Raw genomic sequence first — 230686 nt, 5'->3', positions numbered from 1 at the left:
GTTGAAAATGTAATAAAATGGGATAAAGCTATAACAGAATCTCAGGCATCAACCATTGTCGAGAACCCTGAATTGACTGAAGAACACCATGAGGAAGTGGCTAAAGGAGATCCCGAGCTTACTCAGGATTTCCGAACCCATGAGGAGTTAAGTGAATCGAATGAACCAGTTGTAACTAAACGAGGAAATCATTTATTGGAATTACCCGCTGGAAATTATGTCATTGGAGGAGCCTTTAATGAATTTGAAAATGCTCAAGGATATAGTGATCGATTATTTCAAATGGGATTTCATGACACCTTGGTTGGCTTCAACAGTGGAAGAGGATACTATTATGTAGTAGTCTATAAGTCAGGTAACTTAAGACAAACGAGAAACAAGCGAGATGAATTTAAGAATATCCCAGAGCTCTCTAAAGCGTGGGTACTTCAAGTGACTGAATGATGAGGAATTTATTGAACATATTATTGGTTTGCCCGCTGATTCTACTCGCTCAGCAAAAACCTTTTATCAACAACATTACTCCTACCACAATAGAAGCTGGTGAAAAAATATCGATATCTGGAACAAATCTGACAAATGTAAATCTGGTCTCTTTTGGAGGAGTTTCTGTATCAGGTGCAAGTATTAATGTAATCTCTGACAATCTCGTTGAAGCAACCGTGCCAGCCGGAGCAACTCACGGTTCAGTTATCGTTCGAACATCTAATAACTTGGTAGCTGAATCTAGCAAACAATTTTTTGTGAGCTTTTCCAGTACACTCACTAGCTCATGGAAGGCAGAATTTTTGGAGAGCATTTCTCCTAATTCAGATGTTTATGATATCTGTTTATGCGATTTGAATGGCGATGGTCTGAATGATGTTATTTTAACGCATAACATTCAAGACAATCAAGATAACGATCCTCAAACAACCATTTTTCAAAACAATAGTACGGTTACTGCTGAAGCCTTCAATGATATTGGAATATCTAATATTTCTGATACGGAAGGTTTTATAAGCACAACCTGCGCCGATATTGATGGTGACGGAAAACCCGATGCGATTTTTACTTCAAATACCAATAGTAGCAATCAAATTTTTATATATCAAAACGTTAGCTCAGGAACCGTTTCACTAAACACCAATACGTTAAGCTTATCATTACCCACAGATCAAAATAATGAAATTAGAGTTACTCGTAGAGTGAAGGCATCTGATATAGATGGAGATGGAAAACTTGACTTGATTGTTGGGAATGAAAAAGACAATACGCTACATGTGTTCCCCAATACAAGTTCTCCAGGAAGTTTTTCTTTTGGTTCTGCAGTCGAAATTACTGTTGGAAATGCAACAACTACTGGCGCTATTGATGTTGGCGATCTTGATGGTGATGGTAAACCCGATATTGTAGTAATTCCTGCACTGCAGTCCAACGAGGAAATTTACGTGTTACGAAATGAAAGTATTCCAGGAAGCATTTCAATGAACCTACAGGAAGGTATATCAACGTTAGATCGTAGAAGAAACATTGTTATCGCAGATTTTAATAATGATGGATTAAATGACCTGGCAGCCACTGCAGATTTAACAGCTTCAAGTGTTGGCGATGAAAGTATTGAAATTTATGAAAATACAACTACCGGATCCAGTATAACTTTTTCAACTGCAAGTCCTGTTACTATACCTAGCAATCTCCCATGGGGATTGCAAGTTGGCGATTTAAATGGTGATGGATTGGTTGATATTGCCGTTGCTACCATTGGTGGCTCTGGAACCAACGGTTCAATCTATTTAATAGAAAATAGTTCTAATGGCACTATAAGTTTTAATGCTGCAACAGCGTTATCTGTAAATATCGATGCACGTAACATAGCCATTGGAGATTTGAGTGGTGACTCGAAACCTGATATTGCATATTCTCATAATATAACAACTGGAGCTCAAGGCGATATGGGAATCAGAATTAACCAAACATGTATTGAGCCTGATATAAGCCCTGAGTCATTCTCATTTTGTACGAATGAGAATTTTACGCTAACTGCCACGAATGTAACAAATGGCACATATTCTTGGAGTTTGGGTGGAGGCACTACAGGTACACTTGTTTCTCAGTCTGGAAATCAAGCAACATTCAATATTACTTCAGCTTCAAACGCAACTATAAATCTTCAGATAACTGGCCAAGCAGGATGCGCCTCCCCTCCTACAACCGTATATACAGCTACATATGAGCCAGGGTCTGTGACATCAACGCCCACAATTACAGTTAATGATTCAAATGGTGGATCTATATGTGCTGGAGAAACGGTAACTCTAACAACTGGTGCATTTGATTCATATCTATGGACACTACCTGATGGCTCCACTGTCGTCACTCCAACTGTCACAATAAGTTCAGCCAGCTCTGATGATGCAGGAGAATATCAATTGATGGTTCGAAATGATGGCGCCTGCTCAAGCGTGGCTGTTACACAAAACATAAGCGTAAGTGAGCCCCCAATACTTGAAATAACAAACAGCAACCTTGATAACTTTTGTTCAAATACCAGTGTAACCCTTCAAGTACCTGATTACTCGAGTGATTTCAATTATCAATGGTATCGAGACGGGTCTTCATTAGCTGGTGAAACCGGAACTACTTATGTTGCAAGCCTATCAGGTAATTATCGGGTGGATGTAATTGACAATTCTGATGGTTGTATTTCTGAAACAGCAACTTACACAGTTACGGCAGTTTCTGCACCAACATCAGTAGCTGATGGTCCATCAGAAATTTGTACCAATTCAACTGCTTCATTTACTTCATCTTCTGCTGGACAAGGATCATTTACTCTAGAATATGAATGGACTGTCGAAGATGCTTCTGATAATGTCATTCATACAGCAAACACAACAGATTTAGATTTCACATTTACCACAGCTGGAACTTACGAGGTTATACTCAACACAACATATGATAATACGGAGGTATTCAATGGTGATAATTGTGAAGGTTCTACCTCACTTAATATTACTGTTTCAGATCCACCATCAATTACATTAGATCAAACTGATTTAACTGCAAAGTGTCAGGCAGATATCGTTGAGTTGGGATTATCCAGCCCTGCGGCAAGTAGTATTGCAAGCTATAGTTGGATCATAAGAGATGCCTCTAACAACAGTGTGATCAGAAGTGGCACAAGTGATACTTTACAAGTTGGAACTCCTGTTGGCGTTGATACCGTCTGGGCTGTAGTTGATATCACAACTACAATTGGCTGCCAGGTGAAAGACAGTATTAGAATTAGGAATTTTCAATCAAATTTAGATATAAGCTCTTCAGATTTTACTAGTGTCGTTGAGTTTGATTCTGCTCTTTTAGAAGATGCGACATCAATTAATTTAACAGCTGATAACGCTGCGTCCAATATTTCTTGGTCACCAGCAGAAAACTTCAGTGACCCATCTGGAACTAATACAATTTTCTTTCCACAAAATCCGGTTACCACAGTGACTCTTAATGCTACGGATAATGATGGGTGTAACGTTTCTACTGAAGTACGAATTGTTCTTGACAATATTAGACCTAAAAGAACCTTCTCTCCCAACGGAGATAATATTAATGATTGTTGGGAAATATTGAATATTGGAGACCTTGGTAACAGTAACGGCTGTAAAGTATTCGTATTCGATTCAAGAGGTAGAAATATCACAGTTAAAGACAATTTCGAAATCGGAGATAATTGCGTTTGGGACGGTAATTTCAACAACTCACCTGTACCAGAAGGTGTATATTATTTCGTTTTAAAGTGCGATGCTTCTGAATTTACCAAATCTGGTAGTATATTGTTAGCTCGCTAGCCAACCTAATCAAGAAGTTTTACCTATAAAAATCAGGGATTGATCTAATATTCATCCTTTGAATAGTACTATTTTATATTGGTATAGTTCTGCTTTGTAATTAAGCGGTAACTTTATCATGACTTGATGTACCTTTTGAAATTCAGGGGGTTTATCTACCTTGCTAAAGGGTTACATTATGCCTTAAAAGTGTATTTATGACCGTATCCATTTCAACTAATACCATGAATAGCCATCGGAATCCGATTTTAACATTCCTTTTACTTTTCACTTCTATCATTCTACATGCTCAAACTGAGGATTGTGGCAATGGAACAGACGATGATGGCGATGGCCTAATCGACTGTTATGACGGTGATTGTTCAACCAGTCCTGCATGTGACGACTTCTTTTTTGGAAATGAGGTAATCTGTGCTGATGAAATTGATGTTACAACTTTTGCAATTAGACAGCAGTGGACATCTGCTGATGAAACAGCAACCAGTCACGTTACTCCTGCTATTGGAGATTTAGATGGAAATGGAATACCAGAAGTAGTTACGGTCAATAATTATGGTGCACTTGATCTTTTCGTTTTGAATGGAGCAACAGGAGCTACTCTGGCCTCTGCCGATATTGGTTTTACTCCAGAAAACGCTCCAATTATTGCAGAGATTGATGGTGATGAAATTGGTGACATTATCGTTTCCCAAAACAAGGGTGACGATTTAGCCATGTATAATTTTGATCCTACCCTTGGAACGCTTACTAAGAAATGGGGAGCAAAGGCATCTGTCAATCAAACCATTGGTCTTCCAGGTGTAGCCGATTTTGATGAAGATGGTGACGTTGAAATCTATTACCGAAATGAAATAATGGATGCCGCAACCGGTAATGTAATTATTGCAGGTTCTGGTAATTGGGAACAAGACTTTCTCCACGGTACAATTGCGGTCGATATTTTTCCGGATAGTTTCTGCGGAGATTGTGCTGGTTTAGAATTGGTTTCCGGAAATGAGATTTACTCCATTAATGAGGCTACTGCAACAAGAACATTAATCGCAGATATGGATGATGACATCCATACCGATATTGATCCGAATTTAAATTACTACCCTAAATATTACCCGAGTTGGGATGATCAGTGGTCAACAGTCTCTGCTGCTGACTATAACCTTGACGGTAGCATAGATTTAATCCTTACAGGTGCGCTGGGAACAAATGCACAAAAATATAATGGAGAAACCACTATATTTTTCTGGGATCCGGTTAATGGAAATGTAATTACGTATCATGACCCTACAAATAACTTCGTTAGAGGTCCAGGTCGAGTAAACATTGGAGATGTTGACGGTGATGGTCAACTCAATGCCAACTTTGTAATGGACCAAAAACTCTACTCATTGGATGAGAACTTCAACATCCATTGGATACACCCAATTAAAGAAGGATCATCAGGATTTACAGGGTGTTCTCTTTTTGATTTTGATGGAGATGGTGCTGTAGAAGTTGTCTACAGAAGTGAGGAATCATTATTGATTGTTGACGGAGTAGGAAATGGAGACAACACAACCTCGGAGAGAAGAGAAATTGCCTGTGTTTCAAGAACTCAAGAAGAATATCCCGTCATAGCAGACGTTGATGGAGATGGTAGTAGTGAGATTTGCGTCTCTTGTTACTATAATAATTCCACACCATTTAGTCCATACAGTAACACTAGGTACTCGGCAATAAGAGTATATGAATCAGATGGTGAAGCATGGATGCCTGCCCGAGGTGTTTGGAATCAGCATGGTTATTATAATGTCAATATCAATGATGACCTTACTGTTCCAGCAGAAGTGCAAGATCACTCTGTAGTTTTCTCGTCAGGATTATGCGAATATGCTGATGGTTCCCCTGTTCCATTTCCAAGCAGACCTTTAAATACTTTTCTTAATCAAGCACCAATTCTAAACGAAGATGGCTGTGTAGAATTTGCATCTCCAGACATTGACTTTGTAGGAATTCTTTCAGCCACAGATGCTGCATGTCCCGATGCACTGATTACAGTTGAATTTGAAATTACAAACATTGGTGATGTCGATATTTCAGGTAATCTACCGGTATCCTATTATGCCAATGACCCAAGAACATCCGATGGAATATTATTAGATACTGAGGTTACCTTGTTAGTCGGATTTGACGTTGGTGAAACCTTAACAATAACCCAGACAATTAGTGGGGTTGGTGGTGATTTTGAATTATTTGTTGTTATTAATGATAATGGAGGTACACCACCATTGGCAGTTCCTTTACCTACAGCGACCATTCCAGAATGCGAGACAGGAAATAATATTCAAAGCACATTAGTAGGTTTTCAAACATTTGATCTTACGGTAGAAAAACTTAGTGATAACGAAAAATGCGATCCAAGTAAACCAGATAATGGAAGTGCTCGCGCATATTATTTTGGTCCTACTCCAGGTGGCAACCTGACATTCTGGACAGAAAACTTTGAAGATAGAGCTGGTGGTGATCAGTCTGATACCGATGAGACAGCATGGACTTCAGATGGAGGAACTCAGACACCAGATTTTTATGGTGTAACATCTTACAACGGATCTAATATGTTTAGTGCTACTAAAACGGGTACCAAGAATGATGTAGGTATTGTTACATGGACTTCACAAGACATTGATATATCAAATTATACTGATATCAATATCACTTTAGACATTTTTGAAAATGGTAATCAAGAAGGATCAGGTCAATGGAGAGATTTTGCAATTGCTTATTATGAATTACGAGATGAGTCGAACACAGTTACTGAATCAGGCGTACTTAATAACGGTTCGCAGTTCGACGATTTTACATATGAACAAGCATTTATTTCGAATCTGAATTCAGACGGGGTTGATTCGTTACTTATTTTAAGAGTTGAAATTCACAATACCAGCTCATCCGAATCTCACTACATCGACAATATTTCAGTAAATGGTACTGGACCGAATATTATTAAAGAATTTACAGAACCAGATGGGTTTGTTTTCAGATGGTACAATGACGATGATTATTCTTCCATCCTCTATGAAGGAAGTCAATACCCTCAGATGGCGACCGGAACTTATGATGTAGTTGGTTACTATGGTTTGACTGAATGTTATTCTGATACGGTCGAATTAACGATCGACTTGATAAGTTCACCACAATTCAATGTTCACATCTATGAAATCAGTCCATTGACAGATTGTAGTACACCAGATGGCTCATTAGGAGCGTTTGCATTTACTACTGAAAGTGGTGGTATTCCTCAGGATACCTTAACATCTGCAGATGGGTTTGCTCTTACCTGGTTTATCCAATCTGAAGGAGTTACACCAATTGGTACTGGTAATACCATTTCTAATTTGGATGCGATTGGGTACACAGTTGAAGTAATCGAAGATCAGTCAGGTTGTACCGTTTCTGAAAGTAGAACGGTTTCTACTACGGTCTCTAACCCACCTAACCCTAACGTCTCTATTACTAACATCACCACTTGCGGTGGCACGGGTGAATTATCAGCTGATGTAGGAGGTAACACCTCAGACTATACATTTGAATGGTATGATGGACCATCAATCAAACCATCGGTCGATTTCACTGGCGTAACCTACACTGTATCGGATCCTGGTGAATATACGGTACGAGCAATTCTAAATTCCTCAGGTTGTATTTCGGATCCTGTAACCTCTACTTTAACTGACAATTCGACTGCACCTAATCCAGCAACAACACTTGTGTCAAACAACACATCTTGTGAAGATGGTAATGGTGAGGTAAGAGCTGATGGAGATGGCGCTGGTACTACGTCCGGTTTTACATTCGAATGGTTTTTAGGAGCAAATACATTGCCTGCAAATGTCCTACCTGGAACAGCAGATGCAAATGCCTTCTTAGTTAATGGTAACGCGTTTGAATTAGGAGGTCTTTCTGAAGCTACCTATACAGTTAGAGTGACAGATGATGCAACATCATGTTTCGAAACCAGAACAATTGAAGTTAGTGATGTTCCATTCTCACCTTCCATCACGGTTGGGGATACAGCACTAACGCATATAAATAGTTGTGATTTAGCTGTTACTACTGGAGTCATTGATGCAAGTGGAACAATTACTGGGGGAAGATTTGAACTTTACTTTGGAACAACTGCATCTGGATCACCCGATCAAACAAACACCTCAGGAGTTTTTAACTCTTTGGATGATGGAGATTATGTAGTCAAAATATTTGATGATGCAACTGGATGTGGAGGGACAGAAATTCCAACAGAAATAATCAGAATACAAACACAGCCATCCATAGTAACAACAGTCACTGATGATGATAATTGTGATAGTAATACTGGAAGTGTAGCCGTCACTTCATCCATGCCTGGATCCGAACCAGCCTCATATACTTATGAAATATTTGACGGTCATTCATTCACTACCCAAATAGGTGCTGATGAAACAATCGCAGATGGTTCAGTGCCATTCTCATTCTCAAATCTGGCCCCTGGTGATTACCGAATTCGTGTGACTAACGATGATACACAATGTACAGATTTTAGTGATGTCGTAGTTGATGATGTAACAGTTACACCTACTTTTACCGCTTCTCAAACCATAAATGACAACACCTCATGTGGAGCTCCTAATGGATTCTTGTCTGTGAGTATTCAAGGTGATGTTGTTGGAAACTACAACTTCACATGGTATGATGGTAATGATTCTGGTGATCCAATTTTGGCTGGACCAAGTATTGGGACTAATTCAATCAGTAACTTAAGTGCTGGAGACTATACGGTAGTAGCAGAGCATGTAAGCACAGGTTGTGAGACCGTAGAGTTGACGCTAAACATTGCGGATGATTTGTACTCTCCAACGGTTGTAATAGTTGAAGTAGCACCACAAACTGATTGTATAAATGGAAATGGATCTTTAAGAGCTTACGTCGATGATCCTAGCCAACCATGTGTAGAATGTACGGAAAGCGATGGATTTACCTTCCAGTGGCTTGAGAAAAATAATGATCCTTTAGTAGAAAATACAGATCCTGGAAATGGATCTCTTCCAACCGGAGTATCCACGAGTACTGTTTCAGGACTTGTTAAAGACCAATATAAAGTTGAAGTAACTCATACAAGTACGAGTTGCTCAAGTGTTCAATCGTTTAACCTTACTGAAGATAAAGTGACACCAGTAGTCACCTTAAATAGTTCTTCGGACAATTCATTTTGCGATGATGCTTATGGCACATACACAGGAGCAATTTCAGTAAACGTCACAATGGATGGAGTACCCGTCAGTAATCCATCGGCGAACGGGTATACGTTTACTTGGTATGAAGGTCATGGTACAGGAGGTCAGAACATTACCACAAGTGGCGCCTCTAATGGTTCTACTCCAAGTGGAGAAGCTACAGAGTCAATCTCAGGATTAGTGGGTGATAAGTATACCTTGATTGTTACTTCTCCTAATAACTGTTCATCCAATCAGTTCAGATATGAAATAGACGATGTTGATGACCTTCCTATTATCTCAATAACAGCAACCGATAACACTACCTGTTGGGAAAATACGGATTCAACAAATCCAGAGTATAATCCAAATGGGACCCTTAGCGTATCTATTACAAGCACCACCCCTCCTTCCACCAGTGGCTATACCGTAGAACTATATCGAGGCATAGATGAAGTTAACCCTACATTTCTCGACAATACTGTGGTCATTACAGATGATGGTGCCGGTAATTATACTGGCGTAGTAGGCAATGATCTGGACAAAGATGATTATTACATTAGAGTTATCAATAACGAAACCGGTTGTGAAGATGGAGAAAAGCCTGCCGGACCAAATAAAGTAAATGATGATCCAACACTACCAACTACTGCATCAACTTCGATTGTTGATAATACCAGTTGTGATCCTGCAAATGGAAATGGGTCGATTAGTGTTACCATGAACGGTGGAAATGCTAAAAAACGATTTAACTGGTATACTGGCAATAATGACAATCCTGCAAATCTAATTTCTGGTGAAACTGCCTCAACAATCAATGGTGTATATACAGGAGATTTCACATATACTGTATATGACAGTTTAACCAACTGTACAAGTGATAAAGAAACTGTGATTGTAGGTGATGACCCAGCATCCATTGCGTCAAATGAAACAATTGACCACTTGACTGTTTGCGTTCCTAGCACCGTAGACCCTAATGGTCAAATAACTCTAACCCCATCAACATCAGCAGGTGGTGAGCCTGTAGGTGGATATGATATTCAATGGTATTTTGGTTCCGGCACATCCGATGTGCTTGATATGACAGACCTGGTAGATGGTGACGCATTATCTGGCGAATCCGGCACTGGAGTAACTTCATTGACAGTTCAAGGCCTTGAAGCTGGGACATACACCGTACAGATTACGAATACAGATACTCAGTGTGATCTAATTGAAGAGTTTACAATCAATGATAATTCCACCACTCCTACTTTCGCAGCTCCTGCTACGGATGTATTAGCGGTCGATATGACTGATTGCTCAGGTGGTGACAACTATCCTAATGGAGGTGTCACTGTGGACCTTTCTGCGATCACTGGTTCTGGTTCATACTCTGTCAACTACTACTATGGTAATTCAGTTCTTGTCGCTAACTTATTGGATGTTTCTGGAGCAACGGACATCTTCACTGAAAAAGGAACGGCTGGAACGGCTAACATCAACATCTCTGAAACTACCGATAATACCACTTCGGCTTCAATCACCGGACTTGATCCAGGCGATTATACCATCGAAGTAATCGACAGTGGTACCGGATGTACGACCGCTGAGGTGACCGTTACAGTAAACGCTGTGCCTGCAGTGATCTCTGTCAATGGAACCATCGATGCTCATCAAACTTCATGTGTGCCAAGTACTGTAGATCCTAACGGACAAATCACCGTCACTCCTACCACTGCTGGCGGTGAGCCAACAGGCGGTTACGACATTCAATGGTACTTCGGATCAGGAACCACAAACACCCTCGATGCTACGGACCTAACCGATGGTGATGCCCTCGCTGGTACTTCTGCAACAGGTGCTACTACTCTTACGCTACAAGGACTCGAAGCAGGTACTTACACCGTACAGATTACCAATGATGATACACAGTGCCCGATCACTGAAGAATTTACAATCAATGATAATTCCACCACTCCTACTTTCGCAGCTCCTGCTACGGATGTATTAGCGGTCGATATGACTGATTGCTCAGGTGGTGACAACTATCCTAATGGAGGTATAACGATAGATCTTTCTGCGATCACTGGTTCTGGCACATACTCTGTCAACTACTACTATGGTGGTGCGGCGCTACCTGCCAACCAACTGACTGTAGATGGAACTACAGACATCTTTACCGAAAAAGGTGCTGGTGGACCAGCCGTAATTAATATCCAGGAAACTACCAATAACACCACTTCTGCTTCCGTAACCGGACTCGATCCAGGCGATTATACCATCGAAGTAATCGACAGTGGTACCGGATGTGCGACTGCAGAAGTGACCGTGACTGTCAATGCAGTCCCTGCTGTCATCTCTGCCAATGGTACCATCGATTCACATCAAACGACTTGTGTGCCAAGTACTGTAGATCCTAACGGACAAATCACTGTCACTCCTACCACTGCTGGCGGTGAGCCAACAGGCGGTTACGACATTCAGTGGTACTTCGGATCAGGAACCACAAACACCCTCGATGCTACGGACCTAGCCGATGGTGATGCCCTCGCTGGTACTTCTGCAACAGGTGCTACTACTCTTACGCTACAAGGACTCGAAGCAGGTACTTACACCGTACAGATTACCAATGATGATACACAGTGCCCTATCACTGAAGAGTTTACAATCAATGACAACTCTACCACTCCTACTTTCGCAGCTCCTGCTACGGATGTATTAGCGGTCGATATGACTGATTGCTCAGGTGGTGACAACTATCCTAATGGAGGTGTCACTGTGGACCTTTCTGCGATCACTGGTTCTGGCACATACTCTGTCAACTACTACTATGGTGGTGCGGCGCTACCTGCCAACCAACTGACTGTAGATGGAACTACAGACATCTTTACCGAAAAAGGTGCTGGTGGACCAGCCATAATTAATATCCAGGAAACTACCAATAACACCACTTCTGCTTCCGTAACCGGACTCGATCCGGGCGATTATACCATCGAAGTAATCGACAGTGGTACCGGATGTGCGACTGCAGAAGTGACCGTGACTGTCAATGCAGTCCCTGCTGTCATCTCTGCCAATGGTACCATCGATTCACATCAAACGACTTGTGTGCCAAGTACTGTAGATCCTAACGGACAAATCACTGTCACTCCTACCACTGCTGGCGGTGAGCCAACAGGCGGTTACGACATTCAGTGGTACTTCGGATCAGGAACTACAAACACCCTCGATGCTACGGACCTAACCGATGGTGATGCCCTCGCTGGTACTTCTGCAACAGGTGCTACTACTCTTACGCTACAAGGACTCGAAGCAGGTACTTACACCGTACAGATTACCAATGATGATACACAGTGCCCGATCACTGAAGAATTTACAATCAATGACAACTCTACCACTCCTACTTTCGCAGCTCCTGCTACGGATGTATTAGCGGTCGATATGACTGATTGCTCAGGTGGTGACAACTATCCTAATGGAGGTGTCACTGTGGACCTTTCTGCGATCACTGGTTCTGGCACATACTCTGTCAACTACTACTATGGTGGTGCGGCGCTACCTGCCAACCAACTGACTGTAGATGGAACTACAGACATCTTTACCGAAAAAGGTGCTGGTGGACCAGCCGTAATTAATATCCAGGAAACTACCAATAACACCACTTCTGCTTCCGTAACCGGACTCGATCCGGGCGATTATACCATCGAAGTAATCGACAGTGGTACCGGATGTGCGACTGCAGAAGTGACCGTGACTGTCAATGCAGTCCCTGCTGTCATCTCTGCCAATGGTACCATCGATTCACATCAAACGACTTGTGTGCCAAGTACTGTAGATCCTAACGGACAAATCACTGTCACTCCTACCACTGCTGGCGGTGAGCCAACAGGCGGTTACGACATTCAATGGTACTTCGGATCAGGAACCACAAACACCCTCGATGCTACGGACCTAACCGATGGTGATGCCCTCGCTGGTACTTCTGCAACAGGTGCTACTACTCTTACGCTACAAGGACTCGAAGCAGGTACTTACACCGTACAGATTACCAATGATGATACACAGTGCCCGATCACTGAAGAATTTACAATCAATGACAACTCTACCACTCCTACTTTCGCAGCTCCTGCTACGGATGTATTAGCGGTCGATATGACTGATTGCTCAGGTGGTGACAACTATCCTAATGGAGGTGTCACTGTGGACCTTTCTGCGATCACTGGTTCTGGCACATACTCTGTCAACTACTACTATGGTGGTGCGGCGCTACCTGCCAACCAACTGACTGTAGATGGAACTACAGACATCTTTACCGAAAAAGGTGCTGGTGGACCAGCCGTAATTAATATCCAGGAAACTACCAATAACACCACTTCTGCTTCCGTAACCGGACTCGATCCGGGCGATTATACCATCGAAGTAATCGACAGTGGTACCGGATGTGCGACTGCAGAAGTGACCGTGACTGTCAATGCAGTCCCTGCTGTCATCTCTGCCAATGGTACCATCGATTCACATCAAACGACTTGTGTGCCAAGTACTGTAGATCCTAACGGACAAATCACTGTCACTCCTACCACTGCTGGCGGTGAGCCAACAGGCGGTTACGACATTCAGTGGTACTTCGGATCAGGAACTACAAACACCCTCGATGCTACGGACCTAACCGATGGTGATGCCCTCGCTGGTACTTCTGCAACAGGTGCTACTACTCTTACGCTTCAAGGACTCGAAGCAGGTACTTACACCGTACAGATTACCAATGATGATACACAGTGCCCGATCACTGAAGAATTTACAATCAATGACAACTCTACCACTCCTACTTTCGCAGCTCCTGCTACGGATGTATTAGCGGTCGATATGACTGATTGCTCAGGTGGTGACAACTATCCTAATGGAGGTGTCACTGTGGACCTTTCTGCAATCACAGGATCAGGAACATACTCTGTCAACTACTACTATGGTGGTGCGGCGCTACCTGCCAACCAACTGACTGTAGATGGAACTACAGACATCTTTACCGAAAAAGGTGCTGGTGGACCAGCCGTAATTAATATCCAGGAAACTACCAATAACACCACTTCTGCTTCCGTAACCGGACTCGATCCAGGCGATTATACCATCGAAGTAATCGACAGTGGTACCGGATGTGCGACTGCAGAAGTGACCGTGACTGTCAATGCAGTCCCTGCTGTCATCTCTGCCAATGGTACCATCGATTCACATCAAACGACTTGTGTGCCAAGTACTGTAGATCCTAACGGACAAATCACTGTCACTCCTACCACTGCTGGCGGTGAGCCAACAGGCGGTTACGACATTCAGTGGTACTTCGGATCAGGAACTACAAACACCCTCGATGCTACGGACCTAACCGATGGTGATGCCCTCGCTGGTACTTCTGCAACAGGTGCTACTACTCTTACGCTACAAGGACTCGAAGCAGGTACTTACACCGTACAGATTACCAATGATGATACACAGTGCCCTATCACTGAAGAGTTTACAATCAATGACAACTCTACCACTCCTACTTTCGCAGCTCCTGCTACGGATGTATTAGCGGTCGATATGACTGATTGCTCAGGTGGTGACAACTATCCTAATGGAGGTATAACGATAAATCTTTCTGCAATCACAGGATCAGGAACATACTCTGTCAACTACTACTATGGTGGTGCGGCGCTACCTGCCAACCAACTGACTGTAGATGGAACTACAGACATCTTTACCGAAAAAGGTGCTGGTGGACCAGCCATAATTAATATCCAGGAAACTACCAATAACACCACTTCTGCTTCCGTAACCGGACTCGATCCAGGCGATTATACCATCGAAGTAATCGACAGTGGTACCGGATGTGCGACCGCTGAGGTGACCGTGACTGTCAATGCAGTCCCTGCTGTCATCTCTGCCAATGGTACCATCGATTCACATCAAACGACTTGTGTGCCAAGTACTGTAGATCCTAACGGACAAATCACTGTCACTCCTACCACTGCTGGCGGTGAGCCAACAGGCGGTTACGACATTCAGTGGTACTTCGGATCAGGAACTACAAACACCCTCGATGCTACGGACCTAACCGATGGTGATGCCCTCGCTGGTACTTCTGCAACAGGTGCTACTACTCTTACGCTACAAGGACTCGAAGCAGGTACTTACACCGTACAGATTACCAATGATGATACACAGTGCCCTATCACTGAAGAGTTTACAATCAATGACAACTCTACCACTCCTACTTTCGCAGCTCCTGCTACGGATGTATTAGCGGTCGATATGACTGATTGCTCAGGTGGTGACAACTATCCTAATGGAGGTGTCACTGTGGACCTTTCTGCGATCACTGGTTCTGGCACATACTCTGTCAACTACTACTATGGTGGTGCGGCGCTACCTGCCAACCAACTGACTGTAGATGGAACTACAGACATCTTTACCGAAAAAGGTGCTGGTGGACCAGCAGTAATTAATATCCAGGAAACTACCAATAACACCACTTCTGCTTCCGTAACCGGACTCGATCCGGGCGATTATACCATCGAAGTAATCGACAGTGGTACCGGATGTGCGACTGCAGAAGTGACCGTGACTGTCAATGCAGTCCCTGCTGTCATCTCTGCCAATGGTACCATCGATTCACATCAAACGACTTGTGTGCCAAGTACTGTAGATCCTAACGGACAAATCACTGTCACTCCTACCACTGCTGGCGGTGAGCCAACAGGCGGTTACGACATTCAGTGGTACTTCGGATCAGGAACCACAAACACCCTCGATGCTACGGACCTAGCCGATGGTGATGCCCTCGCTGGTACTTCTGCAACAGGTGCTACTACTCTTACGCTACAAGGACTCGAAGCAGGTACTTACACCGTACAGATTACCAATGATGATACACAGTGCCCGATCACTGAAGAGTTTACAATCAATGACAACTCTACCACTCCTACTTTCGCAGCTCCTGCTACGGATGTATTAGCGGTCGATATGACTGATTGCTCAGGTGGTGACAACTATCCTAATGGAGGTGTCACTGTGGACCTTTCTGCGATCACTGGTTCTGGCACATACTCTGTCAACTACTACTATGGTGGTGCGGCGCTACCTGCCAACCAACTGACTGTAGATGGAACTACAGACATCTTTACCGAAAAAGGTGCTGGTGGACCAGCCATAATTAATATCCAGGAAACTACCAATAACACCACTTCTGCTTCCGTAACCGGACTCGATCCGGGCGATTATACCATCGAAGTAATCGACAGTGGTACCGGATGTGCGACTGCAGAAGTGACCGTGACTGTCAATGCAGTCCCTGCTGTCATCTCTGCCAATGGTACCATCGATTCACATCAAACGACTTGTGTGCCAAGTACTGTAGATCCTAACGGACAAATCACTGTCACTCCTACCACTGCTGGCGGTGAGCCAACAGGCGGTTACGACATTCAATGGTACTTCGGATCAGGAACCACAAACACCCTCGATGCTACGGACCTAACCGATGGTGATGCCCTCGCTGGTACTTCTGCAACAGGTGCTACTACTCTTACGCTACAAGGACTCGAAGCAGGTACTTACACCGTTCAGATTACCAATGATGATACACAGTGCCCGATCACTGAAGAATTTACAATCAATGACAACTCTACCACTCCTACTTTCAATGATCCGGCCGTTGATGTTGCTGCTGTTGATATGACAGATTGCGTTGGAGGAACAAACTATCCGAACGGTGGAGTGACTGTAGATCTTTCCATGATTACTGGTACCGGTAATTATACTGTAAACTACTATTACGGAAGTTCCGCAAATCCAGCAAATCTATTAGATGTTTCAGGAGCAACTGACATCTTCTCTGAAAAAGGAACGGCTGGTACCGCTAATCAATTATTAACGGAAACAACCGACAATACCAGCACTGCTTCTATTACCGGTGTGGATCCTGGTAATTATACCATAGAAGTAATTGATAATGGAACTGGATGTATTACTGCGGAAGTGACTGTTGCAGTGGTAGCGAATCCAACTGATTTCTCTGCGGATATTAATTCCAGTTTAACTAATGAACAATCATCATGTGATTCCGGAAATCCAATTGGACAAATTCAAACGGATGTACTTGGTGCGACAGCTGGATACACTTTCCAGTTATATCCGGGTCAACAAATTAGTTCTGGTGAGATCACAACAAATAAAACAACAACCGGCACTGAAGTGACATTTGATAATCTTGCCGCAGGTACTTATACCATAAAAGTCACAAATACTGCTTCCAATTGCTTCTATACTGAAGAATTGACAATTATTACCTCAACTACAAACCCTGCGATTGTTTCTGCTACAGAAACATCTTCTAATACGAGTTGTGATAATCCAACAGGCCAGTTAACAATAGTTGCAAATGACAATGGCAGTACTCAACCATTAGATGGTGCAAATGGATACACATTTGAATTATATCCTGGTACAACCATTGATGCGGGTGAAACTCCAACAACCATTAATGAAAATGATGCGGATGCCGTGTTTAATAATCTTTCTGATGGAAATTATGTAGTAAGAGTAATTGACAATAATACAAGTTGTTTCGTTGAAACTGGAGCATTAGTAGTTACATATACTGGTCCAACAGCCACGTTTGATCAATCATTGTTTACCAAAGTCAATATTTCCAATTGCTTCACTGAAGATGGTGAAATAAATGTAAATACTGGAACCACTCTTGGCGGGGTTCACCCAGGAGATATTGTGATTACCTGGTATGCAGGAACAGATACAACAGCGGCCAGTGGACAATTAGTTGAAGACTTATTTGATGATGGGTTTACTTCTGCTGAGGTCCAGTTTTTTGATGAGACTGTGAGTGGTACAATAATTAGAAACGCACGTATGACTGGGCTTCCGGCTATCAGTTATACTGGAGTAGCTGAACTTGCAAACGGATGTATTGAATTGATTACAACCAGTTTAACGTTTGGTACTGCACCTGATATCTCATTAGCAATTGATTCTCAACCTACAAGATGTGCCGCAACATATGATGGTGAAATCTCAATTACTCTAGATGCGGATGCAGGAAATAATCCAGCTCAATATCGTTATTTCGTATTTGAAGGAAATAGAACAATTACACCAGATTCAGACGGTGTAACTCCGTTTGATCCGAACCTATCGGATGCTTCTTATGCTCCTGTTCTGACTTCTGGAAGCTTTACAGATGCAACTGCAGGAGCTGTTGAAACAATCGATATGACTGATAATGCAGCTCTTGGCCAGCTTGACGCAGGGTTATACACAGTTGGTGTTGAATTTTTCAACTCTGGAGCAGGTGACAGATGTATTGTTTTTGTTGGTACCGTAACATTAGACGATCCACCAGTTTCTACGATTACATTAGATGTTGCTAATACCACTAACAACACCATTTGTGATGTTTCTGGTGCCCTCGATTATAATGGCGTAATTGAAGTTGATGCCAGCAACCCTGCTGGTGGAACTTTCGATTTTACTTGGTACTATGACTCTGATGGAGATGGGGATTTCTCAGTTGGCCAAACATTGATAGATGCAGATGGTGCTGATGAAGCAGGTGTAGGATCTAATGTTGCTGGTTTTGAAACATTAGATGCAAATACTGCAATTATTTCTGGAGTTGGTGCAGGCTGGTATCGAGTGATTGCTATCAACGACAATTCAGGTGCAGGTACAGACTGTCCTGATACTCTTGATATTCAGATATTCGATGAGCTTACGACATATTCTGTAGGCAATAGCTCGGGTACGGATTGGAATAAGACTGAACAAGTAGATTGCAATGGCGCTGGATCATTTAGTCTGGAGCGTATTTTGCAAAATGGAGCTGTTGATGCAGCCTCCGATACACAGGCGGAAATAATAGCAGACTTTACCTTAAGTTGGACAAATGTGACAACCTCAAGTGTCTACAATCCAAATTTAAATGAAGCGTCTGGTAATGATCTGACTGCTGGTGATTATGAAATTGAAATAGTTCATGATGCAACTGGTTGTTCAACCACATACAATTTCACTATTCAGGATAATACGGTTGATCCAATAGTTAGCCTTTCCACGAAAGCTGCAGATACCTATTGTGACGGTACTAACAATACCGGTGACGGATCAATCACCATTGAAATTGATGATGAAGGAGTTACAACGAACCTTGCGGATTTCTCTGTCGAATGGTACAGAGGTACATATACCACTGCTCCTGGGACTGCTGATAACGACTTCATCGCTGATGATGCTGATGCAGACAATACCAACTCAGGTAATGCCAATGCAGGGTCTGCACTTGTGAACGGTGACATCCTTTCACTTGATGGATTGGAGAATGGTACATACTCCGTATTCATTACTAAGGACAATGGCAATACAAGTGCAACCGATAACCAAGGATGTACAACATTCGCTACTTTCACCATCAACAGTGATCAGCCTACACTTACAGTAAGCCCTACTACGGGTATCACCGTAGTAGATAACGATAACTGTACGCCGGAAAATGGTTCGATTACCATTGATGAAATTATCATAGATGGTGTCGCTACTCCGCTAAACAATGCAAGCCCATACACCATTAACTGGACCGCTACAGGTACAGGCAGTGTGGTCACTTCTGGTGCTGGGGCAATCGCGAACGACAGACTCGAAGATGTGGGTGCTGGAACCTACTCATTCAATATCTCTCATAACACTACGGGTTGTGCTACTGGCACCATCGATGTGATCGTTGAGGATATACAGGTAGATCCGGTTATCAGCTTAAATACCAAAGCAGCAGATGCATTCTGTGACGGTACAAACAACACCGGTGATGGTTCAATAACCATCAACCTTACCGAAGATGGTGGTGCAGCGATTACACTCGCTGACTACTCCATCGAATGGTACAGAGGTACACTTACTGTAGCTCCGGGTACCGGTGATGCAAACTTCATCGCGGATGATAGCGATGCGGATGATACCAACTCAGGTAATGCCAATGCAGGGTCTGCACTAGTCAACGGCAACATCCTCTCACTTGATGGATTGGAGAATGGTACCTACACCGTGTTTGCTACTAAAGACAATGGAAACGCTTCCGGTAATGGAAATGAAGGTTGTGATGCGTTCGCTACTTTCACCATCGATAGTGATCAACCTACACTTACAGTAAGCCCTACTACTGGTATCTCCGTAGTAGATAACGATAACTGTACGCCGGAAAATGGTTCGATTACCATTGATGAAATTATCATAGATGGTGTCGCTACTCCGCTAAACAATGCAAGCCCATACACCATTAACTGGACCGCTACAGGTACAGGCAGTGTGGTCACTTCTGGTGCTGGGGCAATCGCGAACGACAGACTCGAAGATGTGGGTGCTGGAACCTACTCATTCAATATCTCTCATAACACTACGGGTTGTGCTACTGGCACCATCGATGTGATCGTTGAGGATATACAGGTAGATCCGGTTATCAGCTTGAATACAAAAGCTGCCGATACCTACTGTGACGGCACAAACAACACCGGTGATGGTTCAATAACCATCAACCTTACCGAAGATGGTGGTGCAGCGATTACACTCGCTGACTACTCCATCGAATGGTACAGAGGTACACTTACTGTAGCTCCGGGTACCGGTGATGCAAACTTCATCGCGGATGATAGCGATGCGGATGATACCAACTCAGGTAATGCCAATGCAGGGTCTGCACTAGTCAATGGCAACATCCTCTCACTTGATGGATTGGAGAATGGTACCTACACCGTGTTTGCTACTAAAGACAATGGAAACGCTTCCGGTAATGGAAATGAAGGTTGTGATGCGTTCGCTACTTTCACCATCGATAGTGATCAACCTACACTTACAGTAAGCCCTACTACTGGTATCTCCGTAGTAGATAACGATAACTGTACGCCGGAAAATGGTTCGATTACCATTGATGAAATTATCATAGATGGTGTCGCTACTCCGCTAAACAATGCAAGCCCATACACCATTAACTGGACCGCTACAGGTACAGGCAGTGTGGTCACTTCTGGTGCTGGGGCAATCGCGAACGACAGACTCGAAGATGTGGGTGCTGGAACCTACTCATTCAATATCTCTCATAACACTACGGGTTGTGCTACTGGCACCATCGATGTGATCGTTGAGGATATACAGGTAGATCCGGTTATCAGCTTAAATACCAAAACAGCAGATGCATTCTGTGACGGCACAAACAACACCGGTGATGGTTCAATAACCATCAACCTTACCGAAGATGGTGGTGCAGCGATTACACTCGCTGACTACTCCATCGAATGGTACAGAGGTACACTTACTGTAGCTCCGGGTACCGGTGATGCAAACTTCATCGCGGATGATAGCGATGCGGATGATACCAACTCAGGTAATGCCAATGCAGGGTCTGCACTAGTCAACGGCAACATCCTTTCCCTTGATGGATTGGAGAATGGTACCTACACCGTGTTTGCTACTAAAGACAATGGAAACGCTTCCGGTAATGGAAATGAAGGTTGTGATGCGTTCGCTACTTTCACCATCGATAGTGATCAACCTACACTTACAGTAAGCCCTACTACTGGTATCTCCGTAGTAGATAACGATAACTGTACGCCGGAAAATGGTTCGATTACCATTGATGAAATTATCATAGATGGTGTCGCTACTCCGCTAAACAATGCAAGCCCATACACCATTAACTGGACCGCTACAGGTACAGGCAGTGTGGTCACTTCTGGTGCTGGGGCAATCGCGAACGACAGACTCGAAGATGTGGGTGCTGGAACCTACTCATTCAATATCTCTCATAACACTACGGGTTGTGCTACTGGCACCATCGATGTGATCGTTGAGGATATACAGGTAGATCCGGTTATCAGCTTAAATACCAAAGCTGCCGATACCTACTGTGACGGCACAAACAACACCGGTGATGGTTCAATAACCATCAACCTTACCGAAGATGGTGGTGCAGCGATTACACTCGCTGACTACTCCATCGAATGGTACAGAGGTACACTTACTGTAGCTCCGGGTACCGGTGATGCAAACTTCATCGCGGATGATAGCGATGCGGATGATACCAACTCAGGTAATGCCAATGCAGGGTCTGCACTAGTCAACGGCAACATCCTTTCCCTTGATGGATTGGAGAATGGTACCTACACCGTGTTTGCTACTAAAGACAATGGAAACGCTTCCGGTAATGGAAATGAAGGTTGTGATGCGTTCGCTACTTTCACCATCGATAGTGATCAACCTACACTTACAGTAAGCCCTACTACTGGTATCACCGTAGTAGATAACGATAACTGTACGCCGGAAAATGGTTCGATTACCATTGATGAAATTATCATAGATGGTGTCGCTACTCCGCTAAACAATGCAAGCCCATACACCATTAACTGGACCGCTACAGGTACAGGCAGTGTGGTCACTTCTGGTGCTGGGGCAATCGCGAACGACAGACTCGAAGATGTGGGTGCTGGAACCTACTCATTCAATATCTCTCATAACACTACGGGTTGTGCTACTGGCACCATCGATGTGATCGTTGAGGATATACAGGTAGATCCGGTTATCAGCTTAAATACCAAAACAGCAGATGCATTCTGTGACGGCACAAACAACACCGGTGATGGTTCAATAACCATCAACCTTACCGAAGATGGTGGTGCAGCGATTACACTCGCTGACTACTCCATCGAATGGTACAGAGGTACACTTACTGTAGCTCCGGGTACCGGTGATGCAAACTTCATCGCGGATGATAGCGATGCGGATGATACCAACTCAGGTAATGCCAATGCAGGGTCTGCACTAGTCAACGGCAACATCCTTTCCCTTGATGGATTGGAGAATGGTACCTACACCGTGTTTGCTACTAAAGACAATGGAAACGCTTCCGGTAATGGAAATGAAGGTTGTGATGCGTTCGCTACTTTCACCATCGATAGTGATCAACCTACACTTACAGTAAGCCCTACTACGGGTATCACCGTAGTAGATAACGATAACTGTACGCCGGAAAATGGTTCGATTACCATTGATGAAATTATCATAGATGGTGTCGCTACTCCGCTAAACAATGCAAGCCCATACACCATTAACTGGACCGCTACAGGTACAGGCAGTGTGGTCACTTCTGGTGCTGGGGCAATCGCGAACGACAGACTCGAAGATGTGGGTGCTGGAACCTACTCATTCAATATCTCTCATAACACTACGGGTTGTGCTACTGGCACCATCGATGTGATCGTTGAGGATATACAGGTAGATCCGGTTATCAGCTTAAATACCAAAGCAGCAGATGCATTCTGTGACGGTACAAACAACACCGGTGATGGTTCAATAACCATCAACCTTACCGAAGATGGTGGTGCAGCGATTACACTCGCTGACTACTCCATCGAATGGTACAGAGGTACACTTACTGTAGCTCCGGGTACCGGTGATGCAAACTTCATCGCGGATGATAGCGATGCGGATGATACCAACTCAGGTAATGCCAATGCAGGGTCTGCACTAGTCAACGGCAACATCCTTTCCCTTGATGGATTGGAGAATGGTACCTACACCGTGTTTGCTACTAAAGACAATGGAAACGCTTCCGGTAATGGAAATGAAGGTTGTGATGCGTTCGCTACTTTCACCATCGATAGTGATCAACCTACACTTACAGTAAGCCCTACTACGGGTATCACCGTAGTAGATAACGATAACTGTACGCCGGAAAATGGTTCGATTACCATTGATGAAATTATCATAGATGGTGTCGCTACTCCGCTAAACAATGCAAGCCCATACACCATTAACTGGACCGCTACAGGTACAGGCAGTGTGGTCACTTCTGGTGCTGGGGCAATCGCGAACGACAGACTCGAAGATGTGGGTGCTGGAACCTACTCATTCAATATCTCTCATAACACTACGGGTTGTGCTACTGGCACCATCGATGTGATCGTTGAGGATATACAGGTAGATCCGGTTATCAGCTTAAATACCAAAACAGCAGATGCATTCTGTGACGGCACAAACAACACCGGTGATGGTTCAATAACCATCAACCTTACCGAAGATGGTGGTGCAGCGATTACACTCGCTGACTACTCCATCGAATGGTACAGAGGTACACTTACTGTAGCTCCGGGTACCGGTGATGCAAACTTCATCGCGGATGATAGCGATGCGGATGATACCAACTCAGGTAATGCCAATGCAGGGTCTGCACTAGTCAACGGCAACATCCTTTCCCTTGATGGATTGGAGAATGGTACCTACACCGTGTTTGCTACTAAAGACAATGGAAACGCTTCCGGTAATGGAAATGAAGGTTGTGATGCGTTCGCTACTTTCACCATCGATAGTGATCAACCTACACTTACAGTAAGCCCTACTACTGGTATCACCGTAGTAGATAACGATAACTGTACGCCGGAAAATGGTTCGATTACCATTGATGAAATTATCATAGATGGTGTCGCTACTCCGCTAAACAATGCAAGCCCATACACCATTAACTGGACCGCTACAGGTACAGGCAGTGTGGTCACTTCTGGTGCTGGGGCAATCGCGAACGACAGACTCGAAGATGTGGGTGCTGGAACCTACTCATTCAATATCTCTCATAACACTACGGGTTGTGCTACTGGCACCATCGATGTGATCGTTGAGGATATACAGGTAGATCCGGTTATCAGCTTAAATACCAAAACAGCAGATGCATTCTGTGACGGCACAAACAACACCGGTGATGGTTCAATAACCATCAACCTTACCGAAGATGGTGGTGCAGCGATTACACTCGCTGACTACTCCATCGAATGGTACAGAGGTACACTTACTGTAGCTCCGGGTACCGGTGATGCAAACTTCATCGCGGATGATAGCGATGCGGATGATACCAACTCAGGTAATGCCAATGCAGGGTCTGCACTAGTCAACGGCAACATCCTTTCCCTTGATGGATTGGAGAATGGTACCTACACCGTGTTTGCTACTAAAGACAATGGAAACGCTTCCGGTAATGGAAATGAAGGTTGTGATGCGTTCGCTACTTTCACCATCGATAGTGATCAACCTACACTTACAGTAAGCCCTACTACGGGTATCACCGTAGTAGATAACGATAACTGTACGCCGGAAAATGGTTCGATTACCATTGATGAAATTATCATAGATGGTGTCGCTACTCCGCTAAACAATGCAAGCCCATACACCATTAACTGGACCGCTACAGGTACAGGCAGTGTGGTCACTTCTGGTGCTGGGGCAATCGCGAACGACAGACTCGAAGATGTGGGTGCTGGAACCTACTCATTCAATATCTCTCATAACACTACGGGTTGTGCTACTGGCACCATCGATGTGATCGTTGAGGATATACAGGTAGATCCGGTTATCAGCTTAAATACCAAAGCAGCAGATGCATTCTGTGACGGTACAAACAACACCGGTGATGGTTCAATAACCATCAACCTTACCGAAGATGGTGGTGCAGCGATTACACTCGCTGACTACTCCATCGAATGGTACAGAGGTACACTTACTGTAGCTCCGGGTACCGGTGATGCAAACTTCATCGCGGATGATAGCGATGCGGATGATACCAACTCAGGTAATGCCAATGCAGGGTCTGCACTAGTCAACGGCAACATCCTTTCCCTTGATGGATTGGAGAATGGTACCTACACCGTGTTTGCTACTAAAGACAATGGAAACGCTTCCGGTAATGGAAATGAAGGTTGTGATGCGTTCGCTACTTTCACCATCGATAGTGATCAACCTACACTTACAGTAAGCCCTACTACGGGTATCTCCGTAGTAGATAACGATAACTGTACGCCGGAAAATGGTTCGATTACCATTGATGAAATTATCATAGATGGTGTCGCTACTCCGCTAAACAATGCAAGCCCATACACCATTAACTGGACCGCTACAGGTACAGGCAGTGTGGTCACTTCTGGTGCTGGGGCAATCGCGAACGACAGACTCGAAGATGTGGGTGCTGGAACCTACTCATTCAATATCTCTCATAACACTACGGGTTGTGCTACTGGCACCATCGATGTGGTCGTTGAGGATATACAGGTAGATCCGGTTATCAGCTTGAATACAAAAGCTGCCGATACCTACTGTGACGGCACAAACAATACCGGTGACGGATCCATTACTATCAACATCACCGAAGATGGTGGTGCAGCGATTACGCTCGCTGACTACTCCATCGAATGGTACAGAGGTACGTATACCACTGCGCCTGGGACTGCTGATAATGACTTCATCGCTGATGATGCTGATGCAGACAATACCAACTCTGGTAATGCCAATGCAGGGTCTGCACTAGTCAACGGCAACATCCTCTCACTTGATGGATTGGAGAATGGTACCTACACCGTGTTTGCTACTAAAGACAATGGAAACGCTTCCGGTAATGGAAATGAAGGTTGTGATGCGTTCGCTACCTTCACCATTAATTCGTTTCCGGTTGATGTATCCGTAGGAATCACAAGCTCAGATATTTCAATTCAGCATAATGAAAATTGTTCACCTTCAAACGGGGCATTTGAAATACTGCGAGTTACTGAAACGAGACCGACGGGAACAATTACGAACACAACCATGTCTGATTATCAATTTGACTGGTTTGAAAGTGATGAAACTACTCCTATTGCCGTAGCAAGTTTCCCAGATGTAACATTCCCGAATGGTGTCAACGGAACGAATGGAGCAAGTGAAATCAATGGTCTTCCAGCAGGAACATATTACGTTCAGGTAACAAATACAGCAACGAACGGATGTACACAGAGTACTGGAGATTTTGTAGAATTCATAATTGAAGAAAACGCTGGAGCAATTGCATTGAGTACGTCAACTACTGATGATACCTACTGTGGACCAAATAATTCTGGTGACGGAACGTTGACATTGACTGTCGATGATGGAAGCTCTTCTCCTGTTACAGACTTTACTATAGTATGGTATAGAGGAGCATCTGTTTTGGCAGCAAATGAAATATTCCCTAATGATCCTTCCGGAATAAGAGGAACTGCTAGTGCTAATGCGACAAATACATCCCTCACAGACCTTTCAAATGGAGATTATACGGTGAGCGTTACAAAAAATGGCACAACACCAAATGCAGGATGTACTGAGACTGCAACATACTCTGTAGGAAGTGATGAAAATATTCCTACATTAGACCAGGTAACAATTCAATCCAGAACCCTTCCTGACACACTTTGTACTGGAAATAGCGGAACTCTGACTATCAATGATGCAGACATCTCAACAGGAGATTTGACTGATTTTGAGATTGAGATACGTCAGGGATCTGAAACAGGGGCTCATTTAACTGGTTCACCTTTTATTAATACTGCTTCAACATCTATATCGTTTACCAATCTAGCTGCTGATGATTATTTCATTCTTGCTCAGAATAGTACGACTGGATGTTCAATTGCAACAGCTCAAGTCATTATATCGGATTCGGTTAGAAACCCACAAGTTGCACTTGTGAGCATGACGCCTGATCAGGATTGTGGAACCAGCGCGTCTGTAGGAGGATTGGAAGTATTGATTGATGAGAAGTACAATGATGCGAATCCAGGCCCAATAACTTTCCTATGGGAAGTTGCTGGCGGTGGAGCTATCGGTGGTGGAGTCACAACGAATCAGGCATCATTGACTGGAGTTACTGCAGGAAGTTACCAAGTTACTGTTACTAACACGAATACAGATTGCTCACGAATAAGGACGTTTACTATAACTTCTGAGCAGATATTACCAAGTATTTCGCAAATCAATGTAGTAGACAATACTATTTGTGACGATGATAACGATGGCAATCCTATAGATGCAGGATCATTCGTCGTTACCGAAGTGACGTTTGATGGAAATACGTTCGATACTGTAGCGATGGGAAGTGATTATCAATTAGAACTATTCGCGCTTCCAGGTTCAACACCTGTGGCTGATAATGATGCATCCACCCCTTATTTGTTTGAAGAACTAGCTAGTGGTGATTACCGCGCGGTGGTTACACGACTAAACTCTGACTGTGATTCAGAGGGGCTTGAATTTACAATAGATGATGTTGTATTACGACCAATAGTAAGAATTGAACTTCAAGTGGCAGATTCCACGTGCAGTAACGGGGCTTCTCCTAATGGTACATTAAGGGCAACTGCCACTGTAGGATCAACAAGCGGTATAGATGATTCGAATGCAGATTATACCTTCCAGTGGTACATAGGTTCAGGTACTGGCTCTCCACTAGTAAATGGCGTTGATCCAGGTAATGGATCTACTCCTAGTGGTGTAACAACTTCTGATTTGTCAGGAATGGCTGCAGACACCTACACTGTGGAAGTCACAAGACTATCAACTGGTTGTGTGACAACAGAAGAATTCGAGTTACCTAATGTTCCAACAAACGTTGAAATATTAATAGCTACAGCTTCTGATGCTACCACATGTACCCCAGGAGATGGTGTGATAACGGTCACTTCAGTGAGTAGAGATAATGTGTCGGATTATACATTCAACTATTACAATGTAGATCCAACAATCGGAACCCCAACAGCAATTTTTACAGGAACAGCTGGTGCACCATTTACAACAGCAACTGTAGGAACGTATTGGATCATCGGTACAAACACTTTGACCAATTGTTCAACTTCTGCGTTCGAAATTGAGGTTGGTGATGCGATAATATTACCAACACTTACACTTGATGAATTTGATTTCCAATCAAATTGTACACTTGACAATCCTAATGGACGTCTGCTTGTATTAGCCGATGGACAACCAGAAAACGCCACCTACGACTTTGAGTGGTACTATGGAACAGGAACTACGAATCCACTTACATCGGATGATTATACAGGTGGTGCAAACTTGACCGGTGCTAATACAAATGAAGTTTCTGGATTAGCAGCAGGATTCTACACGGTAGAAGTTACAAACAGCACAACGGGTTGTAGCATTACTGAGACGTATGAAATGACGGATAATATTCCTAATCCTGTGGCAATTTCAACTACATCCTCAGCTAATACCAATTGTGTGAATCCAAATGGTAAGGTTGCAGCTTCTGTGATCACTCCATCTCCGGGGCGATCGGTGACTGATTATCAATTCTACTGGTTTACAGGTAGCTTGGCGGCTGTTGGATCAAATCCGCTTCCTTCCAATGCAGATTATAATGGATCGTTGATAGAAGATCTCCCTGATGGTGATTATGTGGTGCTTGTAATAGATCAAGTTGATACACAATGTCAATCATTAGCTACCCAGGTAACTATTGAAGATGGAACAGAAAGTCCAGAATTTACACTCACAACAACTAATGTAACTATCTGTTTTGAAGATAAAAATGGATTCGCAAGTGTAAGTGTTCCTTCATTATCATCTGTAGATATCGCTTGGTTCGATGATTCAAATATTGAAATAGGAAATAGATTCTTTATTGATTCGCTTGACGCAGGTACTTACTCAGTTCAATTGACAGATGTAATTACCGGATGTGTGGCAATGGAAAATTTCGATATCCTTAATGAGGCTATTACACCAAATGCCCCTACTGTGATATTGAACAATGGTAGAAATAACTGTTCGTTTGCGAATGGTAGCGCCATCGCCAATGTAGACGGTATTACCAATAACTATCTGTTCGAGTGGTTTGATCCAAATGATATGATCACTCCTTATGCTACGGGCTCAGAGGTGTTTAATCTGGATACCACTACCTATCTCGTAAGAGCAACGAATATTTCAACAGGTTGTGAATCTCCATTCACCTCAATAGAAGTAGGTTATGAAGTAGTAGACCCAACATTTGAGATTTCTGCTAAGAGCTCCATATGTTTACGAACTGAGGATGGATCCACAAATCAGTTTACAGGAACTGCGATCGTAAGATTTGATGAATTCCAGCTTCCGTCTAATTATGAATGGAGAGATGCAAATGGAAACATCGTTGGAACAGATTCGAGATTGATAGATGCATATCCAGGAGATTACACAGTGACATTTACTGCAGAAAACGGCTGTACGTATGATGCAGCGTTTACAATTGAAACATCGCTGACCATTTACAATGGTATCTCGGCTAATGCGGATGGTAAGAATGATTTCTTCCTAATTGATTGTATAGATTATTTCCCTGCAAACAATGTGAAAATCTTTAACCGCGCAGGACAAAGAGTTTGGGAGGTTGATGGATATAACAATACTTCTACCAGATTTGAAGGACTCAGTAATGTTGGAGGCGGAGGTCTCAAATTACCAGCTGGAACATATTACTACCTGGTTGATTTAGGTACTGGAGAGGATCCTATTCAAGGATTTATTGAATTAGTTCGGTAATTTTATCAAGAATGAAGAAATACTTAGTATCAATAACATTGATGATCTTAGCTGTCTGTGCACAAGCACAGCAGCGTCCGGTCATGTCCACATACATGTTTAACGGACTTGCTTTGAACCCAGCTTATGCCGGAAGTCTGAACATACTCAGCGCAGGCTTCATCCATAGGAAACAATGGATCAATGTAGATGGAGCCCCTACTTCTAACATATTATCCGTCCATAGCTCATTTTATGGCAATCAGATTGGGCTAGGATTACAAGCTTCCAGAGATGTGATAGGTGTACATGAAGAGTCAGCCATGTATGTGAGTGGAGCTTATAAGATTAAAACTGGAGTAGGAATTCTTGCCATGGGTTTATCAGGTGGATTTGATAATCGTCGATCTGACTTTAGCCAGCTTAACGTGATTAATGAAGATGATGAACTACTCACCGGAACACCAACACGATTCACACCTAATTTCGGTACAGGTATTTATTTCGCAAATCCTAAAATGTATGTCGGTCTTTCTGTTCCGTACATTTTAGAGAATAGCCTATATCAAGTTCAAGCCGATGGTACTACTTCTGAAGCAAGAGAAAGCAGGTATTATTATGCTACAGGTGGTGTTGTTTTAGACATTAATAGAAATATAAAATTCAGTCCTTCTGCCCTATTTAGATACCAAGAGCAGAGCAGAGTTGGTTGGGATCTCAATGCAACCATCATTTTTGATGGGATCGCATATGCAGGAGTCTCATACCGAAGTGGAGATGCTTTGGTTTTCCTAACTCAGCTTATTCTAAATGAGAATTTTAGATTGGGGTATGCTTATGACGCAACAGTTAATGCATTGAATAGCGAATCACGTGGTACACACGAAATACTACTTAATTATCGAATTAAACTTAGAAACTACAAGAAGGACCCTCAATGTCCGGTTTATTTCTGATTGTCTTTACTTAAATCTGTAAGTAACGCATTAATTAAAGAAAGTAACAAGCTGAATATTAATGCCCACCAAAAGCCATCCACCTGAAAACCAGGTACGATAGAACTTGTAATAAGAATAATCAGCGCATTTATAACTAACAAAAACAATCCAAACGTCACGACCGTAATTGGAATGGTGAGTATCACCAAAAGAGGTTTTACAGTAGCATTAAGTAATGATAAAAGAACCGCAATGATCACGGCTGTTATAAAATCATCGATATAAACTCCCGGAAGTAGATAGGAAGCAATAATTACTGCCACAGAGGATAAAAGAATTTTTACTAATACATTCATAAATTATTGATTTTTAAACCAGCTAGCATACATCGTGTAATTACCAGCAATTCTACCCAACATTTCCTTATTCTCCTCATCCATACTTTTCAATTTTTTTCCTGGCACACCACCAAACACTGAATTCTCTTCCACCACAGTATTTGCTAGTACGACAGTCCCAGCGCCTATGATTGATCCTGATTTGATCACTGCATTGTCTAGAACGATGGCTCCAATTCCAATCAATACATTGTCCTCAATCGTGCATCCATGCACAACGGCATTGTGCCCGATAGAAACATTATTACCAATAGTAGTGCCCGCTTTTTCATAGGTTCCGTGAATCGTTACATTGTCCTGTATATTGGTATTATTTCCAATCCTGATGTAATTGACATCTCCTCTAAGAACTGCACTAAACCATATAGTACAATTATTGCCCATTTCTACTTCTCCTACAATGGTACTGTTTGGAGCAAACCAGCAATCATTACCAAATTTTGGAGCAAATCCCCTCACCTCTTGAATATGAGCCATATTTTTTCGGTTAAAGCTAAAAAAAATCATTACTAAATGTGCTGACAAAATGTCACAGCTTGTCATATCTTTGCGGAATGCAAGGACTGATAGCAGACATAGATTTACTAGAGGTAGAGAAAGATCAACCTGAATCATGTGAATTCAAGGTAACAGAGGAAAATGCTACTCAAACTCAGCGAAAACTTTACATAGAGAGTTACGGTTGCCAGATGAATTTCTCTGATAGCGAGATTGTAACTTCTATTCTTAAAAAGGAAGGTTTTGGCACCACCTCTTCCCCAGAGCATGCAGATGTAATTTTAATAAACACTTGCTCCATTCGTGAAAAAGCTGAGCAAACAGTTAGAAATAGACTGAACTACTTCAGGGGAATAAAGAAGCACAACAGGGAAGTTACCGTTGGTGTACTTGGCTGTATGGCCGAGCGATTAAAATCAAAACTTCTTGAAGAAGAAAAAATTGTAGACCTGGTATTGGGTCCGGATGCATACAGGGATTTACCGAAACTTGTCAAACAAGCAGAAGATGGAACAAAAGGGATTAACACCTTTTTGTCACGGGAAGAAACGTATGCTGATATCTCACCAGTCAGACTGAATAGTAATGGCGTATCAGCATTTATCTCCATCATGCGTGGATGTGACAACATGTGCTCTTTCTGTGTGGTGCCTTTTACCAGAGGTCGTGAGAGGAGTCGTGACCCCCACTCTATTGTACTAGAAGCACAAGATTTATTCGATAAAGGCTATAGAGAAGTTACCTTATTGGGTCAAAATGTAGATTCATATAAGTGGTCCGCTGAGGAGAATAACAAAGCCCGCCTGAACAAAAAGGATGATGTTTCAGAAGTGGTCAACTTTGCCAATCTCATTGAGATGGTCGCTAAAGTCCACCCTGATCTTAGAGTAAGATTCTCAACATCACACCCGAAGGATATTACAGATGAAGTACTTTATACCATGAAAAAGTATGAGAACATCTGCAATTACATCCACCTTCCGGCTCAAAGCGGAAATTCACGCGTATTAGAATTAATGAATCGCACCTATGACCGTGAGTGGTACATAAATCGTGTAGATGCAATTCGTAACATCCTTGGCCATGAATGTGGCATCAGTTCCGATATGATCGCTGGTTTTTGCTCAGAAACAGAGGAAGAACATAAGGACACTTTGTCTTTGATGGATTATGTGAAGTATGATTTCTCTTACATGTTCTTCTATTCGGAAAGACCTGGCACTTTAGCTGCCAAGAAGTATGAGGATGACATCCCACTCGAAGTGAAGAAAAGAAGACTTCAGGAAATCATTGATAAGCAAAGTGAAATTTCTCTGGAGCGTAATAAGCTGGACATTGGTAAACAATTTACAGTGCTGGTTGAGGGGACAAGCAAGAAATCAGATGACAAAATGAAAGGAAGGAACTCAGCAAATAAGGTCATTATTTTTGAAGGGGATGTTCCCAAAGGGTCTTACGTGACAGTAAAAGTTACTGATTGTACACCTGCAACATTATTTGGTGAATTAGTATGACATTTAAGATCGATTCAGAAGTTCAGTCTATAAAACAGCGATTCGAGATTGTTGGTAATTCCGACAAACTCAATAATGCCATACGTGTGGCCATGCAAGTGGCGCCTACTGACATGAGCGTTTTAATTACCGGTGAAAGTGGAGCTGGAAAAGAATCCTTTTCTAAAATAATTCATAGCTTATCTCATCGCAAGCATGGGCAATTTATTGCCATAAACTGTGGCGCAATACCTGAAGGAACCATTGATTCAGAACTATTCGGACATGAAAAAGGTGCTTTTACTGGCGCTACCGGCGATCGGAAAGGATACTTTGAGGTAACTAATAGTGGGACCATTTTCTTGGATGAAATTGGTGAAATGCCACAAAGCACTCAGGCCCGGCTTTTAAGAGTATTAGAGAATGGAGAATTTATAAAAGTAGGCTCATCAAAGGTTCAAAAAACCGATGTTCGGGTGATTGCTGCTACGAATGTCGATCTATTAACCGCTGTAAGCAAAGGAAAATTCAGAGAAGATTTATACTATCGACTGAGCACCGTGCCAATCTATGTTCCTGCCCTCAGAGAACGTGGTGACGATGTGGTGTTGCTATTCAAAAAGTTTGCATACGATTTTTCTGAAAATTACAAGACTGATCCGATCAAACTATCTGTTGATGCACAGGAATACCTTAAGTCACACAGGTTTCCAGGAAACATCCGACAGCTTAAAAATCTAGTTGAGCAGATAAGTGTTCTGAGTGTTGAACGGGAAATAAACCTCGATCAACTTCAGAAATATTTGCCCAGAACAGGAAGCAGTTTACCTGCATTGGTCAGCAAAGAAGAGACAAAAGATAATTTTTCAGAGCGAGACATCCTCTATAAGGTGTTGTTCGACATGAAATCCGACATGGCAGAATTGAAGAAATTGGTTTTCAAAATGTTGGATGGAAGCAACAATGATGAAGAAATCTTAAAAGATCATAAATCCTTATTCAAAAACATTGACTCTTCACATGCACAATTGGAGGAGTATAAAGAGGAAAAAGAAGATTCAAATGTTAAAGAGCCTACATTAGTAATTGCTTCAAATCAAGATGATTATGATTCTGAGGTTGAGGACATTACTCATGAAATGGAATTCGAAGACTCTCTTTCACTTGAGAAAAAGGAAAAAGAGTTGATTATCAAAGCTTTACGAAAAAACAATAATAAACGTAAATACGCCGCTGAAGACCTGGGTATTTCGGAACGAACTTTGTATAGGAAGATAAAACAATATGAACTTGAGGATCTTTAGCCTTCTTATACTCATTATTTCACTGGGCTTTGCAAGTGGATGTGGTGTGTACTCTTTTACCGGAGCTTCCATATCTCCCGATGTAAAGACCATCTCTATAGGTACATTTTACAACAATGCACCGTTAGGACCTTCCAATATGAGCGTGCTCTTTACTGAGAATATCAAAGACTATTTTCAACAAAACACCAGTCTGGATTTAGTAGATAACAATGGCGATCTTCAAATAGAAGGCTATATATCCAACTACACGATCACTCCTGTGGCTGCCACTGTAGGTGCCCAGGGTCAGGCTGATTTTTCCGCTTTATCTCGGATTACAATTACAATTTCAGCTTCTTATACCAACGTCAATGATCCAACTTTTGACTTTGATAGATCCTTTTCATTTTTCAAAGACTTTGACAACTCTGCAAATCTTGCTGCGCAGGAAGAAGCATTTGTTGAAGAGATATTTGACCAAATAGTGCTAGATATCTTCAATGCTTCCGTTGCAAATTGGTGATTTTGCTTAATTTTAGCTTGAACACCGTGATCATAACCTGTGAACAAAGCTGAATTAATAACTTGTCTAAGAGATCCGAGCAATCTATCTAGCTCACAATTGGACAAATTGGAGGAGATAGTCCAAGAGCACCCCTATTTCTTGAGTGGAAGGTTATTACTAGCCAAGGCCAGCAAGGAGCAGAATCACCCGGAAACAAAGAAAAGGATAGCTTCTGCAGCTATCTATTCTACCGACCGAATTTTGCTTAAAAAGTATCTCAGTGATAATCTGTTTTTCTTAAGTAAACCTTCAGAAACGGTAGCAGAACCAGCAAGCGAGGCAACTCCTACCAAAGAGCAACCTCAATCACAAATTGAAAAACCGGTACTTAAGGACAAACAACCACTAAAACCTGAAGACAAACCTTCAAAACCGGAGAAAGCAGATGCTCCAACTCTAAAGGAGGCAAAACAAGAAGAAAAAGCTCCAGATAGCACTAAAAATAAGCCCCTACCAAGAAAAGAATCAGCTCCTGCTCTCAAGAAAAAAGAAACAAAGCCTCAACCTGAGGTTCCCAATGTACCAAGTGGCGAGTTAGATTCAATTCTGGAAGAATTACAGCGTGACCTTGAAAACCTCAAGTCTTCAAGAGAGAAATTCACTAAAGTCCAGGAGCAGATTGAAGAAGATGACGCAGTTTCGGCTGCTTTGGAGAAAGCCACAGTTCCGGCTTCTAAAAAAGAAGAAAGTAAAAAAGAAGAAAGTAACCAGGAAGGAAGTAAACAGGAAGGAATAAAAGAGCCTGAGAAATCTATAGAACCACCAGAAGCTGAAGCGGCAGATGAAAGTAAACCTGAAACGGCTGATGAAAGTAAACCTGAAATGGTTGAAAGCAAAGAGGAAGCACCTCCATCAGGTGCCGATCTTGACACTAAACAACTTATTGCAGAAGCACAAAAGTCTGCAGATGAGGCAAGACGCGCAGCAGCTGAAATCACTAAGCAGGCATTAGAGGCAGCTAAAAAAGCCAAAGAAGAGGTAGCCCTTGAGGAAGAAACTGAGCTATCTGAGAAGGTGAAAGCTGAGAAACCATCAAAAGATAAAGCAGAAGATTCTAAGAAAGAAGATAAAACTGATGAGGCAGAGCCTCCAAAAGCCAAGGAAGAACCGACACAACCTAAAGAACCAGTAGAGGCTAAAAAAGAGGAGAAAGAGCCTGAAGATAAATCGAAAGAAAAGGCTCCTGCCAAGTCTGAGGATAAAAAGCCTGATGATGAAAAAGCAGACGATGATGCAAGAGCTGAGCGTGTCATTAAAGAACCCCGGTTTTCAAGATTTGAATTGAGAAGTTCATTTAAACCGCCTGAGGACTTTGATACCAGTTTTCTTGATGAGGATGATGATGTAAAAGAGACAAAGCCTGAGAAAAAAGAAGAAAAGCCAGCAGCGAAGGTGAAAGAAGAACAGCCTCCGCAAATTGAAGAGACTAAAGAAGAGAAATCATCAGAACCTGAAAAGGCAAAAGAAGAGAAACCGTCAGAAACTGCCAAAATCAAAGAAGAGGAAAAGCCTTCTTCAAAAGAAGTAGAGGAAAAACCCAAAGAAGAACCAGTAGAGTCTGTTAAAGAAGATTCTAAAGAATCAAAAGAGGAAAAGAAAACCGAAGATCAAGCTGAGGATAAAAAAGATTCTGGCGAAGAATCTGATGAAGAAAAAATCAGACTTCCTGATCTATCAAAAGCAAAAGAGGTAAAAAGGAAGAACCCACGACGGGTAAAGTCAATTAAAGAACCAGTTAGAAAAGAAACCAAAGCTCCTAAAGCTGACAAGAAAGAGGATAGCAAGGAAGACACTGAAGTTAAGAAGGAAGTAAAGAAAGAGCTGAAAAAGGAAGCTAAAGCCAAAACCACACAAACTAAATCGGAGAAAACGACCCCAGCGAAAAAGACGTCTGCGAAAAAAGAAAAGACAAAGAAAACGGCTAAAGAGAAAAGTACTGCAAAATCCAAGTCAACCAAAAAAGAAGAAAAAAAAGACGATGATAAGTCTGATCAAAAGGACCCACAAGAGATCATAGAAAAGTTTATCAAAGAGTCCCCTACCATTAAATACCAAAGAAAAGAGGATACTAAAACGGAGGACTTGGCAGAGAAAAGTGCCGCCTGGGATCCAAACTTAGCTTCAGAATACCTTGCTGAAATTTACCTTAACCAGGGAAATAAAAAACGTGCTATTGAAATCTATGAGGCATTAAGCTTGAAATATCCGGAAAAAAAATCTTACTTTGCGGACTTAATTTCAAAGATTGAATAGATGTACGGAATAATTGTAACTCTAATAGTAATTGTAGCTGTTTTATTGATCCTCGTAGTGTTAGCACAAAACCCTAAAGGTGGTGGGCTTTCAAGTCAATTTGGCGGATCAGGAACAACTCAGCTGATGGGTGTGAAAAAGACAGGAGATTTGTTGGAAAAGCTTACTTGGGGGTTTGCAATTGCTCTTTTAATTCTATCAGTTTCCACAAATTTCATTCAGCCGGATGTAAATCAGGATGTATTGAGCAGTCCAAACATTGACAATGCCCAGACTACTCAGCCTGTTATTCCTCAAGGTATTCAGCCTACAGATGCTGATGCATCAGGTTTGGAAGATCTAACTCAGGGAAGCGCAGCTAGCGAAACAGATACCACGGGAAATTAAGAAATTTCCCGTACCAGCATCCTTTTAGCCACTGGCAACACTGTCTCATTTAAAGGGAACCTTAATTTAGAAACCGCTAGATAAGTAGCAGGATTCGGTAGCTCTGTGAATTTCTTCGTAAGCCCTACCTTAATATTTTCATAAGTCTTCGTGAGATTCCTGATTTCATTCATGATGAACTTAGTCGTCATGCTACGATATTTTTCATCCGCATGCTCAAAAAATGTCATCTGATAACGATAGATGGAAACATCTTTTGATGAATCTTGATTGATAAACAAGTACCCCTCATCGGAATAAATAGGAGAAACCCCAACAGGCTCCAGATTGATTTGCTGCTCTACAAACTCATACAGCTCCTTCCCTTCCTCCAGCATGTCTTTCATTTTTGGAATAGCAAATGAAATAACCTCTTCGATTTGCTGCATGACTTCATCGTCATTGACAATCTTGTCATAGGTAAGTCTCAGCTTATTGAAATCAGCTTTAGACAAAGTCTCCGGGAAGTTATCATACATCAACTGCTTACTCTCCCTCACTTTGATCAAATTCCGGTAATGAAAGATTAAATCAGTCATGAAAGGATATAATTCAGATTGATTGAATCTTCTTCCCACATCCTTCAAATAAGCAAGTAAAACATACTTTTTGTACTCATAATCAATCAGGCCTTCAGTGAGCCAATCATGTCTTAAACTATCCATAGAATTTTCATTTAAATAAAGAAAAATTACTCCCGAAATGTCAGTTTGTCAAGAGAAAAACGTGCATTTAGAGGAAATTGTCATATCAGACTGTAAAATTGTCAGAATAAGCTACGAACGGGACTGACAAATCAGTATTGGCACATAAAATGTTATAACTGAATTCAAATCTGAAACAACTAAACATAAACGTTTAAAAACATGTCTAAAGTAAATTTCAAACCACTAGCTGACAGAGTTCTTGTAGAACCTGCTGCGGCCGAAGAAAAAACAGCATCTGGAATAATCATTCCTGATACTGCAAAAGAAAAACCTCAGAGAGGACAAATTGTCGCTATCGGTACTGGTAAGAAAGACGAACCAATCAACGTGAAAGTCGGAGACCAGGTATTGTATGGAAAGTATTCAGGAACTGAAATCACAATCGATGGTACAGAGTTCTTGATTATGAAAGAAGCTGACATTTACGGAATAGTATAATTAATCTAAAAACAGAAAATCAATAATAATCATGGCAAAAGATATATTCTTTAATACTGACGCAAGAGACAGCATTAAGAGAGGTGTTGACGTACTTGCTGACGCGGTTAAAGTAACACTTGGACCAAAAGGAAGAAACGTCATCCTGGACAAGAAATTCGGTGCACCTACTGTAACAAAAGACGGTGTTTCTGTAGCAAAAGAAATCGAGCTTAAGGAGCCAATCGAAAACATGGGCGCTCAGCTTGTGAAAGAAGTAGCTTCTAAAACTGCTGATGACGCTGGAGACGGTACTACTACAGCTACTGTATTGACTCAGTCAATATTTGGTCACGGAATCAAAAACGTAGCAGCTGGTGCTAACCCAATGGATCTTAAGAGAGGAATCGACAAAGCAGTAACTGTTGTTGTAGAAAACCTTAGATCACAGTCTAAAGACATCAAAACTTCTGAAGAGATCGCTCAGGTAGCTTCAGTATCTGCTAACAACGATCCAGAAATCGGTAAGATGATTGCTGACGCGATGGACAAAGTAGGTAAAGACGGTGTAATCACTGTAGAAGAAGCAAAAGGTACTGAAACTGAAGTGAAAACTGTAGAAGGTATGCAGTTTGACAGAGGATACCTTTCTCCTTACTTCGTGACTAACACTGACAAGATGGAAACTGAGTTGGAAAACCCATACATCTTGATCTACGACAAGAAAGTTTCTAACATGAAGGAACTTCTTCCTATCCTTGAAGCAACAGCTCAAACTGGCAAGCCATTGTTGATCATTGCTGAGGATGTAGAAGGTGAGGCACTTGCTACACTAGTAGTAAACAAAATCAGAGGGTCACTAAAAATTGCTGCTGTAAAAGCACCAGGTTTTGGAGACAGAAGAAAAGCAATGCTAGAGGATATCGCTATCCTTACTGGTGGTACAGTAATCTCTGAAGAAAGAGGCTACAAACTCGAGAACGCAACACTTGATTATTTAGGTACTGCTGATAAAATCAATATCGACAAGGACAACACGACCATCGTAAACGGTGCTGGTAAGAAAGAAGATATTGAGGCTAGAGTAAACCAAATCAAGCAGCAAATCGAGAACACGACTTCAGATTACGACAAAGAAAAGCTACAAGAAAGACTTGCTAAGCTTTCTGGCGGAGTTGCAATCCTATACATCGGTGCAGCTACTGAAGTAGAAATGAAAGAGAAGAAAGATCGAGTAGATGATGCCCTACACGCAACAAGAGCTGCTGTACAGGAAGGTATCGTAGCTGGTGGTGGTGTTGCATTGATCAGAGCAATGAAGGCTCTAGACGGTCTAACACTTGAAAACGAAGATCAGAATACAGGCGTAACGATCGTAAAAAATGCGATTCAGTCTCCGCTAAGAACGATTGTTGAAAACGCGGGTGGCGAAGCTTCTGTTGTAGTAAATGATGTATTGGCTGGTAAAGCTGATTACGGATTCAATGCTGCTACAGGCGAGTATGTGAACATGTTCAAAGCTGGTATCATCGATCCAACTAAAGTGACAAGATTAGCGCTTGAGAACGCTTCTTCTATCGCTTCTCTCCTATTGACTACCGAATGTGTAGTAGCTGAGGAGCCGGAGAAAGAAGGCGCAGCTGCAATGCCTCCAATGCCAGGTGGTGGTATGGGCGGCATGATGTAAGCACATCTAAGCTTATATAGATATAGAAAGCCTTTCCAATTTTGGAAGGGTTTTTTTTTGCGACCGTATCACTTACAATTTCCTGTATATCTGTTTAATTTATTTGGGCGCTCACCCCACAAGCCTTGGGCCCAGACCGGCGCTAAGCGGGCCGGGCCCTGAGTTATGAAATTCAGAAATCAAGACTGAGCCAGATACTCCCAGGGATCAAATGATTTCATATAGTCTTGCTCCACTACACCTTTGTGTATCAAGTGAGAATTATCAACCTCTACAAACAGTTTTAATTATATCAAACAGGTATATTTGAAAGACAGAGTCTGTCTAGCTTTAATTAATCTCTGAGAATAAATTCTATGAAAATATCAACTGATTTTCTGAAAACAATATGCCTTGTAATCATTGTTTCATCCTGCATTGAGAAACCTAACTTATCAGCTACTATTGAAGGTTTAAACAGCAACGATACAATCTACATTGATTACGCTCCTGTATCAACAATTCATGAAATAGATGAACCATTACGAGACACTATTTATTCAAAAGAAAATAGTTTTCAATTCAACAATCCATTAGACGAACCAATATTAGCATATTTCTTTCCTGAAAAGGGTGCATTTAAAAGAGCAGATGGATCACCATATCGTCCAACAGAAAAACACATATTCCTATTAGTCAGGCCAGAAGATAAAGTAACTGTTAGTGGATCGCTTAATAAATTCTACTTAGCGTACAGTGCCACAGGCTCACAATTTAATGAAGAGTATTCCAAACTAAGAGATAAGTATGTAACTCGAACTGCAGAGGCGGTGAAAATCGAATTAGAAATAGACTCATCATATGCTGCAAAAGTAGATTTTCAATCAATTAACGCACTTTTTAAGAAGAGAAATGAAATTTTTGAAATCCGTAGAAAATCTCAAGTTCAATACATCAAAGAGAATTTGAAAAGTGATTTATCAGCTTATTTGTTAGGAAGACAAAAACTTGACACTTTAGGCAAGTACTATGACAACCTGGATGAAGAAATTAAAAATGGGCTATTTAAAAATGCATTGGAAAAACAATTCAATCAGTATCAAAAATTTGTTAAAGCCAGGGAGGCAGAAATAAATATCGTTGAAGGTAAACCAGCTCCAGATTTTAGTTTGAAATCTACTGATGGAACAGATGTTAAATTAAGTTCAATCAATAAAAAATATACAATTATCGATTTTTGGGGAAGCTGGTGTCAACCATGCCTTGCAGGATTTCCAACAATGAAGAGTTATTACAGCAAATACAAAGACCAAATAGAGATTTTAGGAATTGCGTGCAATGACTCGGAAACAAAATGGAAAAAAGCTATTGAAGAACATCAGTTAGATTGGGAACATGTCATAAATAACGATGAACTAAGTAAGGATGTATCCGTCATGTACGGGATACAGAGTTATCCTACGAAAATAATACTGGATCAAAATCATATTATCATTGCAAAATTTGTTGGTGAGGGTGAAGATTTTTATCAAAAACTAGATGAGTTGCTTACTAACTAAGCCCCAGTATTCTTCATAGCACCATACGGTCACTTAGGTTGACAATTACTTACAAAAACAATTCTTTAGGTTTGAGCGAGATGCTCCCAGGTATCAAACGACATCATATAAAATGAAGCACTGGAATAAAAATAGACATGGGTTAAAGATTTGAGAGTAGCCTCCCGATCAACATTTTCTACTATTCTTCGTAACTTTGATATATGGATTGGCGAAAACATGTAACATCCGACAATAAAGTGCTTTTAGGCAAGCCAACAGTCAAAGGAACCAGAATTTCCGTTGAACACCTTATTGGTCTGCTTGCTCAAGGATGGACTGAACAGCAGATTCTTGAGAACTATCCTCGCTTAACAAATGAATCTTTACAAGCCGTATTCTCTTACATTCAGGACTGCATGAAAGACGGGCTTCTATATTCCAACGCCTAACTGACTAAACCATTGAAATTTCTTGCGAACGAGAATGTTCCAATTGCGAGTGTTAAATATTTAAAATCAAAAGGATTTGACATCACTTCAATAGGGGTTGATGATTTAGGCACATCGGACGAACATATTACGGCGAACTTATTTTCAAACATGGATTCAAACCGAGAGCTGGTGTCATTTTTATTAGACAACAACCAACTGAGCCACTTGAAACGGGTAAGATTATTAACAGATTGGCTTCTAAACCCGACTTAACATTCGAACGAACGTTGACTGTATATTCGTCTAGCTCGTTGAGACAGAAGAAATACTAACGCTATCAATCAACTGCTAGCACGATTGCGACTGAGTGCTATTATCATTTTTCGTCTGAGCTTTAAATACCAGCCATCAAGTCTGAGCCAAATACTCCCAGGGATCAAATGACTTCATAAAATCTTGTTGCTGAACGATCAATACTTTTTGAATCATCGTGCCATGCTCCTGAGATCGTTCGTTGATGGGCATAAATGCATAATCATAACACAGATAATACAGTTTTGAAGATGCACCATAGGCACTTGTAAAGTGCCTGAACGAAAATCCCAATTCAGCTAATACTTCCCTACGAACGGTGGCTTTACCTGTAGGGCAAAGCGTTTTTAAGATCGTTCGGTTTTTTCTAAGTTGGGCGTTGAGCTTCTTAATAGCCTCTTCATGAGGCTTTTTGTTTTGGTTGTTATAAGTAGATCTACACTGATCGCTACAGAATTTCTTATCTGCTCGTCCCTGGATCGGCTCTTTGCAACTCAAACATGTATGCGCTTGAAACATAGTCGTATTATTATCCGGATATATTCGTTTATAAACGGATATATCCGGATATGAATCTACTTAATTCACAGAAACCGACAAGTTTTATAGCTCAAATGGATTTGACTATAGATAAAACGGCTGATGCCTATCAGGCGGCTCTTGGAATGCTGGAGACCAAGATGAAAATGATGCGATACAGTGAATCTACTCATCGCACGTATCGATACATGTTCAGGGAATTTTTGAGGTACACCTATCCCAAAAAGCTGCATCAGATCACGGAAACAGACATTTTACTCTTTCAGCGAAAGCTGGTAGTAGAAAAGAAGTGTTCTCGGGCGTATCAAAACCAATCCATCAATGCCATTAAGTTTTACCTGGAGCATGTACTGGGTTGGGACCGTCAGGTGTACGCGTTGCAGCGTCCAAAAAAACAGGTGCGTCTCCCCCTTGTGCTTTCAGTAGAAGAAATACAGCGGTTGTTCGAATGCACTCCCAACATTAAACATCGCACCATTCTTATGACAATATACAGTGCCGGGTTAAGGGTATCAGAAGCATTGAACCTGCGAGTTGGTGATATTGACTCTGACAGGATGCAGATTCGTATTTCCAATGGAAAGGGAGACAAAGATCGTAATACCGTCCTGTCTGCGCGTTTACTGGTAATGCTTCGGATGTATTACCTGGAGTATGCACCAAAACATTATTTGTTTGAAAGCTATGACGGCTCGCAATACTCTACGAGCAGTGTACGCAAGTTTTTACGGAGATCGGTGGAACGTGCCGGCATTGACAAACCAGTGAAAGTACATACGTTACGACACAGTTTTGCCACACATTTATTGGAGAATGGCACGAACCTACGCTATATACAGGATCTGCTTGGACACACCAGTGCCAAGACTACCGAGATCTATACGCACGTTAGCAGTAAAAAACTGAGCGATGTGGTTAGTCCATTGGACACAATGGGGGTATATTTGAAAGGTTAATAACAGGAATGCTCCTGTTATTATGTTGTTGGGCTTCATGCCTGTGAACGCAGAGTTCCCCGCTTCTGAACTTTTCTAACTTGGAATAAGTTACCTAATTAGCTAACTTTGTGCGCATGAACAAAAGTGGTGATGTCAGAAAAGTTATAATCTTTGGCGAACATTTTTGGGAGTTCTACAACAAGCAAACTCCTAAGATAAAAGAGCGAATAAACTGGACAATCAAATTGATTAAGACGGTTGAACGAGTTCCAACGAAATATCTCAAAAACATCACAGGGACTAACTTGTATGAGATGCGGATGATCTCGGGGACTAACATCTATCGAATATTCTGCTTTTTTGACAAGGGTAAATTAGTTGTAGTGTTGAACGGGTTTCAAAAGAAAACTCAGAAGACACCCAAGAACGAAATAAAACTGGCTGAAAAGCTGCAAAAACAATATTATGATGAGCAAGACTAAAATTATAGATTTTGACGATCACTTGAACGCAGAGTACGGTGAACGTGGAACTGAATCCAGAGAAGCCTTTGAAGAAGGATTTGAAGCTTTCAGATTGGGAGTGATGCTTCAAGAAATGCGCAAGAATCAAGGCATGACCCAGGAACAACTGGCGAAGAAATGTGGAACAACTAAAACCTACATTTCACGAATTGAAAATAACGCAAGTGATATCCGACTATCAACACTAATGCGAATTATCAGAGAAGGACTTGGCGGCCATTTGAAACTTAACGTAGAAGTATAACACGAAAGCCCAACAAGCGATATAGACGCATGGCTTACTTAGTTCTTCGCCAACTGGCATGCTATCCGCCCGCTCTATCTGCGCCGGAGCTCTCGCTCTAGGAATTTGCCACGGGCAAATCCCGAAGGGATTGACTTGTGCTGCGTGTCTGAACATGCCAATTGTGTGCTTCCGCAGATTTCACTAATTTCATCGCTTAAAACTGGATATAGCCACACGCTATATCTTGACGTTATACTCCATTTCCCCAAAGAATTAATGAAATCATTTATCTCCTTTTTACTCCTAACCTTAACAATTCAACTTTCCGCACAAACTAAAATCATCAAATTCGAAGCAGGTCATCTAACTGTTGAAGTCGCTAATAAGTGGATCGGTGTGGAGACGAGAAGAAGTTTAGCTCTGAACCAAAAATCAAAACCTGAGAATTTGCAGATAACTTATGGATTCTCGGATAATTCAAGTTTAGATGAATTCTATAAAGAAAACGTAGTTGAGTCTTTCCCTAATGAGTTTGAAAACTTCAAAATAATTGAAGAAAAAGAGCATTTGATTAATGACCGAAAATTCAAGTCTGTCCTCTTTAACTCAACCGGTAAGGGAATAACTTTTCAAACAATTGTATATATGACCATGAACAATGGAAATGGTTATGTATTCATAGGAACATCAACTCCATCCAGAATGAGCGAAAATTCTCAGGAGTTTTATGATATTGTGTCGTCAACTAAGTTTCTGTCACCAAACAATGAACCAATAGTTAAGAACGAAAAACTTGAACTTGTTTACGGTAAAAGATGGATTTTGAAGAGTCAAGATTTAGGTTTTGGTAACTTTCCTGTTTCTTCCGATTCCAAATTCTATTTTGAGCTAACTGATAACAAAATCTCTCAAGCAAAAACTGATAACTCACAAAAATGTGAAGTTGTGTTTTCTTATGATAATTCAAGTAACACAATTACATTTTTCTGTCGAGGAAGAAATCTAACTCGCCAAATACTGAAAGTAACGGCTAACACCCTAACAACTAAGGAAATTGATGAGGTGGGTGACACTCTTGAACGTACATATCAAGCTTCAAAGTAAAGGAGTATAACAGTTGCTAGCACGAATGCGCCAGAGCATCTTTCTGCTAGTTTCATCTGATCTTCACCGCTCCGCTACCCATTCTGAAATCGCATCTCTCCTAGCAACTGTGGTGCTTCTGGATTTTGTCTTTCTAAACTCAGTTCTTTGTAGAAGCCGTTGTGGGTGTTGGGCAGCTGCGCTATATTAGCTTCTTTCTGCCAAGTTCGGGGCGCACTCCTGCTAGCTTGGCGTTGTGAGGCATACCCTTCAGAAATGAAAATTCTTCTAGTTTCCATCTTAGTTTCTATTACTTCAATATCATTTGGTCAAGACTTATCTAGCCCTGAAGGATTATATCAAGCCAACTATCAATACTATGGTAACTGGTTTAAAATCCTAATCATCTATCCAAACGGGAATTATGAATTTGTTATTCGTACAGATTCTGGTGAACGACCAATTGAACCTGATTCTGGTGAACGACCGAAGTGGACTTTGGATTCGGTTAACTCAGAGATACACCTTCATAAAACAAAAGAATATGAACCTGAAATAACTTCCTTAACAATCGACAAGACGGGTAACTTAATAGAAAATAACAATAAGGCTTGGGAAAAATTTGTCCATTTTTATCCAAACGGTGTAATCTGGAAATTTATGGACAATGGCTACTTGACAACATATAATCAAGAAGGCTTCCCGTTGACAAAACAAAGCGTTGAAAAGGAAAGCGGTTCAGAAACAATAACCTTCTTTTCATTTAGTGAACAAGAAAAAAAGGAAGCTAAAGAATTTATTGACCAAGAAAAGACTGGAGGTGCTTATCACTACTATTATTTATATCACATTGCAATGACCGATATTTTTGGAAAGGTAAGAAGCATCTCATCAACGGTGAATGAAAAAAAAACAACCAAATACTTTAAAAGAAATGGCAAAAAATACCGAAAACCTGTAGAGTAACGCCTCACAACATGCGCTAGCGATGCAGATGTCAGACTGCTACTAGCAAGTATTGCAGGAACTCACCGCTCCCCTTCCCTTCTGTGACTTTCAGTGTGTTGAAGAACTGCCTGCAGTTCTGGCGGATGTCTGAGTTAACGCAGCTTTTTATAGACCGTTTTGTGCGTGTGGTTCAGGTTCGCTAGTTTTATCAGAAATTGCCCAGCTCGGAACATCCGCCCGCTAGCTGAGCGTTATATTCAACTTTCGGTTGGACTTAGGCTAGATTTTCAGGACTGTGAACGTTTATCTTCCATAGCTTTCTTGCATCGCACGGTCAATTAGCTCATCAAACTACTTCTGGCGCACTACGTACCTGACAGCACCTAACCGCTTGAGTTTTCGTGCATCAGTCCTCCTTCTCTCCCATTCCATAAGATCCTTTGCCTGATACCTCTTATTTCATCTCGTCATTATCCAGCTCATTCAGTAGCCCGTCAGACGGAGCGCCCGCGTGAATGCTGCTTTCCATCAGAAAAAGGTTAGTTATCTACCGAGTGTCTGCTATCGCGGATTCAGGATGCAAAGGGTTTTTCTAGCCTGATCCGTAATTGCAAGAATTGAAACAATGCAGAATATAACAGGCGATAAAGCACATGGCTTTACATAGTTCTTCGCAAATGGAATCAGGAGACGCCCGTTCATCTGCCGGCTAAAAGCTCACTTCGTAGAAGTGAAAGTGTGCTGGCCAGGACAGCATGCCGAGCCAGCGGGTGCCTGTGGGCGGAAGGTTTCATGCTGTCTTGATTTTTGCTTCTTTTCATCTAAGGAAAAGAAGAGGAAAAAACTGTCGGCAGATTTCACTAATTTCATCACTTTAATTAAAAGGTAAAGCCACATGCTTTATCTAGTCGTTATATTCAACTTTCGGTTGGACTTAGGCTAGATTTTCAGGACTGTGAACGTTTATCTTCCATAGCTTTCTTGCATCGCACGGTCAATTAGCTCATCAAACTACTTCTGGCGCACTACGTACCTGACAGCACCTAACCGCTTGAGTTTTCGTGCATCAGTCCTCCTTCTCTCCCATTCCATAAGATCCTTTGCCTGATACCTCTTATTTCATCTCGTCATTATCCAGCTCATTCAGTAGCCCGTCAGACGGAGCGCCCGCGTGAATGCTGCTTTCCATCAGAAAAAGGTTAGTTATCTACCGAGTGTCTGCTATCGCGGATTCAGGATGCAAAGGGTTTTTCTAGCCTGATCCGTAATTGCAAGAATTGAAACAATGCAGAATATAACAGGCGATAAAGCACATGGCTTTACATAGTTCTTCGCAAATGGAATCAGGAGACGCCCGTTCATCTGCCGGCTAAAAGCTCACTTCGTAGAAGTGAAAGTGTGCTGGCCAGGACAGCATGCCGAGCCAGCGGGTGCCTGTGGGCGGAAGGTTTCATGCTGTCTTGATTTTTGCTTCTTTTCATCTAAGGAAAAGAAGAGGAAAAAACTGTCGGCAGATTTCACTAATTTCATCACTTTAATTAAAAGGTAAAGCCACATGCTTTATCTAGTCGTTACTTGCCATAGATGACCCGCAACTTTCTCCTCATACTTCTAATATTTACTTTTGGCTGCAATCAACTTAGAACAGTGAACGAACAAGATTTATCAAAACCTGAAGCAACCGATGCATTTCGAGACTACCTAACAACTGCTCACAACTATTTAACTGAGCAACAGGACATTTGCAGAAACGACTATGGACTGAACAACTGGGAACGCTGGTATTATGATGACGAAACTGGTATCCTTGAGTTTTTGAACGGGGACACGGTGAAACTTCGGATTAAATATCAACAGGTGGGAACTGTTTCTGAAATTTCGAACACTTGGCTCTGGGCGTGGGCGAACCCTAACCTTGAGGATAATATCAAAATCGAATCGAAAAAAGTAAGTGAACTCGGTGAACAGAAGGACTTTGAACGACTTACAAAACGAAAGTGGAACGCTGACGAAGTAGACGGTTGGGAGATGACTTCCATCATGGCGTATCTAACAAACTCTAAGGGAGCTTATCGAATTCCAGGTGACAGTGTAATTAAATTTATAGTCTTCAAAGAACTGGAACTAGTAAACTGACAAGACGGCAAGTAACAGTTGCTAGCACGAATGCGCCAGAGTGCTTTCTACTAGTTTCAACTGATCTTCACCGCTCCGCTACCCATTCTGAAAGTGTCTTCTCTCCTAGCAACTGTCTTGCTTCTGGATTTTATCTTTCTAAACTCAGTTCTTTGTAGAAGCCGTTGTAGGTGTTGGGTAGCTGCGCTATCTTAGTATCTTTCTGCTAGCTCGGGGCGCACTCCTGCTAGCTTAGCGTTAGTCACAATCCATGCACAGATTCTATTTTCTGCCTTTTATCCTTAGTTTATTCTGCTCTTGCTCTGGTGAACGAACAAGTAAAAATCAGGTATCTGAACTAGATACTGTTTATGCTGACATCCACTATTTGAATAACAAAGACACTTTCAAAACTAAGTTGCCAATTATAGCATTTTCTAACGCTAGTATGGGAACTGCTCATTTCAAAATTGGCAGAACTGACACCATCAGATTAACAGTCAAGAACTTCAGTAACTATGAAACTGAACTTAGAAACGAAACCAATGTCTTAACTCAAGATCTTGGATTGAACAAATATCTTATAACACCTACTGACTCAAACTTTCGCTTCGAAATCTGGCAAAACTATGATTCTGGCAAAGTCATCCTAACAAGATTTGACCAAAATCAACAAGCGAATTACTCAAATTATGATGGTTGGAGAACTGTGGGATTTCTAAAACTGACGGCTGAAAAAGAAAGTGACTAACAGTTGCTAGCACGAATGCGCCAGAGTGCTATTCACAAGTTTCATCTGATCTTCACCGCTCCGCTACCCATTCTGAAATCGCATCTATCCTAACAACTGTCTTGCTTCTGGATTTTGTCTTTCTAATTGCAGACTTTCATAGATGCCGTTGTAGGTGTTGGGCAGCTGCGCTATCTTAGTGTTTTTCTGCCATGCTCGGGGCGCACTCCTGCTAGCGTGGCGTTGTAGTGCATTTAAAAAAATTCTAAATAAATCGTAACCTTTATTCAAAGGAACATGTTCTTTAAAGCACTTGTCGGTATAATATTGAAATTTTGTTTCTGTTAATTACACCACTTCATAGTCTATCTATTTAGATCAAATTAGGGAACTCTAAATTCAATAAATGTTAACAAATGGTCTCATACTAATACTGGCATCTCTCGGCCTGGCGCAAGGTCTTTTTTTAAGCTTCTATCTATTCACACTCAAAAAAGCAAACAAGAAATCCAATATTCTGTTAGCTCTGTTTTTATTAGGCCTAACCATTAGGATTGGTAAATCTGTACTAAACCATTATGTTCCTTTGGCGAATTGGCAGAACAACATTGGCATTTCAGGAATTCTGTTTGCTGCCCCTTCTTTGTGGCTTTATGGATTATCGCTCTTTGAGAAAAACAAATCATTCACATTAAGAGATTACATCCATTTCGTACCTTTCATTTTGTTTCTGTTTTTAATTCCATTTGTGCCAAGGCATGGAAATTTTGAATCCTTTTGGAATTATGGAGTTGTCGTTTTTCATTTACTATTTTACCTGATACTCTCCTGGTCTTATCTGTATAAAAATCGATTACACGTATCACTAAGTATCGCACGGTGGTATCGAAATATCTTAATTGGTGCGACACTAATTTGGTTTCATTATGTTGGAAATCTTTTCGATTTTACCTTATACTACATTACGGGCCCTATATTTTACTCGATGTTGATTTATGGTTTGAGTTATCTTTTTTTAAATCGTCAAAAGTTTACTGTTCAGAAGTATGATAGCTCTAACCTAAATAAAAAGAGTTCTGGAATCCTTTTTCAAAAAGTAAAAAAACTCTTTGAAACCGAGTACACCTATTTGGATGAAGGTCTTACACTGAATGTAGTCTCTGAAAAATTACGTGTAAAATCCCGCGAAATCTCGCAGGTCATAAATGAAAATACGGATCAGAATTTTTACGAATTTGTAAATCAGTACCGCATCGAAAAAGCCGAAATTCTATTAAAGGATTCGAAGTATGACAATGAGAAAATAGCCACCATCGCGTACGAGTCTGGTTTTGCAAACGTCACCTCGTTTAATGTTGCGTTTAAGAAAAAAACCGGATTAACACCTTCCGTCTATAGAAAAGGATAAACCGTTTATTTTCCATTCAAAGAAACACGTTGCTTATAGTTTTCAATTTTTTTATGGCTGATTATTGTCCCATACAATTTTGTTATGCACTGCTAATGTATGATAGTAGAAAGGTTCAATAATTATGAATAGAAAAAAATTTATCTATGGGTCAATCGTGGGAGTCGGAGCAGCCATAGCTGTTCCATCCGCCATACTGATGAAATCGAAAGAAAAAGAAGCTGGTCAATTAGATGAAAAATTGGTTAAGAGTTTTGTGATTGCCGGGCATTCCAAATTGGAACTGGTCAAAGAAATGCTCAGCGAGCATCCCAACTTAATTTATGCATCTTATGATTGGGGTGATGGTGACTTTGAAGAAGCTATTGAAGGCGCAGCACATTTGGGCAATAAGGAAATTGTAAATTATCTACTTTCTCTAGGCGCTAGAGCCAACCTTTTTACACTAACCATGCTAGGGAAAACAGATTTGGTGAAACCAACGCTGGAAGCTTACCCTGAGCTATTATTCGCAAAAGGACCTCATGGTCTCACTTTATTACATCATGCGCAAATTGGCGAATCTGCTGAGATGGTCAACTATCTCATGGAGAAGGGTGTAACTCAAAGAATGATAAAAATTAAATAGTTTCTAACCCAATAACAATGACCAGAATTTCAACAATAATTTTCATAGTCGTTCTAATCTTATTCGAACAATGTTCTACAACTTCCGGGACTGAACTAACAAAGGAAGAGCGGGATTTTGCTATTAACGAGTTAGTAAGTTCCAGAGATAACCTACTCAGTACAATTAATGGCCTAAGTGAGGAGCAACTCAATTTTAAAAATAACGAATCGTCATGGTCAATTGCCCAGTGCATGGAGCATATTACTCTTTTCGAAAATGTGATGTTTGAAGTACTCGAGGAGTCCTTAGAGCTCCCAGCCGATCCGGAAAGACGGAAGGACCTACGATTTACCGATAGTGAATTGATAGCACATGTATCTGATCGCACCAATAGTGCGAAAACGACAGAAGAATTTGAGCCAACCGGAAAGTATGGCAATCATAGTTTAACTGTAATAGAATTTATAGATAAACGCGAAAAACATATTAAGTATATCACAACAACCACAGACGACTTAAGAAACCATTTTGTGAGTTTTGGTTCTGCAGATGCCTATCAGCTTTTGCTCTATATGTCTTCACATTCAGAACGCCATTTACAACAGATCAAGCAGATTCTAAATAATAAAGATTTCCCAAATAACTAAACACAGGACAATGAGAAAAAATAAAATTATGGGTTTAATGATGCTACTTATAATGGCGTGCAATGAAAAATCTGATACAAACGGAAATAGTGCCTCAGCTCCATCAGCAGAGAAATCTAATTTGACTGCCCTGGAAGTGGTTAACAAAAGAATGGCCCTTTTCAATGCGAACAATTACGATGAGTTTATAAAATTGTATCATGCAGATTTGAAAGTGTACACATACCCTGATAAGCTAATGGGAAAAGGGTCGGATAGATTAGCCTCCATTTTTAAATCAGATTTCGATAATAAATTGGTGGCTGTTGAAATTGTTAATCAAATGGAAAATGGCCCTTATGTAATCAATCACGAGCTGGTTATAAATGATGGCAAAAAGACCAAATATATTTCTATTTATAAAGTTGAAAACGGTTTGATTACCAATGTGAGTTTTGTAAGAGAATTTTGATAGTAAAAAAGTAGAATATAATAGTTGGTTAAAAAAAGCCCTACAACAAGTTGCTAGCACGAATGCGCCAGAGTGCGATTCACAAATTTCATCTGATCTTCACCGCTCCGCTACCCATTCTGAAAGTGTCTCCTCTCCTAGCAACTGTCTTGCTTCTGGATTTTGTCTTTCTAATTGCAGTCTTTCATAGAAGCCGTTGTGGGTGTTGGGCAGCTGCGCTATATTAGTGTTTTTCTGCCAAGCTCGGGGCGCACTCCTGCTAGCGCGGCGTTACTTGCCATAAATGAGAAGATTACGGAACATATCAATTTACCTGACTCTATTGCTTCTTGTTGGTATTGCTGGATGGCTATTGACACAGACTGATAAGGAAATGGAAGGTGTTGCGCTTCTAATTTCGGTGCTATCATTAACAACTGCGTCAATAACACTTAACCAAGTGCTTGATTCGAAGCTACCAGAAATCATAGTTGAAGTAACGGATGGTAAACGATATAACCTGCTAACCTTAGTTGTTAAGAATGTTGGTAAGATGACTGCCTACAATATCAAAATAAAATTTCCCGAAAAACCACTGGTTAGATATTACAATGAGAATGACAATGAGGAGTTTAACATACTCACTTATGCAGCATTGGCTCAAAATAACGAATTGGTAATTGCACTTGGAGGACCTATGTATTTCGACAAACTAAAAGATGAAGATTTGATACATGAGGTAATTGTATCCTTCCACACTTCAAGAAATGGCTGGTTTATAAATAAGTATAAAACCAATTCGACAATAGATGTGTCGGCTTATCGAAAAACTCTAATAAGCCCTAGCGAGGAAATTTCTGCATACAAAAAAGTTCCTGACGAATTGAATATCATAGGAAAAAATCTCTCAACAATTGCAGAAGAACTAACGAGACCTAGAAGGGAAGAAGAACACAAGCGAAGGATGAAACAAAAGTCTAGCGACAAATAAATTATTAAGGATGGAAGATATATTGAAACTCCTAGGAATTTTTTCCGCTAGCTCCATTCTTGTATTTGCTGTAATCAAATACGCTTCTCAACAAATTTTTGAGTCCTACCTTAAGAAAAGTATTGAAACTCATAAAAGTGAACTTGAACGCATCAACTTTTCGCACCAAATACAATTTGCCTCCTTACACAAGGAACGAGCAACAGTAATAAAGGAACTCTACTATCGTCTTTATGATTACCAAACAACTGTTCTACACTTTTTCCTTGTAGAACTTTCAGATGAAGACCCAGAAGGGGATTTCAGAAACAGGCTGAAAGAATGGAAAGTGGCTGTACTCAATTTTAGTCCATATTTTCATAAGCATAGAATATACTTCGACAAAGACCTTTGCTTGACTCTTGACAATCTCAATAACGAACTTGAGAGAGTAAATGAGGAAACACAAAATTTCCTCCATAGCTTCGATAAGATCGATGATCAAATTGCTTCAATCCAGAGTAATTCGGAAACCTTTGTCCACCTCCGTGAACGATCACAGAAACTATTCGAGGAAACCATTATGCCAGTCTCTGACCGACTTGAAGAGGACTTTCGCAAAATATTAGGAGTATAACGGTAAAACGGCAAGTAACAAACGATATGGACGCATGGCCCGACTTAACATTCTGCCTATTGTACCGTAAAACATCCCGCTCATCTGCCGCCAAGAAACTGATGTGCTTTCTACTTTCCTCTTCTCGCGGGAGTTTTTTATCTGTATTGCGCAGTGCCCCTTTGATACTTTGAATGCATCGGCAGATTCGCTAATTTCATCGCAATTAATTAAGCTCGGAGGCCACAGCGCCATATCTGGGTCGTTATGTGGAATTAAAGAACTTGCTAATAGTACCAATTTTTGGTAACTTTAAGAGTGAAGAAAATAAACTATGAGCAAGAATACTTCTATATCACTAGGTAACTACTTTGAGAGTTTTGTTCAAAATAGCGTTTCTGAAGGTAGATTTAAGAACGCTAGTGAAGTGATTCGGGCTGGACTAAGACTGCTTGAAGAAGAAGAAAATAAAGCCATTGCACTTAAAAAGGCTATACACGATGGTATTAATAGTGGTATAGCCCAAGACTTTAACCCATCAACTCATTTAGAAAAGTTAAAGTCTGCTAGATTTAATGGCTAATTATCAACTCACCAACCTTGCTGTACAAGATTTAACTGACATCTGGAATTACACTTTTGATAATTGGTCTGAACAACAGGCAGATGTTTATTACTAACAACTTGTTAAGGGGTTTGAGAATATAACTACGAACCAAGATATAGGCCGTAATTATGACGGAATAAAAAAAGATCTATACGGATTCAAAGTGAATCGGCATATCATCTTTTACCGAATCATAACAAAAGAACTTGTAGAGGTGACAAGGATTTTGCATGAACGGATGGAATTAAAAAGCAAACAAGAATAAATCCACATAACAAACGATATAGCGCATGGCCTTACTTAGCCATCTGCTAAGTGTCTGCAAAACATCCCGCTCATCTGCCGTCAAGAACCTGAAGTACTTTCTACTTTCTTCTGCTTGTGGGAGATTTTATCCTTCATGGCGCAGTGCCTTCCCAGACGCTTCGGTCTAGACAGGTCTGATATTTTTAATGCACCGGCAGATTCGCTAATTTCATTGCTATTAATTAAGCTCGGGCCACACAGCATTTTATCTGAGCGTTAGCAATAATCTCTACTTTTGCAGCTCTAACCGTAACTTCTTGTATTTTGGTGTAAATTTGCACCAAACTAAAAAACATGGGACGACAAAGTATATCATTCACAGATCCTAACGATGAATGGCTTAGGGCTCAAGTTGAAAGCAAAGAATATTCAAGTAAAAGCGAACTCGTAAACGATTTGATACGTCAGGCAAGAAATCAGCAACAGAGAATTGATTATATCCGAATGAAATTAGAAAAAGCAGAACAATCTGGATTTACCAACGATTCTCAGGCTGACATTCTAAAACAAGCTAAATCTTAATGGCAAAATATAGAATCAGTAACATTGCCAAAGCTGACTTGATTCGAATTCATCAATATGGAACCTCCACATATGGTATGGACCAGGCTGATAAATATTTTAACGCATTCTTTGACAAGTTTGAACTGATTGCTGAAAGACCTTTTGCTTTTGAATCTGTTGACTTCATAAAAGAAGGGTACAGAAAATGTGTGTGCGGAGTTGACACAATATTTTACCGCATTAACAACGAGGTTGTAGAGAATATGACAATTATTGGTCGACAAGACCGACTGGAAAAACTTACATAATCTAGATTGATCTAACTACTCAGGCACATTCGTGCGAGAGCGGTGAAAATCAGATGAAACGAGTAGAAATCTCCCACCAAGAGACTGAAGTGATTTCTGCACCTATCATGGGAATTTTTTATCTGTATGGCGCAGTGCATTCTACAAACTTTGGAAGATCAATTGCTTATTTTTAATAATCACTTCAACGGTATCACATAGGCCAATGCTCCGCCAATGAAAAACATCATCATTCAGGGAATCCAATTTGATGAAAAGTCATCCTATCAACGAGGGCCTGCTCTGGCTCCTCCATTGATTAGGGAAGCATTGCATTGCGGTTCTGCTAATTACTTTACGGAAAACCTGGTTTCAATCGAAGACTCGCGGATCATTGACAAAGGTGATTTCGATATAAAGGACTACCTCGATATAGAGCGCATTACTGAGAATCATCTAAATTCAGACACAAAGATTTTAACGCTGGGCGGAGACCATTCCATCACTTATCCCATCATTAAAGCGCATAGTAAGCAATATCCTAAACTGGATATTCTTCAGATCGATGCACATGGAGATTTGTACGACTCCTTTGAAGGGGATAAATACTCACACGCCTGCCCATTTGCCCGAATTATGGAAAGTGGATTGGCCACAAGACTGGTGCAAGTTGGAATCAGAGCGATAAATACCCATCAGGCGGAGCAAGCGGAAAAATTCAATGTTGAGGTACATCACATGAAGGACTTAGATCTAACTACTGCTCCTAAATTTGAAAATCCACTCTATATATCTCTGGATATGGATGGTTTTGATCCTGCATTCGCACCAGGTGTTTCCCACCATGAGCCAGGAGGCCTGACTTCACGACAAGTGCTTGATCTTATTCACAGCATTGACGCTGAAATTATTGGAGCTGATATCGTTGAATACAATCCGGAAAGAGACTTTCAAAAAATGACTGCCTTCCTGGCATCTAAGATGATGAGAGAATTGTTGGGTAAGATGCTATGACTTCTGAGACAGCCTAGAGAGTAAATCTATCAATCGTGTAGTTGTATTTCATCTAATACATGATTTAGAAAAATCCTCCTATTCGGAGGGTTTTCTATTTCTAACAATCATTCCTTAAAAACAAATCTTCTATTACAAACAAAACCATTATTTTAAAAAAATAATCAAAATACCTCTTTACGTTTTGTATAATTAAATCATTGGAGTAAATTAGATTTCACCTAACCGAAAAATCAATGATTAAAAAAACGTATTGCTTGATAGCTGCAATAGTAGCATTGAGCGCCTGCACCGAGCAGTCACCTAAATCAGAAAAGCCAATTGAGGCTATAGAGATTGTCGAAGTGAATGAACTCTACTATGCAGATCCACCACCTGTCCGTTCATATCCGTCGAGTATGGAGGAAATCAATGAATGGATCTACACTCTTGATAATGAAAAAATCCGAGCACATGCCTGGGATATGTGGGAATCAATTACCACTCCTACTGATGTGGGACTCCCCGTTTGGGAAACATGGTATTCTGGTCATGAAATTTTTGAACTAGATAATCAACAAGAGCGTAAAATTGTGAGAAACTTTCATTTCCCGACACAATTTTTCCACACTTCTGTTCTGACCAATATCCCGGAAAATCCATTCGAAAGACCCACCTCTTTCAATCGATTTACTAAAAGTGTTGCGGATGTTATCTGGGATCGTGGATTTAATAAAAAATCTGTACTAACCTCTATCAATGATGCTTTTAATGCAAATGGTACAGCTGTTGTTGACCGTCAAATTCAAACATCCATCGACAAAGTGGATCAGCTATCCATTGTATTGAAACCGGTATTCCAATTCATAAGCAAGGATTCCATTGTTGCCATCCCTTACTGGGCAGGGGTGTCCCCTCAATCAACCAGTGATCTGACAAACCCGGAACCTCATACCTGGAAACAATTTGTGGTTGTGGATCCAAGCGGGCAATTACCGGTAGGATCTTTATACACTATAAATGGTCAGGAATGGCCCGTTGTGGCGATCGATGATTTTTATGCCATAAAACTTACTGAGGAAGATTCGATCAACTTCAGCAAGTTTGCCGCAGAGTCAGGTGATAATGTAGGTAGGAATAATCAAACAGATACAACCGCCATTTATTCAATGGTACGACCCGGTAATTATGCATTACTAGTGGCTATGCATGTCACAGGAAAGGAAATACCTAATTGGACCTGGCAAACTTTCTGGTGGTCACCAGACAATGAAAATCCGGTGTTTGGAGCAGACAGACCAGCTACTATCGGCACTCCCTGGTCCAACTATAATATGCGCACTGCTTACTATATGGTTGCCCCTGCTGGTACTGAACAGGGAGGAGAACCTTTGATCAGCTTCAATCCTTATTTGGAAACGAACCTTAGTGGTAAGACACCCACTGTATTGGGCGATTCGGTCCAATGGTATGGAGTATTCTCAAACTGCATGAGTTGTCACAGAATGGCGGCATATCCAAAAAGTTTCTATACACCGAATGGGTTTATAAATCCAGCGGATCCATTTCGATTTTCAAAAAACACTAAGACTGATTTTCTATGGTCTATCCCTACACGAGCTAATTAATAATTAAAACTAACGAACATGTCAATCACTAAACTCACTATCACGGGCATCCTGGCAATGCTCTTATTCTACTCATGTAAGCAATCATCCAATCCGGAAGAGCTTATAGAAACTGAGGAACTCACATTTGAAGTAAACTTTAATCCGATTCCTCCATTTGACGTCCCTCCCAATGCAGACAGCATTGATTTGATAAAATTTGCTTGGGAAGAATTCATTGCTTTGAATTGGAAATCTTCGTACAGCATCAATGGCCTGCGAGACAATCCAGACACTTCATGGAATTGGGGATCATCATCAGATCCATTTCCAGACCTTGCTGTTTGGGAAACGTATGCACACAGAACAGAGCTTCGTCCATATTCTAATGTAATGGAGCCTTTTAATAACCCTCCACATTATAGCTTCGGAGCAACCCTAACTCCAGCTACCTTTCCAGATGGAAGCCTGGCCAGTTTCACCTTATTCAATAACCTGGATGAAAACAACGAAATCGGCTCTTGCAACTTGTATGCGCATACCAATATCTATGATCAGGAAAACATGGTGCTTTATCAAGCTAAAGTCAATCGTGATGAGTATGAATACATCTACAATAACTACAATACAAAGGAGCTTCTAGATACAGCAACCTCCAGAACTAAAACCAACATTGATAAATATAATGCCTACTATGAGGGCGCGACCAATTCCTGTGACTGTCCAAAAGAAGAAGGAGTGTTATGCTTACCCTGCGGAGATGTTGAAACTAAGACCGTAGGTTCTATTGAGATTAAAACGGCCTGGAGACTGCTTGTTCCTGAGGACACTCCAAGCAAATATTTCACAAGAAATGCGATTTTCTATGAAAAGGACAATTCCGGTGGAATTACTTATTCAAACAAAGAATTCGCACTCATTGGAATGCACATCATCCACAAAACGAGAAATAATGAAGAGTTTGTATTTGCAACCTGGGAACATGTGGATGTCACCGAAAACAACATGGGTTATGTGCTACTGGATAACAGTGGAAAAGAAACTGGTCCACTTTACTCCAACTATTCACGGTATCAGGAAATTCCGGAAATTGTAAAGCAATCAACACAGCAAGTTCATTCTCAAATAAGTGCCATGAATTCCAATTCAATCTGGTTGAATTATCAGCTCGTTGGTGTACAGGGAAAGCCAACCAACGATTCCACTTCATTTAGTTTTTTCCTTGCGAATTATGTAATAGAATCAGATACCACATTGAATGATTTTCATGGAAGTAGTATTGGAACTCCTCATGATCTAAAAACCAATACATTGAGCAATGGTCAGCGATTTAGTATGGGTGGCTGCCAGGGATGTCATGGAGTTGCACAAACCACTCTTGGTGCGGATTTTTCATTCTTGATGGATAACAATGGGAAGCCGGTGAATATGCCAGATTTGTTAGATAGCATTCCACCATCAGAAGTAGCCAAACTTGAAAAATTTATTCGAGCTACTGCCAAAGAATAGTTGTTCGTATTTCAGTCAGGTTAAGCCCTTCCATATGGGAGGGTTTTTTTATTACTAGCTAGTCAAATACTCTTTAAACTCCTTATAATCCACTTTCATCTCAAATGATCGTTTTTTACGCGCCATTAGGCTTTTAGCAAAGTCAGGAATGGGCATCTCTTGTCCTAAAGCCTCCTTCATGGTTGGTAGGAATTTGCAATAGTGAGCCGTCCCCAGGAATACACCCTCTTCATCCGAATTATGCAGTGCCCCATAAGCGATCGCGCTATGAGGGTCCAATAAGTAATCGTTTTCCTTATGGCAAGTCCGAATGGTGCGTTTGATGCCGTCATCATCCATGGTGAAAGGAATCAGTTGGCTTTTGATTTCTTTATCACTTCCCTGAAACAAAGAAAGAAGTCGCTTAAAATTGCTGGGATCAGAAACATCCATGGCATTAGCAATGGTATGAATGGTATCTTTTGGTTCATAATTCCCGGTCCGCAAATACCTTGGCACCACATCATTTGCATTGCTCGCCGCAAAAAATTGCTTAATCGGTACACCCATTTTCATTGCCAGTATACCGGAGGTTAGGTTACCGTAGTTGCCACTAGGCACAGCAATCGTCACATCACGCAATCCTTGTTGAAGTGGCACATAATAAAATAGTGATTGAGGCAACCATCTGGCAATGTTGATGGAATTGGCCGAAGATAGATGCATCTCTTTATTCAATTGTTCGTCTGCAAATGCTTGCTTGACCAGGTTTTGGCAATCATCAAAAGTACCTGCAACCTCAAGCGCTATAATGTTTTGACCCAGAGTGGTCAACTGTTTTTCCTGAAGCGCACTTACTTTCCCTTTTGGGTAGAGAATAATCACCCTCACCCCTTCCACACCTAGAAATCCATTCGCAACAGCTCCACCTGTATCTCCGGAAGTAGCCACCAATACAGTGGTTTCCTTGCTCTCGTTTGCATTGAAGTGAGCCAGGCACTCTGCAAGAAACTTTGCCCCTATGTCCTTAAAAGCAAATGTAGGTCCGTGGAACAGTTCCAGGCACTGCAACTTATCATTGACCTGCACCAGAGGCATTGGAAAATCAAAAACCCTTTCAGTAATCTTAGCTAATTCATTAGAATCAATGTCTTCTTTGCAGAACTTACCAAGCACTTCCAATGCGACCATCGATAACTCCATCTCAGGGATCTCTTTGATAAAATCTTGGCCTAGTTTGGGGATTTCCGTTGGGAAATAGAGTCCTCCATCGTTAGGGAGATTACTCAAAACAGCTTCTTTGAATGAAACTTCAGGTCCTTGTCTGGTTGTACTTATAAATTTCATTATCGATCAATTTGACAGCCGACATCACTCATTTTACTTGTGAAAAAATCACAAGAAATACTCTTCTGCTTGTATAGTACATGAATTTCTTCTTTTGCTTTTTCAAGGCTTTCATTCGTCGTAAAGAGTGCAAACATACTTGGGCCTGAACCTGAGATGTTAAACCCTACACTATCATGATCAAAGGCGATAGATTTTACTTGCTCATATCCGGGAATCAATGACTTTCTGACTGGCTCAGCAATAAAATCGTCAATTGAAACCTTGAGACGACTCCAATCTTTTAAATGGAATGAATGAACAAGGCTAGCTAAATTTCCCCATTGCTTCCTGGCTGTTACTACATCAATGGTTTTCGGCAATAATCCTTTCGCCTCAGAAGTTTTAACTACCACGTGAGGTTTGATGATGAGAACTTTCAGTTCAGAAGCAATCGGCAATGAGAAATAATCGAGCGGTTCATAGCTACGTATCGCAATAAAGCCACCAAGCAACGCAGGAGCTACATTGTCAGCATGGGTAGATTTAGAAGCATAAGCTTCTCCAAGCAAGGCAAATGGTAGCAAATCCGAAGTAGATAGCGGCTCACCCAACAATTGGTTCACACCAAAAACAGCTGCTGCTGCACTGGAAGCACTAGAGCCTAGTCCGCTACCGGGTGCAAACAGCTTTTTGATGGAAAAGTCGAAACCCTCTTTGCTGCCTAAATAATCAAGAAGTCCTTGAGCAGCTATGGTTGCCACATTTTGAACAGCTTTTAGCGATAAATTAGCCCCCTCGATGGATTTTACTCTCAATTGATGGTCTCCCCTCTTCTCTACGAATATTTCTTCGCTCGCAATATCCAAAGCAAACCCAATGGTGTCGTATCCACATCCTACGTTAGCAACAGTTGCCGGTGCAATTATTTTGATACTTGATTTCATGTTTCTGGCAGGGATAATCGTAGTACATCTGCAAAGATTCCGGAAGCCGTCACCTCTGCACCCGCACCAGCTCCTTTAATTACTAAAGGTTGCTCTTTATACCTATCTGTATAAAAAAGTACGATGTTGTCTTTTCCTTCCAAATGAAAGAACGGGTGGTCCGAAGCAATCTCCTTAAGCGCAACACTCGCTTTACCGTCTTGATAAGTAGCTACTACCTTCAAACGTTTGCCTTTTGCAGCAACCTCATCGTAAAGCTTCTTGAAATGGGCCTCTTCATTTTCAACAATCTGATAAAATTCTTCTACGCTGGACGTCTGATCACAAGCTGACGGCATAAACGATTTGTGATCAATCTCATCCATTTCAAAAGAGTAACCGCTCTCTCTAATCAGGATGAGTAATTTGCGTTTCACATCTTCACATGATAGATCCAGACGGGGATCTGGCTCAGTATAACCTTCTGCTTTCGCTTGCTTAATCACGTCTACAAATTTTCGCTTACCATCATATTCATTGAATAAAAAATTGAGTGTACCTGATAGTACCGCCTCAATGTGATGAACATGATCACCACTTCTTATTAGATCACTCAAAGTGGATAAGACAGGTAGTCCGGCACACACATTCGTTTCTATCAAAAACTGACTACCAAATCGCCTGGCCGTCTGCTTAAGTAATTGATAATTACTGAAAGACTCAGTTGCGGCAATCTTATTTGGTGTTATTACAGAAATTGATTTTTTAAAAAACTCCATGTATTCATCAGAAATAGATTTTGAAGCAGTTATATCTAAAAAAATACTGTTACGAAGATTGAGTGCTACTGCTTTTTGTCTGAATAACTCTCGATCAAAAGCTTCACCTTCCATCAGTCTTTCCTTCCAAAGGCTCAAGGAAATACCTTGTTCATCGAAGACCATTTTCTTAGAATTGGCGATTCCCGTCAATTTTAAACTCACACGATGCTCCTCTTTTAGTGTATCGAATTGAGATTGAAGCTGGGAAATAAACGCCCTCCCTACATTTCCCACTCCGATGATGAATAGATTAATACGCTTGGTTTCATATTGGAAAAAAGCTTCATGCAAGATGTTCAACGACTTGTTCAAATCCTCACGTTTAATAATAGCAGAAATGTTGCGCTCTGAGGACCCTTGTGAGATCGCTTTAATACTTACTCCATTCCTACCTAGCACATTAAACATCTTTCCGCTGACCCCTACCTGATTCTTCATGTTATTACCCACCAGCGCCAAAGTGGAAAGGCCCCTTTCTATTTCGATGGGGTCAATGAATTCATCCTTTATGTAAGAATCAAATGCTTCATTCAAAACCCGATGGGCGACTTCCGCTTGATCTGAAGTCAATGCGATTGTGAGTGTATGTTCTGCATTTGATTGAGTAATAAACTCCACGCCCAAGTGGTATTGAGCCAGGACTGCAAAAAAGTCTTTAGTGAATTTAGGGATACTCAGTAGTCCAGTGCCAGAAAGTGTAATCAATGAGACATTTAGAAGGCTGGTGATACCTCTAACTAATTGATCACCCCCATTACCCGAAGTTACCAGGGTGCCTGCCGAGCTTCTGTTAAATGTATTTTTTATCCGAATAGGTATTCCCTCTTCAAAGCACGGCTTGAGGCTCGGAGGATATAGCACCTTCGCTCCAAAGTGTGATAGCTCGATGGCTTCTTCATAGGATATACTATCAATGACTCTTGCATGCCTCACGATTCGGGGATCTGCAGTCATCAACCCATCCACATCGGTCCAGATTTCTAATGTTTCAGCATTTAATGCAGCTGCCACAATAGCAGCAGTATAGTCAGAACCACCTCTACCCAAAGTGGTGGTTTCACCACTTTCAGTTGAAGCGATAAATCCAGCGAGGATGCTGATTTGGTTTTTGGAATCGACAAGTACTTCTCGCAATAACCGATTGGTCAATTCAAAATTGACTGGTGCACCACCAAAAGTATCAGCCGTTTTAATTACCTCTCTCGCATCAATTTGATGAATGGCCTTGCCCTCTCCATGAATAAAGGAGGCTATAATTTTTGATGAAATCAACTCACCAGTACTCAAAATAAAGTCAAGGCTTTTTGGAGTAAGTTCTTTGAGTAAGAAAACGCCATCCAAAATTCGTCTTAACTGCCTGAATACGGCTTCCACATCCTCCTGGTAGGACGAGATTTTTAATTCGTTGCAAAGCTTCATGTGCTTTTCATACAACTGCTCATACAGTAAAATGTATTGGGTATCTCCTTCCCTTGATAGCTCAGCAATTTTTTGTAATTCGTTGGTCGTTTTACCAATAGCAGATAATACAATCACTTGCTTACCAGGATTGGACAGAATAATCGATTTTATCTCGTGAATCGATTCAGCAGTGCCCAGTGATGTTCCTCCAAATTTTAAGACCTTCATATCCAGTGTATAAAAAAACGCCATCCTTATCTAAGAATGGCGTTTTGTACATATCATTAACGAACAATTACCATTCTATGCTCCGGAGCATTGTTGTCCCGGTGATCGTAGTGGTAATATCTGTTCTTATTTTTTCCAATTCTAAGTAAATGTAAGAATGGACATCAATAATCAAAACAATAGCAGTAAATAATTGACCATTATATCCTTTTATTTGGCTCGGTCACTTTATGAAAGCAATTCAGAATACTTACATAAATATTCAATCGGCGATCCAGAACAGAATGATTAAATTGCGCCGATTAAAATATTGATTCATGACCTATTTGATAGTTACCATCGGATACATTTTGATTCTTGCTGGAATCATTATTTACAAAAGCAGAGGAGTAAAAAACGAAGAAGACTTTGTTGTAGCCGGGAGAAATGTCCCCGTATATCTCCTGGTGGGTACTTTGGTAACTACCTGGATTGGATCAGGTAGTTTATTTGGAACTGCAGGACTCACCTTCCAGGTAGGATTCTCAGAACTATGGTTCTCGTTAGGCGCATGGATAGGGATCTTGGCTGTATATTTTATTGCTGCCAGAGTCAGAAGGATTTCTCAGTACACACTTACAGACATTCTTGAAAAAAGGTACTCTCCACTCGCTCGACTTATGGGTACCATCACTATAATTGTCGCATATCTTGTGATTGCCGGCTACCAATTTAAAGGTGGAGGAAGGTTTCTTTCAATTCTTACAGAAGGAGGAATATCTGTTGAGCAGGGTACATTGATTACCTTCCTAATTATCATTGCCTTCACTTCACTAGCAGGAATGGTGTCCATTGTGTCCATTGATATTTTCAATGGCATTATCATGATCACTGCCATTATCCTTGCGGTACCATTCGCCATTAGTGGTTTTGGGGGATGGGATAATGTGGTCAATACCATTAATGAAGTAAGTCCTGATCACTTATCAATCATCGAAGGTCATGAACCTACCTGGTACATAGGCATCATGCTTCCAACCCTTATCTTAATGCTTAGTGAAAGTAGTGTCTATCAAAAATTCTCTTCAGCAAAAGATTCAAAGGCTGCTAAGAAAGCCGTAATGGGAATGTTCATTGGTGTAGTCGGAATAGAATTCCTGATGTGTCTGCTCGCCGTAGTAGGCTTTGCTATCTACGCACATGATCCACGATTCTTCATGCCTGATGGATCTGTAAACGCACCAATGTCTGAAGAAATTATCCTAAGAATTGGTTTTGAGCAACTTCCGTCATTTGTTGGATCCCTTCTCTTCGCAGGAGGCGCTGCTATCATACTATCCACAGGGAATACTTTCTTAATGGTAACCTCAACAAACCTTTCCAGGGATATCTTAGAAAAGTATTTCATTAAAGGAGCTTCTGATAAGACTAAACTTTTGATTCAACGAACTGCCATCGTCATTCTTGGTTTCATTGCATACCTCATAATGACACAGTTTGAGGAAATTCTTTCTATGGCCTTCATTTCGTATACGATGATTGGGGCTGCACTCGCGCCTCCTTTGCTGGCTACTTTCTTCTGGAAACGTGTGACCAAGCAAGGTGGTGTTGCATCCATTTTAGCAGGTATGCTTTCTGTTGTTATCATCGAAGTATTGAACAGATCAGGTGTAGTTGCTGATCTTGGATTCATGGCATTCCCATTTGATTCAAAGATGGTAGCAATCCCAGCACTTATAACGAGTATTGTTGCTCTTGTGTCAGTTAGTCTACTAACTAAGCCTACTCCAAAAGAAATTGTCGATCCTTTTTTCGAGAAAGAGTAACATCAAGTAACTTCGCGCAAACGTTTGAGTCCTACTTAAAAACAGGATAAATTATTTATTCATACCCTATTATAAAAATGCAAGAATACGGCGTAAAATCAACCAAAAGTGATCTTTCAGATTTAGGTATCAAAGTGAAGGAAGCACACTGGAACATGTCTCAGTCTGAGCTTATTGAAGAAGCACTGAAAAATGGTGAAGGTCATTTAGCAGATACAGGTGCATTGACTGTAAATACCGGAAAATTCACAGGTAGAGCTCCAAAAGATAAATTCGTTGTTGAGGATGAAATAACAAAAGATACTGTTTGGTGGGGCAATGTAAATCAGCCGATTTCGTCTGAGAACTTTGATAAAATCTATAACAAGATGCTCGGGTACCTGGAAGAAAGAAAGGTATATGTCCGAGACATGTACGCCGGTGCTGATAAAACACACCGTCTTCGTGTAAGGTTTATCAATACATTTGCATGGCATAACCTGTTCACCTATAACATGTTCCTTCAGCCGGAAAGCTACAAGCTGGAGGAATTTACACCTAATTTCACAGTAATTGACTGTCCAGGATTTCTTGCAGATCCTAAAACAGACGGAGTAAGACAGGAGAACTTCGCACTCGTTAATTTCAAGAAACGTATGATCTTAATTGGTGGTACTGAGTATTCTGGAGAAATGAAAAAAGGAATTTTCTCTGTGCTAAACTTCACGTTACCTACTGAAGATAATGTGCTTTCTATGCACTGCTCTGCCAACATGAGTAAAGATCAGAAAGATACTGCAATCTTTTTTGGCCTATCCGGAACAGGTAAAACGACCCTCTCTGCTGATCCTGGAAGATTACTTATTGGTGACGATGAGCATGGATGGACTGATAAAAACGTATTCAACTTTGAAGGTGGTTGCTACGCAAAAGCAATCGACTTAACAGAAGAGAAAGAACCAGATATCTGGAATGCGATTAAGTATGGAGCCATTGTAGAGAATACAGTATTTAAAGCAAACTCAAGAGAAGTAGACTTTGAAGATAGCTCCATCACTGAGAACACACGTGTCTCTTACCCAATTGATCACATTCGAAACGCAGTAGACCCGTCTATTGGCGGTATTCCTAAAAACATCTTTTTCCTAACCTGTGATGCTTTTGGTATCATCCCTCCTATTCAAAGATTATCCAAAGGACAGGCGATGTACCACTTCATTTCCGGATACACCTCAAAAGTTGCTGGTACTGAGGCAGGAGTGACAGAACCAGAACCGGTATTTTCTGCTTGTTTTGGTGCTCCATTTTTACCACTTCACCCGACGAAGTATGCAGAAATGCTTGGCAAGAAGATGCAGGAACATGAAGTAAAAATCTGGTTGATCAACACGGGATGGACCGGTGGTGAGTATGGTGTAGGTGAACGAATCAAGCTGAAATACACACGTGCAATGATTACCGCTGCGTTAGAAGGTAAACTGGATAATGTGGGCTATAGAACCCATTCCATTTTTGGAGCAGAAATACCACTAACATGTCCTGACGTGCCAAGTGAGATTCTAAGCCCTAGAGAAACCTGGAAAAACGATAAGGCTTTCTATGCAAAGGCAAATGATTTAGCGAATCGATTTAACAAAAACTTTGAAAAATTTGAAGAGTTTGCGAATGAGGAGATCATGGCTGGTGCACCTAAGCCAAACGAGAAATACAGCTAAGATTATTAGAATTTCAAAATCAAAACCCAGGCATTCTGTCTGGGTTTTTTTTGTGTAAATAATTTTAACTTCATACAACCTTTAGAATACCCCTTCCATCCTACTCATAGAAAACGCTGACAACCTGTGGCTGAAACCCAAATCGTTTGGATAAATCAACTAAAAAAAGGCAATGAGCTGGCGGCTTTCAACTTATACAATAGTTATTCTAAAGCAATGTTCAATACACTTACTCGAATCACAAATGATCAGGAAGTAGCGAAAGATTTACTGCAGGAAGCATTCGTAAAAGCCTTCAAACGAATAAGCGAATTGGATGATCCAAATGCATTTGGTGGCTGGCTAAAACGGATTGTATTAAATACAGGCTTAGAGTATGCTAGAAAAAAGAAATACCAATTTGAAGACATTCAAAATCAGCATTTAGAACCAGAAGAGGTGGATGAAAAACTGATTGATAACAATACACTTCATACAGCCATTAAAGAGTTGCCTGATGGATGCAGGACAGTGTTGACTTTGCATTTGATGGAAGGGCTCAAACACAAGGAAATATCTGAACAACTGGGAATATCAGAATCAACCTCCAAAACTCAGTATAGGCATGCCAAGCAACTTTTGAAAACTAAACTTCAACATCATTATGAATATTGAAGAACTCATAAAGAAAAGAATAGATCAACTCGATCGGGATAGTCCGTCTCCAGAACTGTGGGATGCGATAAAGAAGGACTGGAAGTCTGAAAAAAGACCATTCTCTGGAGCGTGGAAAGTAGCAGCTGTTATTTTCATTACGATTTCCGCTGGTCTATTACTACACAACATTTCACTTCAAAATAAGGTAGAAGAGCTTGCATCGCTCGGTGATATCTCTGAGGAATACAGAGAAATGGAAAATCAATACCTCGCTCAGATCAATGAGATTGAATCCAAAATCCCAATCAAAGAGGTTAGAAATTCAAGTGATTTTGAATGGATTTTTCAAGAAATGAATACGCTTGATGAAGTCAATATGCTTTATCGGAAGGATATTGGGATGATCAATAAGGATCAGCTGGTAAATGTTCTGATCGATCATTATGAAAAGAAAATAAGGCTTCTTAGAAAGCTGGAATTAGAGATAGAAAGGTCAAAAAAAATAGAAAAGAATGAAACGGATAATACTGATCACATTAGCATATAGTTTGTGTTTCACAACATGGGCAAACAGGGACGATGAAACTCGAACGGCTATAGTAAAGGTAGAAATATCACCTTCAGATAAAATCAATATACAAGCAAAGTATACGGAGCTTTCGATAGAGACATGGGATAAAAATGAAGTTCTTATTGAAGCATCCGTACGATTTGATGGAAAAATGACCAATAAGATTCAGGAGTTCCTTGATGAATTCGAATCGCGTGTACAGAACAACATTAAAAAAGGCGGTAACGAGTTACTTATAGATACAGATCTGGATTTACCTAACAAAATTCAGATTGGAAGTAAGCACGTTGGAATTAATGTGTCATATGGGGATGATGACCTAAAAATCAGCTATAAAATCAAGGCTCCAGGTAAAAACAAGTACACGATATCTAATTCCTATGAAGAACTTAGAATGATTGGGTCATACAGAGATGTGTCATTAACTCAATATTCCGGAGAACTAGATGCCGAATATATTGAAAAAGCCAACATGAATCTAAAATATGGGACTGCCACCATTGATGAAATTGGTGAAGCTAAATTTGAGATATATGAACAAGAATTAGATATTAATGAAATTGAAACATTGGATATTAATGCAAAATACTCTGATTTAGAATTCGGTAAAACAGGAACAATAGACGCAATTGCCTATGAAACAGACTTTATCATCAACAATGCTAAAGCCCTATCAGGAAATTTTAAATATGGAAAGATTGAAATAGCAGGGACTTTGGGTACTGGAGAGTTTGAATGCTATGAACTTGATATGGAAATAGCTGAAGCAGGAGCTTTGCTTTTCACCAATAGTAAATACAGTAAGCTTCGTTCCGGATCTGTACAAAAAATCAATTACTACCAATCATATGAGGATGAAACCAGAATTGATAAATTAGATGCCTTCATGAGTACAAACTCTAAGTATGGAAAACATACGATTGGTAAATTGAATGGACCTTTTGAATTGAATGCCTACGAGGATGAAATAACAATTAATGAATTAGGTAACCGTGTAGATCGGATTGAAATCAAGGGCAAGTATATCGATGCTACGATTGATATAAACAATTCGTCATTTAACCTGAAAGGCAATGTAAAGTACGGAAAAGTGAATTATGATGAAGATCAGGTTGATGTTAGACGCTACATCAAAGATGGCGACCAATTGGAACTTGAAATTGTTTCAAAAAATAGTAAGTCCTCCACTCCTACTGAAATAAGAGTGGATGGATATGAAATCAAAATCAGTCTTGAGTAGAAGCTAGTTGATTGACAGCAATTCAATTTCAAAAATGAAATTTGCATTCGGTGGAATGCTTACACCATCACCTATATTACCATAACAAAAACCAGAGGGGGCGTAAATGATCATTTTACCTCCCTCTTTCATTGTTGGCACCATAGTTTTCAAAGCACTAATTTGAGTATTCAATCGAATGGGTTCTGCGGTCCCTTCATCAATGATTATTTCATTCTCCAATAATTGCCCTGAATAATTGAGAACAATCAGATCATCGAGCGTTGGACTTAATCCAGTGCCTTCCGTTATTGTCTGATACCTAATGCCAGTATTATGCACTTCAGCGGTGATATCATTATTAGCCAGGTACTCTTCAATTTTTTCAATATCAATGGCAAGCTGCTCACTCTCCGACCGCACAAGAGAAACTAATTCTATATCGAATACAAGAACCGTATTTGGTGGGATCAAACTATTTCCACGGGTTCCATATCCATACTTAGAAGGTATAAAAATGGTCATTTTACCACCCTCTTTCATTTCTGGAATCATGATTTCCCATGCTTCTATGAGCTGGTTAATTTTGAAATTAACTCCCAGGAAGTTTCTATCGAAAACATTATCGTTTAAATACCTTCCCTCATACTTCACAATGACATTTGCGTCTGAAGCTGGAGATTCTCCAGTGCCTTCAACTTCTACAACATATCTGATTTCTGATTCATGTAGTTCAGCATCGATGTTGTTGCTCTCAAGGTAACTATCGATTAACTGTAAATCTGCAGCTAGCTGCTGCTCCTCCGTTAACCCATCTTCATCCTTCCCACATCCTGAGATAAAAAGGAATCCTAAAATTGTAGATAGTAGTATTAATTTCTTCATTATGGTAAGATTTATCCGAAAAGTGCACCAGCTATGGTTGCTGTCATCATAGTTGCTAAAGTAGCGGCGACTAGTGCCCTTAAGCCAAGTTTTGAAAGATCCGCCTGTCTGTTTGGTGCCATACCTCCAATTCCACCAATTTGAATGGCTATGGAACTAAAGTTTGCAAAACCACACAATGCGTAGGTAGAAATAATAATTGATTTCTCAGAAAGCAACCCAGCAGCTTTCATTTCCGCTAAGCTTAGATAAGCCACAAATTCGTTTATCACCGTTTTTTGTCCCAATAGACTCCCTACTTTAATGGTTTCTGCCCATTCAACACCCATGATAAATGCAAAAACTCTAAACACTTGTCCCAGGATGTATTGAAGTGAAAATCCTTCAAAAGCTCCATCCGTCGTTCTTACAACCATTTCATTCAAACCGAACAATTCGCCGATTCCGTCAACCAAAATCCAGTTCAAAGCAAAAATGACCGCTATAAATGCCAATAACATTCCGGCAATATTTAGTGCAAGCTTTACTCCATCGGATGCTCCCCTTGCAAGTGCATCAACTAAGTTTACGCCAATATTTTCTTTATTTACTTTAAGACTCCCATCAATCTTTTCTGGTTCGTTTTCAGGTAGAAATATTTTTGCCATTACTATGGCTGCTGGTGCGTTCATTATGGAAGCACTCAAAAGATAGGTTGCAAAAACTTGTTGCTGCTCCGGATCACCTCCTCCCAAAAATGATACATAGGCTCCCAATACACTTCCAGCTATGGTGGCCATACCACCTGTCATCAGACAATTAAGCTCCGAATTTGTCATTTTACCAATAAATGGCCTGACCAAGAGTGGAGCCTCTGTTTGACCTAAAAAAATGTTCCCTGCAGCAGATAAGCTTTCTGCTCCGGACAATCGCATTGTTTTGGCCATAATCCACGCAAACCCATAAACGATCTTTTGAAGTAAGCCAAGGTAATAGAGCCCTGCAGTTACAGCCGAGAAGAAAATAACCGTTGGAAGGGCTTGAAATACAAAAAGAAAACCGAGGTTATGTTTAGCATCAACAGCTTCACTATTTTTTGCAAGATCACCGTATAAGAATTCAGCCCCCTTCAGTCCAAAATTTAAAAACTTTACAAACCCGGCACTTACCCATGAGAATAGCTGATTCACAAAATCGACATTTGCTATCATCAATCCTATAAACACCTGGATAATGATACCAATGCCAACGAGTCTAAAATCTACTTGCTTTCTGTTCTTTGAAAGTACCCAAGCTATTGCTACCAGACAAATTAGACCAGCTGTACCCCTTAGATATTCCATTAATTTCGCTTGTTCAGTACATCTCGAATTCGAGCTGCCTTTTCGTAATCTTCCTTATCCAGGGCCTCTGTTAGAAGTTTTTCAAGTTCACTGGAAGATAAGTCTTCGATGCTTGTTTTTTCAGATTTTTGAACCTCTCTCTGCGCGATTTCCTCCTCATATTCATCCGTAAGTACTATACCTGCTTCAGTTAAAATACTTTCATTGGTATAAAAATCCACGTTGAATCTTAATCCGATGGCAATTGCATCTGATGGCCGTGAATCTAGCTCGACTATTTTACCATCATGCTCACAAATGATTTTTGCGAAAAATACTCCTTCTTTTAAGTCAGAGATATAAACTTCCTTGATAGATATGTCAAAATGATGTGAAAATGCTTTGAATAGATCATGCGTCATTGGACGGTTAGGAACTATCTTCTCTATCTCTATAGCGATAGCCTGAGCTTCAAACATTCCTATGATAATAGGCAATCTCCTATTTCCACCAGCCTCTCCAAGTACAAGTGCAAAAGAGCCAGATTGGGATTGACTTGAAGACAATCCCAATATCTCTAATTTTATTTTTTCACCGGACATTAACCCTGCGCCTTCTTAATTGCTTCAGTCAATTTTGGAACTACATCAAACGCATCGCCTACGACACCATAATCAGCAGCCTTAAAAAATGGTGCTTCCGGATCTTTATTGATCACTAGTATGAATTTAGAAGAGTTTACCCCTGCCAAATGTTGGATTGCACCGGAAATACCAATAGCAATATACAATGAAGGACTAACTTTTATGCCGGTTTGTCCTACGTGCTCATGATGAGGTCTCCAATCCATGTCAGAAACCGGCTTGCTACACCCTGTCGCTGCACCTAGTGTTTTTGCCAACTCTTCTATCATTCCCCAGTTTTCAGGTCCCTTAAGTCCTCTACCTCCAGACACAACCAAGTCTGCTTCCGGAAGTAGAATATCTCCCTCTGCTTTTTCAGTTTTTGTGGTCTTTACAGTAAAGTCTGAATCATTGATAGTTGGCGCAAATTCTTGAACTTGTGGAGCCCCTCCATCTTCTTTTATTGCTATGGCATTTTTCTTAATTATAATGATTTTCTTATCACCTTCAAGATTGGTATTGGCAAATGCCTTACCAGTATAAATGCTTTTCTTAACTGAATATCCACCTGAAGTATCAGGCAAGTCAGCAACATTAGAAGCTAAAGCCGCATCAACTTTTATGGAAACTCTGGCTGAAACAGGATCACCCAACGAACTCTTAGCCAAAACAAGAAGGTCTGAACCTTCTTGGCTCATCGCTTCAGCTATGGCTGATGCATATGCCATAATATTTGGAGATGCTAGCTTATCATCAGTCACGTTTAAAACCTTGCTTGCGCCAGCTTGACCAATGACGTCCAAATCATCCGTTTTTCCAAAAACAATAGCAGTTACGTCACCCGCGACAGCTTGAGCATAGCTTACGGCCTCCAGAGATGATTTCTTTACTTTTCCTTCGTCTAATTCTACAAATGCTAATGCTGCCATGTTATATAACTTTTGCTTCGTTTTTCAATAAATTAACTAGTTCATCCATATTGTCAGGGTCAACCAACTTGACATCACCTTTTGCAGGTGGTAATTCAAATTTTGAAACCTTAGTTTTAGGTGCATCACCTGTTGGCTCTTTTACTTCCAATGGTTTAGTTCGTGCACTCATAATTCCCCGCATGTTAGGAATTTTCCATTCTGCGATTGGTTCCTGACAGCCTGCTACAAATGGTAATGGAAGCTCCATGTATTCCTTACCTCCTTCAATCTCTCGTGAAATTTTTGCTGTTTCACCATCAATATCTAAAGTCATTACAGGTGACACGGAAGGAATTCCTAATAACTCTCCTACCATGCCATGAACTTGTCCGCCATTAAAGTCAATGGATTCTCGTCCCATTAATATTAAGTCATATCCTCCATCCGTGGCTACAGCCGCGATCTGCTTGGAAACAAACAATGCATCCTCAGGGAAAGCATTTATACGAATGGCTTCATCGGCACCAATTGCAAGCGCTTTTCTTATGGTTGGTTCAGTTTCAGCTTCACCTACATTTAAAACGGTAATACTTCCTCCGGTTTGTTCTTTCAGCTCTACTGCCCTTGCAAGGGCGTAATCGTCGTATGGACCAATGATGAACTGAACTCCATTTTTATCAAACTTAGTATCACCGTCGGTGAATGCAATGCGCGACGTAGTATCAGGCACATGCGTAATACAAACTAATATTTTCATGTGTATAAATTAATTTTAAATAGTCACATGGAATTCGCACAAGTGATATTCAACCTAAATTGGTGTTTATCAATTTCATGCTCATTTCATTTATCTAATCGAGTGTTTTTTTATTTAGAACAAGCGAGAAGTGAAACGGTTCAGACCCGCTAATTTTCGAACCTCGAAGTTAGTAATTATAGAGAATTTGAGAAGCTAGATTCCCTCTTTTAGTAAAAAGAAATTCAAATAATTATTAAAGCATTTCTATATAGTCATTTCGAACGTTCTTCTTTTATTTTCTTTTACAATGGTTTTATAATCTCACTATTTTCTTTAAATTTCATTTAAGAACCAAATTTTAACACTATGAGAAGATTAAATCAGTGGGGCTTACTAGCCCTAACCCTGGTATTGCTATGGTCATGCCAGGAGAACGAAACCCAACAACCAGTTTTGGAAGAAGTACCCAATGAAATTTTGCAAAAAATTTCAGGTCTTGGATTCAATGCTGATGAAGTAAAAATGTATGATGGTCAACTTTTCATTGAAGGTGACATACTTATTACATTGGATCAGCTAGACAAAATGTCTCCAAGTAATGGTCTTCCAGTAGAAGAGCATTATCACACCAACAGTCTAGTGACCGGAACACCCAGAACTATCAATGTTTATGTTAGAAGCATGCCAACGAAGTATGCGCAAGCAACTGACATTGCTATTACAAGGTATAATTCCGAAAATCTGAACCTAACTTTCAACAGAGTAACAAGTTCAAGTCAGGCTGACATAACTATCAGAGCCTCTCCTTGGTACTACTACTGGTTTGGTATTTTGGGGTCTGCTGGGTTCCCTGAAAATGGAAATCCCTATGGTACCATTCTAATGACCAGAGCATACTACGACAATGTATCCAATATCAATGGGCTTGCTACAACCATTGCTCATGAAATGGGGCATTGCATTGGTTTCCGTCACACAGATTACATGGATAGAAGCTATAGCTGCGGGGGAGCACCTGATAATGAAGGTGATGGAGGTGTTGGAGCCAACTACATTCCCGGCACACCATCGGGTCCAAGTGCCAATAGTTGGATGCTGGCATGCGGCAGCCCAGAGGGTGATCGTCCATTCACCAATGACGATAAAACAGCATTAGGGTACGTTTATTAAAATCCTCTTGTTCAAATCCACTTTACTTAGGCGCAGTTTTACTGCGCCTTTTTTTATCAAATGCCACAAATCCATAATCAGCTAATATGCTATTTCTCTTGATTATTTGAAATATCTGATTGTAGATGCAATGAATTTTCTACCTCAAAAGCTCCTTAAACAATTTGACGGGTAAATGACGGGTATAATCCCTCCTATTTTCTTGCGAAACGCCATAGCTTAGGGGTAGAATTGCTGAAAAAACTAAAATGAAACAGCCCGAACTAGGACAAAAACTAATTGAATTGCGCCAGCAAAAGAACATGACTCAAGAAGAACTTGTAGAGGCATGTAATGTAAGTGTAAGAACCATTCAGCGAATCGAATCAGGTGAGGTAACACCAAGGATCTCTACCGTTAAAATTCTACTCTCTGCACTGGAAGTTGATCTTGAAGAATTTAAAGAAACTACAAAAACTACCAAATCTGAAGCTTATCTCTCCTCCCTACAATCATGGCTGCAAGCTGCCTGGATTGCAGGTATTGTATATTTTGTGGTTGGCTTCATCGATGGAGCTATCGAAATAGACAGATATGAAAATGGGGATTCCAATATGTCAGCTGCATTTTATATTCCTATGAAGCTACTGTATTTCATTTCCTATACAATCTTCATGTATGGATTGATTAGGCTAGCCGACTACTTCAACAATTATTTACTCAAAATATCTTCATATATCATGATTGGTTTATTTGCATTCATAACCATACTTGATATAAGCTCAATATTTATTGAAATCAGTGAAAGCAACTACATCATGATTGGTGTTGGTGAATCAATGTCTGTAGGGGTCATAGGTATTCTTATAGGAATAGGCCTCATAAGACTTCAGGATGGAATGGGTGTACTTGCCAAAGCAGCTGGAATAATTGAGATAATAGCCGGAAGTTGCTTCTTAATTGTCATTGGCTTTTTGATGGGTTACATCATGCTCATACCGGCCATTATCCTTGAAGTAATCCTTCTTTTCAAAGGGTATGAGTTCATCAAATCTGAACGAATAAAAGCCTAAATCATGAAAATATCTTTTTGTGCGCTTGCTCTAATTGGAGTGGCAGGGCTAGCCTATGCCCTTTTTCAACCCATCATTGAATGGAATTTTGGATGGAATCTAATTCCTGAAGATCGAAATGAGATTTCATTTGAAGGAATGGAAGATCCAATATATATAGAAGCCATCAACTCTTCTAAACAACATTTAGATAGTGTTTTGAATACCAGCGAAGCACCATCCATCTCCATCGCTGCGATGATTCATGGAAGAATGATCTGGTCTTATGCGGTTGGTTTTAAGGATCTGGAAAAAAGATTGCCCGCTGACACAGCTACCAAATACAGAATAGGAAGTGTATCCAAAGCACTTACTTCTCTTGGGCTAGGCCGAGCAATTGAAAAAAATCAAATTCACCTTGATTCTTCCCTTCAATTCTATGCTCCAATTTTTGAGGGGAAGCCTGACATTACCATTCGACAATTGGCATCCCATCAATCTGGAATTCGGAACTACGGTGTTTGCTTTTGCTTTCCGATCTGGGAATATTATAGGGATAAGAACTTCCAATCGATCAAACAAAGTCTATCAGATTTTAAGGATGATCCCCTCCTTTTTAACCCTGGTGAGTCATTTTCATACAGTTCTTATAACTATGTCGCACTCAGCTATGCAATAGAACGTGCTTCTGATAGGAATTTCCTGAGTTATATGGGTGAATATGTATTTAGTCCATTGCAAATCCACAATACCGAAGCGGATAAACCAAAAGAATATGCAAATAGAGCCACTCCATATGATGTAGAAAATAGATCATACAAGCGGTCATTCACCGTTAATCTAAGCAACAAATGGGCCGGTGGAGGATTCATCTCCACTCCTTCGGATTTAGTACGGGCTGGCAATGCCTTACTTGATTCATCATTTCTGAGTCCCAGAACTATAGAAATGCTTACTTCACCACAAGCCTTGAATGATGGCTCCATTAATGAACAAAATTATGCATTGGGTTGGCGGCATGATTTCTCCGAAAAATACTTTGACGGCACCAAAAAAGTAGAAGTGATCCATCATGGAGGAATGGCCATGGGGGGGCTTGCATTGCTGGTGGTGTATCCGGAATATGATCTGGTAGTCGCAATAACAATGAATAAGTCAGGTCAAAGAGGAAGGTTTGAATTATTTGATATTATAGCTCCTGTTGTGGAAGAATTGATAAAAATTCATGAGGTATTTAATTGAATGAGATTATTACTAAATTTAAATACTCACTAAAAATTACCACTATGAAAAACTTACACCAGCTACTTCTACTTTGCTTTGTTTCTGCTCTAATTTTATCATTATCGTCATGTGGAAGTGATGATGATGAGCCTTCAGCAGGTTATGATTTCATTGATCAAAACCTACAAGGAACCATTGATGGACTACCTTTTGTATTTGGAGAAGGAACATTTGAGGCCTCTTTCTTCACGGAAGGAGATATATCATTAGATTTTCATCATGCAGATGAGCAATTTGATGATGTCTGTGGATTTATTGGCTTTGGAGATCAGTTAAAAGTCTTTTTTGAGATTACCAATGAAGTGGGTCTCTATGAACTTTTTATTAATCTAAACACCTTTGAAGGTCAAACTGTAACACTTTATAATCCTGAAGGACAAGTCCATAATATTGCAACTTTTGGAGCAGTTGAAATTCTCACCATTACAGATACTCAGCTAACCGGAAGAATGGATGCAAGAATGGATGCTGAAAACTCCGTGAATGGAAACTTTACCCTTGTTTTCTGTCCTGAGAATTAATCCGAATTTACCTTCGCAGCATGAGCGAAGAAGTTGATGTTCTAATTGTTGGAGCAGGTCCAATTGGACTGGCCTGTGGTATTGAATGTGAAAAAGCTAACCTCAATTATGTCATAGTTGATAAGGGTTGCCTGGTGAACTCACTGTACAACTACCCTCGTAACATGACCTTCTTTTCTACTTCTGATCGTTTAGAGATTGGAGGCGTTCCATTTATCTCTCATAATCCGAAACCTACGCGTCCAGAGGCGCTCGAGTATTATCGTCGTGTGGCTTCATCATGGAGTCTAAATACACACCTTTATGAACAAGTTGAAAAGGTTAAAAAAGAGAAAGACATATTTCAAATCCAATCGAGTAAGAGAACATATCAGGCAAAGAACCTAATCATTGCCACTGGTTTTTATGATTTACCTTATATGCTTAATGCTCCCGGCGAAGATCTTCCCAAAGTGAAGCATTATTACGATGAGCCACATCCCTACTATGACATGGATGTTGCGGTTGTTGGTGCAGCTAATTCAGCCGTAGATGTGGCGCTGGAAGTATACCGTAAAGGTGCTAAATCTGTGACCATGGTGATTCGAGAAAAAGAAATCAATCCACGTGTGAAATATTGGGTGAAGCCTGATATAGATAATCGGATTGCTGAAGGATCCATAACTGCCTATTTTGAAAGTAACATAACCAACATTGAGGAGCATTCTATTGATATAAAAACTCCTGGCAAGCAAATTACCATTTCCAATGATTTTGTACTGGCCATGACAGGCTATCAACCTGATTTCTCATTTCTTAAACATGTTGGTGTCAAGATCGGAGATGATGAATTTAAAACACCTGTTTATCATGAAAATACCATGGAGACAAACATTGAGGGTGTATACCTTGCAGGAGTCATTTGTGGGGGATTAAAAACCAATGCATGGTTTATCGAAAACTCCAGGGAGCATGCAGAGATGATTGTAAAAGCAATTACAGATAAATAATATCTGAACAAGTATGGTCTTTCTCTAGTCCCTCACTCTTCCCTGGAGCACGCTTATATTCTGATAAATTGGATTGCCATTGGTACGTCTTAGTGTTATGATTTGTCCCACATGATTAATGGCATCTGCAATGGGTCCATTGAGCAAATTCCAAAAAGGAAATTCAGCACCTGAAGCAAAGATCATATCAAATTTGGCAAGGTCTTCGGCAGTTGAATTCTTTAAAATATCACTTGCCACATGAATGTTTTCAAGGGCAAGTTCTCTCTTTTGTTCAAAGGTCATTCCCTCAAGTTCAACTCCGGCAAACGGTTTTTCTTGAACAGCATTCGCCAAAATCTGTGTAAGACTTACAATGTGGTCAATGGTCTCTTCAATGTTTCGAGCTCCTTCACTAGGTCTATAAGCTAAATCACTAGCTGTCAAACCCTCTGTTCCCCAATAATACCTAAAACCAAGACCATCAACTACTCTGGCTGCTACTGTGCCCTCCGTGTAAGAATCTGGGCAATCTGGAATTTGATAGTAATAATCCGTTGAATCGCCTTGAGCGAATACCTGATTTCCAATAAAAATCGCAAGAATTAAAAGAAATGATTTCATCTTATAAACTTATGAAAGGATTTACATAATTCATCACTCTGATTGATGCAACTTCATTCATAATGCATCCGTATCGTTTCGTTAACTATTTTATTTTTGCGATAGTTAGTTCACAACACATTTAAATTACCGCCATGAACTTTATTTCCCCTGAGTTAGACATTCGAATCCTTAATGACTCCAGCAGTAATAATCCTTGTATCTACTTTAAGTTCAAAGGTAAGTTCAATGTTGAATCTGCTTTATCAGGCACTAAAGAGTTGACAGCTTTTATGGATGCACATCCAGCTGCTCAATGCGAATTTGTTTGGGATGGTCAAGAAATGACTGGGTTTGAGATTAATGCCAGAAAGTCGTGGTATGAGGCTATGTCTAAATACAAGAGTCGGATCGTGAAAGTCTATGTCATATCACCAAATATTATGATCAGAAGTGCAGCCAAAGTCATGCTTACAGTTTTCGGAATAGATTCTGTGATCAACAAATCTGAAGAACAACTCCCGGAAGCGATACGGATATAATAGATTCGAGCTATGAATTCAGATCGAATTACACTGCTCAAAAAGTACATGGATGAAGAGCCTGATAATCCATTCAATAAGTACGCACTTGCCATGGAGTATTATGATAAAAATCCTTCTGAATCGCTTACACTTTTAAAATCTTTGTTATCTGATCATCCGTATTACCTACCAACCTATTTTAAAGCAGCTCACTTATTCTGGGAAGCCGAAAACTGGGATAAAGCGGACGAAGTATTTCAAAAAGGAATAAAGCTGGCTGAAGATCAGAATGACCAGAAAGCACTTCAGGAGTTGAAAGCCGCTTATTTGAATTTTGAATTTGATCGGGATTGATATTTTTGATGTATGAAAATGGCCAAAACCCCCGAAGAGTATTTTTCATGGAATGAAGAATACCGCCCAATACTTGAAAAACTAAGGTCAATCCTGAAATCCACCGCATTGGAGGAGAAAATGAAGTGGGGCATCCCTACATATTGCTGGGAGAATAAGAACGTGGCTGGCATTGGTGCTTTTAAAAGCTATGCCGGATTGTGGTTTTTCAATGGGGTCTTTTTAAAAGACCCAGCCAAGGTTTTGATCAACGCACAGGAAGGAAAAACCAAAGGCATGCGTCAGTGGCGCTTTGAGTCGATAGATGATATCGACGAGCAGCTAGTTCGATCATACATTGAAGAAGCCATTCAAAATCAAAAGGATGGTAAAGAAATCAAACCCGAGAAAAAGCCGCTAATTATTCCTGAGGAACTAAAAGAAGCTCTCGCCTCAGATAGTACACTTTCCGAAGCATTCGATGTTCTATCGCTCTCTTGCAAACGTGAATATGCGCAGCACATTACAGAAGCCAAAAGACCTGAAACCAAACAGAAACGTCTGGAGAAAATCAAACCGATGATTTTGGGTAAGGTGGGCTTGAATGATAAGTATAAGTAACTGTCATGCTGAACTTGTTTCAGCATCTAGACCCTGAAACAAGTTCAGGGTGACAATCTAATCAAAATCTTACTACAATCTTCCCGAAGTGATCCGGTGCTTTAAATCGATCAAATGCCTTTAGATAATCGTTCAGCTCATAGACTTGATTGACAGTTGGCTTGATCTGATGCTTATTTACCCACTCCAGCATCTCTACAAATTCATCATCACTTCCCATGGTGGAGCCCATGATTTGTGCTTGCGACCAGAAGAGTCTAAACACATCTACTTTCTCAGGGTGACCAGTGGTGCTCCCATACATCACAATTTTACCGGCAGGCTTCACGATCTTGAGGTAATTATTCAGTTGATTACCGCCAGCACTATCAACGATTGTATCGAATCCGCCAGTCTGTCCGGCCTCTTTAAACCACTTTTCATTCTTGTAATTAAAACCACCCTTCACTCCCATTTCTTTGACCCTTTCAATCTTCTCTTCACTCCCACTAGTGACAAAAACCTCAGCTCCAGATGCTAATCCAAATGCAATCGCGAATTGGCTTACACCACCCCCTGCACCCGTAACAAGCACCCTTTTTCCAGCTTTTGCGCCTCCTTTTTTGATGGTAGCACGAAATGCAGTGAGGCCAGCAAGCGGTAATGCAGCAGCTTCTTCCATACTCAAATGAGACGGCTTTTGGTGCAATCGATGAGAGGGCACTTTGATGTATTCGGCGAGTGTCCCATTCGTTGGCATACCCAAAACGGAATAGTCAGAAGATTGGGCCTGCGGGTTATCTCCCCAATTTACATTCGGATTGATGATCACTTCCTTTCCTTTCCATTCAGAAGGACCTTCTTCAACTATGCCACATCCATCAGAACCTAATACGGTTCCAAATTGAATGCCCGGATACATTCCTTCTCTGATCCACTGATCTCTTCGATTAAGTGCAGCAGCAGATATTTTAACTAAGCATTCATCTCCTGACACTTCAGGAGTATCTATGTCTACCAATTGAATCGGTTCCGATTCTTCTGTTATCGTCACTGCTTTCATATTCTTACTAGCAAGTAATATGTTTTAATGTTGCAAGTATAGAAGTTGATTTTGAGAAATGTAATTATTCGAAAACTTGAATCGAATAACTACTAAAAAGGAGCATCATCTTCAGGGCCTTCATCTCCACCATTGGCCTTACTTGGTAAAGTAATGGTGAAATCTGAATTACTTGGTCCGGATGCTGGGAAACCACCGAAACCACCGCCTTGATCTCCATCCCAATCGGTGAACTTGGTGAACTTGCCAATGAACTTGAGATTGACAGTGTCGAGTGAACCGTTTCTATGCTTGGCAATAATTACCTCTCCAAGACCTTGTAGTGGCATACCTGATTCATCGGTATCCAATCCGTAGTATTCCGGACGATAGAGGAACATTACCATATCCGCATCCTGCTCAATTGACCCAGATTCTCTCAGATCCGAAAGCTGAGGACGTTTATCTCCACCACGAGTTTCTACTGCCCTGCTTAACTGCGAAAGTGCAAGGACTGGTACGTTGAGTTCTTTTGCGATTCCCTTTAAAGCTCTTGAAATGGATGCAATCTCCTGTTCCCTATTTCCTCCTCCTTTGCTGCTATCTCCACTCATCAACTGAAGGTAGTCAATGATGATTAGCTTCACTCCATGTTGAGCTGCAAGTCTTCGACACTTAGCCCGGAGTTCAAGAATACTTAATGCTGGTGTATCATCAATGAAGATTGGAGCTTCAGATAACTTGCGCGTTTTGTGGATCATCTGCTCCCACTCATAATCAGCAAGGTCTCCTTTTTTAATTTTTTCACTAGGTAATTCAGCTTCTGCAGAGATCAAACGATTAACTAACTGAACGGAAGACATTTCTAATGAGAAGATAGCTACCGGTGTATTGAAATCAATCGCAGCATTTCGAAGAGCAGAAACCACAAAGGCCGTCTTACCCATACCCGGTCTTGCAGCGATGATTACTAAGTCAGAAGGTTGCCATCCTGAAGTCACACGATCCAGTGCTGAGAATCCGCTCGGAACACCAGTCAAGCCGTCTTTTCGGTCTTTTCTAATTTGAATCTCATCGATGGCCTGGTGCATCAATGAACTCATTTTATCGTAGTTCTTCCGAATGTGAGATTCTGACACATCGAAAAGTGATTGCTCAGCCCTATCTAGTAGTTTGAATACATCAATCGTATCTTCATAAGCGTCCTTTTGAATTTCTGAAGAAATTCTGATCAATTCTCGCTTGATGGATTGCTCAGCAATGATCCGTGCGTGATACTCAATATTTGCTGCCGAGTTTACTTTAGTCGTCAGTTCAGCCACAAAATGAGCACCTCCGACAACTTCTAATTTTGCCTCCTTGCGAAGTTGGTGAGTGACTGTCTTGATATCAATTGGTTGGCTATCATTGAAAAGCACTACAATAGCCGCATAAATTTCCTGGTGAGCATCTTTGTAAAAACTCTGCGGATGAAGGATATCTATTACGTTTGAAAGCGCATCTCTTTCGAGCATCAATGCTCCAAGTACGGCTTCTTCAATCTCTACTGCCTGTGGAGGCAGTTTGCCTAAATGTTCTGAAAGTGTGGAAAGACCTATTCTGCGACTTTTTGCTGCTGATGTAGATGATTGCTTAGCTCCTTCCATTAAGGTTTAGTTCTTTAAATAGTGATTGGTTTTACAAACTTAAATTTTAGCAAATGATAACATGTGAATTTCGTCCACGATTTACCCCCCACTTATCCACAACGATCATTCAGTTCCTTTGGTGCATTATACTATCTTTGATCGCATACCTTTAAAATCAATATTTTGTTCAAACTCAATCTAAAAAATCCTTTGGTTGTCTTCGATCTTGAGACAACCGGTACGAATATATCACAAGACAGAATTGTAGAGATTGCCATGGTGAAGGCCATGCCTGATGGTACGGTCGAAGAAAAGTGCAGAAAGATCAATCCAACCATTCCAATTCCTCATGAAACCAGTTTGATTCATGGTATTTACGATGAAGATGTAAAAGATGAGCCTAATTTCGCTCAAATAGCAAAATCACTTGCTCAGTACCTTGAAGGGTGTGATCTAGCAGGATTCAATGTGTTGGGATTCGATGTGCCGATGCTCGTTGAAGAATTTTTAAGGGCTAATGTTGATTTCGATATTGAAAATAGAAAAATTGTAGATGCTCAAAAAATTTTCCATTTAATGGAAAAACGAAACCTGACTGCTGCATATAAATTCTTTTGTGACAAGGATCTTGTAAATGCTCACAGTGCTTTAGCAGACACTCAAGCAACCTACGAAGTACTAGTCTCACAAATAGAGAAGTATGAAGGTCAGGAGGCATTTGATGGGCTTGGGAAAAAGCTTGCTACCATAGAAAACGATATGGGTAAACTGCATGACCTGACCACATCAGGACGTGTAGACCTTGCAGGAAGAATGATCTATAAAGATGGAATTGAAGTCTTCAATTTTGGCAAACATCGCGGCAAACCAGTTTCAGAGATTCTTGAAAAAGAGCCCAGCTTTTATGACTGGGTAATGAAGGGAGATTTCCCACTTGACACAAAACGAAAACTGACTCAGATTAAGTTGAGAGGATTCAATCGATAATGCCTAAGGATCATTCGATCGTTGTTTACTTTGAAGGTTGGATCAATAGCCTTGAACCCATTCATAGATTATCAGAAGAACTTCGTGAACTCCTTGATTCCAATGAAAATGCAAGTTTTGATGGTCATGAAATAGCTATGGATGGTAGTCATGGTACTCTCTATTTTTACTGTGAAGATTCTCAAGTATTGTGGGAGATAATCAAGCCAACTTTAACATCTGCGAGTTTAATAAAATGTAAAAAAGCAATACTCAGGGCAGGAAAATCAGGAGAAGCTGATAAAGAAACAATTATCGATATTCACTAAGGATAAGAAATTAGGAATTCCTAATAACTTCAATTCATACTCTTACTATCTTAGGGTTCGTTGATTATTTGTTTCATCCCAAAAACTACTGAGTCAAAATACATCTTGAATATGTTATATTTGACATTTACCTAGCCTATGTCAACAAACCTAAAAAAGAACGCAAGTCTTCGCCTGATCTTTTTCATTGCGCTAGTTTTAGTCATTTACCTCTTTTTGGTTTGGCTACTGGTATTTGTTGAAAAAGACAGTAATCAATCGGCATTAAATAACTATTCAAATGCCTTTTGGTATTCATTGGTTACGCTGACAACCGTCGGCTATGGAGATATATTCCCAGCGACAGTTTGGGGACGCTATATATCCATGATTTTCATCCTGACGAGTATAGGTATTTTCGGTATTTTAATTGGACAACTTACGACGCTTATGACAACAATAAAAGAAAACAAAAAACTTGGGTACAATGGCACAAGTTTCTCAAATCATGCGGTAATAATCGGATGGAATGAATTTGGCTGGCATGTTGTAGATCAGCTTGTTGGAGTTGGAAGACAGGTATCTGTAGTGACCAATAAAAAGGATGATGTGGATCTCATAAGAGAAAAGTATAGCCCGAAGAATGTTTTTGTTCTTTTCTGCGATTACAACAATCATGAGCTCATTAAAAAATCCAATATTGAAGAGGCAAACATTGTCTTTGTAAATATGATGGACGATACTGATAAGCTTGTATATGTGTTAAATCTTAAGAAAGTATTTCCAGAAACAGAGTTTGTTGTCACTCTTGAAAATGGAGATTTAAAAAACACCTTTTTATCAGCTGGTGTGAGTAATACGATATCTACTCAAGAGATATCTTCGAAGCTTTTAGCATCCTATATGTTTGAGCCTGATGTTGCAACCTATAGCGAATCTGTCCTATCCTACGCCAAATCTGACAGTGATTACGACATCAAGCAACTATTAATTACTCCAAACAACCCTTACAATGGGAAGGCATACCAGGATGTATTTTTTGACCTTAAGAAACGGTATAACTCAGTATTAATCGGCATCACAAAAAGAGACAAGTTTGGACAAAAAAAGTTGATCAAAAATCCTTTGGGTGATTTAAAGGTAAATTCCGGTGATTACTTGATTATTTTATTAAATGGCAAGGCATTTAAGCTCCTCAAAAGAGTTTTCGGCGTGGAAGAAGGCATGGTAAAAAATAGAAATAAATGAGAAAGCTTTTGTTTTTCGGATTACTGGCGATTCTAATCTCCTGTAAAAATAAGGACATCAATGAGGGTGAAGAATTTCGACCGAGAGCTGTCAACGATAATTTCGAGGATACCCACTTTACCAAGATTAAAGTAGATGGTGTTGAATATATTTTGACTGAGCGGGATAATAACAACCCACATGAAGGATTTGGTTTTATGGCATTCAGAGCTAATAAACTAATGGAGAAACAAGATACAATCATCTCATACATACGTGCTCTTCAGCACTTTCAAAACAAAATATATACTCGCATGTATGAAATTTCTGAAGATTCCGGTCAGGTTGCTTTTGAAGCTAAACTGATTGAGTTCCTAAAACAGGAAAATAAAGAATTAGAAGAGTTAGAAAAGGAAGATTTAGTGAATACCTCAACAAAAGATACCATAAACGACGAAGAGGAGTAATACTCCTCTTCAATAATGTTTTCTTTAGCTGAATTGATCTGAATAACTATTCAAAGTATTCCTTAAGCATATTCAATGATTGCGCAAGGCTTTCATCGACTCCAGATCTTCCAATAATTTCTTTACCAACTTTTTCAGCATCTATCAACTCATCCTTGTCCTGGAATACCTCGCTAAGGATGTTGCAGTCATCAATAAGTGAATAAAGGATTGTGAATGCAGGTGATGGCTTAGCACTTTTAAAAACAATCGCTTTAAGGTTATTTCTAATTTCTTGTTCAAACGCATAGTTAGCATTATCCATGCGATCTGAAAGTGGAATCCAAAGCAACTTAGTTTCTTCTTTCTTAAGAATACCTCTCTGAACGAGTAATGCATTCAAATCCTCTTGAATATCCTTAAACTTTCCAGAAAGAGTTTTTATCTGATCGATAATTGACGGTCCGGTCTGCAGCTTCTTTAATACATTGTCAAGAATGCCATTCCCAGTTCCTATAGTATCTACCACCGAAATATTCCCACCATCAAGTTTTATTTTCTTTAATAGGTAAAGTTCAAGGATACATGCCGCTATTACGCCAGGAACCACTGTCTTTTCGGCCGCAGCTAGAATCCTTCCCTCTTCATCATCTAAAGCAATTAGATAAAATCCTTCGGCAATGCTTAGTTTCATAGTTGGTTATTTAAAAATTGCAATGTTTCTCAAAGAGCGAATTTCATAAATTTTACTTAAACAAGGATAGCCCAAAGATTATTTTTTCAATAATGCTCCTATTGTGAGGCCCTGAACCAAAATTGAGAATACTACCACACAATATGTAGTAAACAAAATTGTGTCTTTAACAGCGTCAGGAAAAGCTATATCGGTAAGGGATAACGCCAATGCGACAGATATACCACCACGCAATCCACCCCATGTTAGGATTTGGATGGTTTTCGGTTCGAACTCTCTAAATCTCCTCATGGCTGTTATTGGGATGCTCACGCCAAGGAATCTGGCAAATAGTACTATTAAAATACCTATTCCTCCAATAGCCAGGTTGCTCATTGTAAATGATTCGGCAATTACAAGCATCTCAAGTCCAATTAAAATGAAAAGAATAGCATTAAGAGCTTCATCCAACAAGTGCCAGAATTTAAATACATATTCTCCGGTAGCATTTGCTAGCTTTTCATCACGTCCTTGATTACCAATAAATAAACCCATCACAACCATACCAAGCGGTGCAGAAACGTGTAACATTTCGGCCAAGCGACCACCAACCATCACGAGTGTTAGTGTCACCAGTACTTCTAATTCAACATGATCATTATCAATGAAATTAAGAAGCTTAAAACCTGCAAAACCAAATCCAGCACCAAGTAATAATCCACCAAACACTTCTTTTCCAAACAAAAATGCTACACTAGCGGCTGTTATTTCTTCAGAACCATGACCACCCGGCTCATGAATCCCCGCCTGTGCCTTAGCAATTCCTAAAATGGTCAGGAAGATCACAACACCCACCCCATCATTGAAGAGTGATTCACCGGCGATTTTAATTTCTAATTTTTTCGAAAGTCCAAATTGCTTAGTTAATGCTAAAACAGCAATTGGATCTGTTGGAGATATTAAAGCTCCAAACAGTAAGCAATAGATCAAATCGATTTCATAACCTACCATTGGGAAAATGTTATAGACAAGAAATCCTACAAGGAATGTGGACATCAATGTACCAATGGTTGCGAGAATGATTACAGGGACCCGCTCTTCAATCAATTTATTTAAGTTAGTTGACAGAGCTCCAGCAAATAAGAGGAAATTCAGCATCACGTTCATGAGCACTTCTTCAAAGTCAAATTCTGCAATTATGTGCTCTGCTCCTTCAGTAACCGAAGGAAAAAAATATCCCAATACCAAAATGGATATGGACATTACAAGTGCTATAAACATCAATCCTATCGTGGATGGAAGCTTTAACACGGTGATGTTGATTAATGTAAAGGCGGCAGCCAAAAAAATCAGGAGCGTGATTAGTTCTAATATACTCATTGGTAACTAGGTAGAAGTTTCTTTTGGTTTTAGATTAGTGAAAGCAAAATAAGTAATTTACGAATACGAAAAAAATTGTACTTCACTAACGGAAAAATAGCTCTAAATACGCATAATTCACTATTTAAATTCATGAATCAGTATTTTTCCTTACTCAAACATGAGAGAAATCCTTATCAGATGCTGATTAATGGATTGTTTTATTGCCTATTCTTATCTAATTGCGCCAGTGTCAAAAAAATTGCTCTTGAAAAAGACATCAATCAAATAATCAATCAGTCTGATGTTTTTTCGAGTCAATTCACGGGCTTCAGCTTGTATGACATGGAAGCTAATGAGTTTATAGCTAGCTATAATTCAACACTGAAATTCACGCCAGCATCGAACACAAAGTTGCTTACCATGTACGCCACTTTGAAGAGTTTCGAAGACTCCATTCCTTCGTTACATTATTTGAAAACCGATTCTTCCTTGATTATTGCGCCTTTAGGAGACCCAACATTTCTTAACCATTCGTTTCCAAATCAGAAGGCATTCGAACTTTTAAATAATGCTCCGGATATTAAAATTATCTGGCCAAATGAGCAGATTGCTCCATACGGCTCTGGCTGGGCGTGGGATGATTATATCTACAGCTATCAGCAACAAAGAGCCTGGTGGCCCATTTATGGAAATCTTTTGAGCATTAAAAAGGTCAATGATTCACTATTCGTCACTCCCCAATTCTTTGAAGACTATGTTGAGGTTTTGAAGCAAGAAAAGCCAGGAGAACTTGTGAATAGAGAATTAAAATTCAATGTATTTAAAGCTTACATTGAAAGTGATACCACCAATTTTGAACGGTTTATTCCTTTCGAGTATTCGAAAGAATTATTGATGAAACTGCTTGATGATACCCTATCTGCACCTGTTTCACTCTTGAATATGAAAGTCCCATTGACCGACACGCTCTATTCACATCATGTAGATACAGTGTTGAGCAAGATGATGAAACCAAGTGATAACTTCCTGGCCGAGCAACTTCTTTTGATGTCTGCAAATGCAAATGGTTTTATAGAAATCAATGACTTTATCAAACACATTAAAGCTACATGGCTTGTTAATCTCAACGATATCGTTTGGGTCGATGGATCTGGATTATCCAGATATAATCTTATTTCACCCGTTGATCAGGTGCGACTGTTAAAAATGTGTCACGATGAATTTGGATGGGAACGCATAACCTCCATTCTGCCTACAGGAGGAGAAGGAACCTTAAGTGAGCTTTACCTGATTGATGATGAAGAAATCCCTTACATTTTTGCTAAAACCGGAACCTTGAGTAACAATCATAATTTGAGTGGCTACTTGATCACCAAATCGGGTAAACGATTGATCTTCTCTTTGATGAATAACCATTACACTAAACCCACGTCGGAAATTAAGGCTGAAATGCAACGTTTCTTATTAGAAATCAGAAATGCCTACTAAAACAGCCAGTAAATGTATAATTCTTTACAAACCACCCATCCTAGCAATAAGGTTTATAAATGTTTTGATTGTATTAACTAGAAGAAAAATATGAAAAAAGCATTATTCCTGTCTGTTTTATCCCTTCTACTATTTCAATCATGCTCTGATGATGACTCAGTTACTCATCCTCTTGAAATTAGCATTGAAGATGCTAGGCTAAAATTGTCAAATCAATCCTTTCAAACCATTTACTATTTTGCTGTAGATGAAGGCTCACTAATTCTTTCATCTTGGGCACCAATGGTTGGTGATGACCAACCACAAATTGGGGCGAGGAAGGTGCTAAAAGTTCCCTTCGAAGAAGTCACACATTTTACAGAAGAGACAGAAAGAATCTCAGTATTTTACTGGACGGCAGTTACTAAGGATGGCCGAAAAACGGCTGGGCCGGTAACTCAGGTTTCAATCAGTTTATTTCGTCAGTTTTGATACTCTCGTATCATTCCACCAGTGAGTCTCATGAGTTCAATTTTAGAATTGATGAGATTGTAAGCAGCCTGCAATTTGAGAATAGAGGATGATAAATAATTGTTTTGGACATCTCTGTAATCAAATGAATTGATGCTGCCATTTCTGAATTTTGCTTCTGACAAATCCAGGTTAGTTTGAGCTGCATCTTCTCTTCGTGCATTGATTGCATAAAGCTGTCTTCTAATATTATATCTATCTAATGCTGACAACAAATCTCTATCAAGAGAAGTCTCCAGTTGATCTACTCTCAGTTGACCCACACGCTCATTTACAATCGCATTTTTAATTGCTCGATTGATTTTGCCTCCATTGAATAAGGTATATGAAAGAGTGAAACTGGCGGTATAATTATCAGTCACACTATTGAGCCGTGTATCAGGTCCACTAGAAAATCCATTACCAGTAAAGAAAACTGCTTCGGAAAGATCTAAACTGTTTCTATTTTCTGAAAATGAAGCATTCAAAGCCAAAGAAGGATATCGATCAGCATAACTCAATTTGGTAGCTTCACCCAATAAAGTCTGTGTAATGTATTGCTTCTGCAAATCCACATTTTCCTGAATCATTTGTGATCTTAAATCATCAAATGTATAGGTCTCATCTGGAAGCTGTAGAGAGTCAGTAAAAACATAGTTCTTCGCTACATTTTCTTCAGCCAACAATACATTCAAATCCCTCACTGCATTTCTGTATGCCAGCTGCTGGTTGATGTAATTGATCGAATCGGTTAGATAATTCCCTTCCTCAAGTAGAACATCTGTTGTAACAGCTCCTCCTAAATCAGACTTTACTCTTATGTAATCATATTTATCCCTTGATAGCGTTAACTGCTTCTCAAACTCATTTAACCGCTCATTTTCTAAAACTGCCAGGTAATATCCTAAAATGATACTTTGCAATGTATTCGCAATTACTACCGAAGCATTACCCTGCGATTCTGCCTGAAGCAGTTCAAGTCTTTTCTTTGTAATATTGGCTCTAAACCCATCAAACAACGTCCAATTAACATTGAATTGTGGATTTAGTGAGTTTGATCGGGTTTGTCCTTGAGTTGCAGTTGGAAATGCTACTTTGACATTATCAGTTACATTGTTGTTTTGATTCACAGTAAGGCTAATCGTAGGCCATCTGCCGGCTTGTCCCCAGTCATTATTATTCGTGGCAACTTCTACATTACCCTTCTCTATAAGAATGCCATAGTTTCTTCTTAGTCCAATTTGAATGGCATCTGACAGGGATAATTGATCCTGACCATAACTAATGGAGAGGCATAGAATTCCAAGTGAAAAAATTAGTTTCTTCATATTGAGTTGTAGTATAGTTTTTAAGCAGATTCCTTGTACTCCTCAATTCTTCGTTCGTCAATAAGCACACGCTCCACGTCTTCTCGTGTAGGTTTTTCACCAGTCCATAGCCATTTGGCAGCTCTTCTTATATCATTGAACAATACGATGAATACCGGGAAATAAAGGAGTATGATGAAAGTACCAATCAGCACTCCATAAGCTACAGAAATGGCCATAGGAATAAGAAATTGAGCTTGAAAGCTTGTTTCCTTAATGAGTGGATATAAGCCTAGAACGGTCGTTAACGATGTTAGCATTATTGGTCGGAACCTTGAAAGGCCTGCATTATATGCTGCCTGATAAACTGCCATTCCCTCATTCTTTATCAATGAGTTGAATTTCGATAAGAATACCACAGCATCATTGATAATCACTCCAGATAGCGCAACCATTCCCCAAACACTCAATAGCGAAACCGGTAGCTCTTTTGCAGGCGAGATCCAGTCTTCAATGCCATGACCTAAAATCGCTCCAAACCACCCCAATGGGATCATCATAATGATGAGTACCGCCTGATAGTAAGATCTGAAGGTGATCATGAGTATAAAGAAGATCAACAAGAACGCTCCTCCGAAATACAAGCCAATCTCTTGACCAGCTCGTGCACTTTGCTGTGATTGGCCGCCATAGTCAACCACCACAGAAGGGAATTTAGCCTGCAGTTCTGGCACGATCTCATCCTTAATTTTATTCAGGATTGGTGGAACTTCTCCAAAAGGATCAATCATTTCAGCCTCGACAGTAATTGCTCTTGAGGTATTGTAATGCTTGATTCCAGAAACCCCTCTTTCAATTTGATAATCCGCCAGCTGTGTCAAGGGAAATTCTTGTCCGGTTGGAGTTTTGATTTTGATGTCCTCTAGCTGGTTAATGCTTTTCCGGCCTGATTCAGGATACCTGACCCATACTCTCAATTCATCATTTCCTTTCATGAATCGCTGAACCTCCTCACCAAAGAACCCTTGACGCATTTGTTTTGTGATGTCATTATGGTTCAAGCCTAAGAAATACGCCTCCGGTCTTAAATCAAATAGCATCTCCCTCCTCCCCACTGGAACATTATCCTCAATCTCTTTCAGGTCAGCAATACCAGCTAATTCATCTTTTAAGAAATGTTTTGCCTCACCTAATTCATCATAATTTTTGCCCATTAACCGGATGGAGACTGGTTTTCCAAACCTGTTACCTCCACCAATGGCAAACTTCTCTGCTTCTGTTACAGGTCCAATTTCAGCTTGAATTTTGTTGATCAGGTCAAATTGGTTGATGCCATAATCATCCAGCTCTTTATAGAAGATATTGATTGATCCAGCATGCGATCCTGACTCCCACTGAGAAAATCCAACATTTGTGAATGTATTGTTAACGATGTTTTCTTCAATCCCAAGCTCGTTCTTCAGATCATCATTCACTTTCCAAATGGCATCCTCAAAAATGCCCAAGTACTTTTCTACTTTTTGTTCTCTCTCCCCTGGCTTGAAGGCAATATTTACATTGAAGCTATTGAATGGAATCTGCGGGAAAAAGGTCGCTTTTATCTGCCCTCCTGCCAGTAAGCCCATAATAATGATTAAGAATCCGGCAAGCATGGAGAGTGATACCCATCTGTTTTGCATAGTAAATCTTAATCCACGACCATAAACATTATCTCTTAGGTAATCAATAACACCGTTTAATGCTTTCCTAATCTTATAGCTGCGAGTATCTTCCTTTTTTACTTTCAGCACACTCTTACTAGCCAAGTGAGCAGGCAAAACGAAAAACGCTTCAAGGAGTGAAAAACCAAGGCTGAAACACACAACAAATGCCATATCTCGAAGAAACTCAAAGCCCCCGGTCAGGAGCAAGAGCGGCATGAATGCAACAATGGTTGTAGTAACTGAAGTAAATACCGCAGGAAGTACTTCAATGGTACCATTAACAGCCGCTTTAATTGGGTTTCCATGCTTTTCAAAATGAGAGTAAATATTTTCTGCGATTACAATTCCATCATCTACCAGAATTCCAATAACCAGAATCATCCCGAATAATGAAATCATGTTAATCGTAAGGCCTACAAATGCTCCAAGAATGAACATGCCTAAAAAGGAAGATGGAATTCCCCAAGCCACCCAAAATGATAATCTTAAACTTAGAAACAAGCCAAGCGAAATAAGTACCAACAAAAGTCCTACGATTCCATTATTGGTAAGCAAGTCCAATCGCTGATTAAGCATACTCATGAAATCCCAGGTCATGTGCAGCTCAACGGCATTGTTACGAGCATTAAAGTCTTCAACATAAGCGTTTACCACCTCAGATATCTCTTCCAGATCTTCAGTCTCTAATTTTCTTACTTCAATGAAAACTGCCTCTTTGCCGCTAAGCATCGCCTTAGAGGGAACATCTGAAAACTGTTCTTTTATGACCGCAATGTCTTTTAGAAGCACTTCACTTCCGTCTTCGTTACTTCTTACAACGATGTTGGATATATCTGATGCCTCCGTTTCTTTAGCCTTGGAACGAATTAAAATTTCCTCTTTAGATGACTTTACAGATCCGGCTGAGATATCTCTATTGTTTTGTCTTACAGCGTTTGCTACCTGATCAAATGTCAGATTGTATCGCAATAAATCTTGCTCGCTTACTTCGATCGAAATTTCCAATGCTGGAAACCCGGTAACATTGACCTGCGAGATAGGCTCCATTGCCAAAAGATCATCTTCGATCTCTTCAGCAAACCTTTTAAGTGTCTTGAGGTCTACATCTCCGGTAAGTCCTAACCATTGTGCGGTAGATCGCTGTTTTTGCTTAAAAACAATCGGCTTTTCAGCTCCAGCTGGAAATGAATTAATCCCATCTACTGCATTTTTCACTTCAGTATAGACATCATCGATATCATAGTTATCAAAAGTGACGAGCGTAATATTTGCCGAGTTTTCAGAAGAAGTTGACATGATCTCATCAATCCCCGGAATGGAATTGATCGCCTCTTCAATTTTAAGGGTTACCCCCTCTTCCATTTCCTCTGGAGAGGCTCCTGGATATGTAACAGAAATATTTATGTTACGATCGCTTCTGGTAGGAAAGAATGATTTCTTCGTGTTTGCTATGGCGACTATACCTCCTATGAGCGTAAGCGCAATCAGAATATTTGCAAGTATTGGGAACTTGACAAAATACTCAACAAGATTTTTAATAAATGTCATATCTATTCAGTCTAGTTGGATGCAGCAGGAGATTGGCCATTGCTTGCCGTCTCTTGTGAACTACCTATTTCAAGATCAATATCTTTGACTTCCTTCTTTTCAACCACCATGTTGTTAAAGGCACCAATCAATGCATCGATTACCAAATCTTCACCTCTATCAAGGCCCCTGATAATTGCTTCCTCATCAACCAGTCGAACAACACTGATCTTTCGGGATTTAAGAAGAGAATCTTCCACAACAAAAACTTCATTTCCATTGTAAATAGCATTTCGTGGCATAATCATCCCATCATTGATGGTACGAGCAGGTATTGATGCCTGAAAAAACTGCCCATCATAAATCTTTTGGTCAGAAGATTGAATCGCTATGAAAACATCAACTGATTGTGTATTTTGATTGACAAAATCACTAATTCTTGAAACATAACCTTCAAGGTATTGGTCCGTCTCATCAGAATAAATTTTGACAGGTGAATTCTCCTTGATCCACGGGATATCTTTAGTTTCTACCGCTACTTTAAGTTCATGTACTCCTCGGCGCATCACTTTACCAATACTGACACCTGGATTCACAAAAGACCCGGATTGCATATTTACCTGCATAATGCTCCCATCGAATGGGGCATAGTAACGGTGCTTATCTAATCGTGCTTCTGCACTTTTAATGGTATAATATGTACTATAGATACCTTTTGTTGCTAGAAAAATCTTTTCTTTCTCAGAACCAGCGTCTGGTAATGGCCCAAATTTTTTATCAATGTCCAGTGAATTGAAGTATGAATTCCATGCTTCGAAATTGCTATTGAAATCCACCTTAAGGTCAGGAAGTATTCCAGCCAAGTCCCTCAAAAAGTTACTTTTTTGAGATTTAAGATTTAACGCAGGCTCTTTATCGTCGATATAGAAGATCAGCTGTCCCTTTTTAAATCGCTCTCCTTCTTTCAGTCGTACGTTTCCCTGATACATTCTTCCTGATACTTCTGATAAAAGATCAAGAGTTTGTGCAGTTTGCACTCTACCGTATGAAACCACCTCGGTTTGTACGGTTTGGTAATTCACCTTCTTGGTTTGAACAACTTTTTTAAGAGTGACCGGTGTTTTGTCCTTTGGGTCTTCCTTTTGACTTGCAAATACACCAGCAAGCACCACGGCCAATGCCAAAATACCCACTGATGATAAAATAATGATTAGTTTCCTTTTCATGATAAGTGGTCGAGTGTGTACTTAGTAAATGCTGAAATCGGGCATTTAGTTACATGAATTAATAGTTATGTGATAAGTGGAAGATTGGATTGCTGAACTGTTTTATCTTAGTAGTAGTTGGTATTATTTAAATGCGTTATCAGAATGGAAAAAATCAATAAATCTGAAGAAGAGTGGAAAAAAGAGCTTACTGAGGAGCAATTTTACATTCTTAGAGAAAAAGGTACCGAAAGACCATGGACAGGTGCTCTTCTTGAAAATAAGGATAAAGGCGTTTATGAATGTGCTGCTTGCGGGAATGAGCTATACTCCTCCGAAACCAAATATGATTCCGGGTCCGGATGGCCTAGCTTTTATGATCCTATCTCAGCAAAAGCAGTAGATTTTGAAAAAGACAAATCATTTGGAATGGTGCGAACAGAAGTTAAATGCGGTCGATGCGGAAGTCACTTAGGTCATATTTTTCCAGATGGCCCAGAGCCAAGTGGACAGAGGTACTGTATGAATTCAGGGGCTTTAAATTTTAAGAAAAAAGATTAGACTAAGCAACTGTATTTAGCTTGGTAATCCTCACAAAGTTTTCATCGATCATCCAAAGAAAGTGAGGCTGAATATTTACTACAGCACCATTCAATGTTGATTTTACAAAAAAGCAAGTTTGGTTCTGTTCATTTTCGTTTTCAAGGTAAGAATTAACCAACTCGCCCTTCATATTTCGAACGATAGGAACCTCCCCTGTTACTTCAACTCCAAGAAATTCAGAAAGAGCTGCCATTGACATATTAGCAATCAGATTTTCTATTTCAGCCATAAAATCGTGCCTCATCATTTTGTCATGAGACGCTCTGGAGTGTGTCATTCCCTCAGGCAAACAAACCTGGTTAATCAAATCCATCTCATGGCTGTTGATAATAAAGTAAAAAGCACCATTGATTTCACCTTTAAAGGCTACTTTCATCAGGTTGACTTTAAACCGTCCCAAATCATCAAATTCATGCAATGGCTTTAAAATACCTTCTCCAAATTGGATAAGTTCTGGATGTACCCTAATACGAAGCATTTGCTCCATGGATTGGGCAGCTTTTTTGAGAGATTCCTCGATCATCTCCTCTATAATTTCTAAATGTAAATCAGATAAGTTCCCTCTACTCACAACCGTATGATGATAGAATTTTTCATAAAATTATTCAAAAGATAAAGTTAAAACAGCTAGAAAAGTTCATCGATTCCATCTAAACGATTAAATAACCTCTAGTGTAGTTAAGTAACTGCCTCCTGTCGTCGAAATGACTAAATTGGATACGAACTAAAACCTATACGTATGAAGAAGATAATACTAGCTATTGTGATTATGACCTTCGTCTCCTTAGAAGGAGAATCACAACGAAAGCGCGGAAAATCATCAACCCCTTCTCCGGCTATCGACAGCAAACTTTATGATGGTATCAATTGGCGAAATATCGGGCCTTTTCGTGGAGGAAGATCTGCAGCTGTCACAGGTGTTCCCGGTAAGCCAAACTTGTATTACATGGGAGCCACTGGTGGTGGCGTATGGCGCACAAAAGATGGTGGCCAGATATGGGAAAATATTTCAGATGGCTTTTTCGGTGGCTCTATTGGAGCTGTAGCTGTCAGTGAATGGGACAACAATGTCATTTATGTTGGCGGTGGGGAAGTTACGGTCCGTGGAAATGTATCCTCCGGCTGGGGAATGTGGAAATCAGTGGACGCAGGGACCACCTGGCAGGAAATAGGGATGAAAAATGCCCGGCATATCCCTCGTGTAAGAATTCATCCTAAGAATCCTGATCTTGTCTATGCAGCTGTAATGGGTGATCTGTACAAGCCTTCACAAGAAAGAGGTGTATACAGAAGTAAAGATGGTGGACAAACCTGGGAAAAGATTCTTTTTGCAAACGCAAATGCCGGAGCGGTTGACCTTACATTCGACCCCAACAATCCTCGAATCCTTTATGCTTCAACCTGGAGAATAAGAAGGACTCCTTACAGTCTGGAAAGTGGTGGAGAAGGATCGGCTCTTTGGAAGAGTACCGATGGAGGAGACACCTGGAAAAATATTTCAAAAAATGAAGGATTACCTGGTGGTCTCTGGGGTATCTCTGGGGTGACTGTTTCGCCTGTAAACTCAAACAGAGTGTGGGCAATCATTGAGAATAATGATGGAGGCGTTTATCGATCGGATGATGCTGGGAAAACGTGGAAATTGATCAATAAGGAACGTAAACTACGACAGAGAGCATGGTACTATACACGGATTTATGCAGACACCCAGGATGAAGACATTGTTTATGTAATGAATGTGCGATACCATAAATCAACAGATGGTGGTCGAACCTATGAAACTTATAACGCGCCTCACGGAGATCATCATGATTTCTGGATAGCTCCTGAGAATAACCAGCGAATGATCATTGGAGATGATGGTGGAGCGCAGGTCTCTTTTGATGCCGGAGAAAACTGGTCCACTTATCAAAATCAACCAACGGCACAGTTTTATCGAGTGACAACAGATTATTCCTTCCCTTATCGGATTTATGGTGCTCAGCAGGATAATTCCACAGTAAGAATAGATCACAGAACCAATGGCAGGTTCATTGGGCAAGATGATTGGGAATCAACAGCTGGAGGTGAAAGTGCACACATCGCACCTGATCCTGAGAATAATGATATTGTATACGGAGGAAGTTATGATGGATTTCTTACCAGAGTGGATCATGAGAATGAGCAAATACGAGCAGTAAACGTTTGGCCGGACAACCCTATGGGACATGGTGCCGAAGGATTTAAATACAGGTTCCAATGGAACTTTCCGATCTTCTTCTCTCCTCACAATCCAGATAAATTATACACGGCCTCTAATCAACTCCATGTATCGACCAATGAGGGTCAAACCTGGGAGATAATCAGTCCGGATCTTACCAGAAATGATCCAAGTAAGCTCGGTTCTTCCGGAGGACCAATTACTAAGGATAACACCAGTGTAGAATACTACTGCACCATTTTCGCAGCAGTGGAATCATATCATGAGGAAGGTGTTATCTGGGCAGGTTCAGATGACGGACTTGTTCATGTGACCAAAGATGGAGGGGAGAACTGGACCAATGTGACTCCTTCAGGAATGCCTGAGTGGATGATGATCAACAGTGTTGAAATTGATCCCTTTAATAAAGGAGGATTATACATAGCAGGGACACGATATAAACTTGGAGACTATGCTCCATACCTTTATAAAACTGAAGACTATGGTCAAACATGGAAGAAAATAACCAGTGGAATTCCTGCCGAGCATTTCACCAGAGTATTAAGAGCAGACCCAAATCAAAAAGGTTTGTTATATGCTGGAACAGAAGCTGGAATGTATGTTTCATTCAATGATGGAGGCAGCTGGCAGCCATTCCAAATGAACTTACCTATTGTGCCGATCACAGACCTTGCGGTTAAGAATAACAACTTGATTGCAGCTACACAGGGTAGAAGTTTTTGGATGATTGATGATCTTACTCCTTTGCATCAGTTGAATGAAGCCAATGGTAAATCTCACTATTTGTATAAGCCAATGGACAGCTACCGAATGGGAGGAGGAAATGGAAGAACTTCGAAAACAGCTGGTACCAATCATCCCGGTGGTGTGATTGTTAATTATTTTGTGAAGGATACAGCCGCAACAGATACGATCTCTATTAGCTTCCATGAAGCTGACGGTGATGTAATCAAGACATACTCTACGCATCCTGACAAAGAAGCAAGAGAAGAGAAACTTGAGATTAAACCTGGCTTTAATTCTATGAATTGGAACCTTCGATATGAGGGTGCTAAAACATTTGATGGTATGATTTTATGGTGGGCAACTACCCAGGGACCTATGGCTGCTCCGGGAGATTATAAAGTGAAAATGACTGTGAATGGCTCGGACATTTTGCATGATTTCAAATTATTAGCCGATCCAAGAAGTGAATCTTCTCAAGCAGATTATCTGGCTCAGTTTGATTTCTTAATCAAAGTGAGAGACAAACTAACTGAGACGCATGAAGCAATCATTGACATTAGGAAAGCGAAAGCACAGATCAATGATGTCATGAAAAAAGCTGATAATGATGAGATATCAGAGCTTGGCAAAGCGATCATAAAAGACATGTCTGAGATTGAGAAAGCACTTTATCAAACTCAGAATGAAAGTGGGCAAGATCCACTTAATTTCCCAATAAGACTGAACAACAAGTTGGGGCATCTTGGATCACTGAGTGGCATGGGCAACTACCGCCCTACTGATTCTGCGCTTGAGTTTTATGACGAGGTGAGTGCACTCATTGATACGCAATTGGATATGCTTAAAAACATTTTCGATACCCGAATCGATGAATTCAATCAAGCAGTGAAAGAGGCCGAAGTAGATGCAGTAAAATTGGGTGATTAGTAAAGTCAAGCTGAAAATTTTAAAAGGGATGTGTAATAACATCCCTTTTTTGTTTACCAACCTTTCAAAAGGCTGCTATTATGACTTACTCAATCAAACTCCACAAGTATCTGCCCCTTCTCCCATTTGTCATTCCAGTTTTGTGCATTTGGGTGGTAAATACACCGTTCTTTTCAGAAGACCCTATCTCGTTATCTTATGCCATCACATTCGATCTTTTGATAACTACCCCGATTTTATATTTTCTAACGATACGAAAAAGTGAAATACCAAAAACGACTGTAGTTCCAGTGTTCATTCTGGGGATCGTGATAGCTTCGATAATTCTTCCAGATGAACATCAATTATATGTATCTCTGGTTAAAACGTGGTTTTTACCAATCCTTGAAATAAGCATTGTTACTTATCTGATTATTACGATTCGTAAAGCCATTAAGGAATTTAAATCTGCAGGTTCAATTGATTTCTTTTCAGCCGCTAAAGATGCTTCCAATAAGATATTGCCAAAAAAAGTGGCCATACTTTTCGCAACTGAGCTCTCCGTCTTCTATTACGGTTTGATCACCTGGAAAAGTCGAGCATTACAGCAAAATGAATTTTCCTATCATCAAAATACAAGTACCCGAATGGTCCTTGGTGTGTTTATTTTCTTAATAATAATAGAAGCAACCGCTGTTCATTTGCTACTTCAGGGTTGGAGTACAATTGCAGCGTGGATCCTAACTATCCTGAGCATTTATGGCTGCTTTCAAATTTTAGGGATTCTAAAATCCTTATCAAGAAGGCCGATTGTCATCAGCAAGGATTCAATCAATCTTAGATATGGTATCATGAACGAGGCTGAAATACCTCTTGAGCGTATTAAGAACATCATCCCGTTTACTCAACCCGTTGAAAAAAATGATGGGTACATTCATCTTTCTGCATTTAAAGACATGGAGGGTCATAACATTCTTATCGAATTAAAGGAAGAAATGCCATTAAATGGATTTTATGGAATGAAGAAGTCTTTTCGCAAATTGCTTTTATACATAGATCAGCCGGAAGCGTTTTATGAAAAAGTAGAGAAGAATCTCAATTCATTTGAGTAATCCAATCTCTGATGAGCTGCACGCCCTCTTTATGAGTCATCTTACGTCCCAATTCAGGCATCATTTCACCTGGCTCTAGAGATTCAATTCGATGTACCAAAATTGATTGATCAGGATTTCCCGGAACAATGCTGTACCTCAAACCTCCTGAACCTTTTCCTGCAGCGATAGGTGGCTTATTTACACCCAACCTGTACGGATCCGTTTGAGAGGCCAATAAATAAAGACCTGAATTCTTAGCAGGACCTTCCCTCCGATGGCAATGTGCACAATTGACTTCTAGCCAAGCCCTGGCCCTGTCGTCAAGCGTTGCTTTTTCATTTTCATAGTTGGTTAGGTAATTGAATTTTACTGAGTCAGAAACTTCCAACCATCCATTTTCTTTCCAGGTCGTCAGCTGATTATCTCTATTCAGTTGTCTTGCGGAAGGTCCAATGGGTATCATTTTGCCCTTCAGATCATGGCAACTCTTGCATTGAGGCTGTGATGGAATGGAGTAGTTAATACGTTGAAGATTGCCTTGCCGATCTTTCCACTCAACTGGGACCTGCTTTCCAAGAATCACTCGTTCAGCATCGGTCTGCATTTCATTCCATTCATAAACGATTGCGTTCCATCCATCTTCCTCATTGATTAAAAACCGAGTCTCAATAATTCTTTTTTTAGAATCTGGCGAACTAAAATCTTCGGGATAGTAGAAGTTCTTGATCAGTATGGTCCCTTTAGGGAAGTCAAGTACTTCATTTGGATGATAATCAATCTTCACTCCTTCAGGAAGTTTTATAAACCTGGCCTTGTAGGCATAATCAGAAAATAAAGCTGCATTGATCTCATAAGGAAATATTCTCGACTGAAAGTGTTGTAATTCATTCAATGGCTCTTTAAATATTTCCCATTCACTAAGGTATTTGGGGTAGTCATTTATTTCCTCCACCCCAAGACTTACTTCCTCTAATACCATTGGCTTTTTCTTCTCAGGAGAAGTACATGAAACGATCACAAGTAAAAGCAACAAACATTTTTTCATGGAAATATAGGGGCTATAGAACCAGTTCCACATTCATATAAGCTCCAGTCTGTCGTACGGCCTTCAAACTCGTTCGCAGCATCAATGTTGGCGAAATTGAAATCACCATTATTCTCCAGGCACATCACAAATTCTTCATCCTCGGGCATAATACCATCCATTGCAAAATCAGGGAGATTAAATGTAAAATACCTTAAAAAGAGCAGCCCAAAATCATTTTCGAATGTTGGAAACCAATGCTTGTTCTTAAACTCATTATCGTGGAAATAAACATAATTGGGATATGGATCATAAGATTGGTTGATGCGATTATTGGCAGAATCCAACTGAGAGCCTTCCTCCGCTCCTAATGCCTCCACCAACAAATAACTTACCAATGCTGTACCAATGGTTTTATTATGATGGATTCTATTGTTGAAGACTTCTATGCCTCGGGTTGCCATCATCATAATACCTGTACCAGGTGGAACTACGGCTACAACGTTACCCTCAGGTGCAAAATTTCTGTGATTATTGCTGATCACATCGTTATCAAAAACGCGTGTGGTGTGGCCATTTTGAGTTAGGCCAGGCATGTCAAAGATGAGAATACCTCCAGTATTGTCATGAGCATTATTACCATAGATTTCAACCCATCGGCTGTTTTCACTTTCAATCCCTGCAACGTTGTGATACACTTCATTATTTCGGATGATCACACTATCAGATTGACCCACATAAATTCCAGCATCTGAAGATCCGATCGCAAGGCAGTTTTCAACGATTACATTTTTACATAAAACCGGATAGAAAGCGTACGCACCATTTTCCTCATTGGGTTCGCCGGTCCACTGTGATTTTACATTTGTAAATCTGATTCCTTGGGTATCCGTGATTTTAATGTTATCTCCAGGCGAATCCTGAACAGTGAAGCCCTTAAAGGTCAAATTCTTACAATTGGCTGCTCGAATGCCTTCTGCTCCACCTTCCTGCAACTCGAATGACAGAACAGTCTTATCGATACCTGCTCCCTGAAAAATGACATCAGCTACCCCATCGAGTATCAATGGGTTCTTAAACATAAAATTCCCCTCTGGAATGTCAATGGTATCCCCATCCTGAGCCTGGATTAGCAACATCTGTAAATCTGATTCAATGGATTTCCATTGCACTGGTTCTTCCTGTTGTTGACTACAGGACATCACCAATATTAACATGAGTAGTAAGAGGTTCTTCATAGCTTAGTTGTTACTTATCAAATTTAATTGGTTTTGAGATGGAATGAAATGAATCCAATTGCAATCCATACTTTTGCGGCATGGAAAAGATTCAGGTAGATATTCTGCCAGGCATTGGACTCGGTAAGCTCAAATTCGGTATGTCCCGAGATGAGGTAAAGTCAATGCTAGGCGAACCTAATCATCAAGAAATAACGCACTACGGCGATGATGAGGAAGACAAGAGTGACGCTTGGGAATATCATCCCTTAAGACTCGATATGAGTTTCGAAGAAGCTGAGGATTGGCGTTTAACCATTCTCTCAGTCTCCTCGGAAGATTATCTTTTTAAAGGCAGTTCTTTGATTGGCTTAAGCCAGGAAGAGCTAATGGAAGAATTGGATTTACACGGAATAAAAGATCTTGAAATTGAGGATCTGTCATCAAAGGATCATCCTGAGCAAATACTGATTGCGTCTGAAGAATTAGGCATGAACTTTTGGCTACATCAGGACATATTGGAGGAGATTCAATGGGGTCCACTATTTGCTGATGAAAATACCATTCAATGGCCCGTATAATTGTTTGTCTAGAAAGGCATTCCTAATCATCTTTGCGGCTGTCACTTAATCAGGTTTATGTACAATGTTGTTATAATTGGAGGGGGTATCGTTGGGCTTGCCTCTGCTTTAAAAATCAAAGAAAAGAACCCAAACTACAAAGTTGCCATTGTAGAGAAAGAGCGTACCATCGCTCAGCACCAAACGGGTAATAACAGTGGGGTTATTCACTCCGGTCTTTATTACAAACCAGGTAGCTATAAGGCGAAAAACTGTGTAGATGGGTATAATAAACTTCTGGCTTTTTGTGACGAAGAAGAGATTCCCTATGAATTATGTGGGAAGATTGTGGTGGCAACCAAAGAATCTCAAATGGATGCACTCAATACCTTGCGAGAGAGAGGGCAAGCCAATGGACTTGATGGCATCAAACAATTAGGCGCGGAAGAACTCAAAGAATATGAACCCCATGTAGCCGGTGTTAGTGGATTGTATGTTCCCCAAACAGGCATCATCGACTACAAACTAGTGGCAGACAAATACGCAGAAAAGTTCAAGCATTTTGGAGGCGAGATTTTCTCATCTAACAAACTGGTTTCTTTCAAAGAAGAACGAGGTTTCATCCATGTGCATACAGAGAATGAGCGTTTTACTACTCGTGTAGTGGTTAACTGCTCTGGTTTGTATACAGACAAAATTGCAAAGCTATCCGGGGCAAAAATTGACTACAAGATTGTTCCGTTTAGAGGGGAGTACTATAAAATAAAACCCGAAAGAGAGCACTTGGTTAAAAACCTGATATACCCTGTTCCAGATCCAAATTTTCCTTTTCTTGGTGTACACTTTACTCGCCACATAGATGGAGGTATTGAAGCCGGTCCGAATGCAGTCCTTGCTTTCGCTAGAGAAGGATATAAGAAAAGCCAGATTAATATGAAGGAACTACTCGGTACTCTTTTCTATCCTGGCTTCTTGCGAGTGGCAGCCAAATACTGGAAAACAGGATTTGGTGAGATGTATCGTTCGTATTCAAAGGGAGCCTTCACCAGAGCCCTTCAAGAACTGATTCCTGAGATACAAAAGAAAGACCTGGTAAAAGGAGGTGCAGGAGTGCGAGCACAGGCCTGTGACAGAAAAGGTGGCTTGATCGATGACTTCTTGGTGGTTGAGCATGATAAGTTCATCAATGTAGGGAATGCACCCTCCCCTGCTGCTACATCTTCTTTGTCCATAGGCGAACGAGTCGCAGATATGGCTATCGAACGATTGAAGTGATTGCAATCAAAGAAGCTACTGTTGATGATGTAGATGAGATTATAAATCTCTTCGAATCCACTGTGAAAGCAGTGAATAAAAAAGATTATTCGCCTGAGCAAATAGCCATCTGGACCAACACAAAGGATCGGAATATCTGGACTGAAAAGGTGGAAAACCAAACATTTTATCTGGCTGAAAAAGATGATCAAATTGTTGGATTCTCCTCAATTGATGATTCCGGCTATATCGATTTTATGTATGTTCATAAGGACTTTCAAGGTCATGGCATAGCCAAGGCAATGCTCACTAAAATCGAGATGAAGGCTAAAGAACTCAAACTAAAGAAAATGTATTCATCCGTGAGCATCACTGCTCAACCTTTTTTTAAGTCAAAGGGATTTGTGGTATACGACAAAGAACACAAAGAACTAAATGGCGTCTCTTTCACAAATGCTCTGATGCAAAAGGTGTTATAAACACTGCATTAAATTCAATAGTGTCGATTTGTCTGTCTTTATTCGGATCCTCACGATACGAAAATCTAGTTAGTAATTGACGCAAATCATGACTTGTATTCTCTGAAAAGCACCTAGCTTATCTGCCCTTTCGGAACCAGAAGTACTTTCCGAACTCATCACACCGATGAATCAAAATAAATTGCCTGGAACAAGGTAGAATAATATGTAAGCGGTATATTTAAATACCAGCCTGGATATTTACTCTGATTCAAAAACAACTATGGATGTTAAATGAGTTGAATATCAAATCGAAAGAGGTATTTACAAAAAATTTCTTCAAGATGTTGTTATTCAGCGCACTAACCATCTTGTTCAGCTTAATTTCTTTCCAAATACCCGGACTGGTTGAAACCGGAAAGTCGAACCTTGTAGAAATTCCCCTCCTTATAAGTGTCTTTCATATCAAAAATCCACTTTTTCTCCTAGGCACTGTGCTTCTTGGATCCATCCGTCCCATAGAGTCAGATTTGTTCTTATTAATTTTTTTGGTTCATGCAATTTCAATATTGGTGACTTGGGTTATTTATTATAAATGGATTATTAACATATCAAACCAATTTATAAAGGGATTTTTATGGTTTGTTTACATCATAGGCTATTACTACCTATTGCTATTACCTATTACATTTTTCTTATCACAACTACTGAACTATACCACTTCTGGAACCTTCATTGAATTTGTAATAAATATCGGAATTCAAACTCGTTTTGAGTTAATAGCTACCGCACTAACAACGACACTTTACACCATTCTTTTAGGAATGTTCAAAGAGCTAAAAACGCACAAACAGGATCTTGAGCTCCTGGTAGACAAGAGAACCAAAGAATTGGTCACCACCAATAAAAAGCTTGAGGAGACCATTGTAACTAAGGATAAATTCTTTAAAATCATTGGTCATGATCTGAGAGGCCCGATGGCTCAGATAATTCAACTGATAGAACTCATTGAGACCAAATTAGAAACATTTTCTCAGCAAAGGTTACTTGATTTATTGAAGACGCTTAAGGAAAATTCAATGCGAGGTTTTGACCTTTTGGAAAATCTGATGCATTGGGCACGGTCACAAACCCAATCAATCAAGTTTGATCCTCAAGAGATTCAATTAGACACATTGATAGATGAAAATATTCACCTACTATCAAAGCATGCACAATCAAAAAAGATCTCAATCAACAATAACGTCCAATCCGGTACCATTATATATGGTGATAAGGACATGCTAAATACCATATTTAGAAACCTGCTTTCCAATGCTATAAAATTTACCATGAATGGTGGTACCATCGAAATCACAGCAAAGACAAGCGCTAATGAAATTACAATAAGCGTGAAAGATTCAGGTGTAGGCATGACAAATGAAATACAGGAAAGTCTTTTTCACATAGACAAAGGACCATCAATGATCGGAACAGATAATGAGAAAGGAACAGGTATCGGTCTTCTTTTATGCAAAGAATTCGTAGAGAGACACAATGGTAAGATTATCGTTGAAAGTGTAATAAATCTTGGGACTACCTTTCACATTACTATTCCCAAATCAGAGTCAACAATCGCTCCTAAGCTAATTGAGTAGCATCTTTATTCCCATTACCTCGATTCGTGTCCTAACGAAACGAAAAAAAGGGGTTGGTTTGTGAAGAAACAAACCATGGCATAAGTAAAACAAACATCATTTTAGCTGACTGAATTGTATCTTTATTCCATGCAATTCAACTTAGAAAAGTCTATCCTGGTACTAGAGCGGACACCTGCTGTTTTGAAACAACTGCTACATGGCTTACCTGAAGAGTGGGCCACCTCCAATGAAGGTCCGGAAACCTGGAGTCCTTATGATGTGGTCGGTCACCTCATCCAAGGGGAAAAGAAAGATTGGATCCCTCGAACAATGATCATTTTGGAGCACGGAGAGAAACAGCCGTTTACTCCATTCGATCGCTTTGCTCAGTTTGAAGAAAGCAAAGGAAAGTCGCTGATTGAGTTGTTGGAAGAATTTGAAAAGCTTAGAGAGAAGAACATTGTAGAGTTAAAAGGATTAAATATCACGGAGAAAGATCTACAAAAAACAGGAATGCATCCGGGACTTAGACAAGTCACGCTTGAAAACCTTTTGGCCGCCTGGGTTGTTCATGATTTAGGTCACATTCACCAGATATCCAGAGTCATGGCTAAGCAATACAAACGTGAAGTTGGGCCATGGACTGAGTATATGGGTGTACTTAAATAGTCAGTTGCCTGACGTATTGCTTAATCAAAGAAACTGATCATACTACATTAATCGTATATCAATCATGAAAAATCTAATCGTACTTTTTGCCATTACATTTTCTTTCATTTCCTGTGCTCAGCAGAAGAAAGAGAATGAGTCCAATGCTGCTCTGCCATTCGAAAAAATCGAGAAACCTGAAACTGAATGGGAAACACAGCTTACAGAACTGGAGTATCACGTACTTCGCGAAAAAGGAACAGAGCGAGCGTTTACCAGTGAGCTCTTAAAAGTGAAAGAAGAAGGCACTTTCGTATGTGCTGCATGCTCTCTTCCACTCTTTTCGTCAGAAACCAAGTTTAAATCCGGTACTGGATGGCCAAGTTTTTATGAGCCAATAAACGAGGTAAATGTCGCTGAGGAAGATGACATGTCTTATGGAATGGTACGTACAGAAGTATTGTGTGCACGTTGCGACGGGCACCTGGGTCATGTCTTTCCTGATGGACCCAAGCCAACAGGACAGAGATATTGCATCAATGGGGCTGCTTTAAAGTTTGAGAAGAAATAACCTCTTCAATAAACCAATTAGAAGCATATTCCATGTAGCTCCATTCATCATTTGGCAGGGTAAATCCTACATGACCTCCCTTTTCTGGCATTTCTAAATAGATGTTATCGCTACTTTCTGCCAGATCTATTGGGTAGCAGGGTTCGCCAAGCATGGGATCATTGATTGCATTAACAATGAGTAAAGGAATTTTGATATTTGGTAAAAACTGATCGCTTGTAATTCGAGCATAAAAATCATCCGCACTAGAATATTCAGGATGTACTCTTAATGTGAATTGCTCATCCAGTTGACGAAAGTTTTTTACATCACGAATTCCATCAACATCCATTTCTACAACCTCTGCCTTTGCTAAAATTTTTTCTTTAAGTCGCTTTACAAATCGCTTTTCATAAATTCTCCCTGCTCCTTTTCTTAACATTTCCGCACTGTTTTGAACATTGCAGGGTACTGAGAACGAGATTGCACCCTTTATTCTAGGATCTGGATTTCTTTCACCTAAATACTTTTGCTGCATACCTCCTCCCATAGAGTATCCAATCAATACCACTTCCTCATATCCATCCCTCAGTCCTCGATCGATGACCGCTGCAATATCTTCCGTAGCACCATGGTGATAGAATCTGGGCAACCGATTCATCTCACCGCTACAACTTCTGTTGTTCCATGCCAAAATGTCCCATCCTTTTTGAGAAAAGTACTGCGCAGGCCGCTTAATGTAATGTCTGTCTGCACTTCCCTCTAATCCATGACTAAGCACAATGAGTCTACGATTCTCTTGCTTTACCCAATCCAGATCAAGAAAGTCTCCATCGCTCAATTCCAATCTTTCACGCTCATATTCCACTCCATCTACCTGATAAAAAAGCGAAGGAATAATGGTCTCGAAATGACCATTAAAAAAATACCATGGCCTCTTAAGATATTTAGATTTGATTATTGGCATGAAAGGCGCAATTTTTGTGGTGAAGATTGATTACTTCAAAATCGAAATTACTACTGAATGAGGCTAAATCTCAAAGTTGCTCTACTTCTTTTCTTTGTCACGTTCCAATTGTTTTCGCAAAATGCGCTTGTCGTTGATGATGCTAATGGAAAGCCAATTGTAGATGTATTCATTTATCATGAAAATAAGGAGGATGTCGCCTATACCAATGAGAAGGGTATTGCCAATATATCAGCATTTCCGAAAGGGTTAGTCTTTTTTCAGCACCCCTCTTTTCATCAGCAATCTATCGCTTACCTTGGTAATGATCTGCGTGTCTCCTTGAAAGAAAAAATTCTCTCATTCAATGAAGTTGTTATTTCTGCCAATAAATGGGAACAAGAGGAGCAAAGCGTTTCTCAAAAGATACTGACCGTCAATAAAAAAACCATCCAATTTCAAAATCCGCAAACGTCAGCTGATTTGCTGGCTAATACAGGACAGGTTTTTGTCCAAAAAAGTCAACTAGGTGGAGGGTCACCAAAAATCAGAGGATTTGCAGCCAATTCAGTTCTTCTGGTAGTTGATGGTGTTCGAATGAACAACGCAATCTTCAGAAGTGGAAACCTGCAGAACGTAATAAATATTGATCCTAATGCACTTGAAAGTTCAGAAGTAATTTTTGGTCCCGGGTCTGTAATCTACGGCAGTGATGCGCTAGGTGGAGTTATGGACTTTCACACAATAGATCCTAAATGGTCAACTGATAATGTGGCGGATGTACGAGTGAATGGATTGGCACGCTATAGCACGGCTGCAAATGAACGAACAGGCCATATGGATGTATCTGTCGGACAAAGGAAGTTTACATTTTTCCATTCATCTTCATTTACAGCATTTGATGATTTAAGGGCCGGAGGCAATCGATCTGGTGGTTATGAGCGTGAGTTTGAGCGTAATTTTTATGTAAGACGAATAAACGGCCAAGATCAATTGGTGAGAAACGAGGACAAAAATGTACAGAAATTTTCAGGATACGACCTATTTAATAGTATCACCAAGTTTAAATATCGAGTAAGTCCTGACATGGATATAAGCTATGGTTTTTACTATAGTACAACTTCCGATATTCCTCGATATGATAACTTAACAGAAACTCTAGGTCCAAATACTGATTCTTTAAAAGCTGCGGAATGGTATTATGGTCCTCAGAAATGGCAGATGCATAATCTTAAGCTTACCTATTATCAGGGCAATTCAATATTTGATCAAGCAAGAGTTACCATGGCATACCAGCAATTTGAAGAGAGTAGAAATGACAGAGATTTTGGTAGTGACTCACTTAGAACTCGTTCTGAATTAGTAGACATGTATTCTTTGTCCATTGATTTTGACAAGGAATTCAATAGCTCAAATTTGTACTATGGAATTGATTTTTATCATAATGATATTTCGTCTGAGGCATTCAATAGAAACATTGAAACAGATGATATCACCAGCACTGAAACCAGATATCCGGATGGAGGAAGTACTTACACATCTTTTGCTGTTTATGGTAGCTATGTGAATGAGATTTCCAGTCAGGTCACCTTAAATAGTGGTCTTAGATTTAACGCCATAAGTCTGTCTGGTGAGACGACCAATCAGCAGGCAATTAGCTCCAGCATGGCAAATATTGACCTTTCTAATTCAGCACTAAACGGATCACTTGGTCTGGCCATTAATCTGAATGAAACAAATAAGATAAGTTATAATGTCTCTACCGGCTTTAGAGCTCCCAACTTGGATGATGTGGGTAAAGTATTCGACGTAGGTAATAGTCTGGTAGTCCCAAATCCTGGCTTAAAACCGGAATATTCATTGAGTTATGAGCTTTCGTATCAAAGAAAAACCGGCAGATCAATCTTCAAGGCAGTAGCATTTCATAGCCGACTCTATGATGCAATAGTAGACGGGCCTTTCCAGGTTAATGGCAGTAGCACGGTTATTTTTGATAATGAGACCCTAAACGTATTTGCAAAAGTCAATACTGGCGATGCTGAAATATATGGAGGCAGTATTGGGTATACAGCCGAAGTATCTGAAAACTGGGCCATTTCGAAGAACATTAGCTATACTGGCGGCAGAGACATCACAAACGATGAACCACTGAGACACACAACACCTATTTTTGGTAGAGCTTCGGTCACCTATCAAAAGAAGAGAATCAGGTCAGAGTTTTACATCGATTATAACAGCAACAGAGATCGGGATGATATACCTAGTTCGGAAATAGATAGGAAACCATACCTCTATACTGATAATGGATCTCCCGGATGGTATACTCTTAATTTGAAATCAAGTTTTCAATTAAACGAAACAGTCAATCTGAATGCAGGAATTGAGAACATTATGGACGCCCACTACAGGCCATACTCCTCTGGCATAAGTGCTCCTGGAAGGAATTTCGTCCTGGCGGTTAGAGCAAGTATCTAAGAGTCATTCTGAAAGAAAATTATTTCAAAAATCTTACTCCAATTGTTAAATCAATTCTTGTAAGAGAAAAGCTGGCGGGGACCACAGTCCCATTATTATCAAATTCAGACATTTGAGCAATATTTAGTTCGCCTCCAAGGCCTATTCCAAAGTTTTCAGTAAGTAAGAGGTCTGTGCTTATGCCAAATGCTAAACCAAATGTTTGGCCTTCCTGATAAAATGGAATGCCATCTCCTTTTCCATCCGTTCGATAGGAGATGACACCTCCTGAAAGGAAGTAATTCATAACGTGATCATCATAGAGGAAGCTTCTATAGAGAAGCGAAACAGCCAAATAGTTAAATTTTATATATTCATCTCTCAAACTTGAGAAGCCAAATGCTGTACTGACCGGAGGCTCAAAGTCTTGGTTTGCTTTGGTAGAAATACGATTATACTTCCCCCCTATACCAAAATCTTCCCAAATGAAATAATGAAGCTCTCCACCGATGTTCCATAATGACTGAACCTGGCTCTTATAAGCCTGTGGTAGTCCATCATATCCTCCAAATTGATAGGTATAACCAGAATTTAAAGAGAGGCGAATTTTAGCAGGTTTAAATTCCTCAATGACTACCCTATCGTCGTTACTTGGTTGCTGCGGTTCGTTTTCTTCAGATGAAATTTCTGATTTTTTGTACTGCCGTATCTGGGAAACAGGGAGTCTAGACCGCATGAGTAGAATTCCACTTTTATCGAAGACTGAAAAGTGAATGAAATCGCTTGTAATCCTTGTGATTTTACATTCGATAGAATCCCCATCGTTGGTTACTATCAGATCTTGAGCATTTGAAAAATGAAATGTCAGACATAACAACCAAAAAATGATATACTTTTTACCGTTATTCATCTCACTTTACAACACTTCTATGTTTCCTATCACCTATTCGGTTTTAAGTCAAACACTCTGGTTATATTAAAACCATAGTGAATATCACCATTCCAGAAATCATCGGTAGTTTCCCCAATAAATCCTCGTTCGTTCATCTGTACTGCATTTGTAAAGTGAAGTTGGAATACATGTCCACCGGTTTCAATATCGAAACCTACAGCAAATGCGTTTTGAAACTGATCTGATTTATTTGATAACTGCGGATAGTATTCAGAGACGAGGGCTATCCTGTTTGTGAGCTTATATCTTGCACCTATACCTATCGCTATCAATAGATTATCATCATCATTGGTAGGGACTAAATTTCTTTGAATTATTGTTGGGGCTAATTGAAAACTAAAATTTGGACTGAATTTTCTCGCAATTAAAAGCTGTGCGGTATAGGCATTGCGATCGATTCCTTCTAATCCTACTCGGTCTACTGTTTTACGAGCTATGCTAACAAAAGCAGTCATTGTGACTGGGGTGCTGTTCGATTGTCTTAAGAATCGATATTTAGCGAATGCGTCTATGACTTTGTCAAAGGAGGATCTGCCTATTCCTAAATTAAGATTATCCGTTAGCCCGTACTCAAGTCCTAATCGGATGTTTGCAAAATCAAGACCATAAAACTCCTTGTAACCTGAATTTAGGGTGCCAAATCTGTGACTTATTATAAATTCTAAAACTCCGTTTGAGCGTGTCTCTATCGAATGACCATTAATAACTCTGGTGCCTTTAAAGGTAGCAGATACGTATCCTTTTTCTTCCGCTCCTTCAGCTTCCAATAGTTCCATTAATTCATCCTGTCCTAATGCACTTAAGGAAAGGATAAATAGAATGAGTACACTAATCTTTTTCATAAGGTGAATATTCGAGATTGGCTGTTACTTCTACTTCTTCAGCAATATTATAAAATACAGCCTTTGGAATTTTAATTTTGTAGTCTTTCAGTTTTATTGGAAAAACGGTAGACAATTTAAGCTCCGCTCCATTAAAATCTAATTCCCCTTCGATGGTAATATCTTTGGTTACACCATGCATCTCCAATGTTCCTTCAGCAGTTGCATTGGTGATACCATTACTGCCGTCCCAGTTTACCAATTTTCCTTTAAATATAGCTTTGGGAAACTTTTCAGATTCGAGATAATTTTCATTGAAATGTTCTTCCATAAGCTTTTTCTCGAAACTGAATGACTTAATTGGCACCACAATTACTATTGCCATATTACTTAAATCTACCAGGCTGCTTGCATTTTCATTGATTGCTTCTATATCCTCCATGGGAGCATCTGAGAAAAACTTGATATAGGTATTCGTTGATTTGTAGCGTTGCGAAAACCCTAACAAGCAGGAAAGTAGAAATCCCAGAAATAACAATTTTTTAATCATATCTCAATTTAATTATCCTTCGCTCCATCATCCACCCAGCATGCAATGATATCTATTTCATCTTGCGTAAGGGTACCTGGCGACCTTGGCATAGAGCCACTTTGTGTTCGACTTTTAATGTTGGATGCCATGGCTAATACATTGTCCTTGTCTGTCCAATTTCTATTTGCCCCATTATCTCCATTATGACAGCCTGAAAATGTACATTCCCGCTGTAAAAGAGGCATTATATCTCCTGATAGACTTACCATTGAACTGACATATACATCTGTGGTGGCGGAACATCCAGAATCATCTGAAACAGTTATTTCATGCGCTCCTGAACCAACATTGCTGAATGTGTTAGCAGACTGACTAGTACCTCCATCAAGTGAATAAGTAAAGACTCCATCCCCACCAGACGCTTCAATTGCAATTGATCCTGATGCGTCCAGACAATCAGAATCAGTGGTTGTCACTGAAATTGAAATCCCATCAGTTGAATTTAAGGTTGCATTAACTTGAGAAGTACACCCATTTGAATCTCGAATGGTAACCGTAATACTGCCAGCCACCAAACCTGAAAATTCAGATGAAGATTGAAAGTCGACTCCATTTATGCTGAATTCATAGGGCTCATTACCTCCCGAACCCATCAATGAAATACTTCCTGTACCACTACATGTGGGTTCTACAGTGCTAGATATAGCTACCGATAGATCGGTCTGGCTACAATCAATGTCTGGATCCTCATCATTATCAGAGCATCCCATAAAAACTATGAAAGGAAGAAGTGTTGCGTAGAGTAGTAGATTTTTCATGCCTAATGTTGTTGATCCATAATAAAATTACCTATTAATGTAACAACATTAAAAGTATATACCTTATTTATTCATTAGTTATCTAAGGCACCATCATCTACCCAACAGGCGATTAGATCAATCTCACTTTGAGGAAGCGTGCTACCACGAGGCATACTCCGAGCCTGGGTTTCCGACTTAATTCTTATTGCATTTGAAATAATACTTGAGCTAGTCGTCAGATTTGGGGATTGAGATCCATTGTGACAACCAGAAATTGCGCAACTATTAGTAATGATTGGAATAATATCGGATTCTAAACTGGCTGTTGAATTAACTCGCACTGTTTTATTCACCTGACAATTTTCATCATCTTTTACTGTAACGGAGTACTCCCCTGGAGCAAGGGAACTAAAAGTGTTTTGTTCTGCAAAAGCTCCTTCATTTAATGAAAACTGAAGTGTCCCTGAACCTCCATTCGCAATTGCTTCTAAAGTGCCAGTTGCAGAGGTACAATCCGATTTAGTCGTTTCAAGAGTAAGTTCAATTCCGGTAGGTTCTGATTCCAACTTGAAGGAAACTTCAGCTGTGCACCCCAAAGCATCTTTAGCAGTAATAACAAAATTGCCTGCAAAGAGGTCTGAAAAAACATTGGATTCAACAAAATCGACTCCATTAATACTGAAGGTATAAGGTTCTTCTCCACCTGATGCCGTCACCTCTATGAAACCAGGAACTTCACAATCTGATTTCTTAAAATCGCTAACATTTATCTCTAGTGACTCCAGGCAGACAATATTCAAATCTTCCTCACTATTGTTTGCGCAACCTGATAATAACAATAGAACTATAAGATGCTTAACTACTTTAGAATTCATAACTTATAAACGGATTAATCTGTCCAACTAGATTTCTGCAAATGAAATAAGTTGGTTCAATAATTAAATTCATCATTATTTGTCTTCACAATCTCCCAGGTATGATCTGAAAGTAAACGCACTTCAGCTTCAAATGAAGCGTAAGGGAATGATTTACCCCACTCATCTGGACTTACCATAGATAGTAAGTCAGTACCATTTTTCTTCCTATACAAATAATAGATTTTGCCGATGACCGGCTGAAAAGGGACATTAGCCATATAAATACGTTCAGAAACTGCTACTCTATCCTGCAGGTATTTTGCCTGCTCTATCAGGGTCTGCATTTGTTCATAAAGCTGCCTGAATTGCCTATCCGTTTGGTCATGCATGGCTGATACTGCAGTTCCTTTGATTCGCCCTTTATCCTCAGGTTTAATGATGGCACTTCCAGCATGATGGGCATATTCAATAAGGCCGGGTATATCAGTAATCTTTTCTTTTTCCTTTTCTAAATCTATTTGGGCAATATCTACCTTATTTTTGCTCATTCGTTAAGTTCATGTTTGTCTTTGTTCCATGGCGCTCTTGTTCTTTGACTAATGTCAATTACAATAAAAACCATTATGACAATAAAAATGATTACTCCAATCAGGAAATATTTCTTAGACTTTGTCATACTTGCATTCTTGAACCATCAAAGTTGAATAATAGTTTAAAAATAATATGATAGTAGAAGGTAAAATCGTAGAGAAATTCGACACACAAAACATTAATGACACGTTTAAAAAACGTGAATTCATATTAGAGTTTGCGGAGAATCCACAATACCCTGAATTTATCAAGTTCGAATTGATACAAAGTAATTGTGATCAGTTAGATTCTGTGAACGTTGGAGATGATGTAACCGTAAACTTTAATCTAAAGGGAAGGAAATGGACAGACCCACAAGGACAGGTAAAATACTTTAACAGTCTACAAGCATGGAGAGTAGATACTAAATCCAGCAGTGGTGCCAGTAATGAAACTCCTCCTCCAACCACTCAAGAATGGGCAAAGGAAGATTTCTCGAAAGATGACGACTTGCCTTTCTAGCGTTTCTTTCTGAAAGTAATTGGAATGTAATCGTCAGTCGGTAAACCGAGGTGAGCCAGATCCCAATTTTTGTCATATCCATTGACTAGCTGACGAATACATTCCACTCTATCTTCTGTTGGATATGGGCAATCATCCCAATGAAAGATTTCAACCCGATATTGATATTGTTTCTTAATTCCATTGACTCGAACTTCAACTTCAATATCTTGTTCTTCGTTAAGTTGGGGTATTTCAATTCCAATTATTCCCATGTGATTAATAGTTTATATCTTCAAACTGGCAAATAATATACCTAAATCTGTAACCTACTATTATTCAGATCGTTATCGTCTAACCTAATGAAGTACAATTTTCAATTTCGGACATTTTTTTGTTCAAATTCATTCATGCCTGTGAATTGGATTTTCTTGCTTTTAATGATGGGCTGCAATGCTGATCCTCAGCGAAGACCATCACCTTTAAGAACTGACAGCACATTTATTAATGGGGTTAATGCTTACATTGAGTTTAGTAGTCCTGGTGTGAAGAATAGAGAAATTTTTGGAGCAGGGCAAGATTTTTTAGTCCCTTATGGAGTTATGTGGAGAACCGGAGCAAATGATGCCACTTATATTTCCATTGATGGAGCCGTAAAAGTAGATAGCGTTCTTCTCGATAGCGGCAAGTATTCACTATTCTCCATACCTAATGAACAAGAGTGGACAATCATATTCAATAAAGAATGGGAACAATGGGGCAGCTATAATTATAAAGACTCTTTGGACGTCCTAAGAATTAAGGTGCGTCCGAAATATGCTGATCAGTCACAAGAAAGAATGCTTTTCTATTTCGCAGATGATTCTCTTAAATTTAGATGGGATAAAGTAAGATGGGCAATTCCATTTACTAACCATCCTTGAGTACTTCATTCACCACTCTCACTTTTAATCGAGACATGCTTGTAATGATATCATCACATTCATGAAGCAAAAATCTCTTCTTCATCACTTTAGGATCAAAGAAGCCTATATAAACATCACCGTTTTCCTCCCAAACCAGAATCTTCATAGGAAGATCTAAAGCGGTAGTCTGCCTACATGAGATCAACTCGATCATTAGGTTCGGATCTTCAAACAATATCATTCTTGTCGGAGGAATTTTTACTCCGTATTCCTCTGCCACTTTATCATGTTCGACGGTTTCGAAATAGGCAAGTTTTTTCTGCTTGATTACCTCGATTAATCGATCGACAGTTTCATCTACAGATTTGTTACTGCGATAGGTTGTAAGATTCTGGGCGCTCAAACTCAGTGAAGCAATAAATAATAGGGCGAATAGTAGACGCTTCATAAAACAAATTATTTGATGACACTAATATAATGTGTTCAAAGCAACAAAGCCTTCAGCAAGTAAATGGAGTTATTAAATTTATCTCATAGATTAGCGCTAGGAATGGATTATTTTTACTGCCCTAACGGATAAACCCGATTTATGAACATATATGCCAAACTCACCATACTTTGTCTTTTCCTTGTTCTATTTACCGCAGGTGTACTTTCATTTTTCGCAGATCAAAAAGTAGAACAGACTTTAAAGGAAGAGATTGTAACGAGTATGACTCAGCAATCCAAAGGGATTAGTTCAGATATTGGAAGATTCATGTTTTCCAGACTGAATGATATTAAAATGGCGGCCCGCAACCCATACTTTGTTGATGCTGGTGTTGATCCCGAATTACTCACCGAAAGATTACAAGAGTTAGAAAATCTAAATAGTCTTTATTACTCATTTTCCTTTTTTAACAATGACAGGATAAGAATTGCTGACAGTAAACGAATTTCAATTGGTAAACAGCATCCCAATGATAGTTATTGGGCAAAACTTGAATCCGGACAAGATGTGACGGTAAATGTATCTAAATCTGTTTCTGTTGGACGAGTGGTGATGCACTTCGCTTCGCGAGTTTATGATGATTTGAACCAACAAGTTGGTGTTTTGGTAGGGAGAATACTGGTTGATGAGCTTTATAAAATTGTTGGGGAATATTCACTAAGTGCAGATACCTCTAGAAATCTGGATATTCATTTAATTGACAATGAAGGTAAAATTCTATACTCAAATACTAACCCATCGAGTATTCTAACTGCTCAATACAGTCAGTTCAATCTCATATCCCCTTTAAATGAACCGGGGGTTAATTTCCTTGAGACGGAAGATGCATTATATTTTGTCACCCGTGAAACCAACTACTTGTCTTTCGAGGGAAATGATTGGATCTTAATACTTAGTATTCCAAAAGAACGTGCTTATGCACCTCTTACTCAAATTCGATCCCAGATACTCTTAGCTGTATTACCAGTAATAATATTGGCAATTATTCTCTCACTAATTGCTGCCAATATCTTCGTGAAACCTATCGTGAAGCTTAGTAATGCAGCTGAGGAGCTTAGTAAAGGGAATCTTGATGTTGAGCTTCCTACAGGATCGAAGGATGAAATCGGGAAACTTGCGAAACAAATGGCGAATACTTCTCAGAGTCTCATTGGACAAATAGAAGAGCAACGTCAAACCAACAAGCAACTCATTGATCAAAAGACTCAGATTGAGATGCAGAAGAATCAGCTGATGCAAGTATCGTCTCAAATCAGGGATAGTATAAGCTATGCTGAGAGAATTCAGCGATCTACTCTACCTCCAATCGGCACTCTTAGAGGAGTTTTCCCAGAATCTTTTGTGACCTACAAACCAAAAGATATCATTGGAGGAGACTTTTATTGGTTTGAAAGAGTTCGAAGAGGCAATAATGAATATATGATCGTTGCTTGTGGTGATTGTACCGGACATGGAGTACCAGGAGCAATTATGTCGATTATGGGTAGTAACCAGCTAACTAACATTGTTTACTACCAAAATTACCTTGACCCTAAGAAAATCATTTCCAGACTGGACAAAGTGATCAAATTTGAATTGCAAAGGGAAACAGAAGAGGTGAATCGAGATGGAATGGAGATCGGTATTTGTGTCATTGATCTCGATACATTGAAAATGGAATTTGCCGGTGCTGGAATACCGCTCAGAATTATGAAACATGGGAGTGAGAAATTGACTATTTATAAAACACCTCGTCAGATGGTTGGAGGTATTGAAGGAGATGAACAAGAAGTACATGCCCAATTAAGCAAAGATGTAATTCAGCTTGATGTTAAGGATAGAATATACCTATCATCAGATGGATTCCAAGATCAATTTGGAGGTGACTTTGACAAAAAGTTCATGTCTAAGAATTTCAATAAACTGATCGAGCAATCATCCAACAAGCCTATTCTTGAGCAGCAAAAAATTATTGAAAGCACTTTTAGAGATTGGTCTAAAAATACCAGTCAAACCGATGATGTCTGCGTGCTTGGTTTTGAGGTAAAATAAGTTTGAGTTGAGATAAATAAAAACTCCACTAAAGTGGAGCTAAAATATCTTCGTTGACAGTCATCTCATAGAGCTGAGATAACGAAACATTGAGTGAATCCAGCAGCTCATCATCCATTTCAATATCAGGATCAAGATCTTCCATTTCTTTCAGGGTATGGCCTTTAGATCTGATAGCATCTACTGATCTAAGACATATCCTCGTCCATGATTGAGGACTGATATTTTGAGTGCACCAATTCTTAAAACTGCTTGCTTTTGTAGCCATCCAAATATTAGAGTTTAAATCCAATGATGGAGATATCATCATTTAAGCTAGTTCCAGACTTCCAGGTCTGCAAAGTATTCATTAAGAACTCTCTCTGCTCACCCATAGGTTTCCCCTGAATCGACTTAAGCATTTCTTCAAACTTCTCATATGAAAACTTCACCCCATCTTCATTAACCTGATTATAGTAACCATTGGAATACATGTAATATGACGCCTCTGGTTCTATTCCAATTTTATCAGCAATAGGATCGTCGTAATGATCACCATCATCGCCTTTCAATAAGGTAGACTTTTGACCATTAAAAACAATCATATCCTGATTGATACCGCTAAATTGTAATGTATTTGCATTATGATCAAATACTGCTACAGAAACTTTTACATCACATTGGAGCTCATCCGATCCAGCAGCATCCAATTCGTATTTTAGTTCATTTATTATTTCACCTGAATGAAAGATTTTTCTGTCGTGGGTCAGGTAATTGAGAACAGAATCTGCAATTAATGTCTTTAGTGCGCCCACTATCCCTTTACCATCAAATTCGATTAGGGAAACAACAGTATAATCTTCTGACCTAAAGTTTAGTCTTGTCGTCCATACAAACTCCTCACTGAACAAGTACTTGGTTTCAAAAATTACAAAGTGATCCTTAAACTGACGGCTAAGGTATCTGTCATTAGGAAGCATCGATTGCTGAAGTAAACCAGCGTATCTAATACTATCTATTAACCTTTTATTGATTTTATTAAGTTCTTCAGTTCTTGCTTGAACCCTATTTTCAAGTTCAACATTACTGTCCTCCAACTCCTTGATGTGTTCCTCACTTTCAGCTGCCTGTTGATAGGTTTCAATTGCTCTTTCAAGCACGCCTTTCATCTCCTCAAAGTTCCATGGTTTAGTGATGTACTTAAAAATTCCACATCTATTTATTCCATCCTTAATGGCTTCTATATCAGTAAATCCAGTAAGTATAATTTTGATAACATCGGGATGATCAGGAAGTATTTTTTCAAGAAACTGTGTGCCAGTCATCTCGGGCATTCGTTGATCTGTAACGATTACCTGAATCTCTTCTTGATTTAAAATGTCTATGGCTTCAATTGGGTTTGTTGAAGTGTGGACATTAAAAAACTTTCGAAAATTAGCCTTAAACACACGAAGGTTAGTTGCCTCATCATCTACATATAGTAATGAGAACTTTTTTTTCTGTGTTGGTCTATCAATTTGTTGCTGGTCATGAATCTCTTCCATCCTGCCCTTGGTCTAATGTTATCAATTTTAATTACTTTCAGCTACCTCTTTATCCTCTTTCTGCTTGATCGGGGTGATCTTCTTAGGCAAGGTAATGACAAACTCTGTTCCCTTACCAACTTCGCTCGCTAGTTCAATCTTACCGCCGTGTTTTTCTATAATACCGTATGTAATGGACATTCCTAAACCTGTACCTACACCTACCTCCTTAGTAGTGAAGAATGGTTCCCAAATTCGGTTTTTAATTTCTTCAGGAATACCAACACCATTATCCTTAATTCGAACAAATACTTCATTGTCTGCCTCTTCCGTGTAAATCGTGATTTCAGCATCCTTCTTTTCTTCCGGCATTGCCTGAACAGCATTGTTGAGTATATTCATGAAAACCTGATTAAGCTGACCTGGATAACACTCAATATCATGCATACTTTCATCGTAATGCTTAGTGATCTCGATTTTACCCTTTGTCTTATTCCTAAGAAGGGTTAAGGTTGCGTCAATGTTTTCGTTAATGTTGGCATTCTTAGCTTCTTCTTCATCAAGTCTGGAGAATACTCTAAGCCCTTTGACAATCTCAATTGTTCGCTGAACACCATAATTGATGTCATTAATTAAATCATCCAGCTCATCTACGATTTCATCATACTCGTGCTCTTCCTTGAGTTCTTTCACTGCCTCTAGTACATCCTCCGGATCATCGCCATCATCTAGTCGTGTATACTCTTCTGATATTTCCCTCATGGCTTCAATTGACATCTTCAATGATACCATTCCACTGGAAATAAAGTTAATTGGATTATTAATCTCGTGTGCAATACCGGCAGTTAATTGTCCAAGTGATGCCATCTTCTCAGAGTGCACCAATTGTGACTGAGCACCTTTCAATGAAGAAAGCGCATTTGCCAATTCTTCTTTTGATTTCTGCTCGTTTTCAAGTAGTGATTGTAGCTTTTTCTCTGCAAGGAATAGCTTTTCATTATCCTGAAGTTGCTTATCAGCAAGCTCTCTGATTTCAACCTCAGAATCTTGTAATTTCTTATACGCGAGGTTCAACTCATCCTGAGCGGCAATTAATCGTTCATTAATCTTGATTTGCTCTTCGGATGATTTGAGTAGCTTGGCCTCTGACTCTTTGAGTTTATTGTTTTTCTCTTCAAGCTCTTTTCGAGACAGGAATAGTTTCTTGTTAATTAGTTTCTGCTTCTGGAAGTTAATCTTCAGCTGCTGCTCAGATTTTTTAACTTTCACAAAGGCCTTGTTTGCAGATAAATAGTTTTCACTGGCAAGCTTCACAAGCGGTCTAAAGATGAAAAATCCTTGAACCAAGAATATACCAATGAAAATTGAAAACCCTACATATTCAGCCAGGCCAATACTGGCCCCTCTGTTTTGCGCATTATCTACAAAATAATTCGTGATCTTATCTACGCCTTCTTCGTATTTGTCAACCGAATTGATCAAGCCACTTATGGCCTTTCTCAATGACAGCCTATTGATGTTCGATTCGTCCATACTGAATGAGGCATCCAGCGCATTACGAGTGTTACTGTTCATGTCAAAAAACAAGAACTTTAGTTCATCTTGTAGTGCTACATATTCATCCGACTGAGACGGTTGTGATATATTCAAATCCTGGTCACCTTGAATTAGTGCCTGGTGTCCTTTTACCCATTGAGGATAAACTCTCCTAAGTTCTTTTTTGAAGTAATCAAACTGAGCTTGATTTCTGGCATACCCCATCCCCACAGCTGACTTTACAATCTGTTGCCCCATAGCTGCCTGATCAGCAGAAACTTGAACGATTCGTGGGTCTTGATTGAATGAGTCTTTAATTTCTTTTTGCAGAACAAATACGTAATACGCAATCGCTCCAATCAAAACCAATGCGGTTAAAATATAAACATTGGCATATAAATCCTTCTTTAACATACCTTAGACATAGTTGGTTAAACTCTTAACTAGTTAATCTATACTGCCATTGAATTAAAAAAATCCTATTAGCAAGTCCCTCAAATCTATAGCAAAAAAACGTTTATTGGAAATATTACATTTTTATACAGATTTTCCATTAGAACCGCCTAATTATATTACCTAAGATCATTTGAGCATTGACTACCTATACTAAAGTAATAAAGAAAACCAACTTTGCGTACCGTTAAATTTTCGTCAAGTCTTATAAAGAACATAGCTTTGTGAATAGAATATTTGTGCTGGATTGCTGTAACCTTAATCAATTGATACTCACGAAGAAGTTTTAGGCGATTAAACATTTGGTTTAATTAGTCATAAGTTCTTACTTTTCCAGCCCAAAGAAAATTACCCCTATTTATGGATTATCTGAGGAGTTATAAAAACATATACGATCAAAATATTATTCTAATGTTCAAAGGTGAATTAACCTTTGACCTGGTGACTGCCATGATAGGGACATTGGAAGAAAGATTAGAGGAATTAGAGGAGAACAGGAAGGTGAAAAAGAAGTTTTATAACGTTGCTACAGAATGTATCCAAAACTTGTATTACCACCTGGATGAAGTGAATGCAGATGACATGAAAGTAAGCAGCTATGATTCCAACTCTGCACTTATCATGATCTCAGCAAGGAAAAGGTTTTATAGCCTTCAAACAGGTAATTATATTCCGTCTGACAAGACAAAAGAAATTCAAAAGAGACTTGATGATATTAATGCGGTTGATGCCGATGAACTTAGAGCACTTTATAAGCGTGTGCTTGCAGAGCAAGAGTTTTCCGATAAGGGTACAGGAGGATTGGGCTTTATAGATATAGCCAGAAAGACCGGTGGTCAGAAGTTGAGATACAAATTTCAACCTGTAACTGACAAGGTAAGCTATTTTACTTTTCAAATTAGATTACCAAGATTAGAAGCGTAGACCACACAGTATAACCACAAACCGGAGAGATTTATGGAAAAAGTATTCATCGAACCAACAAGGACAACCCCACTGATCAACTTTGATCCTGATGAAGGTTTGTTAGAAATGAAAGGAAGATCAAGTCCTGAAAATTCAATTCAGTTTTATCAGCGTGTCTTAGAAAACCTTGATGAATATGCTGTTTCCGGTGGTCAGGAATTTACTGTTAATATTGCATTTGAATACTTTAATACAAGCTCGTCTAAATGTCTCTTTGATGTTTTCAAACGATTAAGTAGAATTGAAGCTAGTGGTAGGACGATCACGATAAATTGGTACTATGAAGAAGGAGATGAGGATATGATGGAAGCAGGTGAAGATTATAGTGATCTGCTGGATTTAGATTTCAATTTTTACGAAATAGAAGAAGACGATATGTGATCGCATATAAATATCAATGAATACTAACCAGGAGCTTTATCATGATGAAATTGAAAGTCTGAGAAGATTCAGATCAAAGATTGAAACACATGCAATCTATAAAGAAGATTTGGATGACTTTTCAGATGAGTATGAAGAACTGGTTGCTCAAGCAAAAGTTATCACACGAGTTTCTGATCGTCTTCAGAAGAAGCTCGATAATGCAAACATGCAAATTCGTGAGCAAAACGAAGAAATTAAAGATAAAAACGTACAGCTCGCTGACACTGTAGATCAGCTTGCCAAAGCCAAGGTAGGCAGGCGAGCATCAACGATCCTTTTTACAGTTGCTGTGGTTCTGTTCATTCTGGAACAAGTCCTTTTAGAACCGATTATTGATGAATACTTTGATACTCAATTTGTCAGCCTTGGTATTCTAGGATTATTATTTATGCTAGTAAAATTCTCTGAAGGTGCTCTTGAGAGCTACTTCATGAATAAGGAGAAAAAGAAAATTCTTGCAAACGAGCAAAACAATATAGTGGATGTCTCTAAATCCTAAACAGCTAAAACTTGCACGACAAGTTACCAGCGGATTTAAATTTCCGCTATTCTTAATCAGAAGTCTGCCAATGGGGTGGATTGCAGGATTGAGGGTTAGAAAACTTAGCAGGGAATCATGTACCACATCCGTTCCATTTAAGTACCTAACCAAAAACCCTTTTAAGTCAACCTACTTTGCAGTTCAGAGCATGGCTGCAGAACTTTCAACTGCAACTCCATGTCTACTAGCCATAACTGGTAAAAAACCCTCTGTTGCATTTATAATTGTAGACCTTAAGGCTTCCTTTTCAAAAAAGGCGACTGATAGAGTTTATTTCACGTGTGATGACGGTGCAAATGCATTTGAGGCAGTAGAAAAATGTATAGAGACCGGTGAAGCTACTCAGGCGACTTTTAAGACTATAGGGAAAATGAAAGATGGGACTATTGTTTCTGAATTTGAATTTACCTGGTCTTTCAAACAACGAGAATCATAGATCCTTTAAAAGGATATTTGTCTGACCAGATTTCCATTGATCTTCTATTTTTTCAAGCCTATCCTCTATGCTTTGAAAAGCTTTAGATTTTCGTGGGTCAAAATCTTTCATGCCTTGCTGTTCGTATCGCTCCAAAACAGTGTGCATGTCCATTTTATGAATATCAAAACTAGGTTGATAAGCCACATCTTCAGAATCTATTCTAGTGATCAATTCAGATTTTTCTAAATCATAGCAGATATCAACAACGTATCTACGTGGTACATTGATCATACTTGCCAATTCATTGAGGGTCATCGGTCCCTTCTTATTTTCGAATTTCTTAATCACTCGATATAAGAGAAGCAACATCAACTTTTTACGGTGGCTTAAACTGAGTTTTAATTTCTCAGAATTCATCTCCCACTGATCAATGTATTGAATACCATAGCAAACCTCAGCTCCAAACAAAACAATCAACCAACTAATCTGGAGCCAGATTAAAAATAAAGGAAGAAAAGCGATGCTACCATATATCGCATCGTACTTTGAAAAAGCAAACTGAACGGATATAAATGCTTGTTGGTTCAGCTGATATAATGTTCCAGCTACTATACCTGCAGCTAATGCAGGCCATAATTTTACACGTGTATTGGGGAAGATGAGATATAGCCCAAAAAGCAATAACCAGAGTAATGTGTATGGAAGCAGTTTTAGCAGGAAAATAATACCAGAACGTAACTGGCCCAAAAATTCCATTTGAGAAATGAACTGCTGAATGGTGTCCTTCACAAATAGAGTAGCACTACTCGCAACGATTAATAAAATTGGTCCAAGAAGAATTACTGCGACATAGTCAGATACTTTCCGTTCCCACCTTCTGCTTTTTTTGATATCCCACATATCATTAAAAGCTGCTTCAATATTCATTAACAAACGAATTACTGTGAATATTAATATCACAATGGATATTCCTGTGATAATGCCACCACTGGCTTCATTGAGCATTTTATCCGCAAATGAAAGGACATTTTCAAGAATTTCTTCCTGCCCTGTAAAGTACTTGTTGAGCTCCTCATCCATCAGCTTTCTGATTCCGAAAGCCTCTGCGATCGCTACCACCATGGCGATGACAGGTACAAGTGAAAGCATTGAAAAATATGTCAAAGCTGAAGCTTTTTCAGCACACTTATCGTGGATGAACTCCTTTATAGCGATGACCCATACTCGTATAAAGCCGTAGAGATATCTCTTCCTTTTGGGGAGAGACTTTAGCTTAATCCGCCACAAATCTATTTCAATAAACCGCTGAATTTGATTCAGTTTCTTAGTCATCCACTGTGATTTTGGCGAAAAGATAAAAAGAAAAAGGGCACTTGGTATCTGCGCTGTAAAAAGAAAAAGGGGTTAGCACCCCTTTTTCACCTAATCACCTGTAAAAATCACCTATCATCCTATGACATGAAGATATAACTAATAACAACTTTAATAGCTACACCCCTATGCTAGATCTCTTTAACTCCAGAATCGTAATTTCTGGTAGAATACCTATTCTTCCCGGGTAACCGATAAATCCATATCCTCTATTTACATACAACGATTGATTTCCCGCCTGGTAAAGATCGGCCCATTGTTTATATCGATATTGAACTGGACTCCATCTAAAATCACCAATTTCAATTCCAAATTGCATACCATGTGTATGACCGGCGAGCATAAGATCAATGTCTTTATATTCTTGTCGAATCTGTGCGTCCCAATGACTAGGATCATGAGACATTAGAATCTTGTATGGTTTTTCTTCCGCTCCAATAATGGTTTTGGACATATCTCCATATTTTGAAAATCTGCCTGCGCCCCAGTTCTCACATCCGAGAATCGCAATTTCCTCACCATCTACTTTAAGCGTTCGGTTTTCATTCAAAAGCAAATCGTAACCCATGTAGGCATGCATTTCATGGATATTTTTGATATCCTTCTGTTTGGCTGCTTCGGACGACCATTCGGTATAATCACCATAGTCGTGATTGCCCATCACAGAATAAACTCCTAGAGGAGCATTTACCTTTTTGAAAACATCAAGATAATCTTTCGCCTCTTCGCTTCTATTATTTACAAGATCACCCGTGAAAAATGCGATATCGGGTTTTTGAGCATTAAGCATATCCACACCTCCCTCAACGGCCGTTTTATTAAAAAAACTTCCCGTGTGAATATCTGAGATCTGTGCTACACGAATTCCGTCAAATGCTTTTGGCAAATTGGGTGAATAGACCACTCTTTTCCGAACCCTATAATCATGAGCTCCTGAAATAACCCCAAAGCTCATCGTAGCAATTGGAATTGCACCTGCAATCAGTGCTGACTTTTGCATGAAATCAGATCGGGAGGTGGAATGATCTTCTTCGATGAATGGAAATATGTTGACTAACCATGTTACTCCTCTTCTTATATCATCAAGTAATAAGAAGACCGTAGTAAATAGCTTCCCAATGAATAAAACAAAAAAGAAAGTAGTAATGTAGAGTCTTAGGTTCTGAAATATCTTGGGATCGATCTGTCTGTACAACAAAACCCCTACCAAGGAACCAATGCTAAGAACCCAGTATGAGATCCATAAAGTTTTTCTCCATGCAGGGCTCAAACTCTCAGATAATGATTTAACAGCAACAAAGACATAAATGTCTAATACCAGATAAATAGAAACTAGAAAGAAAACGAAATAAATACGACTCATCTCAAAAAAAATCTCCCGCATTTAGCGGGAGAAATTACTATTAACTTAAACCTAACCGACGATTGATTCTTGCAAAGAATAAATACATTACTGGTACGATTACTAACGTAAGGAAAGTGGCAAAGGTTAACCCAAAAATGATGGTCCATGACATTGGGCCCCAGAACGCCACATTATCTCCACCTAAGAAGAAGTCCGCATCGTAAGTACTTAAAAACTTAATGAAGTCAATGTTTATTCCCACAGCTAATGGAATCAAACCAAGAATAGTTGTAACAGCTGTCAATATAACTGGCCTTAACCTGGTCACCCCGGCACTGATAATAGCTTCAATAATCTGACTCATCGATAGTTTATCCAATCCAGTTTCAGCTTTCAATCGATTTCTGCTTAATTCAATGAAATCAATCAATACAATCGCATTATTCACTACAATACCTGCCAAGGATATGATACCAATCATGGTCATGATCACAACGAAGTTCATCTTAAAGATGACCAAACCAAGGAACACACCGATGGTACTAAATACCACTGACATCATGATAATGAAAGGGGTTGTTACTTTGTTGAATTGAGATACAATGATTAAGAAAATTGTAAATACAGCAATCATCAATGCTGTGCTCAAGAATGCAAATTCCTCTGCCTGCTTCTCTTGCTCACCCCCAAACTTAAACTCATATCCCGTAGGCATATTAAAGTCTGCCAGTAGCGCCTTTATCTCATTATTGATTTGTGTAGGGTTATAGCCAGACTCAACATTAGAGCTAATAATCACTTGTCTTCTCAAGTCATTTCGTTTGATTGAACCATACGTAGAAGAAAGCTCTGCAGAGGCGACCGAAGAAATCGGTACACTTTTCATTTTTCCGGATGTTTGATCCCTGAAAACTATACTCTTGTTCATCAGAGCATCAATGTCATATCTGTACTCATCTTTTAATCGAAGCTGAATTTCATAATCATCTTCTCCTTCCTTGTATTTGGATATTTCCTTTCCGAACAATGCCGTCCTAACCTCCATGGCAATCGAAGAAGTTGACAATCCAAATCGACGTGCTTTTTCTCGATCAATATTGACAACAAGCTCAGGTTTGCCAGTTTGAAGATCCGTCTTCAGTTTTTCAATACCCTGAATCCCTGACTCATTGATCAGGTTCTTCATATCTTCTGTTATCTTGATAAGTGTTGCAAATTCCTTTCCGGACACTTCTATACTGATCGGCTTTCCAACAGGAGGGCCATCAGCATTTTGATCTACAGTAACCGCAACACCCGGATAATCTCCAACAGCACCTCTAATTTCAGTTAGTATTTTCTTGGTATCGACACCTACTCTATTTTTATACTCTTTGAAGTTGACAGTGATCCGCGCTTTATTAGGCGTATCCTGCTCACCAAATGCTGAGGGATCATTTGGATCAGAAGTACCAGACCCAACATTGGCAATGACCGATTCCACAATATCCTCATATGGCTTCACTAAATCAATGACTTTCTTCTCAATACGCTCAGTAAACTCATTCGTGGTTTCAATATCTGTTCCTACTGGAAATTCAATGAATACATTGACATAAAGAGGGTCAGTTTTTGGGAAGTACTCCAGGTTCGGCTTGGACGGTGACATTAAAACGCTTCCAAATATCCCAATAGATACGACCATCAAAACAGCTGTTCCCCAGAAGAAAATATATGGCCTCCAGCCATGTAATGCAAAGCTGAGAATTTTACGATACCCACCTTCTAACCTCGGTAAATAGTTTCTGAATCTATAAGATAAAGGAGAGAGAATATAGATATTCAACAATGTGATTACTCCTGAAATTAATATCAAATTGCTTAAAACTGTGATTTTGGCAATTGCCAATAGCAACCCTAGTCCAACTGCTATTAAGGCAAAAATCAAAACACGTTTCTTCCTGATCTCACCAGAGTCTACCTTCATGAAGGACTTTATCAAAACTGGATTGATAACCAATGCCACGAAAAGTGATGAACCGAGAGTAATCATTAATGTAATTGGCAGATACTTCATGAACTCACCCATTATCCCCGGCCAGAATGCCAAAGGTAAAAAGGCGGCCAAAGTAGTTGCTGTTGAAGCTATAATTGGAAGAGCAACTTCTCCCACACCATTCTTTGTTGCAACAAATGCTGACAATCCTTCTTCTCTAAGACGATAAACGTTTTCCACTACCACAATTCCATTATCTACTAGCATACCTAAAGCCATGATCAAAGAGAAAAGTACCATCATATTGATGGTGATTCCCAACATCCCTAAAATCATGAATGAAATGAACATTGAGAGTGGAATAGCTATACCAACAAACAATGCATTTCTAGGGCCAAGGAAGAATAGTAAAACCAAGACAACAAGGATTACACCTGAGATGATGTTATTCTCAAGACTATCTACCATGTCGCGAGTTTGCTGGGACTGGTCATTGGTTTTTGTCACGACCAAATCATCCGGGAAAATCTCCTCTCTTGCTTCTTCCAAAATCGAATTGATCTTTTCAGTAGCTATCAGCAGATTTTCACCACTCCGCTTAATGACATCCACCATCACCACTGGCTGTGTATACAACCGTGCGTAACTTTTCTTCTCTATGTAATCAAAAGAAACATCAGCAATGTCCTTTAGGTAGACAATATTGCCCTTTTCTGCCTTCACGACTACATCCAGGATATCAACAGGTTTTTCAAATTCACCAACTACTCTTATAGTCCTTCTTATATCCCCCTCTCGATAAGTTCCTCCTGATAGTGTGATATTTTCACTTGCTACAGCTTGTTCAATATCTCCAAAGTTCACTTCCCTCGCTTCCATTTGATAAGGATCCACGCTGATCCTTACTTCACGTTCATCGATACCTCTAATCTCAACTTTCGATATCTCTGACAGTTTCTCGATTTCCTCTTCTAAGTACTCAGCATAATCATTCAATTCGGTCATGCTGTAATTACCAGATAGGTTGATGTTTAGAATTGGGAACTCCGAAAAGTTCATATCAAAAACATTTGGATCTTGCTCCAAATCAGATGGTAATTCTGGCTTGGCACGATCAACCGCATCTTTCACCTTAGATAGTGCATCTTCTACATCTGTCTCTGGCGTAAACTCTATGATAATCGTAGAGTAATCCTGAACAGAAGTCGATTTGATTACATCTGCTTCCGAAATTGAATTCAGCTCATTTTCAATGGGCCTGGTAATCAAATTCTCCATATCTAATGGAGAATTCCCGGGATAGGGCGTTCCTACATAAACGACAGGCTGCCTGATTTCAGGAAAACTTTCTTTAGGTAAGCTTATATATGCAGATAGCCCTGCCAGAATCACAATTACGGTAAGCACATAAACTGTGGTTCTATTTCTAAGGGCGAGTGTGGTTAAACCAAACTCTTTTTCCGTTTTAATATCTTTTAATTCTTCTGACATAGTTATTGAATTAAGAGATTAGTTATTAACAATTGCAACTTCAACACCGTCTGTAAGATCTCTGTATCCTTTAATCACGACCTTTTCACCTACATCCAAACCACTCATTATTTCCGTTCTAAGGTTATGAGAAGAGCCTATTTTGATCTGCCGCTTAATGGCTTTCTTTTCACCATCCTTCTCATTGATTACATACACATAGTTTCCACTATTATCGCCCTGAATCACTTCGGTAGGAATGACTAACGCCTGATCATTTCTATAATCGACAAGTCTCAATACAACCACTTGATTAGGTTGTGCAGGAAAATCCAATTTTGGTAAATCAATTTCCAACTCGAAGGTTCTATTTTCAGACTTAATGGTCTGTCCCACAGATTTAATTTTTGATTTAACTCTTTTATCCTGAGATGGGAAATAAATTTCAACCGCTTGATTAGGGGTGAATTTTCCAAGATATGATTCAGAAACATCAGCAGATATGTATATCTCATCAGGATTAACTAATCGTACCAAAGGAAGACCCGGTTGAGCCAATTCCCCTACTCTGGCTGGGATGTTATCAACTATTCCGCTAAATGGAGCCTTCACAATCATCATATTTAATTGAGACTGAAGAACACCCAATTGACTTTCAAGAGTCTCTTTATTTGCTTTAGCTTCAAGAAATCTCACTTCTGTTCCAATATTCTTTTTCCACAAGCTTTCCTGTCTTGTAAACATTTCATTAGCTAAATCTAATTGCGCATTTACTTGCTTGATATTATTTCTAATCAAGTCTGTGTCTAAAGAAACCAACACCTGACCTTTTGACACACGTTGACCTTCTCTAACATGAAGAGATTCAATCTTACCCATTGCTTCGGCAGAAAGAAGTACATTCTTTTTTGATTCCACTGCACCTCGTATTTCCACGGAATGTGTAAACGTTTTTTTATTTAACGTTTCCACAGAGACCAGAACGGATGATTTCTTCTCACTGAAGTTTGGATCCTCAGCTTTTATTTCCTCTTCCAGCTTAGTAATCTCAGCTTTTAACTCGATTGATTGATCCTGAAGTTCCTTCAATTTTTTCTTCTTACCAGCAAGTCCTTCCTCGCCTGAAGCACTGCCACAAGCAACTGCGATGGCAGATATAATAGTTAGTGTGATTATGAATTTGATCTTTTGCATGATCCTTAATTTTTATAAAGTGTTCCTTGTGCTTTTTTAAGTTCTATTTGAGTAATAATGGCCTGATAGAGGGCCGTTAAGTAATTTGTTTGAGCCTCCTTCAGTGCTGTGTCCGCTTCTGTTACCTCTAGATTGGAACCAATACCTTCCTCATACTTCAATTTCGTGATGTCATAAACTTCCCGAGCTAAATCAACATTTTGTTTTTGAACCTCAAGAGTTTCCAACTGGCTGGCCAAATTAATTTCAGACTGCTCAATCTCTAAATCGATATTCTTTTGCAAGAATGACATCTGATTTTCTATTTGTCTTACTTGAAGCTTGTTTTGCTGAATTTTATTGTTTTTCAAAAAACCATCAAAAATGGGAATTGAGGCAGTGACACCAAGTACCCCATTATCTAACCATCTCCTTGATTCAAAAAGCTGATTACTAGTGGGTGATGCAGTATTCCAACCATATCCAAATCGGGCATAAATTTTTGGCAAATATTGAACTTTATTATTCTTCATATCCAAATAAGCCAAGCTTCTGTTTGTCAGTAATTGAGAAAATTCTATTCGCTGATTATAATCGAAGTTTTCTTTCGAATTTGATGGTAATTCAATTTGTATGTCTTCCAGTTTATCAATTAATAAAATGGGCTGATATAGATCCATTCCCATCTGAAACTTTAGAAGCTTACGACTTATGTCTTTAAACTGCCGCGTTCTATTTAACTCAACCTTAAGGTTGTTGTAATTAACCTTGATTCGATCAATGTCTACTTTTTCAGCAAAACCTGCATTATACATCTCCTGGGTTTCAATGAGCAGCGTATCAATTCGACTGATATTTTTTTCCAAAAGAAGTAGATTCTCATCTGCAATGAGCGCGTTGAAATAAGCTTTACTTACTGCCTCAACAATATCGATCTGTGATTTGATATGCTCTTTTGTGGAAAGCTCTTTGTAAGTTCTGGCTGCCTGGAGGCCAACAAAATATGATCCGTCAAAAATTAACTGATCAACAGATAAGCCAATATTTCCGTCATAATTTTGCACAAAAGATACTTCCTGCTCAGTCCCGGATGGCACACTCGGGTCAAACGTACTGATATCAATAAGGCTTTTCTGAGGTTCAAAGTTATAGTTCAAACCACCATTTACGTTTGCCTGAGGTAAACCCAATGAAATGGTTTTTCTTATTTCTGCTTCCGCAATCTCTTTATCCAACTGCTTAATTTTTATTTGCTCATTGTTCTCAAGCGCATAGATTATGCAGTCGTCTAAAGTTAAACTCAACTTCTCCTGGCCAATTGTGCTCAGGGAAGTGGTTAAACATAATAGTGTTATTAGTATTCCTCGCATAGATTAGAGTGATTTGATAGATTCTAAATGCATGTATTCTTCATATTTCTTTCTTCCTTTATCAGTCAAAAGTCCATGAACAAAATGGTCCAGGATTTGAAGTTGAACTGTAGGGAAATCAAATTGATCTCTGGGAAAAAGCTGCGTATTAAAAACTAACTGAACTCCCTCTACACGTAGAATGGAGAGCACCTTAGCATTTAATTCTTCTCGGAAGTAACCTTCCTCTTTGCCTTTTTCAATATTTCTTTCAATATGTCCTCTGATTGTTGATTGTTTGAATTCAAGATATTTGTCCCATGCAGCACCATGATATTTTTGCATATCATATAGTAAAGAAGGATTCATGCGGAACACATGTTTCCTTAAGCACTGCGACACTAACAAGATTTCATGAATCGCATCATTTGCTGATTCTTCGATCTCATTAAATTCTGCTGTTTCTTTTTCAAAATGATTCAGAGCAACTTCTGAAACCAATCCATCCTTATTATCAAAGTATTGATAAAGAGTTTTTTTGGACATTGATGCAGCTCTTGCTACGTCATCCATCGTTACGCTTCTGATACCGTACTGAATGAATAACTCTTCTGCACTACTCAATATCTTCTCTTTCGCCTTCAAATTGCACTATTAAATGATTAATACTCAGGAAACTTTAAGTATATCTAAAGTTTCCAACGTGCAAATCAACGAACATTTAATAAAATGGTTCAGTTTTTCAATAAATATTTTTGACGTAAAAGCTATCGATCTATTTTACTTGGCAAATGACGAAGCTTGTATTATCGAATGGACACATCCAATATTCTAAGCATGGAACAGCTGACGAAATATTAATTGCCTTTCATGGTTTTGGTCAGGATAAAAATATTTTTAAAAAGTGGGGGGACATTCTTGGTGAGAAATACACCTTATACGCATTAGATATCTTCTATCATGGTGAAAGTAGAAGAGAATACAGTAAGCTCTCAAAGAAGGAATGGAGTTTGATTTTCGAACAGTTTTTGAAAAAAGAAGGTATCCAACAATTCTCAATTCTGGGGTTCAGTTTGGGAGGTCGATTTGCTATAGCCTCAGCACTTTCATTTCCAAATAGAATCAGTGAGCTGTTCTTAATTGCTCCAGATGGGGTTTTCCTTACGATTTGGTTCAAACTTGCAACCCACTGGTCAATAAGATGGCTTTTTAAGTATTATATGATGAATCCAGACAAATTGGATCGTTTGATCAGGTTCAATGAAAGGTTCAAAATTGTCAGTCCATATTTAGGAGATTTTGTTAGAAAAGAACTTGGGAATGCTGAAAACACGAAAAGAGTTTATGTCTCCTGGAATCATTTCAAAACTCTTGGCTACTCAAAAAAACAACTGTCGAAAAGCTTTAAAAAGCATAGCTTCAATCGAATCATCATTCTAGGAAGTAAAGATCAAATTATAAAACCCGTCAAGATTATACCCATCATAGAAACCATGGGTGATTTTAGGATTGAGCTCTTACCAATGAAACACCATCAACTCATTAAGCCAGAAGTAGCTAAATTGATATTAAATTCTGACCATATTCCATGAGATTTGTATCGATAACATTTTTAATTTTTTGTTCAATTCTATCATATACCCAGCAGCCTACCAAGGAGCAAATAAAGCAAGTAGAGGATGCCAAGAAAGAAGTGAAACGCATGAAAGGCGAAGCTTTTCCAGATTTTGAATTGACTGATATAAATGGAGACACGTACACTAAGGATCAACTTAAAGGGGAGATTTTCTTAGTCAATTTCTGGTTTACACGATGTAGACCTTGCATCATGGAGATGCCGGAGATGAATGAGATGGTTCAAGAATATCAAGATGAAGGAATTATCTTTCTAGCACCCACATTTGATGATTCAGACCAGGTTGACAAGTTTCTTCTCAAACGTGAATTTCTCTATCAGCCCATTCCTGACGTTAAAGAGTTCTGTCTTGAAATGAATGTTAGATCATATCCCACTCATTTTGTGGTGGATCGAGAAGGTATAATAGAAAAGGTCGTTATTGGGTATTCAGTGATGACTGTAAAATCACTCGAAAAAAGCATTCGCAAATTGTTAAAGTAAATTATTGGAAACTTATGAAAAGACCTGACAGGTTTTGAAAACCTCTCAGGTCAAATCCTTAATTTTGCGGACTTCAAAACGAGGTTCCTTTAATGATCCAATTCTTCCAAAACTCAAACGACGCAGTAATTGCAGTCGGCGTATCTGAAAGCCTAACTACAGATCAAATTAAAAAACTCACCTGGCTCTTTTCCGGTTCTAAGCCAATTGGAAATGAAGAAATAATAGGAAAATTCATTGGCCCTCGAAAAGAGATGATCTCTCCATGGAGTACCAATGCATCAGATATTGCCCACAATGCAGGAATTGAATCCATCCATAGGATTGAAACCTACATCTCTGAATCATCCTCCGGAGCATTTGATCCCATGTTACAGCAAGTATATGATGGACTTGATCAATTAATCTTTACTCTGGACAGAGATCCTCAGCCTATTGAGCACATTCATGACATTGCAGCTTACAATGAGCTAGAAGGCTTGGCACTTAGTACAGAAGAAATTGAATACCTGGAGCAGGTCTCTCGCGAAATTGGAAGGCCCTTGACCGATTCTGAAGTGTTCGGCTTTTCACAGATCAACTCAGAACATTGCAGGCACAAGATTTTCAATGGCATCTTCATTATTGATGGCGAAGAGCAGGAACTCTCCCTTTTCCAATGGATCAAAAAGACATCAAAAGAGCATCCTAACTACCTTGTTTCTGCTTATAAAGACAATGTCGCTTTTATCCAAGGTCCAAAGGTTGAGCAGTTTGCCCCAGCTACCCAGGACAAACCCGACTGGTTCGATACCAATGAATTTGAGTCTGTCATTTCATTAAAGGCTGAGACGCATAACTTCCCAACCACTGTTGAACCTTTCAACGGAGCAGCAACCGGATCTGGTGGTGAGATCAGAGACCGGATGGCTGGAGGACAGGGAAGTATTCCATTGGCAGGAACAGCTGTGTATATGACCTCCTACTCTCGATTAGAAGATGGAAGAAATTGGGAAAAACCTGCCAGAAAATGGCTCTATCAAACGCCTCAGGAAATTCTAACCAAAGCATCCAACGGAGCTAGCGATTATGGAAACAAGTTTGGTCAGCCGCTCATTTGTGGTAGCGTGCTAACCTTCGAGCATGAAGAGGGCGGAAAGAAGTTTGGCTATGACAAAGTGATCATGCAAGCCGGTGGAATCGGCTATGGCAAAAAGAAAGAAGCTCAAAAGAAGACGGTAAGCGCAGGAGAAAAAATCGTTGTAATGGGCGGAGACAACTACCGCATCGGCATGGGTGGTGGCGCTGTTTCCTCGGTTGACACTGGAGCCTTCAATCAATCGCTCGAACTCAACGCGGTACAACGATCCAATCCGGAGATGCAAAAGCGAGTTGCCAACGCCGTTCGAGCAATGGTTGAACTGGAGGATAACACGATCACCTCTATTCATGACCATGGTGCAGGTGGACATTTAAACTGCCTTTCCGAGCTGGTAGAGGAAACTGGTGGTGTAATTGACCTTAAGAAGTTGCCGGTAGGTGATGAAACACTTTCTGCTAAAGAAGTGCTTGGAAATGAGTCTCAGGAACGTATGGGATTGGTAATCAAAGACCAAGATGCAGCATACCTGAAAAGAGTATCTGAAAGGGAGCGTGCTCCTTATTATGAAGTAGGAGAAGCTGGAGATGACAATGAATTGAAGTTTGAGAATAATGGAGAAGCTTCTCCATTTGATCTAAAGCTACACCACCTTTTCGGATCATCGCCAAAGACGATCCTTGAAGACAAAACGCAGCGAGCCAATTTTGAAGAGGTCAACTATTCACAAAGTAAAATCGACGAGTACCTGGAAGCAGTCTTGCAACTGGAGGCAGTTGCTTGTAAAGATTGGCTCACCAACAAGGTGGACCGATGCGTGACCGGACGTGTTGCCACACAGCAGACATGTGGTGAGCTTCAATTGCCACTCAATAATGTGGCGGTCATGGCACTTGATTTTAAGTCAAATAAAGGGATAGCAACTTCGATTGGACATTCACCTGTTCCAGGACTAATCAATGCAGGAGCAGGATCAAGGCTTTCCATCACCGAAGCTTTGGCTAACCTTGTTTGGGCTCCATTAATCCATGGATTGAAAGGTGTTTCTCTAAGTGCAAATTGGATGTGGCCGGCCAAGAATGAAGGAGAAAATGCTCGTTTGTATGAAGGAGTGAAAGCCATTAGTGATTTTGCGTGTGAGTTAGGGATCAACGTTCCGACCGGGAAAGATTCCATGTCGATGACCCAAAAATATCCGAATGGTGAAAAGGTTTACGCGCCTGGAACCGTAATTATCAGTTCCGTTGGAGAGGTTTCTGACATTAACAAAACAGTCTCTCCGGTCATTGATTACATCCAGAAGGATTCTAAAATCATTTACATCGACTTCTCTGGAGGTGGATTTGAATTGGGTGGTTCGTCGTTTGCTCAAACCCAATCCAAATTGGGAGCTAAAACACCGGAAGCAAAATCAGAAGTTGTTACCAAAGCTTTTAATGCGATTCAACAGCTCATAAATGAAGGTCTTGTGATTGCCGGTCACGATGTGTCAGCTGGTGGGTTAATAACCACTTTGCTTGAAATGAACTTTGCAAATACACAGGGTGGATTGAAAATAGATCTTTCATCTTTAGGTGAAGTTGATTCTGTGAAGCTACTTTTCTCTGAAAAACCTGGATTAGTTCTACAAGTAAATGATCAAAAAGCCGTTAACATTTTAGCTAGCACTGGCGTGATGTACCAGGAGATCGGACTGATTATCGAAGATCGAAAAGTGGAGGTAAAGAATGGATCATTCTCTCACACCTTCGACATTGAAAAGTCCAGAATGGATTGGTTTAAAACATCAGCATTACTTGATTTGAAACAAACCACTCCTGATGTTTCTAAAAAGAGAACTGAAAATAGATTCAAGCAGCCACTCTCCTACGTATTCCCGAAAAGATTTGATGGAAAGTCGTCTAGCTACAACCTGGATTTTAACAGACAAGGAAAATCCGGAGTAAAAGCGGCGATCATCCGAGAGCAGGGTGTCAACAGTGATCGTGAAATGGCTTACGCGTTGTGGTTGGCCGGTTTTGATGTAAAGGATGTTCACATGACTGACCTGATCACAGGTCGTGAAGATTTGAGTGAAGTGAACATGATTGTGTTTGTTGGAGGTTTCTCCAACTCTGATGTCCTTGGCTCGGCTAAAGGATGGGCAGGTTCATTTCTTTTCAATGAAAAAGCCAAAGCTGCACTCGATGCATTCTATGCCAGAGAAGATACATTGAGTTTAGGAGTTTGTAACGGCTGTCAGCTTATGATGGAGCTTGGTTTGATCTATCCTGAAATGGGTGATAATCATCCGAAAATGTATCATAATAGTTCTGAAAAATTTGAGTGTGGTTTTGTTAGCGTAGATATCGAAAAAACAAACTCTATTTTGCTTGAATCAATGGTTGGTTCAAAATTAGGAATCTGGTTGGCTCATGGGGAAGGACGTTTCATGCTTGAGAATGAAGGAGGCTATGAAATCCCAGTAAAGTACACTTATTCCGAATTTCCAGGAAATACGAATGGTAGCTCTTTCAATACAGCGGCTCTTTGTTCAGAGGACGGAAGACACCTGGCGATCATGCCACATTTAGAACGATCTTTATTTGCCTGGAACTGGCCTTATAAGCAAGGGTTAGAAGGTGCAGAAGTATCTCCATGGATGGAACCTTTCGTAAATGCATTTAATTGGATAAAATCCAAAGTATAGCCTTTTGATTTAAAAAATATTCGGCTAATTTTGCCGTCCGTTAAAACGGAAGTGAAGGACAAACACTAAAAAATTATCCGGTATTGGCCTATGGTGTAACTGGCAACACGTCTGGTTTTGGTCCAGAAGAGTCTAGGTTCGAGCCCTAGTAGGCCAACAAGTTTTATTTATTAGGAATAAGATGGCTAGAAGCCTGTCCCGAATGAGCATTAGCGAACTTCGGGGAGCCCTAGTAGGCCAACTTAATAAATTGTCATTTCGACCGAAGGGAGAAATCTCTATTGTTTGACATAGATTCCTCGTTTCTCTCGGAATGACATTTTTTTTAAAAGACTAACAATGTCATCAGTAAAGATTTTTTCCGGATCTGCTCACCCTGAATTAGCAAATGCAATCGCTAATAATTACGGAAAACCTTTGGGTAAAAGTGAAAAGCAGACCTTTAGTGATGGCGAAATGGGAGTCTACTTCACAGAATCTGTCCGAGGATCAGATGTATTCATCATCCAACCCACCGTACCTCCTGCTGACAATATTTGGGAATTACTTCTGATGATTGATGCAGCTCGAAGAGCAAGTGCCAAATATGTTACTGTGGTTGTTCCATATTTTGGATATGCACGTCAGGATCGAAAAGATAAGCCGCGGGTTTCCATTGCAGCTAAATTGGCTGCTAATGTTCTGACCTCTGCAGGAGCAGATAGGATCATGACTTGTGATTTGCACGCAGGTCAAATCCAGGGATTCTTTGACATCCCGGTGGATCACCTAGATGGATCAGCAATTTTCTACCCATACATTAAAAACCTCAACCTGGACAAAATGATTATCGCTTCTCCGGATGTAGGAGGAACAGCTCGAGCAAGAGGGTATGCGAAGCTTTTTGAAGTTGATATGGTTATCTGTGATAAGCACAGAAAAAGAGCCAATGAGGTGGCTTCCATGCAAGTCATAGGAGATGTTGAGGGAAAAGATGTCGTTTTAGTTGACGATATGGTAGATACGGCTGGGACAATCAGCAAGGCTGCAACTTTGTTGAAAGAAAAAGGGGCTAACTCTGTGAGAGCTTTCGCCACACATGGTGTACTCTCTGGAAACGCATACAAAAACATTGAGGAGTCTGCTTTGGAAGAATTGATCATTACGGATACGATTCCTCAAAAGCAGGACAGTCCAAAAATCAAAGTACTGACTGTGGCTGAGTTGTTTTCAAAAGCAATTCGTAAGATCCATGATCACGAATCAATTAGTTCATTATTTATCAAATAACATATTTTAATCAAATTCAATTATGAAAACTGTTGAGATTATAGGGTATAAAAGAGCAAATCTCGGCAAGACAGAAGCGAAGCGCTTAAGAGAAGAAGGAATGGTTCCGTGCGTTGTATACGGCGGTGATCACCAGATTCACTTCTACGCTCCAATGATCTTGTTTAGAGACCTGGTATACACTGACGAAGCGCACTTTGCTTTACTAACAATTGAAGGAGAACCAGAACCATTTGAAGCTATTATTCAAGATGTTCAGTTCCACCCGGTGAGTGAAATCATTATGCACGCTGACTTCTTGCAACTATTCAGAGGAACACCTATTAAGATGAACATTCCTGTTCACCCTGTAGGAATTGCTCCTGGAATTCAGCAAGGTGGTAAGCTGATCAGAAAAGTGAAATACTTGCAAATCAAAGCTCTTCCTAAAAACATGCCAGAATACATCGAAGTAGATGTTTCTAAGCTTGGACTAGGTAAGTCAATTAAAGTAGGTGAGCTTGAAGTTGGAGAGTATGAAATTCTAAATAGCCCACTTGTAACTCTTGCTGGTATCGAGGTTCCTAGAGCACTTAAAGGAAAAGATACTGAGGAAGAAGAGGAAGAACTGGAAGGTGAAGAAGGAGTTGAAGGCGAAGGTGGAGATGCACCAGCAGCTGCAGAAGCGCCAGCTGAGTCTTAATTCATTTCAAAATAATTATTTTAGTCCCCTGCCAGCTGGTGGGGGATTTTTTTTGCTATTTAAATTATGAAATACTTAATCGTCGGACTAGGTAATATCGGGGCAGAATACGAGCTCACGCGTCATAATATCGGTTTCCTTGTATTAGATCGAATGGCAGATCAGGAAGGAACTAAGTTTGAAATGAACAAACTAGCTTATACTTCGGAAGTAAAACATAAAGGCAGAACGCTCCATCTTATAAAGCCAACTACCTATATGAATCTAAGTGGAAAGGCTGTCAATCACTATTTACAACAGCATAAGATTCCTAAAGAAAGTATGCTTGTCATCACCGATGATATAGCCCTCCCCTACGGCAAAATTCGTCTCAAACCAAAAGGATCAGCTGGCGGCCACAACGGCCTAAAGAATATTGAACAACTCACTGGTGGCGCCAACTACCCACGCCTACGTTTTGGAGTTGGGGATGACTTTCACAAAGGACAACAAGTAGATTATGTCCTCAGTCCTTTTTCGAAACAGGAAATGGATGAATTGGTGCTGAACATGGACAGAGCAATTGACGCTGTTAAATCATTCTGCACCATTGGTTTAGAACGAACGATGAATCACTTTAACTGATTCACAAATGCAATCCACATTCAGTCTTCTGTCTACTCAACCACCTTCCTTCACGTTGATCTCCCTTCTCTGTACAGTGGGTACACCCGACAGACCCGTACCCCTGATAGTAGAGTTTGTTTTGAGGTAGGTCATAAATGGTAAAATACAAACTCACATCTTCAGCTGTCATATCAATGATTGGATGAAATTTGAGGAGCTCATTTCCTGGCTCGAAGATTCTTAGATGTTGACGATTGGCATTTTGAAATCGCAATAACCCTGAAATCCAAATGTCTTTCCCTTTTTTCAACTGATTCGTTGCATCCACTTTATTGATAAAGCAGCACAGATCATTTTGGTATTTCCAGGTTTGATTTTCCTGAGTGAATCGATGCTTATTTTCCTTAGCTCCGACTTCCACAATATTCAACCCAAGCTTCTTTTTGAGCTCTTTTTTGTATTGAAGGGTTTCATTAAATAAATAGCCGGTACTTACCAGATAGACTTGATGCTGAGGAGCAATCTTGCTAATCATATGTAAGAGAATGGCAGAGGTGGTACCAAAGGATGAAGTCATCAAAATACGATCGTGATCAATCTCTGAAAAGAGTCGCTCCATCCGTTTAAGTGGACTCAAGGGAGTGTAGCGCTCATTCAAACGAACCAAATTTTCTTGTTTACTAAATTTCATTCCGATCCAATCAATTATTTAATCCTTTGTGTTTTTACTTTCATTATGAATAAGTTTTTCGATCCTTGGATTCACTTCTATTTCCTTACTGGCTTGCAAGGCCTGTTCAATGTCATTCAGGATGTCATTTACGTTTTCAAGTCCTACTGAAATCCTAACCAAACCAGGTGAAATGCCCACGCTAGCTCGTTCCCCCTCAGTTAATTTGCTATGAGTGGTACTTGCTGGATGCGTTACTGTCGTTCGTGTATCACCTAGATTAGGCGTCAGACTCAACATGCTTAGGTTGTCTAGAAACCTGACTCCACGCTCCAGTCCTCCCTTCACCACAAAAGTCACAATCGCCCCACCATGTTTCATTTGTTTTTTAGCTAATTCACGCTGAGGATGGCTCTCCAAAAACGGATATTTCACCAATACCAACTCTTCATGACCCTCAAGATATGTAGCTATTTTGAATGCATTCTCACAATGTTTTTCCATCCGGATTGCAAGTGTTTCCAGACTTTTACTAAGGACCCATGCGTTGAAAGGTGAAAGACTTGGCCCTGTATGTCTGGCAAAAAACCTTAACTCTTCAATCAGGTCTTTTTTACCAACGATCGCTCCTCCAAGTGTTCTACCCTGCCCATCAATGAACTTTGTTGCAGAATGTGTGACCATGTGCGCACCCCATTCGATAGGATTCTGCAGGTATGGAGTAGCGAAGCAGTTATCGACATTCAGAATTAGATTATGCTTTTCTGCCAACTGGCCCAGATATTCCAGATCCACCAAGTCTAATCCAGGATTTGATGGTGTTTCCACAAAAATCATTTTAGTCTTTGAAGTGATTAAACTTTCCCATTTTTCAGGGCGATGAAGATTGAAATATGAGTGCTCAATGCCCCATCTTGGAAATACCTTGGTGAAGAGTTGGTGTGTCGACCCAAATAGTGCGCGAGAAGCTAACACATGATCGCCATGACTTAACAGTCCTGCCATGCTGGTAAACATTGCCGACATTCCTGTAGCAGTGGCTAGTCCGTCTTCAGCCCCCTCGAGGAGGCAGAGCTTTTGGATAAACTCGTCTGTATTTGGGTTAGAATAGCGAGAGTAAATGTTACCTGGAATCTCATCATTGAATTTGGCTCTGGCTTCTTCCGCATTATCGAAAGTAAAAGAGCTTGTGAGATAAACCGGTGCGGAATGCTCCTTTTGAGAAGCATTCGACAATTGTGTGCGGATTGCTTGCGTTTCAAAATTCATTTTGAAAGTAGATTTTAAGAAATGAAAAATGGGAAATAGATAAGACAGATCTCTTCTAAGAGATCAAAAAATTAGCAGCAACAACAGCACATGGATCGTGCATGTGGGTTGCGTAATTGAATGTCTTGTGTGTGTTTGTTCTTGAATGTCATAATTTATATACACTTTAAAAGTTCAGGAATTAGCACCTTCCCGCCAGTGGTCGGGAGGTTGCTAGCACATCAAAGAGCCTGTCTCTCCGTGCTTCTTTATAAATTATCCGTTCATTGCTGAAAAGATTTGCCAAATCTGAAACAAAGTTTTTGAACTTCCAAAATCTTTTTTAAACAATAATTCTTTATCGGTCTGTAACCTCTGCCTAATTAGTCGGTATCATAAGCATCAGAATGCAACTTTTCTTTTTCTCAGACATCCTTATGTAAATAGCCTATCATGAAACTCAAATATTACCTTAGAATCACGCTACGTAACTTTTTACGACACAGAGTCTCTTCAATTGTTAATCTTATTGGACTCACTACCGGGCTTAGTTGTGCCTTCTTTATTTACCTCTGGGTGCAGGATGAAATGAGTGTAAATAAATTTCATGAAAAAGATGATCGCCTGTTTCGAGTCATGGAATTTCAGACATATTCCAACGAAATGTTCGCAACAAACTCCACTCCTGGAATACTTGCTGAAAACTTAAAACTCGACTTTCCCGACATTAAATATGCAGCTACTACCACCTGGATTGGTAAGAATCTACTTACCTATAACAATGACAAATATTTCAAAGAAGAAGGTTTTCATGTTGGGGAAGATTACTTCAATATATTCAGCTATCAACTGTTGGCCGGAAACCCAGATGATGTATTGAAAGACAAATCGTCAATCTGTATTTCAAGGAAACTAGCCGAAAAATTCTTTGGCGATGTTGAAAGTGCTGTAGGTAAAACACTTCGATATGAAAATGATCGGGATTTCATGGTGACTGGTGTTTTTGAGAATATCCCTAGAAACTCAACCTACCGTTTCGATTTTGTATTGCCTTTTGAAGATTATAAAGATGAAAATGATTGGGTAACAAGCTGGGGAAACAATGGTCCTCATACATATGTCATCCTAGAAGAAGGTGCTGAACAACAAGCAGTTACTGAAAAAATATCCGGGTATGTGAAAAGTAAAAATGAAGATGGTGATAGCAATGTCGATTTGTTTTTAAAAAAATATTCTGAGCAATATCTCTATGGCAAATACACGAATGGTGTGCAGGATGGCGGACGTATCGAATACGTACGATTATTCTCAATAATCGCTGTTTTCATTTTGGTTATAGCCTGTATCAATTTCATGAATCTCTCTACTGCTCGAGCCTCAAAACGAGCACATGAAGTAGGGGTAAGAAAGGCAATAGGTGCTGACAGACAAACACTGATAAAACAGTTCATCGGAGAATCACTGATGATTACTTTCTTCTCAATGGTGCTCGCCTATGTATTGGTACTTCTTCTTTTGCCACAATTCAATTTCATCACTGACAAAGAGATATCTCTTCAACTAACTCCGCAGATCATTACATTTTCTATTGTGACAGTAATCTTTACTGGTTTGATGGCAGGAAGTTATCCGGCGTTATACTTAACGCACTTCAATCCGGTGAAAGTATTAAAGGGAGAAATCAAGAGTTCAGCCGGTGAGTTGTGGGCACGAAAGGGTCTAGTGATATTTCAATTTACTATCACCATTGTTTTGATTGTTGGGGTTATTGTAATCCATAAGCAAACCAGCTTTGCATTGACTAAAAACCTTGGTTATGATCGGGATAATGTTGTTTTCTTTAGTCAGGAAGGCACTATTCAAGATAAAAGAGATGCCTTCTTTACAGAGCTGAGAAAAATTCCGGGAGTGGCTTCAGCTGCAGGCACCAGCCATACCTTATTGCACCAAATGAACAATACCAGCGGATTGGATTGGCGTACCAAGCAGCCAGAAGAACGAATCCTATTTGAGAATATCAGAGTGGATCATGAATTTCAAAAGACCATGGGAATGGAAGTGATTGCCGGACGATGGTTCGATAAGCAATTTGGGGCAGATAGCACCAAAATTGTGATGAATGAAGCTGCTGTTAAAGTAATGGGATTCACTCCAGAAGAAGCAAATGGTGAAACCATAAAACTGTGGGAAGAATATGATCTTCAAATCGTGGGTGTACTAAAAGATTTTCATTACCAATCTATTCATCGAGAAGTTGACCCGGCATTCTTTTGGTTAGGGAACACCTGGAATGTAGCGGTACGGTTGGAAAATGGAAAAGAAGTGGTGGCTATGTCGGAGGTTCAGCAACTCTACGAGACTTTCTGTCCGGGATTCATCTTTGAATATGAATTTCTGGACAAAAGCTATCAGGAATTGTATGAGTCAGAAACGCGAATTGGGACACTCTCCTCCTACTTCGCTGGGTTTGCTATACTGATTTCTTGTTTGGGGCTTTTTGGTTTGGCAACATTCACCGCAGAAAGACGACTGAAAGAAATTGGGATTAGAAAGGTGCTTGGAGCCTCCGTATCTAATATAGTCATGATGCTATCCAAGGATTTCACTAGGTTGGTGGGTATTTCCATCATTATCGCCATTCCAATCTCATACTATTTTATGGACAAATGGCTGGAGGGTTTTGCATATAAGATTGATTTAAGTGTTTGGATTTTCTTAGGTACCGCCATCATTTCCTTGATGATTGCCTGGGTTACGGTAAGCTCTCAAGCGCTGAGAGCTGCCAATGTGAATCCATCCAAATGCTTAAAGGATGAGTAGGAAAATTTATATTGATTAAGAAAATTAAATTCAGGAGTGTAGGAGGTCCTCAAAAGCAGCCCGTAATTGCCTGGTAATTCTTCCTACACTTCCGTTTCCTACCTTTTGTCCATCAACTTCTACAATTGGAAGTACTTCTTTCAAAGTACTGGTCAGAAATATTTCATCTGCAGACTTAAGCTCCTCCACTGTGATGTCAGTTTGCTCTATGGCAACAATATTTTCAGCAATCTTTAATACATTCATTCGGGTGACTCCTTCGAGTATGTTACGTTTTGGAGTTTGGACTACACCTTCTTTTACTATAAAAATATTGCTTCTTGAAGCTTCGCTAATGATCCCTTCATGGTGATAGACAACATCAATGGAACCTGCTGCTATCCTTTTTCTATGGAGGAGATTACTCGTGAAGTAATTGGTGCTTTTGATTTGTGGATACTCTCGCAAATATTCGTGAAGTATAATGCTAGAAAATGGGGGTACCTGATGATTCTTTAAATTTGTCTGAGTAATAAAAAAAAGGGGATCAAGCGCTGGATCTGACTCACTGCCATCTCCCAGCAAAACCAGTTTGAAGCCCGCATCATTGAAACCATTCCAATCTCTTAGCATCTCTAAAGCTTCTTTAATTTCATCCTTTTCAATGATTTCAGATAGCTCCATGAATTTTTGCGATCGAGCAAATCGTTCCAGATGTTCCTCAAGGAAGCAATATTTCCCATTGCGCATGCGAAAAAAATCAAATACACCGAACCCTCGATTTGCACCGATGGAATGAATTGAGAGGGATGCATCGGACTCATCAATTACACCTCCTTTGAAATAACAGTATGCCATATGATTATTTAGGTCCTAGTAAATTTAATGAATGTCATTTTGATCTGATTTTGGCTTACTTAGCAATGTGAAAATAATTGTCATCGGCGGAGGTGCTGCAGGTTTTTTTACAGCAATCAATATTGCAGAAAAACACCCTGATTATCAGGTTACCATTTTAGAGAAGTCGAACAAACTTTTACAGAAAGTGAAAGTCTCGGGTGGTGGGCGATGCAATGTGACCAACGAACGAAATACTCCATCCGAACTCGTCCAATTCTACCCCAGAGGACAAAAAAAGCTCCATCCCCTCTTTAAAACGTTCTCCACTCAGGATATGGCTAACTGGCTTTATAATCGAGGAGTGGAAACCACTGCAGAAGAAGACCATCGTGTTTTCCCGATCTCAAATTCTTCACAAACTGTCATCGATTGTTTTCTCAAGCTTGCTGAGAGCAATAACATTCAAATTCTAAAAAATCATGCATTGGTAAAATTAGAATTGTCAGATTCTCATTGGGTGGTTCATACCACTCAAGAGGCGATGAATGCGGATAAGGTGGTCATTGCCACTGGCTCTTCTCCAGCAACATGGAAGATTCTAAAAGAAACCAGGTTAGAGATGACTGCAGTAGTTCCTTCCCTATTTACGTTCAATATTAAAGACGAACGTATCGCCGACCTGCAAGGAATATCCTTTGAGCGAGCACAAGTAAAAATCGTATCTACCAAGCTGGTTGAAGAAGGCCCACTACTTATCACACACTGGGGATTGAGTGGGCCGGCAATCCTTAAATTATCTTCCTGGGGGGCATACGAATTGGAGGAGAAGAAATATCATTTTGAAATATTGGTTAACTATTTGAAGGTTGCGTCTGATCAGTCCCGCCAGCAGTTTCAGGAATACAGAAATCTACACCCTAAAAGAAAAGTATTTAATTATCCACTCTTTAGTCTACCTCGCCGTTTCTGGGAACGAATGGTGGAGTACTGTGGCATTTCAGATCAGATTCCTTTTGGTGAACTTTCTAAAAAACAGGTGAATAAACTTCTGGAAGAGCTGACTCAAGGAAGGTACCAGGTGATTGGAAAAAGTACTTTCAAGGAGGAGTTTGTTACCGCCGGAGGAATAAAACTTTCCGAGGTAAGCTTAAAAACGTTTGAAGCCAAACGATTTCCTGGTTTATACCTGGCTGGGGAAGTTTTGGATATTGATGCATTAACAGGGGGCTTTAATTTTCAAGCTTGTTGGAGTGCTGGGTGGGTGATTTCGGAAAGTGTATGATAACCTTTTGGAAAGTTTCAAACTTTCCAAAAGTTGCAACTACTATATTTAGCAAATGGAGCAAGGCGTCTTCTACCATATTTACAATCATGCAAACGGGTCGGAAAATCTATTCCGTTCAGATGAAAATTATCATTTCTTTCTTCGTCAATGGGCTAAATACATTGAGCCAGTTGCGGACACTTATGCATACTGTCTAATGCCCAATCACTTCCATGCCTTGATTCAAACTAAAATCTTTGCGCCTCCATTTGGGAAGTACGAAACATTTCAAAAATATGCTAGTAAGCAATTTTCCAATTTCTTCAGCAGCTACACTCAGGCGTTTAATAAAATGTATGACCGAAGAGGGAGTTTGTTCATGCCTAATTTCAAAAGAAAAGAAATCAATTCTGATGCCTACCTAACGCAGATTATTATATACATCCATAAAAATCCTATCCATCATGGGTTTTGTAATTCTTTAGACGACTGGCCATATAGCTCTTTTCATGCGTTGCTATCTACCAAACCGACCAAAATCAAAAGAGAAAAAGTATTGGAATGGTTTGGAGGTCATGAGGCAGTAAAGGTTTGTCATCTCCAAAATGTCCATATTGTCGATAAATCATTATTCATAGATTATTAAGATGGTTTTAAAAAAAGCTTTTGGAAAGTTTCAAACTTTCCAAAAGCTGCTCTAAAGTGTGGGTGATTTCAGAGAGTGTATGATACATATAGCCATTCAAAACAATAGAAGTAATCTTTATCTGAATCAATGAACAGATAAAGCTTGACTATTGAAAAACTACACCAATAGGCTTAATCACTTGATGTATAGCTGAAAGGTATTTTTTACTCTCAATTCACAATTGAGAATTTTTGTCGAAATTACGCATTCAACCAACTGTCACCACACCATGGAATCGTCTGTACAATCCATACGCCCTTTTGTTGGGGCCAGGGATTATATTCAATCCCGCAAATTCTATCTAGAATGGGGTTTTGAAGAAATTGTGACTTCCCCTAAGCTATCCTTTTTTCATACCAATAAAACTGGATTTTACTTACAGGATTTTTTTGTCAAAGACTGGATCGATAATAGCATGCTTGTACTTGAGGTTGATAACCTCACCGAATATTGGGAAAGACTTAAAGGAAAAAACCTGGATCAAAAATTTCAAGGAGTGAAACTGGTTGAGCCTACTGTTTTTGATTGGGGTCAGGAAGGTTTTATTTATGATCCTTCAGGAGTGCTTTGGCACATTGCAGAATTCAAGTGATTTGAATTTGTTCTTGATTAAACTCCACCTTATCTCCTTTTCGAAGTTTCTTTCTTCGTTGGGTTTCTACCTCTCCGTTTACCAGGACAAGTCCCTCGTCAATGTATTGCTTCGCCTCCCCTCCAGAGCCGACTAATTGCATGATTTTCAGCAACTTATTAAGCTCTACAAATTCGTATCCTTCCAGTTCAAATGTTTGCATGAAGCAAAGCTAATTTCTATTTGTTAAATATTAATTCTTAAAAATAGAAACATATCATATATAATTGCCGTATGATTAATTCTTAAAAGTAGAAAGTAATACACCCTTATGATCTCGAAGCGTCGAACCGCCTCAAGGGGATATTCCCCCTTTGAAGGGGAGTGTGAAAGGAATGTGGGACGCAGGGGAATGTAAAATAACCAAACAACATGAAAGGATACATCGGAGAATTTGAAGAACTAGTCCTTCTCACCATCGCCAATCTGGCGAAAGATGCTTATGGAGTGGCCATACTCAATGACATTTCTGAAAGGGCTAATCGCAAACTAAGTATTGGTGCCCTACACTCTACCCTCACACGACTGGAAGAAAAAGGATATATTTCTTCATATCTGGGTGAGCCAACAAACGAGCGTGGTGGTAGACGAAAGCGATATTTTGAACTCACAGATAGTGCGAAAGTTGAGCTTTCAAACATGAAATTATTGAGAGATCAATTGTGGGCCGGAGCAAAACTCAAATTGTCTACTAAATGAACCAGCCTCCTACTCTTGCGAAAAAACTACTGAAATGGTTTGCCGGAAAAGCAGACCTGGAAGACATTCAAGGTGACCTTGATGAGGTCTATGGACTAAACCTTGAGGAATCCGGTAAATTAAAAGCCGGCTTCAAATACTGGAAACAGGTGCTTTCCCTCCTGTTTTCTTACGGACTAAAAAGGCGGAAATCAAAAGCCGCATACTCATCTTACTACAACAAAAACTCAATTGCAATGCTAAAAAACTACTTCAAAATTGCCTTTCGAAATTTTTCGAAACACCGGCTATTTACTTCTCTAAACATTTTTGGATTGGCACTCGGTATGTGCATTTGCTTGCTGGCACTTTCCATATCCGTTTCGATTTACCAATCAGATGAATTTCAAGAAAATAAGGATCGCATCTATCAATTAAATACGTTCATTGAGACTGATGAAGACACCAAGACTTATGGCTCTATTTTCCCTGCAGCCGGAAATTACTTAAAAGAAGAATACCCTTTCATTGAAGAAGTCGTTCGTTTCAATTCTGAATTGAATCTTGAAGTTAATCACAGAGGTAACATGATGAACTTCAGTGGAAACTTTACCGATCAAAGCTTTTTTGAGACATTTTCTTTTGAGTTGATAGCTGGAGATCCAAAAACAGTTTTATCCAAACCTTTTGACATTGTCATTACTGAAAAAGTAGCTGAGGTTTTGTATAAAGATGAAAATCCAATCGGAAAGGTGTTGGAAACGAATCTTGGTAATTTCAATGTAACCGGAGTTTTAAAGAATCTAAAACAGACGCACTTCTACTTTCAAATTTTAACTTCTTATTCTACCTACGAGAATCTAAGAGCAGAAAACCCTAATACTGACTGGGTTAATTATCGAAACAATTACGTCTACATAATGCTCCAGCCGGATGTAAGTAACGATCAATTGGATTTAGCATTGAATCAACTAGCTGCAAAAGCATCCTCCTTTAACCCATCCAAGAAAATTGAAATTGAATCCATTGGCTTGACAGGAGTCGTTCCTAGATGGAACATCAGCAACGCTATGGGTATAGGATGGGACGAGCCAGCCTTGCTTTTCTTCATGTTTGTGGGATTACTCGTTCTTCTACCAGCTGTATTTAATTATACTAACCTTTCCATTGCCCAGGCATTGAAAAGAGCAAAAGAAATTGGGATTCGAAAAGTGGTAGGTGCAGAGAAATTTCAGATTAAGGCACAATTTATCGTTGAAACAATTCTTCTATCAGTTTTAGCATTAGCAGTTTCGCTTCTGATATTATATCCAATGAAAGAAGAGTTTCTGAGTATGATCATTGCGGCAGAAGTATTAGACACCAACCCTAGTTTTGCTCAAATTCTTACATTTCTAATTTTTGCAATATTGGTTGGCTTATTTGCCGGCATTTTCCCTGCCCAGTATTTCTCCAGACTCAATCCCATTCAAACGATGAAAGGAGAAATTAAGAACGGTAAGAGTAATGTCTCCGGATTTAAGAAGGGCCTTTTCGTATTTCAATTCTTCTTGTCACTGGTTTTCGTAATTGGTGTCTTAGCCATTGTGAGACAGTATAGCTATGTCCTAAACAAGCAGCATGGATTTGAATCAGATAATGTACTCACCGTTCCTTTTGAGAGCATCGACAAACAAGTGGCCATCAATGAATTAAGTAAACATCCTGATGTGAAATCAATTACGACTTCTTCGGATCTTCCAGGACTATTTCTCTCCAACGAGGTAAAAGCAACTTCTAACGATCAGGATACACTCAACTCCTACCAGGTGTTTATTGGTGATGATTTTGTGGAAAACATGAAAATGAATCTGGAATGGGGCAACAGCAAAGACATGTCGGCATCAAATAAGAACGAAGAACTAGTATTGGTAAATGAGCAGTTTATAACATCGACGAAGGTATTTAACCTTCAAAAAGACTCTCTCAGATTTACTCTGGAAGACGGCACAAAATGCCGAGTAGTAGGCATTTTAGAGGATTTCAATTTTGAGCCACTTAGTGAGTTAATTAGCCCAATACTTTTCAGGTATTCTCCGCAAAAAGCGCACTATGCTTTATTGACAGTCAACAGTTCAAATATTAAGCGTACCATCAATGAACTTGATGAGATCTGGCGTGGGATCGATCATGGTATCAATTTCGAGGCATCCTTTCTGGACGATGAAATTGAAGAAGCTTATTACTTTCTACGAGTACAAATCAAGTTTTTTAGTGTTTTGAGTATTCTGGCTATCACCATATCATGCCTGGGATTACTTGGGATGGCATCTTACACAACAGAAAACAGAACGAAAGAAATCGCCATCAGAAAGATTATGGGTGCTACCAATAAGAGTCTCTACTATTTATTAACCAAAGACTTTATCAAACTAATTATGATTGCGGCGCTCATAGCCATACCGGTTTCGTATGTCTTCTATGATAAACTGTTTCTGTACTTCTTGATTAGATATGGAACAGGCTTAGGTCCGCTTGAGATTTTAACCGGGATCTTATTTCTATTCCTGGTAGGAATTTCCTCCATTTATTGGCAGGCTTCCAAAGTGACCAAAGCAAATCCTTCTACTAAGCTGAGGTATGAATGATGAAAAGAGAGCATTCTCTAAAGTTCCTTTATTGTGGCATTGCAAGAGCATTCGAGAAATCTACATCATAAAACAGCTAGCTGCATTTTTTGTTTATAGGTTTCTCCTATCGCCGAAATTAGAACTTTAGTGAATGCATTCCATAATATATTCGCTTCATGCCCAACACCTACTTCCAATTCAAAAAGTTTCGCATTGATCAGGCAAGATCTGGGATGAAGGTCACGACAGATGCATGCCTATTTGGAGGTTGGATCGCACAAATACTAAGGGAATCAAAGGAACCAAAACACATGCTTGACATAGGGGTTGGTACCGGGCTGCTATCAGTGATGCTGGGACAGGTAACTAACAAAATGGTGGTGGATGCTGTGGAGCTTAATGAATCAGCTTATGCTCAGGCTAAAATCAATTTTGAAAACTCTCCTTGGTCAGCGCGACTGAACGTCCATCATTCTTCCATTCAGCAATATCATACCGATAAAAAATATGATTTAATCGTTTGCAACCCACCATTCTTTAACAACAGTACAAAAGGTAAGGAGGCAGCTAAAAATATTGCGTTGCACAATGAAAATCTTCCAATTGAAGACTTGGTCAATGCCATTAAAGCCCTTCTTGCAGAAAATGGGAGATGTTACGTTTTATATCCTGAACGAGAGATGAATGTATTTACCGCTGCAGCAATCAAATCAGGACTCAACGCATCTGAATACCTCTATCTAAAAAATGAAAAAAATCATCCTGTTTTTCGTGTTTTACGGAGCTTTTCATTTCAAGAAAGTGAATTAAAAGCATCAGAGGTAATCATTCGCAAAGAAGACGGGAAGTATACCGATGAATTCTGGGACTTACTAAAGGACTACTATTTGGAATACAATAATCCGGATTTAAAGTAGAAATTCTGAGTATTCAGGAACGAATCTTTTAATGATTCAGTTTTCATTAATTGCATTCCATATTTTTAAAAAAATCTAACAACCATGCTAGGATTATTCAATAAAGGAAAAAAAGTCGAACAATACCTTAAGGAAGGTGCGGTCATCATTGATGTAAGAACGAAGACTGAGTATGAAGGTGGTCACCTTCGGACCAGCAAAAATATCCCACTTGACAGCATTCCAAGTTTTATAGGACAGCTAGATAAGACTAAACCTATTATTACGTGTTGTGCATCAGGAATTCGAAGCGGGCAGGCGAAGCGTATGCTCAAAGCCAATGGATTCAAGGCAATCAATGGTGGAGGGTGGCAGAAACTTGAAAAGTATGAAGTATAGCCAATGACTAGGAGTAAAGTCTGACTCGAAACCTCCTCTATGATCAACCCTGACCAACTTAAAAGATTAGCACTCTCCTTTCCAGAGACAACTGAGGAGCCTCACTTTGAAAAAACCTCATTCAAAGTCAGAAAAAAAATATTTGCCACATACGATTTCAAAAATCAAACGGTCGTGGTGAAACTTTCAGAGGTCGATCAAAACGTCTTCTCATCGGTACCAGGTAATGGGATTTATCCTGTTCCAAACAAGTGGGGAAAAAATGGGTGGACGAAAATTGAATTGGATAAGGTCAGCGAAGGACTTTTTGAAGATGCATTAACTACTTCGTATTGTGAGGTAGCACCAAATATTTTATCTAAAACAGTAAGACCGGATAAATAACAGCATTAGTTATTCCATCCTATGTCAATGTTCATGGATTATGTCTTCCACTAAAATTAAGATCGACAAAAAGCATCACCTGGAACAACCCTGGCGGGTACATACTCTCCTTCCCGATTTTGATATTGAGGATGTTTGGCTCGTACCGATAACATTAACAAAAGAGCATAGTCTTGATCTGTTTCTCTCACAATTTAGAGCTTCCAATGAACGGTTGACTGAAATGGGTCTTGCCGGATTCCTATTTCGTCTCAGGCTCTTTCTTGGTAAAGTATTTAAATGGGATGAAAAGGAGCCAGTTGATCACCTGATCCCAGGTAGTATTCGCGAACGATATGCTGAGTCAGAGAACTTAAAATTCGAAGACCTCATTGATCCGGGAACAGATGACTTCATTCCTGTTTTCCAATTGCAAAATGAGTACTTATCAGAAATTGAGAATAAAACGGTTCATGCGGCACTTCACCTGGGGCGAGTGAAGAAGGGTGGAGATTTTGGTATTCAAATGGCAGTATACGTAAAACCCAAGGGCACATTTGGTCGGTTATACATGAAGCTTATCCAGCCATTCCGACATTGGATTGTTTACCCTGCCTTGATGAAATCAGTAAAAAGGAGGTGGCAAAAGTATTGTGAGCAGTGAATCAAACCATGAATTGAAATTATGACTTTCAACAAGGATTCTTTCTCATTTTGAGATTGGTAGACTTATTACAAACCGTACACCTTGTTCTGGTGTTTCTATCTTTACAGATCCTTTTAAGGATGTCACTAATCGATTGACAATAGCAAGCCCCAAACCAGTTCCTTTACCAGAATCTTTCTCTAGTACCTTAAAAATTTCAAAAACCTTATCATGCTCTGATTCAGGAATACCCGGGCCATTGTCAGTAATCGTAAAAACATAATTCGCATCATTCTTTGTTAGCGAAATGTTTATTCTGGCAATATCCTTATCATTATATTTAATCGAGTTGTTTACTAAATTTAAAAGTATTCGCTCTACTGCTGATTGATTCGTCGTTATTTTTTCTACTTCCGATTCGAAATCAATCTCAAGGTTATTATATGATGAAAAAAGAGAGATTACATTATCCTTGAGTTTTTCTATTTCAATTTCAGCATTGCTTAAATCCTCAATGTGAATTGATTTGGAGTATTCCAATAATCGATCTACGAGTTGGCTAAGCTGTCCACTGGCATTAGATATCAAACTCACCAACTCTTTTGCTTGCTGAGATTCTTTTCCTAAATAATCGTCATTATCCAATACTTGAATAAGTTCATTAATTCCAACGAGCGGTCCTTTTACATCATGAGCTACCACAGAAGCAAAACGGTCCAACTCTTCATTTGTCATCTCAAGTGTTTTAATAGAGGATTCTAGCTCCCTTTTTTTCCTGCGCAGCTCGAGAATATTCATAATCTGCTTCCCAAGGGCTTTTAATGCTTTTTTCTGAGGATTAGAAAGTGTTTTCGGTTTATCATCAATTACACATAGTGTACCGAGGGAATATCCCTTTTCGTTTACCAATGGAACACCAGCATAGAAAGTAACATTTGGATCATTTACAACTAACGGATTATCATGAAAACGCTCGTCTTCCCTTGCGTCATTCACAATGAATAATTCTTCCGGTTCATTAATAGCATGAGCGCAAAACGCATATTCTCTTGGTGTCTCACTGGCATCTAAACCAAACTTAGATTTAAACCACTGTCGATTTTCATCGATTAGACTTACAAGGGAGATGTTGGTATTACAGATTTCAGCTGCTATACTTGTCAGATCATCATAATCCTCTTCAGGAAGTGTATCTAATACTTGATATGCGTTTAATTCTTTTATGCGTTCATCCTCATTCTCAGGAATTTCAGGCTTAATCATACGGTGTTCGCTTTCGTTCTCATTCTAGATGCATATATGATGCAACTTAATTGTTAAACAAACTTAAAAGTAGAGTAAATGGTTGGCTCCAGGATATCTATTCGTACGTCTAAAAGCCTGACTCATCTAATTTAGTGAGTGGAAATGATTTTTCTGACCTTAATTAAATCTATTCGACTAACTCCATTCGTAATTCAACTATCAAATCAATAGCATATCCAAAATCGATTGAATCAAATGCAAGAAAGAATTACACTCGACATCAACGCACCAGCACCAGTTTTTAAACTAGCGGACATATTCGATCGAGAAATAGACCTGGAATCTTATAGAGGCAAGAAGGTACTAATTGCTTTCTTCCGTCATGCAGGTTGCCCCTTTTGCAATACCAGGGTACATAATCTTCAAAAACATCATCAAGAACTAAAAACAAAACGGCTTGAAATGATCTTCTTTTTTGAATCAAAGAAAGATCTACTAATTAAAAGTCATTTTCATAAAGAGATATCTCCCATCCCACTCATCTCTGACCCTGACAAAGTCTGGTATGATGCTTATGGAGTAGAGAGCTCCGGTCTAAAATCAGCAAAAAGTCATTTCACCTCATTCTTCCAGCAAGTCTTTGAAGCAAAGAAGAAAAAACTCCCTGTGCACTGGATGGCAGGAGATGAATCTATTAAAACGATTCCTGCTGAATTCTTAATGGACGAAAAAGGAATTATAAGGAAAGTCCATTATGCCAAGGGACTTAGGGATCGTATGGCTATTGATGAAATCAAATCGTTTGCAGATTTATAAAATCATTTAACCTCTTTCTATGGATAGATCAATCAATTGATCGAGTAGTTCGGAATAGCCCAATCCCTCTTCTTCCCAAAGCTTCGGGTACATACTAATGCTTGTAAATCCTGGGATGGTGTTTACCTCATTTACATAAATCTCACCAGCATGGGTAAGAAACATATCCACCCTGGACATGCCTTCGCAACAAAGCGTTTTATATGCTTGAATGGCGGTTTCTTTTAAAGCTGGAAGGTACTTACGGTCTATTTCTGCAGGTATGATTATTTCAGCGTCCGAAGTTTCTGCATATTTTTCATCAAAGGAATAAAAATCACCTGAACGGACCTCTCCTACTCCGGTGGCTTTGGGCTGATTATTTCCTAAAACCGCACACTCTAACTCACGACCAATTATCGATTGCTCTACCAAGACTCTTCGATCATATTTAAAAGCATCCGCAATTGCAACACTCCACTCCTTCTCATTCTCTACCCTGTGCACTCCGACTGATGAGCCCATATTGGCAGGCTTTACAAAAACAACCTCTCCGAGATCATCTACAATATCATAATAACCAGGTACTTTATCTCCTTTAGTTAATAATCTCCAAGGAGCCACTTTGATATCACTTTCTTGCAATAGTCTTTTGGTGACATCTTTATCCATGGCGATGGATGAACTTAAAACACCTGGACCAACAAACCGAATCTGAAGTAAGCTAAATAGTCCCTGAACCGTGCCATCCTCACCATTAGGACCATGTAAAATCGGGAACACGACATCAAACTTTCCAATAGAGCGATTCTCACACATCAAAAACTCCGCCTTTCCGGGAACTATAGAAACAACATCACCTTGATTGGTAATTGTATCTCCCAATTCATCTTCTTGGATCATTCGCCACTCACCTTTTTGAGTAATTCCAATTAGAGTAATATGATACTTATTCCTATCTAATGCATTGAGAATATTTTTGGCAGATCGTATAGAGATTGAATGTTCTGGAGATTGACCTCCACATACAACAAGTAGGTTTTTCATAGTTTCATTCTTTTGCATGTGAATCATTCGTAGATTTCACGAAGTTCAAAATCCTCACCTCTACCATACTGTATCAATTCACTCATGCGATAACTTTCCAAAGAAAATAAATCTTTAAGCTTATAATCATTTCTACCGATCACTTCCAGTAGAATAAACTCAGATTCTTCTCCATAATTAATCAGTCGGTATTTCTTACCAACTCTCATACTCGAAAATGCCAGTCCACTCATATCAACAACAATATTATTGAGGCAATTTTGATTTATTTTTACTTTATGAAAAAAAATATTCTACTTCTAACACTAGTGGCTCTGATTGGAGTTACAGGATGTAAAGATGACGATGAGTCGGGATCTTATGTTGGTATTTGGGAAGGTGACTCAGTGGCTAGTACAGATTGTGATAATCCTACAGACAATGGAAGCACAAACAGATCTTGCTCCGATACAAGGTGTTATTTACTTGAGTTGAATGCGGATGGAACGTTTAGGTTTCAGGAAGGTCTTCCTATTCGAACAGGTACCTGGACTGTCAGTGGAGGCTTTTCATTATGCGTTGAAGAAGATGGAGAACAAGTATGCGAAATGTATACTGCCATAGTTAATAGTACTGCGCTTAGACTGGCCTCTGAAAATGAAACAACCGGATGTACAATCACTCAGATCTTCACACGACAAATGAATACTCCGGATGATCAATAAAACATAAGTTAATGTTTAACAAAAATGGCTGTTCAAATTGAACAGCCATTTTTTATGTTATAATTGACTATTGTTCGATAAGATCTCCCATGTTATACTCGTACTCGATAGTGAGATTACCATCCTGATCATACCATTTGGCTACACCATGCATAGTCCCGTTTACAAAGTTTGATTCTTCCATTACTGTTCCATTCGTGTAGAACTTCTGCTTAAGCCCCTCTAGTTGGCCTCCAGAGTAATTTTTGCGTTCTACGATCTTTCTTCGATTATAAATGAGATACTCTCCGTTCAGCTGATCCTGATGATAAGAACCTTTAGACTGAACATATCCCATATTATCAAAGATTAACTCTACGCCTTGTTTTTTACCTTCAAAGTATGAAGTGATAGACTGAACTTTACCTTCTGTATCGTAGGTGGTCCATGTTCCATGGTATAATCCATTTAAAAAATCACCCTCACCGATTGTGATTTCTCCGGATTTAAGAATTGCTTTTTGAAGTCCGGGAATCGACCCATAGTCTTGTAAAATAGCTCCTTGAGGAATCTGGCTGCCTTCAATGGAAGGAGTACCTATAGAGTTTGAATTTTGACATGCAATAAAAATGACAGCTAAAATCCAAATGCCTTTTTTCATTTTCTTTTAAAAATTTTAGGTAAAACATCATTTTCAATTTTTGCTTTATTGTTGAATACAACATACAAGCCACATAAAAATACAATCATTGCATAATAAAAAAGTTGGCCCTTATCGCCCATCACCTCAATTCCCAACTTTGTGAAATGCATACCAATAGCGCCAATCATTAAGCCAACCGCCAAAACACCACCTGCCCAGGCTGTACGCGGAATTATTAGCAAAATTGCAGCTATCCCTTCAAGAATACCCACACCCCATCTGCCCCAGGGCTCCATCCCTACAGTTTTAAATATATAAATTGACTCTGCAGAACCCGTAAATTTGAAATATAAGGTTTGGGCCATAATTATGGCAGCTGCAAAACGTGCGATGAAATAAGCAATCTTTGTTAACATAGGAGTGATTTTAAAAATGAAAATTAGAGAATTTTGAGAAAGCCTCAACGTCTAAATAAAATCTATTGGATTTATGGTGGTATGATGGGTCTATTAATGGTGTTATTGGAGGTAATTCATTACCGCACCATCATTAGGGATTTACGAATAGAAATTTATGGGGCCATTATTGGCGTGGTATTCCTTGTTGGTGGCATTTTACTTGGTGCCAACATGTATAAAAAAAGAACATTTCAATCGTTCGATCCAAACAAACTAGGACTCAGTAAAAGAGAGATTGAAGTATTGGATCTCATGGCTCAAGGATATTCTAATCAAGAAATTGCAGATAAACTATTTGTTTCACTTAATACAGCCAAAACACATATTTCCAACATTTATAGCAAGTTGAATGTAAAAAGAAGAACGCAAGCAATTCAAAAGGCGCGAGAAATGGCTTTAATTCATCCGCCAAAAGAGTGATTTTTGTCAAATCACCCGAAAGTATGAAAAAAAGAACCCCGGAAAATGAGTGATTTGAAGCAAAAAAATAAGACTATGAAAAAGCTAATCTATTTTGGTCTCCTGGCAGGCCTTATCAATGTAATCGGATGGTTTGCCCTTGATTCAGTTTTCCAGGGAGATAACTTTGACTTCTCATTAGGAGAGACATTGGGTTATACGGCAATGCTTATCGCTCTTTCAACCGTGTTTTTTGGAGTAAAATCATTTAGGGACAAAGAGCTAAATGGATCAATTTCTTTCAAGGAGGCATTTCTAAAGGGATTTATTATTGTCTCAATCGCCTCGCTCATATACGTGGTGGGATGGGAAGTTTACTACCCAAACTTTCAGTCAGATTTCGGAGAAAAGTATGGTGAATATCTCATATCTAATCTTGAAGAACAAGGCCTTAGCGCAACCGAAATTGCGACTGAAAAAGCAAGCATGGCTGAATGGATGGTGAAATACGAAAACCCTCTTTATCGCATTCCTATGACTTTGATGGAAATTTTACCCTTAGGCTTAATTGTCTCACTTATTTCTGCTTTGATATTGAAGAGAAAATAGAAATATCTAACTTTCTCTTATGTTAAGAGAAATTATCATCCTGATTTGTGCAGCCTTGCTTTTGGGCTGTACTTCTTCTACCAATGAGAACGAAGCTAGCTCGGAAACCATAATTCCCCTTAATAAAATTGAAGGTGAATATATTCCAGACAGTATTCGTTCAAACATTACAAGTAAGCGAAGAGGGAAATTAAAGGCACTGGAAGCAGATGGACAGGCTTGGTTTAATTTTCAAATTAACGAGCCCTTTAGTGACTTAAAAATCGCTTTGAACAATTCCGGTGGAGTAACTGATTTCATCTGGCCGTTCGACGACATTGTTGCTTCAACGGACAGTAGCAGCAACCAATCACAAAGCATCAAGGTTGATGTACTTATCACCCAAAGTAATGTTCAAATATTCTTTAATGAGAGTATCAGATATTCTTTTGAACAAAATCTGCTTTCTACCAACAATAAAATAGAAGTATACCTTGATGGCAAGCATCATGATATACCAGGTGTATTATATGACATTGGAATGTGAACAAAACATTCATTAAATCTTAAAACAGATATCTTTTAGGTTAAAAACCATTAAACTTGAATAAGAACATAGTTGAAAACATAATGAAATCATCATATAACATCCTGACTCTCTTGCTTATTGTCTGCGTGGTTGCTAGTTGCACTAGCAGCTCATCATCTGGTGAAAATGAAAAATCCAGAGAAGAACTTGCAGAAGAAAAAACGATTCACGATTTAGAAAAATTAATGGAAGACCTACCAGACCCCTCTTTGGTTCCATTTACGTTAAAATCTATCGGTGCTGGATTTGATCGGGCACACACAAATTCACTCAGCAATATAGAAAGCTACAAAAGCAACCGTGATAAAATGGCGCTTAACATGGGCGTTTATGCATCTGACATCAGCTATTTAGCTGCATATGGCCATGAAGATGATTGCATTGAATATTTAAAAGCCTCTCATAGTATGGCTGAATTTTTAGGTGATTCGGCTATCTACAATGAAGATGACCTCAACGAATTCAGAGGCCATATTAAAGATCAAAATGAAGATGAAATTTCCAGAATTCTCGCGAAACTTTTCCTTGAGACCAGCTTAAAAATGGAGGAGGATCACCATTTGACGATGGCAGGTCTTGCACTTACAGGAAGTTTTGTTGAAGGATTATACCAGGCAGTAATCACCTTAGAAACATTCCCTGATACCCCGGAAAACCAAAAACTCCTAGAGCCACTAGTAAAAATTGTTCTTGGTGAAGAGGAGGCTTTACTAGATATTATTGAAGTATTAAATGATCTTCCTTTTGATGACACAATTGCTGAGATGATCACCGAACTATCCATATTGGATAGACTTTATAAAGGTGACCTGCAGGAGATAGAAGAAAAAATGGCAAATGATCCTGATTTTACCCTAACAAGAGATGTTATGAGAGACATCACCTTAGAGGTAAAGCGAATCAGAGAAAAGATTACTGAGGATTAGTACTTAATTACCTAATCGACTCAAAGCATCAACACTGTTGGTGCTTTTTTTATGCAAAAAAATCCCCAGACGATACCGTCCAGGGAAATGTTTGGCTTGATAGAAAAAGGATAATTACTTATCCTCTTTTTTCTTCGCAGCTGCTTTCTTTGGTGCAGCTTTTTTAGTTTCCTTTTTCTCGGCTTTTGGCTTTTCTTCTTTCTTAGCCTCAGCCTTAGGAGTAGCTTTTTTCTTCGGAGCTGCCTTTTTAGTCTCCTTTTCAGGAGCTGCTTTTGTCTCAGCTTTTTCAGCCTTAGCTTTAGGTGCTTCCTCTTTTTTTGCTACAGCTTTTTCTGCTTTAGGTTCTTCCTTCTTGGTCTTAGTCTTTTTAGCAAATTCAGCTTTTATCTCTTCAATGTCCACATTTTTGATAGAAGGAACAGCGTTTAATCGCTTCATTGCGTTCACTCTATTCTTTGCGACATTTTTATTTTTTCTACCTTTTCTTTCTAATCTTGTTACGGCCATCTTCTTGGTCTTCTTACTTGAAATGAGCCGCAAATTTAGGGGATTATGTAGTTTTGTCCAAAACGAAAAATTGAATGTCTAAAAGTAAGCCTACTCTTCCAAGAGGCACTCGTGATTTTGGCCCTGAGATTTCTTCCAAAAGAAGCTACATAATTGATAAAATCAAGAGCAACTTTACGCGATATGGATTCACTCAGCTCGAGACCCCTGCAATGGAAAATCTTTCTACTCTAACAGGGAAATATGGAGACGAAGGAGATCAACTGCTTTATAAAATTCTAAATTCAGGTGATTATCTCAGTAAAAGTTCAGAGGGTGATTACCAACAAGGTAGTAAGCACCTCATTAATAAAATTTCTGAAAAAGGACTGAGATATGATCTCACAGTTCCATTTGCAAGGTTCGTGGTAATGAATCAACACGAAATTGCATTTCCTTTCAAACGATTTCAAATACAACCCGTATGGAGAGCTGATCGTCCTCAGAAAGGACGTTACCGAGAGTTTTATCAATGTGATGCAGATATAATAGGAACCAAAGGCATTTGGAATGAGGTTGAACTTACCTTATTAATTACTGACGTTTTTAATGACCTAAACTTATCTGACTATGTCATTAAAATAAATCACAGAGAGATTTTATTCCTGCTCGCGACGTTCGTTGGGTTGAAAGGAAAAGAAGTCCCTTTTTGCGCTGAAATTGATAAGCTTGATAAAATTGGTGAGGATAAGGTAATAGAAAATGTACTTGCTTTGGGTGCTGATTCTAATCAAATGAAGGAGGTAATGAATATTTTATCTCTCTCAGAAATAGATCAACTGCTTAGTAAAATCGAATCGATAGATTCTGAAAATGAAGGGGTTCTTGAAGTAAAAAAATATTTTGAGCAGCTTGGTAAATTTTCAGAGAAAAACATTCAGGTAGAACTTGATCTGTCTCTAGCCAGAGGTCTCTCCTACTATACGGGCATGATCTACGAGGTAAAGCCCACATCTGTCAAGATGGGGAGCATCTGCGGAGGGGGTCGATATGATAATCTTACCGGAGTATTTGGTCTTGAAGGAATCTCAGGAATAGGTATCTCATTCGGACTTGACCGTATTTATGATGTAATGGAGGAATTAAACCTCTTTCCAGAAAAAATCACGCAAAGGATTGAAGTTTTGGTTGTTCATTTTAGTGAAGAGACTCACGAACATGGGCAAAAAATAGTAATGGATCTAAGGTCAAACGGAATCAAAGCTGATCTGTACCCCACAGCTGACAAAATCAAAAAGCAGTTTAATTACGCTGATAAAATTCAAACGCCATATACATTGATTATTGGAGATCAAGAGATGGAGTCAGGTGAATACATGCTTAAAAACATGAGTACGGGTGAACAAAAACCAATGCAAATAGATAAAATAATCCAGCACTTAAAAGGTTAATTTTACGAGACCCACGTTAATGGACTAAATGCATCGCTGGACACCAATCATATTTGTTCTTTTATTTCCAATGCTGCTTTCGGCTCAGGTTTTAAGTAGTAAAGGGCGATTTAGTGTCGAATTTGACAAAGGATGTGCACCCATGACTGTAAATATTACAGAGCTCGACACTTTTGGTGATGTTACTCGCCAATATTACTACTTTGAAGGAGCTGACATTACCAATAATCAAACCTTTTCGTATCAAGATCCTGGAGTTTATCAAATAGTGCAGGTAGTAGGTGTTGATGGAATTGATGATAAAACCGACACCCTTTTTGTAGAAGCCTTGACTTCCTTAAAACCTCAGGTTTTGTATAGTAAATGTAATGGCCGGCAAATCTCTGTCACTTCCGCTGACACTTATTACGATAGCATTCGTGTTTATTTTACTTTGAATGATTCAGTAACATTAATTAATGGTCAGACTGGATCCTTTACATTCTCAACCAACGATTCTCAGGTGGTTGCTTTGAAAGGCCTTTTTCAAAACGCAGATGAAATATGCTCAACCTTCTTTGACAATATAGCTCCAATCCCAGTGTTAGAATCACCGGAGATAGTCAACGCCTCAGTAAAAGAAACATGTAAAGATCTTTTTACACTTTATCTGGAATTAGATTCAATAGATTCACTGATCAATTATCGAATCAATCTTATTCAACCCTCTCCCATTCTATTATTTGATGGATATCTATCAGAGTCAACAATTGTCCTAAATGACATTCCTTTTAATAGACAAAACTACTGTGTGAATATAGAAGCTTATGATCCATGTAACGACACATCAGATTTCAGTGAAAACTTTTGTGCCGAATCTAATGATTTATCGCTTTCACCATTTGAGTCAATGTATTCAATTTATACAGGTTCTGGCATTTACATTAATCTCGATGAGGTTGGGAGTGGTAGTTTTAAAATATTTAGGAGGCTTGATCAAGGTGAATTCGAAGAAAGGTCTAACCAGACAGGCTCCTTTACAGATCCAGTTGGGTCTAAAGCAAGGCGATATTATTATCAGATAGATTATGTAGATAGTTGTAACCAAATCCTCTATTCAGCGGAAACAAATCCACCTTTAGTAGAGGTCGATAATGTAAATACTAACACATTTAATGTATCCTTTATTCCTCCAAATAATTCCATCCAGGAATTAGGCGTCAATGAATATCATACTGGTAATGATTTTTCAAAAACCAGTGGTGAAATCACACAATCCAATTTTACAGTACAACTTGATGCAAAAGATGGCAGTCCAAGACAATTTGTTAGTGCTTCAACCACATACGCATCAAATGGAATCACATTAAATTCCAACGCTGTAACTGTTAGACATGAGTTGGTGGTTTATGTTCCCACCGCTTTTACTCCTAATGGTGATGGGCTAAACGACACGCTTGAGCTCTTTGGATTGCCAACAGAAATTGCGACCACAAAGATCTATTCGAGGTGGGGTCAACTTATTTATAGCTCAGATCAAGCATCTCCAGGATGGGATGGAACAATCGGAGGATCTGCTGCAAATGAGGGAACTTATCTTTATGAAATCACCTTTGAAACTTCAAGCGGAGAAATACGCACACAAAAAGGTACTTTTGCATTGATAAAAAAATAGAAGGATATGTTCGATATGATGAAAATGATGGGCAAAGTGAAGGAGATGCAATCCAAAATGAAGGAAGCCCAGGATCAGTTAAAGGATATAATTGTGGAAGGAGAATCAGGTGGAGGTTTGGTGAAAGCTACAGCTAACGGAAACAAAGAATTGATTGGGTTGGATATCGATAGCTCACTAGTGAATGAGGCTGACAAGGATATGATGAGAGATCTTATTGTTGCTGCAGCCAATAAAGCCATTCAAGAAGCAGACATTAAAGCAAAAGAGCATATTAAAAAATCCACCGAAGGTCTAATGCCCAATATTCCTGGGATGGATTTATCAGGAATGATGTAAATGATCAAGACAGCAGTCGTCATACTCAATTACAATGGGAAAGCTTTTCTCGAAAAGTTTTTACCACTAGTAATCAAGTATAGCTCTAGCGCAGAGGTTATAATTGCAGATAATGCTTCGACTGATGGGTCGATTGATTTTATAAAGGCCGAATATCCTGATCTTAAACTAATAGCGCTTACTCAAAACCTCGGTTTTACTGGAGGCTACAACCAGGTCTTAGCAGATATAAAATCCGAATACTATGTGCTCCTTAATTCAGATGTGGAGGTGACTGAAAATTGGCTAGACCCAATGGTTACTTTTTTAGACAATAATCCCCATTATGCTGCATGTCAACCCAAGATAAAAGACTACAACAATAAAGATTTATTCGAATATGCGGGTGCGTGTGGTGGGTTTATTGATTTTCTGGGTTATCCATTTTGCAGAGGTCGGGTGCTAGATCACCTTGAAATGGATACCGGCCAGTACGATCAGTCCATTGATATATTTTGGGCATCAGGAGCGTGCATGATGATAAGAAGTAAAATTTTTAAGGAGGCAGGTGGATTTGATGATGACTATTTTGCCCATATGGAAGAGATTGATCTTTGCTGGAAAATACACAGCCATGGTTATGGCGTAAGAAGCATTCCCCAATCAACAATTTATCATGTTGGTGGTGGTACACTTGACAAGACGAATCCATTCAAAACCTATCTTAATTTCAGAAACGGCCTAAGCCTTTTGATAAAGAATCTTCCAGCAGACAAGTTGCTGTTGAAACTTCCAGTTCGTATTTTCCTTGACTGGGTTGCTTCAGTCAAATTTTTAATTGAAGGAAAACCTAAACATTCACTTGCGGTAATAAAAGCTCACCTGTACATGGTTGCTAATTTTCGACGAACCCTCAGGAAAAGGACCATTACTTCAAGTACTCCAAAATCAAAATTGCTAATTTTTGAATACTACTTAAAGAATAACAGGAAGTTTAGCGAAATCTAATAGTACCACAAAGTATTATTTCTTCTCCTTAGATGCTTTCTAAAATTCATAATGAAAGCAAGGCCTAAATAAATAATAACAGGTGATCCGAAAGTCAAAAAAGAGCTATAAATGAAGAATAAACGAATACTGGAAGTAGGAATACGTAGTTTTTCACCGAGACGAGTACAAACCCCAAAAGCATATTTTTCCAGAAAGTCTTGCATATTCATTCTTTTACAGACGCAAAGATAAACAATAGAAGTTTTAGATAGTTACCTCAATTGTGCATTAAAATCATATTTTCGATTAATTTTGCGAGCACTATAACTAAGAATTATACTATTTATTGTTTGTACAATTAAAAAAACTGAATCAAATGAAAAAATTTAACCTAGCCATTGCTTTAGCTGCGGGAGTAATATTACTCTCAGGTTGTAAGCTTGATAAAATTATAAAATTGGCTCAGGAGAATGATCTACAGGTGGATCCTAATCCACTTGAGGTACACGGCGGTAACGTTCCTTTCGAAATGAGCGCTGTTTTGCCTCCTAAAATTCTTCCAGCGAACACTAGCTTTACACTAAACACGCTTTATGTGTATGGCGATCAGGAATTAAGTGTTGGATCTATTGAATTCAATGCTTCTGACTTTCCTAACAGTTCAACAACGACTTCTCGGAAGTCAACTAACTTCTCATTCCCATATCAAGTAGGAATGAACCCTGGAACATTATATGTTCAAGGAGTAGCTACAGACACCAGAAATGGTAAGTCAAAATCTACTGAAAGATTGGCTGTTGCTCAGGGATTAATCATGACTTCTGGTTGGGTGAAAGATGTAGCAATGGTTTCTTATGCAGAGCATGGCTATAATGACAAGGAAGAGTTAGTTCCTACAAACGTTAGCTTTTACTTTGATCAAGGAAAATCTAACCTTAGAACTTCTTTAAGCTATGATGGTGTTTCTAACAGATCTAAAAGAGATGAACTGAGTGGATTCATTGCTGAGAAAAATGTAACAAGAACGGTTACAATCACAGGTACTCACTCTCCTGAAGGAACAGAAACAATCAACACCGACCTTTCTGAAGATCGTGCAAAAGAAATCGAGAAATTCTACAGAAACAGAATGGATCGTTACGATTACAAAGGTGCTGCTGATTCAATTGATTTTATCCTTAAGCCGGTAATCCAGAACTGGACTGCTTTCAAAGCTGCTTTAGCTTCTTATGATGGCATCTCCGCTGAGGAGAAAAGAGATTATAACAACATCATTAATGGTTCTGGATCTTTCGTTGAGAAGGAAAAAGAAATGCAAAAGCTTTCTACTTACAAAAAAGTATTTAACGATGTGTATCCAGGTTTGAGATCAGCTAAAACAGAAGTATTAACTGTGAAGCCTAAAAAATCAAATGCTGAAATTGCTGTGTTAGCAAAAGCGATTGTTGATGGTTCAGCTGATGCGGACACTTTGACAATCGAAGAGCTTATGTTCAGTGCGACACTTACTCCATCTCTTGAAGAAAAAGCAGCAATTTATAAGGCTGCTGCTGACAAGTCTGGAATGTGGCAAGCACATAACAACCTTGCTGCTGCTCATATCGAGATGGCACTTAGAGGTGATGATTCTAAATTAGATGGTGCTGCAACTCAGCTTGAGATTGCAATGAACAAAATGAGTTCTGCTGGCGAGGTACAGTCTAACATGGCTGCTGTTCAAATCCTTCAAGGGGATTATGCTGCTGCTTACGAAACACTTGGAAATGTCAGCTCATCTTCTAACGATATCAATGGAAGAGTAAGCGCAATGAAAGGTGCCGTTGAAGTTAGAATGTCAGAGTATGACAAAGCGAAAGCGTCATTTGCTTCTGCAACTAACAGCGAAAATGTTATGATAGATAGAGGTCTTGCTCATCTATTGAGTGGAGATTACAGCATGGCAGATGCGGAATTTAAGCAAGTAGATAGAGCGGATGCTTACTACCTATTAGCAGTTTCTTCTGCAAGACAAAATAATGCTTCTGGAGTAGGTTCTAACCTTAAGAAAGCAGTTGATGCTGAGCCTTCATACAAGGACATGGCATTGAATGATCTTGAGTTTGCAAACTATGCTGATGCTGTTAACGAAGCAGTGAAGTAATTCAAATAGATTCAGAATATATAGAAGCCCTGCCTTATGGTAGGGCTTTTTTTATGCGTATAGGCAAATACCATGATTAAATGCTTATTGAAAGCTCCATAATCATTCATTCATCATTAATTTAGCAGACCTAAAACACGACTTGTACAATGAGAGAAATCCAATTTAGAGAAGCCCTGGGAGAAGCAATGAGTGAAGAGATGAGAAGGGATGATACAGTTTACTTAATGGGCGAAGAAGTGGCAGAGTACAATGGAGCCTACAAGGTTAGTCAAGGAATGTTGGATGAATTTGGGCCAAAACGAGTAATCGATACGCCGATTGCTGAACTTGGTTTCGCTGGTGTAGGTGTTGGTTCTGCAATGAATGGCCTTCGACCTATTATTGAATTTATGACATTTAATTTCTCTCTTGTAGCGATTGATCAGGTGATAAACAGTGCTGCAAAAATGCTCTCTATGTCGGGTGGTCAGTACAGTGTTCCAATTGTATTTAGAGGACCAACTGGTAATGCAGGTCAACTGAGTCAGCAACACTCTCAAAACTTTGAAAATTGGTATGCAAATACACCTGGACTTAAAGTAGTAGTACCATCCAATCCATACGATGCTAAAGGATTATTAAAAACTGCAATCAGAGATGAAAACCCTGTTATCTTCATGGAGTCAGAATTGATGTATGGAGATAAAGGTGAAGTGCCTGAAGAAGAATATTTACTCGAAATTGGTGAGGCAAATATTGTACGAGAAGGATCTGATGTCACACTTCTATCTTTTGGAAAGATGATGAAAGTAGCCAATCAAGCTGCTGATGAATTAGCTAAAGAAGGTACAGACGCTGAAGTAATAGACCTTCGCTCTGTAAGACCCATTGATTATCACACCATTGTTGAGTCGGTAAAGAAAACCAATCGATTGGTGATCGTCGAAGAAGCCTGGCCGCTAGCCTCCATCTCTTCAGAAATCAGTCATCATGTACAGCGAAATGCGTTTGATTGGTTAGATGCCCCTGTGCATAGAATCACAAACAAAGATGTTTCTCTTCCTTATGCCCCAACATTAATTGAAGAAGTACTTCCAAACGTTGAGCGAACCATTGAGGCAATCAAAGCGGTCACTTATAATAAGTAGGATTACAAAGGTATTTCAATAGTGAACCTTGTAAGGCTAGGTTCACTTTCTACCTTCAATAAATAGCCAAGCTTTTGAGCAATCTTATAGCTTAACAATAAGCCGAGCCCGGTACCTTTCTCCTCGAGAGTTCCTAACTTATTTATATTTCTATCCTCGTCGAAGAGGCTTTTTATTTCTTCATCAGATAAACCAACTCCATAATCTTCTATAGAAAGCAATATTCTATTTTGATCTTCAACACCATTAATCTTTATTTGAGAATTAGGATAGCTATATTTTATTGCATTCCGAATAAGGTTCAATAGAATGACTGTCAGCATTTTAGGGTCACCGATAATGTCATGTGCTATGACATTAATATCCATTGTGAGCTTCTTATTGCTCAGTTCTTTTTTGTACTTACCCACGGCCGAATCTACTAGGTCAGAAATATTAAAATATTCTTGATGTAGATATAAATCCTCGAACTGAAGCTTAGACCAGTAAAATGTATTATCTAAAAGCTGAATCGTTTCCGTTACGTTTTGATTTAACTCATCTAAATATTCCCCAAAACCATTATCATCCGTTCTACTCTCAGGGCGAAAGTGATTAAACAATGCCTTTAGTGTAGTAAGTGGTGCTCTTACATTATGAGCCAAGAGATAGAACATTTGATCCTTTTTCCTATTTAGGTTTTTCAAGTGCTCAGAAGATTTCATTAGCTGAAGATTCTGCTCTGAAATTTCCTTCGTATGTTCCTGAATTTTAGATTCCAGAAATTTTTTCCGTATCTCAACCTTATTTATTCGACGATAAATCAATAGGCCTATCACCGCAGATATCAAAGCACCAACTAAAAACCGGAACCACCATGTTTGCCAAATGCTCGGCTTAACTCTGATAAACAATGAGATTGGTTTATCGAGCCAAATTCCGTCATTATTTGATGCCTTCACTTGAAATACATAATCCCCAGGTTTTAAATTGGTATATGTAGCATTTCGCACTTCTGAATTAGTGTAAATCCACTCTTCTTCAAATCCTTCTAACCGGTAAGCATACTTAATATCTTCCGGACTTATAAAATCTAATGCAGTAAATCCGACAGTAAAAACATTATGAAAATGACTTAAAGTAATCTTGGATGAATCTCTAATAAGCCCATTAATTGGAGCTTCTCCACCCATGACCTTTTCGTTAGGAGAAACAGGTCTATTGAAAATTTCCAATTCTGTAAAGGCCAAATCAGGAACAGAAGTGTTGTCAATAATACTATCCGGATAAAAAAAGGTGAGTCCATTGACACCTCCAAAGAATATTTCACCGGACTGGCATAATAAATAGGAGTTGGAATTAAACTCATTAGATTGAAGACCATCATTCACATTATATGTAGTAAACTCTTGAGATGATAAGTCATAACGATTAATACCATAATTCGTACTAATCCATACGTGTTGATTTGTTGGGATTGAAGCATAAGTTACATTATTGCTTAACCCATCTTTCTTACTAAATATTTTATACGATAAATCATTTCGATCGAGCCTTATTATCCCATTTCCATAAGTCCCAACCCATAAAAATCCTTGTTTATCTTCACTAATGGTGGTTAGCAAGAGAGGAAATTCAGCCTCATTCGTTTCTTTAACTTTTTCCCAATCTGTAGTGCCTTTAACAAGTCTATTAAGCCCTCCCCCATATGTTGAAGCCCAAATATTCTTATCAGAGTCCTCAAATATGTTCATCACATTATTACTTGATATGGATGTGGTATCCTTTGGATTATGAAAATAATGGGCAACTGATGCGAGTGTTTTTGGATCAATAACTGAAACACCTCCACCCAATGTTCCCACCCATATGTTTCCATCACTTAAAGAAGCAATACTTCGTACTCGATTCTCTAAAATGAGAGCATCTGGATTTGTATCATCAGCGTAATATGTGTTTAGACTAAAAGCTGGCATTTGAACTCTATTGAGTCCATCGTTTGTGCCAATCCATACATTATTTAACTGGTCTGTGGTTATCGCTTTAATATCGTTACTACTTAATGAGCTATTATTAATGAGTTGATTTTGAAGAGACTGATAGGTCATATTGGTACGATCAAAAAGTGTCACTCCCTTGGAGGTTCCAATCCAAATGATTTGACCTCTCTTCATTAAGCCACGTATTCGGTTGCTTGTCAAACTTGACTGACCCGGATTAGATCTAAGTAACCCAAATTTTTTTCCCGATTGTCGAATTTTAAAAAGTCCCGTTTCTTGTGTGCCGATCCAAATATTTTTGTCTTTATCTTCAAATATTTCACCAACGGTGATACTCTCAAAAGCAATTAAACTTTCTTCACCGTTTGATTTCATTCTTGTAAAACTCATTTTATCTGGATCAAGGATGTAAACACCTTCCATATGTGTCCCTATCCACAATTGTCCTTTACTGTCTTGAAATATTGATTGTATATCAAAGTAATTAAGTGGTGACGGGTATTTGATAGCTTTTAAACTTATAGAAGTCTTCTCCTCATTGAAGTTAATATTATCTATTTTCAGAGCCCTGACTCCTTCGGTTGTTCCAATCCATATATTTCCATCAAAATAGCTCATACATTGAATGGCTTGTTTACTTTCTTGATTTAGGATATTTATTTGATAGAATTTATCGTCGCTGGCTTTATAAATGAATAGCTCTCCATCGTCTGTACCAATCCAAATAAACCCACGATCATCTTTCACAATAGCCCGGATATGGGCATCCCCGGGGAAAATCGGATCGAGCGTAAACCTTGGTTTCTTTATATCGTCAGCAACTAAAAGTCCACTTTCTGTACCAATGTATATTCTGTCTCCATCAATTAATAGATCATTTACTACACGCCTCAAGTCGATTAGTAATGAATCCTGATCCATGAGAAATCTAGTGAAACGTCCTGTTTTAGTATTGTATTTTGTAAGTCCTATTTGAGTTCCCAGCCATATGTTATCATACTTATCAATTTCAATAGTTTTGATATAGTTATTTGTAAGGGTTGTCGAATCATTCTCGTTGGTTCGATAAATTTTAAAGTCATAACCATCGAATTTATTTAGTCCATCTTGGGTACCAATCCATAGAAACCCTTCTTTATCTTGAATGATTTGTGTTGTCGTATTCTGGGAAAGACCGCTCCTTGCAGAAACATGCTGGATGTTTGGCCTATACTCTTGACCATAGGTCGACAGAAAGGTTAAAACATGGAGCCAAAAAAGACTACCGGATATGCTCTTTAGTAATTGATGCATCATCTTAGATTAAACCAGCTATTAATCCATATGGTTAAACGACAACCTCAAATTACGAAAGTAATGATTGCGTCAGTTCATTCGTTCGATGAAATTCATGTTTTCCACAACAAACATGGATAGGATCTAATGCTACCTCCTAGAAATATTCAAACTAGTCTTTTTTGATAGTTAAAACAGGGATAGAAGATTTCTTGGTAAGCCTGGTTGCAAATGAGTGATTTAAGAACCTACTAAGTCCACCCTTTGCCGATGATAAGACAATAATTAGCCCCGCATCAACTCCTTCAGCATACTCAAGCAATGATTTATTCGGATGGTTGTCTTCTATTACATCAACCATGTAATTTGATAAACCAGCAATTTTCGCAACCTTATTGAGCAATTGCATGGCATCTTCATCGTCTTTAGATTTAGTTATGTCAACAATATGAAGGGTAGAACCCAAGCCATCACAAATTACTTTTACCTTGTGTAATGCTTTTTGAGTATATATTTCATCCTCCATATCAAGACCTAAAACGATATCTTCAATAGGGTGAAATTGCTGATCCTGCAGAGAAATTATTGGTATATCTAGATTGTCAATGAGTTGCTCTGTATGATTTCCACTAAAAAACTCCTGAATACTTTCCTGACCTGTAGTGCCGATCACCACTAAATCGGTCGGATGTTTCTCAATGTAGGTCATGATTCCTTTTAAGAATCCATTTCCAAATTGCTGGCCATTTACAAGCACTTTATCACTGGAATAATCTTGTTCCAACTTTTTTAACTTTTGTCTATTTGCTCTAAATAATTGAGCGTTGTAAAGGGAATCTTCAGAAACACTACCACCACCAGCTTCCCCAGATAAATGAAGAGAAGTATCGCCAAGAGGTATTTCCTCACAATGTAGTAAGGTTACCCTAGCGTCAAGTTTCTCAGCTAAAGACACGGCAAACTCTAATGCATATTCTGATAGATTGGAAAAATCTGATGGCACTAATATATTTTTCATTGGATTGATATTTGGTTAGTACCAAACTACAATGCCTAGCCGATTAGAAACAGGACATATATCAGTTATAAAATTGCTTTTGATCAGATGTTAAAGATTGACAACCAATTATTTCATTCCTCCAAGCATGTTGGCAAGTGCTCGCTTCCCTCCTGACTTATTCATCATCTTCATCATTTTACGCATCTGCTCAAACTGCTTTAAGAGCTGATTTACTTCTTGAATCGACGTTCCACTTCCTTTAGCTATTCGCTGTTTTCGGTTACCATTGAGAATTTCAGGTTGTGTACGTTCTTTTGGAGTCATTGATTTAATGATCGCCTCAATGGGCTTGAGAGAATCATCATCTATATCAATATCTTTGATGGCTTTACCCATCCCAGGAATCATTCCGAGTAGATCTTTCATGCTTCCCATTTTTTTCATTTGCTCCATTTGAGCCAGGAAGTCATCAAATCCAAACTGATTTTTTCGGATTTTCTTATTTATTCTTCTCGCTTCTTCCTCGTCATAATTTTGTTGAGCGCGCTCTACTAAGCTTACCACATCACCCATTCCAAGAATTCTGCTTGCCATTCGATCTGGATGGAATAAATCAATCGCATCCATTTTTTCTCCCGTGGAGATGAATTTGATAGGCTTCTCTACTTCTTTTCTGATGGAAAGAGCTGCTCCACCTCGAGTGTCACCATCGAGTTTTGTCAGAACAACCCCATCAAAATTCAATCGCTCATTGAAAGTTGCCGCAGTATTTACTGCATCCTGACCTGTCATGGAATCGACTACAAATAGTGTCTCTGCTGGATTAACCGCTTTTTTGATTTCAGATATCTCATTCATCATCTGTTCATCAACTGCAAGTCTTCCTGCAGTATCTATGATGACTGATTTCTTGCCATTCTCTTTCGCGTATTTAATGGCATTCTTTGCAATTTTTACTGCATCCTTATTTTCAGGTTCTGCATATACTTCTACTCCTACCTGCTCACCTAGCACTTTTAACTGGTCGATTGCAGCAGGTCTATATATGTCGCAGGCAGTAAGTAAAACGGTTCTTCCTTGCTTCTTTAAATAGGTTGCAAGTTTGCCCGAAAAGGTGGTCTTACCAGAACCCTGAAGACCAGAAATAAGTATGATGTTTGGATTTCCCTCAATGCTTATTGGAACATTGGTTTCACCCATTAGATTAGTGAGCTCTTCCTGAACAATCTTTGTAAGAAGTTGGCCTGGTGAAACAGCTATAAGAACATCTCTGCCTAAGGCTTCTTCCTTAATCTTATCTGTTACATCCTTTGCGACTTTGTAGTTCACATCAGCATCTACTAAGGCCCTTCGTATCTCCTTTATCGTAGATGCGATATTGATCTCGGTGATCTGTCCTTGACCTTTTAGCGTTTTAAACGCTCTATCTAACTTTACACTTAAACTATCAAACATAATTGCTCTTAAAAATCCTGCTGCAAAGGTATAAAATAGTGATTAGTGAATGATAGTTCCTGACAAATGAAACCTTTTATTTAGAAATAAAGTATAACAAGTACCTTGCATAACAAAATACAACCAAAATGAAACGGACAATTTTTACACTAGCGTTACTATTCGCTTCAGCATTTATTGTGAATGCACAAAAAGTGAAGGAAAAAGATATCATAGGCACATGGAAGCTTGTGATTGACATTGAAGAAGAAATGGAAGATGAAGCTGAAGAGGCTGACACCATGCTTGAAGAAGTATTCATAAAAGCAATTTCAGGTTTTGTAGGAGGAATTATGGAAGACATAGAAATCTACTTTGAATTTCAGTCAGACAATGATGTAAAAATCACAGTTCTTGCTTACGATGAAAAGGAAACGGAAACAGGATCCTGGTATATTAACAAACGTGGATATCTTGTTATCGAGGATATTGAAGATGATGATGATAATTTCAATATTAGCACCGATGATGACGAATGGAAACTAATTGATGGTATCCTTGTCAGCGATGAGCATGAGGAGGATCGTACGGTCTATATGACACGTGTAGATTAAGAATGCAATCAAACGCAGGCTATAATGCAAAAGGTAACTATTGATTAGTTACCTTTTTTGATTTGATCCACTCTTCCACGCTGATTTTTCCATTTCCATAAAAAATCATAAATGTAGCTCCGGCTAGCATAGATATCGCTGGATAAATAGTTGGATATGGATCATCTAAGTGAACCAATAGAATAGCGACAATAAAATTGAAGATCATTATCAAACCAGCTTCTTTCACTTTCCATCCAAGGATAAAAAGTATGCCACAAAAAAATTGGGCATAAACAGAAATCACCGCTGAAAATAATGGAAAAGGCATCCCAAATGCCTCAAGAAAATTCCTAAACTCAATCATACGATCCCAAGAAAATATATTATCCTGTGTACCATATATTAAATGGAATCCTACTGTTAGTCTAATTGGAAGATCCGCGTACGGTTTGAGTTTCATCATTTTCAAATAAAGTATCTACAATAACTTTTGCTGCCAGTCGGCTTCCTTTAGGAGAAGGATGAAAACCATCCCTCCCATATAAAGAAAAATCACCGTTTCTATCAAAGTATGCTTTCCAAGCCTCTCCAACTGGACATAGCAATGCGTCATTCATATCGGCGGCATCTTTATGATTCTTAATCACACCTTCAAATGTATAATAGTAAGTTCTTGAAGGCCACACCATGAAATAAACAAGCTTTGCATCATGTTTGGCACATAGCTTTTGTAGTCGAGCTCCATCTTCGATCAGCATTTGTCTTCCCTCCTTTTGTGATGAGGGTCCTTGCTGAACAACTACATAATCATACTTTTCACTTTGAATTAATTTTTGTACTTCACCATCATTCCAATGATCTATGATGGCATAGTTGGGGAAGGCTAGCATTTTAGATTGCACCTTTATCCCTTGACGTTTAGCCTCTTTCTCAACCAACTCAGGTAAATTGTTTGTATAGGTCAAGCTATTGCCAACAAACAATACTTTTGAAGACTGGGCCTTTACAAATTGGATTGATAGGATCAAAAAGGCGAAACAGTAAACCAATCTTTTCATATCACATTAACAATCAAAAAAACCAATGCCCGTAAATAAAAAAGACAGGAAACGAATTCCCTGCCAATCCTCTTTATACTTACTAAAAATTTAATGAATCTTAATATGCCTTCTATTGCAGAATTTTCTTTAAATCAGCAGGAGAATAATTGATGGATTTCAGTGTTTTATTATCTCCAACTCTATAAACAAGCCATTTACCATCTCTTTCTTCGTAATAGGCCTCTGTATCCTTCTCATTTTTGTAATGATCTACGGTTTGCTTTGCCTCCTCTTCGGTTTTACAGGCTTTACTCATATTAGAGCGTTGCACTTCTTCAAATAAATCTCTGAATTTATCACCAAGCCCAAACTCTAGAACCGCACCTGAAAGTACATATTGAATGTCACATAATGCATCGGCGATTTCTACAAGGTCTTTATCTTCGATAGCCTCTTGAAACTCTTTCAATTCCTCAGCTATCAGGGATACTCTTAGTTTGCATCGATCCTCGGAAGGAATTTGAGGAGTGTCTAAAATGGGATGTCTAAAGGTTCTGTGAAAATCAGCTACTTGATTTAAAGGGTCTATTTTATCCATTGATATCTCGTTCTTTTTTTATTGCTCTGGTTAAAAAATAAAGGAATCCACCCACAACTACTGTGAGGATGATTAGCATACTTACAATTGCTCCTGTGCTCATTGCTTTACAAATTTCTTATATAAATATCCATTTAATACTATCCCCACCACCAGGACCATGACCCATTGTGTAATGGTTGACGCATTACTGTATATTCCAAATAGATCCCATTGCCCTTCTTCATTGAACCAGGTTGAGCTAAAATCTTGTGAAAGCCACCAGTATATGAGAAAAAATCCAATCGCAATATTCGCGAAGATGGCGAAGTGAAAATATTTGGATGGCAAGATCATATCTGACCCAACATCTATTGTTGATTCTTTAAACTTAGATGGGTTATTCATGGCTACAGCAATCAAAATAAATAAGCCTGTAACTATTAAGCCAACACCCCAAACCCAATCTTGATTGGAGAAATAATCCAAAGACCATGCGGAGGGAAAACCAAATGCTATGAAGCAAACAATAACCACTATAAGCGTTTTCCTTTTAGAGATATTCAAATCTGCTACGTTCTGTAAAAACAGCTCAATCATTGGCAACAGAGAGCTAAATGCGGCTACAAATAGTGCCAGAAAAAATAAGGCTGATAGATAATCACCTCCTGGAATGTTGGCAAAAAGTTTTGGTATAATGGTAAACGTTAAGGCCTGATTGCCGCTTTGTAAGTATGAAATTGCCTCTGCATCGGATGCGGCTAAAGCAAAAACGGCAGGTAGTATCGCCATGCCAGATAACAATGAAGCTGTATTGTTACCAAATGCCCCAATAAATGTATTAAGAGTCACATCTTCATTGTCTCTGGAAAAGGCTGAAAGCGTCATCATCAATCCCCAACCAGCGCCAGTACTCCACGCTGATTGTGAAAGCGCCTCAATCCATATGGTAGGATTACTAAAAAGCGACCAGTCAATAGCAAACATGTACTCCAGCCCTCTTATACCACCATCCATATTCAACGACACAAATACAATGATTATCAAAAGAATGAATAAGCTTGGTATTAGCAGTTTATTCGCTTTCTCCAAACCATTTTTCACTCCTCTTATTAAAATAAATGCTGCCAGGAAAATAACACAGATGTACACAATAACAGTGGTCCAGTCTCCGTTGGAGATTCCATTCCAAAAATTTGCGAGGTAGTCCGGATTTGATTGAAGCGTCTCTTTTAAAGTGGCATCTTTAAAAATGTTACTTACTGAGAAAGTTAAATATCTAAACGACCAGGCAGTCACAATAGAGTAGTAAAACGCAATACCCAACGTACAGATGGTTATGAAGAATCCCATCCAGGTATACTTCTTACCAGCAAATTGGGCAAAGCTTCCAATCACCCCACTTTTGAATTTTTTACCGATTGCGAATTCAGAGAGCAACAGCGGAATAGACCAAATAAATAGGAACAAAATCCATAAAAGGATAAACGAACCACCATATTGACCTGCAAGTCGAGGAAACCTCCAAAGATTTCCTGCTCCAATGGCCATGCCTAGAGCAGCAAGGACAATTCCCCATCTATTACTAAACTGTTCTTTACTCATATGTTGCGAATTGCATTCTGCGAATCCGCCAAATATATCGAAAGTTTGTTAGGCTTCAGGAGGCATTTTTTATAAAGGGATTTACTCGTCCTTCAATGTGGTAGCAGGATTGATCAATGCAGTACTGATGGTACGGTGGCTTACCGTTATGGCTGCTATTAGTAACGTAACTATGAAAGCCACCAAGAAGAATCCCACTCCTAAATCTATGCGGAATTCATAATCATTGAGCCATTTATTTAAAATGAAGTAAGCAACAGGTGCTGCTATTAAAAATGCCACAATTACCAGCACAAAAACTTCTTTGGTGAATTTGCCTATAATACTCAAAATTGAAGCACCCAAAACCTTTCTAATACCAACTTCCTTGGTACGATTAGATGCGATGAAAGCTATCAATCCATACAATCCTAAACACCCAATTATGATTGAAACTACTGAAAAGGTGCTCATTAAGGTAGCTACACTTTGCTCTTGTTCATAATTCTCAGCTAATTCTTCATCATAGAATTGCCAATTGATTACAAACTCCGGGTATATCCTTTCCCAGGAATCTTCAAAATGAGTAATTGCCTGCTTTACGTTAGCCCCTTCTCTAGTCTTAAAAGCGACTTCATAGAAGACTTCTGGATCTCTTAACAACATCACATATTGAAAGTCTTCACTTAAATCCTGAGAATGAAAGTCCTTCATCACGCCAATCACTTTTAAGTCATTTCGCTTCCAACCAGACGTTAGCTTCTCTCCAAGAGCACCTGGATAATCATCTTTAAATCCCATCAGGTCAGCGATTTTCTGATTGATGATAACATAATTGATACTGTCTGTTGAAAGGAGGTTTCTTCCGGCCAAAAGTTCTAATCCATAAAGGTTTACATACTCTTCATCCGCTGGCTTGAAACTCGCATTGAAGTCCTCTTCAATTTCCAATGGAGGGTAATTGAAATTAGAGTGAGAATTAGAATTTCCTGTTGGAGAACTTAAAGAGAAAGTCACATTCTCAATGGCGGGGTGTTCAAGCATCAAATGCTTAAATCGATCATTTTTTACAATGTCTCTCTCCGGTAGGTAACTCTTAATAATTGCTTCTTTTTCAAATCCAAGATCCTTTTCCATGAAATATCGCATCTGAGCAGATATGATAACAGTTCCTATGATGAGAAACTGAGAAATGGTGAATTGTGCTACTACAAGCGTTTTTCTAAAGTTCAGACCTCCTGAATGATCTTTGGAAGTGATCTTACTTTTCAGTGCCTGAACCGTATTCATGCTGCTAAGCAAAATGGATGGATAAAATCCTGACAAGAAGCTCACCACAATCAAAAGCAGGATCATAAATCCAAGTGTCTCAAACCCAACAAAAAGGTCCAGAGTTAATCGGGTACCAATCACATCTTCCAGCTGGACAAAAAGGAATTCTGCAATCGCTAATGAACAGAACAGAGAAACCAATGTAATGAGAGTTATCTCTGTAAAAAACTGCACAACCAACTGTCCAGAATAGCCACCAATTGCTTTTCGTATACCTATTTCTTTTGATCGATTGGCAGCTTGTGCTGTAGCCAGGTTGATAAAATTGATGCATGCAGTTAGGACTAAAAAGATTGCAATGATGGCAAGTGCTTTAATTAGCTCCGGGGAAGTAGAATAAATGTAATTGCCATATTCGTCATCGAAATGTATTTCTTCAAGTGGCTGAGAAACAAACCTTCTTCTTTCTGAAGCCCCCTCTTCATAGTACTTGTCTACAAAGTCAAGTAGCTTATTGTTGAATGCTTGCTGATGAAAACCTTCGCCGACAAGTATATAAGTATTTGTATTGGAGCTGGTAGAACGCCATCTTTTTCCCTCTCCGAAATAAGGATTATTTGCAGACTGGCCATTGTACTCAAGCAAAACAGTAAACGGAAAATTAGTCGCCTCAAGTGGATCAGTAATGACACCAACAATTTTGTAATCTGCCAAGTTGCCTACATTTATTGTCTCACCCATTACGCTAGCTTCATCACCTTCTTCTACTCCAAAAATTTTTCTGCATTGAGATGCTGAAATTACGGCGGTGTAAGGTTCACGTAAAGCAGTTTCTTTATCGCCCGCTAGGAATTGAGTAGCGAAGATTTTAAAAAATTGATTTTCAGTATATACGACTCCCTCTTCTATGAGAAACTTCTTGATATCGTGACCCTCTTTTACATTGATCTGATCTCCGTACTCATAATGAATTCTTACAACTTCTTTTATTTCCGGGAAATCCTCTCGGAGAGCTGGACCCACCGGATGAGGTGTTCCCATTCCTTTACTAACCTCACCTGCTCTTATGCTCTGGTTAACAATTCGATATATTTTATCAAAATTAGTCTGATGGGTGTCAAAGCTATTTTCAAAAACTATTACCTTATAAATAACCAAGGCACATCCTATGCCTAAAGCAAGACCTAAAACATTGAGAAAAGTGTAGACTTTATATCTACCGAGATTTCTTATGGCCGTTTTTAAATAATTCTTGAGCATGGTCATCTAGGTTTTCAAATTAGTATAGGATCAAAACCATGCCAGAATACTTAACTATCTGATTTACAAAAAAATACACCTGACTCCAGTTTAAAAAGTGAAGCCAGGTGTACACATAATTCGTTCGATTTCGAACAAGATTAGTCTTCTTTAGATACTTTGATTACCGTTTTATAGATGAAGTAGATAATCAAACCAAAAATGATTAATCCAGGCCAACTAGAGGCATCTTCAAATATTCTCATTGCATTTGGATCGCCTCCCGATTTCATAACGCCTACCGTTAGGCCTGCGATTAAAATTCCCATTAAAGCCTCCCCAGTAATAAGGCCAGAAGCAAGTAATAAACCAGCATTATTACCCCTTTCAATATTCTTATTCGATTTCGTTGATTTTGTTAATAAATATGCAAGTACACCTCCGACAAAAATGGATGAATCTAGCTCAAAAGGTAGATATAGACCAACCGCTACGGCAAGAACCGGCATTCTGAAATTTGAACCTTTCGATTTTAAGTATTGATCAAACGCAATAATTGCAGCAGCGATACCTGCTCCTATGTAAATAATGTTCCATGGTAAGCCACCTCCAAAAATTCCTTGAGCCACACTCATCATAAGGGTAGCTTGAGGAGCAGCTAACGCTTCTGGTTGTTCGGGTGTTGGTGCTCCAATACCATTCCCTATCAATAGAATATTTAAAACAATAGGTATTGCAAGCGCTCCGGCTACAACACCTACCACTTGCATAATTTGTTGTTTGTATGGTGTAGCTCCTAAAATATGTCCAGCTTTCAGATCCTGCATGTTATCACCAGCAATCGCTGCGGCACAGCACACCACTGCGCCAATCAGAATGGCACCTGCGGCTCCTGCCAGATCATTGCCGGTTCCCATTAAGGTCAGTAGTAAAATAGAAGCAAATAGAATGGTTGCAATGGTTACTCCAGAAATTGGGTTATTCGAACTACCGACCAGCCCTGCCATATAGCCTGCTACTGCTGCAAATAGAAATCCAGCAACAACCATAATCATTGTCATAGTTATCGTCACTGTTACATCACCAATTGCGGATTGATAAATAAGGAAGATTGGAACAATCATTACACCAATTGCAATAATCACCCATGACATAGGTGTATCCATATCAGTTCTAATCTGATCTTTCATAGAAGTACCACCCTTTTTAAATGCGGAAATACCCGCTTTAAACGCCGTTCCTAATGATCCTGCCAGACTTAATAGTGCCCATAGACCTCCTACTACCATTGCGCCCACTCCTAGATATCTCATTTTTGCACTCCAAAGTGCTCCTCCCAAATTGTCAGCATTAACATCACTGACACTTGAAAAACTTCCAAGCTCAACAAGTTCAGCAGCTACTGCATCAAATCCATTCGATCCAATGTAAACAGGCATTGCAATCCACCAGGTTATAACCCCTCCAAAAAATACAAGAAAAGAAATATTAAGCCCTACTATATAACCAACTGCAACTAAAGCTGGAGAAAGATTTAAGCTGAAGTAGCCATAGAATTTTTGTCCAATAAGTGTTGCTTTCTCAAAAAGACCACTCCACAAATTAAGAGCTGAGTCTGCTAACTTAAATAGCCCCCCTATAATGGATCCCCACACCAAATACTTGACAGCTTTACCCCCTTCTTCACCAGTTTTCAGTACCTCTGCCGTTGCTACGCCTTCTGGAAACTTTAGGTTTTCCTCTACGATCAATGCTCTCCTTAATGGGATAGTGAACAAAATACCCAATATTCCCCCGCACATAGCAATGGCCATGGTTTCAAAATAGTTGAATTCCTCCCAGTATCCCATAATCACTAATGCAGGAATGGTAAAGATGACGCCAGCAGCAAGTGACTCTCCTGCTGATGCCGCCGTTTGTACCAGGTTATTCTCCAGAATATTGGAGTTTTTGAAAACCTTCAAAAGTGCCATTGAGATAACAGCTGCTGGAATTGATGCTGAGACAGTAAGACCGGCAAAGAGCCCAAAGTATGCATTGGCTGCTGAAAGCACTACAGATAGTAAAGCTCCTAATATGACCGCCTTTACTGTAATTTCTGGTAGACTGGTGTTCGAATCGATATAAGGTTTTTCCATTTAAGTGGGTTTAGAGTTAGGTTGATTTTTTGATCACCGACAAAAATGTCTATTTGTATTGGATTAAACAAAAATGGATCCCTCGACCCTGATTGAGTTCCCAACTATTGCCAAGATTCCCTACACCGTCAAGCCGATGACACATCATGTGATGAAAGGAAATTCCACGAACGCAATAGACAATGATCTGTTTAGTGTCGTAGTTAACAAAAACAACAAGCATTATGAAAAATCTAGAAGTATTGTCTTACGAAGAAGCTAACCATGAATCAAAAGGTATTTTTGATGATTTAAAGGAAAAAATAGGAAATGTCCCAAATGTATATGCTACGATTGGCAATTCTTCCAAAGCGCTAAAAGGCATTCTTGACCTCAACAATACATTGTCAAAAGGTGAGTTTTCAGGTAAGGAAATAGAGACTATTGCATTAGCAGTAGCACAAGCTAACGAGTGTAATTATTGCTTAGCAGCACACACTGCAGTTGGAAAAATGCAAGGCCTGACCGAAGATCAAACAATTGAAATTAGAACTGGAGATATTGCAGACGAAAAATTGAAAGCGTTATCAGCATTAGCAAAGAAGATCACAGTAGCGCGTGGTAACCCAGACCAAGAGTTTATCAACAACTTCTTTTCAGTTGGTTATAATAAAGCAGCTTTAGCCGAACTAATTGGTCTAATTGCAGTAAACACCATAACCAACTATACAAATCACATTTCTGATACGGATATTGATTTCCCAATTGCTCCAGAGCTGGAACACGTTTAATTAAGATTTTGATTGGTCACAGAAAAGGCTGGATAATTCCAGTCTTTTTTTATTCGTATTCCTGATCACCACTGGACGTGGTACCGTTAATTTTGTAGCCACCTCTGTCTATTACCAATCGTTTTTCACCAGATCTATTGCCTACTTCTAAGTCCCCTGAAGTTGCTGTTAAATCGAAACTCAATTCATCCAGGTCATTCAAAAAATCTATTTCGATGTTGCCAGAAGTAGCATCGAAATAACAATTATCATTTACTTCAACTTTATATCCATCAATTTCTCCTGAGCTGGTACGAATCTTAAGTCCTCCCACCCCTTCTCTAATCTCAACATCTCCTGATGTCGTTTGTATCTCTATCTTGCCATTAAAGCCGGATACAGTCACATCTCCAGAGCTCGCCCGAGTATCAATATTACCTCTGGAGTTAAAAATGTCTTGATCTCCGCTTGTGGATTCAATCTCAGAATCGCCTGTAAGTCCATCTATATCAATATCACCACTAGAAGTTTCTACTTCAAGATTTGCAATTATACTTCTGAGAGTAATGTCACCACTTGAGGCTTCAATTTTGGACTCAGAAGCTCGAAGGTTTGCTACATTTATATCCCCTGAAGAGTTATCTATATCTAATCGCACGCCATCTGTAATGGTTAAATCTATTCTAGATTCCTCAATGCGGTAATTCCTCCAGCTTCTATTGGTTTCTCGATCAACTCTAATAACAAGAGTCTTTCCAACAATATCTGTCTCAAATTCATAATCCCCTTCATCTCCGTTTCCAGTAATCACTCCTTTGAAATAAACCCGGTCACCAGAGTTAACATAGATGTCAACGAAAGATCCTTCAATTCTTACTTCTTCAACATTTTCTGCTTCAAGCTCAGCTTTTGCAAGTATGTTTTGAGAAAGTGAGTTAAATGCAATTAATACGGCAATAGAAAAAAGAAACTTCTTCATAATGTAGTTTTTAATTAAAGATGAAGATTTCAGTAAATGGTTGCTTTATCCCACCTTATATTTTTTCATTGCAGCTAATAATCGAAGGCCTTCTTTAAGGTATGGATCATTTTTTAGCTTTTCATCGATGGCATCCTTCCCAGAAATCTCTGAATCATCAACATTTGTTGCAAGATCATCATCGTCATTATTCGAATTTTCTCGTCGCGTCTCAAGATTAAGTGACACAGACTTTCGGTTTCTATTTTCTCTAGCTTTTTCAATATCCCGTACCAGCTTTTGCAAGTCTGGATCTGTATTTAAATCCTTACGATAGAGTTCATTTAAATAATCCAGTAGCTCTTCAGAAACTGTGTTTGTTGGTTTATAACTAGCACTTGCAATTTCGTCCCAAGGCAAGGCATTCTCTCTGCTTCCTTCACCGAAATCTTCAGGTGAATAGATTGAAGGAAATTGTACATCAGGAGCGATCCCTACTCTCTGATTGCTACTTCCGGTTACACGGTAGAATTTAGCTAGTGTCATTTTTATTTGACCAAGATTTAGCTCAGGATTTCTTATGTAACGACTCAAATCGATCACGTTCTGCACCGTTCCTTTTCCGAAAGTGCTTTCCCCTATGATCACTCCTCTTTTGTAATCCTGGATTGCACCTGAAAAAATCTCGGATGCAGATGCGCTTCCACGATTCACCAAAACAGCCAAAGGTCCATCGTAAAATACTTCTCCACCATCTTCATCGTCCATTTTATCCACTGATTGATCATAATTTCTTACTTGCACAACTGGACCGTCTGGTATAAATAGACCACTCATTTCTATTGCTTCTTGCAATGAGCCACCACCATTAAATCTTAGGTCAATTAACAATCCATCCATTCCTTGGCTTTCAAGTTCTGTAATGAGTTTCCTAACATCCCTGGTAGTGCTTCTGTAGTCTTCTTTTCCAGCACGTAGTTCTTCGAAGTTTAAATAGAAACTAGGTACAGTAATCACACCCAAATTGTAGGTTGTATTGCCCTCCGAGATTGGAATCATTTCAGACTTTGCCGCCTGCTGCTCCAAATTAATCTTATCTCTGACAAGTCTTAAAGTATCTGGCAGAGCATTAATGCCCTCACTGGCTTTGAGGATCTGAAGTCGAACAATTGATCCCTTTGGTCCACGGATTTTTGCTACAACATCATCCAGCCTCCAGCCAATGACATCAATAAATTCCCCATCATCGCCTTGTGCTACCCCGATGATCTTGTCATCCTTTTGCAACTGCTTGCTTTTATATGCAGGTCCTCCAGGGATGATATCGGCAACCTGAGTATAATCCAGATTTTGCATTAAACGAGCACCAATTCCTTCCAAGGAAAGGCTCATGTCGATTTGAAAATTCTCTGCGTCTGGCGGAGAGAAATAATCTGTATGAGGATCATAGGCATTCGTGTATGCATTCATGTAGCTCTGAAACACATCTTCACTATTGTATTGGTAAATGGCCTTTTGAATGCGTTGGTATCTTTTCTTAAGGCTCTCCGAAATATCATCCCATTCCCGCCCCGTCAGTTTATAGTTTAGTGCTTGATTCTTTATGATCTTTCTCCATATCTCATTTTGTTCCTCTTGACTGGTAGGCCAGTCAGAATCTTCTCTATCAAAAACGTAAGTCTCGTTTTTGGAGAAATCAAACTCGGTATCTAAGAGGTTAAATATATTGTCTATTTGATCTAATGCTCGTCTACGGTAAATATCAAATACATCATATGCAAACTGGAGTTCACCTTCTTGAATCTGATCATCTAATTCATATCTAAGTTTTTCAAACTTGGCGATATCAGAATCATAGAAGTAAGCCTTGTTTGGATCAAGAGATTCAAAATAGTTGTTAAATATTACGGACGATATTGAATCATTCAATGGAAGTTTACGGTAGTGAATTCTCTTTAAAAGATTGGTTATAACATAAGCTTCACTTGGGTGCTCCTCTTTAGGGACCAGTGTTTTTAACGTATCTCCTTCCAGTAAAAGCTGAATATCACTTCTGTATTCAGTTGAGATTCCAAAAGAAGTTAGAAGTACAAACCCGGCAATCAACAGCAACTTATTCATATGTAGTAAATTTTTTAGACGTACTCTTTCAACGCAATATTGAAAAGATTGATTTTAAAAATAGCTGATTTTTTGTGAGTGGTTCAAATAGTGAGCCAAAACCAGTATTTTTAATAAAATTTAACATGTATGAAAAAGTACGCACTGGGTACACTTTTACTTGTTATCGGGTTTATACTAATCACTCTGACTTTCTTTTCATTTATCAAGTCAAAAGACTTTGAGAACCGAATGACACAATCCGAGTTAGAGGCAAATGATTTGCGAGAAGAAGTTATTCGATTACAAAAAATAGCGGTAGATGAAGCTGCCAGAGCCAGAGCAGCTGAAGCTGATGCATTGCAAAATGCTGAGGAGGCCAATAGACTATATGGAATTATCAAAATGTAAGGGCCAATGAAGGATTTAACAAAATATGGACTTCCGTGGCTTATTCTGTGCCTGATCTTAATTCTTTCTAACACCTATGATTGGAACCTTGGCGGTCGAGGAGTTGGGCTACTTATTGGATTAGTCTCTGTCTATTATTTCAATTTAAACAACCCTCACAAGGCTTATAGATTAGCCGTTATTCTCTCGCTATTGGTTTGGCTAATTGCTATCCAAATACGCGCTGAATATTATGCTGAGATTGGTAGCTGGCTGCCAGCACTTGCAGCGGCGGTTCTAGCCTTTATCTATTTTCAAAGATACCAGTCAAGAGAAGACAAGCACTGGGTAGATATTCTGAAATTGGCGGGTGTAATCGCATTGCTCCCGGCTACTTATTTTGAGTCTGAGTTAACCGTATTTATCGTTACCTATTTAGCATTTATTTATTTACTTGATCGATTTATAATCAGAAGACAAATGAACAAAACAACACAAATAGTCACTTTCTGTTTGATGGGGCTCATAAGCCTTTCCTTTATGATTTTCTCTTTTATCAAAGCTGATGAAGCTGAAAAGGAAAAAATCAGAGCAGAAATTGCTCAAAAACAAGCCATTGAGGAACGAATGAGAGCAGATTCAGAAGCGGAGAAAGCAATGGAGGCAGCAGCTGAGGCGAGACGCCAAGCAGAACTTGCTGCTATGACATTAGAAGAGTGTATGTCCAAGAACAAATAATCTAATTTCTAACCGTTACAATTATGAAAAAGAATGCAGTAATAGGAATACTCATCTTATTTATTGCTTTTGCAATGACTTATGCAAAGATCAAAGCTAATGAAGCGGAATATGAGGCGGAAAATGCACGTCAATTAAAAGAACAGGTTGAGGAGCTTAGTAAGCTAGCTGAACAACAAAAAGCGCTAGCCCTAGAAGCTGCTGCTGAAGCAGCTATGCAGCGAGCAATGGCTGAAGAAGCAATCGCAGAATGTGAATCGAGAAATAAGTAAAATGAAAAAGAACATCCTAATTATTCTATTAACTATTATTTCGGTTTTATCAATAGTCTTTGCATTTATTAAAGCAGATGAAGCAGAAAAGGAAAGAATGGTGATAGTGGAGGCGATGAGTCAAACGAAGGCAGAAAAAGAAAGAGCTGATGAGCTTTCCAAAATTGCTCAAACAAAAGCTGCAGAAGCAACCATGGCCAAAGCTGAAGCGGAGCGGGCAATGGAACTCTACCTTGAATGTAGAGAGGGAAGATAGTCCTCACCCTTTCAGGTGATTTTTGCATTTCTTTTTTACCAAGATATTTTTCTCGCTTTATTTGGATCAAACAAGACAACTATGAAAAAGCGAGTAACAGGCATTGGTGGTATCTTCTTCAAAACGAATGATCCTGAAAAAATGAAGGATTGGTACAGACAGCATCTTGGGATTGAGTCGGACCAATATGGGGGGCTATTTAAATGGCGGGATCATGAGGAAAAAGAGAAAGAATGTACCACAGCTTGGGGCCCATTTTCAAAAGACACCAAGTATTTTAATCCCAGCAATAAAGAGTACATGTTCAATTATCGGGTAGAGAACTTGGTAGAGCTGCTCGAAGCATTGAAAAAAGAAGGCGTTGAGATTGTGGGCGAGATAGAGGAGTTTGAATACGGCAAGTTTGGCTGGATCATGGATCCTGAAGGCAGGAAGATAGAACTTTGGGAACCGATAGATGCTCCATTCTTATAGTTTACATATGGAGCATCTTGTCTTTTATCAGTCGCTTATCTAAGTATTGAATCAAAACGACTGTTACACCTATCAACACAGCTAAGGGTACAATTTGATTGCCTCCTTTCAATGTCTGAAAGGTATTTAAGACTGATGGCATAAAATATGCGATTGTTGCATATCCAAATCCAAATATTACCAGCGTTCCTAATGCCATCCACAGATATAATCTACGTTGGCTTCTTTTTTCTCTTCGTCTGATTGCTTTGATCACTCGATCTTTGAAGTCTGACTTCAATTGAAATGAGGGCTCTGTTCTTAAAGCCTCTTCTATCAATTCTTCTATTTTTTTCATAGTAATGCTACCTCCCTTCTTGCATGATCTTCTACAATAACTTTTAATTTTTGGCGGGCTCTGTGAATATAGTTCTTTACGGTTCCCTCAGGCATTCCGGTTACCTCAACTATTTCCGGATAACTAAAGCCGTCCAGGTAAAATAATGATAAAACTGTTTTATAACTATGTGGAAGCTGCTCCACAAGCCTTAAAATGAATTTCTTCATATCCTGCTCTTCAGTGACATCATTTATTTCGCCTACTTTAAAAGCTACTTCCTCTAACCCAACTTGTTCCAGTTTTTTCTTTTTCGCAAAATTAACTGCCATACGATAAGCAATTGTTGCAATCCATGTGGAAAGCTTCGAATCAAAATGAAAGCTGTTCAATTTATCAATCACTTTAATAAAAACATCTTGACAAAGCTCTTCACGATCCATATCATTTGAAACTACTCGAGTTACCATGTGAATAACCAGCCGCTCGTACTTACTTATAAGTAAACGAATAGCGGAATCACTCCCACTTAAAACCTGACGTACCAGTTGTTTTTCATCCATGGATACCTATATGTCAATTGACTAAAGAAATATGTTGCAAAAAATTATTTTTTTATTTCTGCAACATATCTTCATGTAGGTCATGTCACACCTGAAAAGATGTTCAACATAAAAATTAGACAATTATGCACGATTTAATACCTATTGTAGCGATTATTTCAGTCTTCGGATCTGTAATACTATTTGTATCTGTTTTGACCAATTATTCGCTAAAGAAAAAACTTATTGACAAGGATATGGTAAATGCCGAAACGGCAAACCTATTCAGCAAACAAGGCAATAAACACAATGCTCTTAAATGGGGATTGATAGTTTTATTTGGAGGTCTTGGGTTAATTATCATTGATAGCATGGGTTTAGATGGAGATGAAGCAATGCCTTATGGAATTGAAGCTGTTTGTATCGCTATTGGGTTCCTTACCTATTATGCTTTAATGAAAAAGGAAATGGACTAAAAATTGGTACTCTTTAAAGTACTGGCGCAACTCAAAGGTCAATAAACTCAATATCAAGGTGTTGCGCCTTTTTTATTAACTTTATCATTAAACTATAAATGTTTTCGCAAACGTTTTAAACCTTTAGGCGCCTTACTGTGTCTAACTAGTCCTATGAAGTGGAAAATCCTAATCAAACTTCTGTATCTGATCATACTATTCGCAGTAGCATCCTATAAATGGGAGAAGGAATCCCAATTAATAGATTCCGATCCCAAAATTGACCCTGTCAATCTTCAACAAGCCTACAACGAAGCATGATCTAACGTTTTCATTCCTAAGAGGAGAGGCTATATTTGCGGAACGAAAATTCTGTTAAACAACACTCAAACTCTTACACAATGAAATTCAGACCTGGTGTACTTACCGGACAGGAGGTTACAGACCTACTGAACTATGCCAACGAAAATAATTTTGCATTACCAGCAGTCAATGTAACCAGCTCAAGTACGGTAAACGCAGTACTTGAAGCAGCCAGAGACATCAACTCTCCGGTAATGATCCAATTCTCGAATGGAGGTGCTGCTTTTATGGCAGGAAAAGGTCTATCGAATGATGGACAAGCAGCTGCTATCGCAGGCGGAGTTGCTGGCGCTCACCATGTGCATCAGCTAGCTGAAGCCTACGGTGTGACAGTTATTCTACATACAGATCATGCTGCCAGAAAACTTTTACCATGGATTGACGGATTACTTGACTCTGGCGAAAAGCATTTTGAGCAAACTGGAAAGCCATTGTACTCTTCCCACATGCTTGACCTTTCAGAGGAGCCAATTGAAGATAACATCGGTACTTGTGTTGAGTACTTCAAGCGAATGGATAAAATGGGTATGACCCTTGAAATAGAACTTGGAGTTACAGGAGGAGAAGAAGATGGCGTTGATAACACTGACGTTGATAATTCAATGCTGTATACTCAACCTGAGGAAGTAGCCTATGCTTATGAAAAATTGAAAGAGGTTAGCGATAACTTTACGATTGCAGCAGCATTTGGAAATGTTCATGGGGTCTACAAACCTGGGAATGTAAAGCTTACTCCTATTATCCTTAAAAACTCTCAAGACCACATTCAAGAAAAACATAGCACGAGTCACAATCCTGTGAATTTTGTTTTCCATGGTGGATCGGGATCTTCCAGAGATGAAATCAGAGAAGCAATTTCTTATGGAGCGATCAAAATGAACATTGATACAGACCTTCAATGGGCATACTGGGACGGGGTAAGAGGTTACTATCAAGCCAATGAGGGCTATCTTCAGGGACAAATTGGTAATCCGGAAGGAGAAGATAAACCAAACAAGAAAAAGTACGATCCAAGAGTTTGGATTCGAGAAGCAGAAAAAACTTTCGTTGATCGATTGAAGATCGCTTTCGAAGATTTAAACTGTGTTGATAAAAACAACTAAAAATCGGATATGCCCTGAGCCTGGCTCAGGGTATTTTTTTGTCTTTTTACTAATGGATTCTGGAAACAAGTTCAGAATACCCATGTTTTAAATGGAACTCAATATAATTGAAATGAAAAATATATCAGTAATTGGAAGTGGTACCATGGGTAATGGGATAGCTCATGTTTTTGCACAAAGTGGTTATAATGTTTCATTGATAGACATAAATGAAGCAGCACTAGAAAAGGCTGTAGCCACGATCGCCAAAAATTTGGACCGGATGGTTCAAAAAGAAAAAATATCAGCAGATGATAAAGAAGCAGCACTTAAAAATATCTCCACATATACTTCAACCGAAGAAGGTGTGAAAAATGCTGATCTTGTTGTGGAAGCAGCTACCGAAAACTTCAACATTAAGAAAAAGATATTTGAGACCATGGATGCACATGCACCTGAAGGAGCAATTCTTTCCACGAATACTTCTTCAATCTCCATCACCAAAATTGCCGCTGCAACAAATCGCCCAGATAAAGTGATAGGTATGCACTTTATGAATCCGGTTCCAGTCATGAAACTCATTGAGGTAATTCGCGGATATGCCACATCTGACGAAACCACTTCTACCATCATGGAAATGAGTAAGAACCTAAGAAAAGTTCCAGTCGAAGTAAATGACTATCCTGGTTTTGTAGCAAACAGAATCCTGATGCCAATGATCAATGAAGCTATTATTACCCTTCATGAAGGAGTTGCTGGAGTTGAGGAGATTGATACCGTGATGAAACTAGGTATGGCTCATCCAATGGGACCTCTTCAATTGGCAGACTTTATTGGTTTGGATGTATGTCTTTCAATTATGAATGTGCTTTATGAAGGATTTGGAAATCCTAAATATGCCCCATGTCCTCTATTAGTAAATATGGTCACTGCAGGATATCTCGGAGCAAAAACAGGTGAAGGGTTTTACAAATACACGCCAGGATCGAAGGATCTGGTTGTTAGTGGAATGTTTAAGTAAAATTTTGAACTGATTACCGAAAAAGACAGGTGTGAGTATCTGTCTTTTTTTATTTGTACCGATCATATAAATGAATTAGGATATTTTTGAGTGTGTTGGGAACTTCCCCATTTAAAACTCACTTCAAACAATGAAAAAATTCCATTCAATTGCTATGCTGGCAGGGATAATACTGCTTGCGGCATGTACAAATCAAGCGAAAGAAGATAAACCTATGAGACCAGATGCACCTGTTGCAGCGAAGGCTGATACCATCTTAAAAGAGCATGGACAAACCAGAGTCGATCCATATTTCTGGATGCGTCTGAGTGATGAACAAAAAAGAGCAGCAGAACCTGATGAGCATACCAAAGAAGTATTAGCTTATCTAAATGCTGAAAATGATTATACGAAAACGATCATGTCTCACACTGAGAGCCTTCAGGAAAAACTATATGAGGAGATTGTAGGTAGAATCAAACAAACAGACGAATCAGTACCATACTTATCTAATGGTTATTGGTATTACACCCGATATGAAGAAGGCGGAGAATATCCTATCTATTGTAGAAAAAAAGGAAGCCTGGATTCAAAAGAAGAAGTACTCCTGAATGTTAATGAAATGGCTGAGGGATATGGATACTATGCAGCCGGGGGATTAAATGTAAGTCCAGATAACAAAATCCTTGCATTTGCTGAGGATACATTAAGTAGAAGAATATATACGATTCGGTTTAAGAATTTAGAAACCGGAGAGTTATTCGGCGATCAAATTGAGAACACTACTGGAGGTGGTGCATGGGCCAATGATAACAAAACATTTTTCTATACAGCCAAAAACAAAGTATCCCTTCTTTCTGAGAAGATATACCGTCATGAGTTAGGTACTCAGCCTGAGATGGATGTAATGGTCTATCATGAAAAAGATCCTTCATTCTATATCGGGGTATACAAATCTAAGTCTGATGATTATGTTATAATCTGGAATAGCAGCACATTGGTAAGCGATTATCATGTTTTAAATGCTGATAATCCCAGAGGTGATTTCCAACAATTTATTCCAAGAGATGAAAACGCCCATGAATATGGAATCTCTCACTTCGAGGATAAGTGGTATGTCGTCACAAACAGAGATGCAACGAACTTCAAATTGATGGAGACATCAGTTAATAATACTGCTGAATCTAACTGGAAAGAAGTTATTCCACATCGTGATAATGTATTACTTGAAGGTATTGAGCTTTTCAATGAATATATGGTAGTAGATGAACGTGAGAATGGACTTACTAATCTTCGAATCATCAACCAAAAATCTGGTGATGAGCATTACCTGGATTTTGGAGAACCTGCCTACAATGCCTATATCTCCGTCAATGCTGAGTTTGATTCAAAAATTTTGCGATTTGGGTATACCTCGATGACAACTCCAAATTCAACCTATGACTATGATATGGAGACAAAGGAAAAAACTTTAATGAAACGCCAAGAGGTTGTAGGCGGTCATAACCCAGAGGATTATGTAACAGAACGCATCTGGGCCACAGTACGTGATGGAGAAAAAGTGCCAATTTCGATCGTGTACAAAAAGGGGTTTGAAAAAAATGGCAATGGTCCATTACTACAATATGGATATGGATCATATGGATCTACCATCGATGCAAGTTTTAGTTCTGTAAGATTGAGCTTATTAGACAGAGGTTTTGCTTTTGCCATCGCACATATCAGAGGGGGTCAATTGATGGGTCGTCAGTGGTATGAAGATGGTAAGATGTTTAAGAAAATGAACACCTTCAATGACTTCATCGATTGCTCGAAATATCTGATTTCAGAAAACTACACTTCATCAGAGCATCTTTATGCTCAAGGCGGTAGTGCTGGTGGACTTTTGATGGGAGCTGTAGTAAATCTAGCACCTGAATTGTATAATGGTATTTTGGCTGCAGTTCCATTTGTAGACGTAGTATCTACTATGTGGGATGAGACCATTCCGCTCACTACCAACGAATTTGATGAGTGGGGTAATCCAAAGGAATTGGAATCCTATGAGTACATGATGTCCTACTCACCTTATGATAACGTATCTGCTCAAGATTATCCAAATATGTTAGTTACCACGGGCTTATTTGATTCTCAAGTACAATATTGGGAGCCTGCTAAGTGGGTAGCAAAACTTAGAGATATGAAGACTGATAACAATACGCTAATTCTTGATACTGATATGGAAGCCGGACATGGAGGTGCATCGGGGCGATTTAAGCGATATAAAACGACCGCTCTTCAGTATTCATTCCTACTCGATTTGGAAGGGATAACGGAATAAGCAAAAAATAACTTATAGCTTTCAAGCCTTCCTGCAGATCAGGAGGGCTTTTTTTATTATTTTATACCATGGCTTCAAAAATCACAGGCACACGATACGTACTTGCTGTCCAAGATCTATCAAGATCAATTGAATATTATCACAATATTCTTGGAATGAATCTTCAATGGGAAATCGATGGTTGGGCACTTTTAGATCGTGATAATTTTATCATCATGCTTGGAGAATGTAAAGACGATGTTTCCGCACATGAAACCAATAATCATTCCTATTTTGGATACATCGAAGTTTCAAACATCGATGCGCTATTTGAGGATTTGACCAATCGTAAAGTAGAAGTATTATCAACTATTGAAACCAAACCCTGGGGTCAGAGGGAATTTGGAATCCGTACCATCGACGGTCACAGAATCATGTTCGGAGAGGAACATTGATTTAATGTTCAATGTGTCATAATAACCGTTTGGTCTTAATCTCGATGTACTTATTTATCACGTTGGTATTTAGATTGTCTGGACTAGTATATAACGACATGATACCATGCTGATGCAGTAATTTTTGAATATTGGCTTTTTCATCAGCAATATGCTCTGCAATGGATTTATTATAGATGCCCAAGGTATTATCCGCAGGTTCATTGATCACTTTATCAAGTTCCGTATTCTTAAAAAAAATGAGTAATAATAAATGATGCCTATTGATCAACTTTAGATAAGGTAACTGCCGCTCCAAGGAATAAATGGATTCAAAATTGGTATATAATAACAGCAGACTTCTTTGCTTAATTTTTTGTGTCAAAAACCAGTATAGTGTTGCAAAATCCGGCTCATTAAACTGTGTCTCTTGGTTATACAATGCCTCAAGTAAAAAGCTGATCTGTAGGTTTCTCTTTTGAGCCGGAATGAAAGTATCGGGCTTGTGTTGAAATGTAACCAAGCCTGCTCGATCGCCTTTTTTCATGGCTACATTTGAAAATATCAACGAAGAGTTAATGGCATAATCCAACAAGGTCATTCCTTCGAAAGGCATTTTCATTGGACGACCTTTATCTACTATAGCATACACTGACTGAGACTTCTCGTCGATGTAATGATTGAGCATTAGCTCACTACTTCGAGCAGACGCTTTCCAGTTAATATGTCTAGGATCATCTCCAGTCACATATTCTTTTATGTGGTCAAACTCCGTGCTTTGTCCTATTCGTTTCATTCGCTTTTGACCACTCAGTCTCAATGTCTGTGAAATAGCAGCTAGTTCATATTTTTCAATATCAAGAAAGGAGGGATATACTTTAACAATTTTTGGTTGACCTTGCCGAAACCGACGTGTAATTAACCCAAGCCTGGAGGTCACCATTACATTGGTTCGTCCAAATTCATACTCTCCCCTTTCCAGTGGCTTAAGCGTATACTTAGCTTGAATATTTTCAGCAGAAGAAAGTCTAAAATTGAGTTTGAAATCACGTAATTGAAATTGGGGTGGTAATTCATCGATCACCTCAATCCCAATCATAAAGCCATAAGAATTTTTTAAGTGAATCCATACCTCATTTTCATCACCATTAGAAAATCGCTCAGCCATTTGTCTTTCCAGCAGCACCTTCCCACCGGTGAAAAAGAGCAACATAATATCGGTGATAATCAAAAGAATAAATCCAATGGTTGTTGCTTTCGCCAGGCTATAAATGAATGGGAAATAATAGCCAAGAAATAAGGCAAGCGACAAAGCAATAGCAATCACATAAAATCGATATGTGGGAAACAGCTTCATGCTATTTAGGTACGTCTACCTGCTGTAGAATCTGCTCAGTTACTTCTTTAATGGTTATGCCTTGAAGTTCAGCTTCCGGAGAAAGTATGATTCGGTGCTCTACGACAGGACGGAATAGCCTTCTTATATCCTCTGGTGTAACAAAATCCCTACCCTGAATTGCGGCAAAAGCTTTTGAACCTTTCATTAAATCAATGGAGGCACGTGGGGAAGCGCCCAAATACAGCGAATGGTGATCCCTGGTCATTGCAATCAATTTTACCAGATAATCGATTAATGAATCCTTAAGCACTACATTCTCAAGATGATTGCGCAGCGCAACTATTTCATCTTTATTGATGACTGGTTGGATAAAATCCAGCTTATGATGATTTAGGTTTTTGCTGGCTAGTTGAAGAATTTGTGCTTCTTCGCCATTTTCAGGATAGTCTACAACAATCTTAAACAGGAAACGATCCAACTGAGCTTCAGGCAAACGGTAGGTTCCCTCCTGTTCGATCGGATTTTGTGTGGCCATCACCATGAATAGATCCTCCAGTAAATATGTTTGACCATCATTAGAAACTTGCTTTTCTTCCATCACCTCAAAGAGTGAAGCTTGAGTTTTTGCTGGGGCTCGATTGATTTCATCAATCAATACAATATTGGTGAAAATAGGGCCTTTTTTATAATCAAAAGATCCGACTTTTGGATTAAAAATTGAGGTGCCCAGCACATCAGAAGGCATTAGATCTGGAGTAAATTGAATCCGCTTAAAATCAGATTCTACTAGCTTGGCTAACAGCTTTGCTGAAAGTGTTTTGGCAATTCCAGGTACTCCCTCAACCAATACGTGACCTCCTGCAAACATTGCGGTAAGCATAAGATCCATCATCTCGCGTTGGCCAACCAAGGCTTTTGAAGCTTCTTCCTTGAGTTTGCTCACCTTATCAGATAGCTCACTCAAATCAATTCTATTAGTAAAATCGCTCATTTGAATCGTTCAATTTTCTTTGTTAAATCAATTAGTGTCTCCTCAGAAATTCGGTCGCTTTCTCGAATAAAGAGGATCCTTTCGAATGTTTTAATTACCATTTCCAGGTCTACACCGGATTTTGTACTTAAGTGTTTATAAAATCTCTCTTCATATGTAACAGAAAGATTATAGTGTTCTTTTATTCTATGCAAAAAATGACTGATCAGCCGAAGAGCAGCTTTTTTATGATCACGCTCACTATAAAATAGTGCCCCCAATGTCTTCACATAGTTAATAGTTGAATTATCAGGTGGAGAAATCACAGGTATAGGTCTTTGATTTCTTCTTGAAGAAATTATCAAAAATACCAACACGCTAAAAAGTCCCATATACAATGACCACCTTAAAGCGTCTTGTCTTAAAAAATACCTAAAAGGTGTGGTGGCCTCTGCTTTTCCCAGGTGATAAAACAATGTAAAATGAGTGGATTTTTCTGGTAAGAGTGACAATATAGATGCTGTGGCTGGATAGTTATCATTGACCAATAAACCAAAATTGGTGAAAACATACGGTGTAGAACAAAGGGTGATTCTTCCCTCTCCTATTTCTCTTGATATTATGATTGGCTGTTCATTGGCAATTTGTCCATGAATCGTCCAATTCGATGGGTCATTTAATTCAAAATAATTGGACACTAATGAAAAAGGGTATGAATAACTAATTGAATCATTAAGAATTACTTCACTAGAAGCTGCCTCAAATATGGTCTGGTCTAGTATGTGATAGCTAACAGAAATTTCAAATGCTAACGTATCCATTAGAGCAGATGAAAACTGGTTAGCACCAATTAACACATGGGACCCCTTGTTAAGGTGATTAAGTAAGCTTCGTAAATCAGGGCCGAAAACATCTGCTCCATCAGCCAAAATCAGCAGATTATCAGCTTCATCTATCTCAGCAATGGTTGAGTGAGTAACACTGAAAGGCGATTTGAAAATGTCTTCAGAACGCTCATTTAAGATGTATGTTCCAAACGGATTCTTATCCTTATGGCTAAAAGTAACAGTCCAGTTTACAGGCTTTGGAGCAAGAATATCACCAATAACATATGCTACAAACAAGGCTATAAAAATGATCAAATAGATTTTCTCTCCCTTCCTCATAGCTTTTGTTCCAGGAGATTCGACAATGCATTTCCTTCTTTATACTCTTTTTCACCTGCCTCGAATTCCCCATACCACACATACTCAAATAGTTTGGCTAACTCTTTATAATCCTTAGACAATTCAACACTTAGCTCACGCTCATAATCGAGCGGGGATTTAGATTCCTTAAGTTTAATTAGTTCATTGCGAGCTAAGAATGAAAGCGCTTTTAAATATTCATATCGAATGGCCAATGAGAATTTATTCTCTTTCACAGCATCATGAATTAAAGAATCAAAATCCTCAACCTCAATATTCTTTATTTGATCCACACCTACACGGTAGCTATTTGAATTTGGTAGCAATGCTCTTCCGTACCTCAATCTCACAATATACCATATTGCAGCGCCCACAATGAGCATCAAAATTCCATAGTACATGATGCGAACAAGCCAAGGCGTATTGGGATTCATAAATATGCGTTCAAGCATACTTTGAAACCACCAGGATAACCTCTCCCAAATTGAAGGAGGTGTAGCGACATAGCGCATATACCCAAATTCGTTTTGCTGCTTATACTCTTTCATTCGCTCTTCATCGAACGATCGTAGCGAAGGCTCTTTTCCATTAAGTGAAAAGTGTAAAAAGAAAAAAAGCAGTATACTGAATAACCTAAGCTTCTTTATCAAAACCCTCGATTTCGTTCATCAAACCCCTACCTTCTGACCTTTCTACAAGATTCGAATACTGATAACCTATACCTATCAATGGAATACTGTAGGTGAGATAGCTGCCAACCATTGATATGGCCATTGCAACTGTCATATATCCGGATGTAAAGATTTCAAATATGGCGGTTGGATCATTTGTGTTTTGCTCCATATCCTCTACAAGTGTGAAAATTTTAGCGAGGTAAACAACCATGAATGGAAGTGAAAACACCATCTGAACAACATAGGCCATTACTATTGTGACAAATAATAATCCAAATGTGCTCCACCACTTTCCCTTAATCAGAATAAATGCTCTACTAAATGCATTTAATGGAGAAATATCTTCAAAAACATAAATGGGATAGGCAAGCGACAGAGTCACTCCAAGAAAAATACCCGGAATAAAAAAGAAGAACATTCCAAAAATTGTCACCAAAGTGATCAAAAAACCTAATAACAAAATCCCACCATACTTACTCATTGAAGTTCTAAACACATCGCCAACAGGTGTTTCTTTTGCCACACCTTCATTGTACAACTTCATGTAACTAAACGTCACCGATATAATCATTGAAACAGCTAGCCAGCTAATGAGCATCATGAGAAAATAATTACCACCTAGCAAAGCAAAGAAACCTAAAGCCTCCGCATCACTTCCCAGGTTAGCGGCATCTCCCATCGCCGAAAATAAATTATTGAATAGCAAGCTTAAGACGAGCGCCAAAGGTCCACCAATCAGCAAAAGATTAAGGAATAGCCTTCCCATATTCTCCCTGAGAAACTCAACAGTGGCATTCATTTTGGAACCGAAATCCCGGAGCTTATAAAATTCAATTTTTGGAATGGTCATGATTATAGGTTTTGATAGGTAAATAAATAAAATAGTAAATGATCAAAGCGAGCGATGAAAGTACAATGGCCAATTTTGCAAGTAGTGGCCATTCTGTATATCTGGTAATGAAAGATTCAATGAATCCAGCAATGATAAAAAAAGGAATGAGTCCTATTACTATTTTCAACCCACTTTTAGCTGATTTTTTAAAAGATGTCAACCTGGGGTAAGTGCCAGGAAAAAGTAGCCCATTCCCCATTTTTATTCCCGCTCCGCCTGCTATAATTATTACTGAGATCTCTATCGTTCCATGGACCCATATAGTGAGTATGGTGTCATCAAAAAATCCTTGCTGGAAAAAGAAATAATGAAACACTCCTAACATGATGCCATTACGAAATAAAATTGCTCCGGTACCAAACGATGTAAATATCCCAAAAACGAATGCCAAAAATGATACTCTGATGTTATTAGAAGTAATGCCTAAAAACATGCTCCATTGATCCATGCTTCCATAAACACCCATTGGATCTCCATTTTTGATATTTTCCAGTGTCATGTCTACATAAGCATCACCTAAAATCAATCTTGCGAACGTTGTGTCATTTGCGGTGGAAATTACACCGACTAAGACACCAGCTGCCATAATCAATAACGAGTATACCATAGGTTTGGCCGCAAGAGACATTTCAAATGGCACTTCGTATTTCCAAAAAGTGATAAATCTTCCTTTGCTCTCCGGTTTATTTTTGTAGATGAGGTTATGGATCTTAAGGGAGAGTTTGTTTAAGTATGCGGTGAGTGTTGTTCCCGGATATTTCGCTCGCGCAAATGCTAAATCCTCGGTTAAATGGACATACATTTTAGCCAGTTCATCTGCTGATGTCCTTCCTTTATCCAGTGTTTTTTCATACCCGGACCATTTTTCCTGATTAAGCTTAACAAAAACTGCCTGTTTCATTATTCCCTATTTTAAAAAAGGGAGTTCAAATATGAGGATGGAAAACAAAGATTACAGATAATTGCACATATTTTTTATGGCAAAGTTTGTAACCAATCAAAACATTGAAATTGACCTGGAGCTTGGTAGCCTCGGTGAACGAATCATTGCATTCATTCTGGATGTCCTTTTAATCTTTGTTTTTGTTATGATCGCTACCGGACTACTTTCTCTAATAGAAGTAAATGAGTGGGCCCTTACTCTCATTTTTATACCTCTTATGTTCTATTCTATTGCCTTTGAATACTTTGGCAATGGCCAAACTCCGGGGAAACGTGCAATGAATATCAAAGTCACTCGTTTAGACGGCTCCACACCTTCTATTAGCCATTATCTCATTCGATGGTTATTTAGAATAGTTGATATCTGGCTTTATCCAGTTATGTTCGCTCCGGCCGTCATTTCAATTATCGCTACCAAAAACGGTCAGCGTATTGGAGACATAATCGCCGGAACTACTGTTATTAAGGTTAGACAAATTTCTGCTAATCAAGCATTTCAAACAGTAATACCCGAAGACCATAAGATCACTTATTCAGGAGTGAAAATGTTAAACGATGACCAAATTGAATTGATAAAAAAAGCCCTTAAAAGAAGAAAAGAAGGCTACAGCGATGAGGGTGTAAAGGTCTTAGTAGAGAAGATAAAAACTAAATTAAACATTGAGTCAAATGATCCGGATGTGAAATTTTTATACACAATCATTAAGGACTATGAATTTTTAGCCAACCAAACCTTTTAAAAGAAAAACCCGCATTTGAGTGCGGGTTTTTAATTTTTTCTTAATCAAATTTTAGTACCCTGATGCGAGTATTCCGCCGAGTAGTGCTGCACCAAAAATGAAATAAAGCACAATCATAATGGCATAGAAAATCAAAACTGCTTTTGCCCAGTTTGCTTTTACAGTGGGTGTCCCACTACCAAAGCTCCAGACAAATAGCATCACAAATCCTACGATTGGAATGGCTGTAATAATCATAGTAATCAGCCAATCTTTGACACTCATTGTTGAATCAGACATAATTATGTAGTTAGGTTAAATAATCACTTAAATTATGCTTTTTCTAGTAGATAATAAAATTATTCATCCCGAAGCGACTCCACAGGGTTGGATAAAGCTGCCTTTGTGGATTGAAAACTAACGGTAGCCAATGCTATAAATAATGCACCTGAGCCAGCTAAAACGAACATGATCCAGTTTACACCAACTGAGTAAGCAAAATTCTGAAGCCAGCTATCTGCCCAAAGGTATGCGGCCGGAATAGCGATCAAAGTTGCAATTGCAATAAGCTTTAAAATATCCTTCGATAGAAGAAATACAATGGAGATGACACTTCCTCCAAGAACCTTTCTTACTCCAATCTCTTTACGCTTTTGATTGATGATGAATGCGGATAGTCCTAGTAAGCCAATACACGCTACAATGACAGCAAGAAAAGTGAACACGGTAAATAATTTACCGGATGTCTGCTCTGCCTGATAAAATTGTTCCAGGTTTTCATCCAAAAAGTAATGTCTGAATGGTGCATTTGGAACAAACGAATTCCACACTCCTTCAATTTCAGCTAAACTTGTTCGTATATCATCGGAACTGACCTTAACTGCATACTTATTAACGAAACTTTGTGCAGATCCCATTTTAGTCATAATCATTGGTTCTACTTCTGTATGAAGCGATTCAAAATGGAAATCCTGCACTACTCCCACAATGGTATAAGGTGTTTGTGTAGAGTCATCTATGTGCACAATTCGTTTACCTATCGGATCGTCTAAGGATAGTTTTTCAATCGTCGATTCGTTAACAATAACAGAAAGTGAGTCGTTATAACCTTTGCCAAAGTTCCTACCTTCGACGATTTCCATATTCATAGTTGGAACAAAGTCGTTATCTATCGTAATCATACGAGTAACGAGACTCTCTTTTTCACCAGAACCCGGAATCCTTATAATAAACCCTTGGAGTATATCACCCGGAAGTGAGGAAGTGTAGCCAACTTTAGAAACGGTGGAAATACTCTCCACCTCATTCTTAAATGTCTCGAAGCGATCCCAATTAAGGTTGTTTGGATCATTGCTGATGCTAAAGGCATTTTCAATAATCACAACCTGATCCTGATCAAAGCCCAATGGCTTATTCAACAGGTAATCCATCTGATTAAAAATGATCAGCGTAGCAGAAATCAGAGCAATAGAAATAGTGAATTGAAAAACGACCAAAACATTTCTTAGACCAATCCCTTTTTGGGATGATTTTAGATTTCCTCTGAGTATCCCAACCGGAGAATAAGAAGAAATGAAAAATGCAGGATAAAGCCCTGCTAGGATACCGATAATCAGCACCGCTGATAAGAATAAAAGTACATTTTGGGCATTCAGTAATGATATCAATGAAAGTTCTTTTCCTGAAAGTTGGGATGCGCTCCCCTGCAATAAGAGTGTTACTATGATAGCAATCGTAGCGCTTAGAAAGGCTATAAAAATAGACTCTGCCAAAAATTGAGCGATCAACTGTTTTTTATGAGAACCCATCACTTTCCTGATACCCACTTCCTTGGCTCGTTCCACTGATCTGGCAGTGGCCAAATTCATAAAATTAATACAAGCAATAAGTAGAATGAATGCGGCTGCTATTGAAAAAATATACACATACGTAATGTTGCCATTTGGCTTAATCTCATTTGACAATTGACTTGTCAGATAAATATCCTTGATTGGTTGAAGAAAATAATTATAGCCATTTCCAGCTGCAATGTATTCATCATAGGAGATCCCAATTCTTTGCTGTATTTCACCCGCTGCATACTGCTTTATAAATGCTGGGATTTTATTCTCAAAGACTTGGGGATCGGTTCCTTCTTCTAATTCCAAATAGGTCAAAGCGGAAAAGCCCATCCAATTGACTTGTCTGAAAAATGGAAAAGAATGTAATGGAACCAATGCGCCGTACGTAAAGTGGGAGTTATTTGGATAATCAGCAGCTACAGCCGTAACTTTTAAACTATTTCCGCCAAAATCAAGAAGTTTTCCAATAGCTGATTCGTCTCCAAAAAACCGCTTTGCAGTTGATTCAGACAAGACAATCGCATCTTCATCTACCAGTGCTGTTTTGCCATCCCCCTCTATGATCTCAATTGAAAGAAGTGAAAAGATGGTAGAATCTGCAAAAACCAGTACTTCCTCAACCAGATTCTTATCTTCATAATTGAATGTAGTGGCGTTATTTGGTTTAAAAAAACGTGTTTGATCCACCACCTCAGGAAAATCCTGAACCATCTGTGGTCCAATAGAATGTGGAATAACCGCAAAATCGACCTCTCTTTCCGGATAAACTCTATTCAACGCTAATCGATAGACATTATCTTTTTGAAAATCGTCGAAGGACGTTTCATGATGTACATAAAGAAGGATGGTAAGGCAAGAAGCCATTCCAATTGCAAGTCCTAAGATATTAATGGCAGAAAATGCAGGCTTCTTCTTAAGAGACCTGAGCGCCGAGATCATTAGATTTTTAAGCATGTAGAGAAGAGGGTTTGTAGATTATACTCAAAATCAGATGCTAAGTTTCATACAACCATCAGGTAAAGTGCAACATCCTACGGATGTCCCATGTCAAACAAGTCAAACTCAAACTTTAAAAGGATGCTAAAAAATTACCTAAAAATTGCACTACGAAATCTTGGTAAGCATAAGCTGTTTACCTCACTTAATATTTTTGGTCTATCTGTCAGTATGTCTGTGTGCCTGGTGCTTATCTTGTTGGTTTACGACCACTTCCAATACGATAAGTTCCACGCGAATAAAGACTCGATCTATCGCATTATCACCTATACAAACGGTCATCAAGGACCTTTCGATGAAGGATACGCCACATCACCTTTAGGATTTAAGGACATTTTGGTTGATAATTATTCCTTTGTAAAGGGAGGAACCAACCTTAACACTTACTTCCGTGGTGAAATCCGATCGCCACACAAAATTCTAGAAACCAGGTCTTTATATGGAGATAAAGATTTTTTAAGTCTGTTTGGGTTTGAGCTACTTGAAGGCGATAAGAATGCTCTTGACGAACCATTTAGTATTATACTCAATGAGGATATGGCTGGAAAACTATTTCCAGAACAGCAAGCATTGGGTCAGACCATTGATTTTGAAGATCATGGAAGCTACAAAGTAACTGGTGTGGTTAAGGACCCGCCATCAAAAACACATTTACAGTTTGATGCAATGGCATCAATATCCACTCTTCCATTTCTTAATGAAAAACAGTTAGTGAGAGCGGACTTTGACTCATGGGAGAACATTTGGGGCAATTACAATTACATATTGCTCGATGAACGTGCTTCCATTCCAGAGGTAGAAAAGATTATCAATGAAATAGCCAGCACCAATCAAGAGTTGGAAGATGATCATCCCGGATATGCTTTTGAGTTACAAGCCTTGACCTCAATTGTCCCAGGTAAAATTCTTGGCAATGAAATCTCATTTGCATTGCCATGGTTTGTACTTGCATTTTTTGGTTTTCTTGGACTGGTGGTGCTCATTACAGCAACAATTAATTACACCAACCTTTCTATCGCAAAATCATTGAGCAGAGCTAAAGAGATAGGCATACGAAAGGTTAATGGGGCTTCTAAACGACAAATTGTTTCACAATTCCTTGTCGAATCAGTGCTAACATCGTGCATGTCACTGGTCTTGGCATTTATCATGTATAAGTACCTGGTCAAAGCCTTCAATGAGATTTGGATATTTAATATGGCAGGAGTGACACTAACAGACTCAATCTATGCATATGGATATTTTGTGCTCTTTGCTATAGTCTTAGGGCTGCTAACCGGAATTGGACCTTCGCTATTTCTCTCCAGATTGAAAGCGATCAACTCTTTGAAAGGAAAATTAAGAAGTGTCACATCAAAGAAGAAATCGATATTTAGCTACATCTCAGGTAAAAGAACGCTTATAAGCATTCAATTCAGCCTTTCAATATTAATGTTGATCACTATTTTGATTCTTCACAAGCAGGCCAATTTTTTAGTCGGAGCGAATTATGGATTCAATGATAGTGAGATCTTCTTTGTTACTACCTATGGCCAAGATGAAGCAGCCTTGAGAAGTCATTTTGGATCTATTCCTGGTGTTGAAGATCTGGCATTTACCTCGCATCACCCAGGAGTTGGAAGGTCAAATGGATTTACAGCTCATTGGAAAGAAGGTCAAGAACCTATTACATTATATCATTTCGCGGTAGATCATAATTACATTGATGTCATGGGGCTGGAGCTAATTGCAGGGACTCAATTCCCTGAGAATATTTCAGATACAAATGAAAAATTTATCATTATCAACGAGACTGCTTTAGAAACTTATGGTTTTGAATCTTCTTCTCAGGCCATTGGGGAAGCCTTGCATTTTGATGATCGATCACTGACCATTAGTGGTGTCATCAAAGATTACCATTGGGAACCTTTGATGGCTTCAATCAGACCACTAGCACTTCGAATTATGCCAGGCAATTACGAGTTTGCGTACTTGAAAGTAAGTGGTGATGATATTATCAATACAAAAAATAAGATGGAAGAGGCATGGATTGAATTTGATAAAACACGGGATTTTCAAGGCGGATTTTTAAATGCTGAAATAGACCAATTCTACCAGTTCTTCTATGATCTGGGTAGTATTCTGACATACATTGCTCTGCTAGCACTATCAATTACAAGCCTCGGGTTTTTAGGAATGGTAAGCTTTGATCTGAAAACCAAAATCAAAGAAATTGGTATTCGGAGAGTATTGGGCGCTACATTTCAATCCCTGATTTTCAGTATGTCTAAGGGTTTTGTAATTATGATCTGCATTACGTCGTTGCTCGCTATACCTCTTGCCTTATGGATCAATAATCTATGGGTGAATGCAATGGCTTATCATGCACCAATTGGTCTTTCCATTATCATCCCCGCAGCGGCAATAATATTTGTTATTGCCGGAGCTACTATCATATCTCAGGTGTGGGTGAATGCGAACAGAAACCCAACAGAAACATTAAGATCTGAATAGTCTATTTAAAAATACATTCAGCATTCTCTTTGGAAATAGTAACCAATGCAGTAGGTATTTCCTGGTCGCTGAATGTATTTTTCATTTCCTTAATTCGAATAAAAACTATTCCAGATTCAGCAATATCTTTCATGGTTTCCTCAGTCATTCTAAAGATGATGTTATATCTCGTGATTTTTGATCCAAAATCATCAATTATTTCGGGTTCTGCTTTTTCGATTGACTCCATTCTCACCACATTACCACTGCCCGTTCTCATCACGAGTTCACTCCCCTTTTGGATGGTATTGTCTAATTCACCATAATCACCAACCTCAACCTCAAACCGATAATCACTACCATTTCGGATATATGAGAAATAATAAAATGGAGTAGGTCCGGTCAATCGGGTTTTGATTGTTCGAATAATGTCATCAGTAATGGGATCCTTCTCATTGACAACATATTTACAAATTTGTGAAGTGCTTGTGAGCGTAATACACAACATAGCAAAGCTGACTAATCCTCTAATAACCATAGTATAAAATTAACATGAATCAAAGCTAAATTATTCAGTAAAACAGCAACTTAACGTTAAATAATAGTGTTTTAACTATTACTCACCCCATAAACCAACAATAGTTACTATTTTGTCGTCAAATAGGTTACTCAGTGCCCAAATTATTTTTAGACCATAAAGTCTATATCCTCATACTAATAACAGTAATAGGTAGTTTAATCGCCTATTATTTTAATTATCAACTAAAAGCATTTGAAAGGAATAAGCGCAATGATGCTTTAATCAATGTACATCAGTCTGTAGTTGATAAATTCTCAGAATCTATCAATCGATTTACATATTTGATGTCCGGTTTGCGATCGCATTTAAAATACTCAAATGAGATTCCAAGCGGTCATGAAATGCAAGCCTTTATTCAATATCAGGCCGAAGAATTGAATATGAATGATTCTCTGATTGTCTCATTCCTGAATACCAATCATGAATTCATTTACAGTTTTACACTCAATGAAATGGATCCTTACTCACTTGTTGGTACTTCGGTGAGAGACTTCAGGGAAAATTCTGAGATTACCAGACTGGATGATCTAATGTTGCACGATCAAATGAGATTGTTTCCACCGATCAATCTAATCGAAGGTTGGGTAGGCATTCCACTAAATTTTTCAGTGTTCCGAAACGAAAAATGTGACGGCTATATCGCATCCATTCTGAATTTCAGAAACATTGTTGAGCCGATCTATAAATTAGAGGATAGTGAAGTATTTGCGTTCAAATTTTCAGTAAAAGACGGGTCTACTTTTGATAGGGAACAGGTCTATGATGGATCAAAGGTCTATCATAGCCGAAAGGATGATAAGTATTTTGAAAATTATGAAATCCCTGATGAACGTTTTACAAATTCATCAATTACAATGTATGGATTGACTTTCGAAATCGGAACAGCCTACATTGATGACTCTATTCCCAATCCATATATCAGGTGGATATTCTTATTCATTTACAGCATTCTTATAGTTTTCTCTCTATATGCAATAAATAGGTATATCATTTATCAGCAACTAAACGAAAGACTTAAGCGTGTGAATGAGGTAACCATTGCACAAAATAGTCAGCTTGAAGAGCTCAATGCCACTAAAAACAGGCTGATGTCTATTATTGGACATGACCTAAAAGGCCCGATCTCTTCCATTATTAATCTAATTAGCCTTGTCGAAGATTCTTCCATATCAATAAAAGACACTCAGTCGATTCTCAAGCAGCTAAATCCGGTAGCTAAAAACACCATTAATTTGCTGGAGAACCTTCTTCAATGGGCAATGGTAAATAGTGACAATGCTATTTTCAACCCAACTACTATTTCAATCGACAAAATCGTAAACGAGAATTTTACTCTTTTGGCACCTCTTGCCAGTCAAAAGGGAATAAAACTGAATATCAATATCCCCGAAAATTTGAAAGCATATGCTGACTACAATATGATCTCAACGGTCATTCGCAACCTTGTCTCGAATGCAATTAAGTATAGTAATTCTGACACTGAAATCAATGTAGTTGCCAGAGAAAATGAAAATGATGTCGTTTTAGAGGTCACTGATCAGGGAGTTGGGCTTTCCGAAAAAGAAATTCAAAGGATTAATTCATCTGAACTCCAGGCATCTAAAAAAGGCACTGCGGGAGAAAAAGGAACCGGACTTGGACTCGAGCTTTGTAGAGCATTTCTGTCTAAAAACAATGGTTCGTTGGAGATTACTAGTAAGGTGGGTTTAGGCAGTACATTTACGATAAAGCTACCAAAGTCGGCTTAAAATTGAGTTTTTATTTTACAAATAACTCTTGTATTTAAAGAGATTAAGTTTTAGTTTAACTATCGTTAAGTAACCTAATCACTCACAATGGCTGAAATCCAGAATATGATTTCAATATTGCCGTGGCATCCAACCAGAAGGTGGGGTACACGTCAATTAACTTCGATTAATAAAATCATCATTCATCAGGAACTTGGCGAGGCGGATGTAGAAGCAGTGAATGATTATCACATTAAGCCAAATCACATTTCGTCAAAAGGTTGTCCACATCTATGCTATCATTATGCGATCCGTAAAAACGGAGATATCATTCAGGCGAATGAATTATCAAGTGTCACGTGGCATTGTAAAGGACAAAATACTGCAGCTATAGGGATCATGGCAGTTGGTAACTTCAATGGGCCTGGTTACGATATGGGTTCTTCTGAACCAACTAAAGAGCAAATTAAATCCATCGATTTCTTAGTGGACTACCTGATCAAATCGCATAAGCTTTCAAATCAGGATGTCTATGGTCATTACCATTTTGGGAAACCTGCATGCCCTGGTCATGAGCTTCAGAAATATGTTGAAAAGAGGCGAGAAAAGATTTTATCTGAAGCATCTAATGTTAAAAAATCCATTAAAGAAGTACAGATACGTTTAAATAAACTTGGATTAGGAGCGGGTCCGGAGGATGGAATACATGGCATAAAAACTTTAGCATCGATTCGGAGATTTCAAGCTTCACAAGGTCTCCATGTGGATGGCATAGTTGGCCCAAAGACATGGAGTAGATTATTAGAACTAACTACTTAAAAATGGAAAAACCTGAAAAAGTATACTTAGGAGAAGATGGTTTCTGGTCCACCTGGTTATCCAAACTACTTTTTACACTGATTAGTGTGAAAGTATGGGGGCTCGTAGCTGGCACATGGATATCGACACACCTACTACTTAATCAAGAAGTAATTGCATTAGGTGGCCAAACCTATGAATTGAGTTTTAGTGCAGCCCAATGGTTGACTTTTAATACAACTATTTGGGCACTCATTTTTGGTATGAAAGAGGTTTTTAGAATTTCAGAAAAGAAAGACAAAAATGAAAAAGCAGCTCTCGATAAGCGACTTGAAACGAAAGAGAAGGTTACAGCGATGCTAAATAAGCCTAATGACCCGTCTACCGTGAGAGTCAATGCAGATGGTACTGAAACGGTGGGATCGGAACCAGATTGATATGAATAAAACATTAAAAACCATATTGATTGTAGCTGTTATCATTGGTGTGGCGGTTCTTTTGATCTTCCGAAGTGATTTGATCGGTCAAGCCATTGCAGCACTAGCCGGTGGTTTTGCAGCATTTAAAGCCAAGCTATTCAACTCATCAAAGATTGATGTGGAGGGAGAAATCGAAGCAATTGAATCTGAACACGAATCAAAGCGTAAAAATTGGCAATTGATTCGCGATGAATATGATAGCAAGTTTAATGCGCTGAAAGCCCGGATGGACTATTTGGATTATAAATCCGCACTTATTTCAAAGCAGCTTGGTAAGCTCGATGTATCGGAAAAGGAAGCATTGAAGAAAAATGCAGATTTAAGTGATGATGAACTTTTGGATTGGTTAAGAAACTAGCAATGAAATTACTTACGTGTATATCACTTTTATTTATAAGTCTCATTCCGGCTTTGGGACAACAAGACACAGGCATAATTAGACCTGGAGCAAACTTCACGAATAGTTTTAATTACAATCTTTTTTACATGCCGCGATCTAAGATCGTTGAATATAAAAACCTGGAAACAAAGGCTGAGTACGATTCGATCCGCATCGTGCTTTACCAGGAGAAGCTAAAAAACTATGAAGAGCGCATATTTTTAGCAGACAGTGCCACACAGCTAAGGAAACTGGAGGCTGACTTTTGGAACTCCAAGCTTTTAGCCAACGACGCACTACTGGAGGAAGAGCGCAAAACCAATGTCCACTTAAGAGCGGATATTCAGCGAATCAGACAATCGAGAATCTATTATTTCTTAGGTGGCATTGTTGCCACATCGGTGGTGGTTGGAGTGTTGAAGGATTAATCCTCTCAATCCCCACATTTCATCATTAATTTTGATCCACGCCAATGTTGGTCTTGTGACCAACAATCATTCTATTAACTAGACTTTAACATATTAATGCTCGTGGTTATTTTTTTTCTACTCAGAGTCACTCGCAGAGGACTCTGAGGTAACTTCTCCCTTCCCATGTTGGTGCGCGTTTGCAACGCATACCTCTTTATCCAATTTTGGTCTTGTGACCAACATTCTTTTCATTGACTAGACTTTAACATATTAATGCTTGTGGTTATTGCAAGCTCGTCGGTGACAACACCAACGAGGGCGGAAGTAAATGTGGTGAAATAGAAGGTCTCCTTCTCCCCGTGAATACGATGCGTAACATATTCAAATATATAAACGAAATAGTAGCCCCTTTTGAGTATTCCTCTGGAGTCCTTTTATCAGTGATGCTCTAGTCCTCAGAGTCCGCTTACACTTTGCTCTCGCTGAGGTGACTCTAAGTAGATAGAAAGAATGAATATGTCTCAACGCATTTCATTATTCTTGCGTTATGAAAGCCAACCTAGCTGCAGTATTATTTTTATTTTGCCTTATAGCAAACGCACAACTAAAGGTCGACTACCTCCATGACCTTGATAAGCTGCCAATACACAGTATCATAAACCCTAGAGAGTATAGTCCAAAGAACCAACTCGTTTACACCTACCGATCGACCGGATATGAAAAGGGGACTGTTTACTTTCAGAATGGGCAGATTGATAATGGTTTAATTAAGTATGATAATAAGAAAATTTGGTATCAAGCTTCACTTGGAGAAAAGCCTGATAAGCTAAAGCCAGAAGAAATTCAATCCGTAATAATAGGAGTTGATTCATTCTTTGTAGTCAGTCAGTTTAATATTGAAAAAAGTACAGGAAGTATACCCATTACAGAACCTCAATTCATGCAATACATTACTGAGTTCAATGGGATGATTTTTGCCAAACATTATCATTTTTCATCAGGAATGGCTCAATCATACACCATGGCATCTCCGGTAATTGAAACCTATCAAGTCTCAATAGATCGTGGGAAAACGTGGATCAGTTTTCCAAGAAGAAAGAACCAATTTAAAGAAGTGGCACTTCAATACTTTAGTGATATACCCTACCTTAAAAAGAAGATTGAGAATGAATCCATTAGTCATGATAATGTGATGACGCTCATTAAGTCTTCAGAATATTATAATAAATACAATAGTGACCAAAAGATCTTCTTTGATCAATACTGGAATGAAGTAGTAGTTGAAGACAAATCCTTCTATTCTGCTGAAATCAAATCACTAGAAGACAGCATTTGGACCATAGCCTATTCACAAAATGGTTTGCCTTTATATGAAGTGCAATACCATACGCTATTCCCACATAAACGCCACGGTTATCTAAAAACGATGGATCAAGATGGAAATATTATTCAACAAACTGAGTTTACTCTGGATGAGAAAACTGCTGAGGAAACTTCACATGATAACGGGCAGATACATTATAAATATCAAATTACGGAGTTTAATAATGGATATGAAGTATATCCGATTGCAGCATATGAGCAGGTTTTTGACTCGGAGGGTAACAAAATAAATCAAACGGGTAATTGGGATGAAATTTTATCCTCATCAACAGGAAATGTGACCAATGAATTTAGTGGGGCTGGAATTTCCAAGGCTTATCGAATGGAAGGCAATAAGACGATTTACCATATAACTGATCCAAGTTATAATTTCAAACTCAAGAAATTACAATCCCGTCTAGATCAACATTTTGTAGGTAAGAAATTCACTGACATAGCTGAGAAAAATGGTCAAGGGACCTACTTCATTCGTGTAGTCATTTCTGAGAAAGGTAAAGCCATTGATTATGAGATATACAATCAAATTCATCCCGATTTAGATGAAATGGTGAAACAATGGGCGGATATTACTTTGAATGCAAGCAGTGGATATGCTCATAAATTCAAACCATATCGCATTGGTAAAGAGAAGGTTTATGCAGAGTTTCTGGTACCTCTCCAATTCAATATCATTAGATTTTATAGACAGCCCTCAAATTATAACTGGCAGTTTCACCAACAAATGATGTTCCATCAGCAAATGATGAATCAACCCATGAATCTTCCAAGTCCACCACCAAGATTTTGAGAAGTAGCATTTTTTTCATGCTAGCGCGCGTTTGCAACGCGTGCATCTACTCTTTTTAGCCAATGTTGGTCTTGTGACTCTTTGCAAATGGTGGTCTTGTGACCAACATTTCTTTCATTGACTAGACTTTGACATATTAATGCTCATGGCTATTGAGCTCGTCGGTGACAACACCGACAAGGGCGGAATGAATCAACCCATGAATCTTCCAAGTCCACCACCAAGATTTTGAGGTATTTCCCTTTTTACTTCAAGGGTCTTTGACGCGCGGGACGAATATTGATTAGCTCAATTTGCTTTTTTCTAGGTTTAATCCGATAAGTTAAAATGGTGTATTTGTTGATAGGTCCTCGGTGTAAATGGGTATGTTTTTTTGTGCTTTCAAGTAATTCAGGATATTGACTCAGCAACTTAAAAAAATCGCTGGATTGACGAACAAAACGCTGTACTTCCTTGTCAGAAAATTGGGTAGTTAAATAGTCAATGATTTTATCGTATCCAGTCTGTGCACGCTTAGTCCAGACAATTTCTAAAGCCATTTATTGTGTTTTGACATGACTTCCTCATGAGGAATTAATTCGTCTTTATCAGCCTGCTCGAGTCCTTCCTCTATTTCCTTTTTTTCTTCTGCACTTATCTCATCCCACCAATCCACTTCTTTTTTATTTTTTAGTGAAATGAATTCACTTAGTGTCTTAGGATCATTAAGTCCTGCAAGCCATTCAATTAGTCTTATTTTCTCTGCTTGGATATCCATTCTGTTAAAATGCGTTTCAGTTGATAAATTTAAATATTTAAGTGATAAAGAAAATATTTTACGCTAGACTTTGGACTAGGTGTAGGTTGTACTTCTCGCCGTTGTTGGTGTTGTCACCAACAACCATTCTCTTTGCCAATGTTGGTCTTTTGACCAACATTCTTTTCATTAACTAGACTTTAACATATTAATGCTCGTGGTTATTGAACTCGTTGGTGACAACACCGACGGGGGCGGGAGGATTAACTGAAATTGTAAATAAGTAATAGGACTATATGTTTAACCTGTAAACTTATTTTAGGACGATACAAAAATAAGCACGAGCTACAAGCTCGCGCCAGCTAGGGGTGCTGAAGGATTAATCCAAAATCTTATAAACAACAATCGGTTTTTTCGACTCATTGACCACATCTTCTGTCACAGATCCACCGATCAGATGTGCAATTCCTTTTTTTCCATGCGTTCCCATTACTATTATACCTGCATTGACATCATCGGCAAATTTAATTGCTCCCTCATCCACAAAATCAGCTTCAATAGTACTCACCGTATAATCTTTCAAGTAATTTCTCTTTGCAAATTGTTCCAGAAGTTTTTGAACCTGACTTTCTTCCAGCCAATTATATGGTGTTTTTACTTTCACTATATGCATGTTGAGACTTAACATCTCCTGAATATCTTTTGCTCTTTCGGCAATTAAGTCTTGCTCTTCACTCAAATCTGAAGCAAAGGCCATGCTCTTTATGTCTTTTAAGTGAGTCTCACCTTTTATAATTATCACAGGACAATCAGCATGCCTGATCATTCGCTCTGCGTTTGATCCAATAAACACTTCCCTTAATCCGGATGCTCCTTTGGATCCCATAATGATCCAGTTTGCCTTTTCTTCCGCAATGAGTTTAGTTATGTTGGTGAATGCATTGCCAAATTTCATGTGAACGGATATTTTTTGGCCAGTATTCGCAACCCTGCTCTCCCACTCTTCCAACTTACCTTTTGTTGCCTTTATAAATTCTCCGGTGTAGAATGATTCAATTGCACCACTATCCATTTCCCCTGTAAAACTCACATGGCCTACCGGTAATTCTAACACGTGTACAAGAATTATTTCGCCTTTAACTTTTTCATTAAACTCGATAGCAAAGTTCAAAGCATGAGATGCTTGCTCTGAAAAATCTACCGGAACAACTATTTTTTTCATCTTCAATTCGTTTAGTCTACCGTAAGAACTTCTATTTTTTTATACTCAGGCTTACCTTGAGCGTTTTTTACACTATTTAAGTTAATGGATTCTTCTTTCTTATTCATTTTAAATGTCCATACTGGCATTTTAATATGATTCACCGTATCCTCGGTAAGACTGCCAGATAACCAATGAGAAATTCCTCTTCTGGCATGAGTAGCCATTGCGATCATGTTTGCATCAGTGTCATAGGCATGAATTAAGATTCCATCTGATGGAAATACATTTTTTGTGATCGTAAACTCAAAATTTGTAATCCCATGTTGTCTAATGAGTTTTCCAAGTTCACTCGCTACCATCTCTTCATTTTCTATGTTGTGAGGCGTTTTTACCCATAAGAATTCCATGGTAGCATCGAATTGTTTCTGTAAAGCTGCTATCGCCATTAAAAATGAGTTTTTAATCTCTCTTATATCAATTGGAATGAGGATCCTATTGATCTTATCAATAGCAGATTGGACGGGTACCGAGATGACAGGACATTGTGCATGGCGAACCACTTTTTCTGTATTAGAGCCTATTAGAGCCTCTTCCAGTCCAGCTGAACCGTGAGTTCCTACAACAACTAAATCATATCCATCTTCGCTAACCATTTCCTTTATAGACGTAATTAAAGATGACTCACTAACCAGAGTATTAATTTTTCTTCTTGTGTCAATTTTTTTAACGAAAGCTGTCATTTTTTCCTCCATGGCATCTTTGACATCTTCCATCATTGTCTTAGCTGTCGCAAAGGAGGTAAACTGATAGTCAGTGAAATAGTCGAAATGAACACTATTCAAAAGTGTAATCTCAGCATCGTTTTTCTCTGCTAATTCGACTGCAAAACTGGTTGCATATCCACTCACCTCTGAAAAATCAATGGGTACTAATATTTTTTTCATGATCGTATTTTTTCACTTGTTAATTATTCAAAAGTAGATATCAGTATCAATGAATCTAATGATATAAAGAAGCCATGTCATTGATTTTCATCACCTCATGATCAATATCAGTCTAGCAGCTACGCAATGTCATTCATTGCTCTCAACCAATCTCGTACCTTAATTTATCTAAATTTTAAGATTATGAGACCAATAAAAACAGTAGAGCAATTAGTGAAAGAGCTGAGCACATGTGAAGATTGCAGTCAACATGTTTTGGATTTAATGAGCTATGTGAATATTCCTCGTAAAGAGTTTGAACGATATTACTCCTGGGCAGATGAGAAGTATGCACGAAATGTACTTGCAAGAAACGATGATTTTGAGATTCTTTTAATCTGTTGGGAAAAAGGTCAGTCTTCGCCAATCCATGATTTTAATGCCCAAGAGGCTTGGATTCATCCCATAGAAGGGCTCTTAAGAGAGGAACGCTTCAAGATAAATGCAGACGATGATAGACTCGAAAAAGTGAGTAGTGTGCTTTTAGGAGATGAAGAGTTTTCTTACATGAGTCATGTTGCTATTCACCGATATTCTAATGCAAATAATGCGCGTTCAGTTAGTCTTAACATCTATCACAAACCAGTTACAGAATGGCATGTCTATGATGAAAATAGCTCCAATAGCACTATGATGGCAACCTGGGAAAATAAAAACTATAACCTGTTATAGATAGCACTATATAATTAGACTGATGATTTTTTCTGATTTATCAATCTTAAATGTCCATACCGGGATGTCTATATGATTAACTGTATCTTCAGTAATACTTCCCGACAGCCAATGTGAAATTCCTCTTCTAGCATGAGTAGCCATTGCTATCATATCGGCTTGGGATTCCCTGGCCTCTAGAAAGAGACCTTCCTCAGGACTTATGTTGTTCACAATGAAAATTCTGTAATTATCAATGTGGTGTTCCTTAAAAATACGTGACAGTTCTTTGCCGAGTCGTTCCTCATTTCGAGCAGAAAAAGAAGCATCTGTAACCCAGGTAAATTCCAGTTCACATTTCAAAGTGTCCTGTAAGTTTGCGATTTGTGTTAAAAATCGGGATCGAAGTTCTCTCAGGTCTAGTGGAACAAGTACTTTCTTAATACTTTGAAGGTTAACCTGACTCGGTACTGAAATAACAGGACATGGCGTATGTCTCACAATTCGCTCAGTATTAGAACCAATTATCATCTCTGAAAGTCCAGAAACTCCAGTTGTTCCAATGACCACTAAATCAAACCCTTGCTCCTCAACTAAATCTTTAACTGCTGTTACCAGATTTACTCCGTTTACCTCTTTATGAATTTCTCGCTTCGAATTGAATTGTTTTGCAAAAAGATCCATTTTTTCGAAGACAGCAGTCTTTACATCTTTTACGATTGTTCTAACACCCGTTTTGCTTGACAACTCTTGTTCAGAATACAAATCAAATTGAATGCTATTGAGTAAAGTAATTTCCGCATTAAACTTATCTGCTAATTCAATAGCAAATTGTACAGCATAAGTACTTACTTCAGAAAAGTCTACAGGTACTAATATCTTTTTCATGGTTTGACTTTTTGATAATAATCACCCTAAAAATATCAATCGCAAAATCGTGTTTAACTGACGATTGCTCTGAGCCATCTTGATTTTAATCAACGATCTAAGGTTCATATTTATTTCTTTTGAGAAAAATACAACCTTATCAATTGGATTATGCAATCATATGTACGAATTTCCCTGATCTTTCTGACCCTTGCAGCTTCTATGGGCCTGATATTGAGGTTGATGCAATCCGGATTTCCGTTGATGAACTACAAGTATCTGCTGCACACACACTCTCATGTGGCGTTGATTGGCTGGGTATACAATGGTGCATTTATTATTATATCCAATCTGTTACAGGTTGAAAACAGTAAGGCTTTTAAGCGTCTGTTTTGGATCACTCAGTTGAGTATTATAGGAATGCTTCTATCTTTTCCTTTCCTGGGTTATGGAGCAATCTCTATTGCATTTAGTACACTTTACGTTTTCTGCTCATACTACCTGGTGATCCTGATTTTCAAATACACGAGCAATAAGTCAAGATCTGCAAGTGCACGCTTTCTGAGATGGGGTGGCATTTATCTTATAGCCTCAAGTGCAGGTCCTTTTGCACTTGGCTACTTCATGGCCAATGATATGGGAGATTCCAATTGGTACAACATTTCCATCTACTGGTTTTTACATTTTCTCTATAATGGATTTTTCTTATTTGTAGTATTTGCTCATCTGACAAGAGAAAACCACCCAAAAGGAAAAAGCATCTTTGTGCTTATGAATGCTTCGCTGATTCTACTTTTCGGACTATCTACTCTGTGGACAGACCCTCCAGCTTTCATATACCTCATAAGTGGAATTGCAGCAATGCTTCAGATCATGGCGTTTATCCTTTTGATAAGAAATAAAAGTGTTAATCTCATTAATTCTTTTACAAAGTGGCTGTTTAGGCTTTCAATTGCTGCATATGGTTTAAAGCTGATTTTTCAACTAGTGGGTTGCACCCATTCAGTGCAGCAATTCATCAACGATACCGTGCCTTATTCAGTCATCGGTTTCATTCACCTGGTGATGTTGGGGTTCTTTACCCTGTTGCTACTCTCCTACTTTTTCAACAACCAGCTAATCGGATTAACCAACATATCCAAACTTGGATCCTGGCTATTGATCATTGGGATTGTACTTTCGGAGGTGCTTCTTTTTGGACAGGCAGCTCTTATTCAATTATCCATTCCATGGCTTACTGATTTTTTCCCGACCCTCACAGCGGTCTCATCGCTAATGCCTCTTGGTATCCTCCTTTTAACGTTCAGTTCTTTTGGCAACCATACGGTTTCCCCTAGCTTGAAACAGTAAGGAAACGGCATAAAGGATAATGGCAAGCAGGTTTAATATGCCTCCAATATTACGTGCCAATTGTATTTGAAAGATATCTCCAATGATTAGCCGCGCAATTAGTCCTATGGATAAAAATATCACCCAGAAGTTTGGAAAGGTCTTCAGCTCTTCCAATCCAAGTTTTTTCAATAAGGCATCCGGGGCATTGATAAAAATCATGGAGAAAAAGAAGCCCAAAAAGAATGCATGAATCACCAGGTCATAGCTGTAGAGGATGTGGTCTGAAATTAACGAGCTAACCCCTGTCATCAATAACCAGGTGTATGAAATCACAATCCCTAATCGATGTTTGGTGCTGCTTTTTAGCTCCAGATAAACCAGTCGAATGCTCAATAAGGCAAGTCCTATCCCATAAATGGTTTGTCCGTAACCATGAAAACCCAACCAGAAGGAGAAGAAAAGAGCCAATGAAAGCACCAGGCTGATCACATCCTCTTTCCCCATTTTGCTCAATCGAGTTCCGACAATGAGCATCAGGATAAACACGATCCAAAATGGAACTGCGGCTGGATAAAAGCCATTTTGATAGAACCTAAGATTGCCAATAAACCAGGATAAAAGACCTATTAACTGATAAATACCATTTTGAGATCTCTTTTCGATTAGGACAAGGGATTCTTTCAAAAACAGTATGGCGATATTACCCGCCACCAGTAATAGCCCAAACTCAAACCCCAACAAATAAAGAGTTAGACCACATACTAATAAGATCAAACCCGTAAGGAACCAGCGATCATTTCGATTGCTGAGCAACCGCTCAACGGTGATGACTCCCCCTGCAAATCCATTAAGCATTAAAACACCATGATGAAATGAAAGTGGAAAGTTGATCAGCCCAAACCGACTGAGACCAGTAAACAGTCCAAGGATGAGAAAAACAGGTATGCCAATCGCGAAGAGTTTTAACTTACTCATTTAGCGTCTTTGATCATGATCAGCATCATCTTGAAAGGCTCGATAGCCTCCACTGCATGGGGGATGGTGGCAGGCATCAAAATCATCTGTCCCTCTTCCAACTCAAAATCTTCTCCACCAATCGTGATCTTACAGGTTCCATCTACAATTTGAGCGATGGCATCAAAAGGAGCAGTATGTTCGCTAAGCCCTTGCCCCTTATCAAAGGCAAAAAGGGTGGTATTTCCACTTTTGTTTTTCGTTAGCGTCTTACTTACCACCGCTCCTTCAGCATATTGGATCGAATCTTTTAAACTAACAACTGTTGAGTGGTTAATGGTGTCCATGAATAGTTAATTATAATGATATTTTCAGTTCACATTAAGTGGAGATAAATGAAGTATATAATTCTTTTTACTTGACCTTACTTTTTTCCTTGACGAAAAAAGTAACAAAAAAGTCAAGAAAGTTTGAAAGCTATCAACCCACATGCCTTCCCTTGCCCGCCAAACTTTCATTCCCACCCTCCTATTAGGAAGAGTTAATTCTAAAAATCCTTCCTGAGTGACTTTCTCAGCATGAATGAGACGGGGATTAGCACCCATAGCAAAAGCACACCAATCGATATAAATAATCCTGAGCTGGTGCCAAAAAATTTCTGAAACAGAGCGCCTGTATATCCTAGAAGTGCTGAAATCTCCAGCTTGAGTAAAATCATAATTCGACTCAAATCGATGGGATTAAAAAGTGAAGCCCCAAGAGCGAACTTGTCCAGCGGATAGTCACCAAATACAATCAACGAGATCATGAAAAGCCCATCGTAGATCACCGCAAAGAACAGCCACATCAAAATGGCGTATCCGAAACCTTTGATCTTATTGGAGTTACCCAAACCAATATTCAGAGATAATGCAACGAATATGAATGTGAGAAATGTACCAGACGCTAATAATGTAATAAAGTTGCCAGCCGCATCTGATTGGGTGATACCATACAAAAGAAATGGAATGCCCAGCCCAATGATTAAACTCATAGAGAGTGAGAGTGACAGCCCCAGGTATTGCCCTAGAAAGATGGTAGTGCGCTTTATCGGCTGAGACAAGAGTAGCTCCGTAAACTCACGTGAGTTGTAGAAATACATGATGCCGAAGATGGTTCCAATCATGGGTGTCAGCACCACGATGATATTCATCAAAGTAATGGTCGCTTTAGACAGGTCTGAATTAAGGAATAGTAATACGAACCCCAAAAGCATGTAAAAAGCCAGGTACACGTAGCTCCACCTGCTGCGCATCAAATCGTAAAAGCTGTATTTAAGTATCTTGATCATGACTTTAACATCCTTGCGATTGCGTGTTCCAAATCTTTTTCATTCGTCTGTTTTTGCATCTCTTCCAATGTTCCCTGAAAGTGAATCTTGCCATCCAGCAGGAAGATGATCTCTTCGGCAACCTCTTCCACCAAACTCATAATATGGGTAGTAATAAGTATCGTCTTCCCTTTCTCGCGTTCTTCTTCAATCAGCTTCTTTAACTCTATGAGTGCCACCGGATCCAGTCCGGCCGTAGGCTCATCCATGATGCAGATGTTGGCATCAAACATGAAAGCCAACACGATATTCACTTTCTGTCTCGTGCCCCCGGAAAGGTCTGACAGTTTCTTATCCAGAAATTTCTCCAAACCAAATCGTTCAATTAGCTCAACCTCTCTACCCTTCCGATTTCGAATATCCAAAATCATCTTGATAAGCTCATTGACTGTCAAGTTTTCCGGAAAACGAGCAATCTGTGGTAAATAAGCTATGTCCTTTCTGTATTCCCAGCTTCTTTTAATGGCTGCTCCATTGACCTGAAGTTCACCATCCTTAGGAATAACCATGCCTAAAATAGTCTTTAGAAGCGTCGTTTTGCCGGATCCATTGTGTCCAAGAACCGCGAAAACACCGGGACGATCGATGGAAAAGCTCACACCTTTCAATACCTCCAATTTGCCAAAGCTTTTATTTAGATCTGTAACTTGAATCATTTGAATGCGTTCATTGCCGGTGTTTGATCCACCAGGTTGTCAGGAGTAAAAACAGGCGAAACCTTTTCGGAAAAATTCATAATGTCAACAAAAAGGCTTCTGAGTAAAATGATGGTTTCAGGGGTTTTATTCACAATGTAAGAAAATAGCTTCACCGGTCTATACGGCACATCTCCCACACCATCTTTATCCAGATCGTAACCGGTATAGTCTCCCCAGTAATTTCCATCAAACGTGTTATCATTCATCTTAGAGTTATAGGAAACATCAAATGAGTTTCCTTTAAAGTCATTTCCTGTGATCCGATTGGCATAGCACCCTCCGGATACCTTAATCGCCCACCCATTTTTATTAAATACATTACCGACATAATTAATACGGCTGGTACCATCTATAAAAACAGCCGTCGTGTTTTCGGTGAATTCATTATCCACTACTTCAGCATCGTATATTTCTTTTAATAGCAGCCCATAACTTGCCGGTCCCCAGTTATTAATAAAGACATTGCTTTTCATGATAATAAACTTTGAAAACATGACAGCTACACCTGCTCCATTGTGTTCAAATCGATTTCCGATATAATCATCATTATTGGAAAACATGAAATGCAATCCATATCTAACATTGTCATGTGCATAGTTTTCTTCGATAATGCTTTCATCCACAAACTCCAGGTAAATGCCATCCCTCATTTTATATACTTCATTGTCATGGATCTGAAGGTCGGAGCAATGCCATGCGTGAATGCCATTTCCCGCTTCATCCTCTTTTACATTCTCTCCATAGACCAGATTATTCCTGATGATTCCATGTTTGGATTTTTCAATCAGTAGTCCAAAAAATGGATCGACCACAATGTTGTTCTCTATAACCAAATGATTCGCTCTGGAGGCATAGATCGCAGCATAGTCTTTCGTGTAGCTTTTACCTGCATTGATAATTTTCAGCCCGGAAATGGTTATGCTGTCAGCGAGCAACTTTAACACATAGCTTTTATTCTGACCATCCAATATGGCACCCTTTTCACCAATCAAGGTTAAGGACTTTGTTATTTCAAGATCAACTACGGGATAAACACCACTTTTTACAATGAGGGTATCGTGTGGCTCAGCGAGGTTTACTGCTTGTTGCAAATCCTTGATCTCACAGCTTGGACAAACCATTATTTGTCCGCTAGACTGCAGAAAAATCAAAGCAAAAAATAAAGCCAGCAGTATTCTCATCTAACTCAATTAACTTCAAATTCTACTTTTAAAGCCTTCCAATCCAGAGCGGTCCCGGATACATTCTGCACTGTCTCGTTTCGTTTATCTACACTTTCAAATGCCGTTAGGAATTCACCCATAGGACTGGGGATTTCCTGAGATATTAAATAAGCAGCACCTGAGGCATCTGTCAGTACTCCCGGATTGGCATAATCAGCCACAAGG

At 39.2% G+C, this 230686-nt stretch carries 206 protein-coding genes, 1 tRNA gene, 1 pseudogene and 1 riboswitch (2 of these 209 only partly in view); of the genes and pseudogenes, 122 read left to right on the top strand and 86 right to left on the bottom strand.

Features of this window, described 5'->3' with window-relative positions:
• From ACOMC3_RS06775 to ACOMC3_RS06760, 4 genes are all read left to right on the top strand, one after another.
• On the top strand, window positions 1-444 hold the 3' end of the coding sequence (locus tag ACOMC3_RS06775; protein WP_420318778.1) for a type IX secretion system membrane protein PorP/SprF. 1389 nt of this gene lie to the left of the window's left edge; the window shows 444 of its 1833 coding nt (coding positions 1390-1833); its start codon lies off the left edge, out of view; the stop codon is at window positions 442-444.
• Entirely contained in the window at window positions 444-3824 is a 3381-nt protein-coding gene (locus ACOMC3_RS06770; protein ID WP_420318777.1) for an FG-GAP-like repeat-containing protein, read from the top strand. Before ACOMC3_RS06775 ends, ACOMC3_RS06770 begins: the two co-directional genes overlap by 1 nt.
• 197 nt (window positions 3825-4021) lie before the next feature.
• Window positions 4022-30433, top strand: coding sequence for a gliding motility-associated C-terminal domain-containing protein (locus ACOMC3_RS06765; RefSeq protein WP_420318776.1), 26412 nt, complete (start codon window positions 4022-4024; stop codon window positions 30431-30433).
• A gap of 11 nt (window positions 30434-30444) precedes the next feature.
• Window positions 30445-31368 (top strand): type IX secretion system membrane protein PorP/SprF, encoded by a 924-nt coding sequence (locus tag ACOMC3_RS06760; RefSeq protein ID WP_420318775.1) that lies wholly within the window; start codon window positions 30445-30447, stop codon window positions 31366-31368.
• On the opposite strand, the gene ACOMC3_RS06755 is transcribed toward ACOMC3_RS06760, so the two are convergent.
• Both ACOMC3_RS06755 and ACOMC3_RS06750 read right to left on the bottom strand, forming a co-directional pair.
• Window positions 31359-31706: a phage holin family protein gene (locus tag ACOMC3_RS06755; protein ID WP_420318774.1), complete on the bottom strand. Its 348-nt coding sequence runs from the start codon at window positions 31704-31706 to the stop codon at window positions 31359-31361. The two genes, ACOMC3_RS06760 and ACOMC3_RS06755, sit on opposite strands and share 10 nt — an antisense overlap.
• Window positions 31707-31709: 3 nt before the next feature.
• Window positions 31710-32225: a gamma carbonic anhydrase family protein gene (locus ACOMC3_RS06750; RefSeq protein WP_420318773.1), complete on the bottom strand. Its 516-nt coding sequence runs from the start codon at window positions 32223-32225 to the stop codon at window positions 31710-31712.
• 77 nt (window positions 32226-32302) lie between these two features.
• On the opposite strand from ACOMC3_RS06750, the gene miaB reads away from it, so the two are divergent.
• The 5 genes from miaB (at window position 32303) to secG (ending at window position 38230) form a co-directional block, all read left to right on the top strand.
• Window positions 32303-33760 carry a tRNA (N6-isopentenyl adenosine(37)-C2)-methylthiotransferase MiaB gene (gene miaB / locus ACOMC3_RS06745; protein WP_420318772.1) on the top strand — a complete coding sequence of 486 codons (1458 nt, stop codon included), beginning with the start codon at window positions 32303-32305 and terminating at the stop codon, window positions 33758-33760.
• Window positions 33757-35043 carry a sigma-54 interaction domain-containing protein gene (locus ACOMC3_RS06740; protein ID WP_420318771.1) on the top strand — a complete coding sequence of 429 codons (1287 nt, stop codon included), beginning with the start codon at window positions 33757-33759 and terminating at the stop codon, window positions 35041-35043. Before miaB ends, ACOMC3_RS06740 begins: the two co-directional genes overlap by 4 nt.
• The gene (gene lptE / locus ACOMC3_RS06735) at window positions 35030-35548 is read left to right on the top strand and encodes an LPS assembly lipoprotein LptE (RefSeq protein ID WP_420318770.1); all 519 of its coding nucleotides are present in this window, start codon (window positions 35030-35032) and stop codon (window positions 35546-35548) included. The genes ACOMC3_RS06740 and lptE overlap by 14 nt, the downstream gene beginning before the upstream one ends.
• Before the next feature lie 108 nt (window positions 35549-35656).
• On the top strand, window positions 35657-37843 hold the full coding sequence (locus ACOMC3_RS06730; protein WP_420318769.1) for a hypothetical protein: 2187 nt from the start codon (window positions 35657-35659) through the stop codon (window positions 37841-37843).
• Window positions 37844-38230, top strand: a complete 387-nt coding sequence (gene secG / locus ACOMC3_RS06725; protein WP_420318768.1) for a preprotein translocase subunit SecG — start codon at window positions 37844-37846, stop codon at window positions 38228-38230.
• On the opposite strand, the gene ACOMC3_RS06720 is transcribed toward secG, so the two are convergent.
• The gene (locus ACOMC3_RS06720) at window positions 38227-38934 is read right to left on the bottom strand and encodes a hypothetical protein (protein WP_420318767.1); all 708 of its coding nucleotides are present in this window, start codon (window positions 38932-38934) and stop codon (window positions 38227-38229) included. The two genes, secG and ACOMC3_RS06720, sit on opposite strands and share 4 nt — an antisense overlap.
• Window positions 38935-39135: 201 nt before the next feature.
• Here ACOMC3_RS06720 and ACOMC3_RS06715 point away from each other — a divergent pair, with 201 nt between their 5' ends.
• From ACOMC3_RS06715 to ACOMC3_RS06700, 4 genes are all read left to right on the top strand, one after another.
• Window positions 39136-39414, top strand: a complete 279-nt coding sequence (locus ACOMC3_RS06715) for a co-chaperone GroES (RefSeq protein WP_420318766.1) — start codon at window positions 39136-39138, stop codon at window positions 39412-39414.
• 31 nt (window positions 39415-39445) lie between these two features.
• Window positions 39446-41080, top strand: a complete 1635-nt coding sequence (gene groL, locus ACOMC3_RS06710; RefSeq protein WP_420318765.1) for a chaperonin GroEL — start codon at window positions 39446-39448, stop codon at window positions 41078-41080.
• Window positions 41081-41436: 356 nt separating this feature from the next.
• Window positions 41437-42618 (top strand): TlpA family protein disulfide reductase, encoded by a 1182-nt coding sequence (locus ACOMC3_RS06705; RefSeq protein WP_420318764.1) that lies wholly within the window; start codon window positions 41437-41439, stop codon window positions 42616-42618.
• Window positions 42619-42821: 203 nt separating this feature from the next.
• Window positions 42822-43049 (top strand): DUF433 domain-containing protein, encoded by a 228-nt coding sequence (locus tag ACOMC3_RS06700; protein ID WP_420318763.1) that lies wholly within the window; start codon window positions 42822-42824, stop codon window positions 43047-43049.
• Between the two features lie 390 nt (window positions 43050-43439).
• Here ACOMC3_RS06700 and ACOMC3_RS06695 read toward each other — a convergent pair whose 3' ends face one another.
• Complete coding sequence (locus ACOMC3_RS06695) at window positions 43440-43862, bottom strand: hypothetical protein (protein ID WP_420318762.1); 423 nt, start codon at window positions 43860-43862, stop codon at window positions 43440-43442.
• A gap of 146 nt (window positions 43863-44008) precedes the next feature.
• On the opposite strand from ACOMC3_RS06695, the gene ACOMC3_RS06690 reads away from it, so the two are divergent.
• The 21 genes and pseudogenes from ACOMC3_RS06690 (at window position 44009) to ACOMC3_RS06590 (ending at window position 60941) form a co-directional block, all read left to right on the top strand.
• Window positions 44009-44839 carry a tyrosine-type recombinase/integrase gene (locus ACOMC3_RS06690; RefSeq protein WP_420318761.1) on the top strand — a complete coding sequence of 277 codons (831 nt, stop codon included), beginning with the start codon at window positions 44009-44011 and terminating at the stop codon, window positions 44837-44839.
• 116 nt (window positions 44840-44955) lie between these two features.
• Window positions 44956-45303 carry a type II toxin-antitoxin system RelE/ParE family toxin gene (locus ACOMC3_RS06685; protein ID WP_420318760.1) on the top strand — a complete coding sequence of 116 codons (348 nt, stop codon included), beginning with the start codon at window positions 44956-44958 and terminating at the stop codon, window positions 45301-45303.
• On the top strand, window positions 45290-45589 hold the full coding sequence (locus tag ACOMC3_RS06680; RefSeq protein WP_420318759.1) for a helix-turn-helix domain-containing protein: 300 nt from the start codon (window positions 45290-45292) through the stop codon (window positions 45587-45589). The genes ACOMC3_RS06685 and ACOMC3_RS06680 overlap by 14 nt, the downstream gene beginning before the upstream one ends.
• A 258-nt stretch (window positions 45590-45847) precedes the next feature.
• Window positions 45848-46675: a hypothetical protein gene (locus ACOMC3_RS06675; RefSeq protein WP_420318758.1), complete on the top strand. Its 828-nt coding sequence runs from the start codon at window positions 45848-45850 to the stop codon at window positions 46673-46675.
• Between the two features lie 255 nt (window positions 46676-46930).
• Entirely contained in the window at window positions 46931-47620 is a 690-nt protein-coding gene (locus ACOMC3_RS06670) for a hypothetical protein (protein WP_420318757.1), read from the top strand.
• A 1566-nt stretch (window positions 47621-49186) separates the two neighbouring features.
• Window positions 49187-49738 (top strand): DUF6882 domain-containing protein, encoded by a 552-nt coding sequence (locus tag ACOMC3_RS06665; RefSeq protein WP_420318756.1) that lies wholly within the window; start codon window positions 49187-49189, stop codon window positions 49736-49738.
• Window positions 49739-49988: 250 nt separating this feature from the next.
• The gene (locus ACOMC3_RS06660; RefSeq protein ID WP_420318755.1) at window positions 49989-50468 is read left to right on the top strand and encodes a hypothetical protein; all 480 of its coding nucleotides are present in this window, start codon (window positions 49989-49991) and stop codon (window positions 50466-50468) included.
• A gap of 385 nt (window positions 50469-50853) precedes the next feature.
• Window positions 50854-51855 (top strand): helix-turn-helix domain-containing protein, encoded by a 1002-nt coding sequence (locus ACOMC3_RS06655; protein WP_420318754.1) that lies wholly within the window; start codon window positions 50854-50856, stop codon window positions 51853-51855.
• A gap of 199 nt (window positions 51856-52054) precedes the next feature.
• The gene (locus ACOMC3_RS06650) at window positions 52055-52483 is read left to right on the top strand and encodes a hypothetical protein (RefSeq protein WP_420318753.1); all 429 of its coding nucleotides are present in this window, start codon (window positions 52055-52057) and stop codon (window positions 52481-52483) included.
• 17 nt (window positions 52484-52500) lie between these two features.
• Window positions 52501-53112: a DinB family protein gene (locus ACOMC3_RS06645; protein ID WP_420318752.1), complete on the top strand. Its 612-nt coding sequence runs from the start codon at window positions 52501-52503 to the stop codon at window positions 53110-53112.
• Window positions 53113-53122: 10 nt separating this feature from the next.
• Window positions 53123-53563, top strand: a complete 441-nt coding sequence (locus ACOMC3_RS06640; RefSeq protein WP_420318751.1) for a nuclear transport factor 2 family protein — start codon at window positions 53123-53125, stop codon at window positions 53561-53563.
• Window positions 53564-53846: 283 nt separating this feature from the next.
• The gene (locus ACOMC3_RS06635; protein WP_420318750.1) at window positions 53847-54533 is read left to right on the top strand and encodes a hypothetical protein; all 687 of its coding nucleotides are present in this window, start codon (window positions 53847-53849) and stop codon (window positions 54531-54533) included.
• 10 nt (window positions 54534-54543) lie between these two features.
• The gene (locus ACOMC3_RS06630; protein WP_420318749.1) at window positions 54544-55149 is read left to right on the top strand and encodes a hypothetical protein; all 606 of its coding nucleotides are present in this window, start codon (window positions 54544-54546) and stop codon (window positions 55147-55149) included.
• 313 nt (window positions 55150-55462) lie between these two features.
• The gene (locus tag ACOMC3_RS06625; RefSeq protein ID WP_420318748.1) at window positions 55463-55711 is read left to right on the top strand and encodes a type II toxin-antitoxin system ParD family antitoxin; all 249 of its coding nucleotides are present in this window, start codon (window positions 55463-55465) and stop codon (window positions 55709-55711) included.
• Window positions 55704-55808, top strand: a complete 105-nt coding sequence (locus ACOMC3_RS06620; RefSeq protein WP_420318747.1) for a type II toxin-antitoxin system RelE/ParE family toxin — start codon at window positions 55704-55706, stop codon at window positions 55806-55808. The genes ACOMC3_RS06625 and ACOMC3_RS06620 overlap by 8 nt, the downstream gene beginning before the upstream one ends.
• A 15-nt stretch (window positions 55809-55823) precedes the next feature.
• Window positions 55824-56000 (top strand): annotated as a pseudogene (locus tag ACOMC3_RS06615) (type II toxin-antitoxin system RelE/ParE family toxin); the annotation flags it as partial.
• A gap of 335 nt (window positions 56001-56335) precedes the next feature.
• Window positions 56336-56563: a ribbon-helix-helix domain-containing protein gene (locus tag ACOMC3_RS06610; RefSeq protein ID WP_420318746.1), complete on the top strand. Its 228-nt coding sequence runs from the start codon at window positions 56336-56338 to the stop codon at window positions 56561-56563.
• Window positions 56563-56853, top strand: a complete 291-nt coding sequence (locus ACOMC3_RS06605; RefSeq protein WP_420318745.1) for a type II toxin-antitoxin system RelE/ParE family toxin — start codon at window positions 56563-56565, stop codon at window positions 56851-56853. Before ACOMC3_RS06610 ends, ACOMC3_RS06605 begins: the two co-directional genes overlap by 1 nt.
• 216 nt (window positions 56854-57069) lie before the next feature.
• Window positions 57070-57846 carry an agmatinase gene (speB, locus tag ACOMC3_RS06600; protein WP_420318744.1) on the top strand — a complete coding sequence of 259 codons (777 nt, stop codon included), beginning with the start codon at window positions 57070-57072 and terminating at the stop codon, window positions 57844-57846.
• 236 nt (window positions 57847-58082) lie between these two features.
• A complete protein-coding gene (locus tag ACOMC3_RS06595; RefSeq protein ID WP_420318743.1) occupies window positions 58083-59453 on the top strand; it encodes a hypothetical protein in 1371 nt (456 codons plus the stop codon).
• Between the two features lie 18 nt (window positions 59454-59471).
• Window positions 59472-60941: a hypothetical protein gene (locus tag ACOMC3_RS06590; RefSeq protein WP_420318742.1), complete on the top strand. Its 1470-nt coding sequence runs from the start codon at window positions 59472-59474 to the stop codon at window positions 60939-60941.
• A 54-nt stretch (window positions 60942-60995) separates the two neighbouring features.
• Here the strand turns inward: ACOMC3_RS06590 and thrC are convergent, their stop codons facing one another.
• Genes thrC through thrA form a run of 3 tightly spaced genes read right to left on the bottom strand, consistent with a single transcriptional unit; the run spans window position 60996 to window position 65622 of the window.
• Complete coding sequence (thrC, locus tag ACOMC3_RS06585; protein WP_420318741.1) at window positions 60996-62267, bottom strand: threonine synthase; 1272 nt, start codon at window positions 62265-62267, stop codon at window positions 60996-60998.
• Window positions 62267-63193 (bottom strand): homoserine kinase, encoded by a 927-nt coding sequence (locus ACOMC3_RS06580; protein WP_420318740.1) that lies wholly within the window; start codon window positions 63191-63193, stop codon window positions 62267-62269. The genes thrC and ACOMC3_RS06580 overlap by 1 nt, the downstream gene beginning before the upstream one ends.
• A complete protein-coding gene (thrA, locus tag ACOMC3_RS06575) occupies window positions 63190-65622 on the bottom strand; it encodes a bifunctional aspartate kinase/homoserine dehydrogenase I (RefSeq protein WP_420318739.1) in 2433 nt (810 codons plus the stop codon). The genes ACOMC3_RS06580 and thrA overlap by 4 nt, the downstream gene beginning before the upstream one ends.
• Before the next feature lie 317 nt (window positions 65623-65939).
• On the opposite strand from thrA, the gene ACOMC3_RS06570 reads away from it, so the two are divergent.
• The 5 genes from ACOMC3_RS06570 (at window position 65940) to ACOMC3_RS06550 (ending at window position 71568) form a co-directional block, all read left to right on the top strand.
• Window positions 65940-67427 (top strand): sodium:solute symporter family protein, encoded by a 1488-nt coding sequence (locus tag ACOMC3_RS06570; protein WP_420318738.1) that lies wholly within the window; start codon window positions 65940-65942, stop codon window positions 67425-67427.
• 77 nt (window positions 67428-67504) lie between these two features.
• Window positions 67505-69121, top strand: coding sequence for a phosphoenolpyruvate carboxykinase (ATP) (gene pckA / locus ACOMC3_RS06565; protein ID WP_420318737.1), 1617 nt, complete (start codon window positions 67505-67507; stop codon window positions 69119-69121).
• A gap of 126 nt (window positions 69122-69247) precedes the next feature.
• On the top strand, window positions 69248-69775 hold the full coding sequence (locus ACOMC3_RS06560; RefSeq protein WP_420318736.1) for an RNA polymerase sigma factor: 528 nt from the start codon (window positions 69248-69250) through the stop codon (window positions 69773-69775).
• Window positions 69765-70304, top strand: a complete 540-nt coding sequence (locus tag ACOMC3_RS06555; protein WP_420318735.1) for a hypothetical protein — start codon at window positions 69765-69767, stop codon at window positions 70302-70304. Before ACOMC3_RS06560 ends, ACOMC3_RS06555 begins: the two co-directional genes overlap by 11 nt.
• The gene (locus ACOMC3_RS06550; RefSeq protein ID WP_420318734.1) at window positions 70270-71568 is read left to right on the top strand and encodes a hypothetical protein; all 1299 of its coding nucleotides are present in this window, start codon (window positions 70270-70272) and stop codon (window positions 71566-71568) included. Before ACOMC3_RS06555 ends, ACOMC3_RS06550 begins: the two co-directional genes overlap by 35 nt.
• A gap of 3 nt (window positions 71569-71571) precedes the next feature.
• On the opposite strand, the gene ACOMC3_RS06545 is transcribed toward ACOMC3_RS06550, so the two are convergent.
• Genes ACOMC3_RS06545 through ACOMC3_RS06525 form a run of 5 tightly spaced genes read right to left on the bottom strand, consistent with a single transcriptional unit; the run spans window position 71572 to window position 76024 of the window.
• Complete coding sequence (locus ACOMC3_RS06545; RefSeq protein WP_420318733.1) at window positions 71572-72432, bottom strand: FKBP-type peptidyl-prolyl cis-trans isomerase; 861 nt, start codon at window positions 72430-72432, stop codon at window positions 71572-71574.
• 11 nt (window positions 72433-72443) lie between these two features.
• Entirely contained in the window at window positions 72444-73754 is a 1311-nt protein-coding gene (locus ACOMC3_RS06540) for a NupC/NupG family nucleoside CNT transporter (RefSeq protein ID WP_420318732.1), read from the bottom strand.
• On the bottom strand, window positions 73754-74335 hold the full coding sequence (locus ACOMC3_RS06535) for a bifunctional nuclease domain-containing protein (protein WP_420318731.1): 582 nt from the start codon (window positions 74333-74335) through the stop codon (window positions 73754-73756). Before ACOMC3_RS06535 ends, ACOMC3_RS06540 begins: the two co-directional genes overlap by 1 nt.
• The gene (locus ACOMC3_RS06530; protein ID WP_420318730.1) at window positions 74335-75285 is read right to left on the bottom strand and encodes an electron transfer flavoprotein subunit alpha/FixB family protein; all 951 of its coding nucleotides are present in this window, start codon (window positions 75283-75285) and stop codon (window positions 74335-74337) included. Before ACOMC3_RS06530 ends, ACOMC3_RS06535 begins: the two co-directional genes overlap by 1 nt.
• Window position 75286: 1 nt before the next feature.
• Entirely contained in the window at window positions 75287-76024 is a 738-nt protein-coding gene (locus ACOMC3_RS06525; RefSeq protein WP_420318729.1) for an electron transfer flavoprotein subunit beta/FixA family protein, read from the bottom strand.
• Window positions 76025-76372: 348 nt separating this feature from the next.
• Here ACOMC3_RS06525 and ACOMC3_RS06520 point away from each other — a divergent pair, with 348 nt between their 5' ends.
• From ACOMC3_RS06520 to ACOMC3_RS06500, 5 genes are all read left to right on the top strand, one after another.
• On the top strand, window positions 76373-77176 hold the full coding sequence (locus ACOMC3_RS06520) for a M57 family metalloprotease (RefSeq protein WP_420318728.1): 804 nt from the start codon (window positions 76373-76375) through the stop codon (window positions 77174-77176).
• Window positions 77177-77424: 248 nt separating this feature from the next.
• Window positions 77425-78228 carry a helix-turn-helix domain-containing protein gene (locus tag ACOMC3_RS06515; protein WP_420318727.1) on the top strand — a complete coding sequence of 268 codons (804 nt, stop codon included), beginning with the start codon at window positions 77425-77427 and terminating at the stop codon, window positions 78226-78228.
• 3 nt (window positions 78229-78231) lie between these two features.
• Window positions 78232-79449: a serine hydrolase domain-containing protein gene (locus ACOMC3_RS06510; protein ID WP_420318726.1), complete on the top strand. Its 1218-nt coding sequence runs from the start codon at window positions 78232-78234 to the stop codon at window positions 79447-79449.
• A gap of 44 nt (window positions 79450-79493) precedes the next feature.
• Window positions 79494-80012 carry a hypothetical protein gene (locus ACOMC3_RS06505; protein ID WP_420318725.1) on the top strand — a complete coding sequence of 173 codons (519 nt, stop codon included), beginning with the start codon at window positions 79494-79496 and terminating at the stop codon, window positions 80010-80012.
• Between the two features lie 20 nt (window positions 80013-80032).
• The gene (locus ACOMC3_RS06500) at window positions 80033-81001 is read left to right on the top strand and encodes a YpdA family putative bacillithiol disulfide reductase (protein WP_420318724.1); all 969 of its coding nucleotides are present in this window, start codon (window positions 80033-80035) and stop codon (window positions 80999-81001) included.
• 24 nt (window positions 81002-81025) lie between these two features.
• Here the strand turns inward: ACOMC3_RS06500 and ACOMC3_RS06495 are convergent, their stop codons facing one another.
• The gene (locus tag ACOMC3_RS06495; protein WP_420318723.1) at window positions 81026-81604 is read right to left on the bottom strand and encodes a DinB family protein; all 579 of its coding nucleotides are present in this window, start codon (window positions 81602-81604) and stop codon (window positions 81026-81028) included.
• Between the two features lie 134 nt (window positions 81605-81738).
• Between ACOMC3_RS06495 and ACOMC3_RS06490 the strand changes: the two genes are divergently transcribed.
• From ACOMC3_RS06490 to ACOMC3_RS06480, 3 genes are read left to right on the top strand one after another with little or no spacing between them, the layout of a single operon-like run.
• A complete protein-coding gene (locus ACOMC3_RS06490; RefSeq protein WP_420318722.1) occupies window positions 81739-82125 on the top strand; it encodes a hypothetical protein in 387 nt (128 codons plus the stop codon).
• Window positions 82126-82137: 12 nt separating this feature from the next.
• Window positions 82138-82461, top strand: coding sequence for a tetratricopeptide repeat protein (locus ACOMC3_RS06485; protein ID WP_420318721.1), 324 nt, complete (start codon window positions 82138-82140; stop codon window positions 82459-82461).
• Window positions 82462-82479: 18 nt separating this feature from the next.
• Complete coding sequence (locus ACOMC3_RS06480) at window positions 82480-83061, top strand: YdeI/OmpD-associated family protein (RefSeq protein ID WP_420318720.1); 582 nt, start codon at window positions 82480-82482, stop codon at window positions 83059-83061.
• Window positions 83062-83122: 61 nt separating this feature from the next.
• Here ACOMC3_RS06480 and ACOMC3_RS06475 read toward each other — a convergent pair whose 3' ends face one another.
• Both ACOMC3_RS06475 and dnaB read right to left on the bottom strand, forming a co-directional pair.
• Window positions 83123-84103 carry a quinone oxidoreductase family protein gene (locus tag ACOMC3_RS06475; RefSeq protein WP_420318719.1) on the bottom strand — a complete coding sequence of 327 codons (981 nt, stop codon included), beginning with the start codon at window positions 84101-84103 and terminating at the stop codon, window positions 83123-83125.
• 92 nt (window positions 84104-84195) lie between these two features.
• Window positions 84196-85728: a replicative DNA helicase gene (dnaB, locus tag ACOMC3_RS06470; protein WP_420318718.1), complete on the bottom strand. Its 1533-nt coding sequence runs from the start codon at window positions 85726-85728 to the stop codon at window positions 84196-84198.
• 165 nt (window positions 85729-85893) lie between these two features.
• Here dnaB and ACOMC3_RS06465 point away from each other — a divergent pair, with 165 nt between their 5' ends.
• The 4 genes from ACOMC3_RS06465 to ACOMC3_RS06450 all read left to right on the top strand — a co-directional run bounded on the left by ACOMC3_RS06465 (window position 85894) and on the right by ACOMC3_RS06450 (window position 88678).
• Entirely contained in the window at window positions 85894-86697 is an 804-nt protein-coding gene (locus ACOMC3_RS06465; RefSeq protein WP_420318717.1) for an exonuclease domain-containing protein, read from the top strand.
• Window positions 86697-87005 carry a hypothetical protein gene (locus ACOMC3_RS06460; RefSeq protein ID WP_420318716.1) on the top strand — a complete coding sequence of 103 codons (309 nt, stop codon included), beginning with the start codon at window positions 86697-86699 and terminating at the stop codon, window positions 87003-87005. The genes ACOMC3_RS06465 and ACOMC3_RS06460 overlap by 1 nt, the downstream gene beginning before the upstream one ends.
• Window positions 87006-87143: 138 nt before the next feature.
• The gene (locus ACOMC3_RS06455; RefSeq protein WP_420318715.1) at window positions 87144-88232 is read left to right on the top strand and encodes a potassium channel family protein; all 1089 of its coding nucleotides are present in this window, start codon (window positions 87144-87146) and stop codon (window positions 88230-88232) included.
• Window positions 88229-88678: a hypothetical protein gene (locus ACOMC3_RS06450; RefSeq protein ID WP_420318714.1), complete on the top strand. Its 450-nt coding sequence runs from the start codon at window positions 88229-88231 to the stop codon at window positions 88676-88678. The genes ACOMC3_RS06455 and ACOMC3_RS06450 overlap by 4 nt, the downstream gene beginning before the upstream one ends.
• A 46-nt stretch (window positions 88679-88724) precedes the next feature.
• Here the strand turns inward: ACOMC3_RS06450 and ACOMC3_RS06445 are convergent, their stop codons facing one another.
• Window positions 88725-89351, bottom strand: coding sequence for a GOLPH3/VPS74 family protein (locus tag ACOMC3_RS06445; protein WP_420318713.1), 627 nt, complete (start codon window positions 89349-89351; stop codon window positions 88725-88727).
• A gap of 78 nt (window positions 89352-89429) precedes the next feature.
• The gene (locus ACOMC3_RS06440; protein WP_420318712.1) at window positions 89430-90710 is read right to left on the bottom strand and encodes a cation:proton antiporter; all 1281 of its coding nucleotides are present in this window, start codon (window positions 90708-90710) and stop codon (window positions 89430-89432) included.
• 132 nt (window positions 90711-90842) lie between these two features.
• Here ACOMC3_RS06440 and ACOMC3_RS06435 point away from each other — a divergent pair, with 132 nt between their 5' ends.
• Both ACOMC3_RS06435 and ACOMC3_RS06430 read left to right on the top strand, forming a co-directional pair.
• The gene (locus tag ACOMC3_RS06435) at window positions 90843-92180 is read left to right on the top strand and encodes a D-alanyl-D-alanine carboxypeptidase (protein ID WP_420318711.1); all 1338 of its coding nucleotides are present in this window, start codon (window positions 90843-90845) and stop codon (window positions 92178-92180) included.
• A gap of 90 nt (window positions 92181-92270) precedes the next feature.
• Window positions 92271-92651 carry a hypothetical protein gene (locus ACOMC3_RS06430; RefSeq protein WP_420318710.1) on the top strand — a complete coding sequence of 127 codons (381 nt, stop codon included), beginning with the start codon at window positions 92271-92273 and terminating at the stop codon, window positions 92649-92651.
• On the opposite strand, the gene ACOMC3_RS06425 is transcribed toward ACOMC3_RS06430, so the two are convergent.
• Genes ACOMC3_RS06425 through ACOMC3_RS06415 form a run of 3 tightly spaced genes read right to left on the bottom strand, consistent with a single transcriptional unit; the run spans window position 92642 to window position 98432 of the window.
• Window positions 92642-93997: a TolC family protein gene (locus tag ACOMC3_RS06425; protein ID WP_420318709.1), complete on the bottom strand. Its 1356-nt coding sequence runs from the start codon at window positions 93995-93997 to the stop codon at window positions 92642-92644. The genes ACOMC3_RS06430 and ACOMC3_RS06425 overlap by 10 nt on opposite strands.
• A 20-nt stretch (window positions 93998-94017) precedes the next feature.
• Entirely contained in the window at window positions 94018-97227 is a 3210-nt protein-coding gene (locus ACOMC3_RS06420; RefSeq protein WP_420318708.1) for an efflux RND transporter permease subunit, read from the bottom strand.
• Between the two features lie 11 nt (window positions 97228-97238).
• Window positions 97239-98432 (bottom strand): efflux RND transporter periplasmic adaptor subunit, encoded by a 1194-nt coding sequence (locus tag ACOMC3_RS06415; RefSeq protein WP_420318707.1) that lies wholly within the window; start codon window positions 98430-98432, stop codon window positions 97239-97241.
• A gap of 144 nt (window positions 98433-98576) precedes the next feature.
• Between ACOMC3_RS06415 and msrB (ACOMC3_RS06410) the strand changes: the two genes are divergently transcribed.
• The gene (msrB, locus tag ACOMC3_RS06410) at window positions 98577-98972 is read left to right on the top strand and encodes a peptide-methionine (R)-S-oxide reductase MsrB (protein WP_420318706.1); all 396 of its coding nucleotides are present in this window, start codon (window positions 98577-98579) and stop codon (window positions 98970-98972) included.
• A gap of 1 nt (window position 98973) precedes the next feature.
• On the opposite strand, the gene ACOMC3_RS06405 is transcribed toward msrB (ACOMC3_RS06410), so the two are convergent.
• Window positions 98974-99537, bottom strand: a complete 564-nt coding sequence (locus ACOMC3_RS06405) for a hypothetical protein (RefSeq protein ID WP_420318705.1) — start codon at window positions 99535-99537, stop codon at window positions 98974-98976.
• A gap of 216 nt (window positions 99538-99753) precedes the next feature.
• Between ACOMC3_RS06405 and ACOMC3_RS06400 the strand changes: the two genes are divergently transcribed.
• Window positions 99754-102867, top strand: coding sequence for a WD40/YVTN/BNR-like repeat-containing protein (locus ACOMC3_RS06400; protein WP_420318704.1), 3114 nt, complete (start codon window positions 99754-99756; stop codon window positions 102865-102867).
• A gap of 80 nt (window positions 102868-102947) precedes the next feature.
• Window positions 102948-103958, top strand: a complete 1011-nt coding sequence (locus tag ACOMC3_RS06395) for a hypothetical protein (protein WP_420318703.1) — start codon at window positions 102948-102950, stop codon at window positions 103956-103958.
• Here ACOMC3_RS06395 and ACOMC3_RS06390 read toward each other — a convergent pair.
• Both ACOMC3_RS06390 and ACOMC3_RS06385 read right to left on the bottom strand, forming a co-directional pair.
• Window positions 103942-104985: an SO2930 family diheme c-type cytochrome gene (locus ACOMC3_RS06390; RefSeq protein WP_420318702.1), complete on the bottom strand. Its 1044-nt coding sequence runs from the start codon at window positions 104983-104985 to the stop codon at window positions 103942-103944. The two genes, ACOMC3_RS06395 and ACOMC3_RS06390, sit on opposite strands and share 17 nt — an antisense overlap.
• Entirely contained in the window at window positions 104982-106202 is a 1221-nt protein-coding gene (locus ACOMC3_RS06385; RefSeq protein ID WP_420318701.1) for a parallel beta-helix domain-containing protein, read from the bottom strand. The genes ACOMC3_RS06390 and ACOMC3_RS06385 overlap by 4 nt, the downstream gene beginning before the upstream one ends.
• Window positions 106203-106282: 80 nt before the next feature.
• Here ACOMC3_RS06385 and ACOMC3_RS06380 point away from each other — a divergent pair, with 80 nt between their 5' ends.
• The 6 genes from ACOMC3_RS06380 to msrB (ACOMC3_RS06355) all read left to right on the top strand — a co-directional run bounded on the left by ACOMC3_RS06380 (window position 106283) and on the right by msrB (ACOMC3_RS06355) (window position 111291).
• A complete protein-coding gene (locus ACOMC3_RS06380; protein ID WP_420318700.1) occupies window positions 106283-106762 on the top strand; it encodes a hypothetical protein in 480 nt (159 codons plus the stop codon).
• A gap of 57 nt (window positions 106763-106819) precedes the next feature.
• Window positions 106820-108016 (top strand): L-2-hydroxyglutarate oxidase, encoded by a 1197-nt coding sequence (gene lhgO, locus ACOMC3_RS06375; RefSeq protein WP_420318699.1) that lies wholly within the window; start codon window positions 106820-106822, stop codon window positions 108014-108016.
• Entirely contained in the window at window positions 108013-108474 is a 462-nt protein-coding gene (locus ACOMC3_RS06370) for a GNAT family N-acetyltransferase (RefSeq protein WP_420318698.1), read from the top strand. Before lhgO ends, ACOMC3_RS06370 begins: the two co-directional genes overlap by 4 nt.
• Before the next feature lie 266 nt (window positions 108475-108740).
• Window positions 108741-110090, top strand: a complete 1350-nt coding sequence (locus tag ACOMC3_RS06365) for a sensor histidine kinase (protein WP_420318697.1) — start codon at window positions 108741-108743, stop codon at window positions 110088-110090.
• A 129-nt stretch (window positions 110091-110219) separates the two neighbouring features.
• The gene (locus tag ACOMC3_RS06360; RefSeq protein ID WP_420318696.1) at window positions 110220-110741 is read left to right on the top strand and encodes a DinB family protein; all 522 of its coding nucleotides are present in this window, start codon (window positions 110220-110222) and stop codon (window positions 110739-110741) included.
• Between the two features lie 64 nt (window positions 110742-110805).
• Complete coding sequence (gene msrB / locus ACOMC3_RS06355) at window positions 110806-111291, top strand: peptide-methionine (R)-S-oxide reductase MsrB (RefSeq protein WP_420318695.1); 486 nt, start codon at window positions 110806-110808, stop codon at window positions 111289-111291.
• On the opposite strand, the gene ACOMC3_RS06350 is transcribed toward msrB (ACOMC3_RS06355), so the two are convergent.
• Window positions 111257-112237, bottom strand: a complete 981-nt coding sequence (locus ACOMC3_RS06350) for a YheT family hydrolase (RefSeq protein WP_420318694.1) — start codon at window positions 112235-112237, stop codon at window positions 111257-111259. The genes msrB (ACOMC3_RS06355) and ACOMC3_RS06350 overlap by 35 nt on opposite strands.
• 57 nt (window positions 112238-112294) lie before the next feature.
• Here ACOMC3_RS06350 and ACOMC3_RS06345 point away from each other — a divergent pair, with 57 nt between their 5' ends.
• Complete coding sequence (locus ACOMC3_RS06345; RefSeq protein WP_420318693.1) at window positions 112295-114691, top strand: TonB-dependent receptor; 2397 nt, start codon at window positions 112295-112297, stop codon at window positions 114689-114691.
• A gap of 19 nt (window positions 114692-114710) precedes the next feature.
• Here ACOMC3_RS06345 and ACOMC3_RS06340 read toward each other — a convergent pair whose 3' ends face one another.
• From ACOMC3_RS06340 to ACOMC3_RS06315, 6 genes are all read right to left on the bottom strand, one after another.
• Window positions 114711-115580, bottom strand: coding sequence for a hypothetical protein (locus tag ACOMC3_RS06340; protein ID WP_420318692.1), 870 nt, complete (start codon window positions 115578-115580; stop codon window positions 114711-114713).
• Window positions 115581-115609: 29 nt separating this feature from the next.
• Window positions 115610-116464: a DUF5777 family beta-barrel protein gene (locus ACOMC3_RS06335; RefSeq protein WP_420318691.1), complete on the bottom strand. Its 855-nt coding sequence runs from the start codon at window positions 116462-116464 to the stop codon at window positions 115610-115612.
• Window positions 116451-116993: a YceI family protein gene (locus ACOMC3_RS06330; protein WP_420318690.1), complete on the bottom strand. Its 543-nt coding sequence runs from the start codon at window positions 116991-116993 to the stop codon at window positions 116451-116453. The genes ACOMC3_RS06335 and ACOMC3_RS06330 overlap by 14 nt, the downstream gene beginning before the upstream one ends.
• An 8-nt stretch (window positions 116994-117001) precedes the next feature.
• Window positions 117002-117793, bottom strand: a complete 792-nt coding sequence (locus ACOMC3_RS06325; protein ID WP_420318689.1) for a SprB repeat-containing protein — start codon at window positions 117791-117793, stop codon at window positions 117002-117004.
• 74 nt (window positions 117794-117867) lie between these two features.
• Window positions 117868-118650 carry a hypothetical protein gene (locus tag ACOMC3_RS06320; RefSeq protein WP_420318688.1) on the bottom strand — a complete coding sequence of 261 codons (783 nt, stop codon included), beginning with the start codon at window positions 118648-118650 and terminating at the stop codon, window positions 117868-117870.
• Between the two features lie 56 nt (window positions 118651-118706).
• On the bottom strand, window positions 118707-119180 hold the full coding sequence (locus ACOMC3_RS06315; RefSeq protein WP_420318687.1) for a DUF2452 domain-containing protein: 474 nt from the start codon (window positions 119178-119180) through the stop codon (window positions 118707-118709).
• 175 nt (window positions 119181-119355) lie between these two features.
• On the opposite strand from ACOMC3_RS06315, the gene ACOMC3_RS06310 reads away from it, so the two are divergent.
• Window positions 119356-119724 (top strand): DUF3127 domain-containing protein, encoded by a 369-nt coding sequence (locus tag ACOMC3_RS06310; RefSeq protein WP_420318686.1) that lies wholly within the window; start codon window positions 119356-119358, stop codon window positions 119722-119724.
• On the opposite strand, the gene ACOMC3_RS06305 is transcribed toward ACOMC3_RS06310, so the two are convergent.
• Entirely contained in the window at window positions 119721-119978 is a 258-nt protein-coding gene (locus tag ACOMC3_RS06305) for a hypothetical protein (protein WP_420318685.1), read from the bottom strand. The two genes, ACOMC3_RS06310 and ACOMC3_RS06305, sit on opposite strands and share 4 nt — an antisense overlap.
• Before the next feature lie 135 nt (window positions 119979-120113).
• Here ACOMC3_RS06305 and ACOMC3_RS06300 point away from each other — a divergent pair, with 135 nt between their 5' ends.
• Entirely contained in the window at window positions 120114-120626 is a 513-nt protein-coding gene (locus ACOMC3_RS06300; RefSeq protein ID WP_420318684.1) for a DUF2911 domain-containing protein, read from the top strand.
• On the opposite strand, the gene ACOMC3_RS06295 is transcribed toward ACOMC3_RS06300, so the two are convergent.
• Window positions 120613-121056 (bottom strand): DUF302 domain-containing protein, encoded by a 444-nt coding sequence (locus ACOMC3_RS06295; RefSeq protein WP_420318683.1) that lies wholly within the window; start codon window positions 121054-121056, stop codon window positions 120613-120615. The two genes, ACOMC3_RS06300 and ACOMC3_RS06295, sit on opposite strands and share 14 nt — an antisense overlap.
• A 141-nt stretch (window positions 121057-121197) precedes the next feature.
• Between ACOMC3_RS06295 and ACOMC3_RS06290 the strand changes: the two genes are divergently transcribed.
• The gene (locus tag ACOMC3_RS06290) at window positions 121198-123129 is read left to right on the top strand and encodes a SpoIIE family protein phosphatase (protein WP_420318682.1); all 1932 of its coding nucleotides are present in this window, start codon (window positions 121198-121200) and stop codon (window positions 123127-123129) included.
• Window positions 123130-123157: 28 nt separating this feature from the next.
• Here ACOMC3_RS06290 and ACOMC3_RS06285 read toward each other — a convergent pair whose 3' ends face one another.
• Genes ACOMC3_RS06285 through ACOMC3_RS06275 form a run of 3 tightly spaced genes read right to left on the bottom strand, consistent with a single transcriptional unit; the run spans window position 123158 to window position 126581 of the window.
• The gene (locus ACOMC3_RS06285; protein WP_420318681.1) at window positions 123158-123397 is read right to left on the bottom strand and encodes a hypothetical protein; all 240 of its coding nucleotides are present in this window, start codon (window positions 123395-123397) and stop codon (window positions 123158-123160) included.
• A gap of 7 nt (window positions 123398-123404) precedes the next feature.
• Window positions 123405-124652, bottom strand: coding sequence for a response regulator (locus ACOMC3_RS06280; RefSeq protein ID WP_420318680.1), 1248 nt, complete (start codon window positions 124650-124652; stop codon window positions 123405-123407).
• A 27-nt stretch (window positions 124653-124679) separates the two neighbouring features.
• Complete coding sequence (locus ACOMC3_RS06275) at window positions 124680-126581, bottom strand: ATP-binding protein (RefSeq protein ID WP_420318679.1); 1902 nt, start codon at window positions 126579-126581, stop codon at window positions 124680-124682.
• A gap of 399 nt (window positions 126582-126980) precedes the next feature.
• On the opposite strand from ACOMC3_RS06275, the gene ACOMC3_RS06270 reads away from it, so the two are divergent.
• From ACOMC3_RS06270 to ACOMC3_RS06255, 4 genes are read left to right on the top strand one after another with little or no spacing between them, the layout of a single operon-like run.
• Window positions 126981-127544, top strand: coding sequence for a SiaB family protein kinase (locus ACOMC3_RS06270; RefSeq protein ID WP_420318678.1), 564 nt, complete (start codon window positions 126981-126983; stop codon window positions 127542-127544).
• Window positions 127545-127577: 33 nt separating this feature from the next.
• Window positions 127578-127967 (top strand): DUF1987 domain-containing protein, encoded by a 390-nt coding sequence (locus ACOMC3_RS06265; RefSeq protein ID WP_420318677.1) that lies wholly within the window; start codon window positions 127578-127580, stop codon window positions 127965-127967.
• A 16-nt stretch (window positions 127968-127983) separates the two neighbouring features.
• Window positions 127984-128508, top strand: a complete 525-nt coding sequence (locus tag ACOMC3_RS06260) for a hypothetical protein (protein ID WP_420318676.1) — start codon at window positions 127984-127986, stop codon at window positions 128506-128508.
• On the top strand, window positions 128492-128986 hold the full coding sequence (locus tag ACOMC3_RS06255; RefSeq protein ID WP_420318675.1) for a thioesterase: 495 nt from the start codon (window positions 128492-128494) through the stop codon (window positions 128984-128986). Before ACOMC3_RS06260 ends, ACOMC3_RS06255 begins: the two co-directional genes overlap by 17 nt.
• Here ACOMC3_RS06255 and ACOMC3_RS06250 read toward each other — a convergent pair.
• The 6 genes from ACOMC3_RS06250 to ACOMC3_RS06225 form a co-directional block, all read right to left on the bottom strand.
• Window positions 128981-130300, bottom strand: a complete 1320-nt coding sequence (locus ACOMC3_RS06250; RefSeq protein WP_420318674.1) for a YhjD/YihY/BrkB family envelope integrity protein — start codon at window positions 130298-130300, stop codon at window positions 128981-128983. The two genes, ACOMC3_RS06255 and ACOMC3_RS06250, sit on opposite strands and share 6 nt — an antisense overlap.
• Window positions 130301-130457: 157 nt before the next feature.
• Complete coding sequence (locus ACOMC3_RS06245; RefSeq protein WP_420318673.1) at window positions 130458-131723, bottom strand: metallophosphoesterase; 1266 nt, start codon at window positions 131721-131723, stop codon at window positions 130458-130460.
• 19 nt (window positions 131724-131742) lie between these two features.
• Entirely contained in the window at window positions 131743-135150 is a 3408-nt protein-coding gene (locus tag ACOMC3_RS06240; protein ID WP_420318672.1) for an efflux RND transporter permease subunit, read from the bottom strand.
• 18 nt (window positions 135151-135168) lie between these two features.
• Window positions 135169-136323 carry an efflux RND transporter periplasmic adaptor subunit gene (locus ACOMC3_RS06235; protein ID WP_420318671.1) on the bottom strand — a complete coding sequence of 385 codons (1155 nt, stop codon included), beginning with the start codon at window positions 136321-136323 and terminating at the stop codon, window positions 135169-135171.
• 5 nt (window positions 136324-136328) lie between these two features.
• The gene (locus ACOMC3_RS06230; protein ID WP_420318670.1) at window positions 136329-137672 is read right to left on the bottom strand and encodes a TolC family protein; all 1344 of its coding nucleotides are present in this window, start codon (window positions 137670-137672) and stop codon (window positions 136329-136331) included.
• 3 nt (window positions 137673-137675) lie between these two features.
• Window positions 137676-138296, bottom strand: a complete 621-nt coding sequence (locus ACOMC3_RS06225; RefSeq protein ID WP_420318669.1) for a TetR/AcrR family transcriptional regulator — start codon at window positions 138294-138296, stop codon at window positions 137676-137678.
• 146 nt (window positions 138297-138442) lie between these two features.
• Between ACOMC3_RS06225 and ACOMC3_RS06220 the strand changes: the two genes are divergently transcribed.
• The 7 genes from ACOMC3_RS06220 to pth all read left to right on the top strand — a co-directional run bounded on the left by ACOMC3_RS06220 (window position 138443) and on the right by pth (window position 146112).
• Window positions 138443-139243: an alpha/beta fold hydrolase gene (locus ACOMC3_RS06220; protein ID WP_420318668.1), complete on the top strand. Its 801-nt coding sequence runs from the start codon at window positions 138443-138445 to the stop codon at window positions 139241-139243.
• Entirely contained in the window at window positions 139240-139770 is a 531-nt protein-coding gene (locus tag ACOMC3_RS06215) for a TlpA family protein disulfide reductase (RefSeq protein ID WP_420318667.1), read from the top strand. The genes ACOMC3_RS06220 and ACOMC3_RS06215 overlap by 4 nt, the downstream gene beginning before the upstream one ends.
• Window positions 139771-139862: 92 nt before the next feature.
• Window positions 139863-143537: a phosphoribosylformylglycinamidine synthase gene (gene purL / locus ACOMC3_RS06210; RefSeq protein ID WP_420318666.1), complete on the top strand. Its 3675-nt coding sequence runs from the start codon at window positions 139863-139865 to the stop codon at window positions 143535-143537.
• A gap of 84 nt (window positions 143538-143621) precedes the next feature.
• Window positions 143622-143694 (top strand) — tRNA-Gln (locus ACOMC3_RS06205).
• 182 nt (window positions 143695-143876) lie between these two features.
• Complete coding sequence (locus tag ACOMC3_RS06200; RefSeq protein WP_420318665.1) at window positions 143877-144806, top strand: ribose-phosphate pyrophosphokinase; 930 nt, start codon at window positions 143877-143879, stop codon at window positions 144804-144806.
• Between the two features lie 22 nt (window positions 144807-144828).
• Window positions 144829-145488, top strand: a complete 660-nt coding sequence (locus tag ACOMC3_RS06195; RefSeq protein ID WP_420318664.1) for a 50S ribosomal protein L25/general stress protein Ctc — start codon at window positions 144829-144831, stop codon at window positions 145486-145488.
• A gap of 66 nt (window positions 145489-145554) precedes the next feature.
• Window positions 145555-146112, top strand: coding sequence for an aminoacyl-tRNA hydrolase (pth, locus tag ACOMC3_RS06190; protein ID WP_420318663.1), 558 nt, complete (start codon window positions 145555-145557; stop codon window positions 146110-146112).
• Between the two features lies 1 nt (window position 146113).
• Here pth and ACOMC3_RS06185 read toward each other — a convergent pair whose 3' ends face one another.
• Together ACOMC3_RS06185 and ACOMC3_RS06180 are read right to left on the bottom strand one after the other, a co-directional pair.
• Entirely contained in the window at window positions 146114-146785 is a 672-nt protein-coding gene (locus ACOMC3_RS06185; protein ID WP_420318662.1) for a phosphoadenylyl-sulfate reductase, read from the bottom strand.
• Between the two features lie 18 nt (window positions 146786-146803).
• A complete protein-coding gene (locus tag ACOMC3_RS06180) occupies window positions 146804-148033 on the bottom strand; it encodes a trans-sulfuration enzyme family protein (RefSeq protein ID WP_420318661.1) in 1230 nt (409 codons plus the stop codon).
• A 152-nt stretch (window positions 148034-148185) separates the two neighbouring features.
• Window positions 148186-148290, bottom strand: a riboswitch (SAM riboswitch).
• A gap of 175 nt (window positions 148291-148465) precedes the next feature.
• Here ACOMC3_RS06180 and ACOMC3_RS06175 point away from each other — a divergent pair.
• Window positions 148466-150832, top strand: coding sequence for an ABC transporter permease (locus ACOMC3_RS06175; protein WP_420318660.1), 2367 nt, complete (start codon window positions 148466-148468; stop codon window positions 150830-150832).
• Window positions 150833-150862: 30 nt separating this feature from the next.
• On the opposite strand, the gene ACOMC3_RS06170 is transcribed toward ACOMC3_RS06175, so the two are convergent.
• Window positions 150863-151669 carry an aminotransferase class IV gene (locus ACOMC3_RS06170; RefSeq protein ID WP_420318659.1) on the bottom strand — a complete coding sequence of 269 codons (807 nt, stop codon included), beginning with the start codon at window positions 151667-151669 and terminating at the stop codon, window positions 150863-150865.
• Between the two features lie 67 nt (window positions 151670-151736).
• Between ACOMC3_RS06170 and ACOMC3_RS06165 the strand changes: the two genes are divergently transcribed.
• The 3 genes from ACOMC3_RS06165 (at window position 151737) to ACOMC3_RS06155 (ending at window position 154195) form a co-directional block, all read left to right on the top strand.
• On the top strand, window positions 151737-152933 hold the full coding sequence (locus ACOMC3_RS06165) for an NAD(P)/FAD-dependent oxidoreductase (protein WP_420318658.1): 1197 nt from the start codon (window positions 151737-151739) through the stop codon (window positions 152931-152933).
• A gap of 55 nt (window positions 152934-152988) precedes the next feature.
• Window positions 152989-153561: a transposase gene (locus ACOMC3_RS06160; RefSeq protein ID WP_420318657.1), complete on the top strand. Its 573-nt coding sequence runs from the start codon at window positions 152989-152991 to the stop codon at window positions 153559-153561.
• Between the two features lie 271 nt (window positions 153562-153832).
• Window positions 153833-154195: a glyoxalase gene (locus tag ACOMC3_RS06155; protein ID WP_420318656.1), complete on the top strand. Its 363-nt coding sequence runs from the start codon at window positions 153833-153835 to the stop codon at window positions 154193-154195.
• Here the strand turns inward: ACOMC3_RS06155 and ACOMC3_RS06150 are convergent.
• Window positions 154188-154397 carry an RNA-binding S4 domain-containing protein gene (locus tag ACOMC3_RS06150; protein WP_420318655.1) on the bottom strand — a complete coding sequence of 70 codons (210 nt, stop codon included), beginning with the start codon at window positions 154395-154397 and terminating at the stop codon, window positions 154188-154190. The two genes, ACOMC3_RS06155 and ACOMC3_RS06150, sit on opposite strands and share 8 nt — an antisense overlap.
• A gap of 209 nt (window positions 154398-154606) precedes the next feature.
• Here ACOMC3_RS06150 and ACOMC3_RS06145 point away from each other — a divergent pair, with 209 nt between their 5' ends.
• The 6 genes from ACOMC3_RS06145 (at window position 154607) to ACOMC3_RS06120 (ending at window position 159843) form a co-directional block, all read left to right on the top strand.
• The gene (locus ACOMC3_RS06145) at window positions 154607-154933 is read left to right on the top strand and encodes a PadR family transcriptional regulator (RefSeq protein WP_420318654.1); all 327 of its coding nucleotides are present in this window, start codon (window positions 154607-154609) and stop codon (window positions 154931-154933) included.
• Window positions 154930-157539, top strand: a complete 2610-nt coding sequence (locus ACOMC3_RS06140) for an ABC transporter permease (RefSeq protein ID WP_420318653.1) — start codon at window positions 154930-154932, stop codon at window positions 157537-157539. The genes ACOMC3_RS06145 and ACOMC3_RS06140 overlap by 4 nt, the downstream gene beginning before the upstream one ends.
• A 158-nt stretch (window positions 157540-157697) precedes the next feature.
• Window positions 157698-158438 carry a tRNA1(Val) (adenine(37)-N6)-methyltransferase gene (locus ACOMC3_RS06135; RefSeq protein WP_420318652.1) on the top strand — a complete coding sequence of 247 codons (741 nt, stop codon included), beginning with the start codon at window positions 157698-157700 and terminating at the stop codon, window positions 158436-158438.
• An 84-nt stretch (window positions 158439-158522) separates the two neighbouring features.
• Window positions 158523-158816, top strand: a complete 294-nt coding sequence (locus ACOMC3_RS06130; RefSeq protein WP_420318651.1) for a rhodanese-like domain-containing protein — start codon at window positions 158523-158525, stop codon at window positions 158814-158816.
• A 39-nt stretch (window positions 158817-158855) separates the two neighbouring features.
• Window positions 158856-159200, top strand: coding sequence for an MmcQ/YjbR family DNA-binding protein (locus ACOMC3_RS06125; RefSeq protein WP_420318650.1), 345 nt, complete (start codon window positions 158856-158858; stop codon window positions 159198-159200).
• Window positions 159201-159240: 40 nt separating this feature from the next.
• Window positions 159241-159843 carry a DUF2867 domain-containing protein gene (locus ACOMC3_RS06120; protein ID WP_420318649.1) on the top strand — a complete coding sequence of 201 codons (603 nt, stop codon included), beginning with the start codon at window positions 159241-159243 and terminating at the stop codon, window positions 159841-159843.
• Window positions 159844-159888: 45 nt separating this feature from the next.
• On the opposite strand, the gene ACOMC3_RS06115 is transcribed toward ACOMC3_RS06120, so the two are convergent.
• Complete coding sequence (locus ACOMC3_RS06115) at window positions 159889-161088, bottom strand: sensor histidine kinase (protein WP_420318648.1); 1200 nt, start codon at window positions 161086-161088, stop codon at window positions 159889-159891.
• A gap of 237 nt (window positions 161089-161325) precedes the next feature.
• Between ACOMC3_RS06115 and ACOMC3_RS06110 the strand changes: the two genes are divergently transcribed.
• Complete coding sequence (locus tag ACOMC3_RS06110; RefSeq protein WP_420318647.1) at window positions 161326-161886, top strand: redoxin domain-containing protein; 561 nt, start codon at window positions 161326-161328, stop codon at window positions 161884-161886.
• Window positions 161887-161892: 6 nt separating this feature from the next.
• Here the strand turns inward: ACOMC3_RS06110 and ACOMC3_RS06105 are convergent, their stop codons facing one another.
• Both ACOMC3_RS06105 and ACOMC3_RS06100 read right to left on the bottom strand, forming a co-directional pair.
• Window positions 161893-162912, bottom strand: a complete 1020-nt coding sequence (locus ACOMC3_RS06105; protein ID WP_420318646.1) for a D-alanine--D-alanine ligase family protein — start codon at window positions 162910-162912, stop codon at window positions 161893-161895.
• Between the two features lie 23 nt (window positions 162913-162935).
• Window positions 162936-163145 carry a hypothetical protein gene (locus ACOMC3_RS06100; RefSeq protein ID WP_420318645.1) on the bottom strand — a complete coding sequence of 70 codons (210 nt, stop codon included), beginning with the start codon at window positions 163143-163145 and terminating at the stop codon, window positions 162936-162938.
• Window positions 163146-163190: 45 nt separating this feature from the next.
• Here ACOMC3_RS06100 and ACOMC3_RS06095 point away from each other — a divergent pair, with 45 nt between their 5' ends.
• Window positions 163191-163616, top strand: coding sequence for a hypothetical protein (locus ACOMC3_RS06095; RefSeq protein ID WP_420318644.1), 426 nt, complete (start codon window positions 163191-163193; stop codon window positions 163614-163616).
• Window positions 163617-163683: 67 nt separating this feature from the next.
• Here the strand turns inward: ACOMC3_RS06095 and ACOMC3_RS06090 are convergent, their stop codons facing one another.
• Both ACOMC3_RS06090 and ACOMC3_RS06085 read right to left on the bottom strand, forming a co-directional pair.
• Window positions 163684-164256: a toxin-antitoxin system YwqK family antitoxin gene (locus ACOMC3_RS06090; protein ID WP_420318643.1), complete on the bottom strand. Its 573-nt coding sequence runs from the start codon at window positions 164254-164256 to the stop codon at window positions 163684-163686.
• The gene (locus ACOMC3_RS06085) at window positions 164253-164654 is read right to left on the bottom strand and encodes a DoxX family protein (protein ID WP_420318642.1); all 402 of its coding nucleotides are present in this window, start codon (window positions 164652-164654) and stop codon (window positions 164253-164255) included. Before ACOMC3_RS06085 ends, ACOMC3_RS06090 begins: the two co-directional genes overlap by 4 nt.
• Before the next feature lie 33 nt (window positions 164655-164687).
• Between ACOMC3_RS06085 and ACOMC3_RS06080 the strand changes: the two genes are divergently transcribed.
• From ACOMC3_RS06080 to ACOMC3_RS06065, 4 genes are all read left to right on the top strand, one after another.
• Window positions 164688-165116: a response regulator transcription factor gene (locus ACOMC3_RS06080; RefSeq protein ID WP_420318641.1), complete on the top strand. Its 429-nt coding sequence runs from the start codon at window positions 164688-164690 to the stop codon at window positions 165114-165116.
• 75 nt (window positions 165117-165191) lie between these two features.
• Window positions 165192-165704 carry a DUF4199 domain-containing protein gene (locus ACOMC3_RS06075; protein ID WP_420318640.1) on the top strand — a complete coding sequence of 171 codons (513 nt, stop codon included), beginning with the start codon at window positions 165192-165194 and terminating at the stop codon, window positions 165702-165704.
• Between the two features lie 19 nt (window positions 165705-165723).
• Complete coding sequence (locus ACOMC3_RS06070) at window positions 165724-166230, top strand: hypothetical protein (protein ID WP_420318639.1); 507 nt, start codon at window positions 165724-165726, stop codon at window positions 166228-166230.
• Window positions 166231-166286: 56 nt separating this feature from the next.
• Window positions 166287-167198 (top strand): hypothetical protein, encoded by a 912-nt coding sequence (locus tag ACOMC3_RS06065; RefSeq protein ID WP_420318638.1) that lies wholly within the window; start codon window positions 166287-166289, stop codon window positions 167196-167198.
• A 114-nt stretch (window positions 167199-167312) separates the two neighbouring features.
• Here ACOMC3_RS06065 and ACOMC3_RS06060 read toward each other — a convergent pair whose 3' ends face one another.
• A complete protein-coding gene (locus ACOMC3_RS06060) occupies window positions 167313-167738 on the bottom strand; it encodes a hypothetical protein (RefSeq protein ID WP_420318637.1) in 426 nt (141 codons plus the stop codon).
• A gap of 41 nt (window positions 167739-167779) precedes the next feature.
• Between ACOMC3_RS06060 and hisS the strand changes: the two genes are divergently transcribed.
• Genes hisS through ACOMC3_RS06040 form a run of 4 tightly spaced genes read left to right on the top strand, consistent with a single transcriptional unit; the run spans window position 167780 to window position 172115 of the window.
• Window positions 167780-169135 (top strand): histidine--tRNA ligase, encoded by a 1356-nt coding sequence (hisS, locus tag ACOMC3_RS06055; protein WP_420318636.1) that lies wholly within the window; start codon window positions 167780-167782, stop codon window positions 169133-169135.
• A 28-nt stretch (window positions 169136-169163) separates the two neighbouring features.
• Complete coding sequence (locus tag ACOMC3_RS06050) at window positions 169164-170789, top strand: gliding motility-associated C-terminal domain-containing protein (protein WP_420318635.1); 1626 nt, start codon at window positions 169164-169166, stop codon at window positions 170787-170789.
• 6 nt (window positions 170790-170795) lie between these two features.
• Complete coding sequence (locus tag ACOMC3_RS06045; protein ID WP_420318634.1) at window positions 170796-171128, top strand: YbaB/EbfC family nucleoid-associated protein; 333 nt, start codon at window positions 170796-170798, stop codon at window positions 171126-171128.
• A complete protein-coding gene (locus ACOMC3_RS06040) occupies window positions 171129-172115 on the top strand; it encodes a glycosyltransferase family 2 protein (RefSeq protein WP_420318633.1) in 987 nt (328 codons plus the stop codon).
• Here the strand turns inward: ACOMC3_RS06040 and ACOMC3_RS06035 are convergent.
• Entirely contained in the window at window positions 172112-172327 is a 216-nt protein-coding gene (locus ACOMC3_RS06035; protein ID WP_420318632.1) for a PspC domain-containing protein, read from the bottom strand. The two genes, ACOMC3_RS06040 and ACOMC3_RS06035, sit on opposite strands and share 4 nt — an antisense overlap.
• A 146-nt stretch (window positions 172328-172473) precedes the next feature.
• Between ACOMC3_RS06035 and ACOMC3_RS06030 the strand changes: the two genes are divergently transcribed.
• Window positions 172474-174237, top strand: coding sequence for a tetratricopeptide repeat protein (locus ACOMC3_RS06030; protein WP_420318631.1), 1764 nt, complete (start codon window positions 172474-172476; stop codon window positions 174235-174237).
• 149 nt (window positions 174238-174386) lie between these two features.
• Window positions 174387-175367, top strand: coding sequence for a pyruvate dehydrogenase complex E1 component subunit beta (locus ACOMC3_RS06025; RefSeq protein WP_420318630.1), 981 nt, complete (start codon window positions 174387-174389; stop codon window positions 175365-175367).
• 2 nt (window positions 175368-175369) lie between these two features.
• On the opposite strand, the gene ACOMC3_RS06020 is transcribed toward ACOMC3_RS06025, so the two are convergent.
• The 3 genes from ACOMC3_RS06020 to ffh form a co-directional block, all read right to left on the bottom strand.
• Window positions 175370-178639 (bottom strand): ligand-binding sensor domain-containing protein, encoded by a 3270-nt coding sequence (locus ACOMC3_RS06020; RefSeq protein WP_420318629.1) that lies wholly within the window; start codon window positions 178637-178639, stop codon window positions 175370-175372.
• Between the two features lie 154 nt (window positions 178640-178793).
• Window positions 178794-179639, bottom strand: a complete 846-nt coding sequence (locus ACOMC3_RS06015) for a universal stress protein (protein WP_420318628.1) — start codon at window positions 179637-179639, stop codon at window positions 178794-178796.
• Window positions 179640-179747: 108 nt separating this feature from the next.
• Complete coding sequence (gene ffh, locus ACOMC3_RS06010) at window positions 179748-181076, bottom strand: signal recognition particle protein (protein ID WP_420318627.1); 1329 nt, start codon at window positions 181074-181076, stop codon at window positions 179748-179750.
• A 128-nt stretch (window positions 181077-181204) separates the two neighbouring features.
• Between ffh and ACOMC3_RS06005 the strand changes: the two genes are divergently transcribed.
• Window positions 181205-181669 (top strand): hypothetical protein, encoded by a 465-nt coding sequence (locus ACOMC3_RS06005; RefSeq protein WP_420318626.1) that lies wholly within the window; start codon window positions 181205-181207, stop codon window positions 181667-181669.
• 37 nt (window positions 181670-181706) lie between these two features.
• Here the strand turns inward: ACOMC3_RS06005 and ACOMC3_RS06000 are convergent, their stop codons facing one another.
• From ACOMC3_RS06000 to ACOMC3_RS05970, 7 genes are all read right to left on the bottom strand, one after another.
• The gene (locus ACOMC3_RS06000) at window positions 181707-182114 is read right to left on the bottom strand and encodes a DoxX family protein (RefSeq protein ID WP_420318625.1); all 408 of its coding nucleotides are present in this window, start codon (window positions 182112-182114) and stop codon (window positions 181707-181709) included.
• Entirely contained in the window at window positions 182077-182709 is a 633-nt protein-coding gene (locus ACOMC3_RS05995; protein WP_420318624.1) for an SGNH/GDSL hydrolase family protein, read from the bottom strand. The genes ACOMC3_RS06000 and ACOMC3_RS05995 overlap by 38 nt, the downstream gene beginning before the upstream one ends.
• Before the next feature lie 112 nt (window positions 182710-182821).
• Window positions 182822-183289 (bottom strand): hypothetical protein, encoded by a 468-nt coding sequence (locus ACOMC3_RS05990; RefSeq protein WP_420318623.1) that lies wholly within the window; start codon window positions 183287-183289, stop codon window positions 182822-182824.
• Window positions 183282-183392 carry a MetS family NSS transporter small subunit gene (locus ACOMC3_RS05985; RefSeq protein ID WP_420318622.1) on the bottom strand — a complete coding sequence of 37 codons (111 nt, stop codon included), beginning with the start codon at window positions 183390-183392 and terminating at the stop codon, window positions 183282-183284. The genes ACOMC3_RS05990 and ACOMC3_RS05985 overlap by 8 nt, the downstream gene beginning before the upstream one ends.
• Window positions 183389-184873: a sodium-dependent transporter gene (locus ACOMC3_RS05980; protein ID WP_420318621.1), complete on the bottom strand. Its 1485-nt coding sequence runs from the start codon at window positions 184871-184873 to the stop codon at window positions 183389-183391. Before ACOMC3_RS05980 ends, ACOMC3_RS05985 begins: the two co-directional genes overlap by 4 nt.
• A gap of 81 nt (window positions 184874-184954) precedes the next feature.
• Window positions 184955-187384 carry an ABC transporter permease gene (locus ACOMC3_RS05975; RefSeq protein WP_420318620.1) on the bottom strand — a complete coding sequence of 810 codons (2430 nt, stop codon included), beginning with the start codon at window positions 187382-187384 and terminating at the stop codon, window positions 184955-184957.
• A 140-nt stretch (window positions 187385-187524) separates the two neighbouring features.
• A complete protein-coding gene (locus tag ACOMC3_RS05970) occupies window positions 187525-189501 on the bottom strand; it encodes an OPT family oligopeptide transporter (protein ID WP_420318619.1) in 1977 nt (658 codons plus the stop codon).
• Window positions 189502-189725: 224 nt separating this feature from the next.
• Here ACOMC3_RS05970 and ACOMC3_RS05965 point away from each other — a divergent pair, with 224 nt between their 5' ends.
• The gene (locus ACOMC3_RS05965; protein WP_420318618.1) at window positions 189726-190271 is read left to right on the top strand and encodes a carboxymuconolactone decarboxylase family protein; all 546 of its coding nucleotides are present in this window, start codon (window positions 189726-189728) and stop codon (window positions 190269-190271) included.
• A 49-nt stretch (window positions 190272-190320) separates the two neighbouring features.
• Here the strand turns inward: ACOMC3_RS05965 and ACOMC3_RS05960 are convergent, their stop codons facing one another.
• Together ACOMC3_RS05960 and ACOMC3_RS05955 are read right to left on the bottom strand one after the other, a co-directional pair.
• Window positions 190321-191229 (bottom strand): DUF4097 family beta strand repeat-containing protein, encoded by a 909-nt coding sequence (locus ACOMC3_RS05960; protein ID WP_420318617.1) that lies wholly within the window; start codon window positions 191227-191229, stop codon window positions 190321-190323.
• Window positions 191230-191274: 45 nt separating this feature from the next.
• Window positions 191275-193329, bottom strand: coding sequence for a carboxy terminal-processing peptidase (locus tag ACOMC3_RS05955; RefSeq protein WP_420318616.1), 2055 nt, complete (start codon window positions 193327-193329; stop codon window positions 191275-191277).
• Between the two features lie 129 nt (window positions 193330-193458).
• Here ACOMC3_RS05955 and ACOMC3_RS05950 point away from each other — a divergent pair, with 129 nt between their 5' ends.
• The 5 genes from ACOMC3_RS05950 (at window position 193459) to ACOMC3_RS05930 (ending at window position 195438) form a co-directional block, all read left to right on the top strand.
• On the top strand, window positions 193459-193719 hold the full coding sequence (locus tag ACOMC3_RS05950) for a hypothetical protein (protein WP_420318615.1): 261 nt from the start codon (window positions 193459-193461) through the stop codon (window positions 193717-193719).
• A 6-nt stretch (window positions 193720-193725) separates the two neighbouring features.
• A complete protein-coding gene (locus ACOMC3_RS05945) occupies window positions 193726-194436 on the top strand; it encodes a hypothetical protein (protein WP_420318614.1) in 711 nt (236 codons plus the stop codon).
• Window positions 194437-194459: 23 nt separating this feature from the next.
• Complete coding sequence (locus ACOMC3_RS05940; RefSeq protein ID WP_420318613.1) at window positions 194460-194708, top strand: hypothetical protein; 249 nt, start codon at window positions 194460-194462, stop codon at window positions 194706-194708.
• A gap of 1 nt (window position 194709) precedes the next feature.
• On the top strand, window positions 194710-194964 hold the full coding sequence (locus ACOMC3_RS05935) for a hypothetical protein (RefSeq protein ID WP_420318612.1): 255 nt from the start codon (window positions 194710-194712) through the stop codon (window positions 194962-194964).
• 81 nt (window positions 194965-195045) lie between these two features.
• Window positions 195046-195438 carry a VOC family protein gene (locus tag ACOMC3_RS05930; protein ID WP_420318611.1) on the top strand — a complete coding sequence of 131 codons (393 nt, stop codon included), beginning with the start codon at window positions 195046-195048 and terminating at the stop codon, window positions 195436-195438.
• Window position 195439: 1 nt separating this feature from the next.
• Here the strand turns inward: ACOMC3_RS05930 and ACOMC3_RS05925 are convergent, their stop codons facing one another.
• Window positions 195440-195775 (bottom strand): hypothetical protein, encoded by a 336-nt coding sequence (locus ACOMC3_RS05925; RefSeq protein ID WP_420318610.1) that lies wholly within the window; start codon window positions 195773-195775, stop codon window positions 195440-195442.
• Entirely contained in the window at window positions 195772-196317 is a 546-nt protein-coding gene (locus ACOMC3_RS05920; RefSeq protein WP_420318609.1) for an RNA polymerase sigma factor, read from the bottom strand. Before ACOMC3_RS05920 ends, ACOMC3_RS05925 begins: the two co-directional genes overlap by 4 nt.
• Before the next feature lie 125 nt (window positions 196318-196442).
• On the opposite strand from ACOMC3_RS05920, the gene ACOMC3_RS05915 reads away from it, so the two are divergent.
• The 6 genes from ACOMC3_RS05915 to ACOMC3_RS05890 all read left to right on the top strand — a co-directional run bounded on the left by ACOMC3_RS05915 (window position 196443) and on the right by ACOMC3_RS05890 (window position 201950).
• Complete coding sequence (locus ACOMC3_RS05915) at window positions 196443-196772, top strand: DUF6249 domain-containing protein (protein ID WP_420318608.1); 330 nt, start codon at window positions 196443-196445, stop codon at window positions 196770-196772.
• 153 nt (window positions 196773-196925) lie between these two features.
• Complete coding sequence (locus tag ACOMC3_RS05910; protein ID WP_420318607.1) at window positions 196926-197072, top strand: hypothetical protein; 147 nt, start codon at window positions 196926-196928, stop codon at window positions 197070-197072.
• An 80-nt stretch (window positions 197073-197152) separates the two neighbouring features.
• Entirely contained in the window at window positions 197153-198217 is a 1065-nt protein-coding gene (gene fbaA / locus ACOMC3_RS05905; protein ID WP_420318606.1) for a class II fructose-bisphosphate aldolase, read from the top strand.
• A gap of 112 nt (window positions 198218-198329) precedes the next feature.
• Complete coding sequence (locus ACOMC3_RS05900; RefSeq protein WP_420318605.1) at window positions 198330-199217, top strand: 3-hydroxybutyryl-CoA dehydrogenase; 888 nt, start codon at window positions 198330-198332, stop codon at window positions 199215-199217.
• Window positions 199218-199347: 130 nt separating this feature from the next.
• Window positions 199348-201516: a S9 family peptidase gene (locus tag ACOMC3_RS05895; protein ID WP_420318604.1), complete on the top strand. Its 2169-nt coding sequence runs from the start codon at window positions 199348-199350 to the stop codon at window positions 201514-201516.
• A gap of 68 nt (window positions 201517-201584) precedes the next feature.
• Window positions 201585-201950, top strand: coding sequence for a VOC family protein (locus tag ACOMC3_RS05890; protein WP_420318603.1), 366 nt, complete (start codon window positions 201585-201587; stop codon window positions 201948-201950).
• Between the two features lie 16 nt (window positions 201951-201966).
• Here the strand turns inward: ACOMC3_RS05890 and ACOMC3_RS05885 are convergent, their stop codons facing one another.
• The 6 genes from ACOMC3_RS05885 to ACOMC3_RS05860 are packed head-to-tail and all read right to left on the bottom strand — an operon-like array spanning window position 201967 to window position 207892.
• Window positions 201967-203286, bottom strand: a complete 1320-nt coding sequence (locus ACOMC3_RS05885; RefSeq protein WP_420318602.1) for a DUF58 domain-containing protein — start codon at window positions 203284-203286, stop codon at window positions 201967-201969.
• A gap of 1 nt (window position 203287) precedes the next feature.
• Window positions 203288-204259, bottom strand: a complete 972-nt coding sequence (locus ACOMC3_RS05880) for an AAA family ATPase (protein ID WP_420318601.1) — start codon at window positions 204257-204259, stop codon at window positions 203288-203290.
• A complete protein-coding gene (locus ACOMC3_RS05875; RefSeq protein WP_420318600.1) occupies window positions 204256-205404 on the bottom strand; it encodes a DUF4350 domain-containing protein in 1149 nt (382 codons plus the stop codon). Before ACOMC3_RS05875 ends, ACOMC3_RS05880 begins: the two co-directional genes overlap by 4 nt.
• A complete protein-coding gene (locus ACOMC3_RS05870) occupies window positions 205401-206075 on the bottom strand; it encodes a DUF4129 domain-containing protein (RefSeq protein WP_420318599.1) in 675 nt (224 codons plus the stop codon). The genes ACOMC3_RS05875 and ACOMC3_RS05870 overlap by 4 nt, the downstream gene beginning before the upstream one ends.
• Window positions 206059-206949: a hypothetical protein gene (locus ACOMC3_RS05865; RefSeq protein ID WP_420318598.1), complete on the bottom strand. Its 891-nt coding sequence runs from the start codon at window positions 206947-206949 to the stop codon at window positions 206059-206061. Before ACOMC3_RS05865 ends, ACOMC3_RS05870 begins: the two co-directional genes overlap by 17 nt.
• Window positions 206930-207892 carry a stage II sporulation protein M gene (locus ACOMC3_RS05860; RefSeq protein WP_420318597.1) on the bottom strand — a complete coding sequence of 321 codons (963 nt, stop codon included), beginning with the start codon at window positions 207890-207892 and terminating at the stop codon, window positions 206930-206932. Before ACOMC3_RS05860 ends, ACOMC3_RS05865 begins: the two co-directional genes overlap by 20 nt.
• A gap of 76 nt (window positions 207893-207968) precedes the next feature.
• On the opposite strand from ACOMC3_RS05860, the gene ACOMC3_RS05855 reads away from it, so the two are divergent.
• The gene (locus ACOMC3_RS05855) at window positions 207969-208673 is read left to right on the top strand and encodes an RDD family protein (protein ID WP_420318596.1); all 705 of its coding nucleotides are present in this window, start codon (window positions 207969-207971) and stop codon (window positions 208671-208673) included.
• Between the two features lie 51 nt (window positions 208674-208724).
• Here ACOMC3_RS05855 and ACOMC3_RS05850 read toward each other — a convergent pair whose 3' ends face one another.
• Both ACOMC3_RS05850 and ACOMC3_RS05845 read right to left on the bottom strand, forming a co-directional pair.
• Window positions 208725-208952: a hypothetical protein gene (locus ACOMC3_RS05850; RefSeq protein WP_420318595.1), complete on the bottom strand. Its 228-nt coding sequence runs from the start codon at window positions 208950-208952 to the stop codon at window positions 208725-208727.
• A gap of 59 nt (window positions 208953-209011) precedes the next feature.
• Complete coding sequence (locus ACOMC3_RS05845; protein ID WP_420318594.1) at window positions 209012-211447, bottom strand: ABC transporter permease; 2436 nt, start codon at window positions 211445-211447, stop codon at window positions 209012-209014.
• A 123-nt stretch (window positions 211448-211570) separates the two neighbouring features.
• On the opposite strand from ACOMC3_RS05845, the gene ACOMC3_RS05840 reads away from it, so the two are divergent.
• Window positions 211571-213982, top strand: coding sequence for an ABC transporter permease (locus tag ACOMC3_RS05840; protein ID WP_420318593.1), 2412 nt, complete (start codon window positions 211571-211573; stop codon window positions 213980-213982).
• A 1-nt stretch (window position 213983) separates the two neighbouring features.
• On the opposite strand, the gene ACOMC3_RS05835 is transcribed toward ACOMC3_RS05840, so the two are convergent.
• Window positions 213984-214499: a hypothetical protein gene (locus ACOMC3_RS05835; protein WP_420318592.1), complete on the bottom strand. Its 516-nt coding sequence runs from the start codon at window positions 214497-214499 to the stop codon at window positions 213984-213986.
• 134 nt (window positions 214500-214633) lie between these two features.
• On the opposite strand from ACOMC3_RS05835, the gene ACOMC3_RS05830 reads away from it, so the two are divergent.
• The 6 genes from ACOMC3_RS05830 to ACOMC3_RS05805 all read left to right on the top strand — a co-directional run bounded on the left by ACOMC3_RS05830 (window position 214634) and on the right by ACOMC3_RS05805 (window position 220504).
• Complete coding sequence (locus ACOMC3_RS05830) at window positions 214634-216289, top strand: sensor histidine kinase (RefSeq protein ID WP_420318591.1); 1656 nt, start codon at window positions 214634-214636, stop codon at window positions 216287-216289.
• An 87-nt stretch (window positions 216290-216376) separates the two neighbouring features.
• A complete protein-coding gene (locus ACOMC3_RS05825) occupies window positions 216377-217087 on the top strand; it encodes an N-acetylmuramoyl-L-alanine amidase (protein WP_420318590.1) in 711 nt (236 codons plus the stop codon).
• 2 nt (window positions 217088-217089) lie between these two features.
• Complete coding sequence (locus tag ACOMC3_RS05820) at window positions 217090-217503, top strand: hypothetical protein (protein WP_420318589.1); 414 nt, start codon at window positions 217090-217092, stop codon at window positions 217501-217503.
• Between the two features lies 1 nt (window position 217504).
• Complete coding sequence (locus ACOMC3_RS05815) at window positions 217505-217903, top strand: hypothetical protein (RefSeq protein WP_420318588.1); 399 nt, start codon at window positions 217505-217507, stop codon at window positions 217901-217903.
• Window positions 217904-217905: 2 nt separating this feature from the next.
• Complete coding sequence (locus tag ACOMC3_RS05810; RefSeq protein WP_420318587.1) at window positions 217906-218352, top strand: hypothetical protein; 447 nt, start codon at window positions 217906-217908, stop codon at window positions 218350-218352.
• Window positions 218353-218881: 529 nt separating this feature from the next.
• Complete coding sequence (locus tag ACOMC3_RS05805; RefSeq protein WP_420318586.1) at window positions 218882-220504, top strand: hypothetical protein; 1623 nt, start codon at window positions 218882-218884, stop codon at window positions 220502-220504.
• Window positions 220505-220749: 245 nt separating this feature from the next.
• On the opposite strand, the gene ACOMC3_RS05800 is transcribed toward ACOMC3_RS05805, so the two are convergent.
• The 4 genes from ACOMC3_RS05800 to ACOMC3_RS05785 all read right to left on the bottom strand — a co-directional run bounded on the left by ACOMC3_RS05800 (window position 220750) and on the right by ACOMC3_RS05785 (window position 223388).
• The gene (locus ACOMC3_RS05800; protein ID WP_420318585.1) at window positions 220750-221043 is read right to left on the bottom strand and encodes a type II toxin-antitoxin system RelE/ParE family toxin; all 294 of its coding nucleotides are present in this window, start codon (window positions 221041-221043) and stop codon (window positions 220750-220752) included.
• Window positions 221034-221261, bottom strand: a complete 228-nt coding sequence (locus ACOMC3_RS05795) for a hypothetical protein (protein WP_420318584.1) — start codon at window positions 221259-221261, stop codon at window positions 221034-221036. The genes ACOMC3_RS05800 and ACOMC3_RS05795 overlap by 10 nt, the downstream gene beginning before the upstream one ends.
• Window positions 221262-221619: 358 nt before the next feature.
• Window positions 221620-222462 carry a universal stress protein gene (locus ACOMC3_RS05790; protein ID WP_420318583.1) on the bottom strand — a complete coding sequence of 281 codons (843 nt, stop codon included), beginning with the start codon at window positions 222460-222462 and terminating at the stop codon, window positions 221620-221622.
• An 11-nt stretch (window positions 222463-222473) separates the two neighbouring features.
• Window positions 222474-223388: a universal stress protein gene (locus ACOMC3_RS05785; RefSeq protein ID WP_420318582.1), complete on the bottom strand. Its 915-nt coding sequence runs from the start codon at window positions 223386-223388 to the stop codon at window positions 222474-222476.
• 183 nt (window positions 223389-223571) lie between these two features.
• Between ACOMC3_RS05785 and ACOMC3_RS05780 the strand changes: the two genes are divergently transcribed.
• Complete coding sequence (locus ACOMC3_RS05780) at window positions 223572-224099, top strand: cysteine dioxygenase (protein ID WP_420318581.1); 528 nt, start codon at window positions 223572-223574, stop codon at window positions 224097-224099.
• A 6-nt stretch (window positions 224100-224105) separates the two neighbouring features.
• Here the strand turns inward: ACOMC3_RS05780 and ACOMC3_RS05775 are convergent, their stop codons facing one another.
• On the bottom strand, window positions 224106-224966 hold the full coding sequence (locus tag ACOMC3_RS05775) for a universal stress protein (protein WP_420318580.1): 861 nt from the start codon (window positions 224964-224966) through the stop codon (window positions 224106-224108).
• A 150-nt stretch (window positions 224967-225116) separates the two neighbouring features.
• On the opposite strand from ACOMC3_RS05775, the gene ACOMC3_RS05770 reads away from it, so the two are divergent.
• Window positions 225117-226295 carry a hypothetical protein gene (locus tag ACOMC3_RS05770; protein WP_420318579.1) on the top strand — a complete coding sequence of 393 codons (1179 nt, stop codon included), beginning with the start codon at window positions 225117-225119 and terminating at the stop codon, window positions 226293-226295.
• Here ACOMC3_RS05770 and ACOMC3_RS05765 read toward each other — a convergent pair.
• The 6 genes from ACOMC3_RS05765 to ACOMC3_RS05740 all read right to left on the bottom strand — a co-directional run.
• The gene (locus ACOMC3_RS05765) at window positions 226242-227252 is read right to left on the bottom strand and encodes a hypothetical protein (RefSeq protein WP_420318578.1); all 1011 of its coding nucleotides are present in this window, start codon (window positions 227250-227252) and stop codon (window positions 226242-226244) included. The two genes, ACOMC3_RS05770 and ACOMC3_RS05765, sit on opposite strands and share 54 nt — an antisense overlap.
• Window positions 227249-227578, bottom strand: a complete 330-nt coding sequence (locus ACOMC3_RS05760) for a cupin domain-containing protein (RefSeq protein WP_420318577.1) — start codon at window positions 227576-227578, stop codon at window positions 227249-227251. Before ACOMC3_RS05760 ends, ACOMC3_RS05765 begins: the two co-directional genes overlap by 4 nt.
• A 200-nt stretch (window positions 227579-227778) precedes the next feature.
• On the bottom strand, window positions 227779-228561 hold the full coding sequence (locus ACOMC3_RS05755) for an ABC transporter permease subunit (protein ID WP_420318576.1): 783 nt from the start codon (window positions 228559-228561) through the stop codon (window positions 227779-227781).
• The gene (locus ACOMC3_RS05750; protein ID WP_420318575.1) at window positions 228558-229256 is read right to left on the bottom strand and encodes an ABC transporter ATP-binding protein; all 699 of its coding nucleotides are present in this window, start codon (window positions 229254-229256) and stop codon (window positions 228558-228560) included. Before ACOMC3_RS05750 ends, ACOMC3_RS05755 begins: the two co-directional genes overlap by 4 nt.
• Window positions 229253-230479, bottom strand: a complete 1227-nt coding sequence (locus ACOMC3_RS05745; protein ID WP_420318574.1) for a nitrous oxide reductase family maturation protein NosD — start codon at window positions 230477-230479, stop codon at window positions 229253-229255. The genes ACOMC3_RS05750 and ACOMC3_RS05745 overlap by 4 nt, the downstream gene beginning before the upstream one ends.
• Window positions 230480-230484: 5 nt before the next feature.
• On the bottom strand, window positions 230485-230686 hold the final stretch of the coding sequence (locus ACOMC3_RS05740) for a nitrous oxide reductase accessory protein NosL (RefSeq protein WP_420318573.1). Its footprint extends 230 nt past the window's final position; 202 of the gene's 432 nt are visible here — the last part of the coding sequence; its start codon lies off the right edge, out of view; it ends in the stop codon at window positions 230485-230487.

This window comes from Ekhidna sp., assembly GCF_965212185.1.
Taxonomy (GTDB): domain Bacteria; phylum Bacteroidota; class Bacteroidia; order Cytophagales; family Cyclobacteriaceae; genus Ekhidna.
The sequence above is the reverse complement of the archived record's forward strand: the minus strand, read 5'-3'. Positions and strand labels throughout refer to the sequence as shown.

Coding starts and splice junctions, on each gene's coding strand:
- ACOMC3_RS06680 (WP_420318759.1), top strand. CDS start 45,290: ATGAGCAAGACTAAAATTATAGATTTTGACGATCACTTGAACGCAGAG.
- ACOMC3_RS06340 (WP_420318692.1), bottom strand. CDS start 115,580: ATGAATAACGGTAAAAAGTATATCATTTTTTGGTTGTTATGTCTGACA.
- ACOMC3_RS06105 (WP_420318646.1), bottom strand. CDS start 162,912: ATGAAAAACCTACTTGTTGTATGTGGAGGTCAATCTCCAGAACATTCA.
- ACOMC3_RS06660 (WP_420318755.1), top strand. CDS start 49,989: ATGCACAGATTCTATTTTCTGCCTTTTATCCTTAGTTTATTCTGCTCT.
- ACOMC3_RS05805 (WP_420318586.1), top strand. CDS start 218,882: ATGAAAGCCAACCTAGCTGCAGTATTATTTTTATTTTGCCTTATAGCA.
- ACOMC3_RS06310 (WP_420318686.1), top strand. CDS start 119,356: ATGATAGTAGAAGGTAAAATCGTAGAGAAATTCGACACACAAAACATT.
- thrC (WP_420318741.1), bottom strand. CDS start 62,267: ATGAAATTTATAAGTACAACCAGACAAGGACCTGAAGTTTCATTCAAA.
- ACOMC3_RS06365 (WP_420318697.1), top strand. CDS start 108,741: ATGTTAAATGAGTTGAATATCAAATCGAAAGAGGTATTTACAAAAAAT.
- ACOMC3_RS06625 (WP_420318748.1), top strand. CDS start 55,463: ATGAGCAAGAATACTTCTATATCACTAGGTAACTACTTTGAGAGTTTT.
- ACOMC3_RS05790 (WP_420318583.1), bottom strand. CDS start 222,462: ATGAAAAAAATAGTTGTTCCGGTAGATTTTTCAGAGCAAGCATCTCAT.
- ACOMC3_RS06125 (WP_420318650.1), top strand. CDS start 158,856: ATGATCAACCCTGACCAACTTAAAAGATTAGCACTCTCCTTTCCAGAG.
- lhgO (WP_420318699.1), top strand. CDS start 106,820: ATGTACAATGTTGTTATAATTGGAGGGGGTATCGTTGGGCTTGCCTCT.
- groL (WP_420318765.1), top strand. CDS start 39,446: ATGGCAAAAGATATATTCTTTAATACTGACGCAAGAGACAGCATTAAG.
- ACOMC3_RS05990 (WP_420318623.1), bottom strand. CDS start 183,289: ATGGATAAAATAGACCCTTTAAATCAAGTAGCTGATTTTCACAGAACC.
- ACOMC3_RS05935 (WP_420318612.1), top strand. CDS start 194,710: ATGAAAAAGAACATCCTAATTATTCTATTAACTATTATTTCGGTTTTA.
- ACOMC3_RS06685 (WP_420318760.1), top strand. CDS start 44,956: ATGAACAAAAGTGGTGATGTCAGAAAAGTTATAATCTTTGGCGAACAT.
- ACOMC3_RS06505 (WP_420318725.1), top strand. CDS start 79,494: ATGAAAAACTTACACCAGCTACTTCTACTTTGCTTTGTTTCTGCTCTA.
- pckA (WP_420318737.1), top strand. CDS start 67,505: ATGCAAGAATACGGCGTAAAATCAACCAAAAGTGATCTTTCAGATTTA.
- ACOMC3_RS06640 (WP_420318751.1), top strand. CDS start 53,123: ATGAGAAAAAATAAAATTATGGGTTTAATGATGCTACTTATAATGGCG.
- ACOMC3_RS06655 (WP_420318754.1), top strand. CDS start 50,854: ATGTTAACAAATGGTCTCATACTAATACTGGCATCTCTCGGCCTGGCG.
- ACOMC3_RS06705 (WP_420318764.1), top strand. CDS start 41,437: ATGAAAATATCAACTGATTTTCTGAAAACAATATGCCTTGTAATCATT.
- ACOMC3_RS06295 (WP_420318683.1), bottom strand. CDS start 121,056: ATGAAGCGTCTACTATTCGCCCTATTATTTATTGCTTCACTGAGTTTG.
- ACOMC3_RS06440 (WP_420318712.1), bottom strand. CDS start 90,710: ATGAGTATATTAGAACTAATCACGCTCCTGATTTTTTTGGCTGCCGCC.
- ACOMC3_RS05945 (WP_420318614.1), top strand. CDS start 193,726: ATGAAGGATTTAACAAAATATGGACTTCCGTGGCTTATTCTGTGCCTG.
- ACOMC3_RS06530 (WP_420318730.1), bottom strand. CDS start 75,285: ATGGCAGCATTAGCATTTGTAGAATTAGACGAAGGAAAAGTAAAGAAA.
- ACOMC3_RS06405 (WP_420318705.1), bottom strand. CDS start 99,537: ATGATCGAGGAATCTCTCAAAAAAGCTGCCCAATCCATGGAGCAAATG.
- ACOMC3_RS06720 (WP_420318767.1), bottom strand. CDS start 38,934: ATGGATAGTTTAAGACATGATTGGCTCACTGAAGGCCTGATTGATTAT.
- ACOMC3_RS06630 (WP_420318749.1), top strand. CDS start 54,544: ATGGAAGATATATTGAAACTCCTAGGAATTTTTTCCGCTAGCTCCATT.
- ACOMC3_RS06140 (WP_420318653.1), top strand. CDS start 154,930: ATGAACCAGCCTCCTACTCTTGCGAAAAAACTACTGAAATGGTTTGCC.
- ACOMC3_RS06455 (WP_420318715.1), top strand. CDS start 87,144: ATGTCAACAAACCTAAAAAAGAACGCAAGTCTTCGCCTGATCTTTTTC.
- ACOMC3_RS06400 (WP_420318704.1), top strand. CDS start 99,754: ATGAAGAAGATAATACTAGCTATTGTGATTATGACCTTCGTCTCCTTA.
- ACOMC3_RS06020 (WP_420318629.1), bottom strand. CDS start 178,639: ATGCATCAATTACTAAAGAGCATATCCGGTAGTCTTTTTTGGCTCCAT.
- ACOMC3_RS06380 (WP_420318700.1), top strand. CDS start 106,283: ATGGAAAAGATTCAGGTAGATATTCTGCCAGGCATTGGACTCGGTAAG.
- ACOMC3_RS05920 (WP_420318609.1), bottom strand. CDS start 196,317: ATGGATGAAAAACAACTGGTACGTCAGGTTTTAAGTGGGAGTGATTCC.
- ACOMC3_RS06435 (WP_420318711.1), top strand. CDS start 90,843: ATGAATCAGTATTTTTCCTTACTCAAACATGAGAGAAATCCTTATCAG.
- ACOMC3_RS06335 (WP_420318691.1), bottom strand. CDS start 116,464: ATGAAAAAGATTAGTGTACTCATTCTATTTATCCTTTCCTTAAGTGCA.
- ACOMC3_RS06095 (WP_420318644.1), top strand. CDS start 163,191: ATGAAAAAAAATATTCTACTTCTAACACTAGTGGCTCTGATTGGAGTT.
- ACOMC3_RS06305 (WP_420318685.1), bottom strand. CDS start 119,978: ATGGGAATAATTGGAATTGAAATACCCCAACTTAACGAAGAACAAGAT.
- ACOMC3_RS05970 (WP_420318619.1), bottom strand. CDS start 189,501: ATGGAAAAACCTTATATCGATTCGAACACCAGTCTACCAGAAATTACA.
- ACOMC3_RS06300 (WP_420318684.1), top strand. CDS start 120,114: ATGCCTGTGAATTGGATTTTCTTGCTTTTAATGATGGGCTGCAATGCT.
- ACOMC3_RS06645 (WP_420318752.1), top strand. CDS start 52,501: ATGACCAGAATTTCAACAATAATTTTCATAGTCGTTCTAATCTTATTC.
- ACOMC3_RS06235 (WP_420318671.1), bottom strand. CDS start 136,323: ATGCAAAAGATCAAATTCATAATCACACTAACTATTATATCTGCCATC.
- ACOMC3_RS06480 (WP_420318720.1), top strand. CDS start 82,480: ATGGCCAAAACCCCCGAAGAGTATTTTTCATGGAATGAAGAATACCGC.
- ACOMC3_RS06415 (WP_420318707.1), bottom strand. CDS start 98,432: ATGAAAAGGAAACTAATCATTATTTTATCATCAGTGGGTATTTTGGCA.
- ACOMC3_RS06110 (WP_420318647.1), top strand. CDS start 161,326: ATGCAAGAAAGAATTACACTCGACATCAACGCACCAGCACCAGTTTTT.
- ACOMC3_RS06320 (WP_420318688.1), bottom strand. CDS start 118,650: ATGAATTCTAAAGTAGTTAAGCATCTTATAGTTCTATTGTTATTATCA.
- ACOMC3_RS06580 (WP_420318740.1), bottom strand. CDS start 63,193: ATGAAATCAAGTATCAAAATAATTGCACCGGCAACTGTTGCTAACGTA.
- ACOMC3_RS05950 (WP_420318615.1), top strand. CDS start 193,459: ATGAAAAAGTACGCACTGGGTACACTTTTACTTGTTATCGGGTTTATA.
- ACOMC3_RS06175 (WP_420318660.1), top strand. CDS start 148,466: ATGAAACTCAAATATTACCTTAGAATCACGCTACGTAACTTTTTACGA.
- ACOMC3_RS05965 (WP_420318618.1), top strand. CDS start 189,726: ATGAAAAATCTAGAAGTATTGTCTTACGAAGAAGCTAACCATGAATCA.
- ACOMC3_RS05795 (WP_420318584.1), bottom strand. CDS start 221,261: ATGGATATCCAAGCAGAGAAAATAAGACTAATTGAATGGCTTGCAGGA.
- ACOMC3_RS06765 (WP_420318776.1), top strand. CDS start 4,022: ATGACCGTATCCATTTCAACTAATACCATGAATAGCCATCGGAATCCG.
- ACOMC3_RS06215 (WP_420318667.1), top strand. CDS start 139,240: ATGAGATTTGTATCGATAACATTTTTAATTTTTTGTTCAATTCTATCA.
- ACOMC3_RS06675 (WP_420318758.1), top strand. CDS start 45,848: ATGAAATCATTTATCTCCTTTTTACTCCTAACCTTAACAATTCAACTT.
- ACOMC3_RS05960 (WP_420318617.1), bottom strand. CDS start 191,229: ATGAAGAAGTTTCTTTTTTCTATTGCCGTATTAATTGCATTTAACTCA.
- ACOMC3_RS05820 (WP_420318589.1), top strand. CDS start 217,090: ATGGAAAAACCTGAAAAAGTATACTTAGGAGAAGATGGTTTCTGGTCC.
- ACOMC3_RS06525 (WP_420318729.1), bottom strand. CDS start 76,024: ATGAAAATATTAGTTTGTATTACGCATGTGCCTGATACTACGTCGCGC.
- ACOMC3_RS06520 (WP_420318728.1), top strand. CDS start 76,373: ATGAGAAGATTAAATCAGTGGGGCTTACTAGCCCTAACCCTGGTATTG.
- ACOMC3_RS05910 (WP_420318607.1), top strand. CDS start 196,926: ATGAAGTGGAAAATCCTAATCAAACTTCTGTATCTGATCATACTATTC.
- ACOMC3_RS05955 (WP_420318616.1), bottom strand. CDS start 193,329: ATGAATAAGTTGCTGTTGATTGCCGGGTTTGTACTTCTAACTTCTTTT.
- ACOMC3_RS06265 (WP_420318677.1), top strand. CDS start 127,578: ATGGAAAAAGTATTCATCGAACCAACAAGGACAACCCCACTGATCAAC.
- ACOMC3_RS06070 (WP_420318639.1), top strand. CDS start 165,724: ATGTTAAGAGAAATTATCATCCTGATTTGTGCAGCCTTGCTTTTGGGC.
- msrB (WP_420318706.1), top strand. CDS start 98,577: ATGGAAAAAATCAATAAATCTGAAGAAGAGTGGAAAAAAGAGCTTACT.
- ACOMC3_RS06145 (WP_420318654.1), top strand. CDS start 154,607: ATGAAAGGATACATCGGAGAATTTGAAGAACTAGTCCTTCTCACCATC.
- ACOMC3_RS05745 (WP_420318574.1), bottom strand. CDS start 230,479: ATGAGAATACTGCTGGCTTTATTTTTTGCTTTGATTTTTCTGCAGTCT.
- ACOMC3_RS06610 (WP_420318746.1), top strand. CDS start 56,336: ATGGGACGACAAAGTATATCATTCACAGATCCTAACGATGAATGGCTT.
- ACOMC3_RS06450 (WP_420318714.1), top strand. CDS start 88,229: ATGAGAAAGCTTTTGTTTTTCGGATTACTGGCGATTCTAATCTCCTGT.
- ACOMC3_RS06650 (WP_420318753.1), top strand. CDS start 52,055: ATGAAATCGAAAGAAAAAGAAGCTGGTCAATTAGATGAAAAATTGGTT.
- ACOMC3_RS06160 (WP_420318657.1), top strand. CDS start 152,989: ATGGAGCAAGGCGTCTTCTACCATATTTACAATCATGCAAACGGGTCG.
- ACOMC3_RS06425 (WP_420318709.1), bottom strand. CDS start 93,997: ATGAAGAAACTAATTTTTTCACTTGGAATTCTATGCCTCTCCATTAGT.
- ACOMC3_RS06280 (WP_420318680.1), bottom strand. CDS start 124,652: ATGGAAGAGATTCATGACCAGCAACAAATTGATAGACCAACACAGAAA.
- ACOMC3_RS06350 (WP_420318694.1), bottom strand. CDS start 112,237: ATGCCAATAATCAAATCTAAATATCTTAAGAGGCCATGGTATTTTTTT.
- ACOMC3_RS06500 (WP_420318724.1), top strand. CDS start 80,033: ATGAGCGAAGAAGTTGATGTTCTAATTGTTGGAGCAGGTCCAATTGGA.
- ACOMC3_RS06635 (WP_420318750.1), top strand. CDS start 53,847: ATGAGAAGATTACGGAACATATCAATTTACCTGACTCTATTGCTTCTT.
- ACOMC3_RS06570 (WP_420318738.1), top strand. CDS start 65,940: ATGACCTATTTGATAGTTACCATCGGATACATTTTGATTCTTGCTGGA.
- ACOMC3_RS06555 (WP_420318735.1), top strand. CDS start 69,765: ATGAATATTGAAGAACTCATAAAGAAAAGAATAGATCAACTCGATCGG.
- ACOMC3_RS06550 (WP_420318734.1), top strand. CDS start 70,270: ATGAAACGGATAATACTGATCACATTAGCATATAGTTTGTGTTTCACA.
- ACOMC3_RS06700 (WP_420318763.1), top strand. CDS start 42,822: ATGGATTGGCGAAAACATGTAACATCCGACAATAAAGTGCTTTTAGGC.
- ACOMC3_RS06325 (WP_420318689.1), bottom strand. CDS start 117,793: ATGAAAAATCTACTACTCTACGCAACACTTCTTCCTTTCATAGTTTTT.
- ACOMC3_RS06270 (WP_420318678.1), top strand. CDS start 126,981: ATGGATTATCTGAGGAGTTATAAAAACATATACGATCAAAATATTATT.
- ACOMC3_RS06535 (WP_420318731.1), bottom strand. CDS start 74,335: ATGTCCGGTGAAAAAATAAAATTAGAGATATTGGGATTGTCTTCAAGT.
- ACOMC3_RS06445 (WP_420318713.1), bottom strand. CDS start 89,351: ATGAAACTAAGCATTGCCGAAGGATTTTATCTAATTGCTTTAGATGAT.
- ACOMC3_RS06665 (WP_420318756.1), top strand. CDS start 49,187: ATGACCCGCAACTTTCTCCTCATACTTCTAATATTTACTTTTGGCTGC.
- ACOMC3_RS06015 (WP_420318628.1), bottom strand. CDS start 179,639: ATGAAAAATATATTAGTGCCATCAGATTTTTCCAATCTATCAGAATAT.
- ACOMC3_RS05750 (WP_420318575.1), bottom strand. CDS start 229,256: ATGATTCAAGTTACAGATCTAAATAAAAGCTTTGGCAAATTGGAGGTA.
- ACOMC3_RS06290 (WP_420318682.1), top strand. CDS start 121,198: ATGAACATATATGCCAAACTCACCATACTTTGTCTTTTCCTTGTTCTA.
- ACOMC3_RS06085 (WP_420318642.1), bottom strand. CDS start 164,654: ATGTTAACAAAGATTGCTTATTTCATCGCACGTTTTGCAGCTGCCATA.
- ACOMC3_RS06000 (WP_420318625.1), bottom strand. CDS start 182,114: ATGATGAAACTCAAACCGTACGCGGATCTTCCAATTAGACTAACAGTA.
- ACOMC3_RS06390 (WP_420318702.1), bottom strand. CDS start 104,985: ATGAAAAAATGTTTGTTGCTTTTACTTGTGATCGTTTCATGTACTTCT.
- ACOMC3_RS06130 (WP_420318651.1), top strand. CDS start 158,523: ATGCTAGGATTATTCAATAAAGGAAAAAAAGTCGAACAATACCTTAAG.
- ACOMC3_RS06755 (WP_420318774.1), bottom strand. CDS start 31,706: ATGAATGTATTAGTAAAAATTCTTTTATCCTCTGTGGCAGTAATTATT.
- ACOMC3_RS05780 (WP_420318581.1), top strand. CDS start 223,572: ATGAGACCAATAAAAACAGTAGAGCAATTAGTGAAAGAGCTGAGCACA.
- ffh (WP_420318627.1), bottom strand. CDS start 181,076: ATGTTTGATAGTTTAAGTGTAAAGTTAGATAGAGCGTTTAAAACGCTA.
- ACOMC3_RS05810 (WP_420318587.1), top strand. CDS start 217,906: ATGAAATTACTTACGTGTATATCACTTTTATTTATAAGTCTCATTCCG.
- ACOMC3_RS05895 (WP_420318604.1), top strand. CDS start 199,348: ATGAAAAAATTCCATTCAATTGCTATGCTGGCAGGGATAATACTGCTT.
- ACOMC3_RS06385 (WP_420318701.1), bottom strand. CDS start 106,202: ATGAAGAACCTCTTACTACTCATGTTAATATTGGTGATGTCCTGTAGT.
- ACOMC3_RS06770 (WP_420318777.1), top strand. CDS start 444: ATGAGGAATTTATTGAACATATTATTGGTTTGCCCGCTGATTCTACTC.
- ACOMC3_RS06695 (WP_420318762.1), bottom strand. CDS start 43,862: ATGTTTCAAGCGCATACATGTTTGAGTTGCAAAGAGCCGATCCAGGGA.
- ACOMC3_RS06240 (WP_420318672.1), bottom strand. CDS start 135,150: ATGTCAGAAGAATTAAAAGATATTAAAACGGAAAAAGAGTTTGGTTTA.
- ACOMC3_RS06250 (WP_420318674.1), bottom strand. CDS start 130,300: ATGACTAAGAAACTGAATCAAATTCAGCGGTTTATTGAAATAGATTTG.
- secG (WP_420318768.1), top strand. CDS start 37,844: ATGTACGGAATAATTGTAACTCTAATAGTAATTGTAGCTGTTTTATTG.
- ACOMC3_RS06490 (WP_420318722.1), top strand. CDS start 81,739: ATGAACTTTATTTCCCCTGAGTTAGACATTCGAATCCTTAATGACTCC.
- ACOMC3_RS05865 (WP_420318598.1), bottom strand. CDS start 206,949: ATGACCATTCCAAAAATTGAATTTTATAAGCTCCGGGATTTCGGTTCC.
- ACOMC3_RS06045 (WP_420318634.1), top strand. CDS start 170,796: ATGTTCGATATGATGAAAATGATGGGCAAAGTGAAGGAGATGCAATCC.
- ACOMC3_RS06030 (WP_420318631.1), top strand. CDS start 172,474: ATGAAAAAATTTAACCTAGCCATTGCTTTAGCTGCGGGAGTAATATTA.
- ACOMC3_RS06605 (WP_420318745.1), top strand. CDS start 56,563: ATGGCAAAATATAGAATCAGTAACATTGCCAAAGCTGACTTGATTCGA.
- ACOMC3_RS05770 (WP_420318579.1), top strand. CDS start 225,117: ATGCAATCATATGTACGAATTTCCCTGATCTTTCTGACCCTTGCAGCT.
- dnaB (WP_420318718.1), bottom strand. CDS start 85,728: ATGGAAGGAGCTAAGCAATCATCTACATCAGCAGCAAAAAGTCGCAGA.
- ACOMC3_RS06180 (WP_420318661.1), bottom strand. CDS start 148,033: ATGAATTTTGAAACGCAAGCAATCCGCACACAATTGTCGAATGCTTCT.
- purL (WP_420318666.1), top strand. CDS start 139,863: ATGATCCAATTCTTCCAAAACTCAAACGACGCAGTAATTGCAGTCGGC.
- ACOMC3_RS06040 (WP_420318633.1), top strand. CDS start 171,129: ATGATCAAGACAGCAGTCGTCATACTCAATTACAATGGGAAAGCTTTT.
- ACOMC3_RS06670 (WP_420318757.1), top strand. CDS start 46,931: ATGAAAATTCTTCTAGTTTCCATCTTAGTTTCTATTACTTCAATATCA.
- ACOMC3_RS06230 (WP_420318670.1), bottom strand. CDS start 137,672: ATGCGAGGAATACTAATAACACTATTATGTTTAACCACTTCCCTGAGC.
- ACOMC3_RS06715 (WP_420318766.1), top strand. CDS start 39,136: ATGTCTAAAGTAAATTTCAAACCACTAGCTGACAGAGTTCTTGTAGAA.
- thrA (WP_420318739.1), bottom strand. CDS start 65,622: ATGAAGGTCTTAAAATTTGGAGGAACATCACTGGGCACTGCTGAATCG.
- ACOMC3_RS06540 (WP_420318732.1), bottom strand. CDS start 73,754: ATGGAATATCTAAGGGGTACAGCTGGTCTAATTTGTCTGGTAGCAATA.
- hisS (WP_420318636.1), top strand. CDS start 167,780: ATGTCTAAAAGTAAGCCTACTCTTCCAAGAGGCACTCGTGATTTTGGC.
- ACOMC3_RS05845 (WP_420318594.1), bottom strand. CDS start 211,447: ATGCTTAAAAATCTAATGATCTCGGCGCTCAGGTCTCTTAAGAAGAAG.
- ACOMC3_RS05925 (WP_420318610.1), bottom strand. CDS start 195,775: ATGAAAAAAATAGAAGAATTGATAGAAGAGGCTTTAAGAACAGAGCCC.
- ACOMC3_RS06050 (WP_420318635.1), top strand. CDS start 169,164: ATGCATCGCTGGACACCAATCATATTTGTTCTTTTATTTCCAATGCTG.
- fbaA (WP_420318606.1), top strand. CDS start 197,153: ATGAAATTCAGACCTGGTGTACTTACCGGACAGGAGGTTACAGACCTA.
- ACOMC3_RS05930 (WP_420318611.1), top strand. CDS start 195,046: ATGAAAAAGCGAGTAACAGGCATTGGTGGTATCTTCTTCAAAACGAAT.
- ACOMC3_RS06075 (WP_420318640.1), top strand. CDS start 165,192: ATGAAAAAGCTAATCTATTTTGGTCTCCTGGCAGGCCTTATCAATGTA.
- ACOMC3_RS06545 (WP_420318733.1), bottom strand. CDS start 72,432: ATGAAGAAATTAATACTACTATCTACAATTTTAGGATTCCTTTTTATC.
- msrB (WP_420318695.1), top strand. CDS start 110,806: ATGAAAAATCTAATCGTACTTTTTGCCATTACATTTTCTTTCATTTCC.
- ACOMC3_RS06195 (WP_420318664.1), top strand. CDS start 144,829: ATGAAAACTGTTGAGATTATAGGGTATAAAAGAGCAAATCTCGGCAAG.
- ACOMC3_RS06485 (WP_420318721.1), top strand. CDS start 82,138: ATGAATTCAGATCGAATTACACTGCTCAAAAAGTACATGGATGAAGAG.
- ACOMC3_RS05885 (WP_420318602.1), bottom strand. CDS start 203,286: ATGAAGCTGTTTCCCACATATCGATTTTATGTGATTGCTATTGCTTTG.
- ACOMC3_RS05760 (WP_420318577.1), bottom strand. CDS start 227,578: ATGGACACCATTAACCACTCAACAGTTGTTAGTTTAAAAGATTCGATC.
- ACOMC3_RS06315 (WP_420318687.1), bottom strand. CDS start 119,180: ATGAGCAAAAATAAGGTAGATATTGCCCAAATAGATTTAGAAAAGGAA.
- ACOMC3_RS06155 (WP_420318656.1), top strand. CDS start 153,833: ATGGAATCGTCTGTACAATCCATACGCCCTTTTGTTGGGGCCAGGGAT.
- ACOMC3_RS06275 (WP_420318679.1), bottom strand. CDS start 126,581: ATGTTAAAGAAGGATTTATATGCCAATGTTTATATTTTAACCGCATTG.
- ACOMC3_RS06395 (WP_420318703.1), top strand. CDS start 102,948: ATGACTTACTCAATCAAACTCCACAAGTATCTGCCCCTTCTCCCATTT.
- pth (WP_420318663.1), top strand. CDS start 145,555: ATGAAATACTTAATCGTCGGACTAGGTAATATCGGGGCAGAATACGAG.
- ACOMC3_RS06115 (WP_420318648.1), bottom strand. CDS start 161,088: ATGATTAAGCCTGAAATTCCTGAGAATGAGGATGAACGCATAAAAGAA.
- ACOMC3_RS06760 (WP_420318775.1), top strand. CDS start 30,445: ATGAAGAAATACTTAGTATCAATAACATTGATGATCTTAGCTGTCTGT.
- ACOMC3_RS06620 (WP_420318747.1), top strand. CDS start 55,704: ATGGCTAATTATCAACTCACCAACCTTGCTGTACAAGATTTAACTGAC.
- speB (WP_420318744.1), top strand. CDS start 57,070: ATGAAAAACATCATCATTCAGGGAATCCAATTTGATGAAAAGTCATCC.
- ACOMC3_RS06285 (WP_420318681.1), bottom strand. CDS start 123,397: ATGGCTACAAAAGCAAGCAGTTTTAAGAATTGGTGCACTCAAAATATC.
- ACOMC3_RS06035 (WP_420318632.1), bottom strand. CDS start 172,327: ATGAATATGCAAGACTTTCTGGAAAAATATGCTTTTGGGGTTTGTACT.
- ACOMC3_RS05825 (WP_420318590.1), top strand. CDS start 216,377: ATGGCTGAAATCCAGAATATGATTTCAATATTGCCGTGGCATCCAACC.
- ACOMC3_RS05860 (WP_420318597.1), bottom strand. CDS start 207,892: ATGAAACAGGCAGTTTTTGTTAAGCTTAATCAGGAAAAATGGTCCGGG.
- ACOMC3_RS06430 (WP_420318710.1), top strand. CDS start 92,271: ATGAAAAAAGCATTATTCCTGTCTGTTTTATCCCTTCTACTATTTCAA.
- ACOMC3_RS05755 (WP_420318576.1), bottom strand. CDS start 228,561: ATGATCAAGATACTTAAATACAGCTTTTACGATTTGATGCGCAGCAGG.
- ACOMC3_RS05985 (WP_420318622.1), bottom strand. CDS start 183,392: ATGAGCACAGGAGCAATTGTAAGTATGCTAATCATCCTCACAGTAGTT.
- ACOMC3_RS05775 (WP_420318580.1), bottom strand. CDS start 224,966: ATGAAAAAGATATTAGTACCTGTAGACTTTTCTGAAGTAAGTACTTAT.
- ACOMC3_RS05880 (WP_420318601.1), bottom strand. CDS start 204,259: ATGAGCGATTTTACTAATAGAATTGATTTGAGTGAGCTATCTGATAAG.
- ACOMC3_RS05875 (WP_420318600.1), bottom strand. CDS start 205,404: ATGAGGAAGGGAGAGAAAATCTATTTGATCATTTTTATAGCCTTGTTT.
- ACOMC3_RS05800 (WP_420318585.1), bottom strand. CDS start 221,043: ATGGCTTTAGAAATTGTCTGGACTAAGCGTGCACAGACTGGATACGAT.
- miaB (WP_420318772.1), top strand. CDS start 32,303: ATGCAAGGACTGATAGCAGACATAGATTTACTAGAGGTAGAGAAAGAT.
- ACOMC3_RS06515 (WP_420318727.1), top strand. CDS start 77,425: ATGAAACAGCCCGAACTAGGACAAAAACTAATTGAATTGCGCCAGCAA.
- ACOMC3_RS06260 (WP_420318676.1), top strand. CDS start 127,984: ATGAATACTAACCAGGAGCTTTATCATGATGAAATTGAAAGTCTGAGA.
- ACOMC3_RS06245 (WP_420318673.1), bottom strand. CDS start 131,723: ATGCGGGAGATTTTTTTTGAGATGAGTCGTATTTATTTCGTTTTCTTT.
- ACOMC3_RS06185 (WP_420318662.1), bottom strand. CDS start 146,785: ATGAAATTTAGTAAACAAGAAAATTTGGTTCGTTTGAATGAGCGCTAC.
- ACOMC3_RS05995 (WP_420318624.1), bottom strand. CDS start 182,709: ATGAAAAGATTGGTTTACTGTTTCGCCTTTTTGATCCTATCAATCCAA.
- ACOMC3_RS06495 (WP_420318723.1), bottom strand. CDS start 81,604: ATGAAATCATTTCTTTTAATTCTTGCGATTTTTATTGGAAATCAGGTA.
- ACOMC3_RS05785 (WP_420318582.1), bottom strand. CDS start 223,388: ATGAAAAAAATATTAGTACCCATTGATTTTTCAGAGGTGAGTGGATAT.
- ACOMC3_RS06090 (WP_420318643.1), bottom strand. CDS start 164,256: ATGAAAAAAGGCATTTGGATTTTAGCTGTCATTTTTATTGCATGTCAA.
- ACOMC3_RS06595 (WP_420318743.1), top strand. CDS start 58,083: ATGATTAAAAAAACGTATTGCTTGATAGCTGCAATAGTAGCATTGAGC.
- ACOMC3_RS06220 (WP_420318668.1), top strand. CDS start 138,443: ATGACGAAGCTTGTATTATCGAATGGACACATCCAATATTCTAAGCAT.
- ACOMC3_RS05890 (WP_420318603.1), top strand. CDS start 201,585: ATGGCTTCAAAAATCACAGGCACACGATACGTACTTGCTGTCCAAGAT.
- ACOMC3_RS05815 (WP_420318588.1), top strand. CDS start 217,505: ATGAATAAAACATTAAAAACCATATTGATTGTAGCTGTTATCATTGGT.
- ACOMC3_RS06510 (WP_420318726.1), top strand. CDS start 78,232: ATGAAAATATCTTTTTGTGCGCTTGCTCTAATTGGAGTGGCAGGGCTA.
- ACOMC3_RS06740 (WP_420318771.1), top strand. CDS start 33,757: ATGACATTTAAGATCGATTCAGAAGTTCAGTCTATAAAACAGCGATTC.
- ACOMC3_RS06200 (WP_420318665.1), top strand. CDS start 143,877: ATGTCATCAGTAAAGATTTTTTCCGGATCTGCTCACCCTGAATTAGCA.
- ACOMC3_RS05900 (WP_420318605.1), top strand. CDS start 198,330: ATGAAAAATATATCAGTAATTGGAAGTGGTACCATGGGTAATGGGATA.
- ACOMC3_RS05940 (WP_420318613.1), top strand. CDS start 194,460: ATGAAAAAGAATGCAGTAATAGGAATACTCATCTTATTTATTGCTTTT.
- ACOMC3_RS06135 (WP_420318652.1), top strand. CDS start 157,698: ATGCCCAACACCTACTTCCAATTCAAAAAGTTTCGCATTGATCAGGCA.
- ACOMC3_RS06590 (WP_420318742.1), top strand. CDS start 59,472: ATGTCAATCACTAAACTCACTATCACGGGCATCCTGGCAATGCTCTTA.
- ACOMC3_RS05855 (WP_420318596.1), top strand. CDS start 207,969: ATGGCAAAGTTTGTAACCAATCAAAACATTGAAATTGACCTGGAGCTT.
- ACOMC3_RS05850 (WP_420318595.1), bottom strand. CDS start 208,952: ATGTCTGATTCAACAATGAGTGTCAAAGATTGGCTGATTACTATGATT.
- ACOMC3_RS05915 (WP_420318608.1), top strand. CDS start 196,443: ATGCACGATTTAATACCTATTGTAGCGATTATTTCAGTCTTCGGATCT.
- ACOMC3_RS06170 (WP_420318659.1), bottom strand. CDS start 151,669: ATGGCATACTGTTATTTCAAAGGAGGTGTAATTGATGAGTCCGATGCA.
- ACOMC3_RS06360 (WP_420318696.1), top strand. CDS start 110,220: ATGCAATTCAACTTAGAAAAGTCTATCCTGGTACTAGAGCGGACACCT.
- ACOMC3_RS05765 (WP_420318578.1), bottom strand. CDS start 227,252: ATGAGTAAGTTAAAACTCTTCGCGATTGGCATACCTGTTTTTCTCATC.
- ACOMC3_RS06120 (WP_420318649.1), top strand. CDS start 159,241: ATGTCTTCCACTAAAATTAAGATCGACAAAAAGCATCACCTGGAACAA.
- ACOMC3_RS05975 (WP_420318620.1), bottom strand. CDS start 187,384: ATGCTCAAGAATTATTTAAAAACGGCCATAAGAAATCTCGGTAGATAT.
- ACOMC3_RS05835 (WP_420318592.1), bottom strand. CDS start 214,499: ATGGTTATTAGAGGATTAGTCAGCTTTGCTATGTTGTGTATTACGCTC.
- ACOMC3_RS06255 (WP_420318675.1), top strand. CDS start 128,492: ATGTCTCTAAATCCTAAACAGCTAAAACTTGCACGACAAGTTACCAGC.
- ACOMC3_RS06100 (WP_420318645.1), bottom strand. CDS start 163,145: ATGAGTGGACTGGCATTTTCGAGTATGAGAGTTGGTAAGAAATACCGA.
- ACOMC3_RS06460 (WP_420318716.1), top strand. CDS start 86,697: ATGCCTAAGGATCATTCGATCGTTGTTTACTTTGAAGGTTGGATCAAT.
- ACOMC3_RS05840 (WP_420318593.1), top strand. CDS start 211,571: ATGCTAAAAAATTACCTAAAAATTGCACTACGAAATCTTGGTAAGCAT.
- ACOMC3_RS06330 (WP_420318690.1), bottom strand. CDS start 116,993: ATGATTAAAAAATTGTTATTTCTGGGATTTCTACTTTCCTGCTTGTTA.
- ACOMC3_RS06150 (WP_420318655.1), bottom strand. CDS start 154,397: ATGCAAACATTTGAACTGGAAGGATACGAATTTGTAGAGCTTAATAAG.
- ACOMC3_RS06025 (WP_420318630.1), top strand. CDS start 174,387: ATGAGAGAAATCCAATTTAGAGAAGCCCTGGGAGAAGCAATGAGTGAA.
- ACOMC3_RS06750 (WP_420318773.1), bottom strand. CDS start 32,225: ATGGCTCATATTCAAGAGGTGAGGGGATTTGCTCCAAAATTTGGTAAT.
- ACOMC3_RS06345 (WP_420318693.1), top strand. CDS start 112,295: ATGAGGCTAAATCTCAAAGTTGCTCTACTTCTTTTCTTTGTCACGTTC.
- ACOMC3_RS06005 (WP_420318626.1), top strand. CDS start 181,205: ATGAAACGGACAATTTTTACACTAGCGTTACTATTCGCTTCAGCATTT.
- ACOMC3_RS06420 (WP_420318708.1), bottom strand. CDS start 97,227: ATGACATTTATTAAAAATCTTGTTGAGTATTTTGTCAAGTTCCCAATA.
- ACOMC3_RS06690 (WP_420318761.1), top strand. CDS start 44,009: ATGCTGGAGACCAAGATGAAAATGATGCGATACAGTGAATCTACTCAT.
- ACOMC3_RS05980 (WP_420318621.1), bottom strand. CDS start 184,873: ATGAGTAAAGAACAGTTTAGTAATAGATGGGGAATTGTCCTTGCTGCT.
- ACOMC3_RS06475 (WP_420318719.1), bottom strand. CDS start 84,103: ATGAAAGCAGTGACGATAACAGAAGAATCGGAACCGATTCAATTGGTA.